This window comes from Rhodovulum sp. P5 (assembly GCF_002079305.1).
Lineage (GTDB): Bacteria > Pseudomonadota > Alphaproteobacteria > Rhodobacterales > Rhodobacteraceae > Rhodovulum.
Map to the genome: position 1 here is coordinate 1 of NZ_CP015039.1, position 220,496 is coordinate 220,496.

Below are 220,496 nucleotides of genomic sequence, written 5' to 3' on the forward strand. Positions count from 1 at the left end.
ATCTCGCCAAAGGCTGCCATCACGGCCACCTCGTTCGGCGTATGGTCGATCCGCCAGCTGAGGATCTTGCCCGAATAGAGGTCCTGATAGGCCACGATCTGCGGCCGCTCGGGCCGGTCCGACCCCGGCCACAGCACGAACACATCGAAGCGGTGGCAGTCGGCGTTCACCGCCTCCATCGCATGCAGCAACGCCTTGCTGCGGATCATCGGGGGATAGCAGCGCTCCAACCCTTCCACACCCGGGCATGGATTTGCACCACCCGGGGCACCTCCTGGTCGAACCGCCGCCGCGCCGTGCGCTCGGGCAGGCAGGCCCAGCCATTGGCCTTCGCCAGCCGCTCCGCATCGCGCCAGCTCTGGCTGAAGCTCGGCCCCCCAAGCCGCAGGTAAAGACCTTTCAGGCGCTCGAACCACTCGGGGTCCAGGGCGACCTTCGTGTCCTTCCGCGCCGCCGCCCGGTGGCGCGGGGCGAGATAGGGCAGCCGGTCGCTGGGCGCCACACCGTCGATCATCCCGAACCAGTCCCAGATCGTGCGCGCGCCCATATCGTGGCCCCGCGCGATCTCCTCAACGGCAAGCGTCTTGGCCGTGCCCAAGCCCGTCAGCGTGTCGACCTCGTCCAGCACCGCCAACCGCCGCCGCGCCTCGGCTTTCACCGCCTCGGGTACGGTTTCGAACCACGCCCAGGCCTCCGCCCGGCCCAGCACCGGCTTGGCCGCGGGCGCGGCCCCGGCCGAGGCCTGCAGCAGCCGCGTCTGCGCGGGCAGCGGGAACAGGCTCCAGTGATACTGCCACCCCGCCACCACGGCCTTGCCGCTGCCTGGAATGCTTGGGATCTGCACGCCAGTTGGCCCGACGGGCCAATGCCTCGACCCCCTGGCGCGAAGCCGGCCAGATCGGGCAACCCTGCCGCGGCGATCTCCGCAGCCGTCCACCACAGTTGGGCAGGCTCCCGGCTCATGCCGCACCGCCTTCCGATGCGTCCGGCAGATCGGCCATGAGCGCGGCCAGATCGTCCGCCCGCTCGCGCACGAACCGCCGCCGCGCGGCCTTGGGCGCCCGCGCCCAGTCCGTCAACAGCTTCTGAAAATGGGTTTCAACGGGGTCTTTCGGGGCACCTCGACGCCGCGATACGCCTTGCGCGCGGCGCTTGCGCTCTTCGCTTCGCCATTCGACAGCGCGATACAGACCTGCGCGCGTTCGTGATCCTCACCGATCTTCCCAATCTCGGTCAGGTCTTTCAGCCGCACCGGGTTGGGCGCGGCCTCCAGCCAGCGCACCTCGTCGCGGTTCAACGCCGCCCCGGCGGCCACGATCTTGCGCACCTGCCGCGGCGTGATCCCAGCTTCTCCGCTGTGACGTCAGCGAAGGAACCGAGTTCCGCGGCTAGCCCTTGCCGCCCGAGCCCACCGGCCACCTGGGCGCGGGTCTCCGGGTGCATCTTCTCGTAGATCCGCTTGCGCTCGGCCAGGAACACAGCGGTGTGCAGCGGCGTCAGTTCCGACCCGGCCAGATTGTCGTCAATCTCCATCACGCGGGCGAAATCGTCGTTGCAGACCCAGATCTTCGCCGGAACCTGCAGCCCTTCGGCGCGGGCGAAGGCCAGCCGGTGACCGCCCGCCATCAACACCAGCTTGCCGCCCCGCTTGCGGCGCACGTCGATCGGGTCCTTGATGTGACCAAGTTCGGCATAAGACGCGCGGATCGCCTCCACCCCTGCGTCAGAAACGGTGCGCAGGCGCGGTCCGTCCTCGATCCCGGCAGGGTCAAGCAGCGTATAGGGCTCCACCAGACGGGCGGTCATTTCGCACCCCCATCCTGCGCGGCCAGCGCCGTTTTCAGTTCTTCCAGCCAGTAGGAAAGCGCCTTCGCGCTGCTCGCGACCAAGGCAAGGTTGAAGGGCAGAACCCCGTCCTGGCCGGGGGCCGACGCGGAACCGGCCAGGACACAGGCCCGCACATGGGCCTCCTCGGCCTTTTCACGAACAATCTTCGCCAGTTCCGGCACACCGGGCGTGTCAGCCATCCTTCGGCTCCTTCAGCATCGTGTAGTAATACCGCCGCGCACCGTTCACCCGGCGCGCGCGGCAATGGATCACCGCGCCGTGCACGCGCAGCTCGGCCACGCAGGCATTCACCGCCATCACCCGCGCGCGCCGCACGATGTCGCGCGTCGTGTGCGGCCGCCCGTCCCTGAGCAGCGCCAGCACGCGCTGCAAACGGGGGGAGGAAAGCGGGGCGGCGTTCATGGCGCTACTCCGGGGCGTGCACGGTCAGCACATCTGGCCCCGCGCTTTTGCGCCGACATTCCGGGCACAGCCGGTTATGCGCGCCCTCGCTGTCGAAGACGTGCCCGCAGCACAGGCAGGGGCGTTTCCTGACCCGCGCGGCCCTCTCTCTCGCGCGCTGGATGTTCTCCATCCGCGCGGCGGCGAGGGCATGGGTGCTATACTGCCCGCCGACGCGCTTGCCGCCGTCGAACACGACATAGCACCCGCCAACCAGTTCGATGCGCAGCTTGCTCATGACTGGAACCCCCAGACGCAGAAGACCAGCCCCGCAACAAACACCGCCAGCGCCACCCCCCCGATCACATCGCCGACCCAGCCGTCCTGCATCCGGTCCGCCCAGGCGACGAAACCGGATACAACTTTCCGCCAGAAACCGGCACGCGCGCTATCATGGGGCGCGCGACTCACCTGACGGAAGGACGGCGTCATGATGCAGACGAAGCTCGAAAACCGGACCCCTGACAGCATGGAGCCGCCGCTCCGGCTGTTTTGGCGCAGCGAACTCTTCGACGAGCTGGCCGCGCTGGAAGACCGGGCCTTCCCCGGCATCCCGATGCCGCGCGCCGAGCCCGACATCGAAGAGGAGGAATGGGAGGACGTCATCGAGCTGTTCCTTGAGGACATCCCCGATGACGCCACCGGCATTCCCGGCGACCTGCCGCCTGTGCCGCCTGCACTCGGCGCGAGAGCGCTTCGCTGGCGGATAAGACAGGCACTATTTGCGCTTGGGCCTCTGCCAGAGCCGGGCACAGCGGCCCATCCCCCAGCAGGCATTCTGCCATCTCTCGCAGTTCTTCTTCCGATGCATGCGAAAGCCAGGCTGTCACTTGTTCTGGGCTGCGCAGATCTTCCCATGGTCTGGGTTCGGGCGACCGATCTGACGGCGATGCCGGCGCCGCAGAAACGCCCCGCGCGGCCGGAATAGCATCGGCCAGCGCAAGCGCCACAAGGCGGGCCCGCACTTCGGCCGTGAAGGGCGAGGGCACCCATTTGAGCGCGCCATCGACCACCCGGACCGGGCGCCAGCGGCCATCGAAAAGCACGAAGCCTTCCAAAACCTCCGCGGCGGCGGCGTCCTGCGCCGGCGCTTCGGGCGCAGGTGCTTCGGGCGCCTTGCTCGGCCTGCGAAAGAACACGGACGCGCTGGAGGTGCCCGTGTCGGCGTCTTTGTTGACCCTGATGCTGTCAACCATGCCTTCAACGAAGGCGGGCGGCGCGGAAATGGTCAGGAGCGCCCCACCGCCCAGTTCAAGACGCACATCCGCTGGCACCTCGGCCGCACGCTCTCGCGCGAAAGCCCGCGCCGCCTCGTTATCGTAAAATCCGGAATATCCAGTCATCACGCCACCTTCGATGTCTTGGGGGAACGGGGGCCGGCCGCGGGATCGAGGCCGGCCATTCAAGATCGTCAGGCCAAAGCGCCGACAGGCGCTCCAGCATGTGTTCGGCGGTGCGCGTCCGCAGGTCGCCCCCTTTTTCCAGGCGGTCGAGCAGGTCACCCTTGCCCGACAGCCGGCGGGAAACGCCCCAATGCGTGATGCCTTCATGTTCGGCCAGACGCGCGCTCAGCGTCAGAATGTTTTCGATTTGCCTGCTCATAGCCGGATAATGGCCTTGTCTGGCCATTATAGTCAAGCCTTAACTGGCTATGGTTTGCCCCACTTCCAGAGTTGGCCTTATTGGGCTACGGTGAGCCTGTGAAAGATATTCTGGATGCCATAGACGCCGCCCTTGCGCGGAAGAACTTGTCTGCTGCCGCGGCTTCAAAAATGGCGGCCGGAAATCCGTCACTCATCAAGAACCTACGAAACAGAAAACCCGACCGGGAACGCCGTCACATCCTTGAGAACCTTGTGGACTTGGCGGACGTCCTCGATCTCGAATTCTACTTCGGCCCTCCGCGCGATCTGATCCCAGCCGAGGCAGCACCCGCAGACCCGGCCGGCCTCCCGGACTATGCGCTCGTTCCATTGCACGACGCATGCGTTGCAGCCGGTGCAGGGTCGGAAAACGGGGGCGAACCCGTCTCTTGCCATATCGCCTTTCAGCGCACCTTCCTGCGCGATCTCGGCGTAACGCCGACGGCCGCGCGGCTTGCCCGTGTCGCGGGCGACAGCATGCAGCCCACGTTGCAGCCCGGCGACATGGTTCTGATTGACACCAGTCGCACGGAAATCCGAAACCGGGGCCGTGGCGAAATACGCCGCCAGCCGCATATCTACGCGTTCCTTGAGGAGGGCGAGGCTCGGGTAAAGCGGATCGACCGGATCGATCGAGATTTGTACGCTGTCCTGTCGGACAACGCAGCGCACGCGCCGGAATACAAGACCGGCGCCTGTTTGCAGGAGATGCACATCATTGGCCAGGTCGCCTGGTTCGGCCGCGCGCTCAGATAGGGAGGCCCCTCATGCCGTACAGACCCCTTGTTCTCGCACTCGCCACCGCAATGGCCACGCCTCCGGTTCTGGCCGCGCCACCCGAATTGCAGGCCGAGCTCGCCGCGGTTCAGGCGCGCGTCGCGGCTTCCGAAATGTTTCTCTGCCGCATCGAGGGTGACGATTATTTATTCCCTTACGTCTTCGCCCGGCATGAGGATGGCACCCTCGGCAACATTGCGCCCTGGGAAGGGGAAACCGGCTGGTTCGGCAAGGGCGTTGCACAACTGACGGGCGGCGACTCGATGTTGGTCATTTCCGAGCGTCAGTACGTGGAAATCCGTCGCGGGCGTCTGCACACCGGCACCTGCGAAAAGGTGACCGACCAGGTGCTGGACCTGCTCGAAGTCCTATACCACACAGAGCCATGGACGACACGCGAGCTGACCGGCCAGGAGTGATCGGCGCCTCGATCTGCCCGAAATCGTTTGCATGTTCGTGCTAGTCTCAGACGGGCTGCGCGCTACGCTTTGTCTATATGTTTCAATGCTTTGCATGGAACATGCAACCCGCCAAGCCACCATGCAAACGCATTTGCATGTTCCGCGGGTTTCACGGCCCCTTCAAGAGCCCCTGAAATGGGCTGAAAGCCCTTGTTTCATTGACGTTGCGGCCCGCCTGCGCACATCTGCGCCCGCGTCGCCCTTAGGCCCCGGACTGCCCCGTTTCGCCTGTCACTGCGGACAACGCACCCGCCCCCGTCCAGCCCGGCCGCAACCCGTTATGCCCCTGATATCTAAGGCCCATCCGGCTTAGTCCGTCATCCCCCGAGGTCTTCCGACATCCTGCAGATATCCGTGTCAAACAACAGCCGTGAAGCACGCATTCCCACCGGACCGCAGATGCGCCAGTCCCCGGTCGGGACGACGGCGCCATGGCTTTACATACTTGGGAATTGTGGCGGAGAGACAGGGATTCGAACCCTGGGATCCCGTGAAGGATCAACGGTTTTCGAGACCGCCCCGTTCGACCACTCCGGCACCTCTCCGCTATAGGGTGGTCTGTGTCGCGGTGGTGTAGTGGTAACGGCATCGGGGCGCAACTTCTTTTTCCATAGACTGAAGGGCAAACCTCCCGGTTTTTGGGCAGGCGTTGGGGCGCCGTGGCAGCTTTGGAACAGTGACCGGCAGGGGCCGGGGCTGGGGTATGGCCGACGGCTCTGTCCATTGCCGCATCTTTCAGCAGAGTGCCAAAATTCGAACAATAGGGAGCAGGGCCCCTCTTGCGCATTTTCCGGACCCTTCCCATGATCGCGCAGGGCAGGGAGGTTGAGGCAAGAGAATGGCTGATGCGCGCGCAAGGCCAAGGCGGAATCGAAGCGAGGCACTCAGCGGCTATGCGCTGGTCTCGCCGCCGTTCCTGTACGCGCTTCTGCTGCTGGCCGCGCCGCTTGGGGCGATTTTCGTCTTCAGTTTCTGGACGCAGGATTACCTGACGCTCGACCGGACCTTCACGCTTGCCAATTATCGTGAGGCGCTGACAGAGCCGCTTTACGGTCAGCTTCTGCTGCGGTCGCTGCTGATCTCTGGCGCGGTGACGCTGGCGACCGTTCTGACGGCGTTTCCCATCGCCTATTACGTGTCGTTCCATGTGGCGCCGGAACGAAAATCCATGTGGATCTTTCTGATCACCATCCCGTTCTGGACGTCCTACCTGATCCGGGTTTTCCTCTGGAAGGTCATCCTGGGCTTCAACGGGGTGATCAACACAACGCTGCAAGGGCTTGGATTGATTGAGGAACCTTTGCGCTTCATCCTGTATAACGCCAATGCGGTGGTGATCACGCTCGCCCATGCCTTCGCGCCCTTCGCGATCCTGCCGATCTTCGTGGCGCTGGAAAAGATCGACCGGTCGCTGCTGGAGGCCAGCCGCGATCTGGGGGAAAGCCATCTGACGACCTTCTGGCGGGTGACGCTGCCGCTGGCGATGCCGGGGGTGGTGGCCGCGGTGCTGATCGTGTTCATCCCGACCATCGGTGACTATGTGACGCCGCGACTGGTTGGCGGGCCCAACGGGCTGATGATCGCCAACATGATCCAGACGCAGTTCCTGAAGCTGAACAACGCCCCGATGGGGGCGGCGCTGGCGGTTCTGGCGATGGCGATGGTGACTGCCGTTGCGCTGATCTTCCTGTTCCTGAACCGGCGTTTCCTGAAAGGGCGGTCATGACCCCGCTGCGCCTTTACGCCATCCTGTATCTGGTGTTCCTCTATGCGCCGATTGTCCTGCTGCCGGTGTTTGCGTTCAACGATGGCACGGTGATCGCGTTTCCCCTGCGCGGCTTTACTTTGGAGTGGTTCCGGCAACTGGCAGAGATCCCGGCGCTGCATGCCGCGGTGCTGAACAGTCTGGCGATTGCCATCATCTCGGCCTTCATCGCGACGCTGCTGGGCATCTGCGCCGCACGGGCCGGGACGCGCTATGCCTTTCCCGGCAAGAAGGGGATCCTGGGCCTGATCATGCTGCCGCTGGTCCTGCCGGAGATCATCGTGGCGGTGTCGCTTCTGGTGGTGCTGCTGCAACTGGGTCTGCCTTTGGGCATGTGGACGGTGATCCTTGGCCATGTGCTGATCTGTACGCCGTTTTCCATCGCGATCCTGAATTCCGCCTTCCAAAGCCTGGATCGGTCGTTGGAAGAGGCGGCCGTCGATCTGGGCGAAACCCGGTGGTCGAGTTTCCGTCTGGTGATCCTGCCCCTGGTCATGCCGGGGATCATTTCGTCCCTTCTGATCGCCTTCACGATCTCGCTGGACGAGTTCATCATTGCCTTCTTCCTGACCGGGACGGATCCGACCCTGCCGGTCTATCTTTGGGGGCAGCTTCGGTTTCCGCAGAAGATCCCCGTCGTGATGGCGCTGGGAACGCTGCTTGTTCTGGTCTCGGTGATCCTGTTGACCGTGGCCGAGTATTTCCGCCGCCGGGGGGCTGCGCGCACCGGCCAGAAAGACGCGGGAGGCTTTCTTTGAGCGATACTGTGGGTCTCAGCCGGCCGATCATCGAACTCGATGCGGTCGAGAAATACTATGGCGACTATCACGCGCTGCGGGGGATCACGGCCAATATCCGGCGGGGGGAGTTCTTCTCTCTTCTCGGCCCCTCCGGCTGTGGCAAGACCACGCTTCTGCGCTGCATCGCGGGGTTCGAGGACCTGTCGCTGGGGCGGCTGTCCATCGACGGGCGCGACATGAAAGGGGTGCCGGCCAACAAGCGGCCGACCAATATGGTGTTCCAGTCCTATGCCATCTTTCCCCATCTGACCGTGGCCGAGAATGTGGGCTTTGGCCTGCGCCGTCTGACCCTGACCAATGCGGACCGCGCCGCGCTGGTGGAAGGGGCGCTGACCATGGTCGGGCTGGGCGGCTATGGCGCGCGCGCCGCCCATGCCCTGTCGGGCGGGCAGCGGCAGCGGGTGGCCCTGGCGCGGGCGCTGATCCTCAAGCCCAAGGTCCTGCTGCTGGATGAGCCGCTGTCGGCGCTGGACAAGAAACTGCGCGAGCAGATGCAACTGGAACTGCGCCGGTTGCAGCGCCAGGTCGGCATCACCTTCGTGCTGGTCACACATGATCAGGAAGAGGCGCTGATCATGTCCGACCGGATCGCCGTGATGTTCGAGGGGCAGATCGCGCAGATGGATACGCCGCAGATGCTTTACCGTCGCCCCGTCAGCCGCCAGGTGGGGGAGTTCATCGGGGTGATGAACTTCCTGCCCGCAACGGCCACGCAGGACGGCGACGAGATCACGGTGGAGGCCGCGGGGCTGGGCCGCGCCGTGATCGGCCCCGACCAGATGCCGGGCGGCATCCATGCGGGGCAGGCGGCCAGCGTTGGCATCCGCCCCGAAACCATGTCGATCCTGTTCCCGGGCGAGACGACGGACGGGCGCGTGGCCACGGGGATCGTCGAGGATTTGGCCTATTACGGCGACATGACCTATTACGAGGTCGGTCTGGACGGGGTGGAAAAGCCGCTGACGATTTCCATGAAGAACCTTGTCGGCCGGCCCGTTCTGGACCGCGGGGCAGAGGCGCGGGTGGCGTGGGACGCGCGCTCTCTGGTGCTGTTCGCGTAGCGGCGCTGTTCAGCGGCGCGAGCCTTCGGCGCAGGTTTGCAGGCGGCCTGGGGCGTTGGGCTGTGTTACACTTGAAAAAAGTCTAGCGCGCGACTGGAGCCCCCGATGTCTTATCCGATCCCGGATCTCAGCCATATTCCGGCCATGCCCCGCCTGCCGGTCGTCGGCAACAGCCTTGAGGTTGTGCGCGATCCCTATGGCTTTCACCAGAAGGCGCGCGACAGGCTGGGGCCGGTCTATCGGTTTCACTTTCTGGGGCGCGATGTCGTCTGCGCGCATGGCGCCGAGGTGCTGGAACAGGCGCTGCTGAACCGTGAGGGACGGTTTTCCAATGTCCTCGGCTGGCAGGTGATCGAAGACCTGTTCAGCGGCGGGTTGATGCTGCGCGACGGGGCGGATCACCGGGCGCATCGGCGCATGCTGCAGCCGGCCTTCCGGGCGGATGTGATGCGCAATGCGTTGACGTTGCTGGTGGACCGCTTGCAGGCGGCCATCGCGTCATGGCCGGTCGGGCAGCCGTTTTCGTTCTATACAGAGTTCCGGGGACTTGCCCGGGCCATCGCCGCCGAGGTGTTCATGGGCATCACCGACCCGGCAGAGGCCGACCGGATCGGGCGTGCCTTCCTTGACATGCTGGATGCGTCGGCCGCGCCGATCCGGCGCCCGTTGCCCTTTACCCGCATGCGCCGCGGAATCCGGGCACGGCGTGAACTGCGCGACATTTTCGAAGGTCTTATCGATGAACGCCGTACCGGTAAGGGGCGCGACCTGTTCTCTGAACTCTGCCGCCTGAAGACCGAGGATGGCGACTGGATCGAGAAGGACGTGCTGGTCGATCATTTCAACTTTTTCCTGTTCGCCGCGTTCGACACCGCGACCACCAGCATCTCCGCCATGGTCGACCAGCTTTCCCAGCATCCCGACTGGCAGGAGGCGATGGCAGCCGAGGTGGCGACCCTTGACGGCGATCTCAGCCTGGAGGCGCTGGACCGGCTGGACGTGACCGAACGCGTGTTGAAGGAGGCCATCCGCCTGATGCCGCCCGTGCCGTTCCTGCCGCGCGGGGTGGTCGATGGCTTCGAGCATGACGGCCACCGCTTGCCGAAAGGCACGCCCCTGACCGTCTGCCCCGGCCTCGTGATGATCGACCCCGAGATCTGGAGTGACCCGCTGGCCTTCGATCCCGACAGGTTCAGCAGCAACCGGGCCGAGGATCAGCGCCACGCCTATGCCTGGGCGCCCTTTGGGGGCGGTATTCACAAGTGTCTCGGGATGAATTTCGCGATCATGGAGGCCAAGGCGTTCTTTGCCTGCCTGCTGCCGCGCTATCGCATCGCGCCGCGCGCGCCCGCGAAATGGCGGCGCCTGCCGATCCCGAGCCCGACCGACGGGTTGCAGGTCACGCTTCGGCCCGCGTCTGCGTGAGGCCCGGCCCCTATTCTTCGGCGGGGATCAACCCAAGCCCGCGCAGGTAGATGCCGATGCCGCTTTCCAGAAGATCCTCGGGGGAAAACGGTGTGCGGGCGCCGGGGGCGCCGCGGGTGTAAAGCTCCACCACGCCGTGGCTGAGCGCCCAGATATGGGCAGAGACCATCGCGACGGGCGGGCGTTTGTCGGCCGGGATGTGGTCGGACAGATCGCGCGCCGCCCGTTCCAGCACATCGCTTGCCCGTTGGGCGACCGCGCACAAATCGGCATTGGCGTTCAGCGACAGGCCGGATTCGAACATCGCCATGTAGTGGCCGGGAAATTTCTGCGCAAAGGCCAGATAGGCCCGCCCCGTCGCCTCTAGACTGGCAAGGGCCGAGGGCTGCCCGGTCTCATAGGCATGTTCGATCAGGTCGGCGAAGATCACGAACCCCTGCCGGGCGCATTCCGCGATCAGGTCTTCGCGTCCCTGGAAATGGCGATAGACGGCGGCGGGGGTGACGCCCGCGGCCTTGGCGGCCTCGGTCAGGGTAAAGCCTTGGGGGCTTTTCTCGCGGATCAGGACAAGCGCGGCATCGACCAGCGCCTGTTTCAGGTTGCCGTGATGATAGCCGCGCTTAGACATTCCAGATTTCGGGGCCGCCGCAGATTCTGGGATCGGGGTCGGCGACAACCGCGTGGTCCTTGCCCTTGTATTCCACCCGGGACAGCACACGCCGGATCGCGGCAAGCCGGGCCCGGCGCTTGTCGTCAGAGCGGATAACGCTCCACGGTGCCGGGCCGGAATGGGTACGGGCAAAGGTTTCGCGGATTGCGGCGGAATAGCGGTCCCAACGGCGCAGGCCCTCGACATCGACCCAGCTGAGTTTCCACTGCTTCAACGGATCGCGTTCGCGCTTGAGGAAGCGGCGCAACTGTTCGGCCCGGCCGACGCTGAGCCAGAGCTTGACCAGCACGATCCCCTCATCGACCATCATCTTTTCGAAATCGGGGACCTGCGCAAAGAAGTGTTCCCGCTCCTCGGTCGTGCAGAAGTCGAACACATGTTCGACCACGGCGCGGTTGTACCATGACCGGTCGAACAGGACGATTTCGCCGCCCGAGGGCATGTGCGGCACGTAGCGCTGGAAATACCATTGCGACTTTTCCCGGTCAGACGGGGCGGGCAGGGCGACGACACGGGCGACCCGCGGGTTCAGGTTTTCCCTGAACCGCTTGATCGTGCCGCCCTTTCCCGCCGCATCGCGGCCCTCGAACAGGATGGCGATGCGTTTTCGGGTGGCCTTCACATCGGCCTGAAGCTTCACGAGTTCGATTTGCAGGGCGTCCAGCTGGTCGGAATAGTCGTCCCCGTTCATCCGCGCATCGTAAGGATAGCCATCGGCCAGAATGTCGTTCTTGCCCGCGTCCCGGATGGCGAGGCGCACCTCTTCCGGGGCTTCGGTTTCGAAATACTTGGTGATCTCTCCGTCGAACGGCAGGTCCTTCATGTGCCAAGCCCTTTCTTTTGCCCGCCAGTATGGTCATCGCCGGCCAGGGCGCAATCCGGCGCGATGCGCTGCGCGCCGAATGATCGCGACCACCCGGTCAAGGCGGACATGGTGGGGCATGTGCCCCACGCCCGGCAGCAGGGTCAGGCGGGCATCGGGCAGGGTGTCGGCAAACGGCGCGGCATGGCGTGCGGACGGAACGATCCTGTCGGCGGTGCCGTGGACGACCTCCACAGGTATGGCGACGCGCGGGTACTGCGCCGCTTGCGCGATGATGTGGGGTTTCAGGATCGCGATCTGGCGGGCATTCGCGCGGATGATCGAAGGCTGAAGCGCGAGATCGACGCCGACATGCGCGGCATAGCCCGGGGGCACGGCTTGCGGGGCAAAGAAGATGCGGACGGCCTTGGCAGCGGTTTGTCGCGGGACAAGGGCGGACAGCAGCGGTGCTAGGGTCGCGCCGCCCAGATCGCTGGACAGGATCGGATTGAGGGGGCCGAGCCCACCGGGCCAAGGCATGGTGACACCCGACAGCGTGACCGCGGCGGCCACGCGTTGCGGGTGGTAGACCGCCCATGCCATCGCCACGGCGGCCCCATAGGAATGACCCAGAACAATGGCCCGGCGCACGCCAAACTGGGCCGCGGCGGCATCCAGAAGCGCCGCCTGTTCCGCGGGGCTTTCGCCCTCGGGGTCGATACTGTCGGAATAGCCCAGTCCGGGCCGGTCAAAGGCGATGGTGCGAAAGCCACCCGACAGCCGACCCACAAGATCGAAGGTGAAATCCCGCAGATTGGCCGACGCGCCGTGGAGCAGGATCACGTCCGGCCCGCGCCCCGCGACATGCACATGAACCTTGTGTCCCTGCACAAGCATCATCCGCCCGGCCACGGGATAGGCAGACAACAGGTTTTGCCCCCGAAGCGCGGGGGAGCAGGCCCCAAGCATGAAGGCCGCGCCAAGGCCCAGCACGTGACGCCGGGACAGGCCGCTGGGCGGTTGGTCAAGCTTTGTCATCTCGGGACGAGACGCAGGCCCGGGCTCGGACGTCTCCACCACCCGGCCTCAGGCGGCGGTGCGCATGCCTGCGCGCTCTGCCGCACGATGGATCGCCGACACGGCGATATCGGGGCGCACGTGATGGGGCATGTGGCCCAGGCCTTCCAGTTCGGTCAGATGCGCGGTGGGCACCAGATCGACGAACGGCCTTGCATGCACGTCGATGGGCACGATCTCATCCGCGGTGCCGTGCACGATCTCGATGGGCATGTGCAGTTCGCCGTAGCGGGCCGCCATTTCGCGGATATGCGGTTTCAGCCCGTTCACCTGCCGCGTGTTGGAGCGGATCGTGTCGGGGCGCAGGCTCAACTCGATCCCGACATGGTCGGTATAGCCCTCGGGCACCGGGTCGGGGTCGAAGATACGCTCGATGGTCTGATGGGCCAGAAAGCGCGGCGCGAAGGCAGAGATCATCGGCACGATGAAGGCGCCGCCGAAATCCGACGCCGCAAGTTCGTACCAAGGGCCAAGACCGCCTTCCCAAGGCAGGGCCGCCCCGGCCAGCGACACGATGGCGGCGGCCCGGTCGGGGAAGTCGAGCCCCCAGGCCAGCGCAACGCAGCCGCCGAAGGAATGGCCGACCAGCACCGCGGGACCAAGGCCCAGTTCACGGGCCGCGGCCTCAAGCACATTGGCCTGCTCGGCCGGGCTTTCACCATTGGGATGCAGGGGATCGGTATGCCCAAGGCCGGGACGATCAAAGGCGGTGACGCGAAACGCGCTTGTCAGTCGCCCAAGCAGGTCGAATGTGAAATCCCGCGTGTTTCCCCCGGCCCCGTGCAGCAGGATCACATCCGGTCCGTTGCCTTCCTGATGGGCGTGTACCTGAATGCCGTCGATGTCCAGCAACGGGCCGGTGGGGGGATAGTCTTCAACCATGCGGTGTCGTTCCGATCTTCTCGATATCAAACGGGGTGGTCTGGTAAATCTGGTTGATCCAGTTGCCGTAGAGCAGATGGGCGTGGCTGCGCCAGCGGTTCTTGGGCGCGCGCGCCGGATCGTCGTCGGGGTAGTAGTTCACGGGCACATTGATCGCCGTCCCGTTGGCGACGTCACGGTCATATTCCTGTTTCAGCGTATCGCTGTCGTATTCAAAGTGATTGAAAATATAAAGCGCGCGGTGGTCGGGGTCTTCCACAAGGCAAGGGCCGACCTCGTCGCTGCCCAGAAGCGTCACAAGCCCGTCTGCGGCGTCGATCTCGTCCTGCCGCATTTCCGTCCACCGGCTGACCGGGATCACGAAGTCATCGGAAAAGCCGCGCAGATAGGGGGAGGCGGGCATCAGGTTCCGCTGGCGGAAACAGCCGAACGCCTTGTGGTCCAGCATGTGTTTCTGCACGCCGTGAAAGTGGTTGATCATCGCCATGCCGCCCCAGCACACCCCGAAGGTGGAATGGACGTTGGTCTGCGTCCAGTCCATCACGCGCACGAGTTCGTCCCAATAGGTGACCTCGGCGAAATCCAGATGCTCGATCGGGGCGCCGGTGATGATGAAGCCGTCGAACCTGTCGCCGCTCGCCTCGACCTCGGCAAAAGGGCGATAGAACGCCTCCATATGCTCGGCGTTGGTGTTCCGGGTCTTGTGTTCGGTCATGCGGATCAGGCTGAGCTCGATCTGCAGGGGGGTGGCCCCGATCAGACGGGCGAACTGGGTCTCCGTCTGAATCTTCTTCGGCATCAGGTTCAGCAGGCCGATATGGAGGGGCCGGATATCCTGCCGCAGCGCCTCCTCTTCGCCCACGACCATGACCCCTTCACGGGTCAGAACTTCGTAGGCGGGCAGGTCGGAGGGTATCTTGATGGGCATCAGGGGCTGGGTCTCGGCGCGAAGTGGACAGATAGGCGGGTTTTCACCGCGCCTCAAGGGCGCGGCCGATAAGCGCGACGAAATCGTCCGGGGAGGACACTTTGGCAACATCTTCCGCCCGGACCTTTACGCCCCAGTTGCGGGCCATGGCGGCATAGCGCGGCTGCCGGTGGGCCAGCGCACGGGCATAGGTCCAGCGGACGAACGCATCGGGGTCGACATCCTGTTCGGCGATGCCTTTTTCCGACAGGTATTCAGACCAGGCGGCATGCAGGAAATCGGGCTGGTAATACATCGGCTTCGGCGCGCGGTCGAAGCGGCGGACCAGTTCGGCGGTGTGTGCCTCTGCCCCTTCGATCCAGACCAGAAGCAGGTTTTCCGACAGCGTGCGCAGAACCCTGTCCTCGGGATCGTCGGGATCGACGACCTCGCAGATCGAGCCACCGGAATCGCAGACGAAATTACCGTAGCCGTAAAGCTCCACCGCGCGTTCCATGAAGTGGATGGTGTCCAGCAAGGCGCTGATCTCGGCCTCGCGGTGCTGTTCCTGCCGACGCATGTATTCGTCAAAGGGCAGGCCGCCCATTTCGGGGGCGCCGGGTTTGCCCAGATAGGTCGACAGGGGGGCAAGGTTGTCGAAGGTGATGTTGGACGCGATGTAGACGCTGTCGGTCAGCAGCAACTCCCGCAAAAGCGGCACCTTCATCGCTTCACGTTTGAAGTTGTCGGCGATGAACTCGCCCATGTAGCGGGTGCCGATCCGGTAATCGACCGAATAGTGGAACCAGTCGCCCTGCGTGCGCAGCGTGTTGGAGACATGGGTCTTGCCCAGTCCGGACATGCCGAACAGCAGAACCCTTTTGTCCTGCGCCTCAAGCCAGTCGCGCGCCGATCCATACAGCATGTCACGCCCCTTCGTGCCTTCCGGCCACTGGTAGCCAGCACCGCGCGGGCGGTCAAACGAAACCGCCCGGCCTGACGCGAATGGGGGGACGGGGCGGCTGGCTTCAGAAACTGATGCCGACGCGCACACCCGCGCCCCAACCGTGGTTGCCGTCGAAGTCGCCGCCGATTGTGGTGGTGGCGCCGCCGATGTCGATATAGCGCAGGCCGCCGGTCAGCTTCATGCGGCCCTTGGTATAGGTCACCGCAAGCCCGGCCGAGGTGTAGCCATCCGTCGGGCCCAGATTGCCGGTGATGCTGCCGGTGCTGTCCTCGTGACTGACCAGAACCGCCCCGGACCACGTATCATTGAATTTCCGGCCGAGCCCCAGATTATAGGTGATGCGGTCATCTTCATAATCGACAAGCGCCGTACCCGCGTAGATCACGCCATAGACATCCGGTTCGATCTTGAAATCGGTCCAGTTCACCCAACGGATAGAACCGAACAGGAGCGTGTCCGCAGCGACCCCGGTCTGAAATTCCAGATTGATCGATTCCGGGATCGTCGTCTCGAAATTGCCGGTGACGGACACGCCGGCGGGATGGCTTTCCGTGGCCTGGAAAGTCTGTGTGATCGAGGAATTGTAGGTCAGCGCGATGCGGGCCGCGATTTCAGGCTTTTCCCACGCGATGCCAAGAACATAGCCGACATCGGTTTCGGTCGAGGTAGACAGGGAATAGACGTAGCCGGGGTAGAAGGCTTGTACGAGGTCATCGTCAATCGACACGTCGCCGGATGTCCGCATGACGCGGATGCCGCCGATCAGGCTGACATTCGCGGGGAACTTGTAGCGCAGGAAGGCGGTCAGCGCGTTGTTCCTCAACTCCGCCGTCGTGCCCTCAAGCCGGTAGCCCGGGCCGTTGCTATAGTCGACATCCGCCCCGATCGGCTGGTCAAGGACGAGCGCAAGGTCGAGGTTGTCGCTGAGGGCCTGTTTGTAGCCGAGGCTGTAGGTCTCGTAACTCTTCAGCATGTTGCCGGAGCCCAAACCGCCCTGCGTGCCCGAAACGCTCGGGTTTATGGCGCTGAAGCTGAATTCGGCATAGGTGCCTTCCTCGAAGAGAATGCTCACCGATTGCGGCGACCGTTCGACACCGCCTGCATGCGCCATCCCGGCACAAAGGGCCGCAATCGCCCCCCCGGCCAAAAACTGTTTCATGCCTCCTCCCGAGACTTTGCGTCCTTCATTCCATTGTGACGATATTTTGAATGGACACGGGTGGTCAATTCGGAACGCAGCCCTTGACCAAACAGCCGCGGGCTTTATCGCAAATCGTGTCTCCGCGGTCGCACTTCCGCCCGCAGGTTGAGAAGGTTGGCGGCCAGAATGATCGCGGCCCCGGCAAAGACGGCCATTTCGAGAGGTTCGTCGAAGATCAGCATCCCGGCCACGGCGATGACGGGAAGCCGCAGGAAATCCAACGGCATGACGATTGTGGCGGGCGCAACGCGTAGCGCGTTGGTCAGGCAGAAATGCGCAATAAGCCCGGCCAGCCCGATGACGACCAGCGCAGGCCAAGCGGCGGCGGAGGGCCAGGCGATATGTCCGTCGATGCCTGCGCAGATCAATCCGAACAGGGCTTGCATCACGGTCAGCCAGAAAAGGATGGACAGGATGCTTTGGCTTGCGGTCAGGCGTTTGGTGAAGATCGCCGATCCGGCAAAGCCGATGGCCGCCCCCAGCGCGGCAAGCGTACCGGGGTCAAGCGCGGCCGGGTTGGGGCGGGCAACGATCAGGATGCCGACAAACCCCAGCGCTGCCGCCGCGATGCGCGCGCGGGTCAGCCGTTCACCCAACAGCAGCGGCGCAAGGGCCACAACCCAGAGGGGCGAGGTGAATTCCAGCGCAAAGACCTGCGCCAGCGGGATCAGGCTGATCGCCAGAAACCACAGATTCTGGCCCGTGAAGTGGCAGACATTCCGGATAAGGTGCAGGCCCAACTGCCGGGTGGACACCTCTCGCAGGCGTCCGGCAATGCCGCCGATGGTCACCACCAGTGTGACCCCGATGAGCGAGCGGTAGAGCATCAACTCGAACGTATCGAGTTCGACCGTCACGATGCGCCCCGCGACGGCCATGGAGGAGAACGACACGATCGCCCCGGTCATCCAGGCCGCGGCCCTGACGACGTGGATCACTCGTTCAGCCCGGTGACCGTATAGCGGCGGTCGATGCCCCGGCTGACCCAGCCCCAGTTCGAGGAATCGCAGCGGCGGCGATGGGCGCGCAGCGCGTCGGCATCCGTGAATTCCTCATAGACGTTGAAATGGCCCGGGACATCGGGGTCTTCGATGATATCGAAACACAGGCAGTCCGGTTCCGCCCGGCTGAGGCGGATATGCTCCGGCAGGGCAGCGCGCAGTTCCTCCAGCCGGTCCAGCGGCGCAAGGAAATATCCCGACAGGATCACTCCCACTCGATGGTTCCCGGCGGTTTGGAGGTGATGTCATAGGTCACGCGGTTGATCCCCTTTACCTCGTTGATGATCCGCGTGGCGGTTTCACCAAGGAAGTCATGGGTGAAAGGATAGTAGTCCGCGGTCATCCCGTCCACGCTGGTCACGGCGCGCAGCGCGCAGGCATAGTCATAGGTGCGCCCGTCGCCCATCACACCCACGGTGCGCACGGGCAGGATCGCCACGAATGCCTGCCAGATTTCATCATACAGCCCGTGCTTGCGGATCTGGTCAATATAGACCGCGTCCGCCTTGCGCAGGATTTCCAGCTTTTCCCGCGTGATCTCTCCGGGGCAGCGGATCGCAAGGCCGGGGCCGGGGAAGGGGTGGCGGCCGATGAAACTGGCGGGCAGGCCCAGTTCGTGACCCAGCGCGCGGACCTCGTCCTTGAACAGTTCGCGCAGGGGTTCGACCAGTTTCAGGCCCATCTTCTCGGGCAGGCCGCCGACATTATGGTGGCTCTTGATCGTGACCGAGGGGCCGCCAGAGAAGCTGACGGATTCGATCACGTCGGGATAAAGCGTGCCCTGTGCCAGAAACTCCGCCCCGCCGACCTCGGCCGCGTGCTTCTGGAAGACGTCGATGAACAGCTTGCCGATGGTCTTGCGCTTGACCTCGGGGTCGGAAACGCCGTCCAGCGCGGTCAGGAACAACTCCGATTCATCGGCGTGGATCAGCGGGATGTTGTAGTGGTCGCGGAACATGGACAGCACTTCTTCCGCCTCGTTCATCCGCAGAAGACCGTGGTCGACGAAGACGCAGGTCAACTGGTCCCCGATCGCCTCGTGAATCAGGACCGCGGCAACCGAGCTGTCGACGCCACCCGACAGGCCGCAGATGACCTTGGCATCGCCCACCTGGTCGCGGATCTTGCGGATCGCTTCCTCGCGATAGGCGCCCATGGTCCAGTCGCCGGTAAAGCCAGCCAGACGGATGAAGTTTTCATAGAGCGTCCGGCCATTGGGGGTGTGGTGCACCTCTGGGTGGAACTGCACGGCAAAGAAGTTGCGCGACAGATCCGCGGTGATGGCGAATGGCGCGTTGGGGGAGGTGCCGTAGACCTCGAACCCCGGGGCGATCTCGGCGACATGGTCGCCGTGGCTCATCCAGACCTGTTCGCGCCCATCAAGGAACCAGCCGTTCAGGAGCTCGGTCCGCTCGTTGCTGGGCGTGACATAGGCCCGGCCGAATTCGGCGGTGCCGTGCCCGCGCTCGACCCGCCCGCCCAGCATCTGCATCATCACCTGCTGGCCGTAACAAATGCCGAGGATCGGCACGCCAAGATCGAAGATGTTTTCAGGTGGCCGGGGCGAGCCGTCTTCCAGCACGCTGGCCGGGCCGCCGGACAGGATCACGGCCTTGGGCGCGAAGTCCGCCAGAAAGGCGTCGGTGACGTTCTGATAGGGGTGGATCTCGCAGTATACATTCAACTCTCGCAGGCGGCGCGCGATCAGCTGCGTCACCTGGGAGCCGAAGTCGACGATCAATAGGCGTTCATGGGTGCTCATGGCGCCTGTTTAGGCGACGCCATGAGCCAAGGCAATCCGGCCCGTCAGTTGATGGGCGAAAGCAGTTCCGGCGCGGTCACAAGCTGGCGCACGCCGTGGCTGTGATGTTCCTCGAACGGGTTGCCTGAATGGCCCCATTCGTAAAGCGAGTTGATGTCCAGCTTGGCGCAGTTGGGCCGAACCGACCAGGTCACATGATAGGGCGAACACTCTTGCGAGGTGTAGACGGGCCCGGTGGTGGAGCCGAGGAAGACGACCGGTTCACCCGTGCCCTCGGGCAGCGCCCGCGGTTGATTGCGCCCGTCGACGGTGTGGCCCTGATAGGCGAAGTCCATGAAATCGAGCGCGTGGGGGTTGTTCACCAGCAGGAACACCTGGGATTCCACGCGAAGCTGCGGGTTCTCGCACCCTTCGGGGATGCAGGTGCCCAGGCCGTGGCCGGCGGTCGCGTTCCCGCAGGTGGTGTAGACCCAGTGCACCTCCAGTGTGTCGCCGGGGGCGGCATCGCCGAAATGCTTTCGCGGGGCCTTTGGCATGAAAAGCTCATGCGGCGTCAGATGTTCACGCCCGCTGCACTCGTAACCGCCATGCAGCGTGGCACCGGCGAACTTGCTGAAGCCAGGCCCCTTGTGCTCGGCATTGGTGTGGGTGTGGATATCGCACAGGACCATTTCCGACGCAGGCGGGGCCACGTCGAAACTCACCGTGTTCGTGCCGTCGATGCTGGCGATATCGCGCGGGGCCTGCGGGCCGAAGCCCTGGCAGATGTCGGCGGCGGCTGCGGGCAGGGCCGACAGAGTCAGGCCAAGAACGGCGGCGAGCGGCCGGGTGAAGGCGTTGGGCATGGGGATCCTCCCGTCTGGGTTGTCGTGGTGTCCGGATTTCTTGTCGAGCCCGAGAGTTAACCAACCGTTAAGGCATATGCAGCGGTTGCATCCGTTTCGGGCGGGACTCCGGTTCTTGTGTATTGGGGGGCGTAGGTCAGCGACACGGTCGGCGCAATCGGTGCTTGTGTCGCGCCCGGCGCCGGGCGCGACGATCTTCGCTCAGTCCCCGGCGCACCCGGTCAGGGGGTGATCGGCGAGAGCAATTCCAGCGCGGTCACCAGTTGCCGCACACCGTGGCTGTGATGCTCTTCAAAGACGTTGTGGCTGGCACCCCATTTGTAGACAGACCCGATATCGAGCCGCGCGCAACCGGTCCGAACGCTCCACGTTACCTGCATGGGCGAGCATTTCTTCGCGGTGTATTTCGTGCCCGTGGTCGACCCTGCAAAGACGACTGGCCGGCCGGTGCCCGTCGGCAGGGACTTGGGCTGGTGCAGACCGTTTGCCATGTTCCCCTGATAGGCGAAGTCCATGAAGTTCAGCGCGTGGGGGTCGTTGACCAGCAGGAACACCTGGCTTTCCACGCGCAGTTGCGGGTTCGAACAGGTCGGCGACAGGCAGGAGCCGAGCCCGGCCCCCGGTTTGACGTCGCAGGTGGTATAGACCCAGTGCACCTCCAGCGTGTCGCCGGGGGCAACGGCCTCGAACGCACCTTCCTGATGGGGCGGATCCATCAGGTCCTCCGCACTCAGGCTGTCGGATTCGTTGCACTTGTATCCGCCATGTTCGCCCGATCCGGCATAGATCATGAAACCGGGGCCGGCATGTTCGGCATTGGTATGCGTGTGGATGTTGCACAGGTTCATCTTGCGGGCCGGGGGCGCCATCGTGAAATGCCGCGTATTGGTCCCCAGCGGCATGCCGATGTCGCGCGGCGCCTGCGGCCCGAAACCCGTGCAGATATCATCGTTCGACTGAGACGGCCGTTCCAGCGAGATATCGTGCGACGCCGGTTTCGCGTGCCCATTGCTGGCCGCTGCGTGGTCGTCGCCATGACCGCCGGTTGCATGGGCGGTCGCGCCGTGGCCGCCCGCTGTCAGCGGCGTGGCAAGCACGGACAGGGCAATGGCTGTTGCTAGGGTTGCTGGCCGCATGCCGGGTCTGGCTTTTGTCATGGTCGCCTCATTCAAGTGATCGCGCGTTCGCACTGTTTCCGATCGGATTGGGTCGCGTCATCAGTGCCCGAACAATCGGGCCGGGATTGGGCCAGCGGACGGCCTTTTGACGGCCTGACGGCACAAGATGTCGCTCGCAGCGAAGGATGGGGCGCAAACCGGCCACACCGGATCGGTCGAGGGGCGCTAGATAGGGAAAAGGCTTCAGTCCGGCATCGGGAGAATTGCGCATGGGAGAGCCATCGGCACGGCAGGGGCGCAAGGGGCGCAGCGGTGGAGGGGCAGCCCGGCGGGCGGCGCGACAGACGGTGGCCGTGGAGTGCGCCCGGTTCATCGAGCGTTCCGTTCCCACACTCGATCTGCTGAACGACGAAACGCTTGAGATCATCGAGCACAATGCCGAAACGGTGCTGGAGGAAATCGGCGTCAATTTCGTCGAGAACCCGGCGGCGCTGGAGCGCTGGCGTGCGGCCGGGGCGGATGTGCAGGGTGAACGCGTGCGCCTGCCGCGGGGACTGGCCCGGCAACTCTGCGCCACGGCACCCGCAAGGTTCACCCAACATGCCCGCAACGCCGAGCGCAATGTCGAGATCGGCGGCAAGAGCCTTGTCTTCGCCCCGGTCTACGGCCCGCCCTTCGTGCGCGACCTGAACGGTGGGCGCCGCTATGCGACGATGGAGGATTTCCGGCGCTTCGTTCGGCTCGGCTATATGTCGAAATGGCTGCACCATTCCGGGGGTACGGTGTGCGAACCGACCGATATTCCGGTGAACAAGCGGCATCTCGACATGCTGCTGGCCCATATGACGCTGTCGGACAAGCCGTTCATGGGGTCGGTGACCGAACCGTCGCGCGCCAAAGATTCGGTGGAGATGTGCGAGGTTCTCTTCGGCAAGGACTTCGTGGCCGAAAAAACCGTCCTGACATCGCTGGTCAACATCAACTCTCCGCTGACCTTCGACGCCACGATGATGGGCGCGCTTGAGGTCTATGCCGCCGCGGGGCAGGCCTGCATCGTGTCGCCCTTCATCGTCGGGGGGGCGATGGCGCCGGTGTCGGTGGTCGGCACTTTGACGCAGGTGTTGGCAGAGGTTCTGGCCGGTGTCGCCTATGCCCAACTGATCCGGCCGGGGGCGCCGGTGATCTTCGGCGCCTTCGTCACCTCGATCGACATGAATTCCGGCGCGCCGACCTTCGGCACGCCCGAGGCCAGCCAGATTCTCTATGGTGCGGGTCAGCTCGCGCGGCGCCTGAACCTGCCGTTCCGCTCTGGCGGGGCGTTGTGCGGGTCGAAACTGCCCGATGCACAGGCCGCATACGAGACGACGAACACCCTGAATGCCGCCCTTCTGGGGGGCGTGAACTTCATGTTGCACGCGGCAGGATGGCTGGAAGGCGGCCTTGTCGCCAGTTTCGAGAAGTTCGTGATGGATGCCGACCAGCTTGGCGCGTTGCACCGGATGGCCGCTGCCGTGCCGGCAGATGCGGCCGCGCAGGCGATGGAGGCGCTGCGCGAGGTCGGCCCCGGCGGACATTTCCTGGGATGCGCCCACACGCAGGCGCATTTCCGTGACGCATTCTGGCGGTCGGACCTGCTGGACTACAAGCCGTTCGAGACCTGGGACGAGGAAGGCGCGCGCGATACCGCCAGCCTTGCTGCCGACCGGGTGTCGAAACTGCTTGCTCAGTACCAGCCGCCGACGCTGGACCCGGGCATTTCAGAGGCGCTGGAAGCATATGTCGCGAAACGCAAGGAAGAGATGCCCGACGCCTATTTCTGACATGAAGAGAACGGCTTAGGCGGCTTTCTTCTCAAGCCCGTTGTCCACCCGTTCCTCGCGGCGCATGGCGGTGAGCATCTTGGCCTCTGCCATCACCGCGATCAGAAGTTCGATGTGCTTGCCGACGGCATAGCGCGCGCTGCCCGACCGGCGCAGCTGGTCGGTCTCTTCCTCAAGATCCATCAGGCGCCACAGCGCGTCCATCGAACTTGTCGGCCGGCTGCCCTGCAGAAGGCGCGCAAGGTCGCGTTCCCGGCGGTATTCAGGCAGTCCGTAGCGCGCGGCGCTGATCAGAAGACGGGGACGGCGCAGGGTGGCAAGGGCTGAGGGAAGATCGGTCATTTTGGCCTCCGTTGATCGGTATGGAGGGATCATGACACAACCCAAGCGGGTGTTGCGCATTTGTGGATAACGCCGTACGCACCTGTAAAAAAAGTTTATTTCTTCGAAACAATACTGATGAACGCGCCCTGTATTAACTGAACAGTAACCAAAATCAACTTTGGATTGTACGCGGTTTCCGGCGGAAATAGGACCGTCCGGTCGAACGAAGGATGAGAAGGACCACCGCCATGGCATTGTCACCTGCAGTGGAGAAGACTCCAGCATGGCTGCCAAAGGCGGCGCGCATGTATCTCGCCCACACGGAGGAGGGATGTTCGTTCCGCGCGCTTGCGCGGCGCGAAGGTTGCCACCCCTCTACCGTCATGCGCCAGGTGCGCAGGGTCGAGGCACGGCGGGACGATCCTCTCATCGACGAGGCTCTGGCCAGGCTGGGCGCACAGAGCCGTCTCAGTTCCCCAGACAAGGAGACCACCCCCATGCCAGCCATGAAGCGGCAGCCCAGTCCGCAATCGGACGAGGCGACCCTCTCGCGCGAGGCGCGGCGCATCTTGCGCCGGATGAACGAACCCGGGGCCTACATGGCCGTCGCCCGCGATCTGGAACAGGCCGCGGTGCTGCGTGACGGGCCCGACGGACAGACGACCCGGACGGCCGTGGCCGACCGGTCCACCGCGGAAGCCTTCGCCTTGAAGGACTGGATTTCGTGCCGGACCCGCGGGCGCGTCACGATCTACGAGATCACCGCAGCCGGGCGCGCCAAACTCAAGCGCATCCTCGCGGAAGATGAGACCGGCGGCCAGCCTGGCATGGCCGAGGCATACACGCCCTTTGGCGATCAGCACCGCGACATGGAATGGCAGGGGGACGACCGGTCGGAACGTATCCGCTACAACCGGGCCGAGTCTCCGCTGGCGATCCTTGCACGTCGCCGCGACAAGGACGGCAAACCCTTTCTGAGTGCCGATCTTGTCGCCGCCGGCGAACGTCTGCGCGAGGATTTCGAGATATCCCAGATGGGGCCGCGCGTGGCGCAGAACTGGGACAGGTTCCTGACCGGCGGCGACCGCGGAAGTTTCGGCAGCGGCGGGCCCGGTGACGGTGCGGGGGCCGCCCGTGACAGGGTTGCCAACGCGCTGCGCGACCTGGGCCCGGGGCTTGGCGATGTCGTGCTGCGCTGCTGCTGCTTCCTGGAAGGGATGGAAGAGGCGGAGAAAAAGATGGGCTGGTCCGCCCGGTCCGGCAAGATCGTGCTGCGGATCGCCTTGCAGCGCCTCAAACGCCACTACGAAGAACTCGGCGACAGCGCCGGGATGATCGGTTAACCGCCGACGGCCGCGCCAATCGCATAGGCCACCACCGCACAGACCCCGCCGACCAGTACCGTTTCGCCAACCGATCGGGCCAACCCGAGTCCGGTTGCATTCCAGCGCAAGAGCCCCAGTGCCGTCAGCGCAACGAAGGTTGCACAGACTGACAGGGCAAAGGTCGCTTGGTCGGCGGGGCGCAGTAAATAGGGCACCAATGGGATCACCCCGAAGGCGACGAAGGCCGTGAAGGTGAAGACCCCGTTCACGGCCGGGTCTTCGTCGTCGGGGTGTCCCAGCCCCGCATCATAGTGCAGCAGCAGTTCCGACATCAGTTCCGGCGTTCGGGACAGGATCGCACTGGCCGCCTCGGCATCGGTGGGGGACATGCCGCGCAGGCGAAGGTGTCGTGTCAGGCGGTCGCGCATGACCGCCGGCCTGCGGCGCAGGTTTTCCATCAGGCGGTCGCGCTGGCCCGCGTACAGATCCTTCTGCGCACGGCCTGACAGAAACTCTCCAAGTCCCATCGAGATCGCATCGGCAAAGAGATTCGCAAGACCGAAGACCAGCACCGCCACCGCGCCGATCTGCGCGACGCCCTCGGCCCGTGCGCCCGCAAAGCCCGCCACAACGGCAAAGGTCGTGACGATCCCGTCATTTCCGCCATAGACGATCTGTTTGAGAAATTCCTGCGTTCGGCCAAGTCTGTCGGAACGTGCGGGCTGCATGGGATGGGCCTTCCGAGAACCGCAATCAGAATACAGGCGGGGCGGGGTCCGGCAAGGGGCCAGCGGGTAGGGGCGTCGAAAGCCGCTTGCCGGTATTGGACATGATGCGCGCCAGAGGTTAAGTCTGCCCCGATGACAGGAGGCCCCATGAGCCCGCGCGATCTGAAACTTCCCCAGCAGCGCCACCCCGAGAAGGCGCACCGCCCCGACAATGCCCAGCCGAAAAAGCCCGCCTGGATCCGCGTGCGCGCGCCCGGTGGCAAAGGATACAGCGACACGCACAAGGTGATCCGCGACCACGGGCTTGCGACTGTCTGCGAAGAGGCAGGCTGCCCCAATGTCGGTGAATGCTGGGCGCATGGCCACGCGACCATGATGATCATGGGCGAAATCTGTACCCGCGGCTGTACCTTCTGCAATGTCGCCACCGGCAAGCCGCAGACCCTTGATATGTTCGAGCCGGGCAGGGTGGCAGATGCGGTCCAGAAACTGGGGCTGAAACATGTGGTCATCACCAGTGTCGACCGCGACGATCTTGAGGATGGCGGGGCAGAACATTTCGCGCAGACCATCCGTGCCGTCCGTCACCGCGCGCCGGAGACGACGATCGAGGTTCTGACGCCGGATTTCCTGAAATGCCCGGCCTCGGCGCTGGAAACCGTGGTTGCGGCGAAACCGGATGTCTTCAACCACAACCTTGAAACGGTGCCCGGTCTGTATCCGGAGGTCCGGCCCGGCGCGCGCTATTTCCATTCGCTGCGCCTGTTGCAACGGGTGAAAGAGATCGACCCGTCGATGTTCACCAAGTCGGGCATCATGGTCGGCCTCGGCGAGGCGCGGCAGGCGGTTCTTCAGGTGATGGACGACCTGCGCGCGGCCGATGTGGATTTCCTGACCATTGGGCAATATTTGCAGCCCACGCCAAAACACCACGCCGTCGCCAGCTTCATCACCCCGGAGGAGTTCGCGGCCTATGAGAAGGCGGCCTATGGCAAGGGTTTCGGGATGGTCTCTGCCACGCCGCTGACGCGGTCGAGCTATCATGCGGGCGACGATTTCGCGCGGCTGAAAGAGGCCCGTCAGCGGGCGCTTTCAAAGGCCTGATGGCAGGGCGGTGGCCGCGGGCGTCAATACTGACGGTCGCGCCCGCTGATGACCATCAACTCCCCGATATTCTCGCGCGTGATATAGCCCACCATGCGCCCGGTCGGCTCTGTCACGGCAACGGCCGGGGCGCCGGTGTCCTGCAATGCATCCAGCGCCGCATCAAGCGGTGCGGCCAGTTGCACGGTCGGGATGCCCGTTGTCATCGCCTCGGCAACCGAACGGGTGTTGCTGCCATGGGCCAGCGCCGTGAAAAGGGCATTCCGCGTCAGAAAACCCCGTAACCCGCCGCCGGGGTCGGTCACGGGGAACTCATGCTGGGTGGTTCGGATCACCGCGTTCGACGCGATCTGCAGCGTGTCGGAGGGGCGGAGGGATTCGAACTGCGTGATCATCGCGTCCCGCGCCCGCATGTGCCGGGCCATGTCGCGCAGGGCGACGTCGGCGCTTTCTGCCCCCGCTGCCACGAAGATGAAGATCGCGATCAGGACCAGAACCGGGCTGCCGGAGGTCAGGCCAAGAAACCCGAAGGCGAACGCCAGAACCTGACCCGACCGCGCGGCAAGCCGGGTCGCCTGCACGCGCCCCACGACAAGCGTCAACGCGGCCCGAAAGACCCGTCCGCCATCCATTGGAAAGGCGGGGATCATGTTGAACAGCACCAGAAACAGGTTGACCGCCGCCAACCGCCCCCAGAAGCCCGCCGCCGGATCCTCGATCGACATCAGGCGTTCGACATCAGTATCCGCGCCCAGCCCCACCAGCACGGCCCAGATCACGACATTGACCGCCGGCCCGGCAACGGCAACCGCGATTTCCTGAAGCGGCCGTTCGGGCATCCGGTCGAGCCGCGCAAGCCCGCCGATGGGCAATAGCGTGATGTCCGGCGTGGCGATGCCATAGCGGCGTGCCATCAGGGCATGGCCGAATTCATGGGCCACCACGCAGGCGAACAGCACCAGGACGAACAGGATGTTCACTCCGGCGGCCAGCGGGCCGTCCGCGATCCAGGCCGCCGTCCCGATCCATGCCGCCGTCCCGATCCATGCCAAAAGCAGGAAGAAGGTCGCATGGACCCGGAGTTCCGAGCCGAAAAGATGGCCGATGGAAAAGGACCACGTCATCGCTGTTGCCGGTTCAGCCGTTCACCGATCAGAACGGAATTTCGTCGTCGAGATCGCCCGCCGGGGCCGGTCCGCCATAGTCGCCGCCACCGCGCCCGCCCTGATCGTAGCCGCCGTCATAGCCGCCACCGCCATATCCGCCGCCGCCACCTCCACTGCCGCCGCCGCCTTCGCCGCGGCCATCCAGCAAGGTCAGTTCACCCCGGTAGGGGCGCAGCACAACCTCTGTCGAATACCGATCCTGTCCGCTCTGGTCCTGCCATTTGCGGGTTTCAAGCTGGCCCTCGATATAGACCTTGGACCCTTTGCGAAGATACTGCTCGGCGATGCGCGCCAGCGGTTCGGAGAAGATCGCCACCGAATGCCACTCGGTCCGTTCGCGCCGTTCGCCGGTGTTGCGGTCCTTCCAGTTCTCGGAGGTCGCGATCCGCAGGTTGCACACCTTTCCCCCGTTCTGGAAATTGCGAACCTCGGGGTCGCGGCCGAGATTCCCGACCAGTATCACCTTGTTGACCGAACCTGCCATCTGTCTGCCCCTGTCGTAGAATCTGTCGTGTCGCGCACCCACGTTTACACCACCGCGGTGCCTGCAAGGAAAGGCGAAAAGCCGCCGAACGAGGGTCAGCGCCCAACGGTTGCGGGCGGCTTGGTGCCGATGCCTTGGCTATCGTCTGGAAATTCGCAGCATTTCGGGATAAAAGCCAAGAAAATTGCGACGAACGAGAGGGACAGTCGTGAAAACCTTGCTGGGTGCCTTGGCCCTGATCGGGCTCGGCTCGTGTCCTGCCTTGGCGGAAACCACGGTGTCGTCCAAGTCGCGGGCGCACATCTTCCAGTCGCAGATCCGTGTCCTCGATACGCGCGCGGCATCGCAATATGCCAGTTCCGACCGGCTTCAGCCGCAATCTGCCTTTGCCTTGCCGGGCAAGGGGCTGTCCTATGCGGGCAAGTATCGCGGCGAATACCTGTCGCTTGCCCGGTCTGCGGCCCGTCGCCATGGCGTGCCCGAGGACTTGTTTCTGCGTCTGGTGCAGCAGGAATCGGGATGGAATCAGGGGGCCGTGTCGCACAAGGGTGCCATCGGGCTTGCCCAGTTGATGCCGACCACGGCGCGCAAGCTCGGCGTCGATCCCAAGGACGCGCGCCAGAACCTAGACGGTGGCGCACGTTACCTGCGCATGCAGTATGAGCGGTTCCGGTCGTGGCGTCTGGCGCTTGCGGCCTATAACGCGGGGCCGGAGGCTGTCGAGAAACACGGGGGCGTTCCGCCCTACAAGGAAACCCGCAACTACGTCAGGAAGATCTGGGGGAGTTGAGGACGTCTGGCGCAGGCACGAACCGCCGCGCTCATGCAAATCCATGCCCACAACACCGAAGGATCGACGCCCGCATCCACGGGCGCCGATCACCATGCGCGTCAGGCGCGGAGCCGCCGCAGCCCAAAGAGCCCGCCAAGCCCCGCCAGAAGCAGCGGCAGGGACGCGGGGACCGGAACGTCGGCCAACGGCGATCGGTCGGTGAAGACGCGGACGACATCGCCGGGTGAGCTTGCAGTCCAGTTATTCAGATACAGGCGCGAGCCGCTGATGGTCACCGTTTCCGACTCAAGCCCACGTGCGGCCGGCGACAGGTAGGTCACGCCGGGATTGGCAAGAGTGTCGCTCGGGCCGAAAGTGGCGGTTTCCGTCACCACGCCGTAAATTTCGGAATCGAAGTCGACCCAGCCGGACAGGGACAACGACTGCCGCGGATCGAAGATGATATAGTGGCTGGCGACGACCGCACCGACTGCGACCGACCCGGCAGAGCCGTCCGGGCCCACATCGAACGGGATCGGCGTGTCTTCGACGGCGATATTCTGCACCTCGTCGAAGGCATAGAGGTTCGGAGACTGGAAGTTGTCGTCGCCGACGGTGCTGTCGGGGTCGGACTCGATGAACGGCACGGTCAGCTTGATGAATGTCCCGCCCGCGCTCAGCGCGGTGCCGGCCGTGATCGCGCCATCGATGATCGTGGCGGATGCCGCGCCGGCAAAAAGGCCAAGACATGTTGTTGCAGCAAGAATTCTAGCGAATGGATACATTGGATTCCCCATTAATTAACCCGTTAACAAAGTGCCCGATTGACCCGATTCGCACAACATGTCGCAGGCGGTCTTCGGGACACGCGGTGAAGCGATCACTCCGCGGCGATCTGGATCACGGGTTCCATGCTGGCCAGTTCGTCTGCCGAAAGGTGGCACTTGATCCGGTGCCCCTCGGCCAGCGTCACCATCGGTGGCACCTCTGTTTCGCACTTGTCGCCGGTCACGCGCGGCTTCCAGCGGCAGCGGGTCTGGAACGGGCAGCCCGGCGGCGGGTTCATGGCCGAGGGGATGTCGCCCTCCAGCACGATCCGCTTTTTCGTCACATGGGTGTCGGCGATCGGTACGGCCGACAAGAGCGCCTCGGTATAAGGGTGATAGGGGGGCGCGAAGACCTGATCGGTGGCGCCGATTTCCACCACATGACCCAGATACATCACCATCACCCGGTCGGACAGGTAGCGCACGATGGACAGGTCGTGCGAGATGAACAGAAGCGTCGTCTTCTCCTCGCGCTGGATGTCCATCAACAGGTCGGTCACCGCGGCCTGCACGCTGACATCGAGGGCCGAGACCGGTTCGTCGGCCACCACGATCCGCGCGCCCCCGGCAAAGGCCCGGGCGATGCCCACGCGCTGCTTTTGCCCGCCTGACAGTTGCCGGGGCATCCGTCCGGCGAATTCGCGGGGCAGTTTTACAAGGTCGAGCAGTTCCAGCATCCGCGTTCGGCGCTCGGCCTCATTGTTGCCGACGCCGAAGATTTCAAGCGCCCGCATGATCTGGGTGCCCACGGTCATCGACGGGTTCAGCGTGTCGAACGGGTTCTGGAACACCATCTGCACATCGGCCACGGTTTTGGCCCCGCGCTTCTGAATGGGGATGTCCTGAATCTCCCGGTTGTCGAGCAGGATCTTCCCGTCCGTCGCGGTTTCCAGCCCCATCAGCACCTTGGCAAAGGTCGACTTTCCACAACCGGATTCACCGACGATGGCCAGCGTCTCAGACTCGCGCGCCTCGAAACTCAGCGTCTCGTTCGCCTTGACGACCCGTTTGCCGCCCGAGCCGAAGAGCGCATTGGCCGCGACCTCGTAATACTTCTTCAGGTCGTCCATCTTCAGAACAACCTTGCCGGCCTGTGCCTTGGCGGCCTTCTGCGGGGGGGCGGGCGGAGAGGCCCAGTCGATTTCCTGAAACCGCAGGCATCGGGTTTCGTGCCGGTCGTCGCCGGGCACCTCGGTCATGAAGATATGCTGCGCGTCGCAGCGCCCGGCCTGAAAATACTCGCATCGGGGTCCGAAATTGCATCCCGTGGGCCGTTCATGGGGCAAGGGGAAGTTGCCCGGGATCGCCACCAACGGCCGTTCGGTCTTGTCCGCGCCGGGCAGTGGGATCGACCGGAACAGCGCCTGTGTATAGGGGTGGCGCATCTTGTCGAAGACGTCATCGATGCTGCCGCGCTCTACCGCTTCGCCGGAATACATCACGCACAGCCGGTCGCAGACTTCCAGCACCAGCCCCAGATTGTGGCTGATGAACAGCATCGAGGTGCCGTATTTCCGGCCCAGATCCTTGACCAGATCGACGATCCCGGCCTCCACCGTCACGTCAAGCGCGGTGGTGGGCTCATCAAGGATCAACAGCGACGGTTTCGACATCAGCGCCATCGCGATCACGATGCGCTGCTGCTGCCCGCCCGAAAGCTGGTGGGGATAGGAATTCAGGATGCGCTTGGGGTCGGGCAGGCGGACGTCCTCGACCAGTTGCAGGGCAAGGTCCGTGGCTTCGGCCTCTGACTTGCCCTCGTGGATCATCGGCACCTCGATCAGCTGCTTGCCGATCTTCATGGCCGGGTTCAGGCTGGCCATCGGTTCCTGATAGATCATCGCGATCTCGGACCCGCGGATATCGCGCAACTCCTCCTGCGTCATCTGTCCAAGATCGCGGCCCTTGAACTTGATGCTGCCACCGACGACGCGCCCGTTGACCCCGAGATCCTGCATCACGCCCAGCGCCACGGTGGACTTGCCGCAGCCGGATTCGCCGACCAGCCCCACGGCCTCCCCCGGCTGAACGGTGACCGAGAAATCCATCACCGCGGGGATTTCCCGCATCCGCGTGAAAAAGCTGATCGACAGTCGGTCGATTTCGAGGATCGGGCCGTCAAAATCCCATTTGGTCATGGCGTCAATCCTTCAAACTCTCTTCCCTCAGCCCGTCGGCTAGCAGGTTCAGCCCAAGCACAAGGCTCATGATCGCGACGGCGGGGACCAGCGGCGGGAAGGGGAAGAATTGCAACAGGCCCCGGCCGGCATTGATCGAGGTGCCCCAGTCCGGGCTTTCGGGCGGCAAGCCGAGGCCGAAGAAGCCTAGCGTGCCCAGAAGGATCGTCGTGTAGCCGATCCGAAGGCAGAAATCGACAAGCAGCGGCCCGCGCGCATTGGGCAGGATCTCCCACAGCATGATGTACCACGGCCCCTCACCCCGGGTTTGCGCGGCGGCCACGTAGTCGCGGGTGCGGATATCCAGCGTCAGGCCCCGCACGATGCGAAAGACGGTCGGCGAATTGACGAAGACGACAGAGACGAACACGATCAGCACGCCCCCAGGGATCGAGACCAGCCCAAACGGATCGGCATCCCAGGCAAGACCCAGATAAAGCCATCCGCCGATCAGCACCGTCAGCCCGACGAACAGGTTCCGCTTCATCGGGCGCGTGTGAAAGGCAGAGTTCCACAGGATCACGAGGAAGACGATCGGGAACAGGAACAGCACGGCCGCCATATAGGTGGGCACGCCCATCTGGATGATCTCCGGCGTGACCAGCAGGAAGAACAGCAGGATCACCGGAAAGGCCAGAACGAGGTTCGCGATGAAGGACAGGATCGTGTCGAACTTGCCGCCCAGATAGCCCGCGGGCACGCCCAGCACGATGCCGACCATGAACGCAAACAGGGTCGCTGCCGGCGCGATGGTCAGGACCACCCGCGCGCCCGCGACCATGCGCGAGAACACGTCGCGCGCCAGCGCATCGCCCCCCAGCAGGTAATAGGCGTATTGGCCATCCTCCGGGCTGCGCAACGGTGTGCCGGGGGCCTTGTTCTTCATGCCCGATATGACGTCCCGCACCGGGTCGAAGGTGACGACCACGTCGGCAAAAAGGGCGGAGAACACCCAGAACATTACCAGCCCGAAGCCGATCATGCCAATGACGTTGTCAAAGAGATGCCCGTAAAGCCCGAGCCGCCGCTTGAACGCGATGGAGACGGCGAAGGTCACGGCCAGCGCGATCCAGACCGGCAGGAACTGCGTCGCAAGCCGCCCGATGATCCCTTTCGCGTCGGGGGGCAGCAGGACGCCACCGACGATATAGGACAGAAGGATGGCGATGACCGCGGCCAGCGACAGCCCCATGGCAAGGCGGGTGAAGCGCGTGGCGCTGCTTGATTTCAGCGCGACGCCATCCTCGCCGTAGTGCACGCGCTCCTCGCTGGTGAGGATCGCGACGAGGATATTGGCCAGAACCGACACCCCCAGGGCGACCGCGGCAACTACGATCGCAGGGTTCAGCCAGGGGCCCAGCGCGCCGGTCCATGTCAGGGGTTCCATCACAGACCTCCGTTACGAGACGCGGATGCGCGGATTGAGAAACGCATAGCCGATATCGGAGATCAGCTGCGTGACCAGCACCACAACCACGGCCACCACCGACACCGCCAGCAGCAGGTCGATATCATTGGCCTGCGCGCCCTGCACCAGGGCATCGCCGAAGCCGGGATAGACGAACAGCGCCTCGACGATCACGACCCCGGTCAGAAGCCACGGGAATTGCAGCATGATGACGGTGAAGGGTGCGATCAGCGCGTTGCGCAACGCATGGCGCAGGACGATGGTGCGGAACTTGACCCCCTTCAGCCGCGCTGTGCGGATGTACTGCGCGGTCATCACCTCGGCCATGCTGGCCCGCGTCATCCGCGCGATATAACCCATGCCGTAAAGGGCGATGGTCACAACGGGCAGGGTGAAATTCTCGAATGTCACGCCGTTCACCGCCGACTTGGCCGAGCCGGTGAACCATTTCAGCCCCACCATGGACGAGGCGAAGATCACCACGAAGATCACGCCCGACACATATTCGGGGGTCGAGGTCGAGGCGATGGAAAAGGTCGACAGCGCCCGGTCGGTGGCAGACCCTTCCCGCATGCCCGCCAGCACCCCGATCACCAGCGCAATCGGTACCATGGTGGCAAAGGCCCAGAACATCAGGATGCCGGTGCGCGCCAGCCGTTCGCCGATGACCTCTGACACCGGCACCCGGAACTTGGTCGAATAGCCCCATTGCCCCTGCAACACGCCGCAATAGCGGGGGACCTCCTCGACGCTGGTCGCCCCGGTCAGGCGCACGCAGCGCCCGCCAAGGCCGCGACCGGTTTCGATCACTTTGGCCGGAACGATGCCCAGCCATTCGGCATAGCGGGCCGGGATCGGCTGGCCGTATCCGTTTCGGTCGATCCAGCTTGCGACCTCGGCATCGGTGATGCGCATCCCCGCCTGCGTCTTGGCCAGTTTTTCAAGATTGGGCGGCAGGTTGGTCAGCGCAAAGACGATAAAGGTCATGCACAGCGCCGTCAGAAGCATGACGCCCAGACGCCGAAGTATGAAGATTGCCATCGAGGCCTCTCTCGCTGGCCGCGCGCCGTGGCGGTGCGCAGAATGTCTAGGGCTGGTTCACAACATCCGTGTGTCTGACCCGAGGGCGTTTTGGGACGCCCCCGGGCAGCAGGATGTGCAGGCCTTACGCCCAGCCAAGGTGGTGGACGTTGATCTCGTATTTCGGGTGCATCTCTGCCCCGACAACCCCGTCCTTGTAGTGGCGGTAAAGCGAGCGGAAATAGGGAATGATCGCCACGCCTTCGTCGACCATCATCTGTTCCAGCTTGGCCATGACGGCCTTGCGGGATTCATTGTCGGCAATCGCCGTCGCCTGGTCGAGCAGCGCGTCGAACTCGGCCGAGCGGAAGCCCGTTTCATTCCACGCCGCCGTGGACCGGTAGGCGAGGTTCAAAAGCTGGATTCCGGTTTCCCGGTGGTTCCAGTTGGTCGAGGAGAACGGGTATTTCGTCCAGTCCTGCCAGAAGGTCGATCCCGGCATGATGGTCCGCTTGACCTTGAAGCCCGCGTCGCGCAGTTGCGCGGCCACGGCATCGGTGGTGTTCTTGCGATAGTCGTCGTCGATGGACACAAGCTCATGCTCGTAATCCATCATCCCGGCCTCTTCCATCAGGCGGCGGGCTTCCTCTACATTCTTTTCGTGGGCCGGGATCTCGGCATAGTCGACATGGATGCCCGGCGCGACATGACAGTTGTTGCGCGACTGGATGCCAAGGCCAGAGATGCCGAGTTCGAGTGGCACCGCGTTGTCGACGGCCAGGGCCAACGCCCGGCGCACCCGGACATCGGCATAGGGTTTCATGCCGTCGACCTCGGTCTCCTGGTTCGGCCGGATGACCACGGTGGAGGAGGTGCCGACTTCGCTTTCGACCCAGCCGATTGCGGTGAAGATGCCCACGAACTCTGACACCGTTTCATAGGTCATGTCGAATTCATCGGCATCCGCGCCGGCCAGCCATGCGGAGGGATCGGTGCCGTAGTCGAGGAATTCCACCCGGTCGAGCCAAGCCTCGCCCCAGTATGTGTGGTTCGGGTTCTTCACCAGAACGCATTTCTCGCCGACCTTCAGCTCCTCGATCATGTAGGCGCCGGTGCCGATGCCGTGGTCGGTCAGGGCCTGCCCGATCTTGTCCTTGGGAACGACCGCTGCCGGATAGTCGGCCATGCCGAACATGATCGTCCCGTCCGGGCTGAGCGGTTTCAGCTTGACGGTGTGGCTGTCCACGATCTCCACCGCGCCATCGGCGGCCTGACCGTCCTTGATCAGGGTCGCCATGCGGGACGCCATGGAGTTGCCCTCGACCGATGTGTCGCACCAGCCGATGATATTGGCGGCGACATCCTCTGCGGTGAAGTCGGTGCCATCGTTCCACGTCACGCCCTTGCGGATGTTCATCGTGTATTCCGTGGCGTCGTCATTGGCGCTCCAGCTTTCCAGAAGCATGCCGTGCAGGGTGTTGTCGCGGCCGGTCTCGACCAGATACTCGATCGTGCCGCGGGTCTGGTGCGCCATCTCCGACCAGTCATAGGTGCGCGGGTCCTTCAGTTCACGGCAGCTCATCTGGATGCGCAGGGTGCCGCCCATCTGCGGCTTTGCCTGCGCCCGGGCCGGGGCCTGCAGGCCGATCAGGCCATAGGCGGCGGGAACCGCAACGCCCAGCGCCGTCGCGCGGGCCAGAAACTCCCGGCGGCTGATAAGGCCTTGGCGGTGTTCGTCGGCGTACATTTCTGCCGCCGGGTGGGTCCGCGCGCTGGGACGGGTGGGTCTGGTCATTCGGTCACTCCCTGTTTCGTCTGAAAGCCTGGGTGCCTCTGCCAGAACCGGCCCTGCGCCACATGCGCCCGTCGGATCTGCATCAGCCATCGCTTTCTTACGTCCACTATTCCGCGCGACCGGCGCGGATGAAACTCCGAAGCGTCTTCTGGATCGAAAACGACATTCGCCCTTACCAAAAACGACATTTTGCTGCGTTGCAACCGAAAGCTGGCCCTGATCCGGCACGTTGCCTGCGGCGGTGTGGCCCGCTGCGGGGACGCTCACCTGCCGACCGTCAGCCGCGGCCATTCGCCAAGGCGAGAGCGGAACCACGTGCGCTGCCGCTTCGCATATTGCCGGGTGGCGGTCTTGGCGGCGGCCTTCGCCTCTTTCAGGGTCATTTCGCCCCGCACATGGGCGACCAGTTCCGCCGCCCCTATGGCCCGCGCGGACTGGGCAGCAGGGTTCCAGCGGGGCAGGTTGGCACGAACCTCGGCCAAGGCGCCGGTTTCCACCATACGTTCGAACCGCATATCGATCCGGTCGTTCAGCCAGTCGCGGTCGGCCTCCAGCACAAGCGGCTGGGCATCGGCCAGCGGCAACAACGGTGGCGGCGTCTCGTCCTGCCAACTGGCCAGCCCGCGGCCGGTGGTGCGCTGCACTTCCCACGCGCGCTGGATCCGAACGGGGTTCTGCCGGTCGATCCGGTCCGCCGTTGCGGGGTCGAGATCGGCCAGCATCGGTGCGGGGCCATCGGCGGCCATGCGCTGGTCGGCTTCCGCGCGGACCTCGGGCGGCGTCGGCGGGATTTCGGCCAGACCCTCGGTCAGCGCGGTGAAATAGAGCCCCGTCCCGCCAACGAAGATCAGCCGCGCCCCGCTGTCGAGCAGGGGTTTTACGTCGCGCAACCACTGACCGACCGAATAGTCGCCGTCGAAGGGCACATGGCCGTAAAGACGGTGCGGCACGCAGGCTTCGTCCTCCGGCGTCGGGCGCGCGGTCAGAACCCGCCACCCCGCAAAGACCTGAAGCGCGTCGGCGTTGACGATCGTCCCGCCGGTATGCTCGGCAATCTCCATCGCGATGGCCGATTTCCCGCTGGCCGTCGGACCTGCAAGCAGGACATGGCGCGAGGGGTCGAGCGATGGGATCTTCATCTGCACAAGGTCCCTTTATGGGCGTTGAAACCGGGCTGGTTTTCCGACATTTTGCCGCCAGGGCAAGAGATGTAAATCGGGAATGATCCATATGAGCGAGGGCAGCGCCAATCAACCGCCGGTCGCCTACAAGCGCGTACTGCTGAAAATCTCGGGCGAAGCGCTGATGGGGGACCAGGGCTTCGGCCTGCATCCGCCCACCGTGCAGCGCATCGCCGAAGAGGTGAAAAGCGTCCGCGACCTGGGCGTGCAGATCTGCATGGTGATCGGGGGCGGCAACATCTTTCGCGGCCTTCAGGGCAGCGCACAGGGGATGGAGCGCACGACCGCCGACTATATGGGCATGCTTGCCACGGTGATGAACGCGCTTGCCATGCAGTCGGCGCTGGAGGGCATGGGTGTCTTCTGCCGGGTGATCACGGCGATCCGCATGGACGAGGTGGCCGAACCCTACATCCGGCGCCGCGCCGTGCGTCATCTGGAAAAGAACCGCGTCATCATCTTCGCGGCCGGGACCGGCAACCCCTACTTCACCACCGATACCGCGGCCACGCTGCGCGCCAACGAAATGGCGTGCGAGGCGATCTTCAAGGGCACGAAGGTGGACGGCGTCTATGACAAGGACCCCAAGAAGTTCTCTGATGCCGTCCGGTATCCCGACATCACCTATGACGATGTGCTTCAGAAAAACCTCAAGGTCATGGACGCATCCGCCATCGCTCTGGCCCGGGACAACGACCTTCCGATCATCGTTTTCAGCCTTGATGAGCCGGGCGGCTTCCGCGGCATTCTAGCGGGGCAAGGCACCTATACAATCGTGCACGGTTAGCGTTATAGCAACTAAAGACGCCAATAACGAGAAGAGACAAGACCATGGCGGAAGAAGACGATTTGGAAATCGATCTCGACGATCTCGCACGCAGGATGGACGGCGCGATGGCGGCGCTGAAGCACGAATTCGCGTCGCTTCGCACCGGTCGTGCCTCGGCCAGCATGCTCGACCCGGTGACGGTCGATGCCTATGGTTCCCCCACGCCGATCAACCAGGTCGGGACCGTGAACGTGCCCGAACCGCGGATGGTGACCATCAATGTCTGGGACAAATCGCTGGTTTCCAAGGTCGAAAAGGCGATCATGGAGTCCGGTCTGGGGATCAACCCGCAGACCAACGGCACGATCATCATGCTGCCGATCCCGGAGTTGAACGAGGAGCGACGCAAGGAACTGACCAAGGTCGCCGCGCAATATGCCGAACAGGCCCGCGTCGCCGTGCGCAATGTGCGCCGCGATGGCATGGAACACCTGAAAAAGGCCAAGGCCGCGGGCATGAGCGAAGATGACAACAAGATCTGGCATGACGAAATTCAGGAACTGACCGACACGCACATCGCCGACATCGACAAGGCGCTGGAGCACAAGCAAAAGGAAATCATGCAGGTCTGACGCTGTCGGATCTCATGGGTCGGAAAGGGGGCCGCGTGGCCGCGAAAGACACGAACTTCATGGGACCGACCCATGTTGCCGTCATCATGGACGGCAACGGGAGATGGGCGCAGATGCGCGGCCGGCCCCGCCTGTTCGGCCATCAGGCGGGCGTGCGCCGGGTGCGGGAAATCGTCGAAGCATGCCCCGACCTTGGCATCCGCTACCTGACCGTCTTTGCCTTCTCGACCGAGAACTGGCGCCGCACCCAGGCCGAGGTCAGCGGGTTGATGAACCTCTTCCGCCGCTACATCCAGAAAGAGGCACAGGCCCTGCTGGAAGCCGGCGTTCGCGTGCGTTTCATCGGGGATCGCGACCGGCTGGAGCCGAAGCTTGTCGACATGATGCATGCGCTTGAGGAACTGACCGCGGGCAACGAGCTGCTCAACCTGACCGTGGCGATCAACTATGGCGGCCGGGACGAGGTTGCCCGGGCGACGCAGCGGCTGGCCCGGGAAGTTGCGGCCGGTCGGCTCGACCCCGAGGATGTGGATGCCGAAACGCTGGCCAGCTTTCTCGACACCTGTCTGCTGCCTGACCCCGATCTGGTGATCCGCACCAGCGGCGAGGCGCGGATATCCAACTTCCTCCTCTGGCAGTCGGCCTATGCGGAATATGAATTCTCGCCCGTCCTATGGCCCGATTTTACCGCGGACCACTTTGCCGAGATCGTCTCGAATTTCGGGGCACGGGAAAGACGCTACGGGGCGGTGAAAGCCTGATGGCGTCGTCTGGTTCGTGGAGCGACCTGAAAGCCCGGTTGTGGACCGGGGCGGCCATGGCCGTGGTCGGAATCGTCGCGATTGCCCTTGGCGGGTTCTGGTTCGCAGCACTCGCAGCCGTGGTCAGCGGCGTGATGATCTGGGAACTGACCCGGATGGTCGAACCGGGCGCGGCTGGCGAGCTTGCCAAGGTGCTGGCATGGGCATCCGGTGTAAGCGTCTTCATCGCGTGGCTATTGCCGGTCTATCTGGCCTTGCCTCTGCTGGCTGTTCCGGCGCTTTACGGTGGCCGCCGTGTGGCGGCGGACCGGACGCTGTTCGTTGTTTTCGCGCTGGCGATCCTTGTGGCCGGTTACGGTCTTGCCAGTTTCCGCTCCGAACACGGGATGGTGTGGTTGATCTGGCTGGTGCTGGTGGTGATTGCCACCGATATCGCCGGCTATTTCGCGGGCCGGTTCATCGGTGGGCCGAAATTCTGGCCGCGCGTCAGCCCCAAGAAGACGTGGTCAGGCACGCTGGGTGGCTGGTTCGCCGCGATGCTGATCGGGCTGATCTTCCTGACCTTCACCAATGCGGGCACGGATCTGCCCTGGATTTCCATGCTGCTGTCGCTGGCCAGCCAGATGGGCGACGTTGCCGAAAGCGCGTTGAAACGCCGCGTTGGCGTGAAAGACAGTTCTTCGCTCTTGCCGGGCCATGGCGGATTGTTCGATAGGTTCGACGGTCTTCTGGGCGCCGCGCTGTTCATGCTGCTGGTCGCCCAACTGGTTTATGTGCCCGTAGTGAGGTTCTGACAGCTAATGCGACGGCGGATCACGGTTTTCGGCGCCACCGGCTCGATCGGTGAAAACACCATCGACCTTCTGACCCGGCAGGGTGGGCCCGAGAGCTACGACGTCGTCGCGCTGTCCGGTGGTCGCAATATCGCGCGGCTGGCCGAACAGGCCCGCGACTTGCAGGCCGATCTGGCCGTCACCGCTTATCCGGAATGCTATGACGACCTGAAGGCGGCGCTTGCCGGATCGGGTGTTGAGGCCGCCGCGGGGCCGGAGGCGCTGGTCGAGGCCGCTGATCGTCCGTCCGACTGGATCATGTCGTCCATCGTGGGGGCCGCGGGGCTCGTGCCCGGCATGCGCGCGCTCAAGCATGGCACGACGCTCGCGCTGGCCAACAAGGAAAGCCTCGTCACCGCCGGGCCGCTGTTGCTGGCAACGGCCGAACAGCACAAGACCCGTATCCTGCCCGTGGACAGCGAACATTCCGCCGTATTCCAGGCTCTGGTGGGGGAAGACATCGACGCGGTCGAACGGGTTGTCATCACCGCCTCGGGCGGCGCCTTCCGCGACTGGCCGATCGAGGATCTGGAAAAGGCGACCCCCGAACAGGCGTCATCGCATCCGAACTGGGCGATGGGTCAGCGGATCACGGTCGACAGCGCATCCATGTTCAACAAGGCGCTGGAGCTGATTGAGACCAAGGAATATTTCGGCATCGCGCCCGAAAAGATCGACGCCGTCGTTCACCCGGAATCGATGATCCACGCGCTGGTCGGGTTCCGCGACGGGGCGCTGATGGCGCATCTGGGCGCGCCGGATATGCGCCATGCCATCGGCTATGCGCTGAACTGGCCCGACCGGGCCGATCTTCCGGTTGCCCGCCTCGACCTGGTGGAACTCGGCCAACTGAACTTCCGCGCCGCTTGCGAAACGCGCTGGCCCGCGCTGCGCCTTGCGCGCGAGGTGATGGCGGCGGGCGGTCTTACGGGCGCGGCCTTCAATGCCTCCAAGGAGGCGGCGCTTGACGCATTTCTTGGCCGTCAGATCAAATTTACCCAGATGTCGCAGGTGGTTGAGGCGGTTCTTGAAGCCCTTTCCCGCGACGGTGGCCTCACAAATACCGAAATCAGCCTTGAGAATGTGCTCCATGTGGACCATTTGGCACGGGAAGAGGCCGCCCGTGTGGTCGCAACGCTAGAGCACTAGTCGCAAGAAGGCTGTTTTTTTGGATCTTGTCTCTTTGATTCCGTCTTTCGGGAGCGCGGCATTCACCGTCGCTGCCTTCGTCATCGCCCTGTCGATCATCGTCGCCGTTCATGAATACGGGCACTATATCGTCGGGCGCTGGACCGGCATCCATGCGGAAGTCTTCTCGCTGGGGTTCGGGCCGGTGCTGTTTTCGCGGCAAGACCGGCGCGGGACGCAATGGCAGATCGCCGCCCTTCCGCTGGGTGGTTACGTGCGGTTCCTGGGCGATTCCAACGCGGCCAGCGCCAAGGCCGGGGGCGCGATGGCGCAGATGGATGCCGAAACCCTCCGCCACACCATGCATGGTGCGCCATTGTGGGCGCGGACGCTGACGGTTGCGGCAGGACCGGTCTTCAACTTCATCCTTTCCGTGCTTGTCTTCGGGGTGCTGGCCTTTGCCAGCGGCGTCGCGGTAGAGCCGCCGACCGTGGGCAAGCTTGCCCAGCTTCCGCCGGCCAGCGTCCAGCAGGCCGAACTTCGCGACGGCGATACGATCCTTGCCCTGAACGGGCGGGAGACACCGGATTTCACGGAATTCTACGCTGCCGTCGACGCACTTTCCCCGGAAGAGGACGCCGTTTACCGCGTGCTGAGGGACGGCACCGAGACCGAGGCCGTTGGGCCCTATCCGTTCCCGGCCATCGCGACATCCATTCAGCCGCAATCGGCGGCCCATGATGCCGGGCTGAAGGAAGGCGACGTGGTGACCGCCATCAACGGGCAGCCGATCAACTCCTTCTCGGAGTTGCAGGAGATCATCGGAACGTCGAAAGGCGAACCGGTCGCCCTTTCGGTCTGGCGCGACGGCGAGACGCTGGCATTCGAGATGACGCCGCGCCGGATGGATTTGCCGACCGCCGATGGCGGGTTCGAGACACGCTGGCTGATCGGCATGACCGGTGGTCTGGCGTTCGAACCCGAAACGCGTTTGCCCGGCCCGCTTGAGGCACTGAATTACGGTGTGGACCAGTTGACGATGATCGTGCGCTCCAGCCTGTCGGCGCTGTATCACATGGTCACGGGCGCAATCAGTTCGTGCAACCTGTCCGGGCCGATCGGCATCGCCGAAAGCTCCGGTGCGGCGGCGAGCCAGGGGTTGTCGAGTTTCGTGTGGTTCATCGCCATGCTGTCGGCCGCTGTGGGGCTGCTGAACCTGTTCCCGGTGCCAGTGCTGGATGGCGGCCATCTGGTTTTCTACGCCTACGAAGCCGTCACCGGGCGCCAACCCGGCGAGCGGGTCATGCGTTTCCTGATGACGGCCGGTCTTGCGTTGATTTTGGCGCTGATGGTCTTTGCCCTGTCCAACGATCTGTTTTGCCCCTGATCCACCGTTTCGCCAAACTTCCGACAGGATCGCGGCCTAACCTGTTCGGGTAGCCGACCAGAGGGGAATGCGACCATGACACAGGCGGTTCGAACGATTCAGGACGGGTATCTTGGCCTGAAGCTTTTGCTGGAGGTGAATGGCGACCGAATTCTGGTGCCGTCCGCCATCGGCGCGGCGCTGGTGATCGGGGCACATTTCGCCACGGTTTGACGGGGCTGTCCCCCGCCCGTGGGGCGAAGGCAACGCCCCGGCCCCAAATAACCAAGCCCTTTTGACAATGGCTGCCGTTCCCGCTAGCACCTGCTCAAGGCAGGACGCTTTTTCGGGGTGGCAGAATGGCAATCGGGAACCTTCGTTTGCGGGATAAGGCTGGGGCAGGCCTGTGGCTTGTTGTGGCTCTGTTCGTAGTGTTTGCGGCGGGTTCAGGGGCTTTCCCCACCGCTGCACAGGCGCAAACCTACCGGTTCACCGGCATCCAGGTATCGGGCAACGAACGCGTCGATGCCTCGACAATCCTTAGCTATGCCGGAATCGCGCGCGGAGAGACGGTTTCCGCCGCGCGTCTGAACGACGCATATCAACGGATTTCCGACAGCGGCCTTTTCGAATTCGTGGAACTCAAGCCGCGCGGATCGACCCTTGTTGTGAATGTCCGGGAATATCCCACGATCAACGTCATCAACTTCGAAGGCAACCGACGGCTCAAGGACGAGAATCTGGCGCAGATCGTCCAGTCGAAATCGCGCCGGGTCTATTCGCCCAGCATGGCGGAGGCCGATGCCGCCGAGATCGTGAAGGCCTATGAACAACTGGGGCAACTGGCCGCCAGCGTGACGCCGAAGATCATCCGCCGCTCGGACAACCGTGTCGACCTTGTGTTCGAGATCCGGGAAGGCGCGATTGTCGAGATCGAGCGGATTTCCTTCGTCGGCAACCGTGCGTTTTCCGAACGTCGCCTGCGCCGTGCCCTGTCGACCAAGCAGGCCGGCCTTCTGCGCCGTTTCATCCGTTCGGACACCTTCGTTGCCGACCGGATCGAATTCGACAAGCAGGTGCTGTCGGACTTTTACATGTCCCGCGGCTATATCGATTTCCAGGTGCTGTCCGTCACGCCGGAACTGACCCGGAACCGCGATGCCTATCTGCTGACGTTCAACATCCGTGAAGGGCAGCAGTTCAAATACGGCAACATCTCGACTGTTTCCGATCTGCCCGACATCGACCCGGCAGAATTCCAGGACGTGATCCAGATCCGGGGCGGGGGAACCTATTCACCGCTCGGCATCGAATCGACCATCGCCCGGATGGAGCGTCTGGCGACGCGCAAGGGCCTGAACTTCGTGCGGATCGATCCGCGCGTGACCCGGAACGACCGGGACCTGACGCTGGATGTGGAATTCGCGCTTGTCCGCGGGCCGCGCCTGTTCGTGGAACGGATCGATATCGAGGGCAACGTCACGACGCTTGACCGTGTGGTCCGGCGGCAGTTCCGCTCGGTCGAGGGCGACCCGTTCAACCCGCGCGAGATCCGTGAGGCCGCCGACCGTATTCGCGCGCTTGGCTTCTTCGCCAATGCCGAGGTCACGGCCCGGGAAGGCACGTCGCCCGACCGGATGATTGTCGACGTGGATGTCGAGGAACAGCCCACCGGGTCGCTCTCCTTCGGTCTGAGCTATTCGGGCACCTATGGCGCGGGCGCGGCCATCGCCTTCAGCGAGACGAACTTCCTCGGTCGCGGGCAGTATCTCAACTTCCGGATCGATACCGGGACCGACAACTCCAAATCGCAGCTGATCTTTGCCGAACCGGCCTTCCTTGGGCGGGACGTGCGGTTCGGGTTTTCCGCGCGATATGCCGAGACGAACGGCCAGTTCGACGCAAATTACGACACGCGCTCGCTTTCGATCTCGCCCTCGCTCGAATTCCCGATTTCAGAGTTCTCGCGCCTGCGTCTTGCCTACACGATTGGCGAAAACACGCTGCACAACTATCAGGGAAACTCGACGATCGTCGCTGCAGAGGCCGCCGAAGAGGCACTGACCTTTTCCAAGATCGGCTATGTCTACAGCTACGACACCCGTCGCGGCGGACTTGATCCCAATCAGGGCTTTGTCTTCCGCTTTGGCCAGGACTATGCCGGGGTTGGTGGCGACCAGGAATTCATCGAAACATCGGCCCTGATCGGACTGCAAAAGCTGATCATGGCCGAAGAGGTGACGATCCGTGCAGAGCTTGAGGGCGGCGTGCTGTCGATGATGGGCAACCGCAACAGCCGTGTGACCGACCGCTATTTCCTCAATGGCAAGATGCGCGGCTTCGACGGTAACGGTCTCGGGCCGCGGGATCTTACGGCCGATGATGAGGATGCACTGGGCGGCAACTACTTCGCGGTGGCCCGGCTGGAGGCCGAATTCCCCATCGGCCTGCCCGAGGAATACGGGATCACCGGCGGTGTCTTCGCCGATTTCGGCAGCGTCTGGGGGCTTGATGCGCCGGGCAATGTCGATGACAGTTTCAAACTGCGCAGCGTGATCGGCTTCTCGATCTTCTGGGATACCGCCATCGGACCGTTGCGGTTCAACTTCTCCGAAGCGGTGCAGAAGGAAGACTATGACAAGGAACAGAATTTCGAGTTCACGATCTCGACCCAGTTCTGACCGTCATTCCCTGCTTGTACGGATCGCGCTGCTGATCTGTCTGACGCTGACTGCGCTGCCCGCCGCGGCGCAGGACGTCGCCGTTCCGCTTCGAAGCCCGATCCTGACCATCGAGCGGGAGCGGCTGTTCGCGGAAAGCCGGACCGGACAGGCGATCCTGAAGGCGCTGGAGGTCGATACGGCCAAGCTTGCCGCTGAAAACCGGCGGATCGAAGCGGAATTGACCGATGAGGAACGCTCGCTGACCGAGCAGCGCCCGACCCTGCCCGCCGACGAATTCCGCGCGCTGGCCGAAGCCTTCGATGCCAAGGTCGTTGCCATTCGCCGCGAACAGGATGCCAAGGCGCGGGCGCTGACCCAGCGGCGTGAGAGCGATCAGCAGGACTTTTTCCGCAAGGCGATGCCAATCGTCGCCGAACTTGTTCGGGCACGGCAGGCGGTTGTCGTGCTTGAACGGGGGGCCGTTCTTCTGTCGGCCGAACAGGTGGATATCACAGACGCGGCGATTGCCCTGATCGATGCGCGGCTTGCCGGGGTCGATCAAGGCGAAGGCGCAACCGAAGACGAGGGCGCGCCCATGCCACAGGGCGACGGTGCGCTGCCCGATTAGGGCGGCGCTTGTCTCGGGCCGGGGGAGTTGCTACTCCCGACGACGGAGGCGGACAGTCCGCCTGCGAGGAGTGGCAAGGAGATACGCGGTATGACCGAGGGACCCGTCGAGGAAGCAGACATCCAGTTGATCCAGCGGATCATCCCGCATCGGTACCCGTTCCTGCTGGTCGACCGTGTGAAAGAGATCGTGCCGAACCAGAGTGCCATCGGCATCAAGAACGTCACGATGAACGAGCCGCATTTCCAGGGCCATTTCCCCGGCAATCCGATCATGCCCGGCATCACCATCGTCGAGGCCATGGCCCAGACCGCGGCCGTCATGGTGGGGGTGTCGCAGGGTTTCGTCGACGAAGAATTCCTCGTCTATTTCATGGCCATCGACAAATGCAAGTTCCGCCGCATGGTCAAACCCGGCGACGTTCTTGAACTGCATGTCACCGTCAAGCGGGGCGGATCCAAGAAGGTGAAGATCTGGAAGTTCGAGGGCCGCGCCATGGTCGGGGACGAACTGGCGGCCGAGGCCGAATTTACCGCCATGATGGACCTGCCCGGGGAGTAAGGCGAATGGGCGTCGATCCCAACGCGCAGATCCACCCCTCGGCGATTGTCGAGGACGGAGCCGAAATCGGGGCCGGGGCGTGCGTTGGCCCGTTCTCGGTCATCGGGCCCAAGGTCACTCTTGCGCCGGGGGTCGAGGTCAAGAGCCATGTGGTGGTGACCGGCCTGACCGAGATCGGCGAAGAAACGGTGATCTTTCCCTTCGCCAATATCGGCGACGTGCCGCAGGACCTGAAATACCGGGGCGAGGAGACCCGGCTTGTCGTGGGCAAACGCAACCGCATTCGCGAAGGCGTCACCATGAACACCGGGACAGAGGGCGGCGGCGGCGTGACCCGCGTGGGCGACGATTGCCTGTTCATGACCGGTGCCCATGTCGCCCATGACGCGCAGGTGGGCGACCGTGTGATCATGGTGAACAACTCGGCGCTGGCCGGACATTGCGTCATCGGCGACGACGTCATCATCGGCGGGCTGTCCGGCATCCACCAATGGGTGCGCATCGGCCACGGGGCGATCATCGGCGCGGTGACGATGGTCACCAATGACGTGATCCCGTTTGGGCTGGTGCAGGGGCCGCGCGGCGTGCTTGACGGGCTGAACCTTGTGGGGCTGAAGCGGCGCGGCGTCGACCGGGCCGATATCTCGGCGCTTCGTGCGGCGTTCAAGGTGCTGGCAGACGGCGACGGCACATTTCAGGACAAGGCGCGCAAACTGGCGGAAGAGACCGACAGTCCTTATGTGCGCGAGATGGTTGAATTCGTGATGGCCGACTCCGACCGGTCGTTCCTGACCCCATGACGGGTGCCGTCGGAACGGCCCTGATCGCCGGGCGCGGGGCGTTGCCCGCCCATCTGGCCCGGGCGCTCGCAGCCTCGGGCGCGCCCTTCCTGATCGCGCAGATCGAGGGGTTCGAGATGGACAACCCCGAGGGATTGCCGGTCGAGACCTTCGCGCTGGAACGCCTGGCGATCCTCTTCGATCTCTTGCATGACCGCGGCATGACCCGCGTCGCGATGGCCGGCGCCGTCACCCGTCCGCGGCTGGAGCCCGAACGGATCGACCCGAAAACCGCGATGCTGTTGCCGAAGATCCTGCCGATGTTGGGGCAGGGCGACGATGCGACCCTGCGGGCCGTCATCGCGCTGTTCGAGGATGACGGCTTTACCGTCGTCGGTGCCGATGCCATTGCGCCGGACCTGCTGCCGGAGGCGGGCGTGCTGACGGCCACTGCACCGGGCGCTGCCGACGAACGGGACGCGGCGCGGGCGGCCGACATCGTTGCCAAGCTGGGGGCAGCCGATATCGGGCAGGGGGCGGTGGTTGCGCAAGGGCTGTGCCTTGCCGTGGAAACGCTGCCCGGCACCGATGCGATGCTGGACTGGGTGGCCGAGGTGGCGGGCGCCTGCCGACCCGACCCGGCAGGACCTCGCGGCGTGTTCTTCAAGGGCCCCAAGCCGGGACAGGACCGGCGGGTCGACCTGCCCACCATTGGTCCCGCCACGGTTGAGGCCGCGCACCGGGCCGGTCTGGCGGGCGTGGTGATCGAAGCCGACGGCGTTCTTGTGCTGGAACCGGAGAAGGCCCGCGCCTTGGCTGATGAGCTTGGCCTGTTCCTGTGGGTCCGGCGCCCGTGACGCGGCTGTTCCTGATCGCGGGGGAACCCTCCGGCGATGCATTGGGCGGCGCGCTGATGGCCGGGTTGAAGACGTTGTCACCAGGGGTTGAGTTCCACGGGGTCGGCGGGCCGCTGATGCAGGCCGAAGGTTTGGACAGCCTGTTCCCGATGGACGAATTGTCGGTGATGGGCATCGCGGAGGTGTTGCCGCGCTATCGCGCCCTGATGCGCCGGATCGCCCAATGCGCCGACGCGGTCGTCGCGATGCAGCCTGACGCGCTGATCACCATCGACAGCCCCGATTTCGGTCTGCGCGTGGCGCGCCGGGTGAAGGCGGCCAGTCCCATCCGAACGGTGCATTACGTCGCCCCCACCGTTTGGGCGTGGCGTCCGCAGCGCGCCGCGAAGATGGCGGAGGTCATCGATCAGGTGCTGGCGCTTTTCCCATTCGAGCCAACCTATATGGAGGCCGAGGGGATGCGCTGCGATTTCGTCGGTCACCCGGTGGTTGCCGAACCCCTTGCCTCGCCCGAACAGGCCGCCGCGTTCCGGGCCGCCCACGGAATCGCGTCCGATACCCGGCTGATCCTTGCCCTGCCGGGATCGCGTGCGGGCGAAGTCGCCCGTCTTGCCCCGATCTTCGGGCAGGCCTTGCAGGAGGTCTTGGCGCGGCACCCCTCCGCTCGGGTTGTGGTGCCCGCGGCCCCGGCCGTGGCGGCAGACGTTGCCCGGCTGATCGAGGGTTGGCCCGGCGCGCCGGTGTTGCTCGACCCGCGGGGACAATCGGCAGAGGTTGCAGCGGCCGAGAAACGCGCGGCCTTTGCCGCGGCGGATGCGGCGCTGGCGGCATCGGGCACGGTGTCGCTGGAACTGGCGGCCAATGGCGTGCCGATGGTCATCGCCTATGACATGAACTGGCTCAGCCGGAAGATCATCGGGCGGATGCTGCGGCTGGATACGGTGACGCTGGTCAATATCGTCAGTGAAACCCGCGCCGTGCCGGAGTTTCTGGGTGCGGCCTGCAAACCCGGCCCCATCGGTGCGGCGCTGGCGGGGTTGATGGAGGACGACACCGCCCGCACCGCCCAGCGCGACGCCGCCCGCCTGACCATGACACGGCTGGGGCAGGGCGGAGAGGCCCCGGGCCTGCGTGCGGCCCGCGCGGTGCTGGAGGGGTTGGCGGCGGAGTGATACCTACCGCCCCTTCCAGATCCACCCGCCGCCCAGCACCCGCGTGCCGCCGCTTTCGTAGAATACGCAGGCCTGTCCGGGGCTGACCCCTTCCTCGGGGTCCAGCAATTCGACTTCGGCCTCGGTGTCCGACAGTGGCCGCAGCACCGCGGCGCGCGGCGGCCGGGTGGAGCGGATCTTGACCGAGACATCCCAGGTCTCGCGAGAGGCAAGGGCCGCATCGCCCAGCCAGTTCACCTCGCGCACCGGAACGCGCCGGCTGGCCAGCATCTCTTTCGGGCCGACGACAACCTGCCGGGTCTCCACGTCCAGTCGCACGACGTAAAGCGGCTCTGCCAGCCCGCCGATGCCAAGGCCCCGGCGCTGTCCGATGGTGTAGTGGATCACGCCGTCATGGGTTCCCAGCACACGGCCATCGGCATGAACGATCTCTCCGGCCTCGACCGCGCCGGGGCGCAGCTTCTCGATGACCGAGGCGTAATTCCCCTCTGGCACGAAGCAGATATCCTGGCTGTCCGGCTTGTCGGCCACAGGAAGGCCGTATTTCGCCGCCAGTCTGCGAGTCGCAGTCTTGTCAGGCAAGTGACCCAAGGGGAAACGCAGGTAGTCCAATTGTTCGGGCGTGGTGGAAAACAGGAAATAGGACTGGTCGCGCGCCGAATCAGTTGCGCAGTGCAGTTCCGGGCCATTCGGGCCAAGTTTGCGCTGGATATAGTGCCCGGTGGCCATGCAATCGGCGTCCAGATCCTTTGCGGTTTCCAGAAGATCGCGAAACTTCACCCTTTCATTGCAGCGGATACAGGGCACCGGCGTCGCACCGGCCAGATAGCTGTCGGCGAATTCCTCGATCACCGCATCGCGAAACGCGGTCTCGTAATCAAGGACGTAATGCGGAAAACCGACCCGTTCGGCCACACGCCGGGCATCGTGGATATCCTGCCCTGCACAGCACGCCCCCTTCTTCGCCAGCGCCGCCCCGTGATCGTAAAGCTGCAGCGTGATGCCGATGACATCGTACCCTTCTTCCGCCAGTTGTGCGGCCACGACGGAACTATCGACCCCTCCGGACATCGCCACCAGAACACGGGTCTCGGCTGCCGGTTTGGCAAAGCCCAGGGAATTGAGCGTCGGGGCGGATTCGGCATTGGCCATCGTGTGAACTCCAGCGTGCAAGTCTTGGAGAATATAAGAAAATGCAAGATACTCTCAAGTCCTGCCTTCACCCCCTCTTAAGCACGAAAGGCCAACCTCTGGCCATCCTGAAGAGGGAAATACGAGCATGTTTCTGAAACGTATCGACGGACCGCGTACCGTCTCGCTGCCGGATGGCAGCACCATGTCACGGGCCGATCTGCCGCCGGTCGACACCCGCCGCTGGGTGGCCAGCCGAAAGGCCGCCGTGGTCAAGGCCGTGGCCGCCGGATTGATTACCCAGGAAGAAGCGCTGGAACGCTATTCGCTGTCGGGTGAGGAACTGGACAGTTGGAAACGCGCGGTCCGCGATCATGGGTTGAATGGCCTGAAAGTCACGTCCCTGAAGCAGTTCAGACAACCCTGAATTGAAAAATATGGACAACCTTCGATTGTAACTGTTAAGGTCTTTGTTAAGGTAAGGCGAAGTTAACTATTCTTCGTCAAGCTTCCCTAACGTTCGATGAGCAATCGGAGACCAGCACGATGCGCGTACTTTTAGTCGAAGACGACCCGACCACGGCCAAGAGCATCGAGTTGATGCTCACCCATGCCAACCTGAACGTCTACACGACCGATCTTGGCGAAGAAGGTGTCGACCTTGCCAAGCTCTATGACTACGACCTGATCCTACTGGATCTCAACCTGCCCGACATGAACGGGCACGAGGTTTTGCGCCAGCTTCGGCTTGCGCGCATTGAAACCCCGATCCTGATCCTGTCCGGTGCCGCCGATACCGAGAACAAGATCAAGGGCTTCGGCTTTGGCGCCGACGATTACATGACCAAGCCGTTCCATCGGGAAGAGCTGGTCGCCCGCATCCACGCCATCATCCGCCGGTCCAAGGGCCATGCCCAGTCGGTCATCCGGACCGGCAGCATCGAGGTCAATCTCGACGCCAAGACGGTCGAGGTGGAAGGCAAGCCGGTGCACCTGACCGGCAAGGAATACCAGATGCTGGAGCTTCTGAGCCTGCGCAAGGGCACGACCCTGACCAAGGAGATGTTCCTCAACCATCTTTACGGCGGGATGGACGAGCCGGAACTGAAGATCATCGACGTCTTCATCTGCAAGCTGCGCAAGAAGCTCGCCCAGGCCACCGGTGGCGAAACCTATATCGAGACCGTCTGGGGCCGGGGCTATGTGCTGCGGGACCCTGAGCCCGATCAGATGCCGGGCAATATCGCGCTCGGGGCGTAAGGCACGCCGACGCACGACGACGCTGGAAATCCGCCCAAGGCGCCCCTATCACATGACTGGGGCTGCCGCGGGGGGATGACATGACGTCCGACATTCCGGTCGAAAAACTCAACGTAGACGAGGCCCGCGCCGAGTTGGCCGATCTGGCCCGGCGGCTGGCAGAGGCGGACGACGCCTATCACCGCAAGGACGCGCCGGTCCTTTCCGACGCGGACTACGACGCGCTGAAGCGGCGCAATGCCGAGATCGAGGCGCGCTTTCCCGATCTCAAACGCGCCGACAGCCCGTCGGAAAAGGTCGGTGCAGAACCGGCCGAAGGGTTTTCCAAGGTCCGGCACGCGCGGCGCATGTTGTCGCTGGAAAACGCGTTCGACGGCGAAGAGATCGCCGATTTCGATGCCCGCATCCGCCGCTATCTTGGTCTGACCGAGGACGCCGGGCTGCTTTACACCGCCGAACCAAAGATCGACGGCCTGTCGCTCAGCCTGCGCTATGAAGGCGGCGACCTGGTGCAGGCCGCAACCCGCGGCGACGGGGAGGTCGGTGAAAACGTCACCGCCAATGCCCGCACCATCGCCGACATTCCCGAACGCCTGACCGGCGCACCCGATATTCTGGAGGTGCGGGGCGAGGTCTATATGGCCCATGCGGATTTCGAGGCGCTGAACGCGCGGCAATCGGATGCTGGCGCCAAGACCTTCGCCAATCCGCGCAACGCGGCGGCGGGGTCCTTGCGGCAGCTTGACCCGTCGATCACCGCCGCGCGTCCGTTGCGGTTCTTCGCCTATGGCTGGGGCGTGCTGTCCGCGCCGCTGGCCGATACACAGATGGGCGCAATCGAACGGCTGGCCGCGCTGGGGTTCCAGACCAACCCGCTGACGAAGCTCTGCAACGGTCCGGAGGAGATGCTGGCCCATTATGCCGGGATCGAACAGCGCCGCGCGACGCTGGGCTACGACATCGACGGGGTGGTCTACAAGGTGGACGATTTGTCCTTGCAGGACCGGCTTGGCTTCCGCTCCACCACCCCCCGCTGGGCGCTGGCCCATAAGTTCCCTGCCGAACTGGCCTGGACGCGGCTGGAGCGGATCGAGATTCAGGTGGGCCGCACCGGGGCTCTGTCGCCGGTGGCGCGGCTGACGCCCGTGACGGTTGGTGGTGTCGTGGTGTCGAACGCCACCCTGCATAACGAGGACTACATCGCCGGCCGTGATGCCAAGGGCAGCGAGATCCGCGGCGGCAAGGATATCCGCGAAGGCGACTGGGTGCAGGTCTATCGCGCGGGCGACGTGATCCCCAAGGTGGCCGATGTGGACCTGTCGAAACGGCCAGAGGGCGCGCAGCCCTATGCCTTCCCCGCCACATGCCCCGAATGCGGGTCGGAGGCGATAAGGGAAGAGGGCGACGCCGTTCGTCGTTGCACCGGTGGTCTGATCTGCCCCGCGCAGGCGGTGGAACGGCTGAAGCATTTCGTCAGCCGCGGGGCGTTTGATATCGAGGGGCTGGGCGCGAAACAGGTGGAGATGTTCTATCGCGATGAGGTCCTGCCGATCCGGGAACCGGCGGATATCTTCACCCTGGCCGAACGGGATGCGCAGAGCGTATCGAAACTGAAGAACCGCGACGGCTGGGGCGAAAAATCGGCCACCAACCTTTTCGCAGCGATCGAGGCACGGCGCACCATCCCGCTCGACCGGCTGATCTTCGCGCTGGGGATCCGCCATGTGGGCGAAAGTGCTGCGGACCTTCTGGCCCGTAACTACCTGACATGGGACGCGTTTGAGAGTGCGATGACCAATGCGCAGGTGGATGACGGCCCGGAATGGGAGAACCTGATCTCCATCGACGGGGTCGGCAAGGTGATGGCGGAGTCGCTGGTGACCGCGTTCCACCAGACTGCGGAACGTAACTCCATCGACCGTCTGGTCGCCCACCTGACCGTCGAACCGGCGCAACCCCGCGGGCAGGTCGACAGCCCCGTCGCGGGCAAGACCGTGGTCTTTACCGGGACGCTTGAAAAGATGACACGGGCAGAGGCCAAGGCGCGGGCAGAGGCGTTGGGGGCGAAGGTCGCCGGGTCCGTCTCGAAAAAGACCGACCTTGTAGTGGCCGGTCCCGGGGCCGGATCAAAGGCGAAGAAAGCCCAGGATCTGGGGGTGGAGACCATCGACGAGGACGCGTGGCTGGCCCTGATCGGCGCATGAGCGGCCGGCCCGACATCCTGTTCCCCCTGTTCGGCGCCTTGGAAAAGCTGGACGGGGTCGGCCCGAAGACCGCCAAGCTGCTGTCGCGGATCGAGATCGAAAAGCCCCGCGATCTGCTCTTCACCTTGCCCCATACCGGCATCGACCGGCGGCGCCGGGCCACGATCCGCGCTGTGCCGGCGGGAGAGGTCTCCACCGTTGAGGTCGTGGTGGGCCAGCATCAGGCGCCCCGCAGCGCCGGGCGCCCCTATCGCGTGCAGGTGCAGGATGCCGAAACCGCCTTCACGCTCGTGTTCTTCCATGCCCGCGCTGATTATCTGCGCCGCCTGCTGCCCGAAGGCGGGCGCCGGGTTGTCTCGGGCAAGGTCGAAATTTTCGACGGCATGGCGCAGATCGTCCATCCCGATCATGTCCTGCCGGTGGAAGAGGCTCACACGATCCCCGATTTCGAACCGGTCTATCCCCTCACCGCGGGGGTGACGCTGCGCACGATGACGCGGGCGGTTCAGTCGGCCTTGGAACGCCTGCCCGAATTGCCGGAATGGATCGATCCGCCGCTGCGCGCGCGCGAGGGCTGGCCCGACTGGAAGGCGGCCCTGACCGCGGCCCATACCCCGCTCAGCCCCCATGAAATCGCCCCGACCGCGCCCGCGCGTCAGCGTCTGGCCTATGACGAGTTGTTCGCACATCAGGTGACCCTTGCGCTTGCCCGCAAGACCCAGCGGCGCGGCAAGGGGCAGGTCAGTCAGGGCGATGGCCGCTTGCGCGAAAAGGTGCTGTCGGATTTGCCTTTTGCCCCGACCGGCGCGCAGAGACGCGCGATGGAGGAGATCGCCGCGGACATGGCCCAGCCCCGCCGGATGAACCGGCTGTTGCAGGGCGATGTTGGGGCCGGCAAGACGCTGGTCGCCTTCATGGCGCTTCTTGTCGCGGTGGAGGCCGGGGGGCAGGGCGTGCTGATGGCCCCGACCGAGATCCTCGCCCGGCAGCATTTGGCGAACCTGCAACCGCTGGCCGAAAGCGCGGGCGTGGTGTTGGAGATCCTGACCGGTCGCGACAAGGGGGCCGAGCGGCGCGCCAAGCTGGGGGCTTTGGCGGCGGGCGATATCCGGATCCTCGTGGGCACCCACGCGGTGTTCCAGAAGGATGTCGCCTTCCACGACCTGCGGCTGGCCATCGTGGACGAACAGCACCGTTTCGGCGTGGCACAGCGGATGGAGTTGTCGGCCAAGGGGCGCGGCGCGGATGTTCTGGTGATGACCGCCACGCCGATCCCGCGCAGCCTTGCGCTGGCCAGTTATGGCGACATGGATGTCTCGGTTCTGGACGAAAAACCGCCGGGGCGCACGCCGGTCAAGACGGCGCTGGTCTCGATGGGCCGGATCGACGAGGTGGTGGAACATCTGCGCGGCGCGATTGCCCAGGGACGGCAGGCGTACTGGGTCTGCCCCTTGGTCGAAGAATCCGAGGTGCTGGACCTGACCGCGGCGGAGGAACGGTTCAAACGCCTGCGCGCGGTGCTGGGCGAAGACCATGTCGGGCTGGTGCATGGCCAGATGCCCCCCGGTGAAAAGGACGCCGCGATGGCCCGGTTCCAGCGGGGAGAGACCGCCGTGCTGGTCGCCACCACGGTGGTGGAGGTAGGGGTGGATGTCCCCAACGCCTCCATCATGGTGATCGAACGGGCAGAGGGCTTCGGGCTGGCCCAGTTGCATCAGTTGCGGGGCCGGGTGGGGCGCGGTGCGGCGGCGTCGACCTGCCTGCTGATGTACCAGCCACCCCTGACCGAGGGCGGGCGGCGGCGGCTGGAGATCCTGCGCGAAACCGAAGACGGCTTTCGCATCGCCGAGGAGGACCTGGCCATGCGTGGGGCGGGCGATCTGATCGGGACCGCGCAATCGGGGCTGCCCAGGTTCCGCATCGCCGATCTGGAACGGCAAAGCGCGCTGATGGCGCTGGCCCAGTCGGATGCGCGCAAGCTGCTGAACGACGATCCGGCGCTTGAAACCGCAAGGGGGCAGGCGGTGCGGGTGCTCTTGTGGCTGATGGAACAGGACCGGGCGATCGGGTTGATCAAGGTCGGCTGACGCCGGTTTTCACCGGGCGTTCGCAAATGTTCTTAAAAAGTTCTTTACAGGTGGGTATGGATATGAGAACAATTTAGCAACAAGTTGATGGAACAGGAGCCCGCCCGATGCTCACCGACCTGAAATCCACGCTGTCCCGCTGCCATGCCACGCTTTGGCAGGATGCCATTGGCGCCGCTGCCTTGATGCTGCTCCTGTTCGCTGGGCTTCATCTGCCCGCTTTCGTCTGATTTTCGTTCTCTGCCCGCTGTCCGTGCGTATACCCCCGTGTCCCCGGGGCCCGTGTTCTGGAAACTGCCTCTTCCCGAGTTCTGCATGGACATGCATCCTGCCGCCGCCTCCCATCGGGAGTGCGGCGGTTTTTTTATCCGTTGCTCCGGGCTGAGGTCAGGCGCAGGCGGCTTTCCGTGCAGCATCGAAGGCTTCCAGCGTCGCCTCAAGGCTCAGCAGGATCGAGGCATGGCGATTCTTGTAATCGCGCGCCGGCATCAGCACCTCCAGCCCGTCAAAGGGCGCGTCGGGCGCCGGGCCGTCCTCTTTCAGCATTGCCTTCAACTGGTCGCGGGCCCGTTCGACCTCGTCCCGGCTGCGCCCGATGATCTGGGCCCCCACCACCGCGGCGGCGGCCTGACCCAGTGCGCAGGCCTTCACATCCTGCCCAAAGCGCGTGATCCGGCCCTCGGCAATGTTCAGATCCACGGTCACCGTCGACCCGCACAAAGGCGAACGTTTTCGCGCCGTGGCCATCGGGTCCTCCAGCCGCTCCAGATGCGGGATATCCGCGGCCAGCGCGAGAATGCGTTGCGAATAGAGCTTGATGAGGTCGGACTCGGTGCTCATGGCGTTTCCTTTTGGCGCGTATCCCACTAGATAGCCCGCGCGCGCCCGTTTTTCAAAGGAGTTCCCCGATGGCCTTCGATCCGGCATCCCTGCGTTACAACGAGGCGGGGCTGATCCCCGCCATCGCCCAGGCCACGGATGGCACCGTGCTGATGATGGCGTGGATGAATGCCGACGCGGTCGCGCGCACGCTTGAAACGGGCCGCGTAACCTATTGGTCGCGGTCCCGCCAGTCCTTTTGGGTGAAGGGCGAGACCAGCGGTCATGTCCAGCGCCTGATCGAGATGCGGGTGGATTGCGACCGCGATTGCCTGCTGATGCTGGTGGAACAGGAAGGACCCGCCTGTCACACCAACCGGCGCAGTTGTTTCTACACGGCGATCCGCGACGGCGCGGAGGTAGAGATCATGGCGCCGATGGCGGGTTAGATGGCGGGTGAGGCTGTCGTGCGAATACGAACACGCGATACGCTTGTGGCGCCGTTTTTGGGTATTTGGACCAAGAAGAAGGGGGCCGGTGTGCCCCGTCACAACCCGATCATCCTGCGGATGGCGGCGGGCGTGGCCCCTTCCGCCCGATAGGTTGCAAGCGCCCGGGCGTCATCGCGCTTGGCAAGGCGTTTCCCCGTATCATCCGTGATCAGACGGTGGTGGTGGTAGGCAGGCGTCGGCAGGCCAAGCAAAGCCTGCAACAGTACATGGATCTGCGTGGCCTCGAACAGGTCGGCGCCGCGTACGACCTCGGTGATGCCCTGAAAGGCGTCATCGACGACCACCGCCATGTGATACGACGTGCCGATATCGCGCCGGGCCAGCACGACATCGCCCACGCCCTTGATCAGCGCCGTTGCATCAAGGCGGTGCAGGCCCCCATGCAGCGGGCCCGTTTCCCGAAACGTGGGGAGCATGCGCCCAATCCGGTCAAGCGCGGCACCCATGTTCAGCCGGATCGCATCCTGCGCCCCGGCCGCGGCCATGGGGCGGTCGCGGCAGGTGCCGGGATAGACCAGCCCGTCGGGCCCATGCACGGGGGCGCCGGCCTGCGGGGCGGACAGCGCGGCCCTGATATCGGCCCGGCGGCACCGGCAGGGATAGATCACGCCCATTACGCCAAGCCGGTCGAGCGCGGCGTCATAGGCTGGCCGCCGCACCGATTGCCGCAGCACCGGACGGGGCCAGTCGAGCCCGAGCCATGCCAGATCGTCGAAGATCTGCGCCTCCCATTCCGGTTTGCTGCGCGCGGTATCGATATCCTCGATCCGCAACAGCATGCGGCCGCCCGCCGACTGGGCGCGGTCATGGGCCGTCAGCGCGGAATAGGCGTGCCCCAGATGCAAGGGCCCCGTTGGGGAGGGCGCGAAGCGGGTTGTTGGCGTGTCTGTCACGGGTGTCTGCGATGTCTTGCCGAAGCGGTGCAAGGTCGGGTTTTTTCGACTTCAAGCTGTGGTCGTGAAGGGGTTTAGTCCTGCTGCGGGCGCAATGCCCCGACTCATATTTCAGGAGTGCTTAGCATGAAATCCATCCTCCTTTCCCTCGGTATCATGGCGGCGGCCAGCGGCGTTCAGGCGTTCGAACTGTCGAGCCCCGATCTCGTTGAGGGAACACCCATCGGCGACATGTTCGTCTTTGACGGCTTTGGATGCACGGGCGGCAATGTCTCTCCCGCGCTGACATGGAGCGACGCACCGGAGGGCACGAAAAGCTTCGCGCTGATGGTCCACGACCCCGACGCGCCGACCGGCGGTGCGGGCTTCTGGCACTGGATCGCGCTGGACATTCCCGGTTCGGCCGAGGGACTGGCCCAGGGCGCCGGCGCCGCGGGCGGCGACGCGATGCCCGAGGGCGCGAAGATGATCGCCAACGACTATGGGATCGAGGGCTGGGGCGGTCCGTGCCCGCCGGAAGGTGACGACGCCCACCGCTATAACGTGACGCTCTACGCGCTGCCGGTGGAGAAACTGGAGATCCCGGCGGGGGCCTCCAAGGCGGTGACCGGTTTCATCGTCAACGCCACGGCCATCGGCAAGGCGACGCTCCAGGGGCTTTACGGCCGCTGAGGTCAAACCAAGGCTCGGTCCCCGCACAGGCGTGCGGGGGCCTTCCGGTGCGGCCGTCGAATTCAGGCGCGTTTCTCGATGACGTAGACGGTGGAGCCAAGATCGCGGGCGCGAATGTGGGGTCCGTATTCGCGAAAACGCAAGGAAAAGCCCCGCGAGAGAAGCTCCCCAAGCTTGGCAACATAGGACCCTTCGGCAAGCGCGTGGTCGTTGAAGGAAAAGGCCAGCCGCCCGCCGGGTGCAAGCGCGTCGGCAAGATCGTCCAGCAGATCGGCCGGTGCCGCGCCCACGGTGACAACGCCGACGGCGGCGATGGTGGGATAGCTGCCGGGGCTGACGGGCAGGGGCTTGTCCGGGTCGGTGACGGTCAGGGTCCGGTAGACGCCTTTCGCGCGGGCCTCCGCCACCATGGCCTCTGAGATGTCGCAGCCGTCGATCACGTCATAGCCTGCCTGCGTGAGTGCCAGGCCCGACAGGCCCGTGCCGCAGCCGACATCCAGCACCGGGCCGCGGCAACCGGTCTGCGCCATGGCCCGGGCGATGCGGGCCGGGGTGACGTAGGAATTTTCGGTCAGTTCGTCGTCGTAGGTGGACGCCCATTTGTCATAGAGGGTTTCAAGGCCATCGCGTTCTGCGATGTCGTACACGTCGTCGAGATATCTTGTCTGAGCCATGGCTAGAAGGCTAACGGGTGCCCGTGGCAGCGTCCAGCCATGCCCGCCATGCATCCTTTGCGCGGTCGGTATAGGCCTTGTAGCGATCACGCCGTCCGCGGCGCCCACCCTTCAGCCCCTCGACCGGGGGGAACAGCCCGAAATTGACGTTCATCGGCTGGAACGTCTTCGCCTCAGCCCCGCCGGTGATATGGGTGAACAGCGCGCCGGTCGCGGTGGTGCCTGGCACCGGCGGCACCGTGTGCCCGGCGATCTCCGCCGCGGCAAGGCGCCCGGCCAAAAGACCCATGGCCGCGCTTTCCACATAGCCTTCCACCCCGGTGATCTGCCCGGCAAAGCGGATATGGGGTTTCGACTTCAGGCGGAGTTGCGCATCCAGCAGCGTGGGTGAATTCAGGAACGTGTTCCGGTGGATGCCGCCAAGCCGTGCGAAGCGGGCATTCTCCAGCCCCGGGATCATCCGGAACACCTCTGCCTGCGCGCCGTATTTCATCTTGGTCTGGAAGCCGACGATATTGAACAACGTCCCCAGCGCGTTGTCGCGGCGCAGTTGCACGATGGCATGGGCCTTGATGTCGGGCTGATGCGGGTTGGTCAGGCCCACGGGTTTCATAGGCCCGTGGCGCAGCGTCTCGCGCCCGCGTTCGGCCATCACTTCGATGGGCAGGCAGCCGTCGAAGTAGCCAGCGGTTTCGCCCTCGTGAAACTCGGCCTTCTCGGCGGCCAGCAGCGCGTCGATGAACGCCTCATAGGTGTCGCGGTCCATCGGGCAGTTGAGATAGGCGGTGCGCTCTTCCTCGGTCTCGCCCTTGTCATAGCGGGACTGGAACCAAGCCTTTGACAGGTCGATGCTGTCGGCATGAACGATGGGGGCGATGGCGTCGAAAAAGGCCAGCGCATCCGTTCCCGTTTCGGTCTGGATCGCCCGGCCAAGCGCGTCCGAGGTCAGCGGACCGGTGGCAATGATCCAATGCCCCTCGGTGGGAAGTTCTGTTATTTCAGTATCATCCCGCGTGATCTTGGGGTGCTGCATCAGCCGTGCGGTCACGCCTTCGGCGAATGCCTCGCGGTCCACCGCCAGGGCGCCACCGGCGGGCAGGCGATGGGTGTCGGCCATCTGCATGATCAGACCGCCGGCCTGACGCATTTCCCAGTGCAACAGCCCCACGGCGTTCTGCTCGTCATCATCCGAGCGGAAGGAGTTGGAGCAGACCATCTCGGCCAGTTGGCCCGTCTTGTGGGCAAAGGTGCCGGTCTTGGGGCGCATCTCGTGGATGACCACGTCGATGCCGGCCTCGGCGGCCTGCCAGGCGGCCTCCGACCCGGCAAGGCCGCCGCCGACGATGTGAAGCGTGTCCGTCATGGCGCCCGATCTAGCGATGGCAGAAGGCGAAGGAAAGGGGCCTCATTCTTCCGCCGTATCGCCCTCGTCCTGCTCTGCAATCCAGGCGACCGAGACGACCTCTTCCCCGGCCCCGGTGTTGAACACCCGCACGCCGCCCGCGCTGCGGGAGCGGAACGAGATATCTTCGACCGGGCAGCGGATCGATTGACCGGCCGATGTCACCAGCATGATCTGGTCGTCGATCTCCACCGGGAAGCAGGCGACCAGCGGCCCGCCGCGCAAGCCCTTGTCGATGGCCTGCACGCCTTGCCCGCCGCGGCCCCGGACAGGATAGTCATGGCTGGAGGAGAGCTTGCCCGTCCCGCCCGACGTGATCGTCAGGATCAGATCTTCCGCCGCCGACATCTCTGCATAGCGGTCGGGCGACAACTGCCCACCCGACACGGCCTCTTCGTCCTCGTCGGGTTCCTCTTCCTCGGTCAGGCCGGCCATCAGGCGGCGTTGCTTGAGATACGCGGTCCGCTCTTCCGAACTGGCGTCGAAATGCCGGATCACCGACATTGATACCACGCGGTCATTGTCTTGCAGCCTGATCCCCCGCACACCGACCGAACTGCGGCTGTTGAAGACCCGCACATCGATGGTGGGAAAGCGGATCGCCCGGCCGCGGGCCGTCACCAGCATCACGTCGTCATCTTCTGAACAGATACGGGCGTTGATCAGCCGGGTGTCGGCGTGCTCGTCCTCGAACTTCATCGCGATCTTGCCGTTCGACTTCACATTGGTGAAATCCGACAACTGGTTGCGCCGCACCGTACCGGCCGAGGTCGCAAAGACGATCTGCAACTCCGCCCAGTCCTCTTCCGCGCGATCCACGGGCAGGATCGCGGCGATCGACACGCCCTGCGGGATTGGCAGGATGTTGACGATGGCCTTGCCCTTTGCGGTGCGCCCGCCCTGCGGCAGGCGCCAGCATTTCAGCTTGTAGACCATGCCCTCGGTCGTGAAGACCAGCAACGGCGTATGGGTGTTGGCCACGAAGAGCGTCGTGACCACGTCCTCTTCCTTGGTCTGCATCCCCGACAGACCCTTGCCACCGCGTTTCTGCGCGCGGAATTCGGCCAAGGGCGTGCGCTTGATATAGCCGGACTGGGTGACGGTGACGACCATGTCCTCGCGCTCGATCAGGTCCTCGTCTTCCATGTCGCCGGACCAGTCGGCGATCTCGGTCCGGCGGGGTACGGCGAACTGGTCGCGCACCTCGCGCAGCTCATCGGAAATGATCGCCATGATCCGCTCGCGCGACCGCAGGATGTCGAGGTAATCCTTGATCTTCGCAGCCAGCGCTTCCAACTCGTCGGTGACTTCCTTGACGCCAAGCTGGGTCAGGCGCTGAAGCCGCAGATCAAGGATCGCGCGGGCCTGCGTCTCGGACAGGTTATAGGTGCCGTCCTCGTTCATCGTGTGGGTCGGGTCGTCGATCAGGCGGATGTAGTCGGCGATGTCTTCGGCGGGCCAGCGCCGTTCCATCAGCTTGACGCGCGCCTCCGTTGCGTCGGCAGAGGCGCGGATGGTGGCGACCACCTCGTCCACGTTCGACACGGCGACGGCCAGACCGCACAGGATATGGCTGCGCTCACGCGCCTTGCGCAACTCGAACGCGGTGCGCCGGGCGACGACCTCTTCCCGGAAATCGATGAAGGAGGTCAGGAAGCGGCGCAGGGTCAGCGTTTCGGGCCGCCCGCCATTCAGGGCCAGCATGTTGCAGCCGAACGAGATCTGCATTGGCGTGAAGCGGAACAACTGGTTCAGAACCACATCCGGCGTGGCGTCGCGTTTGAGCTCCACCACCACGCGCACGCCGACCCGGTCGGATTCGTCCTGCACATGGGCGATCCCCTCGATCCGCTTGTCGCGGGCGGCCTCGGCGATCTTTTCGATCATCGAGGCCTTGTTCACCTGATAGGGAATCTCGTCGATGACGATGGCAAATCGGTCCTTTCGGATCTCCTCGATCCGTGTCTTGGCGCGCACGATGACCGACCCGCGCCCCTCCAGATAGGCCTTGCGCGCCCCTGACCGGCCGAGGATCAGCCCGCCGGTCGGGTAATCCGGGGCGGGGATGTACTCCATCAGTTGTTCCGAGGTCAGGTCCGGATTCTCGATCAGGGCCAGCGTGGCATCGACAACTTCGCCCAGATTGTGGGGCGGGATATTGGTTGCCATCCCCACCGCGATGCCGCCCGCGCCGTTGACCAGCATGTTGGGGAAACGCGCGGGCAGGACCGACGGCTCCCGATCCTTGCCGTCATAGTTGTCCTGAAAGTCGACGGTGTCCTTCTCGATGTCGGTCAGCAGCGCCGTGGCCGACTTCGCCATCCGCACCTCGGTATAGCGCATGGCCGCGGGGTTGTCCCCGTCCATGGATCCGAAGTTCCCCTGACCGTCCAGCAGCGGCAGCGACATCGAAAACGGCTGTGCCATCCGCACCAGCGCGTCATAGATCGCGGAATCGCCGTGCGGGTGGTATTTCCCCATCGTGTCGCCCACGGGACGGGCGGACTTGCGATAGGGCTTGTCATGGGTATTGCCGGTCTCGTGCATCGCGTAGAGGATTCTGCGGTGCACAGGTTTTAGGCCATCGCGCAAATCCGGGATCGCCCGGCTGACGATCACGCTCATCGCGTAGTCGAGGTAGGAGGTTTGCATTTCCTCCTCGATCGCGATGGTCGGTCCGTCGTATTGCGGCCGTTCCGGTTCGCCGTTTTCGTCTTCTGTTTCAGGGGGTTCTGGCGTGTCGTTCACGTGCCTGTCCGCTCTTCCGCGACTGCGCTATATGTTGTTGGGTAGAGTGTATCAGAACCTTCATGTAGGGTGCAACCAGCGTCGCTCCGACCGCTTGGCAGCCCCGGGGGTGGAGTGCCAACATACTGTTTTCATTGAAAATCAATTCGCCCTTGGCATCATCGAGTCGTTAACGCGACCAGGAGGTGTGAAAGGTGGACAAATCCGAGACCGAACTGATGCTGAAGGGCTATGGCCTGACGACGGCTGAACTCTACTACCGGATGCCCGATTACCGAAATGTCCTGAACTCCTTCATCTGGCAGGACTACGACCTTGCGCCGGATCATCCCAAGCTCTTCAAGTTCATCGAATTCTGGCAGGAAGAGATCGAGGGGCCGCTGCATTCGGTGCGGTTCACCCATCGCAAGATGATTTCACCCGGCGAATGGCGGAATGTCGTTGGGGAATTCACCCTGCATTGAACACGGCCGCGGGCGCGCCGTGTCGCGCCCGGTGCTATCGCCGGCTGAGAATGGCAGCCCGCGCCCAGAGCATGGCGAAGATGGCCGAGGCGAGCGCGTTGTAGCTGGCCATCGACAGGCCGAACATCTGCCAGGCCACGACATCGCACATGACGACGGGCTCCACGAGAGCGGGGTTCAGCATCTGTTCGGGCGTCAGCGCCGCCATGCCCCCGGCTTCCCCGGTGCAGGAGGCCGGTCCCGGCCACCAGCGCCGCTCCACCCCTGTGTGAAAGACACCAAGGCCGGTGGAGACCAGCATCGTCAGCGTGCCCGCCAGCGTCAGCAATCGCCCGCCAACCGCAATGGCCCCGATGGCAAGGCCCAGGGCGACCGCATGGGGCCAGCGTTGCCACAGGCACATCTCGCACGGGTCGAGGCCGCCCAAATACTGGAAGGCAAACGCCCCCAGCAGGATGCCGAGCGACCCGGCCGCGGCCAGCAGGATCATCAGGGTGCGCGACGGTGTCATAGGAACTTGATGACGTAGAAACCACCGATCAGCAAGACCACGAACAGCGTGAAGAGGAGCCCCAGATACCGCTCTATGAACGACCGGATCGGGGCGCCGAACTTCCACAAAAGCGCCGACAGCACGAAGAACCGGATGCCGCGGGCGATGATGCTGGCCACCATGAACACGCCGAGGTTCAGCCCGGTGGAGCCCGACAGGATCGTGATCACCTTGTAGGGGAAGGGCGTCACGCCCGCGATCAGGACGGCCCATGCGCCATAGTCGTTGTACCTTGCGCGGAACTCGTCGAAATAGGCGTCCTTGCCGTAAAACTCCAACACCGGCTGCCCGATGCTCTCGAAAAAGCCCCAGCCGATGGCATAGCCCGCCAACCCGCCAAGGACCGACCCCAGAAGCGCCGTGCCGGCAATGACCCAAGCCCTGTCAGGCCGGGCGAGCACGAGCGGGATGATCAGCACATCCGGCGGGATCGGAAAGACGGAGCTTTCGATGAAAGCGACGATGAAAAGCGCACGCAGGGCATGCGGGCTGTCGGCAAGCGACAGGGTCCAGTCGTAAAGGCGTCTGATCATGGCAAGGCATCTTGTGAAAAGTCAGCTTCACAAGCCATGACAGGGCGGCGGCGTCAAGCGCGGGGTCTTGTGCAGACCGATTGACCCGCCCGAAACGTCAGGTTAGAGGAGGCGAGCAGGCCCGAGTGGCGGAATGGTAGACGCAGGGGATTCAAAATCCCCCGCCGCAAGGCGTGCCGGTTCGAGTCCGGCCTCGGGTACCAATTTGATTTTGCGTCTTTATTTTCCATTCCGTAGATACCGTCTAAAGCCTGTATTTCAGGTTTGGCCCACATGGTGAGCCCACATTCATGTTCCGTTCTTGTTCTGGTCGCGCCGATTCTGTGCGTTCCGTGACAGGCGCTTTCTGTCGGCTCTCTTCCGATAGTACGCGACCATTTCAGCCGACTGGTTCGTAACCGCTTGGATCTCTGCATCGCTGCATCCGGCCTCGGCCAGTTGAATGATCGCCAGTTTGCGAAGCCCGTGAAGGGTGAAGGGCTTTGCCGCTTCTCCCAAGGTCTCGCGCCATGCCCGAAACTTCTTCTCAACCGCGTCGTATCCCTTGGGCTGGGTCAAGTTCTTCGCCAGTAGGTGTTTGCCGCGCTTCGGCAGATCGGCCACGCAGGCACGCAGCCTAGCCGGGCAATAGACTTCGCTGGGCTCATCGTTCTTTTCGTCCCAGACCGTCATCAAGTCGCCCCGGAAGTCGTCATGCTGCATGGAAATGGCCGCATTCGGGCGCTGACCGGTGCCGAGCATCAGTTCGGCCGCAACGCGCACGTCATGCGGCGCCGTGTTGAGCGCATTTACCATCCAGTCGGGCCACGGTTCGAATTCGCGGGTCTTGCCGTAGAGGTCGATCCCGGCCGCTGGGTTGTCGCCGAGCGGCCAGTCCAGTTTGTCCTTGCCGTAGTTCCACAAGAGCCGAATCACCTGCACCATGTGGTCGGCCTTGCGGGGCGTGGCGGCCAGCTTGTCGTGAATGTCCCGCACATGTTTCCGCGTGGTCTCGCGTACGTCCTTGTCCGCGTTTTTCTCGAGAATCGCTCCCATCGTGCGGCGATAGCTCTTTTTCGTGCTGTCGCTCAGTTTGCGTTGCACCCGGGGATCGCTACGCCATGCGACCACCAGCGCGTGCCAGCTTGTCGCCGGAGCCTTGGGCTTCTGCGCCGGATGCTCGCCCCGCTCGCATTGCCAGTAAAGCCGGTCGAGTTCAGCCGGGTCACCTTTCCAGTCGAGCGTGATGGTCCGTTCGCGGCGCTTTCCGTTTTCCGTCCATGTGACGCGATGCCGGGGCACTTCCTTCCCCCGAACGGTCTTCCATTCGAGGCGCGGTTTTTCGGTGCGGCGCGTCATAATTCTAGGCCGCCATCCGGCCTGGCCAGCTTACCATCGGCAATTGCCAAGAGTTCTTCGACGCGCCACCGCCGGAATCCGCCGATCTCGATAGGCCGGGGTAAATGGCCACGCTCAACCAGCGCGCGGAATTCGGCGGACTTCATATCCATCAGCCGGGCCGCGGTGGTTTCCTTGACAAAGATCGGGTAGGGGGCCGCCATTTTCCTATCCTTCCCCCTCTTCGAAGCCTTCGGCGATCCGGGCGATCACCTCTTGATTCACGAAGCTGATACGCTGCGCTCCAAGGCGGAACCGCTCGTCGCTGTCCGGTGTCCAGTCTTTGGCGCGGGCAAGGCGGAAGAAATCATAGTGCATCCGCCCCATGCTAATCCTGGCCGCCTGATCACGCGGGAAGATTTCAACTCTGCACTGTGGCAACTGAAACCGGCCATCATGGAGGCGCATCCCTGCCTCTTCGAATGCTTCAGTGTCACGACATTCGGCGAAAACCCGGAGCAGGGCGGCAAGGGCCTGTTCGAATGTGCCTGTGTCAGCGTCGGGGAGCAGGGCCGAAATCTTGAACGGTTCCTCGATCTCGTCATACGCGGGGTTTGCCCAAGGAAGGGCACCTATCTCTTCGACATGCACCGGGGCTCTTCGTCCCGGTGAATCTTCGATGATCTGAGCGATCAAGATACGTGCAGCGTCGAGATAGCACATGTCCGGGGCGTTTACCCCATGCGCGCCTGTGGTGAGTTTTCCGGCCTCGCGGATGTTCCGCATGGTAATCTTCACCGCCGAAGTGGAAACATTCATGGCCTCTGCCGTGATCTGCATGAGTTGCCCGGCCTTCATGGTCGCCCATTGCTCTTGGTGTCACCTTTACACTAAGGCGAATTGCGGGGGCTCTGTCAAGGCTTTCTGCGAAAGTTGCATCTAGCCTCATCCGCTCTAGCTCAGGGCCGACTGTTTTTTTTCTAGGCCGCCCCCGGCAAACCCGTCTGACCGCTTCCCGCCCGCCAGATCGCGGCCAGAAGCCTGTTCTCCGGCCACGCGCACTGGTCGGCATACTCCGGATGGGTGGGCACCACGGACGGCCCGTCAAGCACCCAAAGAACATGGGCGAGGGCCGCGACTCCTTCCATTGAACACGGGGTCAGGTCGCACAAGGCCCAGAAGGCGCGGTCTTCCCGGTCTTGTGCTTCGATGGTCTCGGGGCTGTCCCAGTCCTCGTTTCCGGGCAGATCGGCCAGCGCGTACCAGTCCTTCCGCGCCTGCACCCATTCTCGATAGAGGGGCAGGATCGGATCTTCGGATGCGCCTGCCATCACGCTCGAGGCCGGGGGCAGACTTGCCGCCAGGGCGGCGGCGCCGGTCAGGGCCGCGCGGCGGGTGACAGGCAAAGCGGTATCGGTCGCGCAGACGCGGTCTTTGGGCATTGTTCTGATCTCCGGTTGCATATATTGTGCAACTGTCTCACTACAGGAGTTGCAGATTTTCTGCAATATACTTTATGAACGCTTCGCAATGTCGGGCCGCTCGCGGCCTTCTTGGATGGTCGCAGGGGCAACTGGCGGGCGAGGCTGGGATCGCAGTTCGAACGCTGATCAGTTTTGAAGGAGAAGAGCGGGTGCCGCGGCGGGCGACAATCGATGCCATGCGCGAGGCCCTCGAGGCCGCCGGGGTGGAGTTTATCGAAGAGAACGGCGGCGGGGCCGGGGTACGCCTGCGCAAGGTCTGAGGCCCACCGCGCCCGGTGGAGGCCGGGCCGCGGGCTGTCGCGGTTGCTGACGGGACTCACGACTGATCCGGGCACGGATGCGGGATAAGCTGAAAGACCCGCCGGGCCGTGCCAGCCCGATCAATAAAGCCCGATAAGCCCGCCGGCCGTGGTGCCGGTGGCAAGAACGCGCGCCACGCGCACGGGCACGAAGAATGCGTCGGGCACGTTCTCAAGGGTCACTGTGTCGCCACCGATGGTGGTGATCGCCAGATTGCCCCCGCTGCCGACATACAGCGCCCGGGGCGTTGTGGTGAGGTCGGTGTTATCGTCCGGTGTGACGGCGAAAGCGTGCCGGCCGGGGCTGGTGAGGTCGGATCGCAGGTTTTCGAAGGGGTCGCTCATTGCTCTTTCCAGTCCACAAGGTTGAGTGCGGTGCCGGGGTCGATCCCGGCCTCTTTCGCCTGGGCAAGGGCGCTGATGATCGCCGACATGGCGCGCGCCCGGCCGCCGGTGTCGAACGCCTGCACCGGGCGCATCACGTCGATGGATACGGTGCTTCCGAGCTTGTCGGTCGCCTCCTCGGCCAGCAGGGCCGCGACGGGCTGCAACTGCCATTGGGCAAGGTGGCGCTGGCCTTCCCGGATCGCCGGGCCTGTGGCCGATCGGTTCAGCATCGACGGCAGCACGCCGAACGCCGCGCCGATTGCATCGCGGGCTGCCGTTAGGGTTTCGTCCGTCATGGCGTCTTTCAGGTTCGGGGAAAGGTCCTCGCGCCGCTGACCAAGTTGGGGGTTCATGCCAGCGGCCGTGGCCTGGGCGATGCCTTCGATCACCAGAACGGACCCACGCTTGCCGCGGAAGGCGTCGCGCAGGTTCGCCATGTCATCGGCGCCACTGTCGGGCAGGGGCACGATCTGGCTGCCAAGGGGCGCGGTCTCGAACGTCTCGGCCAGCGCCGTTTCCACCGCGTTCAGCAGGCCCGCCGTCAGGGATGCGCGCTTGAGCGGTGCGGTCCCGTAATAGGGCGCCGCCGGGTCGCAGCCGATCCGCAGGTGCAGCACTTCCCCCGCCAGCGCGGTCAGGGTGCGCCCGCCGCCCGACTCGGAGATTGACAGACGATAGGCCCGTGGGCGGCCGTTTCGGGTGGTCAGGTCCCAATCGGCGCAGGGCACAAGCCCGTCGCCGTCGATCAGGAAGACCGCCTCGCCCCGCAGCGCGACAGAGCGCCCGGCCAGAGCCAGTGTGCGCCGGTCCAGCAGCTCGGTTCCCTCCACATCGGCCAGCGCGAGGCCCGCTTCCCAAAGCCCGATGCAGGTTTGCGCGGTGGCGGTCAGTTCGGCGATACCGCGGGCGCCCGATACATACGTCTCACGGGCCGCGATGATCTCGGCCGTGAAACCCGACGCCGCGGCGCGGGTCTCGGTCTTCTTCCTGTTGAATGGCCACATCTTTACCTCCACCTTAGCGCCGCGTGACGCTCCGCGACGCGTTGCGCCACCTCGCCGACGGGCTGCCAGGCGCGCGCCTCGATCTGTGCCGAGGAATAGGCGGGACGCGTGACGGCCGAGAGTTCGAAGAGTTCGGCCTGTGTCACGGTGCGCACCAGTTCATTGCCCCGCCGTTCGATCTTTTCACCGCCGGGCGGCACCCGGAAGCCGGGCGACAAGCCGGTGATCAGGCCCGCCCGATGGGCGACCATGAAGTCGTGCGCCCATGATGTGCCGGTGTCGATCTCGGCCTCGATCATGAGAACCATGTCGGTGTCGCGCAGTTCCAAACTGCCGGCAGCCCGCGATGCCAGCGGCTTGGTGAAGTCATGCCCGAACAGCAGGTGGATATCTTCGCCGGCGTCGATCCGGCTGGCAAAGGCGCGCGGTGCGATGATCTCGCGCCGCCGGGTCGCGAGTTCGGTTTCCACACCGTAGGGGAACCGGGCCTGAAGGCGGGTTGCCCCGCCCTCAGAACGCACTTGCACCGCAAGAAGAGGCGGTCCCCAAAGCATCACGATTCCGCCTGCAAGCCGGTCAGAACCTCAAGCTGCGCCGGGCGCGATACGGTGAGGTCCATCGTCGTCAACGCCGTGAGGCGCAGGCCGCCCGACGATGCATCCGAATAGGGGTCGCGGATGAGGTCGATTGCCCCCCAGGTCCCGACGAAGATCGGGGGCACGCCGCCGGCCGTGGTGGTCAGCAGGGCCGAAGCCGCCGCCGGGGTGCCGGTCGGTGCGGCAAGGGCGTTGGGGGTCATGGTGACGCCGCCGGATGCCACGGCCGCGGCCAGCCGGTCCCATTCCCACATCGGGGCAGATGTCGCCGCGGCCTGAGCGTCGAGAATGTCCCACGTCTCCGGCCGGATCATGACACGCACCTCGGAAGGCGAAGACGCGGCAGAGGCCACCATGAAGCGGACGATAGCCGAGCGGAAGGCGGCATAGGTCGCCGTCGCATCCACCGCCGTTTCGGTGATGCCATAGGTCGCTGCGCCCGCCACGACGCCAAGGGGTTCACCCGTGGAACCGCTGCCGAGGAAGATCGCCCGGTCGAGTTCCTGTTGAATGGCGCCGTTCATGTCGCGGCGCACCGCCTGTTCCAGCGCCGTGCCGGATTGCTTCAACGCCTTGCGCGTGATCTTCATCTGGATCCCGAGCGTCTGGTCGGGGGCGAGGGGGCGGTCGGTCGTGGCATAGGCCGCGGGGCTGGCGACGCTGCCGGTCTCGCCATCGGCCCAGCCCGCAGTGACGCTCGAGGTCGTGACCGGATACTCGGCCTCACCAACGCCGATATTGATCATCCGGGCGCCCATGCGGGCGGCTGCCGACTGTGCAAACAGCCGGTCGATGATCGGCATGGTGCGGATGGGGTTCGGGGTGGCGCTGGCCACGGTCTCACCCGCGCGCAATTCCAGCGCTTCCCACGGCACCGGCATGCCGCGATAACCGCCCGCCTCGCGAAGCTCGGTCACGATCTCGGCCGTAGCGCCGGCCAGGGCCCGGCCTTCGTCCAGCGCAAGCGCCACCTGACGCAGTTCGAAACGCCCCATGATCTCGGACCATTCGGCCTCCGAACGGTTTTCGAGTTCGTCGCCAGCATCCCGCCGTTCCTGATCTTCGGCGATGAGGGCCGCGCGATAGCGGGTTTCGTTGGCGCGATACTCGGAATCGAGCGATTCCATCGCGCGGGTTTCGTCTTCGGTCGGGCTATCCTTGCCGACCAGGCCCGCCAGTTCCTGACGGATTTCGGATTGCCGCCGGGCAATCTTCACAGAATCCAACATGCTCTATCCTCGTGCTGTGTTGGGGTTGGGCTGCATTTTGACGCGCAGCAGGTCATCCCACGCCTTGCGGCGGGGGTCGGGTTCGGGATGCCCGCATTCGAGGCGGGTCTTTTTCGTGTGGCAGGAGGGGCAGAGGGCTTGCAGGTTCGAAGGCTCGTAGGCGAGCTTCGGGTGCGTCCTCACCGGCTTGATATGATCCACCTCGAGACGGCCGCGCGCACCGCATGTTCGGCATTGGAAGCCGTCGCGTTCAAGGACGGCCATGCGCAGCGTGTGCCAGCGTTGGCCGCGGGTGACATGGCGGGAGAACCGCTTGTGCTCTTTCCTCACGCCCATGTCGCCCTCACCGTCTTGCGCGGGCGGGCCGCAATGCGAGCGCCTTCGGCCACAGCCAGAACCGTGGCCGATGCCGCGTCGATCCGGCCTTTCGAACGGGCCTTGGCGATCTTGATATTGTTCGCGGGGTCGCGCAGGCAGACAGCATCCGCGAAGGCAGAGCGCAGCAGAAGCGAGGCTTGCGCCTTCACCTGCCCGTCGAAACAGGCCCGCCGGAACCGTTCAGCGTCTTCGTTGCCGTCCCGGAAGCCCATGCCGCGCCAGATCATCGGCGCCCGGATGCCAGCGCGGTTGAGCGCCTCCACCAGCTCGGCCTGCTTGAAGCGGTCGGCCACAACCGCCGCGACGGTCTGATCGGTGACATGGCGCAGCGTCTCTACCAGCCACGGGGCGACGGGCACGGTCTTTTCGCCCAAGGTATCCAGTTCGCCACGGTCCTGCATTTCCAGATACCGGCCGGCCACGCCGTCCACCTGGCCCCGGTCCAGCAGGGAAGGCATGGAAGGGAAGGTGCCGCGGGCCTCGAGCCGCCCGGTCGCAGGCCAGTAGAACGCCGCGGCCGACATGCTGGCCGATCCACCGAGGTCAATCCCGATCACGACTTCGCCTTCCCGAGGCGGCGGGTTTGACACTTCACAGGCGAGCCATTCGTCCACGGTCAACAGCAGGTCGCGGGTTTCGCCCGACACGCGTTCGTTGCGGTTGTAGAGCCGGAAGGTCGTCAGCGCCGAACCGCCGCGGGCAATCGCGCGCCCGGCCTGCCCTTGCAGCCACTCCAGCGAAGAACCGATGCCATGCTGGGCGCCGGGGTTGGCGATGATCAGGCTGTCGAGATCATCGGCCGGAAGGCCGGGCGCGGGCCGGTGTTCCTGCACATAGGAACCGGGCACCGGTTCGTCGATCCACTTCGAAAAGGGGTGCGTGTCATCGGGGGCCGATGTCGAGATGATCAGGCCGCGTCCGCCACGCTTGCCTAGACCGGACAGAAGTGCGGCCTCGAGTTCGTCGCCGCGGTCGAGCGCCCAATGCCCGCGTTCGTCCATGAGAACCAGCGTCGGGGCAGAGCCGAGGGCCGACTTGCCATCGGCCGCCAGCGCGCGCAGCACATGGCCGCCGCCGTCGCCCTCGTACTCGATTTCCAGCCGGGGCGCGCGCCGGAAGATCAGGCGGCGCTGGATCTCAAGAGGCAGGCTGTCGGAGAAGCCGGCCACGAAGTCCCAAGCGACTCGCGCCTGATCCCGCGTTCTGGCTGCAATGAGGATTTCGCGGCGGGGCTGGGGGTCCAGCACGCCGACCAGGGCGCCAAGGGCAAGCCCGGCCGAGAGGGCTGTCTTGGCATTGCCGCGCCCGATGCTGAGAATGGCGGTCGTGATGCCGTCAGCCAGCGCACCGTTCACGAAGTCGCGCTGGAACGGGGCAAGTTCCAGTTGCCTGCCAGCGTTCGGCCCTTCTGGAATGGCGAGGCCATGCAGAAAATGCATAGCTCTTTCGGCAGGGACCGCTTCAGACAGTTCCCCGCCGGGCGCGAAAATTGAGAACTTAGGCATACGGTTTCCCGTCTGCGCACAAGTTCCGGCATTGGGACCAGATGCAGAGAAGAGGTCGCCTTGCCAGATGATCTCGGGCGCGCTCGGCTTCGGCGCGGGCGGCGGCAAGGGCGAGCCGTCCGCCTTCCTCCATTGCCTCTTTGCCTTCGTCGTCATCGTCGCCTCGCCCTATCTCTTCGTTCAACCGTTGCTCTTTCTGTGTCTCTGCCAATCGGTTCAGACCCCGGTCGACGGTCAGCAGGCGACTTCCCAGCCGCCCCTGACCGCGCCATGTTGCTCTGCCAATTCGGACGAGCCCCAGCGTTAGGCCACACCTCCGCTAACCAGCGTCGAAGGCGCGCACCCCCATGTTCACCGCCCGCTGGGGCGGCGCTATCCTCGGGCATGGGGTGACAGGCTTGCGCCTGCATGGCTGCCCGTGGCGGTGTGATAGCTTCCCCGGTCCCGCCGCTGTCGCGCCGCCCCCCGGTCAAGTCGCAAGCCCGAGGCGGCACTCTTTTGCCTGCCCGTGCTCTGCCCTGATCAGGGGCAGCGCCGGGTCTGTCGTCCTAGTCCTCGATAAGCCGCACCTCCGGTTCGGGTGCCTTGCCGATCTCGGTCAACAGGCGACGCATAATCTGTTCTTGCTTGAAGGACGGCCGCCAGTTCGGCCGCTTCCCATGCTTTGCGACGGAACGGACGAAGCCTTTCAGCCAGTCGTCGCTGCCATCCGCCATCACGCGCCGCACGACACTCGGCCAGCGGAAGGTGAGGATTTCATCCAGTTCGGCTGCCGTCATGCCTGCACCCCCCGATACCGGGCGCCGATCCGCGCCATATGCGGCGAGGTGGTAAGCGCCTTTCGATCCATCGGTGAACGGCCGTCATAGTACAGCGCGGCCTGATCCATGATCGCCTGGGCGAGGTCGATGGGAATGGCCGATGCGTCTGCGCCGAAGCCCGCCTGATACTCGATTGCCAGCCGCTCGGGCGCGGCGTCGTAGTAGGAATCCAGCCAGCGCAGGTAAGGACGCCGCTTGCCGGGCACAAATTCGAAGCCGGTGAAGTCGGCGCCGTCCAAGGAGACGGTCACAGTGTCGCTGTCGATCACCGGGCCGATGGGTAAGGTAAAACCGCCCACCGACACTTCCGGAGCAAAGACCGTGACGCGGATGGTCTGGGTCAGCAGCGCGATCTGGGCGAAGTCCTCGAGTTCGGCTGCGGCCGTGCAACCGATGTTGGTAATGGCCGTGTCATCGTCCGAGTGATCGACGCGAAGGTGCCATTTCAGGTCCGATAGGACGAAAGGCATTCCGGCGGCCGGGGTGCGGTGGATAAGCGTCTTCATGACGCTGCCCGCCGGCCGGGGCCGAAGACCGCCTTGTCGGCCGTCTCATAAGCCTGACTTTCGTTCAGCGACATGAGCGCCATGTAGGCGAGGAAACCGCGCTCACGCACCGTCAGCCGGGCGAAGATAAGAACGCAGAATTGCCACCATGCTTCTTCGGTGCCGAGGGTCAGCGCATAGCCAAGCATCCGGGAAACGCGCTTGTGCGATGGGCTGATATGGCGGGAAAGGATGGACCTGCTGCGTTTTCTTGCTAGGCCCACATTCGCAATTCGTTCCCGGTCTGTCTGTGGGCTTCGCTGATGGTCAAGTGTCTGGCCTGAAACACTTTCGCCAGAGTTCAAAATCCCCCGCCGCAAGGCGTGCCGGTTCGAGTCCGGCCTCGGGTACCAGCCTGCGCATCCGTTCAGTCCTCCGGCAGGACCGCTGGGGCGGGGAAACGTGCAGGCCGCAGCCCCATCCGAAACCATGTGATGAAGTCGACCATGGAATAGACCGGCAGGCCGGTGGCGTGCTGGATGTCGGCCGCGTAGGGCACCATGTTGGTGCATTCCAGAACGATCGCGCCCAGATCCGCATGGGTGCGGGCCAGCGTCCGGGCGGCCTCGACATTGTCGCGGCGGGCAAGGTCCACGTCCATCTCCGTCTCGTTGCCCAGGATCACGCGGGTGAATTCCCGTCCGCCCTCGGTCGTGCCGATGGCGGTGCCGTCGGGGACACCGGCGGCGGCCAGATGCGCCGCGGTCAGGCTGGAGGCGGAAATCGTCAGGATCCCGGCGCGCTTGCCCCGGGGCAGCAGGGCGTTGACCATCGGCACCTGCATCAGCGAGGATGCCGCAACAGGCACCTCTACCGCATCGGCCAGATCCTTCTGGTAGAGCGACAGGAACCCGCAATTGGTGGTGATCCCGTCCACCCCGTCGGCGACCAGATCGCGGGCCGCGGCGATGAAGTCCTGCAACAGCCCCTCCGCCCCCTTGCAGACGACGCGGTCGGGGGTGGCCTGTCGCACCACGCGGTAGAGCACCGGGAAGGGCCAGGTCTCGGCATTGCCGACATCGCCGGGAATGCGGGGAAACCGCGCCTCCAGCATCAGGATGCCGACCGCTGCCCCGGAAATCGCCTTGCCGCCCGTGACCTTTGACATATCCGTCCTGCCCTTGCCGCGCTCCGGTTCTCGTTGACATGGCCGGGGGCGGCACGCAAGCTCCGCCAATAAGCGGTCGTATGAAGGGCAGGGAAACGCGGTGGATCAGAGCGGCGCCAATCACATGACCGGGGCAGAGGCGATGGTGCGGATGCTTCAGGCCCACGGCGTGCGCCACATGTTCGGGCTGTGCGGGGATACCACGCTGCCATTCTACGATGCGATGGCACGGCTCGACCACGGGATCGAGCATATCCTGACCCGGGACGAACGCCACGCAGGCTATATGGCCGATGGCTATGCCCGCGTCACCGGGCGACCGGGGGTGTGCGAAGGCCCCTCGGGCGGCGGTGCGACATATATCCTGCCCGGCGTGGTGGAGGCGAACGAAAGCTCCATCCCGATCCTTGCCATCACCACCGATGTTTCGACCGCCGCGCGGGGGCGCTATCCGCTGACGGAACTTGACCAGCCTGCGCTGTTCTTGCCACTGACGAAGTTCACGGCATCCATTGACGATGCCGCCGTGCTGCCGGCCAAGGTGCGGGCCGCATTCCGCGCGATGACGACGGGACGCCCGGGCGCGGCGCATCTTGCCTTTCCCTTCGACACGCAGAAAGGCGCCACCGACCCGGCAGAGGTCTGGGCCGACACGCGCCACCAGACCTTCCCGGCGGAGCGTAGCGCGCCGGAGCCCGAGGCCATCGCGGCCGCGGCGGAACTGCTGGCCCGGTCGCGAAGGGCGGTGGCCATCTGCGGCGGCGGCCCGGTGATCGCGGGGGCGTTTGACGAACTGGCCAAGCTCTCGCAACTTCTGGATCTGCCCATCGCGACGACCGTGTCCGGGCAGGGCGTGATCGCCGAAACGGACCCCCGCGCGGTGGGCGTGGTGGGCACCAACGGGGGCGTACCGGCCACCCGCGCGGTGGTGGAAGAGGCCGACCTGATCCTTTTCATCGGCTGCCGGGCCGGGTCGGTGACGACCGAACGCTGGCGGGTGCCGCGCCCCGGCGTGCCGGTGATCCATATCGACAGCGATCCGATGGTGATCGGCGCGAACTACCCGACCGAGGTGGCGATCTGCGCCGATGCGAAACTGGCGCTGGCCGCGCTGGCCGCGGCGGTGGCCGAGGCACCGGATCATTCCGGGGCGAAACGCGCGGCGCAGGCTTGGGCGCAGAAGGCAGCCGCCTTCGCCCCCCTTGCCGCCAGCGATGCCCGCCCGATCCGGCCCGAACGTGTCGTCGCGACCTTGCAGGAGGTTCTGGAACTCGACGCGATCCTTGTCGCCGATCCGGGAACGCCATGCCCCTATTTCTCGGCCCATTACCGGTGGCCGCAGGCGGGGCGGCAGTTCATCACGAACCGCGCCCACGGCGCGCTGGGCTATGCGCTGGCCGCCGCGATGGGCGCCCATGTGGGGCGGCCGGGGGTCAAGACGGTTGCGGCGATGGGCGACGGGTCCTTCGGGTTTTGCTGTGGAGAGTTGGAGACGCTTGTCCGCCACCGGATGCCCATCACCTCCATCGTGTTCTCGAACGCCACGTTCGGCTGGATCAAGGCGGGGCAGAAGTCCGGTTTCGGGGAGCGGTATTACAACGTCGATTTCGGCCGGACGGACCATGCGGCGGTGGCGCGGGCTTTCGGCGTGGCCGCCTGGACGGTGGAGGACCCCGCCGATCTTGCCCCGGTGCTGAAGCGCGCGTTGAACCACGACGGGCCGACGCTGGTGGACATCATCGCGCAGCCGCTGCACGAGGCCGCGGCGCCCGTATCGGAATGGGTGGCCTGAGATGGACGACGCCCTGCAACAGCGGATCACCGGCTTCGACGTCTGGCATTGCGCCCTGCCGGTAAGGGGGCAGCGCGTTCACGGCATCGGTGCGGTGGCCGGAACGGTCGAGGTCATCATTCTGCGTCTGACGGCCGAGGACGGGACCGAGGGGTATGGCGAGGCCTCGCCCTGGGTCGTCTTCACCGGCTCGCCCGAGGCCAGCCTGGCCGCGCTGAACCGCTATATCCGGCCCCATGTGCTGGGCCGCAAGGTGGCGGAGCGGGACGGGATCATGGCCGTGGCCCGACACGCGGTCGTGCATTGCACCGAGGCGAAAGCGGCGCTGGAAACCGCGCTCTGCGATCTTGCGGGGCGGCTGACCGGGCGGCCGGTCTGGGCGGTGCTGGGCGGGCAGGGGCCCGCGGCGATCCCGCTGTCTTGTTCCATCGCGTCCCCCGATTTCGGGGCGGACAAGGCGCTTCTTGCACGGCTATCAGAGGACGGCGTGCGCATCGTCAAGCTGAAGGCCGGCACACATGGCCCGGCCTTCGACCTGATGCGGATCGGCTTCATCCGGGAAACCTATCCCGGCATGGCGATCCGGGTGGACTACAATCAGGGCCTCGACCGTGACACCGCCCTGCGCGACGTGCCCGAGATCGCCCGCCTTGCCCCGGATTTCATCGAACAGCCCGTCGCGGCCGACGACTGGCAAACCATGGCAGAGTTGCGCGCGGCGCTGCCCGTTCCGCTGCTCGCCGACGAAAGCATCTTCGGCCCGGCGGACATGCGCCGCGCCATCGAGGCGGGGATTTGCGACGGCGTGTCCGTCAAGATCATGAAGGCCGGGGGCCTTGCCCGCGCGCAGGAGGTCGCAAGGCTGGCCGCCGATGCGGGCCTTCTGGCCTATGGCGGCGACATGTTCGAAACGGGGCTGGCCCATCTTGCCGGGGCGCACATGATCGCGGCGACGCCCGAGATCACCTTGGGCTGCGAATTCTACCAGGCGCGGTATTTCCTTGAAGACGACCTGCTCGCCGAGCCCTTCCCGATCGAGGACGGCAAGGTGATCGTGCCCGACGGCCCGGGTCTTGGCCTCGTGCCCGACATGGACAAGGTGATGCGCCACGCGGTGGCCGGGCCGGGGGTGCAAGCGGCATGAGCGACCCGGCCAAGACGGTTGCCGTGATCGGCGCAGGCATCGTGGGCGTGGCGACCGCGATATGGTTGCAGCGGGCCGGGCACCGGGTGGTGTTGATTGACCGAAAAGGCCCGGCGGGCGGCGCGTCCTTCGGCAATGCCGGACTCTTGGCGTCCTCGTCGGTCGTTCCGGTGCCGGTGCCCGGTCTGGCGGCCAAGGCGCCGGGGATGCTGTTCGACCCGATGAAGCCGCTGTTCCTGAAATGGGGCTACCTGCCGCGCTTGGCGCCGTGGCTTGCCCGGTATCTGTCCCACGCCAATGGGCCCGCCGTCCGGCGCCGGGCCGCGGCCCTGCACACGCTGATCGGCGACAGCCTTGCCGACCATCAGGCGCTGGCCGCCGGAACGCGGGCGGAGCGGTGGATCGTGCCGTCCGATTACGTGTTCCTTTATGGCAAGCGGCAGGATTATGAGTGCGACGCCTTCGGCTGGGGCATTCGACGGGAGCTTGGCATCGACTGGGAGGTGCTGGAGGGCGACGCGGTCCGGGCCTATGACCCGGCCATCGGCAAGGGCATCGGCTGTGCGGTGCGGTTGGGTGGCCACGGCCGGATCGCCGATCCCGGGCGTTATGTGGCGGACCTTGCCGCCCATGCCGAGGCGCAGGGCGCGCGGCTGATCATCGGTGAGGTGTCGGACATCGTGCGGAACGGGGGCCATGTCACCGGCATCCGCGTGGGTGGTGAGACGGTGCCCTGCGACGCCGCGGTGATCGCCACCGGCGCATGGTCTGGCCCGCTGGCCCGGCGCCTTGGGGTAAACGTGCCGCTGGAAACCGAGCGCGGCTATCACCTGGACCTGTGGGAACCCAGCGTGATGCCGCGGTCGGTTGTAATGATCGCGGCGGGCAAGTTTCTGGCCACCCCGATGGCGGGGCGCCTGCGGCTGGCCGGCGTGGTGGAGTTCGGCGGGCTGGAGGCGCCGCCGTCGCGCGCGCCCTTCCGCCTGCTGGAGCGGCTGGTGCAAGACGCGCTGCCGGGCCTGACATGGCAGCGGCGCGAGGAATGGATGGGCCACCGCCCCGCGATGGCCGATTCCCTTCCGGCAATCGGTCCGGTGCCGGGGCTGACCGGGGCGTTCCTTGGCTTTGGCCATGACCATGTGGGTCTGACCGCGGGGGCCAAGACCGGCCGCATCCTTGCGCAGCTCGTCTCGGGCACGCCGCCCAATATTGACCTTGCGCCCTTCGGCCCAACACGGTTTCAATGAATGGAAAACCGGATGACAAAGTCCAACACGGGAGAATTACGATGAAGGCACTGAAGACGCTTCTGGCCACCACGGCGATGATCACCGCCGCCACCACTGCCATGGCCGAGAAATGGGATATGCCGATGGCCTATGCGGCGACCAACTTCCATTCCGAGGTCGGCGCGCATTTTGCCCAATGCGTGACCGAGGGCACCGGCGGCAAGCTGGAAATCGTCACCCATCCGTCGGGCTCTCTGTTCTCGGGGAATGAGATCAAGCGCGCGGTGCAGACCGGTCAGGCCAATATCGGCGAGCGCCTGCTGTCGGCCCACCAGAACGAGAACCCGCTTTACGGCGTGGACTCGATCCCGTTCCTTGTGTCGTCCTTTGACCAGCATGAAAAGCTTTGGGCGATTGCCGAACCCGCGGTGAGCGAAGTGCTGGCCGAGGACAACCTGCATTACCTCTATTCCGTGCCGTGGCCGCCGCAGGGCTTCTACTTCAACAAGGAGGTCAACTCCGTCGAGGACATGAAAGGCGTGAAATTCCGCTCCTACTCCACCGCGACCGCCCGGATGGCGGAACTGACCGGGATGATCCCGGTGCAGGTGGAGGCCGCGGAACTGAGCCAGGCACTGGCCACCGGCGTTGCCGAAAGCTTCATCTCGTCGGGGGCCACCGGCTATGACCGCAAGGTGTGGGAACATCTGAGCCATTTCTACGAGGTCGACGCCTGGCTGCCCCGCAACGCCGTCTTCGTGAACATGGGCGCGTGGAACGGGCTGGACGATGAGACCAAGGCGGTGATGAACGACTGTGCCACGAAGGCCGCGGCCGAGGGGCTGGAACGGTCGAAGGACTACACCCAGTTCACCCTGAACGGCCTGAAGGAAGGCGGCATGACCGTGCAGCGCGCGGGCGATGCGCTGGTCGAGGACCTGAAGGCCATCGGCGCCACCATGACCGAGGAATGGCTGGATCAGGCCGGCGACACCGGCCGCGCCATCGTCGAGGAATACAAAGGCAGCATGTAACGCGCTGCAGGCGGGCCGGGAATTTCCCGGCCCGTTGTCCGTTCGGGCGGGGATACCGGGCCGGTGTCGGGGCTGTGCCCCGCAACCGGGACGACAACCAGAGGGCAGGATATGGCAGCGGCACGGGCGCTCAGGCGCATACTGGATTTTCTATATCTGCTGGGCGGGGTCATCGCCTCGTTCTTCCTGATCGCGATCCTTGTGATCATCGTGCTGCAAATGCTGGCCCGCTGGACCGGGCAGACCTTTCCCGGCGCGACCGACTATGCGGGCTATTGCATGGCGTCGGCGTCCTTCTTCGCCTTTGCCTATGCGCTGAACCACGGCGCCCATATCCGCGTCTCGCTGTTCCTGACGGCCTTGGGGGAGCGGCGCCGCTGGGGGGAGTTTTGGTGTTTCGGCATCGGGGCGGTCATCACGACCTATTTTGCCCGCTATGCGATCAAGGGCACCTACTGGTCCTACAAGCTTGATGACATCAGCCAGGGGCTCGACAAGACGCCGATCTGGATCCCGCAGATCGCGATGTCGGTCGGTACGGTTCTTCTTGCGATCTGTTTCTGGGATCACCTGATCCGCCTGATCTTTACCGGCGATCACGGCATCCGCCGCGATCTGGTCGACCAGAGCCATGCCGAATAGCCCGCGCAAAGCCCGCCTTTCCCTGTTCCTCGACCGGGTCTGGTCCGGGGGCGATGCGTCCGCCGTCGACGAATTCGTCGCCGAGAGCTACACGATTCACAACGATCCCGGCGATCCGTGGGAAGGGCAGACGCTGACCCGCGCCGGGTTCAGGGACCGGCTTGTGCAGTCCCGCGCCGCCGCGCCCGATCAGACCTTCACGCCGTTGCGGATGATCGAGGAAGGCGACAGCATTGCCGTTCTCTGGGACTGGGCCGGGACCCATCTGGGCGACCTGCCGGGCGTCCCTGCCACGGGCCGCCCGATCCGCATGACCGGCGCGACGGTCTATGATTTCGACGCCGAGGATCGCCTGACCGGTCATTGGCAGATCGCCGACCGGCTGGGCGTCTATCGCCAGATCACTGCTTGAGAAAGGGACCCGACACATGGAACAACTCGCCCCCATCGCGATCTTCCTGTTCGTTTTGTTCCTGCTGCTGGGGTCCGGCGTCTGGGTCGGGCTGGCCCTGATGGGCGTGGCCTATGTGGGGATGGAGCTTTTCACCACCCGCCCGGCGGGCGACGCGATGATCACCAAGATATGGTCCTCCTCCTCCTCATGGACATTGACGGCGCTGCCCCTGTTCATCTGGATGGGGGAAATCCTCTATCGCACCCGATTATCGGAGGACATGTTCAAGGGGCTCAGCCCCTGGATGGCGCGGCTGCCCGGCGGGTTGATCCACACCAATATCGTCGGCTGCACGGTATTCGCGGCGGTCTCGGGCTCGTCCGCGGCGACGCTGACCACGGTGGGCAAGATGTCGATCCCGGAACTGCGCCGAAGGGACTATCCCGAGAACATGGTCATCGGTACGCTGGCAGGGGCGGCGACGCTGGGGCTGATGATCCCGCCCTCGCTGACGCTGATCGTCTATGGCGTGACGATCAACGAGTCGATCACCAAGCTGTTCATGGCGGGGGTTCTGCCCGGTCTGGTGCTGGCGGGGATGTTCATGGCCTATGTCGCCATCACGTCTTTCGTGTCGCGGTCGTTCAACCCGCAGCCCGAACCGCCGATGACGATGCTGGAGCGGGTCAAGAACTCCCGCTTCCTGATCCCGGTGATCTGCCTGATCCTCGTGGTGATCGGGTCGATGTATATGGGATACGCCACCGCGACGGAGGCCGCGGCCTTCGGCGTGATCGGCGCGCTGGTGCTGGCCGCGACCCAAGGGTCGCTGACCTTCGGCACCTTTACCGAAAGCCTGATGGGCGCGGTGCGGACCTCTGCCATGATCGCGCTGATCCTGTCGGGCGCAGCGTTCCTGTCTCTGTCGATGGGGTTCACCGGGCTGCCGCGGGGGCTGGCCGACCTGATCGCAAGCTGGGATCTGTCGACATTCCAGCTTCTGATGGCGCTTCTGGTTTTCTACATCGTGCTGGGCATGTTCCTTGACGGGATTTCCTCGGTCGTGCTGACCATGGCGGTGGTGGAGCCGATGATCCGGCAGGCGGGCATCGACATCATCTGGTTCGGCATCTTCATCGTGGTGGTGGTCGAGATGGCGCAGATCACGCCGCCCATCGGGTTCAACCTGTTCGTGCTGCAGGGGATGACGGGGCACGAGATGACGTTCATCGCCAAGGCCGCGATCCCGATGTTCCTGATCATGGTGGTGATGGTGTTTGTCCTGATCGCCTTTCCGGAGCTTGCCACATGGCTGCCGGAAAATATCCGGCAAAGGGCCGGAGGCTGATCCGCACCGATGGCGCCCGATGTCGTCCCGGGGCTGCTGCCGTCGCTTTGGCTGGTGGCGCCGATCCTGCTGATCGTGTTTGCCGGGGCCATCGTGCAGTTCGGCCTTGGCCTCGGCTTCGGGCTGGTGGCCGCGCCGCTTCTGGCGCTGCTTGATCCGGGTTTCGTGCCGGTGCCGACCCTGCTGATCGGTCTGGCGACGTCGTCACTGGCCGCGTGGCGCGAACGCAGCGCCATCGTCTGGCCAGAGGTCTGGACCGGCACCGCCGGGCGCGCCGTGGGGGTGGCTTTGGCCGCGCTGCTGCTGGTCCGGCTGCCGGACCGGGAAACCTTCGGGCTGGTGTTCGGTGCGATGACCGGGCTTGCCGTTGCGTTGTCGCTGGCGGGGCTACGGCTTCGGTTCAGCCGTCCGCGTCTTGTGGGCACATCGTTGGTGTCGGGCATCATGGGCACGATCACCTCGGTCGGGGCGCCGCCGATGGCCATGATCTATCAGGACCGGCCGGGGGCCGAAGCGCGGCCCACCCTGTCGGCGTTTTTTGCCTTGGGCTGTGTCCTGTCGTTGACGGGGCTGTTCTGGGCGGGGTGGTTCCGCCTGCATGATCTGGCCCTTGCCGCATTGATGGTGCCCGGCATGCTGGCGGGCTTCGCGGTGTCCGCGCGTCTCAGGGGCCGGTTCGACCGCCGCTATCGCCCCGCGCTGCTGACGGTCAGCGGCCTGGCGGCGCTGATGCTGATCGTCCGGGGCCTGGCGTGATGGGGCCGGGCTCGGTTCTGATCGCGGCCGGGCGCTATGGCCGTATTCTGCTTGTGGCCGGATTGGGGGCGGGTTTTCTGCTGCCGGGCGTGGCTGGCGCCATGCGTCCGTGGCTGCCCGCCCTGATCGCGGCGCTGATGTTTCTGGCAGCCCTTCGCATCGGGCCGCGTCAGGCCATCGGCGCGCTGCGGGACCTGCCCTCGGTTCTGGGGGTGGTCGCGGTCTATCAACTGGCGGTTCCGCTTGCGCTGGCGGCCGGCTTCGGGCTTGCCGGGCTGGGGGGCAGCCCGGCGGCGCTGGCGGTGATCCTGATGGCCTCGGCCCCGCCGATTGCGGGCAGCCCGAACCTGACGGTGCTCAGCGGCGGCGATCCGGCCCCGGCGCTGCGCCTTCTGGTCGTGGCGACGGCCTGCCTGCCGGTCACGGTCTTGCCGGTGTTCTTCGTGGCCGAGGGGCTTGGCGGGGCCGGTCCCGTTCTTGCGGCGGCCGGGCGGCTATTGGGGGTGATCGCATTGGCGGGCGGGGCGGCCTTTCTGATCCGCGGAATCGTCTGGCGGGCGCCCGCGCCGCGATCGATCGCCATGCTGGATGGTCTGTCGGCGCTTGCCATGGTGGTCGTGGTGGTTGGCCTGATGGCCAAGGCCGGGCCGACCCTGCTTGAGAGCCCCTTGGCGTTCCTGGCGTGGCTGACGCTGGCGCTTGCGGCCAATCTCGGGGCGCAGGTCGTGGCCTTCCTTTGGTTGGGGCGAACGCGACTGCGACCGCAGCGGACGGGGCTGGCGATCTCTGCCGGGAACCGCAACATCGCGCTGTTCCTCGTGGCCCTGCCGGCAGAGGTGACGGGGCCCATCCTGCTGTTCATCGGCTGCTATCAGATCCCGATGTACCTGACGCCCATCCTGATGGGGCGATTGTACCGGGGGTGAAAGGTTCGTTGCGCAAGAAAGAACCCGCGCCAGCGCTTGTATGGGGCGGCGCGGTATGAGGAGGGGCGGGACCGACCCTGGGAGGGCGCGGCGACCCGCTTGTGTGATGCGCTTTATCCCAAAAGCCCGAATGACGTGCATGCGGCGCAAGACATCGCCATGCGCCCTCCCGCCCCAAGGGTCGGGCGCGACCCGGGCTGTGTTATACCAGAGGCGTCGGCGTCTGACTCATACCAGAGGCGTCGGCGTCTGACTCATTCGGGATTTCTGGGATTCCCGGCGCGCCGGCGATCTGATTCCATGGTTGGCAAAGGAGTTTCCGATGCCTGCCAGAGTTTCCCTTCGCACTGATTTCACCGCCGAAGATCTGCGCAAGCTCGCGGCGAAGAGTTCCGATGCCAACCAGAGCCGGCGGCTTCTGTCGCTTGCAGCGGTGCGCGATGGCATGCGCCGTGGCGATGCTGCGCGGATCGGCGGGATGGATCGGCAGACTTTGCGGGATTGGGTCCACCGTTTCAATGCGGAGGGCCCGGACGGGCTGGTCGACCGTAAGTCGCCCGGGCCAAGGCGGCGTCTGAGCGCCGAACAACTGGACGAGCTGGAAAGGATCGTGGAGGCCGGCCCCGATTTCGAGAAAGACGGCGTCGTGCGCTGGCGTCGGGTCGATCTGCAACGCGTCATCAAGGAGCGGTTCGACGTGGATTATCATGTGCGCCATGTCGGTCAGATCCTTCATGATCTGGGGTTTTCGCATGTCAGCACACGCCCTCAGCACCCCGAACAGGATGCGGATGTCATCGAAGCGTTCAAAAAAACTTCTCCGAGAAGGTCGAGGAGACGCTGAAAGACGTCGCCCCGGGAACGCCTGTCGAGATCTGGTTCCAAGATGAAATGCGGCTCGGGCAGAAGAACAGCCGTGTCCGGCAATGGGCGCGCAAGGGCACCCGCCCGCGTCAGCCCGCCGACCTGCGCTACCAGAACGCCTACCTCTTCGGCGCGATCTGCCCGGCCCGCGGCACCGGCGCCGCGATCATGATGCCGACGGCCGATACCGAGGCGATGCAGGCGCATCTGGACGAAATCGCCATGGCGGTGGCACCGGGTGCACACGCCGTCATCCTCATGGATCAGGCCGGCTGGCACATAACCGGCGCGCTGACCCTCCCCGAAAATCTGTCGCTTCTCTTTCTTCCGCCAAAGTCGCCCGAACTGAACCCGGTCGAGAATATCTGGCAGTATCTCCGCCAGACCTGGCTCGCCAACCGCGTCTTCGACACGTACGACGCGATCCTCGATGCAGGGTGCCAAGCCTGGAACAACCTGATCGCCCTCCCGGACGTCATCACGTCAATCGGAACAAGAGGTTGGGCAAAAGTGGGTCAATGAAAGGAGCCCTTGGTATTAGTGTTCATCTGCTTTGATACCCCGTTTCACCGGAAGTGACCGGGAGTTTCCGGAGTATTCCGGATGGCTTAACGCTTGTTTCGCTGCCACCAGGTGTGGATCGCGGTTCGGCCGACGCGGCGTTCGGGTGGGAAGTTGTCGGCTACCGCTTTGGCCAGCGCCTCGTATGACATGAAGTCGATGCGGGCGAGGACGAAGGCGCGGACTTCGGGGTCGCTTTCGATCTTGGGCGGCCGGCCGGGGCGATGGGCGGCGCGGTGGGCCGTGGCGTCGGGCAGGCGTTCAGAGGCATGTTGAACAGGGGCTTGAACGGGGTGTTCAAGGGCGGTTTCAAGGGCCGTTGTCGCGCGGGCAAGCGCAGCCGTCAGGGCCGCTTGCAGGCGGCTGCATTCGTCCAGGGCAAGGTGCGCCGCGGCGACAGGATCGGCGGCACAGGCGGCTTCGGTCGGTTCGGGGCGGTCGGTTTCCATGTCTTCCCCCGGTGACTGGTGGCCCGTGGCGCTGGATGTGGACGCCACGGGCCGAAAGGCCGCGGTCAACTTGCAAAACCCCGCGGCCCTGTCCTCATGCGCTCAGTCGTCAAGACCAAGCTGGGCACGCACCGCGCGGCGTTCCGCGCTCATGGTCGCCCCCGTCAGCGCGGCCGGCGGCACCTTCCCGGCAAGCAGCGCCGGACCAAGGATAACGGCAGGTTGCGCATTCGCTTCCCATGCCTCGAAGCTGGCGAGGTTGGCCGTTGCCAGTTCCTTCGCCCATCCCTCCATCGCGGGAACCAGCTTGCCGGAGGCGCGGGCGCGTTCCAGAGCGGCTTCGACGCGGCCTTCATGCACCTCGGACAGAAGCGAGATATAGCTTGACGCCAGTTCCTTCGCCGGGCCGGTGTCGGTTCGCAGGCCATCGGCGGTTGCGATGATCGCCCGGATCTGTGCAATCAGCGCGTCAACCGGCGCATCGGCCGGGGCGCCAAGGGCTTCGCGCAGCAGCTCCACCACATCTTCGGGGGTGAAGTCGGCCGGCGCGTCTTCGGCCGCGCACAGGGCCTGCATGCCGGGAATGGCCGGATCGTTGGTCAGGCCCGCGCGCTGGATGGCCATGACTTCGCCCTTGGCGACCTGCACAACCGGGCTGATGAAGCGGTATTCCCGCCCCTCGATCTTGGCCTTGCCGGTGGGCGTCCACGCAATGCGCGCCCATATCCCGTCTTCGCGCGCGGCAAGCTCTTCGATCCAGCCCGCGGCCGGCGCCTCGCTTTCGTGCTTGCGGTCAAGGGCGTGATCCATATCAACCGGCATGCCGCGGGTCACCTGACCCTGAGACCGGGCGATCACCGCCGCGGCATTGGTCACGCGCCACGGCCCGCGCCGGTCCACCAGGGGAAATTCGCCCGCGGGCAGAAGCTGTACCCAGCTTTCTGCCCCGGCCGCCGCGCAGGCGAGTTCGGTATCGGCCAGCGGCACGGCCGGCAGTCGGGTTTGGTCCGCGCTCATGGCGATCCGTCCTGAAGATAGGGCGAGACCAGAAGATCCGCCGATCTGTGCCAGATATTGGCGCCACCGCCTTCAAGTTCTTCGGCCAGAAGCAGCGCGCGGCCGGCGGCTTCCAGCGACGGGGGCACCACCAGCACAGTCGGGGTTACGCCGATGATCCGGCCGCCGTCATAGCGCAGCGCCTGCATCGCCGCGCGCGCTGCTGCATAGTTGGTCGCGTTCAGCACCTGTTTGGAGCCATAGGCGAACTGCCACAGGCCATAACCGGCATTCACCCGCGCCCGAACCCCGTAGAGGAATTCGTCGCGCATGAAGACGTTGTGATCCTCATCCCGCGTCAGCGTTTGAAGCTTGTAGGGAACGCGGGTCTGGAACACCAGCGGCTTGACCGGGCGGCTTGTATCCAGAAGGAACCAGGGCGTATCGCTGCCACCCTGAAAATTCGAGACCGATTGCGCGTCGCCGTCGGTATCTTCAACCGGGTGATCGGTGTCGAAGAAGAACTGGCCGTCATAGCAGGTTTCGGCAAAGCCGCGCTTGAGAACCTCGAAGACAAGTTCGTCGGGATGCGTGGCCGCGGCGTGCGCCATCATCGTCAGTTGCGGCGCGTAGACGCCCAGCCGGTCATCCTCGATATGGTCGCGCTGCACCCGCATCGTGCTTTCGAACTTGCGGTTCTCCAGCGTGTAGCGCGCCGCACCCACGGCCCGGATATGGCGTTCGCCCAGCCATTCGCGCATCTGCGGCACGCTGGCCAGCCAGCCATAGGTTTCGTCGGCGCCGGTGGATTTCACATCCATGGCGATCTTGTTCCAGTAGATCGACGTCGCGTTCAGGGCGTTGTTGAAGACGGTGTTGAAGCCGCTGAACATTTCGTCCAGGGCGGAAGCCGCGATATCCATGTCAGGTGGTCCTTGCGGGTTTGGGGGCGGGTTTGGGGGCGGGTTTGGAGGAAGCCTTCGCCTTGCGGGCTTTTCCGCGCAGCTTGTGCACATAGGCCGCTGTCACGCCGTGCCTGGCGGCAATGGCGTTGGCGCTCATATCCGAATTCAGCGCATCGTGGCGCAGCCGGGCGGCATTGCGTTTGCGCCGCCATCCGGCGCGCGACGGAATGTCGATTTCCATTCCGCCGAAACGCTCGACAAGCACCGTGAGGATGTCCGGGCCAAGCGCATTGTGCAGCCGTCCGCCAACCCGCTTCGGGATGCAAATCCGCTGGCCACCTGCAACCTCGATCAGCCGCGCGCAGGCGTCTTCGCCCAAGGCTTCTGTAACTACGCTGGCAACGGAAAAGAAGTCATCTCTCGACACGGGCATCCTCCGGTTTCGGATGCCTTGGGCATATCACCCGGTTTACCAGTATAGCCGGGGGATGTAGTTTCCGGTTGGCAGCGCCACGACATGGGAGGCCGGCAAGGTGAAAATCGTTCTGAGACCTACTCCGGACTTCCTGGACCTTGAAGGTTGGCGCGCGTACCTCGAAGAAGTGCGTGCGGATGCTGAGGATGTCGTTGGCCGCGATCTCGCCATCAAGGATGCCGAAGCGATGGTAAAACTCCTTGAGGAACACGAGGCCGCTCAGAGAGGCACAGAAGGCCGGTAGGCGTCTGCGCCCCCCTTCCCCCCCGAATTTGCGGCATGGCTATTTTTGAACGCGCTCCGGGGCGATTAAACGGCATTGCGCGTGGGGGCAGCGGGCAGAGCCGGAAACGACAAGGGCGGCGCCTTTCGGCACCGCCCCTGGCAACGGTTCGGGGGCCGTGTCAGGCCGCGCGGCGCTTCCATGCCTTCAGGCCGGTGATAGCCTTGCGCGCGCCCTCCATCGTCAGGAAGCGCATGCTGTCCACCTTGTGGAACTTGCGCAGCCAGCCCAGCAGGGCGGCATCGTCGCAGTCGCTTGCCCCGTGGATTTCCCGCCACAACTCCCGGATCAGTTCGATCTGCGCGAAGGTCGCCATGCCCGGCCGCGAACCGTAGTCCTTCCCACGCGGGGTGCCCGGTTCGAAGCCGAGATACTGGAACCAGCCGATCAGGGCGTCGAAGCCTTCCGCGTCCAGATCCTTGGACGTGGTGACGCCAGCGATCTCCACCAGGGCGGAGCGATAGACCGCGTCGGGCATGCCGAGCTTCGTTGTCGCCACCTTGATCAGGGCGGTCTGCTTGCTGGACAACGCCATCACACGCCCCCTGCATGGCCGGACCAGACCATGCCTTGGGTGTCGACAGGCAGTCCCGCGGCCTCTGCCTCCTGCTTGCGACGCGCGCGGTTCTTCCGGCGAACAACCTCTTCGAAGCTCTGCATCGCGGCCTCATGGTTCTGTTGCATCCGGTAGAGGCCCGTTCCGGCCAAGCTGGCAACGGATTGAAGATAGCCGGTATCTCCGTTTTCGAGCGCATCGGTCAGGTGATTGAGTGTTTGAACCGCTTGCGAAATGGTGATCGAAGCTTCCTTGAACGCTTCATGTATGCGTTCGATTTCCCGGTCGGTGAATTCGTGGGTCTTCTCGGTCATTGCAGCGTTTCCCCTTCCTTGCGTGCCACGATCCGGGGGGCGCGGGCGGAACGCCCGAGCGTCGTGCGAACAAGGTCCATCTGATGATCGCCCGCGGCGAAGAGCGCCCGCCAGGTGGCCCAGTCCTCAGCCGAAGGCGGCGACGGCAACTCGGCCGCGGCCCGCAACGTCTTGTGCGCGTGGTCGAGGCATTCGGCGAACGCCACCGCTTCAGTCTCCGACAGCGGCGTGACCATCATGTCGCGCTCCGCCATAAAGGCTTCCATCCCTTCGGGAATTGGCACCAGTATCGTCGCTTCGGCCATCACTTCCCGCCTTTCGGTGCGAGCTTCATGTCGATGATTGCTCCCTTCAGATGGGCAAGCGTGGGGTGCTCGCCTTTCCCGGTTGCGCTGGATAGCGCGGCTGATACCGCGATCTCGACGCTGCGCAGCCCGTGGGCCATGCGCGCAACGCTGTGCAGCGCGTCCACCGCCGGGCCGATCGCGTAGGGTGTGCCCTCCACAAGTGCGGCAACGTCCGCGCGGCTCACTTCCGTGACGATCACCGGGCGCAGCATCCGGCTTTTTAGTTGTGGGATGTCGTCCAGCACCGCCGGAAGTCGCATGTCACCGCAGAAGACAAGATCGAACTCACCCTTTTCGGCCAGCGCGCGCGCCCATTCGAACGCCTCGGTCTTCTTGCCGTTCTTGTTGTTCCGCTGGTGAAGGTGCTGCGCTTCATCAATGACCAGAAGCGACCCCTTGCCCACGGCGGAAGACAGAGTCATCCGCGCTTCTGTCAGTGTGTTGAACCTGCCAAGGCTCGGCGCGTAATCGATCCATTCATGCGCAAGTCGCTTGGCAAAGTTCCACGCGGTGCCCTCGCCGGAAGCGATATCGATATAGATGCCGTCGCGTCCGAGATCCTTGCAGTACTGCTTGGTAGTGGTTGTCTTCCCACAGCCGGGAATACCTGCGATGCAGGTCATTTTTGGGCCGTCGCTGAAGCGCACAAGGTCGAGTGTGCGCAGGATGTCCAGCGCAACCGCCGTCTCGGCGAAGTCGCCGATATCGCGCCGGAGCGTTCCGGCATTGGCAATCACATGAAGTTCTGCCATGTTTTCTCCTGTTGATCGGAGGGCTTGCGCCCTCGGTGACAGGCATGGGGAACGGTGCCAGCGTTCCTCATGCCCCTTTCCCAAGCCGGGCCTTCTTCTTGGCCGCGATCAGTGCGTCCAGCCCGGCATGGAATTCCTTCAATTCGTCGGTTTCCTCGTCCGCCTCGGCCGGGGCCGCAGTTTCCCGCAGCGGCGCACCGAACCGCCCGGCGACAACCGCCTCGGGTGGTTCCGGCGGGGCATCCTCGGCCGCGCAGGCCGCTTCGAATGCAGCCCATGCCGCCTGTCTTTCTTGATCTGTAAGATAGTTGTTCGCCGCCTCGGCCGCGGCTTGCGCGGCTTTTGCAGCTTTGTCGTTGCGCTTGGCATCGCGAACGCCGTCCACACTGTCGTAAGCACCGCGCTTCACGGGTTCGATGCCCTCGCAAATGATGTCACAGTTCGCCTCGAAGGCTATGGCCGGGGCGCTGAAGTCGTCCGGATCGCGGCCCAAGAGGATGCGTTCCCTCTTGCGGTGAAAGGGCAAGAGCACCTGTTGCGTACCGGCACCGCCATAGGTCCAATGCCCAACAGTACTGCGGCCATGGCGATCTACGGCAACATCCGTATAGATCAGGCCAGACAGGTAGAGTTGCCGGGCCGTTGCCTTGCGCATGATGCGCGCGTCAAGTCCGTCGTTGAACACCTGTTCATAGGAGCGCCCGTTCGCTCCCTGACTGCGCCGCCCGTTCTCCCGGTTGTGGCGGGCAACCTCGCGCCGGAGTACGGCTTCCGCCTTGGCCACCGGCACCGGTACGACCTTCGGGGAAGGCGAACTTCCGGGCTTATGCCCTTCATGCGCGCCCGCGAACTCGGGGCCGTCATCAACGGCGCGGGAAAGGGCCGCAAAAGTGCGTTCCGCTATCTTGGCCTTAGCGTTTCGCGGCAAAGCGAAATGGAGCTTGATCCCCAGATGATAACAAATGCCCAGTGGCTGGACGCCTTCCCGCTTTCGCCCACCATTGCGAAACCGGTGTACGTTGCCACCGGCCACCAGATGCCCGGCAAAGGCCGAACCATTGTCGGTATAGAGCCGGTCGAATATCCCGTATCGCTCGCACACCCGCTTGATCAGGCGCACGGTACTCGCCGCGTTTTCATGCTGGGCGAGTTCAAAATCCAAGATGTAGTTCGACGCCACGTCCACAAGGACAAGCATAACGGGCCGCACGGCCCGCCCGTCGCCCCAATCAACCCAGAAATCGAGCGTTCGCCCATCGAGAGAAACCCACTCAAGCGGTCCGATTGTCGTCTTGTCGCGAAGCGCCGGTTGGGTCAGATGCTTGATGGTTGCTTCCTTTCCGAGACGCGCGTCGAGCTTTTGCGCCTCGTCAAGCGCATTCCACCTTCGCCAGACTGTCGGCCAGGACGGCCAGTCCCAGCCCATCTCCGGGGCAGTGTCGCGAACCTTGCTCCAAGCCGATTTCAAGGGCCATTCAGGCGCAGCCTCGCGGATCTCCGTCATGAAGAACCGCCATGCATCTTCCGACATCTCGGCCGTCACCATCCCGCCCTTGTGTCCATCCAGAAGCGTGGGGGCATAGTTGATCGGGTCCACCCCTTCGACCGCGGCCAGAAGCCGCTTCAAAGAGGGCTTTGAAACCGCTTCATCGGGGAACCGTTCGGCCATCAATCGCTGCCGATCCGGCCAGTTCACACCCTGATCCGCAAGCGAAACCAGAACCCGCGCCATCGCCGCTTTCCGCTCGGCCCGGTCCCGTCGCGACGGTGCGGCCTCCATCAACGCCGCGTGCGCTGCGTCGTCATAGGTGCCCGGATCAAGGTGCAGCTCGTTGCAGGTCCTTCGGAGCAAGGCCAAGCGTGTGGTTTCGGGCAATCCTGATACTTCGAAAACAAACTTCTTGCCATCCAGCCGTGGTTCTACGCCCTGTGTTTTCAGCCACTTGCGAACCCCCTGTGGTGTGGTCGGATGATCAGGAAGACCGGCAATATCCGCAACTGTGAAGATCATCTCTGAGCCATCGAAGCCTTCTTAACGCGAGCAATCATCCGTTTGGCCTTGGGGCCGTTCCATCTCCCGAAGAAGGCGTCCCGAACGTTCTGTATTCGGGTTCCATTGGCATCACACCAAGCGGACAGGGTCGTACCTTGGGCAACGAACCCGGCGCGAACCGCATGATATTCGGCTTTCTGTACGTTCCCGAGTGTGTTAGAACCTGACATTAGTATGACCAGCAGCTCCAGCGTATTACGATAGTATGCTAGGCGCACTATGGGAACTTGTCAATGAATGACAGCGGCAGACCGGATATTCTCGTGGAGCGCCTACATATCGTTCAGAACCGGGAGGGCCTCACCATCAAGGAAATGGCCGAACGCTGCGGCCTGCCGAAAAGCTCTTTGGAAAGCTACATGCGGGTGAAAGGGCCGAAACGACCGGGTATCGACGCACTGCTTGCGATCTCCGAAGGCATGGGGGTCTCAATCGACTGGTTGGTCGGCCGCTCAATCGAGAGCTTCGCGCCAAACCTTCGACAACGCGATTACGCGTTGGGTTGCTTCAATATCGTGATGGCTCTTCTTCACTGGCTTCGGAAGGAACAAGAGAAAGCAGCATCCTCAATCCTTGCACAAGACAGGATCGCCGGGAACGACGACGCCACGATTGCAGCCCGGAGCATGATGGAGTTCGTGGAGACGATGCAAGCCTACGCAGCGAACGGCCATCGGTTCGGTAACATACGCGCGGACCTCCAGGCGGGGCTAGAAGAAGCTCTCAGCAAGACGGAAACGGGAAACTGATTGGTTTCCGGCCCCTGCTTGCCCCCATTGATTTCATTAGGCTTTTTTCTGCGACTTTCGGTGTAACGGCCCGTTTCCGGCCTCAAGCACGCCCATCGGTATCAAACCTGTTGAAATCGGCCATCTGCAACCAACTGAAAACACGTGAAAATTTTTTCGGTCGGGATCAAACCTATTGAACGCCGTCAGGCTGGTCGCCCCGGGTCGAATTCGAGGTTTGCCCCCGCAGGTCAATCTGCAAGGCGATGGGGTGAACGATGGCAAAGGTCGGCCCCAAACACGCAAGGTGGTTCTGGACGGCGCCGGGAAATCGGATATCACTTTCCGAACGCCCCGGTCCAACCGGGCCGCTGAACCAGGGGAATACCGGAACGGGATGGAGTCGGATTACGCGATCATAGGCGGCGGCGTCGTCGGGCTTTCCGTGGCCTGGGGCCTCTTGAAGCGGGGCAAGCGGGTGACGGTGCTGGATGGCGAGGACGGGTCCTTCCGCGCAAGCCGTGGCAATTTCGGCCTGATCTGGGTGCAGTCCAAGGGCCTGACCCAGCCCCGCTATGCCCGCTGGTCCCAGCAATCGGCGAAGCTCTGGGCCGATTTCGCCGCGGAGCTGGGCGACAGCACCGGACGGCCATTCGCGGTGGACCAGAACGGCGGCTTCGATCTGCATTTCTCGGAAGAGACGCTGGAAGCCACCGTCGCGAAATACACCGCTTTGAAGGACAAACTCGGCGGCGATTACCCGTTCGAGGTGCTGGGCCACAACGCCCTGCGCAAGGAAGAGCCCGAGATCGGCCCAAAGGTCGTGGGCGCGATCCTGCACCATCAGGACGGGCACACCAACCCGTTGCGGCTGCTCTTGGCGCTTGCCGATGACGTGCGGCGTATGGGCGGGCAGGTTCGGACGGGCATGCGGGTGACGCAGGTTGCGAAACCGGGCGCGTTCCGCCTGACATTGGCCGATGGAACGCAGGTGGAGGCGGGCAAGGTCATCCTTGCCGCGGGGCTGGGGGCCATCGACCTTGGGCCCAAGATGGGCTTTCGGGCGCCGATCCGTCCCCAGCGGGGGCAGGTTCTGATAACCGAGAAGCTGCCGAAGATGATCAACCGCCCGTCGCTGATCGCCCGGCAGGTGGACGAGGGCGGCATCCAGATCGGGGCCACGAATGAGGAGACGGGCTTTGACGACAGCGTGACGCGGCCCGGTCTGGCAAAGCTGGCCGCCGATGCGGTCGCGGCCTATCCCGCGCTTGCCCGCGCGCAACTGGTGCGCAGTTGGGGCGCGTTGCGGGTTCTGTCGGCGGATGGGCTGCCGATCTATCAGGAAAGCCCCACGATGCCCGGGGCCTATCTGGTCACCTGCCATAGCGGCATCACCCTTGCCGCGGTGCATGGGCGCCTGCTGCCCGACTGGCTGGAGGGGACCGCCGCCGCGCCGGACCTGGAGGTGTTCAGTGAAGACCGCTTTGCCGTTTCTTGAAACCGACACGCCGGCCCGACGGGTGCGGGTGTGGTTCGACGGCGCGCCGCTGGACCTGCCCGAGGGGATGAACCTTGCCGCGGCGTTGCTGGCCGCGGGGGTGCGGGTCTTTCGCCATACCCCGGTCTCTGGCGCGCCGCGCGGGCCGTTCTGCATGATGGGCGCCTGTTTCGACTGTCTGGTCGAGATCGAAGGCGTGACGCGGCAGGCCTGCATGCTGGAGGTGACGGAGGAACTGCGTATCGGCCTGCCGCAGGCGGGAGAGGGTGGCCATGACGAAGGCTGACCTGATTGTTCTGGGCGCGGGGCCCGCGGGCCTTGCCGCCGCTGCCACGGCCGCCGGGTGCGGGCTGGATGTGATCCTGATCGATGAACAGCAGCGCCCGGGCGGGCAGATCTATCGCGATGTGGACCGGGTGCTGCCACTTCGCGGGGAGGTTCTGGGCCCGGACTACGCAACGGGGGCGCGGTTGACCGGAGGCATTCGCCAAGACACGATCCGCTACGTTCCCGGCGCCTGCGTCTGGCAGATCGAGCCGGGATTTTCGGTGACCTATAGCGGGAACGGGGGCGGCGTCGTGACCGGGGACCGTCTGCTGCTGGCGACCGGGGCGCTGGAACGGGCGATGCCGTTGCCGGGGTGGACGCTGCCCGGTGTGATGACCGCCGGGGCAGGGCAGATCCTGCTGAAGCAATCGGGGCTGGTCGCGCAGCGGGCGGTTCTGGTTGGCACCGGGCCGTTGCTGTTTCTGGTCGCCGCGCAGATGGTGCGGGCGGGCACGCCCCCATTGGCGCTGGTCGAGACGCAGACGCGGGCCGATCTGGCCCGCGCCGCCCGGCATGTCGGGGGGGCGATGCGCGGTTGGCGCTATCTGGCCAAGGGGCTGGACATGCACAGGACGCTGGCACGGGCCGGCGTGCCGCGCCATGTGGGGGCCACGCAGGTCGAGATTGCCGGGCCGGGGGCGGCCGAGGCGGTCACGTTTCACTGCAATGGCCGGCGCCACCGGATCGACTGCGACACCGTCTTTCTGCATCACGGGGTCATCCCCAACACGCAGGCCGCCCGGTCACTGGATATCGGCCATCGCTGGGACGTCCGGCAGCACGCCTTTGCGCCGGTGCTGGATGGCTGGGGCGAAAGCGATATGCCGGGGGTCTTTATTGCGGGCGACGGGGCCGGGATCGGCGGCGCCACCTTGGCCGAGCTTGCCGGCCGGCTTGCCGCGTTGCGCATCGCCGAAAGTCTGGGAAAGGTCAGCCCAGCGGAGCGGGACCGGCAGGCGGCGCCCCTGCGGCGGGCCCTGGAACGCGAAGCGGCGGTCCGGCCGTTTCTCGATACCGCCTATCCGCCCTTTGCCGAAGCCCTTCAGCCCGCCGACGACACCGTTGTTTGCCGCTGCGAAGAGGTCACCGCGGGCGATATCCGCGGCTTTGCCCGGCTGGGCTGCACGGGGCCAAACCAGGCCAAGGCGTTCGGCCGGGTGGGCATGGGCCCCTGTCAGGGGCGGATCTGCGGGCCTGTCGTGACGGAGCTTTTGGCAAAGGCCAACGGGCAAAGCCCCGACGCAACCGGGTATGTCCGAATCCGCCCGCCGCTGAAACCCGTTACCCTGGGTGAGCTGGCGCAGTTGGCCGAACCGGACCCGGAGGCTAAAAAATAGCCGAAAGCGAAACCGTTCGTATGTGAAAGCGCGAATAATGAGCGAATTCCATGACGGAAATATGACGAAACTATGATACAATAGTCGTAGAGGGAACAACTTTGGCTTGTCCCGAGGAACATTGTTCTTAAATAGGTGGAACGACACAAGAATGTAAGCTCAGCGACAATCGTGCCGAGCAGGTCATATCGGACGTTACGCATCTTCCCGCACCGGTTGCGCCACAAGATGCAAGTACGGGGGAACAGAAATGGCACGTGACGACAGCGCAGACGCCCTGAACGAGGTTCTTGAGACGGTGGTCGGACTGGAAATCTACCTTTCGAAATTCTGCGAAAGGAACAGGATCGGAAACCCGGATATCTCGAACGTTCTGTTCCAGCTTGCGGCGACAAAGCAGGCGGTCCGGCAGGCGACGCCGCCGCGCCTCGCCGATCTGGACTATCTTCTTGAAGAGGACCAGGCGCACTGATCCGTGCTCCATGGTTCAGTGCCCCACACGCGAATGACCAACACTGCAGGAGCGGGTCGTGCTTGCGGCTTGTTTGAACATGGGTTGTGTGCAACACATGGTTGAACAACCATTCCGGTTTCTGGTGGTGTTCGGGGCAGAATGATGGCGCAAAAAACGGCACAGCGCGCGGGAGGAAATTCCCGAAACTCTGCCCAGACCGCTCAAGTTGGATCGGTATCGCCACGGGTTGATGACGACGGTCTGTGGGTGATCGGGATCGGCGCCTCCGCTGGCGGGCTATCGGCGCTTGAGACGTTTTTCGAGACCTGCCCCTGCGATTCCGGCGCGGCCTTTGTCGTGATCCAGCACCTGTCGCCGAAACATGAAAGCCTGATGGCCGATCTCTTGTCCCGGCGGACGAGGATGCCGGTCAAGATGCTGGACACCGACAGCAAGATCGAACCCGACCATGTCTACCTGATCCCGCCCGGTGCGGTGATGCGGGTGGAAGGGGACGTGCTGAAACTCTCCCCGCGCAGCGAGGTGCTGTCGCTGCCCATCGACATCTTCTTTGCCTCGATGGCCGAGAATTTCGGGGAGAACGCGATCGGGATCGTCCTGTCGGGCACCGGGTCGGACGGCACGCGCGGATCGATTGCGATCAATGCGGCCGGTGGGCTTGTGCTGATACAGGATCCGGAGGAAGCCAAGTTCGACGGCATGCCGTTGAGCGTGCGGCGGGCGGGGGTCGCGGACGAGGTTCTTCCGGCTGCGAAACTGGCAGAACGGGCGATCCTGCACCACGAACATCCCACCGATCTGTCGTTGCGCCCGGCGCCGGATGCGGGCGGGTCGCCCGAAGCCCCGCCCGTTACACCGGTTCAGGCGGAATCCGATGCGCTGGAAGCGATCTTCGACACGCTCAGCGATGAAAGCGGGATCGATTTCAGATCGTACAAGAGCACGACGATCATGCGCCGGCTGGGGCGGCGGATGCAGGTTCGGCGTGTGGGAAGCCTGCGCAACTACCTTGACGTGCTGGTAAACTCGGCCGAGGAACTGACTGCGCTGCGCCGTGAATTGCTGATTTCGGTGACCCGGTTCTTCCGGGACGAGGAGTCGTTCAAGGTTCTCGAAGAGCGCGTCATCCCCCGGATCGTCGAGGGGCTGAGCCGCCATGACACCGCGCGGGTGTGGGTGGCTGGGTGTTCGACCGGGGAAGAAGCCTATTCCATCGCGATGCTGCTGCACGAAGCGTTCGGCGCACACACGCGCACGCCCCAGATCAAGATCTTCGCCACCGATGTGAACGAGGACAACCTGCAATTCGCGGCCGCGGGCACCTATCCAAGTTCGATCGCGGCCGAGGTCAGCCCCGAACGGTTGGAGCGTTTCTTCACCCAGGATCGCGAGACGCTGACGGTGTCGGCGGAACTGCGGCAGTCGCTGGTCTTTGCCCGGCACGACCTGCTGGCCGACGCGCCCTTCACGCGCATGGATCTGGTCAGTTGCCGCAACACGCTGATCTATTTCCGCCGCGATGCACAGGAACGTGCGCTGAAACGTCTGCAATACGCGGTGCGGCACAACGGGTTCCTGTTTCTCGGCAACAGCGAATCCATCAGTGCGACCCAGAACGGGTTTCAGTCGATCGATACGACGAACAAGATATTCACCCGGGTGTCCCATGACAAAAGGTCGGGCCTCGATGTGTCGTCCGGAACGGCGCCGGCGGCGGGCTTTCGCAGCGGGGCAGCGCAAGGCACCGGGCGGCAGCCCATGCGGCACGACACCACCGAGGCCGCGAAACGGGTCGAGAAGGGGCTTGTCGTCGACACGGCGATGCAGGCCCTGCTGGACCGGTGGGCGCCGCCGTCGATCATCGTGAACAGCCGCTATGAGGCGGTGCATTTCCAGGGGGATTTGCGGCCCTACATGCGGACGCGTTCGGGCAAGGCCAGCCTTGATCTGACCCGTATCCTGCCCGACACGCTGGCCGCGGTTGCAAGCGTTCTGGCCCGCAAGGCCTATGAAACGGGGGCGGAGGTCGTGTCCGAACCCCTTGAGTTCAAGACCGACGACACGACCCGTGTGGTCAAGGTGTATGCCTCGCCGGTGTCCGATGCCGGCGCGACAACCAGCGTTCTGCTCAGCTTTGAGCCGATCCATATGGCGGGAGAGACCTGTTCGATCCCGCAGCAGATCGATCTGGCGGCCGTGGCCCAGGCGCGGATCGACATCCTTGAAAGCCAGCTCGACGCGACGCGGGCCGACCTGCAATCCACGATCGAAGAGCTTGAGACCTCGAACGAGGAATTGCAGGCCACCAACGAGGAACTGATGGCCTCCAACGAGGAGCTGCAAAGCTCCAACGAGGAACTGCAATCGGTCAACGAAGAGATCAATACCGTCAATGCCGAGTATCAGGAGAAGGTCTCGCTTCTGAACCGGTTGAACGGCGATCTGTCCAGCATGATCCGGGCGGTCGGCGTGGCCACGGTGTTCCTTGACGAAACGCTGTCGATCACGCGGTTCTCGCCGGATGCCTGTTCGGTCTTCAAGCTGCGCGAAAGCGATGTGGGGCGACCCCTGGAGGACATTGCCCACCGTCTGAAATACACCACGCTGATCGAAGACATTCACGAAACCATCCGGACCGAGAACCGCTGTGAGCGGGAGGTGGTGGGCGACGATGGCGAACTCTACCGGGTCAGGATCGTGCCCTATTCGATCCAGACCTCGGGCCAGCGCGGCGCGGTGCTGACGATCATGAACGTCACCGTCTATCGCGATGTCGCGCGGCTTCAGGGCATCATCGACGCGCTGCCGGAACATGTCGCGGTGCTGGATTTCGACGGAACGATCATGCTGACCAATGCGGCATGGACGCGGTTCGCACGCGCCAATGGCGACCCGAACCTGAACAGAAGCGGCCCGGGGGCGAACTACCTCGAAATCTGCCGCGAGGCGAATACCTGCGCGCCCGACATGGAGAAATGCGAGGACGCGTTGAGCGCCGCGCGCGCCTATGAGGGTGTGAAGGAGATCCTTGAAGGGTCGCGGGCGACCTTCTCTCTCGAATATCCCTGCCACTCACCCGAACAGGAACGCTGGTTCTACATGACCGCAGCGCCGGTGGTCGGGCGGGAATTCGCCGCTGTGGTCAGCCATATCGAGATCACGTCCTGGTTCAAGACGCTGGGCACGCAAGAATAGGGCGCGCCCGGCGTCTTGTGGCGTCACATCCTCAGCCTGCGGCGGCCAAGCGATCGATCTGCGCCCGCAACCCGGGCATCGCAAACCCGGCCTTGGTCAGGGCATCGACGATCTCGTCGGTGGGGCGCGTCCCGGCAGAGGCCAGCGCCCAGATCACCGACGACCGGAACCCGGCCCGGCAATAGGCGAAATGCGGTCCCGGCAGGTCGGTCATCGCGTGTTTCTGCGCGGCGATCATGTCCGGCGTGATCGGGGCGTGCACAACCTCGATCACCGCGAATTCAAGCCCGGCCGCGCGGGCAGCCGCCTCCATGTCCGCCGCACGCTCACCGGGTGCGACTTCGGCATCGGGACGGTTGCAGATGACAGATTTGAACCCTGCATCGGCCAGCGCCTGCATGGCCTCAGCGCCCGGTTGCGGTCCGGCCGCGAAATTCGGTGTCAGCTTCACCATGGCCGGCAGGTCGCCAGCCTGTGCGTTGGTATCGTCGTTTCCCAAGACGATCTCCCCCCTAATATTACACTTTCAAGACATACGCGGCTTCCCCCCCCGGTTTCAATGTAAACCGTAAGTGCATTTGACGTGGGTCAAGGCTCTGCGGCGCGCGCTCATGCACCTTTGCCAGACCAACTTGTGAGAGGTTCGATGAAATCGCTTCAGGACAGACGTCGGCAATTGCTGAAACGGCTGGCGGAACTCGATCACCGACTGCACGATATCGAGGACGAACTGGACGCCCACCAATCCAAGGACTGGGGGGAGCTTGCGCTGGAGCGCGAGGAAGACGAGGTTCTGGAAGGCATGGGAACCTCGGGCCTGGCCGAGGTGAAGCAGATCAAGGCCGCCCTCGCGCGAATCGAGGATGGCAGCTACGGTGTATGTGTCCGGTGTGGGGAGGACATTGCCGAGGAAAGGTTGGATGTCGTTCCCGCGACGCCATTTTGCCGCATCTGCGCGCGCTGATGCCGGGTGTATGGAAGCTGACCACATGAGCATGTTGCCCGCGACGAACCGTATGCCTGCTTTTTCCAACTCTGCAAAACAGTCTGCCACACAAGACGAGACCCGCGCCATGATCCGCGCGCGGATCGAAAGCCTGCTGACCAGCGGCACGGTTGCCGCACAGGTCAATCGCCGCCTTTGCACGAAGGGCCGGCGCAGCCCGTGGGCGGACGCCCATGCAAGCACCGACAGGTGCGATGCGGGCCATGGCCCGGCTGGCATCACCAACAGAGGGAGAGAGCGATGGCATTCGAACAGCTCAAGGCCGGAATCTACCTGATCCTGGAAGAGATCGAGCAACGCCCCGACGACCGCCACATCCTGCAAGAGCAGTTGCGCGAGAAGATTGCCGAACTGCGCGGCTTGGGGATGCCGGTGCCCGAGGACATCCTGCGGCTGGAGCAGGAGCTTGAGGACGACGACTCGGACGACATTTATGACAACATGCCCGTCTGATTTGGCCTGACCCTATAGAAATATTGCGTTTTTTTACGCCTTGCAGCCTAATGACGTGCAAGGCGGTGCTGATCTGCAACCCTGACGCGTAAGGCGCCGCCCGGCATGAAAGGGCGCCGATGGCAAGCGAGGTTTCAGTTCATTACCCGGCGGAGGGGATCGGCCGGATCCTCTTGCGGGGCGGTCGGGGCAACCTGTTGTCGGCCGATCTGCTGGCCGCGCTGCACGGCGCCCTGTCGCAAATGCTGGCCTCTGCCGCGCTTCGCGCCGTTCTGATCGGGGCGGAGGGGCGGAGCTTTTCCTACGGCATCGACCCCGGCCATCCCGACAGTGTGGAAGGCGCCCGGACCTTGCGCGCGATCTGCGACCTGATCGAGACCGCAACGGTGCCCGTTGTCGCGGCGCTGCAGGGGGCGGCGATGGGGGCGGGGTTCGAACTGGCGCTGGCGGCCCATTTCCGGGTGGCACGGATCGACGCGCGGCTGGCCCTGCCGGACATCGTGCTTGGCGTGCCGCCGATGGCGGGCGCGACCCAACGGCTGCCCCGCCTGACGGACCCGGAGGCCGCGCTTGACGTGCTTCTCACCGGCCGCTCCGTGACGGCGCTGAAGGCAGAGCGGATGGGGCTTGTCGATGCCGTGGTGGATCAGGACCTCGACACTGCCGCCCTGCGCTTTGCCGAACGGCTGGTTGCGGAACGCGTTGGTCCACGCCCGACCCTTCAGCAACCCTTGCCCGATTTCGACAGCCTGCACCACGCGGTGGCGACCCGGCGGGCGATGCTTGCGGCGGCCGGGCCGGTGGAGGCGCCGGGGCGGATTCTCGATTGCGTCGATGCCGCGGCGATGCTGCCGCCCGATACGGCGATGGAGTTCGAGGCCGTCGCTTACGAGGATTGCGCGAACAGCGCCACAGCCCGGGCCCTGCACCATGTCGCCCGTGCCGAACGCCAGATGCGGGAAGCCGCCCGAGCGCGGAGCACCGCCGCGCGTCCCCCGCGAAGGATCGGCATTTGGGGGTGGGGGCCCGAGGCCGCATCGCTTGCCGCGCTGTTTCTGAGCAGCGGCGCCCGGGTCACGATGGCTGCCCCGGATGAGACCTGCCTGGCCGCCGGTGTTGCGGCTGTCGACACGGTGCTGACCGGGCGGGCTGCAAAACTTGGCGCGGAGGCGGTCGGGCGGAACAACCCGTGGGATCGTCTGTCGGGCGTGATCGGGATGGCGGGTCTGGGCCGGTCGGTGCTGGTTGTCGAGGCCGGGGACGGGGCATGGCGAGAGCGGGAAGACGCCTATCCGGCATTGGCCGGCGCCTTGCCCGCGGGCGGCATCCTTGCGGCAACCGGGCCGTTGGCAGAACCGGACAGGCTGGCGCAGGTGATCGACGGGCGCCGCGATTTGGTATGGCTCAACAGGCCCGATCTCGGCCTGCATCCGGGGCTGTGCGAGATCGTTGGGCACAAGGGCGCCGCGCCTGACATCGTCGCCCGCATGGCTGTTCTTATGCAGGAAGTCAGCCCCACGATGCTTGTGTCCACCGGGCAAAGTACCCTTCTGTCGATCTTTGTCGCGCTTCTGGAAGCTGGCGACGCCTTGGTGGAGGAGGGCGCATCGCCCTATGACATCGACGCGGTCATGCGGGACTGGGGCTTTGCCGTTGGACCGTACGAACTGGCCGACAGGCTCGGGCTGCCCGCGCTTTTGGCGTTGCGGGCCCGGCGGCCCGAAAGCCGCGATCCGCTGAGCGCGCCGATCCTTCTGCTGGGTCAACTGGTGGCGGATGGCTGGACGGGGCGGGCTGCTGGGCGCGGCTTTTACCGCTATCACGGGCCGGACGAAACGGCCCAGCCAGATCAGGCCGTGCTGGATCTGGCGGCGTCCTCCCGTGACCTGATCGGAAAAATCCCGCAGCCGGTGTCAGCACAGACGATCCGGGCAGAGCTGCTGGCGGCGATGGTGCAGGCCGGGGCAGCGCTCTGGCGGCGCAAGGCGGTGCAGACGGTGGGCGAGATCGATCTTGCCGTGATCCACGGGTTGGGCCTGGCGAAATGGCGGGGCGGGCCGATGCAGGCCGCCGACGAAGCGGGGTTGTTGTCGATCCGCCGGAAGCTTTTGCAAATGGCCGCCCGGCGGCCAGAGGCCGAGATATGGACGCCCGACCCGCTGATTGCGGAGTTGATCAAGAACGGGCGCGGTTTTGAGGAACTGACGCGGGACGACCCGGCGCCCTTCGCGCCGTCAGCTCAGGGTGATGCCGATCACGACCATCATCAGGCCGAGTGCTGACATCCCAAGCGCGGCCATGTTCTGCGCGACGGCGCGTTGAAGCCGTTTGCGCATCTCATCCTCGGGCAGGTCCTGCCCTCGCGCCTTGAGAATTTGCAGGATACACCAGACGAGACCGACCAACCCCGCCAGCGAAACCGCCGCGCCGACCCAGATCAGAGCTTCCATCCCGTTCTCCCTTTCCTGCCGGTCATGCGCCTAGTGCAGCCGGCGCCAGCATGCAAGAGGACTTGCGAGGCCCCCGGTGCGGCGTTAGGTCAGACGCCCAAGCGATCGGTGCAGAACCACAAGGACAGCCCATGGACGACGACACGCCCGCCCCCGACAGCTATCGCGTAACCGCGGACGAATTGCGCCAGTTCATCGAACGTTTCGAACGGCTGGAGGCCGAGAAGAAAGACATCGCCGACCAGCAGAAAGAGGTCATGGCCGAGGCCAAGGCCCGCGGCTACGACACCAAGGTGATGCGCAAGGTCATCGCCCTGCGCAAACGCGACCGGGACGATATCGCCGAAGAAGAGGCGATCCTTGAGATGTACAAGGAAGCCTTGGGCATGTGACCGGGCCCCTGTCCGGACGCGCAGGGCCGGGTCTGGACAGAATGCCGCGGATGCCGTAACCCGGCTGTATGGCCGATCAAATCAGTCAGGAACAGCGTCCCCGTCTCGCGCTCCGCCGGCCGAGGCTCGACCCTTGGTCTGTCGGGGCCGTCATCATCGCGGCGCTGGTGCTGTTGCCGATCCTTTCGGTGATCTGGATCGCCTTCACGCCCGAGGAAAACGTCTGGCCGCATCTCGTGGCGACAACGCTGCCGCGCTATCTGGCCAATACCGGCGGGCTGATGGCGGGGGTCGCGCTGCTGTCTGCGGCGGTCGGGGGCGGGGCGGCGTGGCTTGTGTCCATGTACCGGTTTCCGTTCAGCCGCTGGCTGGACTGGTTGTTGCTGCTGCCGCTTGCGATCCCGGCCTATGTCGGGGCCTATGCGCTGGTCGACTTCCTGGAATATGCCGGCCCGGTGCAGACGGGCCTGCGTGCGCTTTTCGGCTGGGACAATGCGCAGGACTACTGGTTCCCTGAAATCCGCTCTCGCGGCGCGGCGATCCTGGTGCTGTCGGCAGCCCTTTACCCCTATGTCTATCTGCTGGCGCGCACGGCGTTTCGCGAACAGTCCGGCGGCGCGTATGAGGTCGCCCGGGCCCTTGGCGCCGGTCCGCTGGCGCTGTTCTGGCGCGTTGGCCTGCCGCTGGCCCGCCCCGCCGTCGCGGCCGGTTCGGCCATCGTGATGATGGAAACGGTGAACGATTTCGGCGTGGTTGAATATTTCGCGGTCCAGACCCTGACAACGGGCATCTTCTCGGTCTGGCTGGAGGGCGGAAACGCGGGCGGCGCGGCGCAGATCGCAACCGTGATCCTTGTGATGATCCTGATGCTGGTGGCGCTTGAAAAGGTCAGCCGCCGGAACCTGAGATTCCACAATCCCGGCCGCAGCCACAGGCCCGTCGTCCCCGCTACCCTGACCGGTATCGGCGGTTGGGTCGCGATGCTGGCCTGCCTGCTGCCCGTTCTGATTGGCTGCGGCCTGCCCGTGGGCGTGATCCTTGGCCATGCGGTGGACAATAGCGAGGCATGGACCGATGAGGGGCTGATGCGCGCCCTTGGCAACACGCTGACCGTTGGCGGCCTGGCCGCGATTGCGACGGTGGCGGGTGGGCTGTTCCTTGTCTACGCGGTTCGGCTGACGGGCCGGACCCTGCCGAAACTGCTGCTGCCGGTCACGACGATAGGGTATGCCGCGCCGGGCGCCGTGCTCGGGGTTGGTCTGCTGTTGCCGATGGCGGCGGCCGACAATGCGCTGGCCGACGGGGTGGAGCATGCCTTCGGCATTGATATCGGGCTTTTGATGACCGGGTCGGCTTTCGCGATCGTCTATGCGTTCTCGGTGCGGTTCTTCGCCATCTCTCTGGGGGCGGCCGATGCCGCGATGGGCCGGATCACCCCCAGCCTGCCGATGGCGGCACGGTCCTTGGGCCGGACTGCGCGCGGGACGCTGACATCGGTCTACATGCCGCTGATCCGCCCCTCTGTCGGGACGGCGCTTTTGCTGGTCTTCGTGGACTGCGTGAAGGAACTGCCCGCCACGCTGCTGTTGCGGCCGTTCAACTTCAACACGCTCGCAACGCGGGTCTATGAGCAGGCGAGCCTTGAAAACCTGGGCGATGCCGCCCCCGCCGCCCTGCTGGTCAGCGCCGTGGGGCTTGTCGCCGTCGGCTTCCTTGCCCGCGCCAATCGCTGAGCGAATATCTTGCGCTGTCAGCACAGGCCCGCTACATCAAGGCCCGTGCCCCTATAGCTCAGCTGGTAGAGCATCTGATTTGTAATCAGAGGGTCGGGAGTTCGAGTCTCTCTGGGGGCACCATAGGCAGACGCTATCCATCTGGTGTTGCTGCCAAAAGCAATCAGAGCATTTGCCCTGTGTTTCCGAATAGCCGGCTTTTTATATAGGTGGTTCTCGATCTGGACCTGCTGTGCGAGTTCTTAACGGACGCACGGGGCCCAGTTTGCGGCGGGGCATGGCCGCCACACCCTTGCAAGGCGCGACGGCTTGCACGGGGAAGCCCTGCGTCTGGCGCAGCTTTTCTATGGCATCCGTTTGTCGGTGCAGTTGTCTCTTGTGATCGCGGAAAGTTTCTGCATCCTGCCAGCGGCAAACAAGAACACCTTGGGAGGAAACACATGAAACATACCGTCCTTGGCGCGGTCTCTGCCGCGGCGCTGACCCTGGCCGCATTCACCGCCGACGCCGCCGAAACCACCCTGCGCATCACGTTGCAGCTTCCGCTGAAAAGCCATCTGGGCCAGAACCTCGCCCTCTTCAAGGAAGAGGTGGAAGCCGCGTCCAACGGTGATATCGCGGTGGAAATCTACGACTCCGCCCAACTCTACAAGGACAAGGAAGTGCCGCAGGCGGTTGGTTCGGGCGCCATCGAGATGGGCGTTGCCTCGCTGACCCGGTATGTGGGCTACATCCCCGCTGTCGACGTGTTCTACCAACCCTTCCTGTTCGATACCGAGGAGAAGGTGCGCAAGGCCGTGGCACCCGACAGCCCGATCCGCGGGCCGATCGATGCGGCGATTGCCGACACCGGATCGACCGTGCTGTGGTGGCAGGCCTATGGCGGTGCGGTGATGCTGTCCAATGGCGGGCCGATCAAGTCGCCCGACGACATGAAGGGCAAGAAGGTCCGGGTGTTCTCCAAGACGCTCGGCGATTTCGTGGAGGCAACGGGCGGCGCGCCGACCATCATCTCCGGCTCTGAACAATACCTCGCCTATCAGCGTGGGACGGTTGATATCGGCATGACCGGGGTCTCCGGTGTGCAGGCGCGCTCCCTGTGGGAGGTGATGGACACCATCACCGTGACCAATCACGCGGATATCGAGTTCATCGTGGTCGTGAACACCGATTTCTGGAACAGCCTGCCAGAGGCGCATCGCGAGATCATCGCCGCTGCCGCCAAGTTCGCCGAGGACACCGTTCGCGACGAGATGTCGAATATCGAGGCCCGGGCCTATGCCGCGTCCGAAGAGAACGGCATGACGATCTACACCCCCACGCCCGAGGAAATCGCCGCGTGGAAAGAGGCATCGCAGCCGGTCTACGACACATTCCTTGAACGCACCGGCGACACCGGTCAGGCGATGCTTGACGCCGCCCGCGCCTTCTGAGCCACAAGGCAACCCGTCGGTTCGTCCGGCGGGTCGCCCTCCCTTCGAAAGACCACTGATGCGTGTTCTGGATGCCGTGGAACTCCTCGCCGCAAGGGTTTCCGCATTGTTGCTTGTCGCGGCGGGTGTGATGCTGAGTTACGAGGTCGTGGCGCGGTATTTCTTCACGGCGCCCACGATCTGGGCCGCGGAACTCAGCCAGCTTTGCCTGATCTGGGCCTGTCCGCTGGCCGCGCCCTGGGTGTTGTCGGCGCGGCGGCATATTCGCGTGACGGCGGTGACGCATCTGTTGCCAATGGGCCTGCGCCGGGGGCTGGAGGTTCTGGCCCTGCTGGTCATCGCGGTGTTCAGCGCGGTGGTGGTCTGGTACGGGTTCGACATCTTCCATGACAGCTTTTCCCGCGGCCGGATGACCGGCACGATGCTGGAACTGCCCGCCGCGCTGCCCGAGGGCGCCATTCCGGCCGGCTTTGCGCTGATCCTGCTGTCGGCGCTGAAAGGGGCGTGGCGGGCGCTTACCGGCCCCTTGCCCGAGGATGGGGAGCAAATGGAATGACCATCGCGATCATCCTTGTTCTGCTGTTCGGGCTGCTTCTGGCCGGTATCCCCGTAGCCTTCGCGCTGGGGGCGCTGGGGCTTGGCATGCTGTGGCTGGGTGGTTTTTCACCGCTGATGGCGCCGCAGGCGATCCTGTCGACGCTGGACGGGTTCATCCTGCTGGCGGTGCCGCTGTTTCTGTTGATGTCGAACATCCTGCTGAAGGGCGGGGTGGGGCGCGATCTTTTTGCGGCCGTGCAGGCCTGGGTCGGGCATTGGCCCGGCGGCATGGCGATTGCCACGATCCTGTCCTGCGGGATCTTCGCCGCGATCTCGGGGTCGTCGGTCGCCACGGCGGCCACCATCGGCACCGTCGCCGCGCCCGAGATGATCTCTCGAGGGTATGAGAAACGCTTCGTCTATGGCCTGCTGGCGGCTGGGGGAACGCTCGGTATCCTGATCCCGCCGTCGATCCCGCTGATCATCTATGGCTTCGTGACCGAGGAATCCGTGATTGCGCTGTTCATGGCCGGGATCGGGCCGGGGCTGGCGCTGATCGCGCTATTTATCGGCTATTCGGTGGTGCACGCGAAATTCTTTGGGGGGTATCAGCCGGTCGCAAAGGCCAGCCGGGCGGAGCGTTTTTCGGCGACCTGGCGCGCCCTGCCGTCAATCGTTCTGGCGGTCGTGGTTCTGGCCGGCATCTATTCCGGGGCCTTCACGCCGACCGAGGCCGCGGCCATCGGCTTTGCCGTGGCGCTGCTGATCACCGGGGTGATCCTGCGCAGCCTGACGCTGAAGGCGCTCTGGGACGCGATCTGGGAGTCGATGGTGACGACCGTCGCCATCCTGTTGATCATCGCGGGCGCCAAGATCTTCGGCAAGGCGATCACGCTCTATCGTATCCCGCAGGAAATTTCCTCGATCATTGCCGATACGGTCGCCACGCCCCTCGGTCTGGTGGTGCTGGTCTGTCTTGTGCTGCTGCTCATGGGCCTGGTGTTCGAGGCGCTGTCGATGATCCTGATCATGACACCGGTGCTGCTGCCCGCGGCGCTTGGCATGGGGTTTGACCCGATCTGGTTCGGCATCTTCATGGTGGTCATGGTGGAATGCGCCCTGATCACGCCGCCGGTGGGGCTGAACCTCTACGTCATCCAGTCGGTCACACGGTCCAGCCTGCTGGATGTGTCCCGCGGGACGCTGCCATTTCTGGGGCTGATGCTGGTCCTGGTGGCGCTTCTGTACCTCTGGCCCGACCTCGCCCTCTTCATTCCGTTCAAGTTGTGAGTGCCATGACCTCTGCCCCCGACGCCCTGCGCGCGCTTCTGGCCAAACCGGGCCTGATCACCATGCCCTGCTGTTTCGATCCGCTGTCCGCGAAGCTGATCGAACAGGCGGGGTTCCCGCTGACCTTCATGTCCGGCTTTGCCACGGCGGCTGCGCGTCTGGGGATGCCGGACACCGGCCTGATGTCCTATGCCGAGGTGGTCGATCAAGGCCGCAACATCTGCAACGCCGTGTCGATCCCGGTGATCGGCGACGGCGACACCGGCTATGGCAACGCGATCAACGTCAAGCGCACGGTGCAGGGTTTCGCGCAGGCGGGCTTTGCCGCCGTGATGATCGAGGATCAGGTGTCGCCCAAGCGCTGCGGCCATGTTGCGGGCAAGGCGGTGGTCGACCGGGAGGAGGCGTTTGCCCGGCTCCGCGCGGCGGTGGATGCCCGCGCGGAGGGCGCCGATATCCTGATCCTCGCCCGGACCGACGCCCGGCACGAACACGGGCTGGATGAGGCGATCGCCCGCGCCGCCCGCTTTGCCGAGCTTGGCGCCGATATCCTGTTTGTGGAGGCGCCGCGGGACGACGCCGAACTGGCCCGCGTTCCGGCGGAATTGCCGAAACCCTGCATGGCCAATATCGTCGAAGGTGGCCTGACCCCCGCATTGCCCCCCGCGGAGCTGGAGGCGATGGGCTATCGCATCGCCGCCTATCCGCTGACCCTGCTGGCGGCCTCGATGAAGGCGATGGTCGACGCGCTGGCGGCGTTCCAAAACGGCACGCCCGACAGTGCCGCGCTGATGGACTTTGCCGACCTCAAGCGCCGGATCGGTTTCGATGCCTATTTCGAAGAGGAACGCCGCTATGGCCCGTAGGCGAAGTTGGGGCGGATTTTCCGCCTGAACGTGAAATCACCCTGAAAACGGCGGTATTTTATCCACTTTTCCGGCGACCCTATTTCAGCCCGTACCGCAAGGACAAAATGCCCTGCGGCGGGCAGAAACGGCGATGCCGGGGGATGCCTTCCCGGACGCGCCTTTACCCTTCCTTTCGGTTTGGCCCCCAGACAATGCCGAACCTTCCGCCGATCAGGGTGAGCTATGCAGTCGCGGATTCTCGGCAAGATCATAATCGCGGTCATACTGTCTGCGATCCTCGGCGGAGGCGCCGCGCTGCTTCGCTATCAGCATGCGTGGGACGCGTCTCTTTCGGCGCTTCGAACCGATACCCATCGGGTGACCGACCATGTGGAACTGTTGGCGCGCAGCCAGTATCTGGCGGCGGAAACCGTGGCCGACAGTCTGGAACCCGACGAACTGGCGACCAGCGGCCAATCGTCGATGGAGGAGGTCTGGGGCCAGCATAGCGGTCTGAAGGGGATCCTCGTCATCGATGCGACAGGCAAGGTCGTGTCAGGCATCAGCGATACCGGCAACGTGCGCGGTATCGACATGTCGGACCGGGCCTATTTTCGCGTCCATCTGGATGGTAATGCCGATGCGTTTTACATGGGTGCGCCGGTCTTCAGCCGCACAGACGGGTCGTGGCTGCTGCCGGTCAGCGTGCCGATCCGCGAGGTTGAAGGGCCTTTTGCCGGGATCGTCGTGGTCGGCACCAAGCAGGAGTATTTTGCGCATCTCACCCACGATGTGTCCAATGAAGAAAGCCTGATCTTCCTGCGCATTCGCGAAAATGGGGCGGTCCTTTACCTGAACGATCCAACCCACGCGCCGGAGGTGACGGCGGGCGTTTCCGCGGCCCTCGATCAGGGCGCCGTGCAGCAGGCCGACCTGAAGGCAGACGCGCGGCCGCTTGAGGTCGCGGGGGCGATGGCCTTTGTCCGGGAAAGCCCCTACGGCCTGTTCGATGTCGTGGTTCTGCGTCCCCAGGCGTCCCTTGAACGGGCGGCGCTCTTTGCCGGGCTTGCACATGGGGGCACGGTGTTTGCGCTGTTCGCCTCGGTCCTGACGGCAGCAATCGCGTTCTGGTGGGCGTCGTCCCGGGCACGGCTTGCAACCGAACGGTCGGACACGCTGGAAGAGCGACTGCAACTGGCAACCCGGGCCGCCGAAATCGGGGTCTGGGACCTGGACCTTGCGACCGGATATCTCAACTGGAACGACACCATGCACCTGCTCTTCGGGTTGGAGCCCGGGTCGTTCGACGGCAGTTTTGCGACCTTCCGAACGCTGCTGCACCCCGACGAGGTCGACCGGATCGAGACGCATTTCGCGACCGCGATCCAGTCTCTGGACGATTTCGACGAGGAATTCCGGATCGTGACACCCGAGGGCGAAGCGCGGGTCCTCAAGGCGCGGGCCAGCGTGTTTGCCGACCGTGACGGCAACGCGGTTCGTGTCATCGGCGTCACCTATGACGTGACAGACCAAAAGGCCGCCGAGCAGCGCGCCGCCGATGCCGCCGAAGAGCTGCGCCGCGGCAATGAGCGTTTCCTGAACATGGCGGAAAACGCCCCCGGCGCCATTTTTGAGAACCACATGACGCCCGAGGGCGAAATCTCCGTCAAGTTCCTCTCCTCGACTCTGATGGATCTGATGGGGGTCGAGCGGGCGGATGTCGAGGCCAAGGGCAGCAACCTTTTCGCACGGATCCCGGCCAGTGAGATCGAACCGTTGATCGCCGAGATCATGCGTTGCGCGGCAAACCTCGAACGCTTCGAGGTCCGTCATCGCGTGGATCACCCGGTCAAGGGCATGCGCTGGGTCATGGTCGCGGCCGAGCCGAAACCCCAGCCGGACGGCATGATCATCTGGTACGGCAGCGTGGTCGACATCACCGAGCGTCTGGAAATCGAAACCCGCGCCGCAGAGGCGGCAGAGGAAACCCGCATCGCGCTGGAGCGGTTGTCCTCGGTGTCCGAGATCGCCCCGGTGGGCCTTTACGAATACCTCTGGTACGGGCCGGGCGACATCGACTTTACCTATACCAGCGCAAGGTTCGAGGATCTTTGGGGCTATACCCGGAGCGAACTGCGCATTTTGCGGTCGGACTTCCTGCAGCGGATGCATCCCGACGACCTTGTCGGCTATCGCGACGGGATCACCGAAAGTTCCCGCAGCCTGACGCCGCGCAATTTGCGGTTCCGGATCCAGCATCCGACGCACGGCCTGCGCTGGCTGGCCACGCAAGCGACCCCCCGCAAGGACAAGACCGGCACCGTCATCTGGACCGGCGCGCTTCTGGACGTGACCGACGATGTCCGGCGCGAGGAAGAATTGCGCGAAGCCCACCGGACGGCAGAGGAAATGCGGGCCCGCAACGAACGTCAGGCCCTGCACGATGGTCTGACCGGCCTGCCGAACCGGCGTTATTACGACCGGATGATCGCCGAACGCCGCGCCCTTGCGGCCGGGGATGGTCCGGCCGATTGTGCGCTGGTTCGGATCGACCTTGACCACTTCAAATATGTCAACGACACGCTGGGGCACGAGGCTGGCGATCTGGTGCTGGTCCGCGTGGCCGATGTGCTGCGCGACTGCCTGCGCGCCAGCGATTTTGCCGCGCGTATCGGGGGCGACGAATTCTCCATCCTGCTGGCTCCGGGCAGCTCAGAGGCCGACACGACGGCGCTGGTCGACCGCATTCGCGAACAGATTGCGGAGCCGGTGATCCATGACGGGCGCCCCTGTCGGTTCGGCGCCAGCTTTGGCATCGCCCATACCGACGACCTGGTTGCGATGGGCGACGATATCCAGATGTTCGCCGATGCCGCGCTCTATCGCGCCAAGGAAAGCGGCCGCAGCCGGTTGGAGTTGTTCACGCCGGAACTGCACAGCGAGATCCTGACCGACCGGCGCCTTGCCGTGGAAATCCACGAGGGGTTGGACAACGACCAGTTCGTGCCGTTCTTCCAGCCGCAGGTCTCGGCCGAGGGCGGGCAGCTTGTCGGGGTCGAAACGCTTTTGCGCTGGAACCATCCGGTCGAGGGGCTGATGGCGCCCGACAGCTTCATGCATGTTGCCGATCACTTGCGGCTGGTGCCCGATATCGACCGCCTGATGATGGAGAAATCCCGCGATGCGCTGGCACGCTGGCGGGCGCAGGGGCTCAAGATCCCGAAGATCAGCTTCAACGTTTCGTCGGGGCGCATGCACGACCCCGATGTCGTGGCGCTGGCCAGCGAAATGGCGGCCGGGGAAACCCGGGTCACGTTCGAACTGCTGGAATCCATTCTGGTCGAGGAAGAGAACGACACCTTCCGGATGCATCTGGACATGATCCGCGACGCCGGCATCGATATCGAGATCGACGATTTCGGGTCGGGCCATGCCTCGATCATCGGGGTGATGGAAATCGGACCGTCTGCGCTGAAGATCGACAAACGGATCGTGCTGCCGGTGGAAGACGACCTGCGCGCCCGCAACCTTGTGCGCGCCATCGTCGAGATCGCCGAAACGCTGGGCATCGGTACCGTCGCCGAGGGGGTGGAGACCGAAGGGCAGGCCGCCATCCTGCGCGGCATCGGCTGCAGTGTGCTGCAAGGCTATCTCTTCTCCCGTCCGCTGGATGAAGACGCGTTTCTTGACTTCGCACGGGGCGCGGCGCGGCAAAGCGCCTGATATCCGGCACCGACTGGCGCCTGACATTGCAGCGCCCGCCGAGGGGATCTCGGCGGGCGCGCTTCTTTCTCTGATGGATCGACCCGACGGGACAGTCCGGTCGGTCTCGGCCGTATCTCAGGCGCGGTTCATCCGGTTGTCGATCAGGTCATCCACGACCGAGGGGTCGGCCAGCGTCGAGGTGTCCCCAAGGCTTCCATAGTCGTTCTCGGCGATCTTGCGCAGGATGCGGCGCATGATCTTGCCCGAACGGGTTTTCGGCAGGCCCGGGGCCCACTGGATGAGATCGGGCTTGGCGATCGGGCCGATCTCGGTCCGGACCCATTTCTCAAGCTCTTTCTTCAACGCGTCCGTGGGCTCCACTTCGTTCATCAGGGTGACATAGGCATAGATGCCCTGGCCCTTGATCTCGTGCGGGTAGCCGACCACAGCGGCCTCCGCCACCGCAGCATGGGCGACCAGCGCGCTTTCGACTTCCGCGGTGCCCATGCGGTGGCCGGAGACGTTGATCACGTCATCCACCCGGCCGGTGACCCAGTAATAGCCATCATTGTCACGCCGGCAGCCATCGCCCGAGAAGTAATACCCCTTGTAATGGCTGAAATAGGTGTCCTGAAAGCGTTCGTGATCGCCCCATACCGTGCGCATCTGGCCGGGCCACGAATCCTTCAGGCACAGCACGCCCTCGGCAACGGTGTCGGTGATTTCCTTGCCGGATTCCGGTTCCAGAACCACCGGTTGCACCCCGAAGAAGGGCTTGGTCGCCGATCCCGGCTTCGTCGCCGTGGCGCCGGGCAGGGGGGTCAGCAGATGGCCGCCGGTTTCGGTCTGCCACCATGTATCGACGATGGGGCATTTGCCCTTGCCGACATGGTCGTTGTACCACTCCCACGCCTCGGGGTTGATCGGTTCCCCGACCGAGCCCAGTACCTTGAGGCTGGACAGATCGTACTTGTCGACCCATTCCGGCCCTTGTCCCATCAGCGCGCGGATCACGGTGGGCGCGGTGTAGAACTGGTTGACCTTCAGGTCCTGACAGATCTGCCAGAAGCGGCCCGCATCCGGGTAGGTGGGCACGCCCTCGAACATCACGGTGGTGGAGCCGTTGGCCAACGGTCCGTAGACGATATAGCTGTGGCCGGTGACCCAGCCCACATCGGCCGTACACCAGAAGACGTCGCCGTCGTGATAGTCGAAGACATATTCCATCGTCATCGCGGCATAGACGAGATAGCCGCCGGAGGAATGCACCACCCCCTTGGGCTTGCCGGTGCTGCCGCTGGTATAGAGGATGAAAAGGGGATGTTCGGCGGCCAGTTCGCGCGCCGGGCAGTCGGGGCTGGCATGTTCCATCAGCGCCAGAACGTCCACGTCGCGCCCGTCGATCCAGGTGGTCTGATCGCCGGTGTGCTTGACGACCATGCAGCGGACCTTGTCGGAACAGTGCAGCAGCGCGGCATCCGCATTGGCCTTCAGCGCCGTCTTGCGCCCGCCGCGTGGCGCGCTGTCGGCAGTGATCACCACCTTGGCGCCGCAGTCGTTGATCCGGTTGGCCAGCCCGTCGGCCGAGAAGCCGGCGAACACGATGGAGTGGATCGCGCCGATCCGTGCGCAGGCCAGCATGGCATAGGCCGCCTCGGGGATCATCGGCAGGTAGATCACGACCCGGTCGCCCCGCATCACGCCCTGGCTCAGCAGGACGTTGGCCATGCGGTTCACCTTCTCGTGCAACTCGCGATAGGTGATGTGTTTCGCAGGGGCATCGGGATCATCCGGCACCCAGATGATCGCGGTCTGGTCGCCCCGCTTGGCCAGATGACGGTCGATGCAGTTGGCCGCGACATTCAGCGTGCCGTCGCGGAACCAGTGGATCTCGACCTCGCCCATGTTGAAGTTGGTGTTCTTCACCTCGGTGTAGGGCTTGATCCAGTCGATGCGCTTGCCGTGTTCGCCCCAGAAACCGTCCGGGTCCTCGATGGACGCGTTGTACATCGCGTCGTATTTCGCGGCGTCGATATGCGCGCCTTTCACGAACTCTTCGCTTGGCGGGTAGATATGCTCTTCAGTCATCTCCGTTATCCCTCTGACTGACTAGGTTTTATTATGCGAAAGGCCCGCCGGTCGGGCGGGCCTGCCCGGCTCAGATGGCCAGGTATTCTGCGCGCAGCGCTTCGTTTTTCAGAACCTCGGCGGCGGACCCGTCGAAGACGATCTGCCCGGTATCAAGGATCACCGCCCGGTCCGACAATTCCAGCGCGCGGATCGCGTTCTGTTCGACGATGACCGTGGTGATGCCCTGTTCCTTGATGTGGACAAGGGTCTTTTCGATCTCGTCGACGATCACCGGCGCCAGACCTTCATAGGGTTCGTCCAGCAACAGCACCTTGATATCGCGGGCCAGCGCCCGGGCAATGGCCAGCATCTGCTGTTCGCCGCCCGAAAGGGTCACGCCCTCCTGCTTGCGCCGCTCGCCCAAGCGCGGGAACAGATCGTACAGGCGGTCGATGGTCCAGCCGATAGGCGGCACGATCTGCGCCAGTTGCAGGTTCTCCTCCACCGTCAGGCCGGGGATGATCCGCCGGTCTTCGGGGACCAGCCCCAGACCCGCACAGCTTGCGTCATAGGACGACATCGTGTGCAACGGCTGGTGGTCCAGCCAGATCTCGCCATAGGTGACCTGCGGGTTGGCCAGCCGCGCAATCGCGCGCAGCGTGGATGTCTTGCCCGCACCGTTCCGGCCCAGAAGGGCAAGGATCTCGCCCTCATGCACGTTGAAGTTCACGCCCTGCACGATGTAGCTTTCGCCGTAATAGGCGTGCAGGTCGTAGACCGACAGGAAGGCGGGGGCGGTGGCCGCCTGGTTGGCGTGCTTGTTGAAGTCGGGTTTGACGTTCATGTCCGTCTCCTCCCCTTAATGGGCCTGCCCAAGATAGGCTTCCTGAACCTTCGGGTGACCCTTGATGTTCGCCGGTATATCTTCAACCAGAGGCGTGCCTTGGGCAAGCACCGTGATCCGGTCGGCGAGACTGAACACGACATGCATGTCATGTTCGATGATCGCCATGGTGATGTCGCGCTTTTCCTTGATCTCCTTCAGCAGGTCGATCGTGTTGTTGGTGTCGGCGCGCGCCATGCCGGCGGTCGGTTCGTCCAGCAGCAGAAGCTTGGGTTCTTGCACAAGGCACATGGCCATTTCCAGCCGCCGCTTGTCACCGCGCGACATGCTGGAGGCGTTCATGTCCTTCTTGTCGGCCATGTTCACGTCTTCCAGCATCTGCTCGGCCCGTTGCACGATCTCCCATTCCTGGGCGACGGTTTCGAACGCGTGCATCCGGAATGCCCCGTCGCGCTTGGCGAAACAGGGGATCAGGACGTTTTCCAGAACGGTCAGATCGCCGAAGATCTCTGGCGTTTGAAACACGCGCGAGATGCCCATCTGGTTGATCTCGTGCGGCTTGCGCCCCAGCACCGATTGCCCGTCGAACATCACCGACCCGGTATCGGGGATCAGCTTGCCCACAAGGCAGTTCAAAAGCGTGGACTTGCCCGCGCCGTTCGGCCCGATGATGGCGTGCACCGTGTTTTCGGCAACGCTCAGGTTCACGTCACCCAGCGCCTGCAACCCGCCGAAGCGTTTGTTGACACCCTTGACTTCAAGGATTCCCATTTCTCATGTCCTCCTTACTCGGCCACGTGCTGGGCGGGGTTGGGGCGGTGTTCGGGGTCCTTGCGGCGCGGCCCGTCGGGCACCCGCTTGCGCTTGAAGAGCCGTGCAATGCGCTGCATCCCCTCGACCAGACCGCCGGGCAGGAAGATGACGACCAGCATGAACAGGATGCCCAGCGTCAGATGCCAGCCCTTGCCCACGAAGGGGTGGAACACGGCGACGATGAAATCTTCCATCCCGTCGGGCATGAAGGCGAACCAGCCATGCAGGACGCTGTCGTTGATCTTCGAGAAGATGTTCTCGAAATACTTGATGAAGCCTGCGCCAAGGACCGGCCCCATCAGGGTGCCCGCACCGCCGAGGATGGTCATCAGAACGACCTCACCGCTTGCCGTCCACTGCATCCGTTCGGCCCCGGCCAGCGGGTCCATCGCGGCCAGAAGACCACCGGCCAGACCGGCATAGATGCCCGAGATGACAAAGGCGGCCAGGGTGTAGGGGCGAGAGTTCAGGCCGGTATAGTTCATCCGGGTCTGGTTGGTCTTGATCGCACGCAGCATCATCCCGAAGGGCGAGCGGAAGATCCGCAAGCTGACATAGAAGGCGATGATCGCGATCACGGCGCAGAAGTAGTAGCCGTAGTTGAAGGTGAAGAGCCAGTTGCCCAGTTCAAGCTGGTAGGAGTCCCGCATCACCAGCCCGAAGAAATGGGGGCTGGTGGGGTCGCCCGGCCCGGCCAGGATCTGCTTGTCGGTGCCATAGACCTGCAGGCCAGTTTCACCGTTGGTGATGGGGGTGAGCACCGAATAGGCCAGCTTGTAGGACATCTCGGCAAAGGCCAGCGTCAGGATCGAGAAGTAGATCCCCGACCGGCGCAGCGAGACGAACCCGATCAGCAGGGCGAACAGCGCCGAGACGACCATGGCCAGCAGCAGCCCGGGCAGGACGTTGTAGCCCAAGAGCTTGTACATCCACACCACGGTGTAGGAGCCCACGCCAAGGAAGGCCGCGTGCCCGAAGGAGAGATACCCGGTCAGCCCGAACAGGATGTTGAAGCCGATGGCGAAGATCCCGAAGATTGCAAAGCGTTGCATCAGGTCGGGGTAGCCTGCGTTGAACTGCGCAAGGCTGGAGGTTTCCGGGAAGGGTTGCAGCAGGATCGGCGTCGCCAGCGTCAGGCAGATGACGATCAGAAGGAAGCGGGTGTCTTTGGAACTCAGTCCGAACATGGGATTAGTCCTCCATCACGCCCTTGCGGCCCATCAGGCCCCGCGGCCGGGTGAGCAGGATGACGATTGCGACGACGTAGATGATGACCTGGTCGATGCCGGGGATGATGCTTTTCACCTCGTTCATCGAGGCAAAGCTTTGCAGGATGCCCAGCAGGAACCCGGCCAGCACGGCGCCCGGAAGGCTGCCCATGCCGCCAACGACGACCACCACGAAGCTGAGGACAAGGAATTCCATCCCCATGTGGTAGTTGGGCGCAAGGATCGGGGTATACATAACCCCGGCAAGCCCTGCCACGGCCGCGGCCAGCCCGAACATGATGGTGAAACGGCGGTCGATGTTGATGCCCAGCAGCCCCACGGTTTCCCGGTCGGCCATGCCTGCGCGCACGACCATCCCGAAGGTGGTGAACTGCAGGAAGGCAAAGACGCTCGCGATGATCAGCAGCGAGAACAGGAAATAGACCATCCGCCAGTACGGATAGATGATCACGTTCGGATCGAAGCCGAGGATCACGCCGAAGTCGAACGACCCGGCAAAGGCGCCCGGGGCCGCGGTCTGGATCGGGTTGGCGCCGAAGAAATACTTGATGATCTCCTGCAACACGATGGCAAGGCCGAAGGTCACGAGGATCTGGTCCGCATGCGGGCGCTTGTAGAAGTGCTTGATGAGGCCGCGTTCCATCGCAAAGCCCAGCCCGATCATCACCGGGATGGCCAGAAGGATTGCCAGCGGCACCGACCACGAGATCACGGCCGCGCCCAGATCGGGGCCAAGCCAGTTCTCGACATAGGGCACCTGCACCTTGAGCGGATTGCCGAGAAAGTCGGTCCGCGTGGGATCGATTTCCTCGTAAGACAGGCCCAGCAGCCGGTTCATGACCACGGCGCAAAAGGCGCCGATCATGAACAGCGCGCCATGGGCGAAGTTCACCACGCCGAGCGTGCCGAAGATGAGTGTAAGCCCGAGCGCGATCAGCGCATAGGCAGAGCCCTTGTCGAGCCCGTTCAGGATTTGAAGAATGATGGCTTCCATCGTCCCGCCTGTGAGGTTGAGGGATCCGCCGGCGTTCGCGCGCGGGAAGGGACCGGCCGTGCGAACGCACAGCCGGTCTGGCGTGTCAGGTCAGGCTTATGCGCCGTCGTTGCACTCGCCGAGGCTGGCAGCGCCGCCGCCGAACATCGGGTGATCGGACGCGTATTCGACCTGGGCACGCGGCGTGACTTCGACCACTTCGAGGATGTCGAACTTGGTCGAGGGGTTGTCCTTGCCCTTCATGACCAGCACGTCCTTGAAGCACTGGTGGTCGTCGGCACGGTAGAGAACCGGACCGTTGCCCATGCCGTCGAATTCGAAGCCTTCCAGAGCCTCGGCAACCGCGCAGGGGTTGAACGACCCCGCCCGCGCCACGGCATCGGCGTAAAGCAGCGTCTGCACATAGCAGGTATGGGCGGAGTTGGACGGCGGACGGCCGTATTTTTCGCCGAAGGACTTGACGAAGGCCTTGGTGCCCGGATCCTGCAACTGCCAGTTCCAGTTCATCGAGCCATAGACGCCCTTGATGTTCTCGCCCGCGCCTTCGGCCATCAGTTCGGAGTAAAGCGGCACGACGATTTCGAACTGCTTGCCGTTGACGATCTTGTCGCGCAGGCCGAACTGAACGGCCTGGGTGATCGAGTTGATCATGTCGCCGCCGTAGTGGTTCAGGATCAGCACGTCGGCGCCCGACTGCAGAACCGGCGTGATGTAGGACGAGAAGTCGCCGGCGCCGACCGGGGTCAGCACGTTGTTGACGGTTTCCCAGCCCAGCGCCTCGGTCGAGGCCTGGATCGACTCCTGCTGGGTGTAACCCCAGGTGTAGTCGGCGGTCAGGTGATAGGCGCGACGCTCGGTCCCGTAGGCTTTTTCAAGCACCGGGCCAAGGGCGGCACCGGACATGTAGGCGTTGAAGAAGTGGCGGAAACCGTTCTTCTTGCGGTCCTTGCCGGTGGTGTCGTTCGAATGGGTCAGACCGGCCATGAAGATGATCCCGGCCTCCTGGCAGAGACCCTGAACGGCGATGGCCACGCCCGAGGACGAACCGCCGTTGATCATCACGACGCCGTCTTTCTCGATCATCGACTTTGCGGACGCGCGGGCCGCGTCAGACTTGGTCTGGGTGTCGCCGGTGACGAATTCCACCTTCTTGCCAAGGATGCCGGAGCCGTCCAGCACCTTGGAGCTGAAGGTGTTCAGCATGCCGCCGTCACCCATGCCGTTGATATGTTCGACGGCCAGTTCCTGCGCGCGCAGTTCGTCAAGGCCTTCATCGGCATAGGGCCCGGTCTGGGGCACGTTGAAGCCGAATTTGACCGTGCTGCCGGTCGGCTCGTTGGTGAAGGCCGAGGCGGACGAGGTGAAGATGGTCGGCAGGGCGAGCCCCGCGCCGGTGACCGCACCGGTCTTGAGCACGCCGCGGCGCGTCAGGTTCGAGATTGTCATGGACATCCTCCCGTGATGCTACAATGGCGCCCGTGCCTCCTCGCGCGGACGCCTGCTTTACAAAGCACGGTCATTATCGGGGGTGCGGCGAAAACTCTGCAACAACGGCTTTTCAAACAAAGATTTTTTTGTAAAGGATTACACATGGTGTCGCAGCCGGCTGTAAATAAATTGTCTCGCAGGTGCAGAAAGCCCTTGTCATGAAAAAGCTTTTCTCATGCCACGAAGTTCGCTGATCGGCAGCCGTATCCGGGAACGGCGAACGGTCATGGGCATTCGCCAGGCCGATCTGGCACGCAGGGCGGGTATCTCGCCGTCCTACCTCAACCTCATTGAACATAATCGTCGCAGAATCGGCGGGAAACTGTTGGTGGAGATCGCCCGCCATCTGGATGTGGAGGCCAGCGCGCTGACCGAAGGCGCCGGGGCGACGCTGATCGGCACGCTGCGCGAAGCCGCGGCCGGACAGGATCTGGCAGAGCCGGAATACAACCGTGTCGAGGAGTTTGCCGGCCGCTTTCCCGGCTGGGCGGGCCTTCTGGCCGACCGCCATCGCCGGGTGCGGGAACTGGAGCGGATGGTCGAGATGCTGACCGACCGGATGGCCCATGACCCGTTTCTGTCGGCCTCCCTGCACGAGGTGATCTCGGCGGTGACGTCGATCCGCTCCACCGCGTCGATCCTTGCCGATACCGAGGACATCGACCCAAGCTGGCAGCGGCGGTTTCACCGAAACCTGTCGGACGACAGTCAGCGCCTTGCCGACTCCGCACAGGCGCTGGTGGCTTATCTGGACGAAAGCGGGGAGGAGGCCGGGTCCCAATCCACACCACAGGACGAGGTAGAGGCGTTCCTGCGCCGCCACGACTTTCACCTGCCCGATCTGGAACGCAGCCTGCCGCGCGCGCCTGAACGCATCGTCAGCGAAGGGGGCGACCTGCGCTCCACCGCGGCGCGCGAACTGGCAATCCGGTTTCTGCGGCGCTATCGCCGGGATGCCGAACTGATGCCCCTTGCGCGCTTTGCCGAGGCCGCGCGGACGCTGAACCTCGACCCCGGTCGGCTGGCGCAGCAGTTCGGGGTCGATCCCGCCGCGGTCTTCCGGCGTCTGGCCAGCCTGCCGGAGCGGGAAACCGGTGGGCCCGTGGGCCTTGTCATCTGCGACGGGTCGGGCACGCTGACCTTTCGCAAGCCGGTCGATGGGTTTTCACTGCCGCGCTTCGGTTCTGCCTGTCCGCTATGGCCGCTTTACCAGGCGCTGTCGCGGCCGATGACCCCGCTTAGAACCGTGGTGGAACTCGGGGGGCCGGTTCCGGCGCGCTTCTTGACCTATGCGCTTTGCCAGCCGGCCCTGTCAGCAGGGTTCGACGGCCCTCAGGTTCTTGAGGCGGCGATGCTGATCCTGCCGGAGACCACGGTCGACATGCCAAGGGAAACACCGCAGGCCGTGGGCTCCTCCTGCCGGATTTGTCCGCGGCACGATTGTGTCGCGCGGCGTGAACCGTCGATCCTGTCCAACGGGTTTTGACAGCGATGGTAATTGAGGGGATATTCGTGCGACAAGCAGGGCGAATGCCCGCGTGGGAGGGGTACTGAGTATGGGCAAGCAGGTCCTTTTGATCGAGGATGAGCCCAATATCATCGAGGCGATCCGCTTCATCCTTCAAAGGGAAGGATGGGCCGTGGACACGCATTCCGACGGCAAGACCGCGTTCAGCCGCGTGAACGAGACGCGGCCTGATATCGTGATCCTCGACGTGATGCTGCCGGGCCGGTCCGGCTTTGACATCCTGCGGGATATCCGCGCCGATCACAGCCTTGCCGGACTGCCGGTGCTGATGCTGACCGCCAAGGGCCAGGTGAAGGACCGCGAGATGGCCGAACGGATCGGGGCCAGCCGCTTCATGGCCAAGCCCTTCTCCAATACCGAGGTTCTGGCATCGGTCCGTGAACTGACGGAGTCCTGAACCGATGGGCCGGCCGCCGATGTTCCTTGCCCGTCAGGGATACCGGCGGCGGCGTCTGGCGGATGTGTCGCGGCTGTTGCCGATCCTTGGGTTGGCGCTCTTCCTGTTCCCAGTGCTCGATGCCGAGGATGGGCTGACGGCGGCGATGCTGCTTTATCTTTTCGCGGCATGGTTCGGGCTGATCGTGATCTCGCTTTTCGTGGCACGCAGGCTATGCGCCGATGGCGAACGCTGTGATGACCCGGACGGGACGGAGGGGCAGGGATGATCCCCTTCGACCTGCTGGTCGCGATCTGCCTGATGTATGTCGTGTTCCTGTTCGGGGTGGCCTTCGTGGCCGAACGCCGGGCGGGCCGTGGGCGCGGGGGCTGGCTGCGCTCGCCCCTGGTCTATACCCTGTCGCTGTCGGTCTATTGCACGGCGTGGACGTTTTACGGCGCGGTGGGGTATGCGGCGCGGTCGGGGCTGGAATTCGTCGCGATCTATCTGGGGCCGACGCTGATCCTGATCGGCTGGTGGTGGACGCTGCGAAAGCTGGTGCGGATCGGCAAGACCCAGCGGATCACCTCGGTCGCCGATCTGATCTCGTCGCGCTATGGCAAGTCCAACGCGTTGGGGGTGATCGTCACGTTGATCGCGGTGATCGGCACGACGCCCTATATCGCGCTTCAGCTGCAGTCGGTCACGCTGTCCTTCGCCGTCTTCGCACCCAAGGGCACGACACCGTGGGAGATTTCCGACCTCAATTCCACGGCGCTGTCGGTTGCGGCGGGGCTGGCCGTCTTTACGGTCCTGTTCGGCACCCGCAATCTGGATGCGAACGAACGCCACCACGGCGTCGTCACCGCCATCGCGGTGGAGGCGGTGGTAAAGCTGGTGGCACTTCTGGCCGTGGGCGTCTTCGTCGTCTGGGGCATTGCGGGCGGGCCGGGGCCGATGCTTGACCGGATCGATGCCTCCCCCCTGTCGGGCATGCCGATTGCGCCGGGGCGCTGGATGGGCATGACCTTCCTTGCCGCGGCCGCGATCTTCACCCTGCCGCGCATGTTTCAGGTGATGGTGGTGGAGAACGCCGATGAAAGCCACCTTGCCACGGCCTCCTGGGCCTTTCCCGCCTACCTGTTCCTGATGAGCCTGTTCGTCGTGCCCATCGCCGTGGTGGGTTTGGCCGAGATGCCCGCCGGCGCCAATCCCGACCTCTTCGTTCTGACCCTGCCATTGGCGCAGGGGCGCGACGGGCTGGCGACGCTGGCTTTCCTTGGGGGGTTTTCGTCCGCGACATCGATGGTGATCGTGGCCGCCATCGCCCTGTCGACCATGGTGTCGAACCACATGGTGATGCCGCTCTTCCTGAAGATGACGCAGACCGGGGCCACGATGTCGGGGGATGTGCGCACGCTGGTTCTGCGGGCGCGGCGGATCTCCATCGGTGCGGTGCTGTTTCTGGGCTATCTCTATTTCCGGCTGACCGGCGGGTCAGAGGCGCTGGCCGCGATCGGACTGATCTCTTTCGCCGGTGTGGCGCAGGTGCTGCCGGCGCTTCTGGGGGGCATCCTCTGGCGCGGGGCGACCCGCAGCGGGGCCTTTGCCGGTCTGGTCGTGGGCTTTGTCGTCTGGGCCTATACTCTGTTCCTGCCAAGCTTTGGCGACGGCGCGGTGATGAGCGCCCGCCTGTTGTCCGAGGGCCCGTGGGGCATCGGCTGGCTGCGGCCGCAGGTGCTGTTCGGAATGGATGGTCTGGATCCGCTGGTCCATGCGGTCGTCTTTTCCATGGCGGCCAATGTGGTGGCCTTTCTGGGCGTGTCGCTGACCACGTTCCCCAGCCCGATGGAACGGCTTCAGGCGGCGCAATTCGTCAACGTGTTCGATCATTCCTCGGCCGGGCAGGGGTGGAGCACGGGCCGGGCCGAGGCCGAAGACCTGCTGTTGATGACCCAGCGGATCCTTGGGCCGGAGGATGCGCAAGGGCTGTTCCAGCGCGCCGCGGCCGAGCAGGGCAAGCAGGGCTACCTGCCCGACATCACCCCGGAATTCCTGCAGGGGCTGGAGCGGGAACTGGCCGGGTCCGTCGGTGCGGCGACGGCCCATGCCATGGTCGGGCAGATCGTCGGGCGGTCCTCGGTCTCGGTCGAGGATCTGATGGCGGTTGCCGACGAGACCGCGCAGATGATGGAATATTCCAGCCAGCTTGAGGCCAAGTCCGAGGAACTGGCCCGCACCGCGCGGCAATTGCGCGAGGCCAACGAGAAACTGACAGAACTCAGCGTCCAGAAAGACGCGTTCCTCAGCCAGATCAGCCACGAATTGCGCACGCCCATGACCTCGATCCGGGCGTTTTCCGAGATCCTGATGGAAGGCGACGCCCTGTCGACAGAGGATCTGCGCAAGTATTCCCGCATCATCCACGAGGAAAGCCTGCGCCTGACCCGTCTTCTGGACGATCTGCTGGACCTGTCGGTTCTGGAAAATGGCGAAGTCTCGCTGCACATGCAGGCGGTCAGCCTTGAGGATCTGCTGGAACGCGCCGTCGCCACGACCGGGCGTCGCACCGGGCAGGGTGGTCTTGTGATCCATCGCGACCCGATGGCGGAAAAGGTCACGGTCTGGACCGATGGCGACCGGCTGAGCCAGGTGTTCATCAACCTGATTGCCAACGCGTCCAAATACTGCGATGCCGAGGCGCCGGAGCTGACCATCCGGGTGCATCAGCGGGACGGATGGGTGACGGTCGATTTCATCGACAACGGCACCGGCATCCCCGAACGCAGCCAGACCATCATTTTCGAAAAGTTCGCGCGGCTGTCCGATCCGCGGTCGGCAGGCGGGGCGGGGCTGGGTCTTGCGATCTGTCGGGAGATCATGGCCCGTCTGGACGGCTCGATCATCTATCTGCCGGGGCAAGGCGGGGCGGCCTTCCGGGTCACGCTGCCGATCGGCACGGCCAAGGCGGCCTGAGCCGCGGAAGGCAAGATACCGGAAACCAATTCTAAAGGGCTTCGTGCAAGACATGACCCAAAGGACGTGACCCGGGGTCGACATGGGCAACGAAGCACACAGCGCGATTCTCAGAAGAATACTTGAGGCCGCGGCGGCGGAAGACTCCGCAGGCAAGGGCCGCAAGTCGCGCGGTGGCCATGGCAAGCCGGAGGTCTCCATCCTCCGGCTGGAAGCCGCGCGCATGGCGCGCGAGGCTTTCGGCATCACCGCGATCATCGACTCCCTTGAGGTGTTGAACCCGACGCTTGAGGAGCTGGAGGCAGAGGTCAGCGAAGAGGGCGGTCTGCCGGTTCTGCTGAACGGCCCGGACGGGCGTATGGGCCTTGCCGTCTATACGCCGGAACTGGCCTTGGCGCTGCTGGAATGGCGCCTTCTGGCCTTTCTTGGCAGCGAAGAGCCATCGCACCGCCCCCTGACGGCGACGGATGGCGCCGTGCTTGCCGATTTTCTTGATCCGCTGCTTGCGCGGTTCGGCACCGCGCTGGAGGAGGAGACCGGGGCGGAGTGGCCCTGCGGCTATTCCCAGGGCACCCGGATCGACGATCCCCGCCACGTGCAGCTGACCCTTGCCGATGTGCCCTATCGCGGCTTCCGCGTGGGCCTGAAGCTTGGGCCGGGCACGCGCGGCGGCAAGTTCTTCCTCGCCCTGCCCGAGATCGTCAAGAAAGATGCGCTTGCCGGTGACGGGCATGCCCATGCGGTCAAGTGGTCGGATTCGCTCAAGACCGGCGTACTGGGGGCGGAACTGACGATTCAGGGCGTCCTGATGCGCACCCGCGTGAATGCGGCCACCGTTTCGCGCTGGAAGGTGGGCGACACCGTCGCGCTGCCCGCCGATGCGTTGAGCAGTATCAAGCTGGAAGGACCGGGCGGTGTATTCGTCGCCGAGGGCCGGCTTGGCCAGATGAAGGGCGACCGCGCGGTGAAGATCGACGGCGCCGGCGGTGACGATGGCGACGATGCGGGGATGATGCAACTGCCCGCGGCCGCCGCGGCGGAACCGATGGACATGGCCCTGCCAGAGCCCGATTTCGGATCGGATTTCCCGGCGCTGGACGATGGCGAGGGGTTGGAGTTGGACACCGGGATGGACCTGCCGATGGACGGGTTCCCGGCGATGGACGGCGATGGCGAAGACTTCGACTTTGCCGCGATGGCCCCGCTGGACGATCAGGCCAGCTGACACAGCGAAATCTCGAAACAGGGACAGCCGTCAAGGGATCGGGTGCGACCGCGCTTGCCCATGTCGGACCAAAAGAAAAGGGCGCCACGGCGCCCTTTCCCATTCAAGAAACATGGCCCCGGTCCTGTCAGGCTGCGGCGGTGCCCCGATAGGCGCCAGCGCCTGTCGGGCCGGAGGTGTGGAAGTGCCGCACAAGCTCTTGCAGGGTCTGGCCCTCGCTGGCCAGCGTGTCGCTGGCGGTGGTGGTTTCCGCGAACATTGCGGCGTTTTGCTGCGTGACCTGATCCAGTTGGCCGACGGCGGTGTTGATCTCATCGAGCCCCACCGACTGTTCCCCGGCAAGAACCGCGATCCGGCTGACCTGAGACGTGGCTTCCTCGACCGCGGTCAGGATACCGTCAAGCGCATCGCCGGTTCGCCCGACAAGGCCCACGCCCTGCTTGACCTTGTCGCCCGAGGCCGAAATCAGGCTTCCGATTTCCCGCGCGGCCTCTGCCGTGCGTTGGGCCAGTGCCCGCACTTCCGAGGCGACAACGCCGAAACCGCTGCCTGCACCACCGGCGCGCGCGGCCTCCACCCCTGCGTTAAGCGCCAAAAGGTTGGTCTGGAACGCGATGTCGTCGATCACATGAATGATGCGGGAAATCTGTTCGGCGGAGTCGTCGATATCGTTCATCGCCCGCACGGTTTCCCGGACGATGTCGGTGCCGGATTTCGCGCGGGCGATCGCGTCCTTGCCGATCCGGTCGGCCTCCCGCGCGCCCTCGGCCGTTGTCGAGACGGAAGAGGTGAGATCCTGCAGCGCCGCGGCGGTTTCCTCCAGCGTGGCCGCCGCGTTCTCGGTGCGCCGAGACAGGTCATGGGCCGCGCCGTTGATGCCGCCGACATTGACGGCGATGGTGGCGGCCGCCTCGGTGATGTCGGTGATCAGTTGCGACAGGCTGCGGACCGTTTCGTTATAGTCGTCGCGCAGACCGTTATAGCCCTCGCCCAGATCCTCGTCGATATGTCCTGCCAGATCGCCCGCGGACAGCCGGCGCAGGCCGGAGGCCAGTATCTCGACCACATGCTCCTGCCGCTCGTGCTGGGCCTCGGCCTGTTCCCTCATGCGCTTGGCCTCGGCCAGGCTGTCGCGGAACATGACCATGCCGTTCTGCAAATCGCCCAACTCGCCCTTTCCGCGCAGCTTGCGCGAGAACCGCACATCAAGGTTGCCGTCGGTCAGCAGTTTCATCTTGTCGACAAGGTCCATCAGCGCGCTGGTGATCTGCGACCCGAAGAAGAAGGCAAGGCCCAACCCCACCACAAGCGCAACCAGACCCGCGCCCAGCGCCATCATGCGCATCTGCCCGGCAATGGCCAGGTAGGCCGTCTTGGGCACCATGACGTGCAAAAGCCCCGTGATCTGCCCCGAGAAATCGGTGATCGGGAACGCCGCGGCGGCCATGCTGACATCGCCGATCTTGCGTTCGTAAGGGGACAACCCGGCATCGGCTGCCGCCATCGCTTCGCGGCTGGTCAGCAGCGGTTCGGCCTCGATATTGGCGACCGCGCGTTGAACCTCGGCGTCATCTTCGCTGAAGCCGGTGATCGCCCGGTCGGGCAGGACGTAGAACTCGATCCGCGTGTCGGTATCGCCGACAAGCGTCTTGAAAAACGCCTCGTCGACCTTCAGGCCGATTTCAACGGTACCGACATGGGTGCCGTCATAGGCAATCGGGCTGAGGCCCCGGATGCCCAGCCCCGCCCGCCCGCGTTCCAGCCCGGCCAGCGGCTTCTTTTCGCGGTTGGCCTGAACGACGGTGTGGCGAAAGCCGGACAGGTCATCCCCGAACTTGGACGGCTTGTGCACCCGGAACAGCGAATGCGCGTTGGGTTCGTGAAACTGGAACTGCGCGATCCCGTAGGTCGCTTTCATGTTGGCAAAGCCCGGCACGAACAGCTCTGCCAGCCGGTCGCGGTTGCCGGTGGCCGTCGCCTCCTGCACATCCGGTTCAGAGGCGATCAGCGCGGCCATGGTGACCGCGCTGTGAATGCGATCCTTGAGCGCGGTCTCGAAGCGCAGGTTGAAATCCTGAAGTTCCTTTTGCGTGCCCCGGTCGATCAGGTTCTGCATCCCGATCAGCATCGGCGTCAGGACAAGAAGCGCGGACACCAGCACGCCGCCAGCGATTGCAAGAACGATTTTCGTGCGGATAGACATGGGCTGTCTCCGGTCAAAGGCTTTTCGGCGGATGATCGGTCCATGTCGTTACGGGATTCTTATGGAAAAACGGGAAATCGTTCCGCTTTTCTGTAAATGGCGGGGGTCAGCGCAGGGCGGGCAGACTGGCGCGCAGGGCGTCCATGCCGCCGGGCTGCCAGCCGAGGGCGCGCATCCGGTCGGTGCGCATCGCGCTGACAGGGGCATTGCTTCGGGGCGGTGGCGGTGTCGGCAGCCCCTCGGCCCGGGCCAGCAGCGTCAGCAGGTCGTGGCGGTCGAGCAGGATATCGGACAGGTTGAACACCTGCCCGGTCACACAGTCGGGCCGGGCGCTGCGGATCAACCGCGCGGCATCGGCCAGATCGGCCCCGTGCACCTCGGTCGCGCGACGTGGCTCAACGGGCCGGCCGGCCCGGAAATCGTCGAAGAGGTCGGCCCATTTGTGCCTTTGGCCCGGTCCCGGCGGACCATAGACGCCCGTGGCGCGCAGGCTGGCGGTCACGAAATCCGTGGTGGCGAGGGCGGCCAGCGCCTGCTCTGCTTGCCATTTGACCTGCCCGTACAGCGTGTCGGGCCGCGGTTCCATCTCTTCGGACATCGGCGTGCCGGGGGGATAGGTGCCATAGACGGCGCGGCTGGACAGAAACAGCAGATGCGTAACGCCCGCTGCCTTGGCGGCCTCGAACAGCGCGAGCGAGCCGTCCAGATTGGCGCGCGTGAACCCCGCGGGGTCATCGCCCTCTCCGCCGCGATAGCGCCCCGGCAAATGGGCAAAGGCACAGTGGATCACCGCGTCATGGCCGGAAAGATCGGGCCGGTCGCCAAGCGCATAGGGGCGGTGGGCGACGGGGGCGGAGAAGAAGCCGGGCGCGGGCGGTGTCCGGCCAAGAACCGTGACATCCTCCCCCCGCGACAGCGCCTCTTCCACGAAGAACCGGCCGACAAGGCCGGTTGCACCGGTGATGGCAAGGCTCATGCGGCGGCGGGCTGGGGCAGGGCGGCAAGGTCGGGGATGCCCTCGCCACTTTCATAGGCACGCCACAGGTCGATCAGCGGCCGCAGCCGGTCGGCCTTGGCGTGATCCTGCCACGGTTTCTCATACTGGAAATGCAGGACCCGGATGTCGGACCACGACCACAGATCCGGCATGTTGAACCAGGCATATTGCAGCATGTTGTAGAACACCGGCAGCCCGTGCCAGTCGGGGAAAAAGTCCTGCAAGAAGGTCTGGTCCGTCCGCCGCCAGAACGCGCCCGGGGCGTCAAGCCGTTCCAGCATCGCGTCGAACGTGCCGCGGTTGGGGCGCGCGGTGAAGACACCGGAATTCATCCGGTGGAAATCGGCGAGCCCTTCATAGACATTCGGCGCGGCGCAGAATTCGGGATAGGCGAACAGCCGGTCGATGTTCTGCAGAACCAGCGTATCGGCGTCGAGGAACACGACCCGGTCATAGTCCAACTGCCAAAGGCGCAGCTTGCAGAAGTTGTCGAGCGGGGTGTGAAAGGCCGGTTTCTCGCCCTTGGTGAACGGGGCAAGGCCGTGCAGCCGGTCGCGCGCATGCGCCTGATTGAACGCGTCTGACGTTGGCAGAAGATCGGTTTCGACCAGACGCGCCCCCAGATCGGCCAGCGGGGCAAGCGCCTCGCCCGGGACGCCGCCGGTATGCAGGACGCACAGATCAGCCGCCGTTTCGGTCAAACGCAGCGACCGCAACAGCGCCTTGGCCCCCAACGCGAAATCCGCGTTGGTGACCAGGGTAACGTAGGCCTCCGGTACACCCGGAGGCCCTGATGGGGTCAGTCCTGTGCTCACGACACCGACTTGAGCCGTTTGCCCTCGGGGTCATGTTCGACCAGCGGCGCGATTTCCTTGGTCCAGGCGGAATGCGCCGGAACGCGGGAGCGGTCGATGCGGTGGGCGTATTTCTTGGCGATCTCGACGACCTCTTCAAGCAGGCCTTCCTGCAGGGTGATCGGGTTCAGACCCAGATCAAGGAAGTGGTCGTTCTTGACGATCAACTCGTTTTCCGCGGCTTCTTTCCGCGGGTTCGGCAGATAGGCGATCTCGGCCCCGGTCATCTTGGCCACCAGTTCGGCGAGGTCGCGCACGCGGTGCGTCTCGGTCATCTGGTTGAAGATCTTCACCCGGTCGCCGGCGGCGGGCGGGTCCTGCACCGCAAGTGCCACGCAGCGCACGGTGTCCTGAATGTGGATGAAGGCGCGGGTCTGCCCGCCGGTGCCGTGCACGGTCAGCGGATAGCCGATGGCCGCCTGCGCAAGGAACCGGTTCAGAACGGTGCCATAGTCGCCGTCATAGTCGAAGCGGTTGATCAGTTGTTCATGGCGCTTGGTCTGGTCGGTATTGGTGCCCCAGACGATGCCCTGATGCAGGTCGGTGATCCGCAGCCCGTCGTTCTGGGCGTAGAACTGGAACATGATCTGATCCAGCGACTTGGTCATGTGATAGACCGAGCCGGGCTTGGTCGGATACAGGATCTCCATCCCCTTGGGGCCGTTGGGCGTGTCGATCTGCACGTCCAGATAACCTTCGGGGATCGGGGCGCCGACCGTCGAGTAGCCGTAGACGCCCGTCGTGCCCAGATGCAGCAGATGCGCGTCAATGCCGGTTTCCACCAGCGCGACCAGCAGGTTGTGCGTGGCGTTGATGTTGTTGTCGACGGTGTAGATCTTGTGCCGTTCGGTGATCATCGAATAGGGCGCGGCGCGCTGTTCGGCGAAATGCACGATGGCGTCGGGCTTTTCCTCGGCCAGCCAGTCGCGCAGGCGATAGTATTCCTTGGCCAGGTCGATCAGGTGGAAGTGGATCTTCTCGCCCGAGACCTGTTTCCAGATCCGGCAGCGTTCCTGGATCGAGTCCATCGGCGTCAGCGACTGCACGCCCAGCTCTGTGTCGATCCAGCGGCGGCTGAGATTGTCGATGATGTGGACCTCGTGGCCCTCGTTGGACAAATGAAGCGAGGTGGGCCAGCCACAGAAGCCGTCGCCCCCGAGAACTGCAATTTTCATCGACATCTCCTTTCGGATTCATGGGTCTGGCGCATCCGGTCGCGCCGATGGCGTGTCGGTTAGCGGAAGCCGGATGTAAATGTCATTTGAAACTTTTGTGTCAGGTTCCGCGCCCGGCAAGGATACGCCGAAAAGGCGAGCGTTTCTCTAGTCTATGGTCCTCCTGCGACCGAGTGCCCCGCCTTGGAACGGTTCCAAAAAAAGTTGTTTTACAGAGTAATTATATATCGTATGTATACATTTGAATACGAGAGTCGCGCATCGGCGCGCGACGGGAGGGACAGACATGCGCATATGGGGTCTTGGCACGGCATTGCTACTGGCCGTGGCCGGGTTGACGGGCGCGGAACCGATGGCGGCGCAAGAGGCGCCGCAGATATCGGAAAGCACCGCGGATCATTCCAAGTTCAAGGAGTTGCAGAAAGAGTTCGCCAGCGGTCCGGAAGTGACCGAGGCGTGCCTGTCCTGCCACACCGAGGCCGCGACGCAGGTCAAGCACTCGGTCCACTGGAAATGGGAATTCGAGAATCCCACCACCGGGCAGATCCTTGGCAAAAGCCATGTGCTGAACTCGTTCTGCGGTAACGTGGCCTCGAACGAGGCGCGCTGTACCTCGTGCCATGTCGGCTATGGCTGGGATGACATGAGCAGCCCGCCGCCGCAGGAAGATGCCGCGGTCGACTGCCTTGTCTGCCATGATACCTCTGGCCAGTACGGCAAGCTTGCCACCGGGGCCGGCCATCCGATGATGTCCACCAAGGGCAAGTCGGTGACCGGGGCCGATGCGTGGGTCGTTGACCTGAAGAAGGCCGCGCAAAGCGTGGGTGAACCCACCCGCCAGAACTGCGGCACCTGCCATTTCTATGGTGGCGGCGGCGACAACGTGAAGCACGGCGACCTGTCCTCGGCGCTGTATCACCCCACCAAGGATGTCGACGTTCACATGGCCGAGGACGGCCTGAACTTCACCTGCGAAACCTGCCATCACAGCGACAAGCACGTCTTTGCCGGGTCGCGCTATGATGTGCATGCGACCGACCCCGAGGGCACCGGAAAGCCCGGCATGATGCGCAACGACGTGGCCACCTGCGAAAGCTGCCACGGCAACGCGCCGCATGACGCTCTGACGGTGACCGGCATCAAGCTGAACGACCACACGGACCGTGTGGCCTGCCAGACCTGCCACATCCCCGAATTCGCCCGCGGCGGCGTGGCGACGAAAACCCGCTGGGACTGGTCCACCGCCGGCAAGATGGACGAACACGGCCATCCGTTGCACCTGAACGAATACACCCAGGGCAACGGCAAGGAACTGCACACCTATCTCGCCACCAAGGGCGATTTCGAATACGGCGAGGATGTCGTTCCCTACTATTCGTGGTTCAACGGGCAGGTAACCTACACCGCGGACGACGAAACCATCGACCCCAGCAAGGTGGTCGAGATGAACAAGATCGCCGGATCGTCCGAGGACGGTCGCTCGCGCATCTGGCCGTTCAAGCGGATGGAAGGGCGGCAGGCCTATGATGCGGGTCTGAACCACCTTGTCTATTCCAACGTCTGGGGGCCGACGACCGACACCGCCTTCTGGACCAACTTCAAGTGGGACAAGGCGATCGAGGCGGGGATGAAGGCCGCGGGCAAGGAGTATTCCGGCGAATACGGCTTTGTTGACACCTATATGTACTGGCCGATCACCCACATGGTGGCACCCGCCGACAAGGCGCTGGAGTGTCAGGAATGCCATGCGGACGGCGGCCGTCTGGCCAATCTGGCGGGCTTCTACATGCCCGGGTCGCAACCCAAGAGCGTCGGCGCGATCCTCGGCATGCTCGTCTTCTTCGCGATGTTCGCGGGCGTCGCCCTGCACACGCTGATCCGCCTGTTCACCCGCACCAACGGAGGTTCCCATGATTGACGCAAGTCCTGCACCCGATCCGAACCGGGGCCTCACGCCGTGCCCGGACTGCAATGAACGCGAGGTGATGATCTACCCCAAGTTCGAGCGGCTCTGGCACTGGTCGCAAGCGGGCTCGATCATGGCGCTGATGTTCACGGGCCTCGCCATGAACGGGTTCCACAACCTGATCAGCTTTGAGATGGCGGTGAAGATCCACACGCTGGTGGCACTGGCACTGCTGCTTCTGTGGGTGTTCGCGACCTTCTGGCTGTTCACCACGGGCAACTACAAGGTGTTCCTTCCGCGTATCTTTGGCCTGTTTCAGGTGGCACGCTATTACGCCTACGGGGTCTTTAAGGGCGAACACCATCCCTATCAGAAAAGCCTTGCCCAGCGGCTCAACCCGCTTCAGGCGCTGGCCTATTCGGTGCTGAAGACCGTGGTCTTCCCGCTGGTCTGGGGGACGGGCATCATCTACCTGACCTATAATTTCTGGGAGACGCTGCCCAACGCGCCGTTCTGGCTGGAGGTCGTGGCCAACCTGCATCTTGCGGTGGCGTGGTTCGTGGCGGGCTTTGTCATCCTGCACATCTATCTTCTGACCATCGGGCACTCCTTCTTCCAGGGGGTGCGCCCGATGATCCGCGGGACGGAAAAGGTGGCCCTGACGCCCGAGCAAGAGGCCTATCTGGAACGGCACGAAACATGGCGGCTGGTCGACTGACCAGCCAGCCCCGCGGCCGGTCCACCACGCTCTGCTAATGGAAAAGGCGCCCGAAACCGGGCGCCTTTCTCTTTCCGTGAGTGAAATCTGTCAGGTCAGCGGCCCCAGCTGCGAACCGCCCCGCAATCCATATGCACGAAGTTGGAGCGGGAGTAGCGCCCGACGCCGCCTGCGTTGCAGGCCCCGGCCGCGCCGGCGATCTGGCTGACCGTGCGGCTTTTCAGACGGACATCGGCCGCTTGGCCTTTCATATGCAGCGAATTCTTGGCCACGCCGCGAGAGCGGGAGCGCAGCATCGCGTTCGTCTGCGGCGAGCGATAGCCAGACAGAAGCATATAGGGTTCGTTTACGTCCATCAGGCTGTGTGCTGCGGCCAGGATGTCGATGTTGCGGACATCCATCGAGACCACCGAATCGGTACGCCAATCGCGCATGAAAGCGTTGATCTCCTTCACCGCTTCCTTGATGTACTCGCCCTCGATCCAGTAGATCGTGTCGATGCTTTCGCCGGTCCGCCCCGAATACATGCGTATCCGTCGGACGTCACCGGCGCCCCGCAAGACGCCAAAGGCATTCGCGAAGGTGGGTGCTGCCGCGACGGTGCTGGCGGCAAAGGCTGCCAATACGCCACGACGAGAAATACCGGTACCGGTGATTTTCATGAGCTCTCTGCCTGCCCCATGCATAGCAATGCCGCGATTTCGCAGCGTTTTTTCCGCCCGGCGGCGCGCCGAACGTGATTTTTCATGCCATATTCACCGTGATGCGCCAAGAAGCGATTCGAAGCAGGTGCGCCCGAAACCCCGAAACTGGCGGGATTTTGCCTATCTGGCGGGAACTTCATGGCTTTTCACCGGGCGAGGACGTTTTGCAACACTCTGCCGCGCGTCGGAAATTCTCCGGGGTTTGTGAGTGGACAGGCCAGCGCCATTACCGGATGCTTAACTTTGTTGCGCGACTAAGTACCCATGAGGAAACAGTTTATGCGTCTTTGCCGACTTCGCAGGTCTGGCTTGGCCATGGCCTTGCTGGTGAGCATTTCGTCTTTCGCCGCCCCGTCCGTGGCGGAAGAAATCGCCAATGCCGGGTTTCGGCAGGCCATCGCCGAAGCGGCGGCATCCGATACGGGGATCGCGGCCTTCTACCGGGCGCGCGACTTTGCACCTTTCTGGACAGCGGCGGAGAGCGCATCGCGGCGAACCGCACTTCTGCGCGCGCTGGCGCAGGCGCCGAAACATGGGCTGCCTGCATCGCGCTATGACCCCGACGATCTGATCGCACTGTTCCGCGACGCGCGGACCCAACGCGATGCCGGCCGGGCAGAGGTCGCGGCGGCGCGCATGTTCGTGTCCTACGCGCGCGATCTGCAAAGTGGCATCCTGGTCCCCGGAGAGGTGGTGCCCGGTATCAAGCGCCAGGTTACGCGGCCGTCTGCGACGCAACTTTTGACGGCGTTCGAAACGGCACCCTCGGCGGCCGGGTTCTTCCGGACCCTTGCGCCCGAAACCCCCGAATATGCCCGCCTGCTGAGAGAGAAGCTGCGGCTTGAAACCGTGATCGCATCCGGCGGCTGGGGGCCAGAGGTCCGCTCTGGCAAACTCTCGCCGGGTCGTCCGGGGCCGGGGTTCTTGCCCTGCGCAACCGGCTGATCGGAATGGGATATCTGGGCCGAACCGCATCGGCCGGCTATGACGATGCGCTTCAGGCTGCGGTTCAAAGCTTTCAGTACGAACATGGCCTGACGCCCGACGGCGTGGCCGGGCCCGGCACGCTGGACGAAATCAACGTGTCTGCCGAAGACCGGCTGAAGCAGGTTCTCGTCGCGATGGAACGTGAACGCTGGCTGGGCGACGACCGCGGCGGACGGCATGTTCTGGTGAACATCACCGATTTCCATGCCCGCATCATCGAAGATGGGCAGGTCGTTTTCGAAACCCGCTCTGTCGTGGGGAAAAAGCGGCCCGATCACCGGACGCCGGAATTCTCCGACGTGATGGAGCACATGATCATCAACCCAAGCTGGCATGTGCCGCGCTCTATCGTGGTCAAGGAATACCTGCCGCAGATGCAGGCCAACCCGGAGGCCGCCCGCCATATCCAGTTGATCGACGCGCGGGCCGTGTGGTCAGTCGCGGTGCGGTTGATTTCAGCGAATACAACGCGCGCAACTTCCCGTTCGACATGAAGCAGCCGCCCTCGACCCGCAACGCGCTGGGGCTGGTGAAGTTCATGTTCCCCAACCCCTACAACATCTATCTGCATGACACGCCGTCGAAATCGCTGTTCAACCGAGAGGTGCGGGCGTTCAGTCATGGCTGTATTCGCCTGGGCGATCCATTCGATTTCGCCTATGCGCTTCTGTCCGAACAGACCGACGACCCCCGCGGGTTTTTCCGGCAACGGCTGAACAGCGGACGGGAAACCAAGGTGCTTCTTGAAAAGCCGCTTCCGGTGCACATCATCTATCGCACGGCGGTCAGCGGGCCGGATGGGCGGATGCAGTATCGGCGCGACGTCTACGGCCGCGATGCCGCTATTTTCGACGCGCTGTCGGCGGCCGGGGTGGAACTGCCCGATATTCGCAGCTAGACCCGACCCGACCGGGGCAGTGCGCGCGGCAAAGGCCGGGCCGGTGACCGGATCGGACAGGGGGCAGGAATGTCGTTTACAGTAGGCCAGATTGCCAACGCGCTTGGGGCAGAGGTTGCAGGCGACCCCGATCTCACGATCCTGCGGGCGGCCGAACCGGCCGAGGCAGGGCCAGACGACCTCGCCCTGGCAATGGACCCCAAATACGGTGACGGGCTGGCCGCGGGCAATGCCCACGCGGCGATTCTGTGGGCCGGGGCCGACTGGCGGGCGCTGGGGCTGAGCGCCGCGATTTTCGTGCCGCGACCCCGCTATGCCATGTCCGGTCTGACAACGCTGATGGATCCGGGGCCCGAGATCGCCGCGGGCGTGCATCCCTCGGCCGTGATCGACCCCACGGCACAGATCGGGGATGGCGCCCGGATCGGCCCCTTCGTGATGATCGGTCCGCGGGCGGTGGTCGGTGCCAATGCCCGGATCGCTGCACATGTGGTCGTGGCCGAGGACGCGCGCATCGGCAAAGACGCGCTGCTGCTGCACGGGGTCAAGATCGGGGCGCGGGTCACCATCGGCGACCGCTTCATCGCCCAGCCCGGCGCGGTGATCGGTTCGGACGGCTTTTCCTTTGTCACGCCAGAGAAATCCGCGGTGGAAAATGTGCGCGATACGCTGGGCGATGCGGGCGATGCGGCCAAGCAAAGCTGGACGCGCATCCATTCGCTGGGCGCCGTGACCATCGGCGACGATGTCGAGATCGGTGCCAATACCTGTATCGACCGGGGCACCATCCGCGACACGGCCATCGGATCGGGCACGAAGCTCGATAACCTTGTACATGTGGGCCACAACGTGTCCATCGGGCGCGACTGTCTGCTGTGCGGACAGGTCGGCATCGCCGGATCGGCCCGGATCGGTGACCGGGTGGTGATGGCCGGGCAATGCGGGGTGAACGACAACATCTTCGTGGGCGACGACGTGATCGCCGGCGGGGCCAGCAAGATCTTTACCAACGCACCCAAGGGCCGGGTTCTGCTGGGCTATCCCGCGATGAAGATGGAGGCCCATGTGGAAGCCTACAAAGGACTGCGCCGGCTTCCGCGGCTTTTCGCCCAAGTTGCCGCGCTGCAAAAAGCGGTTTCAAAGGATCCCGATAGCGACTAAACCCCCGCCAGAAAGAACAAGGCAAAGAGGCCCTCCCCATGTCTGACAGCGTCAAGGACAAGGTCATCGAAATCATCGCCGAACAGGCCGTGCTGGAGCCGTCGGACGTCAAGATGGACAACACCCTCGACGATCTGGGCATCGACAGCCTTGGCCTCGTGGAATCGATCTTCGCCATCGAGGAAGCCTTTGACATCCAGGTGCCCTTCAACGCGAACGACCCCTCCGAAAGCGATTTCGACATCTCCTCGGTCGCGGCCATCGTGAAGGCGGTCGAGGGTCTGGTGTCCGAACAGACCGCATGAAGCGTGTCGTCATCACCGGGCAGGGCACGATCAATGCCCTTGGCCATTCCGTGTCCGAAACGCTGGATGCGTTCCGGGAAGGGCGTTGTGGCATCGGGCCGCTGGACATCCGCGATATCGACCGCCTGTCGATCAAGATCGGCGGGCAGGTCCGCGGCTATGAGCCCGAGGCCCATTTCAACCGCCAGCAGATCGCGCTTTACGACCGCTTCACCCAGTTCACGCTGATGGCCGCCCGAGAGGCGATTGCCCAGGCCGGTCTGGAATTCTGCGGCGAGATCAGCCAGGAGGCAGGCGTTGTCCTTGGTACCTCGGGCGGCGGCATGAACACGCTGGATGAGAATTACCGCACCGTCTACGAGGACGGGAAGAACCGCGTTCATCCCTTCGTCGTGCCGAAGCTGATGAACAACGCCGCGGCCAGCCATGTGTCGATGACCTACAACCTCAAGGGGCCGAGCTTCACGGTGGCCACTGCCTGTGCGTCGTCGAACCACGCGATGGGGCAGGCGTTCCAGTTGATCCGCTCGGGGGCCACGCGGGTCATGGTCACCGGCGGATCGGAATCGATGCTGTGCTTCGGCGGGATCAAGGCATGGGAAGGGTTGCGCGTGATGTCGCGCGACGCCTGCCGCCCGTTCTCGGCCAATCGCAACGGCATGGTGCAGGGCGAAGGGGCCGCGATCTTCGTGTTCGAGGAATATGAACACGCCCGCGCGCGGGGCGCGGAGATTCTGGCAGAGGTCGTGGGCTTTGCGATGACGGCGGATGCGTCCGACATCGTCATGCCGTCCCGGCAGGGGGCGGCGCGGGCAATTTCCGGCGCCTTGCGCGATGCGGGGCTTGGTCCGGCCGATGTGGACTACATCAACGCCCACGGAACCGGGACCGCCGCCAATGACAAGACCGAATGCGCGGCAGTGGCCGATGTCTTCGGCCCGCACGCGGACGACCTGATGATCTCCTCGACCAAGTCGATGCACGGGCATCTGATCGGCGGCACCGGGGCGGTGGAGCTTCTGGCCTGCGTGATGGCGTTGCGGGATGGTGTCATCGCGCCGACCATCGGGTACGAGGAACCGGACCCGGAATGCACGCTTGACGTCGTCCCGAACGAGGCGCGGCAGGCCGATGTGTCCGTGGTGCTTTCCAACGCCTTCGCTTTCGGCGGCCTCAACGCGGTCCTTGCGCTCCGCAAGGTCTGATCCGCGATCCATCCGACATCATTGCCGAAAACGAAAAACGCCGCCCGTCGGGGCGGCGTTCGAAACGGTTGTGAAACGGGGCGTCAGCGCGCCTGCAATTCACTGACCAGGTCATAGGCCGCGGTGAAGCCCGACAGCGAAAGCGGGATGGTCACCTGGGATACCTTGTTTTCGCCGGTCAGTATCACGATGGAAATCTTGGCTTCCCGGCCTGCTTTCATGGCCCGGATTTCGCTCGCTTCCAGCGGGAAGCGCGCAAAGCAGCCGCGCGTCGTGCAAAAGTTGAAGCGGTAGCGTTTGGGGTCTGCGGTGTCGATGGCCAGCCGCAGGTCCTCGCTCAACAGCGTGTTCAGCGGCGTGCCGATTTCCACCAGTGCCGCACTGGGCGCATCGGCGGGAAGCGGGATCAGTTCAGCGGAACTGACCGGGCCGCCATTGTCGTCGACGATGACCTGCCGCATGTTGCAGTCTTCGCGCCCCTCGGGGAATTTCACGCAGAAGACCTGCCACTTCTGAAAGGTGTCCTTGATGTAGGCTTCAGCTTTGGGCTGCTGGTCCTCGGCCGGGGCCGCATCGGTTTCCTGTGCCAGCGCCGGGCCACCCAGCGCAAGCAGCGCCGCCAAGCCGAGCGGGATGAGAAGATCACGCATCGATTGCCTGCCTTTCCTCGGTTTCTTTTCCCGTGCCTTAGCATGGGTGTCCGCCTGTGTCAGACAAAAAACCGGGCGCTGCGTCCTGTTCACGCGCGTATGATTGCGCCCATGAAAAAAGGGCTGCAGCGCAGCCCTTTTCCGTGTCTTTCTCCCTGTCGGACCGGCCGACTTATTCGTAGTGGGGACGCTAGGCCGTTTCCAGGAAGTCGTCAACAGTCAATGGGATAAGACGGCGCACGGGCCGGGCCGTCGGCAAGAAAAAGGGCCGCATCACGAGGATGCGGCCAAGTCCATCAGGGAGGAAGACCCGCCCGTGCAAGAAACACGGTCAACGGGATGACTTGAAATTGACATGTAATCGTTAAAATTGTGTTGTCAAAAATGAAATTGTCTCAGGGAATGTGAAATGCCGAAAGGTCTGTTTGTCGGTGGGGCGGGTCCGGAGTATTCGGTTCCGCAAGAGCTTCGGCTCGATTATGCCAATCGTCACGGTCTGATCGCGGGCGCCACGGGGACGGGCAAGACGGTCACGCTCCAGATCCTGGCAGAGGGGTTTTCGGCCGCGGGTGTTCCGGTGTTTCTGTCGGACGTGAAGGGCGATCTTTCGGGTCTGGCGGCGGCTGGCCGCGCCGATTTCAAATTGCATGACGCGTTTCAGGCGCGCGCGGCCCGGATCGGGTTGACCGACTATCGCTATGCGGCGTTCCCCGTCACCTTCTGGGACTTGTTCGGGGTCAAGGGTCACCCCGTGCGCACAACCGTTGCAGAGATGGGGCCGCTTTTGCTGTCGCGGCTTCTGGACCTGAACGACGTGCAGGAGGGCGTGCTGAACATCGCCTTCCGTCTGGCCGATGAAGAGGGGTTGCCGCTGCTCGATCTTGCGGATCTGCGCGCGATGCTGGCCTGGGTCGGGCAGAACCGGGCGTCGCTCTCGCTGCGATACGGCAATGTCTCTCCGGCATCGATCGGGGCAATCCAGCGCCGGTTGCTGGTTCTGGAAAACCAGGGCGGCAGCGGGCTTTTCGGCGAACCCGCGCTGGAGTTGTCGGACCTCATGCGGCTGGCCCCGGACGGGCTCGGGCAGATCAACATCTTGGCCGCCGACGCGCTGATGGGATCGCCGCGGCTTTACGCGACCTTCCTGTTGTGGCTGCTGTCAGAGTTGTTCGAAGAATTGCCAGAAGTCGGCGATCCGGACAAACCGAAGCTGGTCTTCTTTTTCGACGAAGCGCATCTTTTGTTTGACGACGCGCCCAAGGCCCTGATCGACAAGGTCGAGCAGGTGGCCCGGCTGATCCGGTCGAAAGGGGTCGGCGTGTATTTCATCACCCAGAATCCCGACGATGTGCCCGACGACATTCTCGGCCAGCTTGGCAACCGCGTTCAGCATGCCTTGCGCGCCTTCACCGCGCGGGACCGCCGGGCGCTTTTGCGGGCGGCGGAGACCTATCGCGAGAACCCCGATTTCGACACAGCCGACGCCATCCGCGATGTCGGTGTGGGCGAGGCGGTGACCTCTCTGCTGGAGGACAAGGGCGTTCCGGGTATCGCGGCGCGCACCCTGATCCGGCCGCCGTCCTCGCAACTGGGGCCGTTGGAGGATACAGCACGGGCACAAATCCTTGCCGCGTCCGATCTTTCCGCCAAATACGGGCAGGCCATCGATCGGGACTCCGCCCATGAAATGCTGGCCCGGCGGGCCGAGACCGCAGCCCTGTTGGCCGCGGAGTCCGAGGCGCGCGAAGACCAGGCGGATGTGTCAGAGCGGGCATATCGCGCCGGGCGGCGCTACTCTGGCAGTCGGGTGGGGCGATCCACCGCCCGCAGCCACCGGGCCAAACCCGACAGCATCGGTGCCGCCCTTGGCGAGGCGCTGATCAAGGAGCTTTCGGGCACGACCGGCAAAAGGCTGGTGCGCGGCGTTCTGGGCAGCCTGTTCAAGGGGCGATAGCCGCCCTCATTTCTGGGGCAGGAGCTTCGTCACCCCCACCGCCGCCGCGCGGGCCAGATCTAGGTCAAGCGTCATGGGGATATACTCTCCCCGCCGCCAAAGTTCCCCCAGATCGTCATAGTACCGGCTCAGCGGATGGCCCGATTGCCCGGTCGAGATGATGAAGACGGAACTGTCGGGATCGGCGAAGTCATAGACGCCGCGATATCCGGCACCGAAGACATTGGCGAAGGGCGCCGGATCCGTTCCCTTGGTCAGGCCGCGGTTCAAGGTATTGTCGCCGCCTGATGTCGACTGACGGATGTTGACGAACCATTTCAGAACTGGAACCTCGCCCAGCACCGGATGGTCGTGCCGCGCCTCATGCGCCTCGCCCCAGCGCAGCGAACTGAGCGACGGGCCATAGGTTTCCGACAGCCACAACAGCGCCTTGTCCAGCGACCGGCGGGAGATCTCGGTGCAGGTCTCGATCACGGCGGATTGCCGGATATCGCACCACGCCGCCGCGCCGTCGACATTTCTGAAAACCCGTTCGATGAACAAGGGCTCGACATGGGTGAACGCGTCGGCCAGCGGCCCAAGATCGTCGCGGATCAGTTCGTTCTGCAACTCCCGTATCCAGGCGGCATAGATCAGCGGTTCGGGCAGATGTTCGTTCATCTCGCCGTTCCACTCCGCCAGCAGTTCCAGCGCCTGCTGCCGCCGCCGTTCCGGCGTGCCCCGTTCGGCCGGCTCGCCCGTGAACCAAAGATCGCGCCCGATCAGCGGCAACAGCGCCCGCGCGGTGAACGACACCGTGTCAAGCTGCGCCTCGATGAAGCTTTCGCGGGTATGCACCTCGCGCGACTCCATCAGCCGGCGCCAACGCTGAATGCGCTGCGTGTCGCCCCAGTGATAGCTGACATGGAGCGGAAAGGGGCGCTCCACCAGCTTGTTGTTGGTGTTGCCAAGAATACCGCTTTCGGGCGCGATGACGCTGGGGTTGGCGGCCGCGTTCAGCGCACCGTGCCAGCGGTTTTCGGTCTTCCAGCCGGGCACGGGCAGGCGGCCCTGACTCTGGTTCCCGGCCAGACGCCGGGGCATGGTGCCGGCCATCTGCAGGGCGATCGTGTCCTTGTCGGCCAGCATGACATTGACCGACGGTGCCACATGGTCGCGCGTGGCCTCGATCGCTTCGGACACGCTGCCGGCACGCATCAGTTTCAGGATCGACTGGATCGAGGTATCGGCCCCGTCCAGCAGGGTCCAGCCCAGCGCGGCGACATGGCCGGGCGGTGTGACGCTGGCCAGGTCAAAGTGACTGCCCGGAAGGACGGGCCCGTTTTCCGTCCAGCGCATGGTGATCGTGACCGGGTCCTCGCCTGCCACCTTCAGGATGCTGCGCCGCGTCTCGAAAGGTTTATAGCCGTCGGGCGTCAGGTATTCCTGCGGGTTGTCCGGGTTCAGCCGCTCTAGAAACACGTCCTGATCATCCATGTAGGACGCGGTCAGCCCCCAACCGAGTTTCGCGCTGCGGCCCGCAAAGATCGCGGGGATACCCGGAATGGTGCCGCCGATGACCCCGCCCGACGACAATTCCAGCCGCGCCAGATACCAGATCGACGGGGCCGACAGCCCCAGATGCGGATCGTTTGCCAAAAGCGTTCCACCCGCGGCCGAACGCCGGGGCGCCGCCGCCCAAGAGTTCGATGCCCCCGACAGTGACAACTGGGCGAGCGGTGTGAACGTGGTTCCCGCAAGCCGGTGCACGGGCGCGGTATCGGGCAGAACGCCCGGTGCAAGTTCGGCATAGTCGGGCAGGTCCATCAGCCCCGTGCCCGGTGCATCGGGCAGCAGGTCGCGCACGCGGGCCTCGTCCAGCAACAGCGACACCCGGGCGCGCAGCACCTCGATGTCCAGCTGGTCCGACATCTGCAGCGACATCAGTTTCATGATCGCGATGGAGTCCGCAGGTTGCCAATAGGCGACCTCTGGCGGGAACAGGAAGAATTCGGGGGCGCCGCGGCCCCGCGCATCGCGGTTGACCGTGGCGATCCATGCGTTGACGCCGCGGGCATAGGCCTCCAGCGCCGCAAGCGTCTCGGGCTCCAGCGCATTCACCGAACTGCGCGACAGGCCGTAGATATCAAGCCGGCGCAGGAATTCATCGACCCGCAGCGTCCGGGTCCCGAACAGTTCCGACAGCCGGCCCTGTGCGGTGCGCCGCAGCACGGTCATCTGCCACAGGCGGTCCTGGGCATGGACAAAGCCAAGGGCGAAGAACACGTCCTCGTCGGTCTCTCCCAACAGGTGGGGGACATTGGCGTTGTCTCGGACGATCTCGACCGGCGCCGAAAGGCCGGCCACGCGGTGTGTTGCATCGAAGTCCGGCAGAGAGCGGGAGGCGAGGAAATACACCCCGGCCAGCGCGATCAGAACCACCAGCGCCGTGCCGATGAAAAGCCGGAGCAACCATCGAAAGAGTATGGACATCCGCGACCCGTTGTTGACGCACCGGACAGGATCGTTAGGTAACGGGTAATTCAGGATCATGCAATGCGGGGGAGGGACCATGGCAAAGGTTGCGTTTCTGGGGCTGGGGGTCATGGGGTATCCGATGGCGGGCTATCTGGCGGCCAAGGGCCATGACGTGACGGTCTATAACCGCACCGCGTCGAAGGCCGAGGCATGGGTCGCGCAGCATGGCGGTGCGATGGCGTCGACCCCTGCTGCCGCGGCGGAGGGCGCGGAATTCGTGATGGCCTGTGTGGGCAACGATGACGACCTGCGCGCCGTCTGCACGGGCGATGAGGGCGCCTTTGCCGGCATGGCCCCGGGTTCCGTGTTCGTCGACCATACGACCGTCTCGGCCATGGTGACGCGCGAGATGGCCGCCGAGGGCGCTGACCGCGGCGTGGCCTTTGTCGATGCGCCGGTCTCTGGCGGTCAGGCCGGGGCCGAGAACGGGCAGCTTGTGGTGATGTGCGGCGGCGATCAGGCCGCCTATGACCGGGCAGAGCCGGTGATCGACGCCTATGCCAAGATGTGCAAGCGGATGGGCGATACCGGTGCCGGGCAACTGACCAAGATGGTCAACCAGATCTGCATCGCCGGGCTGGTGCAGGGCCTGTCGGAAGGTCTGCATTTTGCCGAGAAGGCGGGGCTTGACGGCCGGGCCGTGGTTGAGGTCATCGGCGGGGGCGCCGCCGGAAGCTGGCAGATGATGAACCGCTACAAGACCATGCTTGACGATGAGTTCGAGCATGGCTTTGCCGTAAACTGGATGCGCAAGGACCTGGCCATCTGCCTTGCCACGGCGGACGAAAACGGCGCAAGCCTGCCCGTCACCGCCCTTGTCGACCAGTTCTACAAGGATGTGCAGAAACTGGGCGGTGGTCGTTGGGACACATCGAGTCTGATCAAGCGTCTGCGCGCGATGGGATAAGGGCGATCAACGCCCTGTTCGGTCTAAGATCCCACAACGGGTCCGGGGGCAGCGCCCCCGGTTTCCTTGCCTCAGGGAATGATGCGGGAGTATTTCGTCCCTTCCAGCGACGCACCCAGTATCAGGCCCTGTTGCCCGAAGATCAGCGCGACAACCGGATCCAGCGCGGTCACCGTGTCGGCCGAAATCGAGCCGCCATCCTTGGGAACCGCGTATTTCAGGTCTGCGCCGGCCGACCATCCCATCCCGGCGCGGAAGGCACGCAGCGCATCGGGTGTCATGAAGAACAGCGCATGGGCGTATTGCTGTGCCCCGATCTGGAAGCCGAAGCTCGCCTGCGTCGCGGAGTAATAATCGACCGTGACACGGTCGATCCGCAGTGCCCCGCGCCCGTATGCCCCGCCGACGCCGAACCCGGCCTCCGTGATCAGCGGCATCCACAGGATGCCCTGCGCCTTGGCGGCCAGTTCCCGGCTGCCGGGGTATTTGCTGAACAGGAAATCGCGGGTCTGGTCCACCCGCATGTCGATGGTGGCCGCGCCGACGCTGCCGATCCCGTTGCCGCAGCCAGCCAGCGCGGCTGTCGATCCCGCGGCCAAAAGGAAATTACGCCGGGACACTGCGCCCGGTCTTTGGTTATCCTGCATCGCTCCATGCCTCATGGGTTGTGGCTCTTTCAGCCGTTTCCCCCAAGTATAGACATCGACGCGCCCGCTGTCATCCAGAGAGGTGCGGGCCGGCAATTCATTGCGCGGCCCGTCTGGCCCCTTAGCCCGCGCGCAGGACCTTTGCCGCCTCGGGGGCGAAATAGGTCAGGATCCCGTCGCAGCCCGCGCGCTTGAAGCTCATCAGGCTTTCCAGCATCACCTTTTCCCGGTCGAGCCAGCCGTTCTGCGCCGCGGCCATCAGCATCGCGTATTCGCCCGACACCTGGTAGGCATAGGTCGGCACGCCGAATTCGTCCTTCACACGGCGGCAGATATCCAGATAGGGCATGCCCGGTTTGACCATGATCATGTCCGCGCCTTCCATCAGGTCGCGTTCGACCAGACGCATCGCCTCATCCGAATTGGCCGGATCCATCTGATAGGTCTTCTTGTCGCCCTTCAGCGCACCCGATGCCCCCACCGCATCGCGGAACGGCCCGTAAAAGGCAGACGCGTATTTCGCGGTGTAGGACATGATCGTCACGTCCTGATAGCCGTTCTCTTCCAGCGCGGTGCGCATCGCGCCGATGCGGCCGTCCATCATGTCGGACGGGCCCAGAATATCCGCCCCGGCCTCGGCCTGGGCCAGCGCCATCTTGACCAGCGCCTCGACGGTTTCGTCGTTCACGATGATCCCGTCGCGCACGATGCCGTCATGCCCGTTGGCGTTATAGGGGTCGAGCGCGATGTCGGTCATCACCGCGATGTCCGGCACCGCGGCCTTGATCGCGCGGATCGTCTTGTTCGACAGGTTCTCGGGGTTCCAGGCCTCTTCGCACAGCTCCGTCTTCAGAGACGGGTCGGTGTAGGGAAACAGGCAGATCGCCGGAATGCCAAGGTTTGCCGCCTCTTCCGCCGCCTTCACCGCCAGATCGACCGACCGGCGCACCACGCCGGGCATCGAGGGCACCGGTTCCTCGATATTCTCGCCGGCGCGGATGAAGATCGGCCAGATCAGGTCGTCCACGGTCAGCGTGTTTTCCCGCACGAGACCGCGCAGCGGCGCGGTGCGGCGGGTGCGGCGCAGGCGGGTAGTGGGGAAGGGGGCAACGGTGGGACGCATGACAAGGTCTCCTTCAAACTTTTCTGCGACTGGGTTACACGGATCGAACCGCATCTCAAGAGCGGGAATCGTCCCAGCGGGATCCGCAAGCCGGGGAGTCAGCAGCCTTGGGCCTGAACCAGCAGATATTCGAGTTGATCGATATGCGGTCCTTTTCCAACCTGTGGTACTGGATCGCCCTGGCGGTGCTGTGGTCGACCGCCAGCCACTGGATCCTCGGCGTGCCCTATGACCTTGTGCAGCGGGCGCGGCGCCATGGCGGCCAGGCGGCGCAGGATGTCGCCGATCTGGTGCAGATCAATGCGCGTCGCTACCTGATGATCCTGCGTGTCTCGGGCCTGTGGATGGCGGGCATGACGGGGTTCGGCCTGTCGGTTCTGGCTGTCCTCGGCTTCGGCTACGGGTTGGAGCTTTGTCAGGCGGTCTTCCTGCTAGTGGCCCCCTTGGCCCTGGTCGCCCTGCGGACGATCCGGACCGCGCGCCGCTTAGAACGCGACGGGCCGGAGGGCGAGGCCCTTTACCGCCTGTTGCGCTGGCATCGGCTGGGCGTTCAGGTGACCGGCGTGGTGGCGATTTTCGTCACGGCGATCTGGGGCACGTGGCAGAACATGTCCGTCGCCGTTCTTGGCGGTTGACAAGCGCGCGCCCTCGCTTACCAAGCGCGGCCATGTCCCAGCCCCTTCACATCACCGCCGGCGCTGCGCCGGAAGGCTTCGACGCCCGTCTTCTGGCCCGCGAACTGGCCCGTACCGGGCAGCCGGTCGTCCATGTCGCCCGCGATGACAAGCGTTTGGCCGCGATGCACGCCGCCCTGGCGTTTTTCGCGCCCGACGCCGTCGTTCTGGATTTTCCCGGCTGGGACTGTCTGCCCTTTGACCGTGTGTCGCCCAACCCGGATATCGAGGCGACGCGGATGGCCACGCTGGCCGCGCTGGCCGCGGGTATGCCGGGGCCGTTCATCCTTCTGACCACGCTTAACGCCGCGACCCAGCGGGTGCCTGCGCGCGATGTTCTGCGCGGCGCGTCCTTTGCCGCAAAGGTCGGCGGGCAGATCGACGAAGACGCGTTGAAGACCTTCCTTGTCCGCATGGGTTTTACCCAGGCGCCGACGGTGATGGAACCGGGCGACTATGCGGTGCGCGGCGGTATCATCGATATCTACCCGCCGGGAGAGGCCGGACCAGTGCGGCTGGATCTGTTCGGCGACGTGCTGGACGGGGCGCGCCGGTTCGACCCGGCCACCCAGCGCACGATCGAGAAGCTGAAGACCGTCGAGCTTGCCCCGGTGTCCGAGGTCATTCTGGACGAGGCCGCGATCACCCGCTTTCGTCAGAACTATCGCATCGAGTTCGGCGCGGCGGGCACCGACGACCCGTTGTATGAGGCCGTCAGCGCCGGGCGCAAACATGCGGGCGTGGAACATTGGCTGCCGTTCTTCCATGAGCGGCTGGAGACGCTTTTCGACTACCTTCCCGACGCGTCGATCTACCTTGACGATCAGGTGACGCCCGCGCGGCTGAGCCGCTGGGACCAGATCGAGGATCAGTACCAGACCCGGGCCGAGGCGATGGCGCAGAAGGGCCGCATCGACAGCGTCTACAAACCCTGCCCGCCGGGGCTGATGTACCTTGATGACGCCGCATGGGAACAGGCCATCGGCGGCCATCGCGTCGTGCAACTGGCGCCTCTGCCACAGGGCACCGGGCCGGGCGTGATCGACGCGGGCGGGCGGATCGGGCGCAACTTCGCACCGGAGCGTAAACTGGAACAGGTCAGTCTTTTCAGTTCGCTGAAGGATCATGTTCAGAAAAAACGCGAAGATGGTGCCGTCGTCATTGCCTCCTACTCCGAAGGGGCGCGGGAACGCCTGAAGGGATTGATGGAGGACGAGGGCGTCACCGATGCCCGTCTGGCCGCAGATATCCGCGATATTCCCGAACGTTCTGGGCTGTTCCTCACCGTCTGGGCGCTGGAACACGGGTTCGAGGGGCCGGGCCTGACCGTGATATCCGAGCAGGACGTCCTGGGCGACCGGCTGATCCGCGCGCCCAAGAAACGCCCCAAGGCCGAAAACTTCCTGACCGAAACCCAGACCCTGTCACCGGGCGATCTGGTGGTGCATGTCGAACATGGGGTCGGGCGCTATACCGGGCTTGAGACGATCACCGCTGCGGGTGCCCCCCATGAATGCCTGGCGCTGGAATATGCGGGCGGGGATCGGCTCTACCTGCCGGTGGAGAATATCGAACTCCTCAGCCGATATGGGCATGAGGAAGGGCTGCTCGACAAGCTCGGCGGGGGCGCATGGCAGGCCAAGAAGGCCAAGCTGAAACAGCGCATCCGCGAGATCGCCGACAAGCTGATCCGCGTGGCTGCCGAACGGGCCCTGCGCAAGGCGCCGATGCTGGAGCCGAACCATCACATGTGGGAGGCGTTCAGCGCCCGTTTCCCGTACCAGGAGACCGACGATCAACTCTCCGCGATCGAGGACGTGCTGACCGACATGGCCAGCGGCACACCGATGGACCGCCTGATCTGTGGCGATGTGGGGTTCGGAAAGACCGAGGTCGCGATGCGCGCGGCCTTTGTCGCGGCGATGTCAGGTGTGCAGGTGGCGGTGATTGCGCCGACGACCCTGCTGGCACGCCAGCATGCCAAGAGTTTCCGGGAGCGGTTCCGCGGGTTTCCGTTGGAAGTCAGGCAATTGTCGCGCTTCGTCAATGCAAAGGATGCGGCGAAGACCCGGGCGGGGATTGCCGAGGGGACGGTCGATATCTGCATCGGTACCCATGCGCTTTTGGCCAAGAATATCAAGTTTCAAAACCTCGGTCTTCTCATCATAGATGAAGAGCAGCATTTCGGCGTGTCCCACAAGGAACGGCTGAAGCAGATGCGCTCTGACATCCATGTCCTGACGCTGACGGCGACGCCGATCCCGCGGACCTTGCAGATGAGCCTGACGGGTGTGCGCGATCTGTCGATCATCGGCACGCCGCCCGTCGACCGGCTGTCGATCCGGACCTATGTCAGCGAGTTCGACGCGGTGACGGTGCGCGAGGCGCTCTTGCGCGAACACTACCGGGGCGGGCAAAGCTTCTTTGTCGTGCCGCGCATCAAGGACCTGCCCGAGATGGAGGAGTTCCTGCGCGACCATGTGCCGGAGGTGTCCTTTGTCGTGGCCCACGGCCAGATGGCGGCGGGTGAACTCGACGACCGGATGAACGCCTTTTACGACGGGAAATACGATGTGCTGCTGGCCACGACCATCGTGGAATCCGGTCTCGATATCCCGACCGCTAACACGATGATCGTGCACCGGGCCGACATGTTCGGCCTTGCGCAGCTTTATCAGATCCGCGGACGGGTGGGGCGGTCGAAGACCCGGGCCTATGCCTATCTGACCACGAAACCCCGCGCGCCGCTGACCCCACAGGCCCAGAAACGGCTGCGCGTGCTTGGCAGCCTCGACACGCTCGGCGCGGGGTTCACACTGGCCAGCCAGGATCTGGACATCCGCGGCGCCGGCAACCTGGTGGGCGAGGAACAGTCCGGCCATGTGCGCGAGGTCGGGTTCGAGCTTTACCAATCCATGCTGGAAGAGGCGATTGCCAAGATCCGGGCGGGAGAGATGGAGGGGCTGACCGAGGCCGACGACGAATGGTCGCCGCAGATCAACCTTGGCGTGCCTGTGCTGATCCCCGACACGTTTGTGCCCGACCTCGACGTGCGGCTTGGGCTTTACCGGCGCCTCTCCGGCCTGACGACCAAAGTGGAACTGGAAGGGTTCGCTGCGGAATTGATCGACCGGTTCGGCAAGTTGCCGAAAGAGGTCAACACCCTGCTTCTGGTCGTGCGCATCAAGGCGATGTGCAAGCGGGCCAAGATCGCGCGGCTCGATGGCGGGCCCAAGGGCGCGACCGTGCAGTTCCACAACGACAAGTTCCCCAATCCGCAGGGGCTGGTGGAGTTCATTCAGGCCCAGCAGGGGATGGCCAAGGTCAAGGACAACAAGATCATCCTGCGTCGCGACTGGACGAACGACAAGGACAAGATCAAGGGCGCCTTCGCCATCGCCCGCGATCTGGCCGAGAAGGTAAAGGCGGGCGCGCGCTGAGCGTTCAGCGATCCGGCACCCGCCGCATCAGGATCAGCGCCGCAGTCACCGCAAGAAACGCCCCGGTGGCCAGCGGCCGCGGTGTCCCGTCGAAGGCCTGACCGACCGGCGCGGCCAGCACGACGGACCCCACCGTCGCCAGCGCCCCGATGACCGAGGCCGCCATGCCCGCGATATGGCCCAAGGGCTCCATCGCCAGCGCGTTCAGGTTGCCCACCGTCAGGCCAAGCATCCCGAACAGCGTGATCGACCAGACAACGTAGGCCGGAAATTCCAGCCACTCCGGCCAAAGCCCGGCCCACAGCATCCCGCACATCACCGCGGACAGCACGACCTGAACGCTGAGCGTGGTGCGAATGAGAAATCGCATCCCCAGATGGCCGACCAGCATCGCATTGGTGAAACTGGCACTGCCCGCAATGACGGCGATGAACGCGAACCAGAGCGGAAAGCTATCGCCGCGCCCGAAATGGATGTCGAAGATCTGCTGAACCGACGAGAGGGTCATGAACAGCACCGAGAAGATCAGCGTCTGCACCAGAGTGGCCGTCCGGGCGATTGGGTTGGACACGACCTCTCTCAGGGCACGCCAAAGCGGCCCAACCCGCAGCGGGCGGCGGCGGTCCGGCGGCAGGGTTTCGGGTTGGCGGATGGCGTACCAGGCGATGGAAACCAGCGAAAACAGCAGGAAGGCGCCAAAGATGCCTCGCCAGCCCACGAAATGGATGATGATCGCCCCGATCGACGGCGCGATGGCGGGCAAAAGCGTGAAGATCATCATCACGAAAGAAACGATCTTGGCCATGTCCCGGCCGGCGTAAAGGTCGCGCACGACGGCAAGCGCGACCACACGCGGGGCCGCGGCGCCAAGCCCCTGGATCACCCGGCCAAGCAGGACGAGTTCGAGAGAGGACGCCGTTCCCGCAAGCGAGGCGCCGACGAGGTACAGCGCGGCCCCGCCAAGGATCACGCGCTTGCGCCCGAAACTGTCAGACAGCGGCCCGGCAATGAATGTGCCGACGCCGATGCCCAGCACGAAGCTGGTGATGATGAATTGGGCGTGGTTGAGGTTGTCGGGCGTCAGTTCCGCCCCGATCCGGGGCAGGGCGGGCAGCATCGCATCGATGGAAAAGGCCACGGTCGCGAACAGAAGGGCGCACATGGCGATGAATTCGGTGCGCGATAGCCGTCGGTCTTCCATGTGATCTGCCCTTTCTCCGCCATCGCTCGTGGTCCCCTATTGCGCCAGAACGCAGGCCGGTGCCAGTGGGGAAAGCCTGTCCGCCGATTTCGGTTCTGTGCGATTGCGCAGGGGCGTGGTGCACGCGGCCCTATTGGACCGGCGCGTCGGGGGCCGTGCCGGACAGCTCTGCGATGACGTCGCGCCAAAGCGTGGTGGGTTGCGCACCGACAACCACGTGCCGGTCGGCCACGATGAAGGTCGGGACCCCGGTGATCCCGCGCTGCCGGGCATGGGCGTCGCGATTGCGGATCAGGTCGGCATCCGCATCGCTTGCCAGCAGCCGGGCGATCATCTCGCCGTCCATCTCGGCCCGCTCGGCGACGGATGTCAGAACCGCCGGGTCGCCGATATCCTGACCCTTGTGGAAATACGCCTCGAACAGGAAAGAGACGACAGGTTGTTGCCGCCCCTCGATCCCGGCCCAATGGATCAGCCGATGGGCGTCCAGCGTGTTCGGCGTGCGGCTGATCGCGGCGAAATCGATCTCCAGCCCGGCCTCGCGCGCCTTTTCGTCGATCTCGGCATAGACCTTGGCGGCGTTTTCCTTTCCGCCGAACTTGGTCTCCAGATATGTCCGCCGGTCCATCCCGCCTTTCGGCATGTCGGGGTTCAACTGGAAAGGATGCCATTCGATGGTGAAAGGATGGTCGGGCCGGTCCATCAGGGCGATGTCCAGCAGGCGCTTGCCGATATGGCACCACGGGCAGATCGGGTCGGCGAAGATATCAAGCCGGACCATGCGCGGCCTCATAGGTTTCGCGGATCAGGCGGCGGTTGAGCTTGCCGTTGGGGTTTTTCGGCAATGCGTCGAGATGCACGTAAAGCCGCGGCTGTTTGTACCGGGCCAGACGTTCGGCCGCAAAGGCCCGCAGCGCCTCGTTGTCGGTTGCCTCCCCGGTGTAGAAGGCGGCGATGACGGTCGTGTCGGCCTTGACCGCGATCTCGGTCGCTGCGACCTCGTGAACTGCGGGATGGTCGTGCAGGGCGCGCTCGATCTCCAGCGGGGAGACGCGGACGCCGCCGGCGTTCAGCATGTCGTCGCCGCGGCCCAGATAGGTGATGGCGTCGTCTTCGGCCATCTCTACCATGTCGCCGGTCAGGAACCATTCGCCGTGGAACCTGTCGGCGCTCTCGTCCTCCGCCTTCAGATAGCCCAGCATCATGCCCGGATCGCGGCGGGATACCGCAAGCTGCCCGGGCTGGCCACGGTCAACCGGTGTCAGGTCCTCGCCCAGAACGGCGATGCGCCGGCCCGTTTGGGGATAGCCAGAGGCGGGCAGGGGCGCGGGCCGGGTGGGGCTGCCCGAGATGAACGTGGAACATTCCGACATGCCCAGCGCCTCGTAAACCTTGGTGCCGGTGGCCTCTGCCCATGCGCTTCGGGTGGCCTCTGGCATCTTCTCGCCGGCGGACAGGCCGTGGCGCAGTTTGGGCAGCACCAGATGGGGGTGGTCGCGCAGCATCTGGCGATAGACGCCCGGCGCCGCAGCGAAAAGTGTCGCGTCGAAGCGTTTCAGCATCAGCGGCAATTGCGCGGGCAGCACGCCCGGCGCCGGGATCAGCGCGGTGGCCCCGATGGACCACGGGTCTAACAGTCCGGTGCCCAGCGTATAGGTCCAGTTGAAGGCCCCGGCATGCAGCAGGCGGTCGTCCGCGGTCAGGCCGTACCAGCCCTCCCACATCATGCGGCGGGCCCAGACGGCACGATGGGCATGGATCACCCCGCGCGGCCGGCCGGAGGTGCCGGAGGTATAGACAACATAGGCCGGCCGGTCTGGGTCGCCGAGGTCAAAGCCTGTTGGCGCATGGTCGTACATCGCACGCTGGGCGTGGACATCCAGAACCGGGGCCGCGCATCCCTCCGGCAAGGCCACGTTGGGCCCGGCAAGGATCGCCGCAGGTTCGACCTCTGCGGCAAGGGCGGTCACCTCGGGCACCGTCAGCATCGCCGAGGTCGGCACCGGGACGAGACCCGCCGCGATGGCGCCCAGAAACCCGATTGGAAACTCCACCCCGTTGCCCAGCCGCAGCAGGATGCGAGAGCCGGGCGGCAGCCCCATGGCGCCCAGACCCGCGGCCAGGCCCAGAACCGCCGACTTCAGCCGCGCATAACTCCACCGTTCGGCGCCGTGGGGGCCGACGATGGCCAGCGCAACCTTTTCTGGGGTCGCGTCGGCCGCGGCCAGTACATAGGCCGCAAGGTTGAAGGGGGCGGGACAGGGGGCCGGGGGGCCTTGATCAAAGAGGGCTTGCATGGGCGCGTGCTAGCCCCGCGGCCTTGCGGTTGCAAGGGGCAGGCACTATGACGGAAAGTCATGGCAGAGGACAGCGAACACAGCCTGATCCGCATCGCGCGGGCAGAGGGTGAGCCGGAACCGGCCGAGCCTTTGGACCTTGGCCAGCGCGTGCGCGAGTTGCGGACCGAAAAGGGCTTGACGCTGGAACAGGCCGCGAAAGAGGCCGGGCTGGCGCGATCGACGTTGTCCAAGATCGAAAACGACCTGATGTCGCCCACCTATGACGCGCTGAAGAAACTGGCGACCGGTCTGGGCGTGTCGGTGCCGCAGCTTTTCACCCCCACGCGCAATGCCCGGGCCGGGGGCCGGATGGCCGTCACCCGAACGGGCGAGGGCGCGGCCCATGCCACGGCGACCTATGAGCACGAATTGATGGCCGGGGCGCTGGCCCGCAAGCGGATGATGCCCTATCGCACCCGCGTGCGCGCCCGGGACGTGGCGGAATTCGACGGATGGGTCCGCCATGAGGGCGAGGAGTTCATGTACGTCCTGACCGGCGTCGTGCGGCTTTACACCGAGTTCTACGCCGCCGTGGAAATGCGCCGCGGCGACAGCGCCTATTACGACGCCACGATGGGCCACAACGTCGTTTCGGTCAGTGACGACGATGCGACGGTTCTGTGGGTGACTGCGCTGGAGTAAGATCGACGCCGGGCTTGCCGGTGTTCCGGGTGCAGCTAATTCAACAGCCACGAACGCGGGCACAGAACCCGCGCGCCTGACCGGCCAAAGGTCGGCCAACGGAACCTGTGTCCATGAAAGGGAGAACCCATGAAGTATCTTGCGCTGTCATGCGCGGTCGCTTTGGCCGCTGGTCCGGCCCGCGCCGAGGACGTCCCCTATGACGTCGGGGGTGTATCCTTCACCGGCTACTTCGCGGCTGCCGCGGACCCCAAGGGGCTTGTCCTGATCGTCCATGACTGGGACGGCATGACCGACTATGAACGCAAGCGCGCAGACATGCTGGCAGAGCTTGGCTATGACGCCTTTGCGCTGGACATGTTCGGGGACGGCACGCCCACGGCCACTGTCGACGACCGGCGCGCGGCTACAGGGGCGCTTTACAGGGATCGCGCACGGATGCGGGCCCTGATCAAGGCGGGCAGCGATCAGGCACGGGCCCTGTCCTCGGCCCAGGGGATGATCACGGCAGGCTATTGCTTCGGCGGCGCCGTAACGCTGGAGATGGCCCGCAGCGACATGGCCGACGATGCGGTGGGCTTTGCCAGTTTTCACGGCGGTCTGTCCACACCAGAGGGCCAAGGCTGGGACGGGGGCGAACCGCCGCTGCTGATCCTGCATGGCGGTGCGGATTCGTCGGTGAAGATGACCGATGTGGCAGGGCTGGTCGGGGAACTGGAAGCGGCCGGAACGCCCTATGAGATCGAGATCTATTCCGGCGCGCCCCATGCCTTTACGGTCTTCGGATCGGACCGCTATCGCGAGGTCGCGGACCGGCAAAGCTGGGACGCCTTCACCGGCTTTCTGAAGGAGCGCCTGGGTGGGTGAGATACGGTTTGGTGGGGCCGCTCACTCCGGCTCCGCCCACCAGATATCGGGCAGGAACCCGGTCCAGTCGCCATAGATCGGCAGGGTTTCGGGATAGTGCAGCCGCTTGCGATAGGCGAGGCGCGACACCGGCGAATACCAGATCGGGATCACGTAGCGCCCGGTGGTCAGCACCCGGTCGAGCGCGCGGGTGGCCGCGATGAAATCGTCATGTGTCTCTGCCGTCAGGATCGCGTCGATCATCGCATCGGCGGCGGGGCTGGCCATGCCCATCCAGTTGCGGGTGCCGGGCTCGGTGACACCCTCCGCGCCCCAGTAAAGCCGCTGCTCATTGCCGGGGGACAGGGACAGGGCGCGGATATAGAACGTCATGTCGAAGTCATAGGCATCGGTGCGCTGGGTATATTGCGCGCTGTCGACCAGCGTGATCCGGGGTGCTATGCCCAGCCGCTTCAGCCCCTCGACAAAGATGTCCACGATCTTTTGCCGTTCGGTTTCGCCCTGCCTCAGCAGGATGTCAAAGGTGAAGGGCGCGCCTTGGGCATTGCGCAGCACACCGTCGCTGGCCACCGTCCAGCCCGCTGCCTCAAGCTGTGCAAACGCCTTGCGCAGGTTCTTGCGGTTGGAGGGGCGACCGTCGGACACGGGCAGGGCATAGCCCTCCATCGCGCCGGGCAGCAGGCTGTCGGCATAGGGGGCCAGCAGGGCGCGCACCCGCCCCTCCGCCGGGCCGTCGCGCATGCCAAGCGCCGAGTTCGAAAAATACGACCTGATGCGTGGCTGGGTGCCGCCGGTCAGGGTGGCGTTGATGAACTCGAAGTTGAAGGCATGGATCAGCGCGTCCCGCACCCGCCAGTCGGCGAAGACGGGGCGGCGGGTGTTCATCACCAGCCCGTGGATGCCCGAGGGACGCTGATGCGGGATTTCCGCCTTGACGATGTCGCCCGACGCGACCGCCGGAAAATCATAGGCGCTGTCCCACTTTGCGGCGTTGGCTTCGCGGTAGACATCGGTGACCCCACCCCGAAACGCCTCGAACAGGACATCGCCGTCGCCGAAATACTCATACCGGATTTCGTCAAGATTGTTCTGCCCACGATTGAAGGGCAGATCCCGACCCCAGTAGTCGGGATCGCGCCTGAGCGTAAGATAACGGCCGGGTTCATAGTCCGCGATGACATAGGGGCCGGTGCCGATCGGGGCCTCCAGCCCGCTTTGCGCGAAATCCCGCCCCTCCCACTGCGCCTTTTTCAGGATCGGGCGCAGGCCGAGGATCAGCGGCAGTTCGCGGTCGGCGGTGTTGAAGGTGAAGCGCACGCTGCGCGGGCCGGTGGCCGTGGCCGTCGCCACCTTTGCCCATGCACCGCGATAGCGTGGATGGCCCTGTTCGCCGAGCGTCCGGAACGACCAAAGGACGTCCTCGACCGTCACCGGCGTGCCGTCCGAAAACGCGGCCTCCGCCCGCAGGGTGAATTCAACCCAGTCTCGATTCGGCCCGTCGACACGGATTCGGCCAGCAGACCGTAGAGCGTGAAAGGCTCATCCCACGAACGGCCCATCAGGCTTTCGTACCCGTAAAGGCGAAGGCCCCACGGTGCGTTACCCTTAAGGATGAAGGGGTTGAGGCTATCGAAGCCGCCAGTCTCCCCCAGCGTGATCCGTCCGCCCTTGGGCGCGTCAGGGTTGACGTAGGGAAGGGACACAAAATCCGGTGGCAGGGCAGGGCTGCCATACATAGCGATGCCATGGGTGGGTTCGGCCTGTGCGAATCCCGTGAACAAGAGGCCCGTCAGCGCGGCCCGCAAAGCGCGGGCCGGGGCGGAGAATATCAGTCTCATATCGGCAACAGTCCTGCGGCCTCGTTGTTTTCTTGGCCGCGAGCCTAGGGCCGAGGCGCTGGTTTTTCAAACTTTTAGCTTGGACCTCGGCCCCCGAACGCGTATAACTAAGACACTGCTCGATAGGTTTCTTGCCTGTATGAAACCTGCCTCAATAACTTAACGCCCGCCTTGTGCGGGCGTTTTTTTCTGCCCCGTCCGGGGGCCCGTCTTTCCCATCTCGGCATTTGAAATTTCCGTGTCAGACGCGCGGAAGGCATGGCCAACGCCGCGCTGCGGCGTATTGTATTCTCAACAAGCCGAAATGCAGGAGGTGCGAGATGTCGCTTGCCGGGAAAACCGCCGTTATCACCGGGTCGAATTCAGGGATCGGGTTGGGTGTGGCCCATGAACTGGCGAAGGCGGGGGCCAATGTCGTCCTCAACTCCTTCACGGACCGGGACGAAGACCACAAGCTGGCCGAAGACATGGCCAAGGAACACGGTGTCTCGGCCCGCTACATCAAGGCTGACATGTCCAAGGGGGACGAGTGCCGCGCGCTGATCGAGAAGGCCGGGGTTTGCGATATCCTGGTGAACAATGCCGGGATCCAGCATGTCGCCGCCATCGACGAGTTTCCCGTTGAGAAATGGGACGCAATCATCGCGATCAACCTGTCCTCGGCCTTTCATACAACCGCGGCCGCGCTGCCGGTGATGCGCAAGGCGGGGTGGGGCCGGGTGGTCAACATCGCGTCTGCCCACGGGCTGACGGCCTCTCCCTACAAGTCGGCCTATGTTTCGGCCAAGCACGGCATCGTTGGCATGACCAAGACCGTTGCCCTTGAGACCGCGCGGGAGCCGATCACCGCGAACGCGATCTGCCCGGGCTATGTGCTGACCCCGCTGGTAGAGGCGCAAATCCCCGATACGATGGAAAAATACGGGATGGAGCGTGACGAGGTGATCGAGAAGGTTTTGCTGGAACGGCAGCCCTCGAAACAATTCGCCACGGTCGAGGAACTGGGCGGCACGGTGGTGTTCCTGTGCTCTCCTGCGGCGGACCAGATCACCGGCACCACGATCAGCGTCGATGGCGGCTGGACCGCGTTGTGAGCGAGGAAGACCGTGAAGCCGGGCGCGACCGGTTGGAGATCGACAACATGTATCTCTGCGGGTCGCGCTTTACGCGGGTCAATCTTGGGCGTGGGCAGGTGCGGGATTCGGTGCTTGAGGGGTTTCGCCTTGACGACGTGAATGCCGCCGGTTTGCAGATTGAAAATGCAAACCTGAAAGGCGCGCGCTTTCACGATGTCTGCCTTGCCGATGCAACGATCGACCACGCCGATCTCACGGGGCTCGCGATCAGCAACGCCAATATCACCGACATGACGATCGACGGGATCAGGGTAAGCGATCTGATCGCGCTTTGGGACAGATCGAAGGGCAGCGAATGACCGGCCGCAAGACCTCTGTCAAACGGATCAGCCTGGCGCTTCAGGGTGGGGGTGCGCATGGCGCCTTCACCTGGGGCGTGCTGGACCGGATCCTTCAGGACGAGGAGATCGAGATCGCGGCGGTCTCCGGCACCTCGGCCGGGGCCTTGAACGGTGCGGCGCTGAAGGCGGGGCTGTTGGCCGGGGGGCGAGAGGCCGCGCGCGAAAACCTGGACTGGTTGTGGGAACAGGTCGGCGCCATTGGCGATATGCGCATCGCGAACTGGCTGGCCACGGTGACGCCCGGGTCTGGGACGATCAGCCGGTTGATGGAATACTCGCTGCCGTTTTCGTTCACCGAGGCGGCCTCGCGCATGATCAGCCCCTATGCCTATGGCCCGTTCTACCGCAACCCGCTGGAGCGGATCGTTGCGCAGTTCCACTATGATCAGGTGTGCCACCGCAGCGGGCCGGCCTTTTATGTCGGGGCCACCAATGTGACGACCGGCAAGATCCAGATTTTCCATGGCGACAAGATCACGACCGATGCGATCCTGGCCTCGGCCTGTCTGCCGACGCTGTTTCAGGCGGTGGAGACGACGAACCCCGAGACCGGGGAAATCTCTGCCTATTGGGACGGCGGCTATGCGGCCAACCCGGCGCTCTTTCCGCTGTTCGACCCGGATCTGCCCAAGGATATCGTGATCGTCCATATCAACCCGCTGGACCGGCCCGGCGTGCCGGTGACGGCGCAGGACATCCAGAACCGGATCAACGAGATCAGCTTCAATTCCTCGCTGCTGCGGGAATTGCAGGGGCTGAAGATGGTAAAGGACCTGATCGCGTCAGGGCAGTTGGAACGCGGGTCGATGAAGGAAATCCTCGTCCACATGATCGCCGATGACGACATGATGCGCGACCTGAGCGTGGCGACCAAGATCGTCGCAAGCCCCGTGATCCTGTACCGGTTGAAAGAGGCCGGGCGCGCCGCCGGCGACAGGTTCCTGCAAGAGATCAAGCCGCGTCTTACGCGAGAAAGCACGCTGGATCTGGACACGCTCTGCTATCGAACCGCGCAGGCGGGGTGAAAAAGGGTCTATCCGGCCTGTCACCGAGATGGGGAGAGGCGGCGCGGCAAGGCCGATCAGGGGCGGGGCCCTGACCCCGCCTCAGGCACTCTTCTTGCGATCCGCTTTCAGGCGCGCGGCCTCTTGCAACGCACCGGGGGCGGGCACGACCTTTTCGTCCGGTGCGACAAGACCGGCCGAGATCACCAGCTTGGCCGCATCTTCCACGCTCATGTCCAGTTCGATCACGTCGGCCTTCGGCACGAACAACAAAAAGCCCGAGGTCGGGTTTGGCGTGGTCGGCAGAAAGACGGCCATCATCTGGTCGTCGCGGGGGATGCGTCGGTTGATCTCGCCCCGGGCCCGGGTAGAGATAAAGGCCACGGCCCAGATGCCCTTGCGCGGATACTCCACAAGGCACGCCTTGTCGAAGCTCGTTTCGGTCTGGTGAAAGACCGTCTCGGCGATCTGCTTCAGCCCGTTATAGACCGACCGGATCACCGGCATGCGGTCAACCACGCGCTCGCCCCAGCCGATGAAGGACCGGCCGACCATGCCCTTGGCGATCCAGCCCACGATCAGCGTGAACAGCAGGAAGAAGATGACGCCGAGGCCGCGGATATCGATGCCGATATACTGTTCCGGCTGGAACCTGTCGGGCACGATGGGCAGCACGACGCCGTCGATCCAGCCCGTCACGGTCCAGATCAGCCAGACGGTCAGGCCGACCGGCGCGATGACCACCATGCCCGCGAGGAAATTGTTGCGCAGGCGCGCGAAAATACCGCGCGCAGCGCTGCGTTGATGCGCTTCATTCGCTGCAATGTCATGATCGAAATGATCGTCGTCTTGATGCATTTTGCCCGGTTCCCTTCTGCCGACCATAGCTAGGCGGAGGACCCTGCTGCTACAATAGCGCACAGGGGCGGTAGGGGTGATTTTCGCAGCGCGCGGCCCAGTGCACAGGCGTTCCGGCGGAAAGCTGCCCGCGGCTTGGGCGTTTCGGCGCCGGGCCATTTGCCGGGTGGGTCAGAGCGCGGCGGCAATCGCGGCCGCAAGCCGGGCATTGTTTCGCACAAGGGCAATATTTGCGGTCAGGGACCGACCCTCGGTCAGGTCATAGATTCGTGCCAGTAGGGCGGGGGTGACATCCTTTGCGCTGACGCCAGCGGTGTCGCGGATCGCCTGTTCGATCAGGGGTGCAATCTCGCTTTCGGAAATCTCGTCGGTTTCCGGAATCGGGTTGGCCACAAGCTGACCGCCGCCGAGGCCAAGCGCGGCCCGCATGCGATGCGCCGCTGCGATCTGCCCGGGTGTGTCCATGCGCAAGGGAACTGCCAAACCGGAACGGCGTGACCAGAAGGCCGGGAAGTCATCGGTCCGGTAGCCGATGACCGGCACGCCGAGGGTTTCCAGCACTTCAAGCGTCTTCGGCAGATCGAGGATCGCCTTGGCCCCGGCGGCAACGACTGTGACGGGCGTTCGGGCCAGTTCGTGCAGATCGGCAGAGATGTCGAAGCTGTCCTCCGCCCCGCGATGCACGCCGCCGATGCCGCCCGTGGCAAAGACATCGATCCCTGCCAGATGCGCGCAGATCATCGTCGCGGCGACAGTGGTGGCCCCGGTCCATCCACCGGCGACGGCAGCGGCAAGATCCGCGCGGCTGAGCTTGGCCACAGTATCGGCCCGGGCGAGGCGTTCAAGATCGTCCGGGGGTAACCCGATACGGACTGCTCCGCCCATGACGGCGATGGTCGCAGGCACAGCCCCGGCGGCGCGCACCTCGTCCTCCACCATGCGGGCGGTTTCAAGGTTGTCCGGCCACGGCATCCCGTGGGTGATGATGGTGCTTTCCAGCGCGACGACCGGCCGCCCGTCGCGCTGTGCCGCGCTGACCTCGTCTGACAGCATCATCGGGGCGGACATCAGGCCGGCACCGTCGAGATATGCTTTGCCGCGGCCCGAAGCGCCGCGGTCAGCGCCTCGTCACGCGAGGCCCCGGCCCGTTCGGCCACGATATGGGCCGCCATCAGCGTATCGCCCGCACCGGTGACATGGGCCACGGCCACCGGCGGCGGGGTTTGCGAGATGCAACCATCCGCGGTGGCAAATACGGTCGGCCGCCCGCCATCGGTCACGATGGCCCGTGCAACGCCGGACGCAATCAGCGTGCGGGCCGCCTCTGACGCATCGCCGAACGCCCGGCCGGCAATCAGCCCTGCCTCGGCCCGGTTGACATAGACGGTCGCGCGCGGATGCCCCATCAGATGGGCGATCCGTTCTGCCTTGCCGGGGCTTGCGGGCGAGATGCGCAGATCGGCGGCGGCAAAGGCGGGGTGCTGCGCGATGTCGGACAGAAGCGCCGGCGGCAGATTGCCGTCGATGGCGACGATCCCGTCAAAGGGGGCGTCCGTCCGCCCCAGGGGGCCGTCGATCAGGGGGGCCAGGATGGCGGGCCCCGCCGCCTCCAACCCGGCGGCATCGGCGATTGCAGCCACCAGGCCCTGCTCTGCCTCGACGGCCATGTAGATATCGGTGGGATGGTCCGGCGACCGGAACACATGGCGGGTATCGACCCCCATCGCGGAACAGGCGGCCAGCAATGCATCGCCTTCCACATCGCGCCCGACTGCGCCGAGCACCGCGGGGTTCAGCCCACTGCGCGCCAGAACGACGGCCACGTTCAACGCAACCCCGCCGGGTCGGCGCGTGATCCGGCCGGGCACGTCATCGCCGAGACCCATCACGCGGTTGGCGCGGCCAATCACGTCCCAGAGAATAGCACCGACGCATAAAATGTCAGGAGCAGCGTTCATGGCGGCAGTGTTTAACCCGGTCAGGGAAGGGCGCAAGCGAAAGCGGCGCGGCGGATCGTTCCAAGTTTCGGGGCAGGGGGCTTGTATCCTGTTGCGAAAGGCTGTAATGGCACCGCCACTTCGACAGGTGGGGTTGGGCCATGCGGGGAGACATCCCGTATCGGTCCGCCGGTTGGGCAACTGCCCTTGATACCCCGCCAGAGGCGCAAACCGGAAAGGAAACGACATGGCGCTCCCCGAGTTTTCCATGCGTCAGCTGCTTGAAGCTGGCGTGCACTTCGGCCACCAGACCCAACGGTGGAACCCCCGCATGGGTCCCTATATCTACGGTGACCGCAACGGCATTCACATTCTCGACCTGACGCAGACCGTCCCGATGCTGGATCAGGCGCTGAACGTGATCCGCGAAACCGTGGCCAAGGGCGGGCGCATCCTGTTCGTTGGCACCAAGCGCCAGGCGCAAAAGCCGATCGCAGACGCCGCTGAACGCTGTGCGCAGTACTACATGAACCACCGCTGGCTGGGTGGCACGCTGACGAACTGGAAGACCGTCTCCCAGTCGATCAAGCGTCTGAACGAAATCGACGAGCAGATGGCCGGCGGTGCCGAAGGCCTGACCAAGAAAGAACGCCTTGGCATGGAGCGGGAGCAGGCCAAACTGCAAGCGTCCCTCGGCGGTATCCGCGAAATGGGCGGCCTGCCGGACCTGCTGTTCATCATCGACGTGAACAAGGAAGACCTCGCCATCGCCGAAGCCCGCAAACTGGGTATCCCGGTCGTGGCCGTTGTCGACACCAACTGCTCGCCCGAGGGTGTGGACTATGTCATCCCCGGCAACGACGACGCCGCGCGCGCCATTGGCCTGTACTGCGATCTGGCCAGCCGTGCCGCACTTGACGGCATGACCGCTCAGATGGATGCCGCGGGCGTTGACCTTGGCGCGCTGGAGGAAACCCCGGCCGAGGAACTGCTGGCAGAGGCCGGGGCAACCACCGAAGAGGCCTGAGCGCCTCCAGCCTTGTCACCGAATTGACATGGGGTGCGGATAAAGCGCGCCCCATCCCATTTGAAATCGAGGAGAGCCGACAATGGCAATCACCGCTGCTTTGGTGAAGGAACTGCGCGACAAGACCGGCGCGGGCATGATGGACGCCAAGAAGGCGCTGACCGAAACCGATGGCGACATGGAAGCGGCCGTCGATTGGCTGCGCACCAAGGGTCTGGCCAAGGCCGCCAAGAAATCGGGCCGCACCGCGGCCGAGGGCCTTGTTGCCGTCGTTGTCGATGGTGGCAAGGGCGTCGCGGTCGAGGTGAACTCGGAAACCGACTTCGTCGCCAAGAATGGCGAGTTCCAGGAGATGGTGTCCGGCATCGCCAAGGCGGCGCTCGGCGTCGACGATATCGAGGCGCTGAAGGCTGCCGATCTGGGTGGCAAGACCGTCGCCGACACGCTGACCGACAAGATCGCGACCATCGGCGAGAACATGACCCTGCGCCGCATGGCCGCGCTTGAGGGCGATCAGGTCGTGTACTACGTCCACAACGCAGCCGCGCCCGGAATGGGCAAGATCGGCGTGCTGGTGGCGATGACCGGCGGCGACGAGGCCTTCGGCAAGCAGGTCGCCATGCACGTGGCCGCCGCCGACCCGCGTCCGCAGGCTCTGAACGCTGACGCACTCGACCCCGCCGTCGTCGAGAAGGAACGTCAGGTCCAGATGGACATCGCCCGTGAAAGCGGCAAACCCGAGCAGGTCATCGAGAAGATGATCGAGGGCCGGATGAAGAAATTCCTCTCGGAAATCACCCTGCTGAACCAAGCCTTCGTGGTAAACCCGGATGTGACCGTCGAACAGGCCGCCAAGGACGCCGGCGCGACGATCACCGGCTTTGTCCGGCTTGAGGTGGGCGAGGGGATCGAAAAGGAAGAAGAAGACTTCGCCGCCGAGGTTGCCAAGGCTGCCCAAGGCTGAGCCCTTCGGCCATTCCCAAATCATTTCGGCGCCGCCTTCGGGCGGCGCCGTCATTTTGTCTTTCGGCCATGGCGATGTCAGTAGGGGTCTTCCTCATGCCGCATCGTCATTTCCGGTTTCGGCGCAGTCAGCAGCGGTTTGTCGAGCGTAATGTCCCGGTCGTTGATCGGCAGGGATGATGCGCGCACCACCCGGTTCTGACCCAGTGCCTTGGCTGCGAAGAGCGCCTCTTCCGCGCGTTCGGCGGCGCCGTCGATATTGGTTTCCTTGGCCTGCACCATGCTGACACCGAAGGACGCCGTGATCCGGGGTTCGTTCGACCCGATGGTCTCTGGGTTCAGGGATTCCACCAGGGCCCGCAGACGCTCCGCCGCGACCATCAGGCCATCCTCGTTCGGCACCGGCAGCACCGCAAGGAACTGTGTGCCGCCCCAACGCGCAAGAATGTCGCCGTGGCGCAGGCTGCTTGACGTCCCGCGGGCAATGTCGCGCATGACCTGGTTGCCGAGTTCGTAGCCGTGGATCTCGCTGAACGTTTCGAAATTGTCGAGGTCGAACAGGATGACCCCTTGGTGATCGGTGACTTGCTTGAACGATTCAGACAGACCCTGGCGCGTTCTCAGCCGGATCAGCGGGTCATTCCGGATTGCCCGTTTCAGGGCGGAACTCCATCCCTCCATCGCATGGCCGATGATCAGGACCAGCGCCAGCATGATCCATCCGATCAGGGCAAAGGCCAGTTGCAGACCGAACAGATCCTCGGGGTTGATCTGGGCGTTGCGCACGTAAAACGCACCCGAAATCCACGGAACGAGGATGGCCCCGACCACAAGCGTACGCGTGAAGAAACCGTAAGGGGCATGCGAGAAAAGCGGACGCATCAGCGCGGCGTTGCGCAGCGCATAGGTCATCGCGGCCGAACCGAACATCATCGCCGCAAGCGAGAACTGCGAGAGATCGCCGGTCCAAAGGATAAGCTGGAAGGAAAGGGACAGGAGGTTGAACAGGGTTCCCGCCGTGGCAATGCCGAGGAACAGAAGCGCCACGGACCGCACCTGCCGGGCCAGATTGAAACTCATATGCAGGGAGACAAGCGCGATCGCCGTGCCGATCGAGAACGTGCTGTTGAAGCCCGCAGCACTTTTCCAGTTCAGAAAGATCGGCGCGTTGAGAACCTGGAACCAACCGGGGATGAACACTTCGGACAGCTTTTGCAGCGACACAAGGACGATGGTGCCGCTGACAAGGGGCCATATCCATGTTCCGCGCCTGATCCATTCGTGGAAGATCAGACCGAGGCCAAGCGCGGCGTAGCCGAATGCCGAAATGGGGTGGAGCGAGGCCGACGCGCCTTCGCCCGAGATCAGGAAGTTGTGAACGGTTCCGGCTGCAACGACGACAAGGATGGCAAGGCCGAAGATCTGCAGCGCATGTGGCGACGGAATCGGAGGGGAAGACTGGGACATAGCGGGTCATGCCTGTGCATTTTCGTTTGCGGCATGTTTGCACTGGCCGGTAACGAAGCCCCTATGGCACCGTGCGGTGCCCGTTGCGTGTAAACGGGCTCGCAACACATCATGCTATGGGACGCGCAGGCCGGAGTGTGGCGGGTAAAAGAAGGGACCTCGCCGCCGACTATGCGCAGCAAGGTCCCAGCCCGGAAACCCGGATCGGCCAGACCGCCTACGAAATGGCGAGGTTCGATCTGGCCGCTGCTCCATGGCCTTAGGCCACCACTCACGGAACACGTCTAATGTGCCTTTTTGGGTGCCGTTGCGTAAGTCAGGAAATCCCAACTCCGTAGTAAGGAAATCCTAACCATGCTCGCGCGCGGTCACGGCACCTAAGGCTTCGTCCAGTAGATTTGATTTTGAAACCAAGCCTTTAGGACGGCTTGTGTGGTCGTGTCGACATCCAGGGCTTCCCGCGCAAGGCGAAGATGTTTCTCCACCGTCGCCTGTGTCACGCCCAGAATGGTTCCGATGTCCTGCGTGGTCTTCCCTTCGCCGACCCATTCCAGAACCTCCCGCTGGCGCGGGGTCAAGGTGGGGCGCTTGCTGCCATAGGGAAGGTTCTGAACCTTCAGATGCATGACCTCGTTCATGACGAGCAATTCCTGCCCGTAGCTGTCCCAGATCGAGTCGACGGCATCCTGATCAAGGTCGGGGCGACCGACCAGCCCGATGGCTCCCTTGGACCGTGCCGAGACGTCGCGGAAACTGATTGTTATGCCGGCCACGATGCCCATGGACTTGTTGAACTCGATCACGCTTTCCTCGTCCGGTGAAAGCACGCCGTTGGCACGCAGATCCTGCAAGACCCGCCAACTGCAGACGCCTTCGTTTTCAGCAGCCCATCTGACCATCGGCGCCGTTTTGTAGAGTTCCCGGTCGATGAAGGCCTGAACATAGTCGGAGCAGTGATTGGACAACACGACGAGGTCTTCGTTCGCACCAAAGGAGTTGGCCGTTCTGAACCGGGTGAAGCCATACAAAAGCCGATGAAAGCCGTACTCGCTCATCTTCCTTATATGGAGCGACCAAAGCTCTTCAATCGTTCGGGCGCCAAGCAGGGCGTTCAGATAAGCAAGGCTCATGTCGACTCCGTGATAAAGCACGAAACGCCGGTCTTGAGACGTGGCATCATGTTTTGATTCCGCGTCCGCGCGAAGTGGTTCGATCGGGACGGCAGAAAAGGCGAGTGGTCGTTGATTAATAGAAGCGAAACATCGCGAGAACAAGCGCTTGCTTCGGCGGTGTTCCGATATCGGAGGCTGCGCAGCGGATGCATGAGCATCCGGGCGGAAGTGTCTGTGAGGGAATGATTTCAGCGAGGCCTCAGGTGGAGCACGCACACTGGCCATGCGCCGAAAGAAGCGCAAGCACCGTCACGAAGGATGGTCCTCGCAACGATCTTTATTTCCCATAATACCGATTACCAGCACTAGCCCAGGGCGTAACCTGCACCGCGGACGGTTCTGACCGGATCGGTTCCGCCATGTTGGCAAAGTGCCTTGCGCAACCGTCCGATATGCACGTCGACCGTCCGTGTATCGACGTAGATGTCCCGGCCCCAAACGCGGTCAAGCAGTTGTTCCCGGCTCCACACGCGGCCCGGTTTTTCCATGAACGTGGACAAAAGACGGAACTCGGTCGGCCCAAGCTTCAGCGGTTTGTCGTCGCGGAAGACCTTGTGCGTTTCGGCGTCCAATACGATGTCTTCGAATTCCAGACGCTCGCCCACGGCGGCCGGCCGCGTGCGCCGCAGATGTGCCCGCACCCGCGCCATGAGTTCGATGACGGAATACGGCTTTACCACATAGTCGTCGGCGCCGGTCTCAAGCCCCCGCACGCGGTCGACCTCTTCGGACCGGGCTGACAGCATGATGACCGGAACGGCCCGCGTTTCGCTGCGGGTCTTGAGCCTCCGGCACACTTCGATGCCGGAGACGGAAGGCAACATCCAGTCGAGCACGATCAGGTCCGGCACCTGCTCCTCGGCGAGAAGCAACGCCTCCTCGCCGTTTTCGGCCTTGGCCACACGGAAGCCCTCGGCCTGCAGGTTGTAGGCCAGAACCTCCCTCTGCGCCGGTTCGTCCTCGACGATCAGAACAGTGGGTTGCTCGACATGCATCAGCTATGGCCCCCCGTGGAGTCGACGGAGGTGCGATCCGCCTTGGGCCGCTCCTCCTCGGGCATCTTGCCGGTCGCAAGATAGATCACCTGCTCGGCGATGGAGGTCACGTGGTCGCCCATCCGCTCGATGTTCTTGGCGATGAAATGCAGATGCATGCAGGCCGTGATGTGGCGCGGGTCTTCCATCATGTAGGTCAGGAACGCGCGGAACAGCGCGTTGTACATCTGGTCGACTTCGTGATCGCGCTGACGCACATCCTCGGCCAGTTCGACGTCGCGCTGGATATAGGCGTCCAGCGCATCCTTCAGCATCATTTCGACGGCCTTCGCCATGCGCCGGATCGCGCCCGACGATCCTTCGATCGGCGTCATCTGCAGCAGGACGCCGGTCCGCTTGGCCATGTTCTTGGAGTAATCGCCGATCCGTTCGAGGTTGGCCGAGATCTTCATCACCGAAAGAACGGTCCGCAGATCGCTGGCAATGGGTTGCCGCTGCGCCAGAAGCCGTGCGGCCTCTTCGTTGACCTGTTCCTCAAGCGCGTCGATGGCCTTGTCGCCCAGCCGCACACGCTCTGCCAGCTCCTCGTCGCGGTTTTCCAGCGAGTTCGCGGCTTCCAGGATCGCCGCCTCCACCAGACCGCCCATCTTCATGATAAGCGCCTGAATGGCCTCCAGATCGCTGTCGTAAGAGCGGACGATATGGGGGTCTTTCATGGATTCCGTCATGGAAACTCCTCCCTCAGCCGATCCGGCCGGTAATATAGCTTTCGGTCCGCGGATCCTGAGGATTGGTGAAGATCTGGCCGGTGTCGCCATATTCCACGAGATTCCCGAGGTGGAAGAAGGCGGTCTTCTGGCTGACCCGCGCGGCCTGTTGCATCGAATGGGTGACGATAACCACCGAATACTGTTCACGCAACTCGTCGATCAATTCTTCAACCTGCGCCGTCGCGATGGGGTCAAGGGCCGAGCACGGCTCATCCATCAACAGCACTTCCGGCTCGGTCGCCACGGCCCGGGCGATGCACAGACGCTGCTGCTGGCCGCCGGAAAGCCCGGTGCCCGGCGCCTGAAGCCGGTCTTTCACCTCGTCCCAGATCGCGCCGCGGCGAAGCGACTTTTCCACGATCTCGTCAAGTTCGGCCTTGTCCCTGGCCAGCCCGTGAATGCGGGGGCCATAGGCGATGTTGTCGTAGATCGATTTCGGGAACGGGTTGGGCTTCTGGAACACCATGCCGACCTTGGCGCGCAACTGCACCGGGTCCACCTTGGCGTCGTAGATGTCTTCGCCGTCCAGCTTGATGTCGCCCTCGACGCGGCAGACATCGATGGTGTCGTTCATCCGGTTCAGGCAGCGCAGGAAGGTGGACTTCCCGCAGCCCGACGGGCCGATGAAGGCGGTGACCGTCTTGTCCTCGATCTCGATATTCACGTCCTTGATGGCATGCGTGTCGCCATAAAAGACCTGGCAGTCCCGGGCGGAGATCTTGATATCCTTTGTCATTGTTTTTCTCTCCGTCATCTTGGGGGAATCGTACATGTTCTTCTTCCCTTCACTCGTCTACCAACGGCGCTCGAAGCGGCGGCGCAGGATGATCGCGATGATGTTCATGGTCATCAGGAAAAGCAGCAGGATGATGATGCCGCCCCAGGCACGTTCATAGAAGGCCGGGTCGGCCCGCTTGGCCCATTCATAGATTTGCGCCGGCATGGCCGAGTTCGGGTCAAGAAAGCCCGACGCAACGCCGCCGGGATAGTTCGAGGCGATAAAGCCAACCATCCCGATCAGAAGCAGCGGTGCGGTTTCGCCAAGCGCCTGTGCCAGCCCGATGATCGTGCCGGTCAGGATGCCCGGCATCGCCAGCGGCAGGACATGGTGGAACACCGCCTGGGTCTTCGAGGCCCCTACCCCGAGCGCCGCATCGCGGATCGACGGCGGCACCGCCTTCAGCGACGCGCGGGTCGAGATGATGATCGTGGGAAGCGTCATCAGCGTGAGCACCAGACCGCCGACCAGCGGGGCCGACTGCGGCAGATGCGCGAACTGGATGAACACCGCCAGACCGAGGATACCGAACACGATGGAGGGCACCGCGGCGAGGTTGGAGATATTGACCTCGATGAAATCGGTGAACCGGTTCTGTGCGGCGAATTCTTCCAGGTAGATCGAGGCCGCCACGCCGATTGGCAGCGACAGGAAAAGCACCACCAGCATCATGAACAGCGACCCCAGCATCGACACGCCGATGCCTGCCTGTTCCGGCCGTGCGTCCGATGCGTCGGCGCCGGTGATGAAGGCCATGTTGAACGCCTTCTTGACGACACCGACGTCGGTCAACTTGTCGACCAGGTCGAGATGTTCCGCATCCAGGTTCTTGTCGCGGGCCAGCGACTCGCGCGTCACCCGGCCTTTGAGGTACCCGTCTACGCGCGAGGCGGCGAGGATCTTCACCTCCACCGTCTTGCCGATCAGATCGGGGTTGGCGATCACCATGTCACGCAGCGTCGACCGGGCGCCGGAGGAGAAAAGCTTGTCCAACGGCGAGGAGAAGCCCCCCGTCCCCTTGTCATCAAGTGCGGTGTCGATGCCATTGGCGTCGATCTGCGTAATCAGCGCCTCCCGCAGAAGGGGGCTGTAGGCAAAGGTCTTGGCCTTCTTGATGTCGTCGAGGTTGCGGTTCCCGTTGGGGTCGAGCACGTCTTGCTTGAACTCGACCGGCAGGTAGAAGGCCGTCTGCTGGAAAGCGCCGACCCCGTTGCTGATGATCGCGGTCAAGAGCCAGACCAGGAAGAACAGACCCGTGGCCACCGCGGCCATGCCGTACAACTTGAATCGGAATTCGGCCGCGTTGCGCTTTTTCGTCCGTTCGTCCAGTTCCAGCAACGACCCGCCCTTGTGCGGCTGCGCCGGGGAGTTTGCGGTTGCGTCGGTCATTCGTACTGCTCCCGGTATTTGCGCACGATGTAAAGCGCGAAGACGTTGAGCCCGAGGGTGATGACAAAGAGGGTCATGCCAAGCGCGAAGGCCACGAGAGCCTCGGGGCTGGCAAAGTCGGCATCCCCGGTCAGCTGGCTGACGATCTTGGCGGTCACCGTGGTCATGGCGTCAAAGGGGTTCAGGCTCAGCCGCGCCGCGGCCCCTGCCCCCAGCACCACGATCATGGTCTCACCGATGGCACGCGACGCGGCCAGAAGGATGGCCCCCACGATACCCGGCAGGGCGGCGGGCAGGACAACCTGCTTGACCGTTTCAGACTTGGTCGCGCCCAACCCGAGAGAGCCGTCGCGCATCGCCTGTGGCACCGCGTTGATGATGTCGTCGGACAAGGAACTGACAAAGGGGATCAGCATGATGCCCATGACAAGGCCTGCGGTCATCACCGCCGTCCCCGCCTGCATGATGCCAACGCCGTCGGCGCCGAATGCCTTCAGCAGCAATGGGCCGACCGTCAGAAGGGCGAAGAGACCGTAGACGATGGTCGGGATACCCGCCAGAACCTCGATCATGGGCTTCGCGAAGGCCCGTACCGCCGGCGAGGCGTATTCCGACAGGTAGATGGCGGCGAACAGACCGATGGGAACGGCCACCGCCAGCGCGATGATCGAGATATAGAGCGTCCCCCACAAGAGCGGCAGCATGCCGAGTTCCGACCCGCCGCCGAAGCTTGGGCTCCACGTCAGGCCAAGGAAGAAGTCCGTCGCCGGGTAAAGCCGGAAGAATTCGATCGTGTTGAAGATCAGCGAAAGGACAATGCCGATCGTGGTCAGGATCGCGATGGTCGCCGCGAAGATCAGGATATAGCGGATCACCGTCTCGACCACGTTGCGCGCGCGAAACTGTGCGTTTGTTCGCAGGAACGCCAGTGCGAAACCGGCCGATGCGACGCCCAGAACGGCCACGGTCATCAGCAGACGTCCGGTGGCGGCGAGACTGCGGTATTCCTGCGCGGCACGCAGCACCGGTGCCCCGACATCGGAACCGAGCGCGACGCCAACCTTACCGAGCCGGTCGCGCACATCGGTAAATTCCGTGCGGATGCTATTGGCATAGTCCGGGGTCATCTCCCCCTGCGCCACGGCAAGGTCAAGACCCTCTGCCACGCGGCGCACGTCGGCCATCATGAGCCCCAGAGTGGAGCTTTGGGAAATCGCTTCTTCGGGGAAATGTTCGGAAACCCTGGAATCGACGTAGAGCGGCTGGACCAGAAGCCAGATGCCCATAACCAGAAACGCCGGGATCACCACCATCAAAGAGATGTGGGAACCGTAATAAGAAGGTAGGGAGTGAAGGCCGCGGCTGTCGCCACCGCCAGACTTGAGCGCCCTGTTCCGTCCAACGAAATATCCGGCCACCGCGAGGGCAATCACGATAAGCACGATCCAGAGAACAGGCATGTTCCCCCCTGTCGAAAGAAAAATCCACCCAAAGGAAGGGTAAGGGGCGGCAGATGCGCCGCCCCCCGAACCACTTGGTTTAGTGCGCCATGGTCTCTTCGTTGGCGACCATCGCCTGCGTCGCGGCCAGTTCCGGGTCGGAAACCAGGCCGTACTGCGACAGCGGGCCATTCGGGCCGGCAATCTCGTCAGAGACGAAGAACTCGGCATATTCCTTCAGGCCGGGGATCACGCCGATATGCGCCTTCTTGATGTAGAAGTAGAGCGGACGCGACACCGGGTATTCGCCAGAGGCGATGGACTCGGTCGAGGGCATGACACCCGACATGGTGGCCACTTTCAGCTTGTCGGTGTTGTTCTCGTAGAACGCCAGGCCGAACACGCCGATGCCGTTGGGGTTGGTGTCGATACGGGCGAGCGTTTCGGTGTAGTCACCGTCGATGTCAACCGACTTGCCGTCGGTGCGGACGGCCATGCAGGATTTTGCAGCGGCTTTCTTGTCACCACCATTGGCGGCCATGAACACGTCGAAATCGCCGGTTTCCTCGCAGCCGGTCACCAGAACCTTCTCTTCGAAGACTTCACGGGTGCCGTGCTTGGTGCCGGGGATGAAGGCAGCGATTTCAACGGCCGGCAGATCGGCATTGGCATCGGCCCAGGTCATGTTCGGGTTATCGACGATTGCGCCATCGACGACGATCTGCGCAGCGAGCGCCTTGTAGATGTCGGCCGGCTCGAACGCAGTGAACGAAGGGCCATTCAACTGGCTGGCGAACACGATGCCGTCATAGCCGATGCGAACCTGGATGATGTCGGTCACGCCGGCTTCGGCACAGGCCTTGACTTCCTTGTCCTTGATGGCGCGGGAAGCGTTGGCGATGTCGATGGTGTTCTCACCGACGCCTTCGCAGAAGCGCTTCAGGCCGGCAGAGGAACCACCGGATTCCACGACCGGGGTCGGGAAGTCGAAGTTTTCACCGAAAGCTTCGGCGACGATGGAGGCATAGGGCAGAACGGTCGACGAACCGGCAATCTGCACGTTGTCACGGGCCATGGCGGCCGACGCCGACACGGCTGCGATCGCCAGAGCCGAGGCGGTCAGTTTCGCAAAGGACATGGATAGCTCCTGATTGTGTTTTGCGGTCGCTTCAACAGCGCGACCTCAAGCGCGTGCTAGTGAAACGCCGCCACGCTTTTGTGACATCCACGTAACACGTTTATGACAACCCGCCGGGCAATGGAAAATTGGCTAACATGGCAAGGCGAAAGTCGCCCCATGGGTGTCAGATCACGGGTAACATCACCGAAAACGTGCTGCCTTTTCCCGGTTCGCTGTCGATCCTGAACCGGCCGCGATGGCGGTTGACGATATGCTTGACGATCGCGAGGCCAAGCCCGGTTCCGCCCATCTCGCGCGATCGGTGACTGTCGACGCGGTAAAACCGTTCCGTCAGGCGCGGAATGTGCACCGGATCGAAGCCGTCGCCGTAGTCCCGCACATCGATCCGCACGCCGGGGCCCCGAAACGCAAGTTCACGCTCGCTGAGCGTCACGGTGATATCGACCGCGCCGCCGCTGCCCCCGTATTTCACGCCATTTTCGATAAGGTTGTGAAAGACTTGGGTCAACTGGTCGGACTCACCGAGGACATGCACGGGGCTGTCGGCGCCGTGCAGGTTGATCGCGATCCCGGAATCCGATGCCATCTTACGGAGCGCCTGCACGGAGATTCGCAGGATTTCCGAAACGTCGATGCGGCGATCCGGGCGCACGCGCTCCTCCGACTCCACACGGCTGAGCGACAGAAGGTCGCTGACCAGCCGGTTCATGCGCACGGCCTCACGCTCCATGATGTCCAGAAACCGCACTTGCGCATCGGTATCGTCGCGCGCCGGCCCCTTCAGCGTTTCGATAAAGCCCAGCATGGCGGTCAGCGGCGTTTTCAGTTCGTGGCTGACATTTGCAACGAAATCCCGCCGAATCTGTTCCATCTGTTCCCGTTCGGTGACGTCGGTCACCGCCACCATGACACCGTCGGCACCGTTATCGCCAATGGGTGACGCCACCGCTTCGTAGGTCGCCTCCCGCACCCGGTCGGTCGTCAGATAGCGTACCCGGCGCGATTGACGAAGCCGGAGCGCTTCTTCGACGCAATCCAGAAGTGCGGGCTGTCGAATGAACGTGACATAATTTCGCCCCACACCGCCCTTGCCGAAAAGATCTTCTGCAAGCGTGTTGATTGCAATTAGGCGCCCGTTTCTGCCGATCAGCAGAATCGGCATCGGAACACCGAAAATAAGAGAAATGGAAAGGCTGTCGACCATCGTTCCGCCCCGTTGTCGCGGCTGCAACAGCCCATACAGGCGCGAAAATTGCAAGTGGCACCAACGTCAACGTTGCTTTGCACGCAACCTGGGGTAAATGTAAAATTGGTTGCATTTCCCTCTAAACCTGTCCTAAAAGTCAGGTTGACAGCATCAGGGGCGTGCGGATTCGAACAGGCTCGGTCAAGGGGACGAAACACCGTGGAACAATTCAGTCCGTTCCTTGTGGCAAAGATGGAGGTTGTCGCTCCCGAACACGGTCTGGCGCTGTTGATCGGCTTTCAAACCGATCAGAACGCAGACATCGGCACCCGGTTTTCGGCAGAGCGCTGCGAAAACGTGCCCTTTGCGCTGCTTCACGCGGCGCTGTCCTGCGTTCCAAACGCCGAATATGTCGTATCACCGCTGTTTGGCGAAGACTTCGATGCGATGGACTTGGCAATTGAACTGGCGAATGTTGGGTACAAGGGGCGTTACCTTGTCATGACGCCGTTCTTGCCCGATCCGGCAATCATCCTTTGCGAGATTCGCGCGAACTGTCCGGGTGTCGCGGTCGAACTGATCCCCGCGTCCCGCCACTAGGCCTGCGTCGCCGCGCGCACCGCACCGGAAATCCCCTCGATCAGTGCGTCAACAGGTTCGACCCCGACCGACAGGCGGAAGAAGCCGTCCGTTATGCCAAGTGCATTGCGTGCCTCCGGGTCCATTCGGCGATGGGATGACGAGACCGGATGGGACAGGGTCGACGCGATGTCGCCCAGCGTTGGCGCGAAAGCGATGTCGCAGGCCTGCGTGAACCGGTTCGCCTCGCGCCGCCCGCCCTCCAGCTCAAAGCTGAGCATGTTGCCGAAACGACCGTTCAGAAGAGCCCCTGCCCGGTTATGGTCGGGATGATCCGGGCGCCCCGGATAGATCACGCGGCGCACCCCCGGAAGCGATGCAAGATGATCGGCAAGACGCGCCGCGTTATCCTCGGCCCGATCATAGCGGAGATCGAAGGACAGCAACCCCCGTTCAGCCAGCCAGCAATCGAAAGGACTGGGCGTCAGTCCCCAGGTCGTGGCCGCCGCGCGCATCGACGCGTTCAGTTCAGGGTCGGCCGCGACAACATACCCAAGCGTGGCATCGGCGTGCCCGGCCAACAGCTTCGTGACCGAATGAACGACGAAATCGGCGCCGTTTTCGAAAGGTCGAAACCCGCGCGGCGTGGTGAAGGTATTGTCGACCGCCAGCAAGATGCCTCGCGACCGGGCAAGCGCCGCGATCCCCTCGACATCGGCGACACGCAGCGTGGGGTTCGACACGACCTCGATCAGGATCAGCCGTGTCTCAGGCCGCAGCGCCCGTTCGATGCAGGCGACATCGGTCGGGTCCGCAAGGGTGCACGCGATCCCGAAGCGCTGAAGTTCGCTGGACAGCATCCGCACGCTTTGTCCGTAAAGCTGATCGCCGCCGATCACATGGTCGCCTGCCTTCAGCACCCCAAGCATGATCGCCGCGATGGCCGCCATGCCAGAGCCCGTGACGATCCCTCCGGCGGCGCCTTCCATCCGGTCGATCATCTGGGCAAGCACGTCGGCATTGGGATGGCCTTCGCGGGCATAGACATGGCCCGGTGCATCGCCGGCATACTGCGCGTCCAGCGCATCGGGATCGCGCGTGGCGTAGACCACCGAGGGCTGCAAGGGCGTTGCAACCGGGCGGGTCAGGCCCGGATCGGGCCAGGGCATCCGGCGAGCGGGAGTATAGGGGGCGTCAGTCATGGCCGGATGTCACAGCCGCACCAGACCGCTGCGATACCGGCGCATGTTGTCCTGATAATGCAACGCGGACTTTCGCAACCCTTCAATGGCCTCTTCGCCAAGGCTTCGCACGACCTTGCCCGGCGCGCCCATCACCAGACTGCCATCGGGTATCTCCTTGCCCTCGGTGACCAGAGCCCCCGCACCGATCAGGCAGTTCTTTCCGATCTTCGCGCCGTTCAGCACCGTGGCGCCCATGCCGATCAGGGAGTTCTCGCCGATGATGCAGCCATGCAGCATCGCCTTGTGCCCGATCGTGCAGCCCGGACCGATCACAAGCGGAAAGCCCATGTCGGTGTGGCAGACCACGTTTTCCTGAACATTGGTCCCCTGCCCGACCGTGATCGGTTCGTTGTCCCCGCGCAGCGTACAGCCGAACCAGACCGAGGTTGCGCTTTCAAGGATCACCCGGCCGATCAGGTTGGCATCGGGCGCGACCCAATAGTCCCCGTCGCTGGGGAAGGTCGGTTCGAGTCCGTCCAGAGCATAGATGGGCATGTCACAACGCCTCGAATTCGGCCTGCAGGGCGCGCACATGCTCGGTCAGTCCGGGCTGTTGGCTGCGCCGCAGGCGGGTTGCGGTCAGGATGGTCTTGAGCCTTTCCTCGGTGGCGTCGAGGTCGTCATTGACCAGCACGAAGTCGTAGCCGTCCCAATGGCTGATCTCGTCCCAGCTCTTCTGCATCCGTTTCGATATCGTCTCGGGTTTGTCCTGGCCGCGGGTTTCAAGCCGCCGGCGCAGTTCGGCAATGGACGGCGGAAGCAGGAAGATCGACATCGTATGCTGGCCGAGCGAGGAGTTGCGCACCTGTTGCGCCCCCTGCCAGTCGATGTCGAACAGCACGTCGCGCCCGGCCTCGATCGCCTGCCGCACGGGCCCTTCGGGGGAGCCGTAGAAATTGCCGAAGACAAAGGCATGTTCCAGCATCGCGCCCTTCGCCACCTCTGACTTGAACGCGCCTTCCGACAGGAAGTGATAGTCCTCGCCATCGACTTCGCCTTCACGAGGGGTGCGGGTCGTGGCCGAGACCGAGAACACGATATCAGGGTCCCAGTCGCGCAGCCGTCGCGCCAGCGTGGATTTCCCGGCGCCGGAGGGCGAGGAGAGGATGATCAGAAGTCCGCGGCGTTTCGACATGTCCTACTCCACATTCTGGACCTGTTCGCGCATCTGATCGATGGCCGCCTTCAGGTCAAGACCGATGCGGGTCAGCCCCGAGGACTGCGCCTTCGAACAGAGCGTGTTCGCCTCACGGTTGAATTCCTGCATGAGAAAGTCAAGCTTGCGGCCAAGCGGTTCGTCCGAAGCCAGCAGCGTTCGAGCGGCCTCGACATGGGCGCCCAGCCGGTCGAGTTCTTCGCGCACATCCGACTTGACCGCGATCAGGGCCAGCTCCTGTGCCACGCGGTCCGGGTCTGCACCGCTGCTGTTGTCCAGAACGCGCGCCAGATTGGCCCGCAGGGTTTCGGCCACATGGTCCTGTCGCGCCTCGGCTTCGGCCTCTGCCGCCTTGGTCAGGGCCTGCACATTGTCCAGTTGTCCTCCAAGGATCTTGATCAGCGCCGCGCCCTCTGACCGGCGCATGGCGACAAACGCGTCCAGCAAACGCTCCAGATCGGCAAGCAGGGCCTTGCGCAGCGCGACCTCGGTCTCGGCGGGGGTTTGCGCCTCGGTCACCCCGCGGATCGAGAGGATTTCCGTCGCGCTGGTCGGCCGAAGTGCGATGCCCTTGGCGCGGGCCGCTTCCTCCACCGCATGGATCTGGGTCAATGCAGCATCCAGTGCCGCCGGATCGAGCCCCGCCCCGGACACCGCCCCGGGATCGCGTGCGATCTTCAGGCCCAGTGTGACGCTCCCCCGCGCAAGGCGAGCCTGCAGCGCGCTGCGTGCCGCTTGCTCCAGCCCGCCGATCCAGTCGGGCAGGCGCATCCGCATATCAAGGCCTTTGCCGTTGACCCCGCGCAGTTCCCAAATCCAGGTGTAGCCTGCCCCCTGCCCGCCCGTTGTGGCGAACGCGGTCATCGAATGTGCCATGGCCTGAATTAACCTTTCGTAAAGAAACTGCCCCGTCTCGGGCGAAACTGTGGCATTCTTTTGTCATCGGAGACGGTTTCGACTATCATCTTGACGCAAGCGCGGCAATGTTCGGACACCACTCCACGAGTTTGGCGAATGTAAGCTGGGTGGGACCAGGGGAAGGCGGAGAAGGGCATGGCAGATATTGAGAAGAGCCCCCGTGCAGCGGTCATTTCCATCGCTGGATATCGGAAAAGCGGCGAGCTTGCGGCACTTGACGAGGTCGAGGCCTATTGGTCGAGCCTGCGTGAAACGAACGGGTCGCTGCCGACACGCGCACAACTGGAACCCCGCGGCTTTGCCCGCGCACTTTCGAATTGCTTCGTGGCAGAGGCCATCGCCCCGCATCACCTGCGGCTGCGTCTGGCCGGTCAGCATCTGCACGAGCTGATGGGGATGGAAATGCGCGGGATGCCGCTGTCGGCGTTGGTCCTGCCCGAGTCCCGGCCGCAACTGCAAAAGACGATTGGCGAATTGCTGAGCGATATGGATGCGCCGGTGCGCTTGCGCCTGATTTCGCCGCGCAGCTATGGCCGTCAGGCGCTGTTCGCCGGCATGTTGCTGCTGCCGCTGGCGCCCGAGGCCGGGTCGCCGCAGCGGGTGCTGGGCGCGATTGCCACGGTCGGAACGGTTGGCTGGACGCCGCGCCGTTTCCAGATCCTCGGCGTGGGAGAGGAACAGGTGCGCCCCGAACGTCAGGAACGCCCTGCCCTGCGGGTGATCGAAGGCGGCGTCGTCGAAAACGCCTGAAACGGCTGATAGATACGAAAAAGAAGGCGCCATTTGGCGCCTTCTTCTGTTTGAAACGGTCGCTTAATGCGCCTATTGAGCGGCCGCCGCCGCGGCCTGCTCGTGCCGGTTGGCCAATTCCTCGGCGACGAGGAAGGCCAGTTCCAGCGACTGGGACGCATTCAGACGCGGGTCGCACGCCGTGTGATAGCGAGAGGACAGGTCCTCGTCCGTCACGGCCCGCACGCCGCCGGTGCATTCGGTCACGTCCTTGCCCGTCATCTCGAAATGCACGCCGCCGGGGATCGTCCCTTCCGCGTTGTGGACGGCAAAGAACTCCTGCACCTCGCGCAGAACAGAATCGAACGGCCGTGTCTTGTAGCCGCTGGCCGACTTGATGGTGTTACCGTGCATCGGATCGCAGGTCCAAAGCACTTCGGCCCCCATGTCGCGCACCACCTTGATCAGGCGCGGCAGATGTTCGCCCACGGTGCCCGCCCCGAACCGGGTGATCAGCGTCAGACGGCCCGGCACGTTTTGCGGGTTCAGCGCCTCGATCAGCGTCTTGAGGTCGTCGTCCGAAATCGTCGGCCCGCATTTCAACCCAATCGGATTCATCACCCCGCGGCAGAAGGCGACATGCGCCCCGTCGACCTGGCGGGTCCGGTCGCCGATCCAGATCATGTGGCCCGACCCGGCCACCCAGTTGCCAGACGTCGAATCGACCCGCGTCAGCGCCTCTTCGTATTCCAGAAGCAGTGCTTCGTGAGAGGTGAAGAAATCCACCTGCGACATGCCCTGCATGGTGTCCGCGTTCACACCTGCGGCCGTCATGAAGCCGAGCGTGTCGCTGATCCGGTTGGCCATGTCGCGATAGCGCTCTGCCTCATCGCTGTCGGTGAAACCCAGCGTCCAGCTATGCACCCGATGGATGTCGGCGAAGCCGCCCTTGGAAAACGCGCGCAGCAGGTTCAGCGAGGCGGCGGCCTGGGTATAGGCCTGCAGCATCCGGTTCGGATCGGGGATCCGCGCCTCTGGCGTGAACTCGAACCCGTTGACGATATCACCGCGATAGCTGGGCAGTTCTTCGCCGCCGACCGTTTCCATCGGAGCTGAGCGCGGCTTGGCGAACTGGCCTGCCATCCGTCCGACCTTCACCACCGGCAGCTTTGCGCCGTAGGTCAGAACCACGGCCATCTGCAGCAGAACCTTGAACGTGTCCCTGATGGTGTCGGCGCTGAATTCCGAGAAGCTCTCGGCGCAATCGCCGCCTTGCAGCAGGAACGCCTCGCCCCGCGCGGCCTTGCCAAGCTTGGTGGTCAGGTTCCGGGTCTCGCCGGCAAAGACGAGCGGCGGGTATTTCGCAAGCTGGGCCTCGACGGCTTCAAGCGCCGCCTGATCCGTATAATCGGGCATTTGCACCCGGGGTCGGGATCGCCAGTCGGTCTTTTGCCACGTCGTCATCGTCCTCGCTCCGCGTATTGGGCCGGTGGGCGCCTTATAGGCACAAGCGCGAGGCGCTGCTACCGGAAAAGGGCGCCGCCCGCGCACGCCCCTTGATCCGTCCCGCCAAAGCTGTATTCGATTTCCTGACCATAAGCGTGGAGGGACACGTGGTCGCGCAGCCGGAACCGACGGACCTTGTCGACGTGGTCGCCGATGGCAGGCGTCCGCAAGAGCTTGTCTTCGTTCTTCTGGAAAAGTTCACGATGCTGAGCTTTGCGAGCGCCATCGAACCGTTCCGCATTGCCAACCGGATGTCGGGAAAGACGCTTTATCGCTGGCGGCTGGCCGGTGAAGCTGGCACTTGGGCCAGTTGTTCCAACGGGGCCACCGTGCGGCTGGACATGGGGCTGGACGAACTTGGCCGCGACGAGATGATCGTGCTGTGCGGCGGGATGGACATACAGGCGGCGACGACCAAGCGCCTTGTCGGCTGGCTGCGGCGCGAGGCCCGCAAGGGCCTGACCGTGGCAGGGCTGTGCACTGCCGCCTATGCGCTGGCGCGCGCCGGGTTGCTCGACGGTCGGCGCGCGACCATTCACTGGGAAAATCAGGACAGTTTCGCAGAGGACTTCCCAGAGATCGAACTGACGAAATCGGTGTTCGTCATCGACGGCAACCGGATTACAACCGCGGGCGGCACCGCGTCGATCGACCTTGCCCTGACCCTGATCGCCGAGACCCACGGCGAGGAACTTGCCAACGCCGTGGCCGATCAACTGATCTATTCCGCCATCCGGACCGATCAGGATACGCTCCGGCTGTCGATCCCCACGCGCATCGGCGTGCGCCATCCAAAGCTCTCCCATGTCATTCAGGTAATGGAGAAGAACCTGGAAGATCCGATTTCGCCGGCGGTCCTGGCGCGCGATGTGGGCATGTCCACCCGGCAGCTTGAACGGTTGTTCCGCAGATACCTGAACCAGTCGCCCAAACGCTATTACATGGAGCTTCGCCTTGTGAAGGCGCGTAACCTGCTGATGCAGACGGATATGAGCGTGATCAATGTGGCGCTGGCCTGCGGGTTCGCCTCGCCCAGCCATTTTTCTAAATGCTACCGGGCGCACTATGACACGACGCCGTATCGTGAACGCGGCAGTCGCAGCGGACGCGTGGTCGAATAGCCGTCCGAAACGATCACGGTGGGCCTCAGCCGGGCGACAGGCGGTAGACCGTTCCGTTCGTGACCGACAAGAACCAGATCGTGCCGTCCGGGGCCTCTCTGACATCCCGAACGCGCCCGGTTTCTGGACCTTCTATCCGCTCTTCCGAAAAGCCCGTGTCGGGGTCGAGCCGTGACAGGAAACCGAACTTCAGGCTGCCCGAAAAGATGTCATCACGCCATTCCGGCCACAACTTGCCGGAGTAGATCATCATCCCCGAGGGCGCGATCGACGGATCCCAATAATGGACGGGCTGTTCCATACCCGGTTTCGCCGTGCCTTCACCGATCTTGGCGCCCGAGTAGTGCCGCCCATACGAAATCACCGGCCAACCATAGTTGGCGCCCTTTCGAATTAGGTTCACCTCGTCCCCGCCGCGGGCGCCGTGCTCATTCACCCAAAGCCGCCCTTGCAGATCCAGCGCCGCCCCTTGCGGGTTGCGGTGTCCGAAGCTCCAGATTTCAGGCCGGGCCCCGGCTTGCCCGACGAAAGGGTTGTCGGCCGGGACCGATCCGTCGCGATTGAGGCGAATGATCGTTCCGTTGTGCGTTCCAAGGTCTTGCGCTGCGGGCCTGTCGCCCCGTTCGCCGATCGTGAGGAAGATATGCCCATCGGGGCCTTCGACGACCCGGCTTCCGAAATGGCGGCCACCGCGGGAACCCGGTGCCATCTCGAAAATCCGCCGGAATCCTTCAAGGCGGGTGCCGTCTTGGGACAACCGCCCGACACCCAGCGCCGTACCCTGACCTGTGCTCTGCTGAACCGCGTGGCTGAGAAAGACCTCTCGGCTTTGCGCGAAATCACGGGGCACCATGACATCCAAGAGACCACCCTGCCCGACCGCCGCCACCTTCGGCACGCCATTGATGGTATGCACCTGTCCGTCTGAAATCCGCAGGAGCCGGCCGCCCCGCTCCGTCACAAGAATGCTGCCGCCGGGCAGAAAGGCGATCGACCACGGTTCGGAAAGGCCGCTGGCGATGGCAACGACTTTCAAGGCGCCGGTGGAGCTTTCAAGCGCGGCCGAGGGTGAAGCCAGAGACAGAAGGCCGGCAAGGAGAAAGGCCCCAAGGCGAAGCGGGCGGAGTTTGCTGAGATGCGACATGACCATGCGATTGGACGTAGTGCATTTGCCCGATCTTCCAACGGTTGGGACCTGACCCGCCGACGGGCGCAAGCGCCCTTTCTTTTTGAAGGCGTGCCGCATAATCTCGCCTCCGGAATGGCTTTCCAAAACGGGAGTTCAAGCATGAAGAACCTTCTTACGGCGACCGCGGCCATCGGCCTGCTGGCCGGATCCGCCTGTGCCGAAGACATCAAGATCGGTGTGCTGCTCGGTTTCACCGGCCCTATCGAGTCCATGGCCCCCGCAATGGGCGCGGGCGCCGAACTTGCGATTGCCGAGGTCAGCGGCAAGCTGCTCGGCGGGTCGACCGTGACCGCGGTGCGCGGCGACTCCACCTGTATCGACAGTTCTGCTGCAACCGCCGCTGCGGAACGGCTGATCACCTCTGACGGGGTGAAGGGTATCGTCGGCGCGGCCTGTTCGGGGGTGACCGGTGCGGTTCTGCAAAACGTGGCCCGCCCCAACGGGATGGTCATGATTTCGCCGTCCGCGACGTCCCCCGCATTGTCGGAAGCCGAGGATGACGGCCTGTTCTTCCGCACGGCGCCCTCTGACGCCCGCCAGGGTGTGGTGATGGCAGATCTGCTGCTGGGAAGCGGCGTGAAAGAGGTCGCGCTGACCTATACCAACAACGACTACGGCAAGGGGCTGGCGACGAGCTTCGAAAACGCCTTTACCGATATGGGCGGCACGGTCACGATTTCGGCTGCACATGAAGACGACAAGGCCGATTATTCGGCCGAGGTCGGCGCGCTGGCCGCAGCGGGCGGCGAGTTGCTGGTTGTCGCGGGCTATGCCGACCGGGGCGGCGCGGGCATCGTGCGCTCCGCGCTCGACCTTGGTGCTTACGACCGGTTCCACTTCCCCGATGGGATGGTGTCCTCGGCCACGACCGACAATTTCGGCACCGAGATCGACGGCTCTACCGGACAGTTGCCCGGCACCGACAGCCCCGGGGCGGAGAAATACGCAGAATTCGTCGGCGACAAGTTCGACGCCACGGCGATCTTCTCGGCCGAAAGCTATGACGCGGCGGCGCTGATCCTCTTGGCGATGCAGGCGGCCGGGTCCTCTGACCCGCAGGTCTACAAAGACAAGATCATGGATGTCGTCAACGCGCCGGGAGAGCCGATCTATCCCGGCGAACTGGCCAAGGCGCTGGATATCCTCGCCGCGGGCGGTGACATCGACTATGTCGGCGCGACGGCGGCCGAGTTCATCGGTGGCGGCGAAAGCGCGGGCAACTATCGCGTTGTCGAAGTCAAGGACGGCGAATTCGCGACCATCGGCTATCGCTGATCCGCATCAACCTGACCAAAAAGACAGGCGGCCCGGGCCTTTCCCGGACCGCCGGTTTCGATTAGTCACGCGCGCCAGTCGTGCGAGGAATGAGACGTGATCCAGGTAGAGAACCTGCACAAGCATTTCGGAGGCTTCCACGCGGTGGACGGAACCTCCATCGAGATCGCGACGGGCTCCATCACCGGGCTCATCGGCCCGAATGGTGCGGGAAAGTCGACCCTGTTCAATGTCATAGCGGGTGTCCTGCCGCCGACATCCGGCCGTGTGACGATGGACGGGGAAGACATAACCGGCCTGCCCCCGCATGAATTGTTCCACAAGGGACTGCTACGCACCTTCCAGATTGCGCACGAATTCAGTTCGATGACGGTGCGCGAAAACCTGATGATGGTGCCCGCGGGTCAGTCCGGCGAAACGCTCTGGCATGCGTGGTTCCGCCGTGGGCAGGTGGCGCGGGAGGAGCGCGCCCTTGCCCGAAAAGCCGATGAAGTGCTGGAGTTCCTGACCATCGATCACCTGGCCGACGAAAGGGCCGGCAACCTTTCGGGCGGGCAGAAGAAACTGCTGGAACTCGGCCGGACCATGATGGTCGATGCCAAGATCGTGTTTCTGGACGAGGTCGGGGCGGGCGTGAACCGAACGCTTCTGAACACCATCGGCGATGCCATCGTGCGGCTGAACAAGGAACGCGGCTATACGTTTTGCGTGATCGAACATGACATGGATTTCATCGGGCGCCTTTGCGACCCGGTGATCGTCATGGCCGAGGGCAAGGTGCTGTCGATCGGCAAGGCGGACGAGATCATGCAGGACGAGGCGGTGATCGAGGCGTATCTGGGCACCGGGCTGAAGAACAAGATCAAGGCTGGCGCCGGGGGATGATCGGCCGGGTTGCCCGTGTTGGCATCGGATTCTGATCAAATTGAGCAGGGAAAAAGGACGGGACGCGCGCGGATGGCAGAGCCGTTTCTGATCGGAGACCATATGACCGGTGGCTATGGCGGGGCGGATATCCTGCATGGCTGCACCGTTGCGGTCGACAAGGGTGAGATCGCCGTCATCGTGGGCCCCAACGGGGCGGGAAAGTCGACGGCGATGAAGGCCGTCTTCGGGATGCTGGACATCCATCGCGGCGCGGTTCGGCTGGACGGGGTCGACATCAGCCATCTGAGCCCTCAGGCGCGGGTTTCCCGTGGCATGGCCTTCGTGCCCCAGACCAACAACATCTTCACCTCGATGACGGTCGAGGAAAACCTTGAAATGGGGGCGTTTTTGCGCCGCGACGACATTTCGCCCACGATTGAAGAGGTCTATCGCCTGTTCCCGATCCTGCGGGACAAGCGGCGCCAACCCGCCGGGGAGTTGTCGGGCGGCCAGCGTCAGCAGGTGGCCGTGGGCCGGGCCCTGATGACCCAACCCACCGTGCTGATGCTGGATGAGCCGACCGCCGGTGTGTCCCCGATCGTGATGGATGAGCTGTTCGACCGCATCATCGAAATCGCGCGAACCGGCATTTCTATCCTGATGGTGGAACAGAACGCCCGGCAGGCGCTGGAGATCGCGGACAAGGGCTATGTTCTGGTCCAGGGCCGCAACGCCTATACCGATACGGGCAAGGCCCTGTTGGCGGATGCGGAAGTTCGCCGAACGTTTCTTGGAGGCTGACATGCGCAGACTGATGATCATGCTCCTGACGCTATGCCCGGCGCCTTTGCTCGCGCTGGAACTGGATTGCGTCGCGGAACTGGCCTGCGTGACCGGCGCAGAGGCCGGATGCCAGAAGACCGAGGTTCCCTACGCGCTGAAGGTCGGGCGCAAGACAGGGGCCAAGGTGGTCATGCAGACCGAAGACGAAGAGCGGTTCTATGAATTCACCCGCCTCAAGAACGCCGATGGCCTGTTGTTGCAGGCAAGCGGCGGCGCTTTGGGTGATGATCAGGGGGCCGGCGCGCTGAGCGTGTTCGACGATTTCCGTTTCGTCCTGACCCGGCACAACCGGATCGTTCTGGGCGAGGATCAGACCGAGGTGATCGCGGTCTCCATCCACGGGACATGCAAGGAGCCGACACCGTGAGCCGTCACGCCGTGCCCATCGCGAAGGATCGTGCGCCCGCCGAGCTTAAGTTCACTACTGGTGGAAGGATGCGTCAATGGACTTCGTGAACGCCCTTGTCGTCCTTGCCAATTTCGTCCTGATCCCGGCCACGGCCTATGGGGCGCAACTCGCCCTTGGTGCGCTGGGCGTCACTCTGATTTACGGCATCCTTCGGTTTTCCAATTTCGCCCATGGCGACATGATGGCGTTTGGCACCATGGTCACGATCCTCGTCACTTGGGGGTTGCAGGCGATGGGTGCGTCGCTCGGTCCACTTCCCACGGCACTTCTGGCCCTGCCGGTCGGGATCGTCGCCACGGCCCTTTTGATGCTGGGAACCGACCGGGTCGTGTTCCGCTTCTATCGCGAACAACGGGTCAAACCCGTCATCCTCGTGATCGTATCAATGGGGGTGATGTTCATCCTGAACGGCGTGGTGCGCATCATCATCGGCCCCGACGAACGCCGTTTTGCCGATGGCGAGCGGTTCATCGTCACCGCGCGTGAGTTCAAGGAAATGACCGGGCTGGCCGAGGGGCTGGCGATCCGAACGACGCAGGGCCTGACCGTTCTGACGGCCGTGATCGTGGTGGCGGCGCTCTTCTGGTTCCTGACCTACACCCGAACCGGAAAATCCATGCGCGCCTTTTCCGACAACGAGGATCTCGCCCTTCTGTCCGGAATTAATCCCGAACGCGTGGTGGCGATCACATGGATCATCGTGGCAGCCTTGGCAACCATCGCAGGTGTGCTCTACGGGCTCGACCAGAGCTTCAAGCCCTTCACCTATTTCCAGCTTTTGCTGCCACTCTTCGCGGCGGCCATCGTGGGCGGCCTCGGCAGCCCGCTGGGCGCGATCGCGGGTGGGTTTCTGATCGCCTTTTCCGAGGTGACGATTACCTACGCCTGGAAGAAGGTGCTGACCTATGTCTTGCCCGAGGGGCTCGAACCGTCCGGCCTCGTCCAGTTGCTGAGCACCGACTACAAATTCGCGGTCAGCTTCGTGATCCTCGTCATCGTGTTGCTGATCCGGCCGACGGGCCTGTTCCAGGGGAAATCGGTATGACTATGCGCGATCTCTTGCTGTTCGTCGTCGTCGGGGTGCTGATCGCAGCAACCGGCATGCTTCAAAGCTGGAACGCAGCGCTTTTCATCCTGAACTACGGCCTGATCTCGGCGATCATGGCGCTGGGTGTAAACATGCAATGGGGCTATGCTGGCCTTTTCAATGTCGGTGTCATGGGGTTCACCGCGCTTGGCGGACTTGCCGCGGTCATCGTGTCCATGCCGCCGGTGGGTGAGGCATGGTCGGCCGGCGGTCTGGGCATGCTGGCGGCCCTGACAGTCGGACTTTGCGTAATTGCCGGTGCCATCGCGATCTGGAAACGCTTGCCCAAGGGACGAATGCGTGGGTTGGCCGTGTTCGGCTGGCTGCTTATGGGCTATTTTCTGTACCGCAAATTCTTCGACCCGGCGGTCGATGCGATCGAGGCGGTCAACCCGGCTGCCACGGGCTATCTCGGCGGGCTGGGTCTTCCGGTCCTGCTTAGTTGGCCTGTCGGCGGACTTCTGGCCGCGGGTGCGGCATGGATCATTGGCAAAACGGCACTCGGGCTACGCTCCGACTACCTGGCCATTGCGACCCTCGGCATTGCCGAGATCGTCATTGCCATTCTGAAGAACGAGGACTGGCTGAGCCGCGGCGTCAAGAACGTGATCGGAATTCCCCGCCCGGTGCCTTACGAGGTTGATCTGCAACAGGACCCCGCTTTTGTGGAGCGGGCCGCAAGTTTCGGGCTGGACCCCGTCACCGCCTCCACGCTGTTCGTGAAACTCTGCTATGCTGGGCTTTTCGCCGCCGTACTGATCATCTTGATCTGGTTGACGGAAAAGGCGCTGAACTCACCTTGGGGCCGGATGATGCGGGCGATCCGTGACAACGAAGTCGCGGCAGAAGCGATGGGCAAGGATGTGAAGGCACGCCACCTGGAGGTCTTCATTCTCGGCTCGGCCATCTGCGGGCTGGCGGGGGCGATGATGGTCACCTATGACAGCCAGCTTACCCCGGGCAGTTATCAGCCGCTGCGCTTTACCTTCCTGATCTGGGTGATGGTGATCGTCGGCGGATCGGGCAACAACTGGGGCGCGGTGCTGGGCGGGTTCCTAATCTGGTTCCTGTGGGTGCAGGTCGAACCGGCCGGGGCGTGGATCATGGGGGTTGTAACCTCCGGCATGGCAGACGACTCGGCACTTCGCGCCCATCTGCTCGACAGTGTCGCACATATGAGACTGTTCACCATGGGGGTGGTCCTACTGCTCGTCCTTCGTTTCAGCCCTAGGGGGCTGATCCCGGAACGCTAGGGCAAGCATTGAGAGGGCTGTCCGACGTCCTGATCCTCGTGCCGGCGGCCGGTCAGTCCCGGCGCATGGGCGGACGTGACAAGCTTCTTGAAACCATCGAAGGTGAATCCCTGCTCCGGCGCCAAGTCCGACGGGCCGTATCTACGGGCGGCAGGGTTCTTGTCACCCTGCCCCGTGGCTCAGGCTCGGAACGGGCGGCGCAGCTTGTTGGGTTGAACCTGATGCCGCCACTTCAAATCGATGCCTCCGAAGGGATGGGGGCATCATTGCGTGCCGGCGCGGCGGCGGCGGAGGCCGTCGGAGCCGTGGGCTTGATGGTTCTTCTGCCCGATATGCCAGACATAGATACGTTTGATATCAATCGGTTGCTACAGGAGTTCCTTGAGGACCCTGAAAACTGTGTGCGGGCGACGACGGAAGACGGCAAGGTCGGCCACCCCGTTGTGTTTCCGGCCAGAACCTTCGGTTTGCTAAGAACCGTCCGTGGTGACAAAGGCGGCCGCTCCGTTCTCAGCAGCGAAGCTGTCAGGGATATCCCGCTCAGCGGACGGAAAGCCGTGATCGATCTTGATACTCCGGAAGCATGGGCGGAATGGCGACAAACGCGCAAGGCCTGATGTCGTGCGCCGTCCGCGCTCCTTCGAAACCGCGTTAGGACAACGCCCCCGAGACGCGCATTGTTCGCGCGAAGAAATAAAACAGGACCGCCATCGCACTGGCCGTGCTGATCATGAAGACACCAAAAGGACCAGCGACAGCACCAAGTGGTGGTGTCGCGAAAACGATCAGCCAAGTTGCGGTCGCCAGCATTGAAAGTGCAGACAGTCCAAGGATCAAAGGTGCCACACCAAGCCGGAGAAACAATAGAACGGCTCCCGCCAAACCGAACCAGACGCCCACAGCCCAAGCCGCATCCACCAAGGCCGGAACTGACGTGAAATACTCAGCCTGTGACTGCGTGAAGAGCTTAAGATAAGGTGCCACGCTGTACTGGGTCATCACATAGTCCGCGCACCCGGCTAGGTTCCAGAGAACTGCGAGGATCGCCACAGGCATCAGATGCCATGGTTCTGCCGCTTCTGACATTGGCACATTTTCCACTCTAGGGAAGATGCGATCATGGTGCCCGCAAGCAACCGCCCTGTCCAGATGGTGCGACGTTTTGTGTGTCCGTCCGGTGTCCCGGTTTGCTGAGCCTACAGACACGCACCAAGGGCGCGTCTCGGCCAAGGGTGCCAAATAAACGCATGTTCACCGACTGTCGGTGCGTACGGGCCAATCCGCGAGAGCCCCGAAGAGCAAACACAAGCAGCGGCAATACTCCCGGTCGCTTAGCGGCGGTTCGGCCGGCAGTTCAGCTTGCTCTGCAACGGCCATCAAGGCGCCGTTTCCCCAACGCGGATGGGCTTTCCGAAAGCGCTTGGAATAGGTATCGGCCGCTTCGGCGCGAGCCAGCATAAGCATAAGGGCGCCCTGCCGCCTTGACGCTGGCAGAGCATATATGGCGCGCGCCGCCGCGACCGCATCGCCATGGGTGATGGGCTTCATCCGCTTGCCTCTATCAATCTAAACTGCCGACGGCAGGGTAAGCTCGGCATAGTGAACAGCGAAACGGATGATCCCACCGGAAAATTCGCCTCCTTCCGGTGACAAATCAATCGGCATGTCCGTGTATTCTGTCAGCGGCGTTCCGAGGACCCCTCTGGCATGTGAATTCAGCGAAAGTCCCAGGTCACTTCCAAATCGATCATCGCAACCCGCCGCACCGAGGCTCCATGAGGTAAGCGTTCCGGTGATCTCGGAAATCACCCGGACCGTAACCCCGAACACCATGGAATGAGCGGGAACGACCTGGCTGGTCGACTGACGTCCCCCGGCCGCGATGGGCTGATCAAATTCGAGCACCCGGAACCTGAGCGCCGCGCCGGAGACTGGACCGGACGCGGCCGCAACTTCGTTCCATCGAACCCCATCGAAACGCACCTCGCCATTGATATCCAGAACCCAGGCACACCAACCCACACGCGGTTCGACAAAAACCCATCCACCGTTGTCCCAAAGGGCAAGCTTTCCGTCTTTGCCCTCCCACGCTGCGGTTGCATTTTCGGCGATCGCCCATGCATGACCCTCCGACGCCTCAAGCGGAGGAATACTCAAAGACAGCGATTGCAGCCGCAACTGAACCAACGCATCAAGGCGGATGAGTGCTTCGTTGACGGTAACGTGTTTCTGCGCTTGCGCTGCCTCCAGAAGAGGAATCTCAAGGTTCGCTGTTTCAGTCATCTATCTCGATCCTCCGATAGGGTCCGGGTCCGACCTGATCCGAAATCTGGGCAACTTCGATTGAAAATGGCGAAGCGATGCCGTCTTCGACTTGCATCGCAAGGGAATAGAACCATGCGGGCGTTTCCACCGTGTCCGTTCGCGTGACCGTTTCGTCGGCACCAAGCACCCGAACGTGGTAGCTTTCTCGTTGTTCGCCCAAGGGCACTTCCATTGAGGCCCAAGAGTCTCCGTTGCTCCGAGTCCGCCTGATCCAGCGGAGGTTCAGATTTCCGGCCTGATCCCGGTCGGCTCGCAAATGACATGGAGCATAGGGGCGCAATCCGGTACCATCGAAAGCCACGACATGGTGACGAAACGAAAGGTCGTCGTACCCTTGATCATGAGGGCCGACCCGGTAGTGGCGCGGAAGCGAGAGTGCCGCCTGTGGTACCGAGATCTGAACCGGGGCGTCGTCCAGAAGAACGAAAAGGCTGCCGGCAGGCCACGGGGTGGCTGCCTCTGCGTCCGTCCCGGCCTGGCCTCTTAGCCGCAAGCTCAGGTCATAGGTTTGTGGGCCGACGAGTTCCGCAGTCGCGAATTGAAAGACCTCCCATCCCTGCGGCGACCCGTCGCCGATAGCGGCCGTGTTGGCCCCGACCAGAAGATCCAACTCCGACACGGAACCGAGTTCGCCTGACGAAAGACGTACACGAACGCTTGCTCCTCGATCCCAGCGCGAGGGTGCCACCGGGAGGAGAGGGTTTTCCGTGACGCCAATGACAGCGGCATGGTCAACTGAAGTGTTGAAGCGATAGCCATAATCGGCAGCCGCACTATAGACAGCGACGCCGCCGGACCATGGCGTTGAGGTCGCAGCCAGGTAAGGTGCGTGAGGTACCTCGTCTCCCGACAAAAGGGGAAGATCCAGAAATAGAGAATAGACAGGTAGAACCGGACGGAACGGTTCCTGTGCAACATGGTCGCCGTGGTCGCCATGCTGCCATAGCGAAGTCTGTTCGACTCGAACTGCCTCAACCCGACGCAGTTCGGTATGTTCGATGCGATCGATCCGATATTCGCCTTCCGGCAATCGGATCACGTTGCCCGCAGCAATCGAGAGACTCGATGGCGGCAAAGCAAATCTTGCGCAGTCTCGTGCGACCTGCGCTTGCGCAAGCCACCTGTTCACGATGCCATGACCTTCGCCCCCGCTCAGAACCAGCGGGAACTCGCATGTTGCCACGGTGTGCCCATCGCAGTCGGGCAGGCATGCCTCAACCGATCGTGTTTCATACACACCGTAGGATTCGATGTAACTCAGCCGTACGCGACCTCCTGCCTCGTCGACCGGGTTTCGCGTGTATTCAACCTGGCCAGAAAGTTCTTCCGTTACCGCAAGGTTTGACTGATCGACGTCGACGGGCTTTTGAAGCGACCTGTTGAAAAGAACGATCTGTCCTTCCCGCTCAACGACCTCGGCCCCATAGGCCAGCATCAAAGGTTGGAGGGTGGCCCGAGGTGTTTCTGCGTCGGGTGCCGAATACCCGCGGACCAAACCGTACAGTTCCGAGACATCGACCTCTTGGACACCGGATGAGCAGCAGATCTCTTTCGCGACAGAGGCAAGGGATTGAGCGGAAGCACGTCCATTCAACCAATGCCCCACTTGGTAGTTGGGTGCGTCAGACCACAGTGCATTGTTGTTGGGAAATTGTGGGAAGGGCCGCGCATCCCACGCCCAAACATGCGCCCGGGACAGGTCTATCATCGGCTCACCGTAGATATCGGAAACCGGATTGACCTCGGGATCGGACCAGTATGTCAGCACGGCACGCAAATACTGATGCTGTATCAGGTCATCACGCCCCCCTGTCGAAAACGGCGCTAGCGCGCTTTCCGACGATTTGAGGTCGTGAAAGAGGTTCGGCGCATTGCTTCCCTTGTCGACCGCGGGACAGCCGAGTTCAGTAAACCAGATCGGTTTTGAGCGTGGAGTCCACTCTGTCGTGTTCGGGTTCCGAACGCCGGCTATCCGGTTATGATGAGAGCGGCCCCACCAGTTCCGTATGTCCTTGAAACGCCAGACCCACGGTTCGCCGTGCTCACCGTCGGAAATCTGCACCCGGTTCTGGGAAACGCGATCGGCCTCTGATGGGTAATACCAGTCGTATCCTTCTCCACCCTCGATGTTGCTTCGAAGGTAGGTGAGGCTATAGATCGTACCGTACTCGGCGTCAGCGTGATTGCCTCCATCTCGCCAATCGGAAAGTGGCACATAGTTGTCGATGCCGATGAAATCGATATTGCTGTCGGCCCATAGCGGATCAAGGTGGAAATACAGGTCGCCGGGCGCGTCGGCAGGCTGATAGCCGTAATACTCACTCCAATCCGCGGCGTAGCCGATCTTGCATCCGACGCCCAGGATAGACCGGACATCTGCCGCCAGTTTCCGCAATGCCTCAACCGCTGGGAAGCTTTGCGCCTGGCCGCGGATCGTTGTGAGCCCGCGTAGTTCCGATCCGATACAAAACCCTTCAACGCCGCCCGCCGCCGCGCAAAGATGCGCGTAGTGCAGGATGAAGCGGCGATAGCCCCAGTCCTCTGAACCGGAATAGGAAACTGTGTCACCTGAAACCGCGAAGTCAGTGACTTGCGTCGTTCCGAAGAACGCGGCCACTTCGTCTTCCGCAAGTGACGTTCCATCCGGTGACAAAGGCTGGTCCGGCGCTTTGCTTAGGGTTATGCGACCGCGCCATGGGAAATGCGCTTGACCTGCTCCGTCCGAATAGGGATCGGGCAACGTATTCCCGGGCAGTTGGTCCATAAGAATGAACGGATAGAATACAGCATCCTGACCGCCGCGATGAAGTTCGCGGATCGCTTCGACAACGCTTGCATCGGTTGGCGTGCCGCCGTAGACGACACCGTCGTTCAAGCGTGGGACCGCCTGTGCCTGCGTTCTTGCAAGTCCTGAAACCTGCCAAGGCATTGGCACACCATCATGGTCTTTCTGCTCAACCTTCGGTCGGATCGCGGCAAACGGCGCGCGCAGATCACCAGAAAACCAGCTCACGACAAGAGAGACCGAACGTGTATGGGGCAGGACCCCGCGAAGATCCTCCAATGAGGTCAGAAAATCGGTCTGCCCGCTCGGGGAATTCACGTTGGCCGATTTCGCGTGGCCAAGCCCGAAATCGAAATGAACGGGCGTTGTTGCCAGCGCATATTCGCCTGTGCCGGGTATCAGCGACACCCCCTGAACGAGCGACTGGAGATCGTCTGCTCCGCCTTTAGCAGGCCGGGTGACTTCGAACGAAAACTGCGGCACCCGGTTTCCGAAACGCCCGAGTTCAAGTTCCTCGAAAACAACATAAGCGATCCCCCGGTAGGCGGGCGCATGCCCTGCCCCTTCAACCGCTTCGATCAACGGGTCCGGCTGTTGATCTTCACCCCCCTCGTAGACCCGCATCGAAACTGTATCCCGGGCAATCTCGGTGCCATCGGCCCAGATACGGCCCACCGATGAAATCGCTCCCTCACACAGGGCGATGGCGAGGTTTACGGAATAGCTGTAGGCCCGTGTCTCGTCCCGCCCCGGGGCGATGCCCTTCCCGGAACCGCTTTGTGAGACCGTGACATTCTCCCTGAAGCGAGACGCCCAGATCACCTGACCGGATACTCGTGTCCTCCCCCACACTCTTTCAACGGGCGCTCCTTCGCTCGCTCCTGTCAGGCGAAATCGATCCACCCGTCCGGACTCCACAGCTTGGGAACCTGCGCCCAGCAAGTGCTGGTCAAGGCTGCGCCCGACCGTCGCGCCCAAGGCCCGGCCAAGAACTGCTGTCGAGAGCCCCATAGCCGAACCACCAAGAACGGAACCGGCCGCAGCCCCCGCTGCGGACAACATGATTGTCGCCATACTCTACGTCCTTTCGGGGAATGCGAAGCGCGCCACGATACGGCGGGCCCAAGGGGCGGTCAGCGGACTCTCGACAACGCCATGCCCGGAATAGGCATGAACAAAGCTGTGCCCGGACCCAAGGCGCCCCTGCACACCCAAGTGCTTTGCAATACCGCCATCACGCATTCGGAAGAGGATCACATCGCCCTCTGCGGCAGCACTTGTTTTCTTTGGCACCAGATGAAGCTGCGCCGCGCGCAGCAGGACCTCGTCTCTTTGCGGTTCCGACCAGTCAGGGGTGTAGACTGGAATGGATTGCGGTTCGGCCCCGTAAAGTGCCCGCCAGACACCACGCAAAAGGCCGAGACAATCAGCCCCGGCCCCGCGTTTCGATCCCTGATGATGATAGGGTGTTCCGATCCAGCGTCGCGCCTCATCAAGCGCGCGCTTGCCGATATCAGTCATGACTTGAGCTTGCCCCCGTCATTCACGCCGGAGCGTGTCGGGACGCTCATGAGCCAGTCCTCGCCGGGAATATGTGGGAACCCCCGAAAGTTCTGAAAATTCATGAACTTGGTCCGGCAGGTTTCACTCCGTTTGTCACATCCCGCAATCAGGCGAACCTGATCGCCGACCTCCATAGGCGCACGGATTTCCGACCAGAGTTCAACGGTACGGATCCCATCCAAGACCCGGTCCGCCTTAATGGCTCCCGTCAACCCCTCGGCGGGGCCGGACAAGATGTCAACGCGGCCATGCTCGAACCAGCCATCCTCGAACCCGGACAGGTTCTCGAAATGCAGGCTGCGGCTGGCTTCCACCGAATGAACTACCGCCTCTGTTGAAAAGCCGCTCTGCCCGATGTCGAATCCGCACGACATGTCGCCCAAGCCGGCAGAACAGCGCCTTTGATAAACGCGACCGTTTGCTTGGTTCAATCGTTCTGAAAGCCCACGCAACTCGGCTTCGAACACGTCCCCATGTCGGGAAATCTCACCGATGAATCCTTTGAAAACAAGGGCTCGCATCGAAACGTCTGCCCAGTTTACCAGCCAGGTATCAAGACTGGCGCCATCATAGCGCCCGGCAGCGATATCCTCGGCCTTGATGGCGTCAGAGCTTAGCACGCCCGCGGCCGCGGTATTGTCGACCGACAACCCGGTCGTTTGCGACAAGGCACGTGCACTCAGTCCCGTGTCGGCCCGAAACGTGATACCGTCGAATTCAAGGGCCCGGTCATGATCGGTGAACCCGAGTACAACGCCATCCCGGCGCGTAATGGCCCAAGCCCGTGCAAGGGTTGTCGTCCCGCTTGCCAAATGCGCTTGCAACTGCGGCGATACACCCATCAGACCCTCAGCTCCACCACTGGAACGGAGGGCATCTCTCCGGCTTGGAAGCTGGCCGCGGACACATGGATCCGGTCGGTGTTGAAACGAACCGGAACGTCGAATTCGAAACCCGCCGTGACCGGTTCCCCCTCGGCTGGTGCTATAGCCAATGTGATGAGCCCGGTGGCATAGTCCACGTCGTACCCAACGCTTTCCATCAGGGCCAAGCCACCTACGCCAACCTTCACCGTTGACGGGACCGGCTTCACGATCGGGCGAACGTAGGAATGACTGCCTGAAACATAGGTCTTGCAAAGCTGAAATGCGCGAGACGCACCGTCGCCTGACCCAAGGACCTGATCATCGAATGCGATTTCTTCTTTGGGAAGACAGGACTTGTAGTCGACCCAGTCCTTCCAGCGAAACCCGTACAACTCTCCTCGGCGTGCTTCGAAGAAGGCCAGTACCTCCTCGACATCTTCGAGGGAGCGAATGGAGAGGCCCGCGTCGTAGCGCCTGCGCGCATGTTCCCAGGGTGTGTTGCGTTCCTCGAACCCGTTCGCAAGCGTCACGATCTCCGTCCTGCGCTCGGGTCCGCCTGCTGAACCGAAACTCAGGGGCGCGGGAAACCGCACTTCATGAAATGCCATCGGCTCTACTCCATCAACGATTACGTTGCCCACGCGCGATCAGGCGGCCCATATCCGCAGCGATCTGGCTCTGGCTCCGGGCAAAGCCCGAAACATCAGGGGTCGTGATGTTCATCACCACCTGAACGGGCCGCCCCCCGTTCCCGTCGCTTCGAACGCCAAGCCGGCCGTCGGCGCCGCGCGTAAGAGGCAGGATCGCTTCCGGTCCCGCCTCCCCCATAAGCCCGGTTGCGCCGGCCATGGCGAAATGGGTTGGGCGGTTGACGATGCCGCCATTGGCAAACGGGATCACTCGCCCTCGGGTGAATGCCCCACCGCTGGCATGTGGGATCGCAGCACTCATCAGGGTTTCAAGCCCGCTGGCAACCAGACCGCCCAAATGGCTCTGGACCGGTGTGACCGTTGCCGAGTAGGCCGCGTTCAGTATCGAGCCTGCGACGTCGCCCAGTACGTCCGAAAGCCTTCGGCCATCGAACACAAGATCTTCGAACGCGTTTCTGAGCCCCCGTCCAACCGAACGCGACAAGGTTCCCACCTCCCGGTTCGTCAGTGTCAGACTCTCTCGCATGTTTTCCAGTTCGCGGCCGAAAACCGCGGCTGTTTCATGTGCGCCTGAAAGCGTGTCCTCCAGCGCTTCAATCTGCGCTTCGAACGTGTCGAAATCCTCTGCGCTGACCATCGCTTACCCCTCTGTTCCGGGCTCGTCGGGAAAGGCGCGCGCCAACTCCTCAAGTTTCGCGCGCCCCATCGTTGCAGTCCTGCCCGAAACCCCGAGCATCAGCATCAACTCGGCGGGTGTCAGTTCCCAGAACTCCCTTGGCCTAAGTCCAAGTTCCCTGAACCCGGCACGCATCAATGCCGGCCAGTCAAACCTGCTCATCTGGAAACTCCGGGATCGTGAATGCCCGTGCCAGCAGTTGCGCGGCCGCCTGCGCCGCCACGACGGCACCGCCGGGAATGTCTGCACGGGCCAAGTCATTGGAGGAGCCCTGCCAACCGCCCCCCCGCAAGCCCGCCAGCAGCAGGGCCAGCACGTCTCGCGTCGAAAAACGCCCACCCTCGTACCTTTCGATTAGTTCGACAAGTGTTTCGGCACCCAGGGCGGCCTCAAGTTCGGCCAAGGCCCCAAGGGTCAGCTTCAGAACGCGCCGCTCGCCATTGATCACAAGCGCAACCTCGCCTGCATAGGGGTTCGTCATGGCAACGCCGTGAAGCTGAGCACACCGGCAGACGCCAGCGTCAGTTCATAGCTCGCCTCGCCGTTGTGATTGCCGGAATACTCCAGCGATCCGATCTGGAACGGCCCCTCGACAGTTCCGAAATCGGGAATGATGACCTGATAGCGCGGCATTTGCGCGTTGAAAAACACCTGTCGAACACGGGCATCTGTCGAAGCATCCTTGAAGATGCCGGAACCGGATATCGTTGCCGATTTGACCCCGGCGCCTGCCAGAAGTTCGCGCCACCCGCCCTCGCTTTCAATGCTGGTGATATCCACCTGTTCCGCGTTGAAGCTGATCCGTGTTGCCCGCATCCCTGCGATGGTCTCGAAATCGCCCTGTCCGGTTGTATCGAGCTTGATCAGCAGGTCTCGTCCATTCTGAGCCGCCATTGCGTTCTCCCTATCTTCAGATCAGTTGTCTTCGATCCGCGCCGAGAAACGCAGATCCACGCGCCGGCGGTCGTCGAAACCGACCCGCCGGGCCTTTGCACGGTCGAACCAGAGACCGATCAGGCGTCCGCGGGACAGCGTGAGCATGTCACCGGTCAAGGCGTCCGAAATCGCGGCGGCGGCGGCCTTGACGGTTGCAAAACCCTCCGCATCGGAGACGACGGAAATCGTCACGCGGTGCAGCGCCCCGGAACCGGTCTTGTCGGATGCGTCGCGAACCTCTTCCGGCCCGAGGCTGACATAGGTCGTGGGCAGCTCACCTTGGGGGGGCATGTCGAATATCGCGTCACCGACAAGCGCGTTCAGAGTCTGATCCGTCGTCAGCCGCTGATAGATCGCAGCCTGCAAGGCAGCTGCAGCGCCATAGCTCATATCGAGATCTCCTCGTCAGCAAGGCAGGACAGGTAGCGGCCCCTGGCGTTGAGTTCGGCAACAGACCGGATAACGAAGGCGCGGTTTCCTTCCCTGAAACGTTGCCCCGGCTCGGGTCGTGACGGTGCGCCGACCGGCGCACTGCGAACGACGATCCGGAAAGACTGGCGCGCAACGGTGATCTCGGGGCCCGCACGTTTGGTACTGTGCAACGCTGTCACCTCTGCCCAGAGCGACCCCAAGGCTTCCCACGTCACCACAAAGCCACCCGACCCGTCAGGGACCCGCTGGGCGCTTTCAAGGTGCAAGCGTCGGTTGAGAAAGGGCGTCCGCTTCATCTTTGGCCCCCGCCTATGCGAATGTGGCGCCAGCGATCCGCAAGGGCCGAGACGCCAAACGGAATGCCCGTCTCGGCCGCAGACGATTCAGCGCGATGTTCGTAGTAATGCGCGGCCAACAAGAACACCGCATGGCCCAGGTCTTCGGGTACTGACGCCCACGCGCTGCCGAACCCGGCGTCGAAATCGATCTCAGCGGAGCCCCCAACCGGAAGCGAGGGCAGAAATCCGCCGCGCCAAAAAAGACAAGGAGCATGGGCGTCCCGTTCCAGGCGGTATCGTTCGGGCGCGATTTCGTTGTTTCCGGACACAGGGTCGACCAGTCGCAAGGCCGAAATCGACGAAACCGGTGCCACGGGAAGTTCCTGGCGCTCAAGACCGCGCCACGCGCTGACAACCCAGGTGAAAGAGCGCGAAAGAAGAACCTTCGACGTTCTCCCCTCGATGGCTGAAATCGCTGTCCGCAGCAGCGCTTCGACCAGCGCGTCTTCACTGCCGTCGTCGGCGAAGCCCGTTCCAAGGCGCAAATGCTCCTTGAACCGTAGCAAGGGTAGCGCCTCCGTGGCCACGGTGGTCCGCTCAATAAGCATCATGTCGAGTTGTCTCCGCTTGCCCCCCGCGCTGGGGATGACGCGCGCCGGACCGGACGTCCCTGACGGAGGGAACAGCTGGACCGTCCAACAGATATCCGGCGCGCGTCACGCCGCGTCCGCTCCATGCGGCGCGGCATTCGACCCGGGTCCCTGGGTTAGGACACCGAGAACTTCAGCAGCTTGATGGCATCGAAGTCGCTTACATCGCCGCCGACGCGCTTGGTCGCGTAGAACAGGACATGCGGCTTGGCCGAGAACGGATCGCGCAACACCCGCAGGTCAGGGCGTTCGGCCACGGTGTATCCCGACTGGAAATCACCGAAGGCAATTGCGGCCGCATCAGGGGCGATGTCCGGCATGTCCTCGGCAATCAGCACCGGGTAGCCAAGCAGCCGCGGCGGCTCTCCGGCGGCAAGACCGTCGGTCCACAGGAAGCGACCGTCGGCGTCCTTCATCTTCCGGATCGTGCCCGCGGTCTTCGAGTTCATCACGAAGCTCGCATTCGCGCGATACTGGGCACCAAGCGAGTAGACGAGGTCGAGAATGGCATCGGCCGGGGCAATCGCGTCGAAGTCGCCATCGGTGCCCGTGGCCACGTAGCCAAGGCTCCCCCATGCCCAGGAGGTCTCCGGAATCTGCGGATGCGTCAGGATACCCTTGGGCTTGTCGACACCGTCACCGTTGATGAAGGCCGCAGCCTCGGCGCGGGAAAAGCGATCTGCAATGCGCGCGGCCAGCCAACCCTCGATATCGAAGGCGCTGTCATCCAGCAGGCGTTGGCTCGCCTTCGGCATGGCGCTGAGTTCGTGCAGCGGGATAGTCACGCGTTCGATTTGGGGGGTGTCGGTTTCCACCTGGTTGGCCATTTCCGACGACCAGCCGGACCCGATGTCGGAGTGATCGACAAGCACGTCAAAACTCGTCGCCTCGACCGTCACGACCTGAGCGACCGAGCGGATCGAAGCCGTGGACTTGAGAACCGACTTGATCGCCTCGGCGGTCTCGGGATCGACAAGGTAGCCGCCATCCGCAGCCACGGCCGAGGACATCGCCTTGCCTTCCAGCTCAAGCCCGCGAAGCGCATCGTCGTCCCCGTTCCGAAGATAGGCCGCGAACGCCTTCTTGTGCGGCAGTTCGATATCGGCGGCATGGGACAGCGCCGGGCGCGCCGCGTTCAGTTGAGATTTCCGGTCCAGCATGGTCAGTCGCTCTTCCTGTTGTTGCAACCTGGATTTGATGTCGGCCTGAAAGCCGTTGAACTCACTCAGAAAACCACTCAGTGCCTGCTTCACTTCCGCCGCGGGTGCGTGACCCCCGTCAGCTTTGGTCTCGGTCTCGTTCATGTCTCTTTCCCTTGAGAAATCGGTCCTGACGCGCCTTCGGGCTCATCCCTCGGCCAGCACGCGGCGGGCCCCGTCGAAAGCATCCGCCATCTCACGCAGGAGCGCCTCGGCCATGTCCTCAGCCTTGGCGCCCACGCGCGCATCGGGAAGCATCGGGAACGTGACAAGCGACACTTCCCAAAGCTCCAGTTCCGCAAGCAGCCTCCGCCCGCTTGCATCCTTTGATGAACGCTTGGTGCGGTACCCGATGGACAGCCCGTCGATGGCGCCCGCCGTCACAAGCGCGGCTGCCTCTCGTCCGCGGGCCACATCCGTCAGGATCCGGCCCTTCACGAACAGGCCCCGCTCGTCTTCTCGCACCTCGTCCCAAATTCCGATCGGTTCTGCCGGGTCGTGCTGCCAAAGCATTTTCACACGCCGCCCATCGGCCGACATCTGCCTCAGGCAAGCTGCATAGGCGCCCGACTGGACGACATCCCCGCCCCCGTCGACCGCGCCGAACAACGACGCATAACCTTGGATCTGTGCCCCTTCACGCAGCGCAAGCGGACCGTCGGGCTGACAGAACTTTCGTTCCAGCCCGGGCCCGTGGTCGAATTTTGCCATGGAAGACTCCTTGTTGTGCTAGCCTTCGGAAATCGCCGTCAGGATCGACGCCACGCCTTCGGCCAGAATGACGGCGACAATCCCGTAGACTGTCAGCCACATGCGCCGCTCGATCTGGTCGAGCATCTCTTCGATCCGCTTCAGCCGGTATTCGAGAGCAGTCCAGCGCTCATCCATGACCCTTTCGCTGGCCTCGATGCGCGCATGGGCCACCTCGAATGGCGCATACAGAAATCTTGATCCGGATCTTTCAGGTGCCACTTGTCCAACCTTCATCTTTCCTCCGGTCGCTTGGGCAGACCCAGGAGCCTCCGCTTCTCGTCTTCAGTCAGAAAGTCCGCCTCTGCGATCCGCCGCCAGTGGGTGTCTCGCTCGGCCGCCAGGGCCGGAACCTGGTCGAGGTCCGGCCGCAGGCTCACCCCGTCGCCACTGAAGCGGCCGAGGAAATCGGAAATCGCCGTTGCGACCTTCGACACGAGGGGCACGATCGTCAGGCGATAGAAGGCGCGGTTGGCCTCCTGATAGTTCGCGTAAGTGGCGTCCCCTGGTATGCCCAACAGCATCGGTGGCACACCGAACGCCGTGGCTATCTCTCGCGCCGCCGCTTCCTTCGTCTTCTGGAATTCCATGTCGCTGGGCGAGAACCCCATCGGCTTCCAGTCCAGACCGCCTTCAAGAAGCATCGGCCGGCCGGCATTCGCAGCACCCTGGTGATAGCTGAGCATCTCATCCTGAAGCCGGGTGTATTGCTCGTCGCTCAAGGTCGAATGACCATCGGTTCCGTGATAGACGATGGCACCCGACGGCCGCGCCGCATTGTCCAAAAGCGCCTTCGACCAGCGGGACGCCGAGTTGTGCACATCAAGCGCCGTGGCCGCCGCCTGCATCGGCGACAGACCGTAGTGGTCGTTCTGGGGATGGAAGGTCTTGATGTGACAGATCGGTGGCAAGAGGCTCGTCATGTCGAACCGATGCTTCCGGCCGCCCACGGCATATTCATAGGCGATGGGCCAGCCATCGGCGCCGGGGACGATGTTCATCCGGTCCGAACGCAGAACATGGAGTTCGAAGGGCAAACCGCTGTCGCCGCCCACGGCTTCGAGATACCCGTTCCCCGACAGCAGAAGCTGGCCATACAGGGCCTCGAAAAGATCGGCCTTGCCCTGTGCCGGATTGGGGCGCCGGATGAGATCGACAATCGGATGGGTGTCGTATCGGGCGTCCTGATCTTCGCAGACAAGCGGCAGGGCCGACGCGGCCTCGGCAATCAGCTTGACGGCGCGAAACCCAACCGGATTGCTGGTAAAGCCGGTGCGTGTCAGGGACACGGTGTCCCGTGGGCTCCACGCGACACGCCCGGCGCCGGACCACGCAATAACCGGGCCGGTTGCCGACGCCTTGGCCTCGGGCGCGGCGTTGTCCGGTCGGTTGAAGAAGCTGAATTTCATACGCAAGGATCCTCCGTTTTTGGCTTTCGCAAGCCGCCCTCACGGCACGCGAAAAGAACCCGCTCCCTGCGGGTGCGTCAGGGCGTTCGGTCGGCGCCCAGACGGGTGATCGGTCTCAGTTCAAAGGCCGCGAACGCGGGGCCGGCGCCATTTGGCGGCCGGTGCGATCAGCAGGTCGTGAATTGCCCATACAAGGGCATCGACCCGGTCCGGGCTTCCCTTGCCCTCGTATCCATGGGCCGTCATCCGGCACATCTGATCTTCAAGCCGCTCAAGGCCCCGCAGATGCCGAACCCTCCCCTGTTCGTACAAGGCAGCCACCGGTTCGGCGCGGGCGACCTTGCCCCGGGTGGCACGAACGGCGCGAAACGGAACCATCGGGTCGATCTGCCGGATTAGCGTCTCGACAAGATCGCCACCCTGGTTCACCTCGGCCACCAGACGGTCCGCGCCATGGGTTTCCATCGCCGTGATCGCCGCTTCCGCCCATGCCGTGGGGGCCGCACCTTGCAGGCTCGCATCGGCAAGTACGACGGCCCGCCATTCCTGCGGCGATCCGCGGATCTGGGCGCCCGCCACGATAATCCCGCATTCGTCCGAGCCGGAATGGCCGGAGACCGGCGGATCGATGGCGACCACGATCCGGTCAAGCGGCGGTGGCTTGTCGATCCGAACCGTCTCGATCGCGCCAAGCGTCCAAAGGGCACCTTCGGACTCCTCAAGAAACTCGCCCTGCAACTCCTGCCGTCCCAGCCGCGTCCCGGCATAGCGCGCACGGACCGCTTCCATGAAGGACGGCGCCAGGTTGGCTCGGTTCGCTTCGGTCGGGGCATGCGTGACCACCGTCCCGTCATTCTCCAGAATCGACCGCAGCAACGGGATGTTTCGCGGCGTCGTCGTAATGCACTGACGCGGAGAGTCGCCCAGACGAAGGCTGAACTGAAGGTTGTCCCATGTCTCCTCCGCCTTCTTCCACTTTGCCAACTCGTCCACCCAGGCCGCTTCGAACTGCGGCCCCCGAAGCGAGTCCGGGTCATGGGCCGAAAACACCTTGGCATGCGCCTCGTTCGGCCAGACAAGGCGCCGTCTCGATTCCTCCCAACGCGGGCGCCGGTCGGGCGGAGAACAGGCCATGATGCCGCTTTCCCCGAAGATCATCACTTCGCGAACCTGATCGATGGTCTCGCCCACCAGTGCGACACGGCTGGCCCGCCCGGGATCCGTCGGACGGGGCCCTTCCACCTGCGACCGGATCCATTCTGAACCGGCCCGCGTCTTGCCGGCACCCCGCCCGCCAAGGATCACCCAGCTTCGCCAATCCCCTTCGGGCGGCAATTGGTGCGGCAGCGCCCAGAATTCGAAAACATAAGGTAACGCCAGAATTTGAGCGTCATCCAGATCGCTCAGGAAGGAGGTCTGATAGTCGAGTGGAACGGAGGCGATCCAGTCTGCTCCCGATCTCAGCCCGCGCAGCGGCGAGGTCGAGCGTGTAGCTTGCGGCGCCGCCAGATTCTGCGTTGAGTTTCTTTTCAACTCTCAACCTTTCCTCGAAAGCCGTCTGCGACGCCTTGCTTAGATCGGACAGCGCCCCGCGAAGCATCCGGGCCCGATCCGACTTGCCTTCCTCGATCTCCTCGATGATTTCATGAAGGGCGCGTATGGCCCGCCTGTAATGTTCCTCGGCTTCCTGTAGGACCGCCCATGCCGCAGCCTCACCGCCAGCCTTGGCGCTTGTGTCTGTCATTGCCTGAATGTCCTGCCCACCACGCGCAGACAAAAATAAAGCGGCCCCGGAATCGCTTCCGTGCCGCTTTACCCATGTCTTCCAGCTTGGCACAATGTATACGTCAGACCGTGCGGAGAGTCAAGAAGTTTATTCTTAACAATGGGTTAAGGCGAAAGTTGCCCTAGTCGCTCCGGCCTTGTGCTTCGATCCTGCGCCACTCGGCGACGTTGTCATTGTGCTCTCGCAACGTGGTCGCAAAGGCATGTCCACCGCTGCCATCTGCCACAAAATAAAGGAAATTCGTGTCTTCCGGATTAAGCGCCGCCTCGATCGAGGCGCGCCCGGGGTTGGCGATGGGCGTGGGCGGAAGACCATCGATGACATAGGTGTTCCAAGGCGTGTTGGAGCGCAGCTCGCTCTGACGCAACCCGCGGCCAAGGATCCCCTGCCCCTTTGTCAGCCCATAAATGACCGTCGGATCGGTTTGCAGACGCATCCCATTCTTCAGGCGATTCACAAAGACGCTTGCAACCCGTCGCCGCTCCTCCGGAACACCGGTTTCCTTCTCGACAATAGAGGCAAGGATCAGGGCTTCGGCCTTGGTCGTGATCGGCAACCCATCCGCCCGCCGCTCCCACAGGACATCCAGAACCGCAGTCTGGCGGGCCTGCATCTCGGAAATCAGGTCGTTCCGGTCGGTGCCCGCGGTCACCTCATAGCTGTCAGGCAGCAAGGTCCCCTCGGCGGGCAACCCGTCAATGTCGCCCGACAGGAAATCGGCCGCTGTCAGGGAGTCGACAACCTGCCAACTCGTGACACCCTCAGCCAGCGTAACCCGATAGCGCAGGTCCGGTTCGGTCTTGACGGATTCATAGTCGGACGGTGCGGCCTCGTCCCGTGGGTCGAAAGAGGACATCTCGACATAACGGCCCGTGGCCGGGTCCAGTTCGCGAACCTCGATCTCTGCACTTACGATCCCGATGCGCAGGTTGACCTCTGTCCCGCAGGTGGACCGCCCGCCGCGCGTGATGGTATCGACGATCTCTTCCATCGACGCGTGGGGCCCGATAAGAAAGCTCCCCGCTTTCAGCAGGTCCGCTTTCTCACTGTAGTTCGCGCCAAGGCGAAAGATCGTCGGACTGCCAATTGCACCCTGGGTGTCAAGCTGCCGGGAAACGCGTGTCATCGTCGATCCCGGTTCCACCCGCAGGCAGATCGGTGCGTCCAACGGCCCGGGATCGGCATATTGCCGCTGCGCCCAGATCACCAGCCCCGCGGCCAACAGCAACACGACGATGAACAACGTGATCGCGTTGGACGCCACCGACCGCCACATCAGACTTCACAGCGCCCCATGACGAGCGTCGCATTCGTCCCGCCGAACCCGAAGGAGTTTGACAGAACGACATCGATGCTCCGCTTGACGGCCGCCTTGGGCGCAAGATCGATCTTCGTGCCTTCCGGCGGGTTGTCGAGGTTGAGCGTCGGCGGCGCAACCTGATCGCGCATCGCCAGGATGCAGAAGATCGCTTCGACTGCCCCGGCCGCGCCCAGAAGGTGACCGATGGACGACTTGGTCGAGGACATGGTCGTCGCCGCCGCCGTGTCGCCCAACAGACGCTCCACCGCGCCCAGTTCTATCGTATCGGCCATGGTCGACGTGCCATGGGCATTGATATAGTCGATATCCGCCACCGTCCGTCCGGCATTCTTCAGGGCCGCTTGCATCGATCGATAGCCACCTTCGCCATCCTCCGACGGGGCCGTGATGTGATACGCGTCGCCCGACAGCCCATAGCCCAGAATCTCGCCATAGATCTTGGCGCCGCGGGCTTTCGCGTGTTCATACTCTTCCAGAACCACAACGCCCGCGCCTTCACCCATGACAAAGCCGTCGCGGTCCGCATCCCATGGGCGAGAGGCCGATTGCGGGTCGTTCCCCCGCTTGGTCGACAGCGCCTTGCAGGCATTGAACCCGGCGATCCCGATTTCCGAGATCGGGCTTTCTGCACCGCCGGCGACCATGACATCCGCATCTCCGAAACGGATCAGGCGGGAGGCATCGCCAATGGCATGCGCGCCGGTCGAACAGGCCGTCACCACGGCATGGTTGGGCCCCTTGAAGCCGAAGCGGATGGACACCTGCCCCGAGACGAGGTTGATCAGGGCGCCCGGAATGAAGAACGGGGAAACGCGCCGGGGCCCCTTTTCCTTGATCAGCAACGCGGTATCGGCAATCACGTTCAGCCCGCCGATGCCCGATCCGATGATGACGCCCGTCCGTTCGCGCTCTTCGTCGGTCTTGGGTTCCCAGCCGGAGTCGCGCACCGCTTCGGTGGCGGCCGCCATACCGTACAGGATGAAATCGTCGACCTTGCGCCGCTCTTTCGGTTCCATCCAGTCATCGGGATTGAAGGTGCCGTCGGTGCCGTCACCGAACGGGATCTCTGCGGCATAGGTGGTGGCCACGCGCGAGGCGTCGAACCGCGTGATCGACCCGATTCCGGACTGACCGTCGATCAGTCTTTTCCAGGTTTCCTCGGCTCCGCATGCAAGCGGCGAAACCATTCCCAAACCCGTGACAACCACTCGACGCATATCAAGCCCCTCCTTGCGCGCAACCTTGCCCGTTCAGGCGTTTCTATTACTGCGGTTTGCCCGGCAGGGGCAAGTGAGGCACGACCGCGCCGGCAGCTTTCCCTTGGGCAAACCGGCCGGGAAAGAGAGCGGCGTGCAAGAGTTCCTTAAGCCAACGCAACGATTGTATCGTCCAATTCGGGATCTTCTTGAAGCGTCACATGTCCTTCGCACCGGCCTTCAGGGCCCTCATCATGTCCGGTCTCGTCCTGCTTTTCGCAGGTGCCCCCGCGCGGGCAAGTGATGAATGCCCGCTGCACGACTGGCTGCTGTGGATCTATACGCAGGGGGAATCCCTCGTCGATGCGCCAGATGCCCCGGAAACACAAAGACAAGCCATGATCTTGTCACGCGTGGTCGCCGGTGCGGATGAACAGCGTCTGGCCCGCCTGATGGGAATGGTGGGCCTCGAAGAGGACATGCCCATCGTCTCCGGCTACATCGGCATGCTGCGCGGACGACTGATCAGCATCAACGATCCCGAAACATATGGCAAAACCGCGAAGCCTGACGCGGAAATAGCGTCGGCGCAGTCCGCCCTCATGCGCAACTTCATTCAGAATCTGAAATGCGAAAAGGATCCCGACTGGAAGGCAGAGGTCGAAGAACCGGTGACGGTTGCCGCCCATGTCCGGGTGAGCGGCGAACGCAATGTCATGGATGTCGAGAACATTGTCGTCGTCGCCGTCGTGCTGGCGTCAGCCATTGCGCTGATCTTCCCGATCGTGTGGCTGGTCCGCCGGGTTTCCAAGCATTTCGACCGGCGCAATTCCGTTCGTCATCCCTGCCGGATGCGCGCGGTCTTGCACATCGATGACGTAATACACGAGACGATGGCCGTCGACATCAGCAGACATGGCGCCAAGCTCGACCTCAGAGATACCTTGGGCGCGCAAAAGCGCTACACGCTCGAAATCGGAGAGCTTTCGCTACCGGGCAAGATTACGTGGTCCAATCCGCACTATGTCGGTTTTGTCTTCGCCCATGCCATCGACCAGGACGCGTTCGACGAATTGCTGGAAAAACACCAGTGGGAACCGGTTGAGAGTGGCGCGCCGGACGGTGCCCCGGCTGCGCAAGAACCGCCTTCCGGACAGTCCTAGAACCGCGCGCATACGATCTTGGATGCCCAGAAAGCAGAACGGCGCCCCGTGGGCGCCGCTCGATAACCGATAGGCAGATCGCCTCAGGCGGCGTCCTTGATGAACTTCACCGCGTCGCCGAAGGTCTGGATCGTCTCGGCCGCATCGTCCGGAATCTCGATGCCGAATTCTTCTTCGAAAGCCATGACCAGTTCGACGGTATCAAGGCTGTCGGCGCCCAGATCATCGATGAACGATGCAGTATCCGTCACCTTGTCTTCCTCGACCCCAAGGTGCTCGACAACGATCTTCTTAACGCGATCAGCGATGTCGCTCATTTTCGTTCCTCATAGTTTGCTCAGGCAGCGTGCCCGTCTTCTTGCTGTTGGCCACGAATGGCCGTCTTGGTGACCCGCGGGCGTGCGGGCAAATCAAGCGCGGGGAGCCCCCGGCAAATGGTGCGCCGCCTATATCACATCGTTTACGTTAGGCAAACGATTTACGGTCGCACGTCCGGTGGCATCGTCAGACCATCGCCATACCGCCATTAACATGCAGTGAGGCCCCCGTGACATAGGCCGCCTCCTCGCTGGCAAGATAGGCAACGGCGGCGGCAACATCGGCCGCGGTTCCCATCCGCCCCATGGGCACCGCGCCCAGGATTGCGGACTTCTGATCCTCGGTCAGCTTGTCGGTCATCGCCGTTTCGATGAAGCCCGGCGCGACGCAGTTCACCGTGATTCCACGGTTGGCCACTTCATGGGCCAGCGACTTTGAAAATCCGACCAGCCCGGCCTTGGCGGCGCAATAGTTCGCCTGCCCCGGATTGCCGGTGGTTCCGACGACCGAGGTGATATTGACGATCCGCCCCCAGCGCGCTTTCATCATGCCGCGCATTGCCCCGCGGCACAGGCGCATCGCCGCGGTCAGGTTGACGTCCAGCACCGCCTGCCAGTCTTCATCCTTCAGCCGCATCAGCAGCATGTCGCGGGTGATGCCGGCGTTGTTGACGAGGATGCTCAAACCGCCCATCGCGTCTGCGGCCGCCTTCGGAAGCGCCTCGACCGCCTCGGGGTCGGACAGGTTGCAGGGCAGGACATGCGCCCGGTCGCCAAGCTCATCCGCCAGGGCCTGAAGCGGCGCCTCACGCGTGCCCGACAGGCCCACCGTCGCGCCCTGCCCGTGCAGCGCCCGCGCGATCTCTCCGCCGATTCCGCCCGACGCGCCGGTCACAAGGGCCGTCTTGCCACTCAAATCGAACATCTCAGTCTCCTTCGTTCAAGCTGTCCGCAGCGGCCGTCACCTCGTCGGGTGTGCCGACCTGACGCGCCGACAAAGACTTGTCGATCCGGCGCACGATCCCCGAAAGCGTCTTGCCTGCCCCGATTTCCCAGACTTCGGTTACGCCCTGCTTGGCCATCCATAGCACCGATTCCCGCCACCGGACGGAGCCCGTCACCTGATCGACCAGAAGCGACCGGATTTCCGCCGGGTCGGTTTCGCCGCGGGCGCGCACATTGGCCACGACCGGCACCAGCGGCTCTTCGATCTCGACAGCCACCAGCGCCTCGGCCATGACCCGCGCTGCCGGTTCCATCAGTTTGCAATGGAAGGGGGCGGACACCGGCAGCATGACGGCCCGCTTTGCGCCCTTCGCCTTGGCAAGCTCCACCGCGCGCTCCACGGCGGCCGTGTGCCCGGAAATCACCACCTGCCCCGGGTCATTGTCGTTCGCGGCCTGCACCACCTCGCCCTTCGCGGCTTCGGACACCAGGCTGCTGACCGTGGCAAGGTCAAGCCCGAGGATCGCGGCCATCGCACCTGCGCCCACCGGCACGGCCGACTGCATCGCCTCGCCCCGCTTGCGCAACAGCCGCGCGGTATCGGCCAGACTGATCGCACCGGCCGCGCACAGGGCCGAATACTCACCCAGCGAATGCCCAGCCACGAAACCGGCGGCCTTCACGGTCACGCCCTCGGCCCCCAGTGCCGCCATCGCGGCAAGAGATGTCGCCATCAGCGCCGGTTGTGCATTGCGCGTCAGCGTCAGTTCCGCCTGATCGCCATCCCAGATCAGCGCCGACAGTTTTTCGTCAAGCGCATCGTCCACTTCCTCATAGACGGCACGGGCCTGCGGATAGGCGTCGGCCAGGGCCTTGCCCATGCCGATGGTCTGCGCCCCCTGCCCGGGAAATACAAATGCCCGCATCTTCGTTACCCCCTCATACCGGATTGGACTGTGGTCTATCCCGTCGACCGGGCGTTCACAAGCGGGCCGCGGCGACCGGACGTCTCACCCCCCGGCGCGTTCGAGGAATTGCAACGCAGACCGGTCCTCGACCTCCGCGGCCTCGATATTGGCGACGTTGCGCCGCACCCGCGCCGCGTGCCGCCTGGCCGCAACCGTCTGGTTGGACCCGCGTGCGATCTTGGCGGCCAGCTCCTCCTCTGACCGGGTGTAATAGTGGTTCAACTGGAGATGGTCGGCGGAATAGAACGACCGCTCGAACCGTCCCTTCAGACTGGCCCGCTCCCGCCGGTCGTTCCACGTCACGCCCTGCCCTTCGATCTCATAGCTATGGACCTTCAGCGCGGTGACCCGCGTGGCATCGACGATGGTCTTGAAATTCGTCACGCCCCGCACCCCGCTCATCGGGTCTGCGGCGCGGCGGGTATAGTTCGCCAGAACGCCGCCCTCTGGCGGGATGCCGTGACCGTTCCGCCCGAAATTATGCCAGGGCAGAGAAATGCTCGGCACGTCGCCAAGATGCGCCAGCGCGTCGGTTAGGCTGTCGGCGCCCTTCGGCACAAGGAACTCATCGGCATCGATACAGGCCATCCAGCGGAACCGCCCGCCGAAGTTCCGCAGCGCATGGGCATAGGCCAGCACCTGATTGTGGATCTCGCGCCCCGAACCTGCGTCCTTCAGCTTCTGGTTCCAGGGCAGCACCGTCAGCCGGTCGCCCAGTTCCGCTTTCATCCGCGGGATCGTCGCGTCCGTGCATCCATTGTCATAGACGACCACATGTCCTGCACCGGCGATCCGGTGAAAACGGGCCCATTCACCGATATGCCGTTCCTCGTTCCGGACGATCAGCACCAATGCCAGATCCGCCCGGCCCGGATCGGGCGCAGGCGGTTCAAAGGCCAGTTTGGTGATCGGCCTGCGTTTGAAGAACATGACACGCCCCCGGACAAGATCGGGCCGACCCTATCCGGGAGACTGCTGTCAGGCCAGATGCATCAGCTCTCGCTGTCGTCGACCTGCATGGCTTCGATCGAGATTTCGACATTGACGTCATCGCTGACAGCCGGCGCATAGGCCCCCATCCCGAAGCCCGACCGTTTCAGCGTCGTCGTGGCGTGGAAGCCAAGCCAGGGCTTGTCCTCCATCGGATGCGTCCCCGCCTGCGTCAGTTCGGCCTCCAGCACGACCGGCTTCGTGATCCCGTTGACCGTCAAATCGCCGGTGATCAGGGCGGTGCTGTCGCCGGTCACCTCGATGCCGGTCGAGGCAAAGCTGATCATTTCATTCTCTTCCGCCCCGAAGAAGTCGTCGGTCATGAAATGGGTATAGCGCGCCTCCCACCCGGTGAACATCTCGCGGGTCGGGATCGAAACCTCGACGGTGGAGGCTTCCGGTTCGTCCGGATCGAACGAAATTTCGCCTTCCCAGCCAGAGAAGATGCCCCACGTCGTCGAGAACCCCAGGTGCTGGTAAGAGAACAGAACCTGGCTGTGCCCGGAATCCAGAACATAGGTCTCCGGCTCCGCGGCGGCGGGCAGCGTCCCGGCCCCAAGCGCGGTGGCACAGGCGGCGGCGATGGCAAAGCGTTTCATGGTCGTGTGTCCTTTCATCTGGCTCAAACCTCGTGGGAAAGACATCGTCGCAACGGTCTTCCGGACAATTGCAAGCCACCCAACAGGACCTGTTCGGATGCGAACAGCCGGGCATGGAACCATCGCCGGACTTGCATTCCGGGCCCGGCTCTGTATAACGCGCGAACCCTTCCGAAAGACGTGAAACGGTGCAGCCTCTCGTGGGCGGGATGGAAGGTGTCGAATGGCCCCGCACTTTGAAGCGCACCCGAAAACAGAACTGGAGTGAACATGCCGCTTTACGAGCATGTCTTCATTGCGCGCCAGGACCTCTCCAACGCGCAGGCCGAGGGCCTTGTCGAACATTTCTCCACGGTGCTTGCGGATAACGGCGGCAAGGTCGTCGATTCCGAGTACTGGGGCGTCAAGACGATGGCCTACAAGATCAACAAGAACCGCAAGGGCCACTATGCCTTCCTGCGCACCGACTCCCCCGCACCCGCCGTGCAGGAGATGGAGCGCCTGATGCGGCTGCATGACGACGTGATGCGCGTGCTGACCATCAAGGTCGATGACCACGCCGAAGGCCCGTCGATCCAGATGCAGAAGCGCGACGACCGCGACCGCGGCGACCGTCGCGAGCGTCGTTGATCAACAGCCTGAGACAAGGAGCCTAAAACATGGCCGCAAAACCGTTTTTCCGCCGCCGCAAGGTCTGTCCCTTCTCGGGTGAGAACGCACCCAAGATCGACTACAAGGACACCAAGCTGCTGCAGCGCTACATCTCTGAGCGTGGCAAGATCGTGCCTTCGCGCATCACTGCCGTCTCGGCCAAGAAGCAGCGTGAACTGTCCCGCGCGATCAAGCGCGCCCGCTTCCTCGCCCTGCTGCCCTACGCCGTGAAGTAAGGAGAGGTCTGATGCAAGTTATCCTTCTGGAACGCGTGGCCAAGCTTGGCCAGATGGGCGAAGTGGTCTCCGTCAAGGACGGCTACGCCCGCAACTTCCTTTTGCCGCAGGGCAAGGCGATGCGTGCGAACGATGCCAACATCGCCCGGTTCGAGGCCGAGAAGGCGCAGCTTGAGGCGCGCAACCTCGAAACCAAGAAAGAGGCCGAGGCGCTGGGCGCCAAGCTCGACGGGCAGCAATTCGTCGTGATTCGCTCTGCCTCCGACGCCGGTGCGCTTTATGGCTCTGTCACCACCCGTGACGTTGCCGATGCCGCTACCGCCGACGGGTTCACGGTCGACCGCAAGCAGGTCGCCCTGACCGGCCCGATCAAGGACCTGGGTCTGCACGACGTGACCGTCACCCTGCACCCCGAGGTCGATGTGACCATTCAGGTCAACGTCGCCCGCTCGACCGAAGAGGCCGAGCTGCAAGCGTCCGGCAAATCGATCCAGGACCTCGCCGCCGAACAGGAAGCTGCCGCCGAATTCGAAATCGCGGAGCTTTTCGACGACATCGGCAGCGCGGCCGACGACGACGACAACCTCGTCGATACGATCGAGGATCGTGCCGACCGCGAAGAGGCCCCCCGCGAAGGCTGAGGCCCCTACCGCGTTTCGTGATTGTCCGAAAGGGCCGTTCCTTGCCGGGGCGGCCCTTTTCCTTTGTCGGTTGGCCGCTGGCCCGCGTTCGATATTGCGTTGCCGTCTACACGGGCGTAGCATTGTCGTGCCGATACGGCACCATTCCCAAAACCTGAGAAATCGAACCGGCGATGAACGCATGCGCGTCATGCGCATCTGTTCCGCGTTCCTGCCGGCCGAATCCGGAAAGGAGTCTTCCATGACCGATCTGATCGCCCGTGCGCGCGCCTTTGCAGAGGCGCAGCACGCGGGACAAACCCGCAAAGGGGCCGAGGCCGCGCCCTACATTACCCATGTTGCCGAGGTGGCCGAGATGGTCCAACGCTTCGGCGGACCGCCCGAGGCCGTCGCCGCCGCATTGCTGCATGACGTTGTGGAAGATTGCCCGCCGACCGACATCAAAGACATCGCCGACCGGTTCGGCGCAACCGTTGCTGCCATCGTCGCCGAAGTCACCGACGACAAGACCCTTCCCAAGGCAGAGCGCAAGCGGCTTCAGGTCGTCAATGCCGCCCGAAAGTCGCCCCAAGCGGCCCTGATCAAGATCGCGGACAAGACCAGCAATGTTCGTGCAATCGAACAGGCCCCGCCGACCGACTGGTCCACCGCGCGAAAGCTCGCCTATCTCGACTGGGCCGAACAGGTCGTCACCGCCCTGCCCCACCGACCGGTTGCGGCCATGACGGCATTCACCCGCGCGCTGGATGACACCCGCGCCGCCCTGACATGAAAAGGGCCGCCCTGAACGGACGGCCCAAACGCTTGCATATCTGGATGCGTGCTTATTCGTCTTCCAGCGCCTCGATGGCTTTTTCAAGGTCGTCCTTGCTGACTTCCTTCTCCGTCACCTCGGCCAGTTCGAAGATATAGTCGACGACCTTGTCTTCGAAGATCGGCGCGCGCAGTTGCTGCTGCATCTGCGGGTTCTGCTTGACGAATTCGAAGAACTGCCGCTCCTGCCCCGGATACTGGCGCGCCTGTGCCATCACCGCCTGGGTCAGTTCCTGATCGGTGACATTGACCTCGGCCTTGCGCCCGATCTCGGCCAGCAGAAGGCCCAGCTTCACGCGGCGCTCGGCAAGCTTCTGGTGTTCGTCGGTCGGCGTGATCTCACCATGGTCGTGCCCGGTGTCTTCGGGATGCTCGTCATGGTAAAGCTGATGCGCGATCTGCTTGGCCTCGGCCTCGACCAGGCTCGGCGGCAGGTCGAACGACACGGTGTCATCCAGAACATCCAGAAGCGCGCGTTTGACGATGGCGCGCGATGCGCCGGCATATTCGGCCTCCAGCCGCTCGGCCACCTGGGCCTTCAGTGCGGCAAGGTCGTCGGCCCCGAACTGCTTGGCCAGTTCATCGTCGATCTCGGCCGGTTTCGGCGCCTTGACGGCCTTGACCGTCACATCGAAGGTCGCGGCCTTGCCCTTCAGGTGGTCTGCGCCGTAATCGTCGGGGAAGGACACCTCGACGGTCTTTTCCTCTTCGGCTTTCACGCCGATCAACTGATCCTCGAAGCCAGGGATGAAGCTGGCAGAGCCGAGAACGAGCGGGTAGTCCTCCGCCGATCCGCCCTCGAACGGCTCTCCGTCGATCTTGCCGACGAAGTCGATGATCACCTGATCCTCTTCCTTCGCCTTCGATCCCTTGCGCCGGTCTTCATAGGTCGTGGCCGTCCCGGCCAGCTTGCCAAGCGCTTCCTCGATTTCGGCATCGCCGGCCTTGACGACCATCTTCTCCAGCGTGATCGCCTTCAGGTCGGGCTCGGTGATCTCGGGCAGCGCCTCATAGGTCATTTCGACCACGACGTCGTCGCCTTCCTTCCAGTCCTCGCCCTGCATCGTGACCTGCGGCTGCATCGCGGGGCGGTCGCCGGTTTCATCGAAATGGCTGCTCATCGCGCCGTCGATGGTTTCCTGCATGACCTCGCCAAGCACGCGCTGGCCGAACTGCTTTCTCAGCAGGGGCATGGGCACCTTGCCCTTGCGAAAGCCCTTCATCTCGACCTCGGGCTGTGCCTCGGCCAGCTTTTCGTTGACCTTCTCGTCAAGTTCTGCAGCGGTCACGGTGATCGTGTAGCCCCGCTTCAGGCCGTCATTCAGGGTCTCGGTGACCTGCATTGCGTATCGTCCTTCTCATTCGTTCTTGGTGCGGGTGGAGGGACTTGAACCCCCACGCCTTGCGGCGCCAGAACCTAAATCTGGTGCGTCTACCAGTTCCGCCACACCCGCAAAATCACCGGGGCAGCCCATGACGCCAAGGGCCGCCCCGTGAATTTCGGCATCTTCTATCAAACGCCAACTGCGGAT

Annotated in this window: 223 protein-coding genes, 4 tRNA genes and 3 pseudogenes; 100 read left to right on the forward strand and 130 right to left on the reverse strand. The window is 63.9% G+C overall.

Translation table 11 applies throughout. The annotated features are described in order from the left end of the window. Positions 1-41: 41 nt before the first annotated feature. The 8 genes and pseudogenes from RGUI_RS22445 to RGUI_RS00030 all read right to left on the reverse strand — a co-directional run. Positions 42-209 (reverse strand): annotated as a pseudogene (locus RGUI_RS22445) (transposase domain-containing protein); the annotation flags it as partial. After that, positions 206-844, reverse strand: coding sequence for a DNA-binding domain-containing protein (locus RGUI_RS00005; protein WP_081531174.1), 639 nt, complete (start codon positions 842-844; stop codon positions 206-208). The pseudogene RGUI_RS22445 and the gene RGUI_RS00005, both read right to left, overlap by 4 nt. A gap of 231 nt (positions 845-1,075) precedes the next feature. Further along, positions 1,076-1,327, reverse strand: coding sequence for a hypothetical protein (locus RGUI_RS21965; RefSeq protein ID WP_253798657.1), 252 nt, complete (start codon positions 1,325-1,327; stop codon positions 1,076-1,078). Then, entirely contained in the window at positions 1,294-1,806 is a 513-nt protein-coding gene (locus tag RGUI_RS21970; protein ID WP_253798660.1) for a hypothetical protein, read from the reverse strand. The genes RGUI_RS21965 and RGUI_RS21970 overlap by 34 nt, the downstream gene beginning before the upstream one ends. Then, on the reverse strand, positions 1,803-2,027 hold the full coding sequence (locus RGUI_RS00015) for a hypothetical protein (RefSeq protein ID WP_081531175.1): 225 nt from the start codon (positions 2,025-2,027) through the stop codon (positions 1,803-1,805). Before RGUI_RS00015 ends, RGUI_RS21970 begins: the two co-directional genes overlap by 4 nt. Then, positions 2,020-2,250, reverse strand: a complete 231-nt coding sequence (locus RGUI_RS00020; protein ID WP_081531176.1) for a hypothetical protein — start codon at positions 2,248-2,250, stop codon at positions 2,020-2,022. Before RGUI_RS00020 ends, RGUI_RS00015 begins: the two co-directional genes overlap by 8 nt. Before the next feature lie 4 nt (positions 2,251-2,254). Continuing rightward, positions 2,255-2,527, reverse strand: coding sequence for a hypothetical protein (locus RGUI_RS00025; RefSeq protein WP_081531177.1), 273 nt, complete (start codon positions 2,525-2,527; stop codon positions 2,255-2,257). Continuing rightward, on the reverse strand, positions 2,524-2,721 hold the full coding sequence (locus RGUI_RS00030; protein WP_081531178.1) for a hypothetical protein: 198 nt from the start codon (positions 2,719-2,721) through the stop codon (positions 2,524-2,526). The genes RGUI_RS00025 and RGUI_RS00030 overlap by 4 nt, the downstream gene beginning before the upstream one ends. Between RGUI_RS00030 and RGUI_RS00035 the strand changes: the two genes are divergently transcribed. Next, positions 2,720-3,217 (forward strand): hypothetical protein, encoded by a 498-nt coding sequence (locus RGUI_RS00035; protein ID WP_081531179.1) that lies wholly within the window; start codon positions 2,720-2,722, stop codon positions 3,215-3,217. The genes RGUI_RS00030 and RGUI_RS00035 overlap by 2 nt on opposite strands. A gap of 386 nt (positions 3,218-3,603) precedes the next feature. Here the strand turns inward: RGUI_RS00035 and RGUI_RS00040 are convergent, their stop codons facing one another. Beyond that, the gene (locus RGUI_RS00040; RefSeq protein ID WP_156882819.1) at positions 3,604-3,918 is read right to left on the reverse strand and encodes a hypothetical protein; all 315 of its coding nucleotides are present in this window, start codon (positions 3,916-3,918) and stop codon (positions 3,604-3,606) included. Positions 3,919-3,989: 71 nt separating this feature from the next. Between RGUI_RS00040 and RGUI_RS00045 the strand changes: the two genes are divergently transcribed. After that, positions 3,990-4,688 carry a S24 family peptidase gene (locus tag RGUI_RS00045; RefSeq protein WP_156882820.1) on the forward strand — a complete coding sequence of 233 codons (699 nt, stop codon included), beginning with the start codon at positions 3,990-3,992 and terminating at the stop codon, positions 4,686-4,688. 50 nt (positions 4,689-4,738) lie between these two features. Beyond that, positions 4,739-5,128, forward strand: a complete 390-nt coding sequence (locus tag RGUI_RS00050; RefSeq protein ID WP_081531182.1) for a hypothetical protein — start codon at positions 4,739-4,741, stop codon at positions 5,126-5,128. Between the two features lie 497 nt (positions 5,129-5,625). Here the strand turns inward: RGUI_RS00050 and RGUI_RS00055 are convergent. Next, positions 5,626-5,715, reverse strand: a tRNA-Ser gene (locus tag RGUI_RS00055). Positions 5,716-6,008: 293 nt separating this feature from the next. Here RGUI_RS00055 and RGUI_RS00060 point away from each other — a divergent pair. The 4 genes from RGUI_RS00060 (at position 6,009) to RGUI_RS00075 (ending at position 10,221) form a co-directional block, all read left to right on the forward strand. Further along, a complete protein-coding gene (locus RGUI_RS00060) occupies positions 6,009-6,896 on the forward strand; it encodes an ABC transporter permease (RefSeq protein WP_081531183.1) in 888 nt (295 codons plus the stop codon). Next, entirely contained in the window at positions 6,893-7,693 is an 801-nt protein-coding gene (locus RGUI_RS00065; RefSeq protein ID WP_081531184.1) for an ABC transporter permease, read from the forward strand. Before RGUI_RS00060 ends, RGUI_RS00065 begins: the two co-directional genes overlap by 4 nt. Further along, complete coding sequence (locus tag RGUI_RS00070) at positions 7,690-8,796, forward strand: ABC transporter ATP-binding protein (RefSeq protein WP_253798664.1); 1,107 nt, start codon at positions 7,690-7,692, stop codon at positions 8,794-8,796. Before RGUI_RS00065 ends, RGUI_RS00070 begins: the two co-directional genes overlap by 4 nt. Before the next feature lie 105 nt (positions 8,797-8,901). Next, positions 8,902-10,221, forward strand: coding sequence for a cytochrome P450 (locus tag RGUI_RS00075; RefSeq protein ID WP_081531185.1), 1,320 nt, complete (start codon positions 8,902-8,904; stop codon positions 10,219-10,221). A 10-nt stretch (positions 10,222-10,231) separates the two neighbouring features. On the opposite strand, the gene RGUI_RS00080 is transcribed toward RGUI_RS00075, so the two are convergent. The 12 genes from RGUI_RS00080 to RGUI_RS00135 all read right to left on the reverse strand — a co-directional run bounded on the left by RGUI_RS00080 (position 10,232) and on the right by RGUI_RS00135 (position 21,492). Beyond that, positions 10,232-10,849, reverse strand: a complete 618-nt coding sequence (locus RGUI_RS00080) for a TetR/AcrR family transcriptional regulator (protein ID WP_081531186.1) — start codon at positions 10,847-10,849, stop codon at positions 10,232-10,234. Continuing rightward, positions 10,842-11,714, reverse strand: coding sequence for a polyphosphate kinase 2 (ppk2, locus tag RGUI_RS00085; RefSeq protein ID WP_081531187.1), 873 nt, complete (start codon positions 11,712-11,714; stop codon positions 10,842-10,844). Before ppk2 ends, RGUI_RS00080 begins: the two co-directional genes overlap by 8 nt. Positions 11,715-11,747: 33 nt before the next feature. Further along, positions 11,748-12,731, reverse strand: a complete 984-nt coding sequence (locus tag RGUI_RS00090) for an alpha/beta fold hydrolase (RefSeq protein ID WP_253798679.1) — start codon at positions 12,729-12,731, stop codon at positions 11,748-11,750. 48 nt (positions 12,732-12,779) lie between these two features. Next, complete coding sequence (locus RGUI_RS00095) at positions 12,780-13,652, reverse strand: alpha/beta fold hydrolase (protein ID WP_081531188.1); 873 nt, start codon at positions 13,650-13,652, stop codon at positions 12,780-12,782. Continuing rightward, a complete protein-coding gene (gene metA / locus RGUI_RS00100; protein ID WP_081531189.1) occupies positions 13,645-14,580 on the reverse strand; it encodes a homoserine O-succinyltransferase in 936 nt (311 codons plus the stop codon). Before metA ends, RGUI_RS00095 begins: the two co-directional genes overlap by 8 nt. Positions 14,581-14,623: 43 nt before the next feature. After that, positions 14,624-15,484 (reverse strand): ATPase, encoded by an 861-nt coding sequence (locus RGUI_RS00105; protein ID WP_081531190.1) that lies wholly within the window; start codon positions 15,482-15,484, stop codon positions 14,624-14,626. Positions 15,485-15,587: 103 nt separating this feature from the next. Next, entirely contained in the window at positions 15,588-16,685 is a 1,098-nt protein-coding gene (locus RGUI_RS00110; protein WP_081531191.1) for an outer membrane protein transport protein, read from the reverse strand. Between the two features lie 104 nt (positions 16,686-16,789). Further along, entirely contained in the window at positions 16,790-17,635 is an 846-nt protein-coding gene (locus tag RGUI_RS00115) for a DMT family transporter (RefSeq protein ID WP_081535894.1), read from the reverse strand. A gap of 26 nt (positions 17,636-17,661) precedes the next feature. Beyond that, positions 17,662-17,943, reverse strand: coding sequence for a putative quinol monooxygenase (locus RGUI_RS00120; protein WP_081531192.1), 282 nt, complete (start codon positions 17,941-17,943; stop codon positions 17,662-17,664). After that, the gene (gene guaA, locus RGUI_RS00125; protein ID WP_081531193.1) at positions 17,934-19,490 is read right to left on the reverse strand and encodes a glutamine-hydrolyzing GMP synthase; all 1,557 of its coding nucleotides are present in this window, start codon (positions 19,488-19,490) and stop codon (positions 17,934-17,936) included. The genes RGUI_RS00120 and guaA overlap by 10 nt, the downstream gene beginning before the upstream one ends. A 44-nt stretch (positions 19,491-19,534) precedes the next feature. Beyond that, entirely contained in the window at positions 19,535-20,335 is an 801-nt protein-coding gene (locus RGUI_RS00130) for a delta-class carbonic anhydrase (RefSeq protein ID WP_081531194.1), read from the reverse strand. 221 nt (positions 20,336-20,556) lie between these two features. Further along, positions 20,557-21,492, reverse strand: coding sequence for a delta-class carbonic anhydrase (locus RGUI_RS00135; protein ID WP_253798684.1), 936 nt, complete (start codon positions 21,490-21,492; stop codon positions 20,557-20,559). 230 nt (positions 21,493-21,722) lie between these two features. Between RGUI_RS00135 and RGUI_RS00140 the strand changes: the two genes are divergently transcribed. Next, a complete protein-coding gene (locus RGUI_RS00140; protein WP_081531195.1) occupies positions 21,723-23,273 on the forward strand; it encodes a trimethylamine methyltransferase family protein in 1,551 nt (516 codons plus the stop codon). Between the two features lie 15 nt (positions 23,274-23,288). Here RGUI_RS00140 and RGUI_RS00145 read toward each other — a convergent pair whose 3' ends face one another. Further along, on the reverse strand, positions 23,289-23,615 hold the full coding sequence (locus RGUI_RS00145; protein WP_081531196.1) for a DUF6477 family protein: 327 nt from the start codon (positions 23,613-23,615) through the stop codon (positions 23,289-23,291). 230 nt (positions 23,616-23,845) lie between these two features. On the opposite strand from RGUI_RS00145, the gene RGUI_RS00150 reads away from it, so the two are divergent. Then, positions 23,846-24,940, forward strand: a complete 1,095-nt coding sequence (locus RGUI_RS00150; RefSeq protein WP_156882821.1) for a DUF6456 domain-containing protein — start codon at positions 23,846-23,848, stop codon at positions 24,938-24,940. Here the strand turns inward: RGUI_RS00150 and RGUI_RS00155 are convergent. Beyond that, the gene (locus RGUI_RS00155; protein ID WP_081531198.1) at positions 24,937-25,650 is read right to left on the reverse strand and encodes a VIT1/CCC1 transporter family protein; all 714 of its coding nucleotides are present in this window, start codon (positions 25,648-25,650) and stop codon (positions 24,937-24,939) included. The two genes, RGUI_RS00150 and RGUI_RS00155, sit on opposite strands and share 4 nt — an antisense overlap. 147 nt (positions 25,651-25,797) lie before the next feature. On the opposite strand from RGUI_RS00155, the gene lipA reads away from it, so the two are divergent. After that, positions 25,798-26,754 carry a lipoyl synthase gene (gene lipA, locus RGUI_RS00160; protein ID WP_081531199.1) on the forward strand — a complete coding sequence of 319 codons (957 nt, stop codon included), beginning with the start codon at positions 25,798-25,800 and terminating at the stop codon, positions 26,752-26,754. Positions 26,755-26,777: 23 nt separating this feature from the next. Here the strand turns inward: lipA and RGUI_RS00165 are convergent, their stop codons facing one another. Together RGUI_RS00165 and ssb are read right to left on the reverse strand one after the other, a co-directional pair. Further along, positions 26,778-27,878, reverse strand: a complete 1,101-nt coding sequence (locus tag RGUI_RS00165; RefSeq protein ID WP_081531200.1) for a site-2 protease family protein — start codon at positions 27,876-27,878, stop codon at positions 26,778-26,780. A gap of 28 nt (positions 27,879-27,906) precedes the next feature. Continuing rightward, positions 27,907-28,404 (reverse strand): single-stranded DNA-binding protein, encoded by a 498-nt coding sequence (gene ssb / locus RGUI_RS00170; RefSeq protein ID WP_081531201.1) that lies wholly within the window; start codon positions 28,402-28,404, stop codon positions 27,907-27,909. A gap of 208 nt (positions 28,405-28,612) precedes the next feature. Here ssb and RGUI_RS00175 point away from each other — a divergent pair, with 208 nt between their 5' ends. Continuing rightward, entirely contained in the window at positions 28,613-29,194 is a 582-nt protein-coding gene (locus tag RGUI_RS00175; protein WP_081531202.1) for a lytic transglycosylase domain-containing protein, read from the forward strand. Between the two features lie 101 nt (positions 29,195-29,295). Here RGUI_RS00175 and RGUI_RS00180 read toward each other — a convergent pair whose 3' ends face one another. The 6 genes from RGUI_RS00180 to miaA form a co-directional block, all read right to left on the reverse strand. Next, positions 29,296-29,961, reverse strand: a complete 666-nt coding sequence (locus RGUI_RS00180; RefSeq protein ID WP_081531203.1) for a PEP-CTERM sorting domain-containing protein — start codon at positions 29,959-29,961, stop codon at positions 29,296-29,298. Between the two features lie 95 nt (positions 29,962-30,056). After that, on the reverse strand, positions 30,057-32,141 hold the full coding sequence (locus tag RGUI_RS00185; protein WP_081531204.1) for an ABC transporter ATP-binding protein: 2,085 nt from the start codon (positions 32,139-32,141) through the stop codon (positions 30,057-30,059). A 4-nt stretch (positions 32,142-32,145) separates the two neighbouring features. Further along, positions 32,146-33,567, reverse strand: coding sequence for an ABC transporter permease (locus tag RGUI_RS00190; RefSeq protein ID WP_081531205.1), 1,422 nt, complete (start codon positions 33,565-33,567; stop codon positions 32,146-32,148). 12 nt (positions 33,568-33,579) lie between these two features. Next, the gene (locus tag RGUI_RS00195; protein WP_081531206.1) at positions 33,580-34,629 is read right to left on the reverse strand and encodes an ABC transporter permease; all 1,050 of its coding nucleotides are present in this window, start codon (positions 34,627-34,629) and stop codon (positions 33,580-33,582) included. Between the two features lie 124 nt (positions 34,630-34,753). Beyond that, positions 34,754-36,403, reverse strand: a complete 1,650-nt coding sequence (locus tag RGUI_RS00200; RefSeq protein WP_081531207.1) for an ABC transporter substrate-binding protein — start codon at positions 36,401-36,403, stop codon at positions 34,754-34,756. A gap of 263 nt (positions 36,404-36,666) precedes the next feature. Further along, positions 36,667-37,542, reverse strand: a complete 876-nt coding sequence (gene miaA / locus RGUI_RS00205) for a tRNA (adenosine(37)-N6)-dimethylallyltransferase MiaA (protein ID WP_081531208.1) — start codon at positions 37,540-37,542, stop codon at positions 36,667-36,669. Between the two features lie 91 nt (positions 37,543-37,633). On the opposite strand from miaA, the gene pyrH reads away from it, so the two are divergent. The 13 genes from pyrH (at position 37,634) to lpxB (ending at position 49,733) form a co-directional block, all read left to right on the forward strand. Continuing rightward, complete coding sequence (pyrH, locus tag RGUI_RS00210; protein WP_081535896.1) at positions 37,634-38,371, forward strand: UMP kinase; 738 nt, start codon at positions 37,634-37,636, stop codon at positions 38,369-38,371. Positions 38,372-38,415: 44 nt separating this feature from the next. Continuing rightward, positions 38,416-38,985, forward strand: a complete 570-nt coding sequence (frr, locus tag RGUI_RS00215; RefSeq protein ID WP_081531209.1) for a ribosome recycling factor — start codon at positions 38,416-38,418, stop codon at positions 38,983-38,985. A 14-nt stretch (positions 38,986-38,999) separates the two neighbouring features. Then, complete coding sequence (gene uppS / locus RGUI_RS00220; protein WP_081531210.1) at positions 39,000-39,746, forward strand: polyprenyl diphosphate synthase; 747 nt, start codon at positions 39,000-39,002, stop codon at positions 39,744-39,746. Beyond that, the gene (locus RGUI_RS00225; protein WP_081531211.1) at positions 39,746-40,540 is read left to right on the forward strand and encodes a phosphatidate cytidylyltransferase; all 795 of its coding nucleotides are present in this window, start codon (positions 39,746-39,748) and stop codon (positions 40,538-40,540) included. The genes uppS and RGUI_RS00225 overlap by 1 nt, the downstream gene beginning before the upstream one ends. 6 nt (positions 40,541-40,546) lie before the next feature. Further along, on the forward strand, positions 40,547-41,728 hold the full coding sequence (dxr, locus tag RGUI_RS00230) for a 1-deoxy-D-xylulose-5-phosphate reductoisomerase (RefSeq protein WP_081531212.1): 1,182 nt from the start codon (positions 40,547-40,549) through the stop codon (positions 41,726-41,728). A gap of 19 nt (positions 41,729-41,747) precedes the next feature. Beyond that, a complete protein-coding gene (gene rseP, locus RGUI_RS00235) occupies positions 41,748-43,094 on the forward strand; it encodes an RIP metalloprotease RseP (RefSeq protein ID WP_081531213.1) in 1,347 nt (448 codons plus the stop codon). A gap of 75 nt (positions 43,095-43,169) precedes the next feature. Beyond that, the gene (locus RGUI_RS21645) at positions 43,170-43,307 is read left to right on the forward strand and encodes a hypothetical protein (protein ID WP_172841043.1); all 138 of its coding nucleotides are present in this window, start codon (positions 43,170-43,172) and stop codon (positions 43,305-43,307) included. Between the two features lie 125 nt (positions 43,308-43,432). Further along, positions 43,433-45,754, forward strand: coding sequence for an outer membrane protein assembly factor BamA (gene bamA, locus RGUI_RS00240; protein WP_081531214.1), 2,322 nt, complete (start codon positions 43,433-43,435; stop codon positions 45,752-45,754). Then, entirely contained in the window at positions 45,708-46,364 is a 657-nt protein-coding gene (locus RGUI_RS00245) for an OmpH family outer membrane protein (protein ID WP_081531215.1), read from the forward strand. The genes bamA and RGUI_RS00245 overlap by 47 nt, the downstream gene beginning before the upstream one ends. Before the next feature lie 90 nt (positions 46,365-46,454). After that, positions 46,455-46,925 (forward strand): 3-hydroxyacyl-ACP dehydratase FabZ, encoded by a 471-nt coding sequence (gene fabZ / locus RGUI_RS00250; RefSeq protein WP_081531216.1) that lies wholly within the window; start codon positions 46,455-46,457, stop codon positions 46,923-46,925. A gap of 5 nt (positions 46,926-46,930) precedes the next feature. Continuing rightward, positions 46,931-47,725 carry an acyl-ACP--UDP-N-acetylglucosamine O-acyltransferase gene (gene lpxA / locus RGUI_RS00255; RefSeq protein ID WP_081531217.1) on the forward strand — a complete coding sequence of 265 codons (795 nt, stop codon included), beginning with the start codon at positions 46,931-46,933 and terminating at the stop codon, positions 47,723-47,725. Next, positions 47,722-48,561: an LpxI family protein gene (locus tag RGUI_RS00260; protein WP_081531218.1), complete on the forward strand. Its 840-nt coding sequence runs from the start codon at positions 47,722-47,724 to the stop codon at positions 48,559-48,561. Before lpxA ends, RGUI_RS00260 begins: the two co-directional genes overlap by 4 nt. Next, positions 48,558-49,733, forward strand: coding sequence for a lipid-A-disaccharide synthase (gene lpxB, locus RGUI_RS00265; protein ID WP_081535897.1), 1,176 nt, complete (start codon positions 48,558-48,560; stop codon positions 49,731-49,733). Before RGUI_RS00260 ends, lpxB begins: the two co-directional genes overlap by 4 nt. Before the next feature lie 3 nt (positions 49,734-49,736). Here lpxB and mnmA read toward each other — a convergent pair whose 3' ends face one another. After that, positions 49,737-50,885: a tRNA 2-thiouridine(34) synthase MnmA gene (gene mnmA / locus RGUI_RS00270; RefSeq protein WP_081531219.1), complete on the reverse strand. Its 1,149-nt coding sequence runs from the start codon at positions 50,883-50,885 to the stop codon at positions 49,737-49,739. Positions 50,886-51,012: 127 nt separating this feature from the next. On the opposite strand from mnmA, the gene RGUI_RS00275 reads away from it, so the two are divergent. The 5 genes from RGUI_RS00275 to RGUI_RS22315 all read left to right on the forward strand — a co-directional run bounded on the left by RGUI_RS00275 (position 51,013) and on the right by RGUI_RS22315 (position 56,645). Next, positions 51,013-51,291, forward strand: coding sequence for a DUF1153 domain-containing protein (locus tag RGUI_RS00275; protein WP_081531220.1), 279 nt, complete (start codon positions 51,013-51,015; stop codon positions 51,289-51,291). A gap of 119 nt (positions 51,292-51,410) precedes the next feature. After that, a complete protein-coding gene (gene ctrA, locus RGUI_RS00280; protein ID WP_081531221.1) occupies positions 51,411-52,124 on the forward strand; it encodes a response regulator transcription factor CtrA in 714 nt (237 codons plus the stop codon). A gap of 80 nt (positions 52,125-52,204) precedes the next feature. Further along, positions 52,205-54,328, forward strand: coding sequence for an NAD-dependent DNA ligase LigA (gene ligA, locus RGUI_RS00285; protein WP_081531222.1), 2,124 nt, complete (start codon positions 52,205-52,207; stop codon positions 54,326-54,328). Then, positions 54,325-56,415 carry an ATP-dependent DNA helicase RecG gene (gene recG / locus RGUI_RS00290; protein WP_081531223.1) on the forward strand — a complete coding sequence of 697 codons (2,091 nt, stop codon included), beginning with the start codon at positions 54,325-54,327 and terminating at the stop codon, positions 56,413-56,415. Before ligA ends, recG begins: the two co-directional genes overlap by 4 nt. A gap of 107 nt (positions 56,416-56,522) precedes the next feature. Then, positions 56,523-56,645: a hypothetical protein gene (locus RGUI_RS22315; protein WP_256387862.1), complete on the forward strand. Its 123-nt coding sequence runs from the start codon at positions 56,523-56,525 to the stop codon at positions 56,643-56,645. Positions 56,646-56,802: 157 nt separating this feature from the next. On the opposite strand, the gene RGUI_RS00295 is transcribed toward RGUI_RS22315, so the two are convergent. Then, positions 56,803-57,255, reverse strand: a complete 453-nt coding sequence (locus RGUI_RS00295; RefSeq protein ID WP_081531224.1) for an iron-sulfur cluster assembly scaffold protein — start codon at positions 57,253-57,255, stop codon at positions 56,803-56,805. A gap of 68 nt (positions 57,256-57,323) precedes the next feature. On the opposite strand from RGUI_RS00295, the gene hisI reads away from it, so the two are divergent. After that, on the forward strand, positions 57,324-57,683 hold the full coding sequence (gene hisI, locus RGUI_RS00300) for a phosphoribosyl-AMP cyclohydrolase (protein ID WP_081531225.1): 360 nt from the start codon (positions 57,324-57,326) through the stop codon (positions 57,681-57,683). Positions 57,684-57,781: 98 nt separating this feature from the next. Here hisI and gluQRS read toward each other — a convergent pair whose 3' ends face one another. Further along, on the reverse strand, positions 57,782-58,639 hold the full coding sequence (gluQRS, locus tag RGUI_RS00305; protein WP_081535898.1) for a tRNA glutamyl-Q(34) synthetase GluQRS: 858 nt from the start codon (positions 58,637-58,639) through the stop codon (positions 57,782-57,784). A 126-nt stretch (positions 58,640-58,765) separates the two neighbouring features. On the opposite strand from gluQRS, the gene RGUI_RS00310 reads away from it, so the two are divergent. Beyond that, the gene (locus tag RGUI_RS00310; protein ID WP_081531226.1) at positions 58,766-59,311 is read left to right on the forward strand and encodes a YbhB/YbcL family Raf kinase inhibitor-like protein; all 546 of its coding nucleotides are present in this window, start codon (positions 58,766-58,768) and stop codon (positions 59,309-59,311) included. Positions 59,312-59,373: 62 nt separating this feature from the next. Here RGUI_RS00310 and RGUI_RS00315 read toward each other — a convergent pair whose 3' ends face one another. Genes RGUI_RS00315 through gyrA form a run of 3 tightly spaced genes read right to left on the reverse strand, consistent with a single transcriptional unit; the run spans position 59,374 to position 64,135 of the window. Continuing rightward, complete coding sequence (locus tag RGUI_RS00315; protein WP_172841044.1) at positions 59,374-59,985, reverse strand: class I SAM-dependent methyltransferase; 612 nt, start codon at positions 59,983-59,985, stop codon at positions 59,374-59,376. Positions 59,986-59,995: 10 nt separating this feature from the next. Next, entirely contained in the window at positions 59,996-61,348 is a 1,353-nt protein-coding gene (gene trmFO / locus RGUI_RS00320; protein ID WP_081531228.1) for a methylenetetrahydrofolate--tRNA-(uracil(54)-C(5))-methyltransferase (FADH(2)-oxidizing) TrmFO, read from the reverse strand. A 42-nt stretch (positions 61,349-61,390) separates the two neighbouring features. Beyond that, positions 61,391-64,135: a DNA gyrase subunit A gene (gene gyrA, locus RGUI_RS00325; protein ID WP_081531229.1), complete on the reverse strand. Its 2,745-nt coding sequence runs from the start codon at positions 64,133-64,135 to the stop codon at positions 61,391-61,393. A 194-nt stretch (positions 64,136-64,329) separates the two neighbouring features. On the opposite strand from gyrA, the gene RGUI_RS00330 reads away from it, so the two are divergent. Then, positions 64,330-64,599, forward strand: a complete 270-nt coding sequence (locus RGUI_RS00330) for an usg protein (protein WP_156882823.1) — start codon at positions 64,330-64,332, stop codon at positions 64,597-64,599. 34 nt (positions 64,600-64,633) lie between these two features. Here the strand turns inward: RGUI_RS00330 and RGUI_RS00335 are convergent, their stop codons facing one another. Next, positions 64,634-65,110: a disulfide bond formation protein B gene (locus tag RGUI_RS00335; protein WP_081531230.1), complete on the reverse strand. Its 477-nt coding sequence runs from the start codon at positions 65,108-65,110 to the stop codon at positions 64,634-64,636. Then, on the reverse strand, positions 65,107-65,685 hold the full coding sequence (locus RGUI_RS00340) for a YqaA family protein (RefSeq protein WP_081531231.1): 579 nt from the start codon (positions 65,683-65,685) through the stop codon (positions 65,107-65,109). The genes RGUI_RS00335 and RGUI_RS00340 overlap by 4 nt, the downstream gene beginning before the upstream one ends. A gap of 119 nt (positions 65,686-65,804) precedes the next feature. Between RGUI_RS00340 and RGUI_RS00345 the strand changes: the two genes are divergently transcribed. Beyond that, positions 65,805-65,888, forward strand: a tRNA-Leu gene (locus RGUI_RS00345). An 85-nt stretch (positions 65,889-65,973) separates the two neighbouring features. Here the strand turns inward: RGUI_RS00345 and RGUI_RS00350 are convergent. The 4 genes from RGUI_RS00350 to RGUI_RS00365 all read right to left on the reverse strand — a co-directional run bounded on the left by RGUI_RS00350 (position 65,974) and on the right by RGUI_RS00365 (position 68,444). After that, positions 65,974-67,023 (reverse strand): tyrosine-type recombinase/integrase, encoded by a 1,050-nt coding sequence (locus RGUI_RS00350; RefSeq protein ID WP_081531232.1) that lies wholly within the window; start codon positions 67,021-67,023, stop codon positions 65,974-65,976. Beyond that, positions 67,020-67,226, reverse strand: coding sequence for a hypothetical protein (locus tag RGUI_RS00355; protein ID WP_081531233.1), 207 nt, complete (start codon positions 67,224-67,226; stop codon positions 67,020-67,022). Before RGUI_RS00355 ends, RGUI_RS00350 begins: the two co-directional genes overlap by 4 nt. 4 nt (positions 67,227-67,230) lie before the next feature. Next, positions 67,231-67,842: a hypothetical protein gene (locus RGUI_RS00360; protein WP_156882824.1), complete on the reverse strand. Its 612-nt coding sequence runs from the start codon at positions 67,840-67,842 to the stop codon at positions 67,231-67,233. 140 nt (positions 67,843-67,982) lie between these two features. Then, positions 67,983-68,444 (reverse strand): hypothetical protein, encoded by a 462-nt coding sequence (locus tag RGUI_RS00365; RefSeq protein ID WP_081531235.1) that lies wholly within the window; start codon positions 68,442-68,444, stop codon positions 67,983-67,985. A gap of 74 nt (positions 68,445-68,518) precedes the next feature. Here RGUI_RS00365 and RGUI_RS00370 point away from each other — a divergent pair, with 74 nt between their 5' ends. Further along, on the forward strand, positions 68,519-68,746 hold the full coding sequence (locus tag RGUI_RS00370) for a helix-turn-helix transcriptional regulator (RefSeq protein ID WP_081531236.1): 228 nt from the start codon (positions 68,519-68,521) through the stop codon (positions 68,744-68,746). A 120-nt stretch (positions 68,747-68,866) separates the two neighbouring features. Here RGUI_RS00370 and RGUI_RS00375 read toward each other — a convergent pair whose 3' ends face one another. Genes RGUI_RS00375 through RGUI_RS00400 form a run of 6 tightly spaced genes read right to left on the reverse strand, consistent with a single transcriptional unit; the run spans position 68,867 to position 73,818 of the window. Continuing rightward, entirely contained in the window at positions 68,867-69,130 is a 264-nt protein-coding gene (locus RGUI_RS00375; protein ID WP_081531237.1) for a hypothetical protein, read from the reverse strand. Next, positions 69,127-70,176 carry a phage portal protein gene (locus RGUI_RS00380; RefSeq protein WP_081531238.1) on the reverse strand — a complete coding sequence of 350 codons (1,050 nt, stop codon included), beginning with the start codon at positions 70,174-70,176 and terminating at the stop codon, positions 69,127-69,129. The genes RGUI_RS00375 and RGUI_RS00380 overlap by 4 nt, the downstream gene beginning before the upstream one ends. A 2-nt stretch (positions 70,177-70,178) precedes the next feature. Next, positions 70,179-70,697: an HK97 family phage prohead protease gene (locus RGUI_RS00385; RefSeq protein WP_371587053.1), complete on the reverse strand. Its 519-nt coding sequence runs from the start codon at positions 70,695-70,697 to the stop codon at positions 70,179-70,181. Positions 70,698-70,729: 32 nt separating this feature from the next. Continuing rightward, positions 70,730-72,001, reverse strand: a complete 1,272-nt coding sequence (locus RGUI_RS00390; RefSeq protein ID WP_081531240.1) for a phage major capsid protein — start codon at positions 71,999-72,001, stop codon at positions 70,730-70,732. 3 nt (positions 72,002-72,004) lie between these two features. Then, complete coding sequence (locus RGUI_RS00395) at positions 72,005-72,337, reverse strand: HNH endonuclease (protein ID WP_081531241.1); 333 nt, start codon at positions 72,335-72,337, stop codon at positions 72,005-72,007. Then, positions 72,328-73,818, reverse strand: a complete 1,491-nt coding sequence (locus RGUI_RS00400; protein WP_253798689.1) for a terminase large subunit domain-containing protein — start codon at positions 73,816-73,818, stop codon at positions 72,328-72,330. The genes RGUI_RS00395 and RGUI_RS00400 overlap by 10 nt, the downstream gene beginning before the upstream one ends. Positions 73,819-73,951: 133 nt before the next feature. On the opposite strand from RGUI_RS00400, the gene RGUI_RS00405 reads away from it, so the two are divergent. Beyond that, positions 73,952-74,191 carry a hypothetical protein gene (locus RGUI_RS00405; RefSeq protein WP_081531242.1) on the forward strand — a complete coding sequence of 80 codons (240 nt, stop codon included), beginning with the start codon at positions 73,952-73,954 and terminating at the stop codon, positions 74,189-74,191. A gap of 241 nt (positions 74,192-74,432) precedes the next feature. On the opposite strand, the gene RGUI_RS00410 is transcribed toward RGUI_RS00405, so the two are convergent. The 4 genes from RGUI_RS00410 to RGUI_RS00425 all read right to left on the reverse strand — a co-directional run bounded on the left by RGUI_RS00410 (position 74,433) and on the right by RGUI_RS00425 (position 76,358). Next, a complete protein-coding gene (locus RGUI_RS00410) occupies positions 74,433-74,663 on the reverse strand; it encodes a hypothetical protein (protein ID WP_081531243.1) in 231 nt (76 codons plus the stop codon). Beyond that, positions 74,660-75,211 carry a phage head-tail connector protein gene (locus RGUI_RS00415; protein ID WP_081531244.1) on the reverse strand — a complete coding sequence of 184 codons (552 nt, stop codon included), beginning with the start codon at positions 75,209-75,211 and terminating at the stop codon, positions 74,660-74,662. The genes RGUI_RS00410 and RGUI_RS00415 overlap by 4 nt, the downstream gene beginning before the upstream one ends. After that, complete coding sequence (locus tag RGUI_RS00420) at positions 75,208-75,399, reverse strand: hypothetical protein (protein ID WP_081531245.1); 192 nt, start codon at positions 75,397-75,399, stop codon at positions 75,208-75,210. Before RGUI_RS00420 ends, RGUI_RS00415 begins: the two co-directional genes overlap by 4 nt. A 218-nt stretch (positions 75,400-75,617) precedes the next feature. Beyond that, entirely contained in the window at positions 75,618-76,358 is a 741-nt protein-coding gene (locus RGUI_RS00425) for an aspartate/glutamate racemase family protein (RefSeq protein ID WP_081531246.1), read from the reverse strand. A gap of 124 nt (positions 76,359-76,482) precedes the next feature. Between RGUI_RS00425 and RGUI_RS00430 the strand changes: the two genes are divergently transcribed. The 10 genes from RGUI_RS00430 (at position 76,483) to RGUI_RS00475 (ending at position 87,009) form a co-directional block, all read left to right on the forward strand. Beyond that, positions 76,483-78,150 (forward strand): thiamine pyrophosphate-binding protein, encoded by a 1,668-nt coding sequence (locus RGUI_RS00430; RefSeq protein WP_081535901.1) that lies wholly within the window; start codon positions 76,483-76,485, stop codon positions 78,148-78,150. A 1-nt stretch (position 78,151) separates the two neighbouring features. Further along, positions 78,152-79,294 (forward strand): enolase C-terminal domain-like protein, encoded by a 1,143-nt coding sequence (locus tag RGUI_RS00435; RefSeq protein WP_081531247.1) that lies wholly within the window; start codon positions 78,152-78,154, stop codon positions 79,292-79,294. Then, a complete protein-coding gene (locus RGUI_RS00440) occupies positions 79,291-80,541 on the forward strand; it encodes an FAD-binding oxidoreductase (protein WP_081531248.1) in 1,251 nt (416 codons plus the stop codon). The genes RGUI_RS00435 and RGUI_RS00440 overlap by 4 nt, the downstream gene beginning before the upstream one ends. A gap of 41 nt (positions 80,542-80,582) precedes the next feature. Further along, positions 80,583-81,557 carry a TRAP transporter substrate-binding protein gene (locus RGUI_RS00445; RefSeq protein ID WP_081531249.1) on the forward strand — a complete coding sequence of 325 codons (975 nt, stop codon included), beginning with the start codon at positions 80,583-80,585 and terminating at the stop codon, positions 81,555-81,557. 111 nt (positions 81,558-81,668) lie between these two features. After that, entirely contained in the window at positions 81,669-82,199 is a 531-nt protein-coding gene (locus RGUI_RS00450) for a TRAP transporter small permease (protein WP_081531250.1), read from the forward strand. Then, positions 82,189-82,611, forward strand: a complete 423-nt coding sequence (locus RGUI_RS00455; protein ID WP_081531251.1) for an ester cyclase — start codon at positions 82,189-82,191, stop codon at positions 82,609-82,611. The genes RGUI_RS00450 and RGUI_RS00455 overlap by 11 nt, the downstream gene beginning before the upstream one ends. Positions 82,612-82,627: 16 nt before the next feature. After that, the gene (locus tag RGUI_RS00460; protein WP_081531252.1) at positions 82,628-83,941 is read left to right on the forward strand and encodes a TRAP transporter large permease; all 1,314 of its coding nucleotides are present in this window, start codon (positions 82,628-82,630) and stop codon (positions 83,939-83,941) included. Between the two features lie 9 nt (positions 83,942-83,950). Next, on the forward strand, positions 83,951-84,697 hold the full coding sequence (locus tag RGUI_RS00465; protein ID WP_081531253.1) for a sulfite exporter TauE/SafE family protein: 747 nt from the start codon (positions 83,951-83,953) through the stop codon (positions 84,695-84,697). After that, positions 84,697-85,623: a hypothetical protein gene (locus tag RGUI_RS00470; protein WP_081531254.1), complete on the forward strand. Its 927-nt coding sequence runs from the start codon at positions 84,697-84,699 to the stop codon at positions 85,621-85,623. Before RGUI_RS00465 ends, RGUI_RS00470 begins: the two co-directional genes overlap by 1 nt. A gap of 322 nt (positions 85,624-85,945) precedes the next feature. Next, a protein-coding gene (locus RGUI_RS00475) for an IS630 family transposase (protein ID WP_156882825.1) occupies positions 85,946-87,009 on the forward strand; the annotation gives its coding sequence in 2 pieces (ribosomal slippage) (positions 85,946-86,450 and positions 86,450-87,009; 1,065 coding nt in all). An 86-nt stretch (positions 87,010-87,095) separates the two neighbouring features. On the opposite strand, the gene RGUI_RS00480 is transcribed toward RGUI_RS00475, so the two are convergent. From RGUI_RS00480 to RGUI_RS00495, 4 genes are all read right to left on the reverse strand, one after another. Beyond that, a complete protein-coding gene (locus RGUI_RS00480; RefSeq protein WP_081531255.1) occupies positions 87,096-87,497 on the reverse strand; it encodes a hypothetical protein in 402 nt (133 codons plus the stop codon). A 102-nt stretch (positions 87,498-87,599) separates the two neighbouring features. Next, complete coding sequence (locus RGUI_RS00485) at positions 87,600-88,514, reverse strand: phage protease (protein WP_081531256.1); 915 nt, start codon at positions 88,512-88,514, stop codon at positions 87,600-87,602. After that, complete coding sequence (locus RGUI_RS00490; RefSeq protein ID WP_081531257.1) at positions 88,511-89,416, reverse strand: Mu-like prophage major head subunit gpT family protein; 906 nt, start codon at positions 89,414-89,416, stop codon at positions 88,511-88,513. Before RGUI_RS00490 ends, RGUI_RS00485 begins: the two co-directional genes overlap by 4 nt. Position 89,417: 1 nt before the next feature. Beyond that, positions 89,418-89,825 (reverse strand): hypothetical protein, encoded by a 408-nt coding sequence (locus RGUI_RS00495; RefSeq protein WP_156882826.1) that lies wholly within the window; start codon positions 89,823-89,825, stop codon positions 89,418-89,420. 106 nt (positions 89,826-89,931) lie between these two features. Here RGUI_RS00495 and RGUI_RS00500 point away from each other — a divergent pair, with 106 nt between their 5' ends. Next, the gene (locus RGUI_RS00500) at positions 89,932-90,117 is read left to right on the forward strand and encodes a hypothetical protein (protein ID WP_081531259.1); all 186 of its coding nucleotides are present in this window, start codon (positions 89,932-89,934) and stop codon (positions 90,115-90,117) included. A 160-nt stretch (positions 90,118-90,277) separates the two neighbouring features. On the opposite strand, the gene RGUI_RS00505 is transcribed toward RGUI_RS00500, so the two are convergent. From RGUI_RS00505 to RGUI_RS00525, 5 genes are all read right to left on the reverse strand, one after another. Next, positions 90,278-90,691, reverse strand: coding sequence for a regulatory protein GemA (locus RGUI_RS00505; RefSeq protein WP_081531260.1), 414 nt, complete (start codon positions 90,689-90,691; stop codon positions 90,278-90,280). Further along, the gene (locus tag RGUI_RS00510; RefSeq protein ID WP_081531261.1) at positions 90,691-91,026 is read right to left on the reverse strand and encodes a hypothetical protein; all 336 of its coding nucleotides are present in this window, start codon (positions 91,024-91,026) and stop codon (positions 90,691-90,693) included. Before RGUI_RS00510 ends, RGUI_RS00505 begins: the two co-directional genes overlap by 1 nt. Further along, complete coding sequence (locus RGUI_RS00515; protein ID WP_081531262.1) at positions 91,023-91,331, reverse strand: hypothetical protein; 309 nt, start codon at positions 91,329-91,331, stop codon at positions 91,023-91,025. The genes RGUI_RS00510 and RGUI_RS00515 overlap by 4 nt, the downstream gene beginning before the upstream one ends. After that, positions 91,331-92,110 carry an AAA family ATPase gene (locus RGUI_RS00520; RefSeq protein WP_172841046.1) on the reverse strand — a complete coding sequence of 260 codons (780 nt, stop codon included), beginning with the start codon at positions 92,108-92,110 and terminating at the stop codon, positions 91,331-91,333. Before RGUI_RS00520 ends, RGUI_RS00515 begins: the two co-directional genes overlap by 1 nt. Positions 92,111-92,192: 82 nt before the next feature. Beyond that, positions 92,193-93,977 (reverse strand): transposase domain-containing protein, encoded by a 1,785-nt coding sequence (locus RGUI_RS00525; protein ID WP_172841047.1) that lies wholly within the window; start codon positions 93,975-93,977, stop codon positions 92,193-92,195. A gap of 434 nt (positions 93,978-94,411) precedes the next feature. On the opposite strand from RGUI_RS00525, the gene RGUI_RS00535 reads away from it, so the two are divergent. The 6 genes from RGUI_RS00535 to RGUI_RS00560 all read left to right on the forward strand — a co-directional run bounded on the left by RGUI_RS00535 (position 94,412) and on the right by RGUI_RS00560 (position 101,738). Further along, positions 94,412-94,927 (forward strand): helix-turn-helix domain-containing protein, encoded by a 516-nt coding sequence (locus RGUI_RS00535; RefSeq protein ID WP_081531265.1) that lies wholly within the window; start codon positions 94,412-94,414, stop codon positions 94,925-94,927. Between the two features lie 376 nt (positions 94,928-95,303). Further along, on the forward strand, positions 95,304-96,404 hold the full coding sequence (locus RGUI_RS00540) for an FAD-binding oxidoreductase (RefSeq protein ID WP_081535903.1): 1,101 nt from the start codon (positions 95,304-95,306) through the stop codon (positions 96,402-96,404). Next, on the forward strand, positions 96,379-96,690 hold the full coding sequence (locus RGUI_RS00545) for a (2Fe-2S)-binding protein (protein ID WP_253798693.1): 312 nt from the start codon (positions 96,379-96,381) through the stop codon (positions 96,688-96,690). Before RGUI_RS00540 ends, RGUI_RS00545 begins: the two co-directional genes overlap by 26 nt. Further along, complete coding sequence (locus RGUI_RS00550) at positions 96,677-98,068, forward strand: NAD(P)/FAD-dependent oxidoreductase (RefSeq protein ID WP_081531267.1); 1,392 nt, start codon at positions 96,677-96,679, stop codon at positions 98,066-98,068. Before RGUI_RS00545 ends, RGUI_RS00550 begins: the two co-directional genes overlap by 14 nt. Positions 98,069-98,318: 250 nt before the next feature. Further along, positions 98,319-98,540, forward strand: coding sequence for a hypothetical protein (locus RGUI_RS00555; protein ID WP_081531268.1), 222 nt, complete (start codon positions 98,319-98,321; stop codon positions 98,538-98,540). Positions 98,541-98,789: 249 nt separating this feature from the next. After that, positions 98,790-101,738, forward strand: a complete 2,949-nt coding sequence (locus RGUI_RS00560) for a CheR family methyltransferase (protein ID WP_216640089.1) — start codon at positions 98,790-98,792, stop codon at positions 101,736-101,738. Positions 101,739-101,769: 31 nt separating this feature from the next. Here RGUI_RS00560 and RGUI_RS00565 read toward each other — a convergent pair whose 3' ends face one another. Continuing rightward, positions 101,770-102,237, reverse strand: a complete 468-nt coding sequence (locus tag RGUI_RS00565) for a TIGR01244 family sulfur transferase (RefSeq protein ID WP_081531269.1) — start codon at positions 102,235-102,237, stop codon at positions 101,770-101,772. A 147-nt stretch (positions 102,238-102,384) separates the two neighbouring features. On the opposite strand from RGUI_RS00565, the gene RGUI_RS00570 reads away from it, so the two are divergent. The 3 genes from RGUI_RS00570 (at position 102,385) to RGUI_RS00580 (ending at position 105,479) form a co-directional block, all read left to right on the forward strand. Beyond that, complete coding sequence (locus RGUI_RS00570) at positions 102,385-102,702, forward strand: TraR/DksA C4-type zinc finger protein (protein ID WP_081531270.1); 318 nt, start codon at positions 102,385-102,387, stop codon at positions 102,700-102,702. A 282-nt stretch (positions 102,703-102,984) separates the two neighbouring features. Further along, entirely contained in the window at positions 102,985-103,197 is a 213-nt protein-coding gene (locus RGUI_RS00575) for a hypothetical protein (RefSeq protein WP_081531271.1), read from the forward strand. Between the two features lie 119 nt (positions 103,198-103,316). Then, entirely contained in the window at positions 103,317-105,479 is a 2,163-nt protein-coding gene (locus tag RGUI_RS00580; RefSeq protein WP_081531272.1) for an enoyl-CoA hydratase-related protein, read from the forward strand. Here the strand turns inward: RGUI_RS00580 and RGUI_RS00585 are convergent. Next, on the reverse strand, positions 105,432-105,647 hold the full coding sequence (locus RGUI_RS00585; protein ID WP_081531273.1) for a hypothetical protein: 216 nt from the start codon (positions 105,645-105,647) through the stop codon (positions 105,432-105,434). The two genes, RGUI_RS00580 and RGUI_RS00585, sit on opposite strands and share 48 nt — an antisense overlap. A gap of 131 nt (positions 105,648-105,778) precedes the next feature. On the opposite strand from RGUI_RS00585, the gene RGUI_RS00590 reads away from it, so the two are divergent. The 8 genes from RGUI_RS00590 (at position 105,779) to RGUI_RS00625 (ending at position 115,603) form a co-directional block, all read left to right on the forward strand. Then, a complete protein-coding gene (locus RGUI_RS00590; protein ID WP_081531274.1) occupies positions 105,779-106,039 on the forward strand; it encodes a DUF2312 domain-containing protein in 261 nt (86 codons plus the stop codon). Between the two features lie 68 nt (positions 106,040-106,107). Further along, positions 106,108-107,772 (forward strand): iron ABC transporter permease, encoded by a 1,665-nt coding sequence (locus RGUI_RS00595; RefSeq protein WP_081531275.1) that lies wholly within the window; start codon positions 106,108-106,110, stop codon positions 107,770-107,772. A gap of 47 nt (positions 107,773-107,819) precedes the next feature. Then, positions 107,820-107,895 (forward strand) — tRNA-Thr (locus tag RGUI_RS00600). Positions 107,896-108,212: 317 nt separating this feature from the next. Next, a complete protein-coding gene (gene dctP / locus RGUI_RS00605; protein WP_081531276.1) occupies positions 108,213-109,205 on the forward strand; it encodes a TRAP transporter substrate-binding protein DctP in 993 nt (330 codons plus the stop codon). A gap of 58 nt (positions 109,206-109,263) precedes the next feature. Continuing rightward, positions 109,264-109,761, forward strand: coding sequence for a TRAP transporter small permease (locus RGUI_RS00610; RefSeq protein ID WP_081531277.1), 498 nt, complete (start codon positions 109,264-109,266; stop codon positions 109,759-109,761). Then, positions 109,758-111,032, forward strand: a complete 1,275-nt coding sequence (locus RGUI_RS00615; protein ID WP_081531278.1) for a TRAP transporter large permease — start codon at positions 109,758-109,760, stop codon at positions 111,030-111,032. The genes RGUI_RS00610 and RGUI_RS00615 overlap by 4 nt, the downstream gene beginning before the upstream one ends. A 5-nt stretch (positions 111,033-111,037) precedes the next feature. Next, entirely contained in the window at positions 111,038-111,898 is an 861-nt protein-coding gene (locus RGUI_RS00620) for an oxaloacetate decarboxylase (RefSeq protein WP_081531279.1), read from the forward strand. Positions 111,899-112,123: 225 nt separating this feature from the next. After that, positions 112,124-115,603, forward strand: coding sequence for an EAL domain-containing protein (locus RGUI_RS00625; protein ID WP_081531280.1), 3,480 nt, complete (start codon positions 112,124-112,126; stop codon positions 115,601-115,603). Between the two features lie 117 nt (positions 115,604-115,720). Here the strand turns inward: RGUI_RS00625 and acs are convergent, their stop codons facing one another. The 6 genes from acs to RGUI_RS00655 form a co-directional block, all read right to left on the reverse strand. Continuing rightward, positions 115,721-117,673 (reverse strand): acetate--CoA ligase, encoded by a 1,953-nt coding sequence (acs, locus tag RGUI_RS00630; RefSeq protein WP_081531281.1) that lies wholly within the window; start codon positions 117,671-117,673, stop codon positions 115,721-115,723. Positions 117,674-117,743: 70 nt separating this feature from the next. Next, complete coding sequence (locus tag RGUI_RS00635; RefSeq protein ID WP_081531282.1) at positions 117,744-118,499, reverse strand: ABC transporter ATP-binding protein; 756 nt, start codon at positions 118,497-118,499, stop codon at positions 117,744-117,746. A 15-nt stretch (positions 118,500-118,514) separates the two neighbouring features. Then, positions 118,515-119,270 (reverse strand): ABC transporter ATP-binding protein, encoded by a 756-nt coding sequence (locus RGUI_RS00640; protein WP_081531283.1) that lies wholly within the window; start codon positions 119,268-119,270, stop codon positions 118,515-118,517. Positions 119,271-119,284: 14 nt separating this feature from the next. Further along, a complete protein-coding gene (locus tag RGUI_RS00645) occupies positions 119,285-120,499 on the reverse strand; it encodes a branched-chain amino acid ABC transporter permease (RefSeq protein WP_081531284.1) in 1,215 nt (404 codons plus the stop codon). A 4-nt stretch (positions 120,500-120,503) separates the two neighbouring features. Continuing rightward, entirely contained in the window at positions 120,504-121,535 is a 1,032-nt protein-coding gene (locus RGUI_RS00650; RefSeq protein ID WP_081531285.1) for a branched-chain amino acid ABC transporter permease, read from the reverse strand. Positions 121,536-121,631: 96 nt separating this feature from the next. Next, complete coding sequence (locus RGUI_RS00655) at positions 121,632-122,981, reverse strand: substrate-binding protein (protein WP_081531286.1); 1,350 nt, start codon at positions 122,979-122,981, stop codon at positions 121,632-121,634. 217 nt (positions 122,982-123,198) lie between these two features. Between RGUI_RS00655 and RGUI_RS00660 the strand changes: the two genes are divergently transcribed. The 5 genes from RGUI_RS00660 (at position 123,199) to RGUI_RS00680 (ending at position 129,128) form a co-directional block, all read left to right on the forward strand. Then, positions 123,199-124,509, forward strand: a complete 1,311-nt coding sequence (locus RGUI_RS00660) for an XRE family transcriptional regulator (RefSeq protein ID WP_081531287.1) — start codon at positions 123,199-123,201, stop codon at positions 124,507-124,509. A gap of 70 nt (positions 124,510-124,579) precedes the next feature. Beyond that, positions 124,580-124,948: a response regulator transcription factor gene (locus RGUI_RS00665; RefSeq protein ID WP_081531288.1), complete on the forward strand. Its 369-nt coding sequence runs from the start codon at positions 124,580-124,582 to the stop codon at positions 124,946-124,948. A 4-nt stretch (positions 124,949-124,952) separates the two neighbouring features. Continuing rightward, positions 124,953-125,216: a hypothetical protein gene (locus RGUI_RS00670; protein ID WP_081531289.1), complete on the forward strand. Its 264-nt coding sequence runs from the start codon at positions 124,953-124,955 to the stop codon at positions 125,214-125,216. Then, positions 125,213-127,903: a sensor histidine kinase gene (locus tag RGUI_RS00675; protein ID WP_156882828.1), complete on the forward strand. Its 2,691-nt coding sequence runs from the start codon at positions 125,213-125,215 to the stop codon at positions 127,901-127,903. The genes RGUI_RS00670 and RGUI_RS00675 overlap by 4 nt, the downstream gene beginning before the upstream one ends. An 82-nt stretch (positions 127,904-127,985) precedes the next feature. After that, a complete protein-coding gene (locus tag RGUI_RS00680) occupies positions 127,986-129,128 on the forward strand; it encodes a flagellar motor switch protein FliM (RefSeq protein WP_081531290.1) in 1,143 nt (380 codons plus the stop codon). A 127-nt stretch (positions 129,129-129,255) separates the two neighbouring features. Here the strand turns inward: RGUI_RS00680 and RGUI_RS00685 are convergent, their stop codons facing one another. The 4 genes from RGUI_RS00685 to RGUI_RS00700 form a co-directional block, all read right to left on the reverse strand. Further along, positions 129,256-131,331 carry a methyl-accepting chemotaxis protein gene (locus RGUI_RS00685; RefSeq protein WP_081531291.1) on the reverse strand — a complete coding sequence of 692 codons (2,076 nt, stop codon included), beginning with the start codon at positions 131,329-131,331 and terminating at the stop codon, positions 129,256-129,258. A 106-nt stretch (positions 131,332-131,437) separates the two neighbouring features. Further along, positions 131,438-132,307, reverse strand: a complete 870-nt coding sequence (locus tag RGUI_RS00690) for an NAD(P)-dependent oxidoreductase (RefSeq protein WP_081531292.1) — start codon at positions 132,305-132,307, stop codon at positions 131,438-131,440. Continuing rightward, on the reverse strand, positions 132,304-133,143 hold the full coding sequence (locus RGUI_RS00695) for a glycosyltransferase (RefSeq protein ID WP_081531293.1): 840 nt from the start codon (positions 133,141-133,143) through the stop codon (positions 132,304-132,306). The genes RGUI_RS00690 and RGUI_RS00695 overlap by 4 nt, the downstream gene beginning before the upstream one ends. Further along, on the reverse strand, positions 133,140-134,357 hold the full coding sequence (locus tag RGUI_RS00700) for an NAD-dependent epimerase/dehydratase family protein (protein ID WP_081531294.1): 1,218 nt from the start codon (positions 134,355-134,357) through the stop codon (positions 133,140-133,142). The genes RGUI_RS00695 and RGUI_RS00700 overlap by 4 nt, the downstream gene beginning before the upstream one ends. A 286-nt stretch (positions 134,358-134,643) precedes the next feature. Between RGUI_RS00700 and RGUI_RS00705 the strand changes: the two genes are divergently transcribed. Further along, a complete protein-coding gene (locus RGUI_RS00705) occupies positions 134,644-136,275 on the forward strand; it encodes a tetrathionate reductase family octaheme c-type cytochrome (protein WP_081531295.1) in 1,632 nt (543 codons plus the stop codon). Continuing rightward, positions 136,268-136,981, forward strand: coding sequence for a cytochrome b/b6 domain-containing protein (locus RGUI_RS00710; protein ID WP_081531296.1), 714 nt, complete (start codon positions 136,268-136,270; stop codon positions 136,979-136,981). Before RGUI_RS00705 ends, RGUI_RS00710 begins: the two co-directional genes overlap by 8 nt. 95 nt (positions 136,982-137,076) lie before the next feature. Here RGUI_RS00710 and RGUI_RS00715 read toward each other — a convergent pair whose 3' ends face one another. Next, positions 137,077-137,643 carry a DUF882 domain-containing protein gene (locus RGUI_RS00715; RefSeq protein ID WP_081531297.1) on the reverse strand — a complete coding sequence of 189 codons (567 nt, stop codon included), beginning with the start codon at positions 137,641-137,643 and terminating at the stop codon, positions 137,077-137,079. Between the two features lie 321 nt (positions 137,644-137,964). Here RGUI_RS00715 and RGUI_RS22450 point away from each other — a divergent pair. The 4 genes and pseudogenes from RGUI_RS22450 to RGUI_RS00735 all read left to right on the forward strand — a co-directional run bounded on the left by RGUI_RS22450 (position 137,965) and on the right by RGUI_RS00735 (position 142,241). Next, positions 137,965-139,570 (forward strand): annotated as a pseudogene (locus RGUI_RS22450) (murein L,D-transpeptidase). A gap of 69 nt (positions 139,571-139,639) precedes the next feature. Then, positions 139,640-140,731 (forward strand): UDP-3-O-(3-hydroxymyristoyl)glucosamine N-acyltransferase, encoded by a 1,092-nt coding sequence (lpxD, locus tag RGUI_RS00725; protein ID WP_081531298.1) that lies wholly within the window; start codon positions 139,640-139,642, stop codon positions 140,729-140,731. 38 nt (positions 140,732-140,769) lie between these two features. Further along, a complete protein-coding gene (locus tag RGUI_RS00730; protein ID WP_081531299.1) occupies positions 140,770-141,036 on the forward strand; it encodes an acyl carrier protein in 267 nt (88 codons plus the stop codon). After that, complete coding sequence (locus RGUI_RS00735) at positions 141,033-142,241, forward strand: beta-ketoacyl synthase (protein ID WP_081531300.1); 1,209 nt, start codon at positions 141,033-141,035, stop codon at positions 142,239-142,241. The genes RGUI_RS00730 and RGUI_RS00735 overlap by 4 nt, the downstream gene beginning before the upstream one ends. A gap of 83 nt (positions 142,242-142,324) precedes the next feature. On the opposite strand, the gene RGUI_RS00740 is transcribed toward RGUI_RS00735, so the two are convergent. Beyond that, a complete protein-coding gene (locus RGUI_RS00740) occupies positions 142,325-142,891 on the reverse strand; it encodes an invasion associated locus B family protein (protein ID WP_081531301.1) in 567 nt (188 codons plus the stop codon). 409 nt (positions 142,892-143,300) lie between these two features. Here RGUI_RS00740 and RGUI_RS00745 point away from each other — a divergent pair, with 409 nt between their 5' ends. Continuing rightward, positions 143,301-144,845 carry a helicase HerA-like domain-containing protein gene (locus RGUI_RS00745; RefSeq protein WP_081531302.1) on the forward strand — a complete coding sequence of 515 codons (1,545 nt, stop codon included), beginning with the start codon at positions 143,301-143,303 and terminating at the stop codon, positions 144,843-144,845. Between the two features lie 6 nt (positions 144,846-144,851). Here RGUI_RS00745 and RGUI_RS00750 read toward each other — a convergent pair whose 3' ends face one another. Beyond that, complete coding sequence (locus RGUI_RS00750; protein ID WP_081531303.1) at positions 144,852-147,317, reverse strand: penicillin acylase family protein; 2,466 nt, start codon at positions 147,315-147,317, stop codon at positions 144,852-144,854. Between the two features lie 79 nt (positions 147,318-147,396). Between RGUI_RS00750 and RGUI_RS00755 the strand changes: the two genes are divergently transcribed. Beyond that, positions 147,397-148,269 (forward strand): NAD(P)-dependent oxidoreductase, encoded by an 873-nt coding sequence (locus tag RGUI_RS00755; RefSeq protein WP_081531304.1) that lies wholly within the window; start codon positions 147,397-147,399, stop codon positions 148,267-148,269. Between the two features lie 71 nt (positions 148,270-148,340). Here RGUI_RS00755 and RGUI_RS00760 read toward each other — a convergent pair whose 3' ends face one another. After that, on the reverse strand, positions 148,341-148,916 hold the full coding sequence (locus RGUI_RS00760; RefSeq protein WP_081531305.1) for a YSC84-related protein: 576 nt from the start codon (positions 148,914-148,916) through the stop codon (positions 148,341-148,343). 121 nt (positions 148,917-149,037) lie between these two features. Continuing rightward, positions 149,038-150,039 carry a porphobilinogen synthase gene (hemB, locus tag RGUI_RS00765; RefSeq protein ID WP_081531306.1) on the reverse strand — a complete coding sequence of 334 codons (1,002 nt, stop codon included), beginning with the start codon at positions 150,037-150,039 and terminating at the stop codon, positions 149,038-149,040. 107 nt (positions 150,040-150,146) lie between these two features. Here hemB and RGUI_RS00770 point away from each other — a divergent pair, with 107 nt between their 5' ends. After that, positions 150,147-150,674 (forward strand): component of SufBCD complex, encoded by a 528-nt coding sequence (locus RGUI_RS00770; RefSeq protein ID WP_371587066.1) that lies wholly within the window; start codon positions 150,147-150,149, stop codon positions 150,672-150,674. 32 nt (positions 150,675-150,706) lie between these two features. Next, positions 150,707-154,153, forward strand: coding sequence for a transcription-repair coupling factor (mfd, locus tag RGUI_RS00775; protein ID WP_081531307.1), 3,447 nt, complete (start codon positions 150,707-150,709; stop codon positions 154,151-154,153). Between the two features lie 4 nt (positions 154,154-154,157). On the opposite strand, the gene RGUI_RS00780 is transcribed toward mfd, so the two are convergent. The 3 genes from RGUI_RS00780 to RGUI_RS00790 form a co-directional block, all read right to left on the reverse strand. Beyond that, positions 154,158-155,354 carry a multidrug effflux MFS transporter gene (locus RGUI_RS00780; RefSeq protein WP_081531308.1) on the reverse strand — a complete coding sequence of 399 codons (1,197 nt, stop codon included), beginning with the start codon at positions 155,352-155,354 and terminating at the stop codon, positions 154,158-154,160. Positions 155,355-155,484: 130 nt separating this feature from the next. Then, a complete protein-coding gene (locus RGUI_RS00785; RefSeq protein ID WP_081531309.1) occupies positions 155,485-156,135 on the reverse strand; it encodes a DsbA family protein in 651 nt (216 codons plus the stop codon). Further along, positions 156,122-157,651 (reverse strand): class I adenylate-forming enzyme family protein, encoded by a 1,530-nt coding sequence (locus RGUI_RS00790; RefSeq protein ID WP_081531310.1) that lies wholly within the window; start codon positions 157,649-157,651, stop codon positions 156,122-156,124. The genes RGUI_RS00785 and RGUI_RS00790 overlap by 14 nt, the downstream gene beginning before the upstream one ends. A gap of 60 nt (positions 157,652-157,711) precedes the next feature. Between RGUI_RS00790 and RGUI_RS00795 the strand changes: the two genes are divergently transcribed. Further along, positions 157,712-158,335 (forward strand): helix-turn-helix domain-containing protein, encoded by a 624-nt coding sequence (locus tag RGUI_RS00795; protein WP_081531311.1) that lies wholly within the window; start codon positions 157,712-157,714, stop codon positions 158,333-158,335. Between the two features lie 129 nt (positions 158,336-158,464). Next, the gene (locus RGUI_RS00800; protein WP_081531312.1) at positions 158,465-159,202 is read left to right on the forward strand and encodes a dienelactone hydrolase family protein; all 738 of its coding nucleotides are present in this window, start codon (positions 158,465-158,467) and stop codon (positions 159,200-159,202) included. A 21-nt stretch (positions 159,203-159,223) separates the two neighbouring features. Here the strand turns inward: RGUI_RS00800 and RGUI_RS00805 are convergent. Then, positions 159,224-161,040 (reverse strand): annotated as a pseudogene (locus tag RGUI_RS00805) (extracellular solute-binding protein). A gap of 320 nt (positions 161,041-161,360) precedes the next feature. Between RGUI_RS00805 and RGUI_RS00810 the strand changes: the two are divergent. From RGUI_RS00810 to RGUI_RS00820, 3 genes are read left to right on the forward strand one after another with little or no spacing between them, the layout of a single operon-like run. Then, positions 161,361-162,134: a 3-hydroxybutyrate dehydrogenase gene (locus RGUI_RS00810; RefSeq protein WP_081531313.1), complete on the forward strand. Its 774-nt coding sequence runs from the start codon at positions 161,361-161,363 to the stop codon at positions 162,132-162,134. Beyond that, positions 162,131-162,475 carry a pentapeptide repeat-containing protein gene (locus RGUI_RS00815; protein WP_081531314.1) on the forward strand — a complete coding sequence of 115 codons (345 nt, stop codon included), beginning with the start codon at positions 162,131-162,133 and terminating at the stop codon, positions 162,473-162,475. The genes RGUI_RS00810 and RGUI_RS00815 overlap by 4 nt, the downstream gene beginning before the upstream one ends. Further along, entirely contained in the window at positions 162,472-163,542 is a 1,071-nt protein-coding gene (locus RGUI_RS00820; protein WP_081531315.1) for a patatin-like phospholipase family protein, read from the forward strand. Before RGUI_RS00815 ends, RGUI_RS00820 begins: the two co-directional genes overlap by 4 nt. A gap of 81 nt (positions 163,543-163,623) precedes the next feature. Here the strand turns inward: RGUI_RS00820 and RGUI_RS00825 are convergent, their stop codons facing one another. The 3 genes from RGUI_RS00825 to RGUI_RS00835 all read right to left on the reverse strand — a co-directional run bounded on the left by RGUI_RS00825 (position 163,624) and on the right by RGUI_RS00835 (position 166,337). Then, the gene (locus RGUI_RS00825; RefSeq protein WP_081531316.1) at positions 163,624-164,379 is read right to left on the reverse strand and encodes a DUF502 domain-containing protein; all 756 of its coding nucleotides are present in this window, start codon (positions 164,377-164,379) and stop codon (positions 163,624-163,626) included. Between the two features lie 171 nt (positions 164,380-164,550). Next, complete coding sequence (locus RGUI_RS00830; RefSeq protein WP_172841048.1) at positions 164,551-165,447, reverse strand: pseudouridine-5'-phosphate glycosidase; 897 nt, start codon at positions 165,445-165,447, stop codon at positions 164,551-164,553. Next, positions 165,447-166,337 carry a PfkB family carbohydrate kinase gene (locus RGUI_RS00835; RefSeq protein ID WP_081531318.1) on the reverse strand — a complete coding sequence of 297 codons (891 nt, stop codon included), beginning with the start codon at positions 166,335-166,337 and terminating at the stop codon, positions 165,447-165,449. The genes RGUI_RS00830 and RGUI_RS00835 overlap by 1 nt, the downstream gene beginning before the upstream one ends. 226 nt (positions 166,338-166,563) lie before the next feature. On the opposite strand from RGUI_RS00835, the gene rpsB reads away from it, so the two are divergent. Both rpsB and tsf read left to right on the forward strand, forming a co-directional pair. Next, positions 166,564-167,343, forward strand: coding sequence for a 30S ribosomal protein S2 (rpsB, locus tag RGUI_RS00840; protein ID WP_081531319.1), 780 nt, complete (start codon positions 166,564-166,566; stop codon positions 167,341-167,343). Positions 167,344-167,425: 82 nt separating this feature from the next. After that, on the forward strand, positions 167,426-168,307 hold the full coding sequence (gene tsf, locus RGUI_RS00845; protein ID WP_081531320.1) for a translation elongation factor Ts: 882 nt from the start codon (positions 167,426-167,428) through the stop codon (positions 168,305-168,307). Between the two features lie 77 nt (positions 168,308-168,384). On the opposite strand, the gene RGUI_RS00850 is transcribed toward tsf, so the two are convergent. The 9 genes from RGUI_RS00850 to RGUI_RS00890 form a co-directional block, all read right to left on the reverse strand. Beyond that, complete coding sequence (locus tag RGUI_RS00850) at positions 168,385-169,773, reverse strand: diguanylate cyclase (protein WP_081531321.1); 1,389 nt, start codon at positions 169,771-169,773, stop codon at positions 168,385-168,387. A 377-nt stretch (positions 169,774-170,150) separates the two neighbouring features. Then, complete coding sequence (locus RGUI_RS00855; protein WP_081531322.1) at positions 170,151-170,903, reverse strand: LuxR family transcriptional regulator; 753 nt, start codon at positions 170,901-170,903, stop codon at positions 170,151-170,153. A gap of 347 nt (positions 170,904-171,250) precedes the next feature. Next, entirely contained in the window at positions 171,251-171,940 is a 690-nt protein-coding gene (gene phoB / locus RGUI_RS00860; RefSeq protein ID WP_081531323.1) for a phosphate regulon transcriptional regulator PhoB, read from the reverse strand. Next, the gene (gene phoU / locus RGUI_RS00865) at positions 171,940-172,656 is read right to left on the reverse strand and encodes a phosphate signaling complex protein PhoU (RefSeq protein WP_081535907.1); all 717 of its coding nucleotides are present in this window, start codon (positions 172,654-172,656) and stop codon (positions 171,940-171,942) included. The genes phoB and phoU overlap by 1 nt, the downstream gene beginning before the upstream one ends. 25 nt (positions 172,657-172,681) lie before the next feature. After that, the gene (gene pstB, locus RGUI_RS00870; protein ID WP_253799240.1) at positions 172,682-173,464 is read right to left on the reverse strand and encodes a phosphate ABC transporter ATP-binding protein PstB; all 783 of its coding nucleotides are present in this window, start codon (positions 173,462-173,464) and stop codon (positions 172,682-172,684) included. Positions 173,465-173,503: 39 nt separating this feature from the next. Continuing rightward, entirely contained in the window at positions 173,504-174,877 is a 1,374-nt protein-coding gene (gene pstA, locus RGUI_RS00875; RefSeq protein WP_081531325.1) for a phosphate ABC transporter permease PstA, read from the reverse strand. Continuing rightward, a complete protein-coding gene (pstC, locus tag RGUI_RS00880) occupies positions 174,874-176,337 on the reverse strand; it encodes a phosphate ABC transporter permease subunit PstC (protein ID WP_081531326.1) in 1,464 nt (487 codons plus the stop codon). The genes pstA and pstC overlap by 4 nt, the downstream gene beginning before the upstream one ends. A gap of 79 nt (positions 176,338-176,416) precedes the next feature. Then, positions 176,417-177,454 carry a PstS family phosphate ABC transporter substrate-binding protein gene (locus tag RGUI_RS00885; RefSeq protein ID WP_081531327.1) on the reverse strand — a complete coding sequence of 346 codons (1,038 nt, stop codon included), beginning with the start codon at positions 177,452-177,454 and terminating at the stop codon, positions 176,417-176,419. 166 nt (positions 177,455-177,620) lie between these two features. After that, complete coding sequence (locus RGUI_RS00890; protein ID WP_081531328.1) at positions 177,621-178,661, reverse strand: ATP-binding protein; 1,041 nt, start codon at positions 178,659-178,661, stop codon at positions 177,621-177,623. 201 nt (positions 178,662-178,862) lie between these two features. Here RGUI_RS00890 and RGUI_RS00895 point away from each other — a divergent pair, with 201 nt between their 5' ends. After that, positions 178,863-179,243 carry a hypothetical protein gene (locus RGUI_RS00895; protein WP_081531329.1) on the forward strand — a complete coding sequence of 127 codons (381 nt, stop codon included), beginning with the start codon at positions 178,863-178,865 and terminating at the stop codon, positions 179,241-179,243. Here the strand turns inward: RGUI_RS00895 and RGUI_RS00900 are convergent. The 4 genes from RGUI_RS00900 to RGUI_RS00915 are packed head-to-tail and all read right to left on the reverse strand — an operon-like array spanning position 179,240 to position 182,498. After that, positions 179,240-180,424: a PLP-dependent aspartate aminotransferase family protein gene (locus RGUI_RS00900; protein ID WP_081531330.1), complete on the reverse strand. Its 1,185-nt coding sequence runs from the start codon at positions 180,422-180,424 to the stop codon at positions 179,240-179,242. The genes RGUI_RS00895 and RGUI_RS00900 overlap by 4 nt on opposite strands. Positions 180,425-180,433: 9 nt before the next feature. Beyond that, positions 180,434-180,961 (reverse strand): gamma carbonic anhydrase family protein, encoded by a 528-nt coding sequence (locus tag RGUI_RS00905; protein WP_081531331.1) that lies wholly within the window; start codon positions 180,959-180,961, stop codon positions 180,434-180,436. Between the two features lies 1 nt (position 180,962). Then, entirely contained in the window at positions 180,963-181,601 is a 639-nt protein-coding gene (gene gmk, locus RGUI_RS00910; RefSeq protein ID WP_081531332.1) for a guanylate kinase, read from the reverse strand. Positions 181,602-181,604: 3 nt separating this feature from the next. Then, positions 181,605-182,498 (reverse strand): YicC/YloC family endoribonuclease, encoded by an 894-nt coding sequence (locus RGUI_RS00915; protein WP_081531333.1) that lies wholly within the window; start codon positions 182,496-182,498, stop codon positions 181,605-181,607. Between the two features lie 177 nt (positions 182,499-182,675). Here RGUI_RS00915 and RGUI_RS00920 point away from each other — a divergent pair, with 177 nt between their 5' ends. Then, a complete protein-coding gene (locus tag RGUI_RS00920) occupies positions 182,676-183,290 on the forward strand; it encodes a PAS domain-containing protein (RefSeq protein ID WP_081531334.1) in 615 nt (204 codons plus the stop codon). 72 nt (positions 183,291-183,362) lie between these two features. On the opposite strand, the gene RGUI_RS00925 is transcribed toward RGUI_RS00920, so the two are convergent. Beyond that, positions 183,363-184,733 (reverse strand): class II 3-deoxy-7-phosphoheptulonate synthase, encoded by a 1,371-nt coding sequence (locus RGUI_RS00925; RefSeq protein ID WP_081531335.1) that lies wholly within the window; start codon positions 184,731-184,733, stop codon positions 183,363-183,365. Between the two features lie 245 nt (positions 184,734-184,978). Between RGUI_RS00925 and RGUI_RS00930 the strand changes: the two genes are divergently transcribed. Continuing rightward, complete coding sequence (locus RGUI_RS00930; protein WP_081535908.1) at positions 184,979-185,896, forward strand: GlxA family transcriptional regulator; 918 nt, start codon at positions 184,979-184,981, stop codon at positions 185,894-185,896. Between the two features lie 25 nt (positions 185,897-185,921). On the opposite strand, the gene RGUI_RS00935 is transcribed toward RGUI_RS00930, so the two are convergent. Further along, positions 185,922-187,046, reverse strand: coding sequence for a PQQ-dependent sugar dehydrogenase (locus tag RGUI_RS00935; RefSeq protein ID WP_253798709.1), 1,125 nt, complete (start codon positions 187,044-187,046; stop codon positions 185,922-185,924). 138 nt (positions 187,047-187,184) lie between these two features. Between RGUI_RS00935 and RGUI_RS00940 the strand changes: the two genes are divergently transcribed. The 7 genes from RGUI_RS00940 (at position 187,185) to RGUI_RS00970 (ending at position 193,436) form a co-directional block, all read left to right on the forward strand. After that, on the forward strand, positions 187,185-188,360 hold the full coding sequence (locus RGUI_RS00940) for an ABC transporter substrate-binding protein (RefSeq protein WP_081531336.1): 1,176 nt from the start codon (positions 187,185-187,187) through the stop codon (positions 188,358-188,360). 96 nt (positions 188,361-188,456) lie between these two features. Further along, on the forward strand, positions 188,457-189,245 hold the full coding sequence (locus tag RGUI_RS00945) for an ABC transporter ATP-binding protein (protein ID WP_081531337.1): 789 nt from the start codon (positions 188,457-188,459) through the stop codon (positions 189,243-189,245). 72 nt (positions 189,246-189,317) lie between these two features. Then, on the forward strand, positions 189,318-190,028 hold the full coding sequence (locus tag RGUI_RS00950; RefSeq protein ID WP_081531338.1) for an ABC transporter ATP-binding protein: 711 nt from the start codon (positions 189,318-189,320) through the stop codon (positions 190,026-190,028). A gap of 1 nt (position 190,029) precedes the next feature. Continuing rightward, positions 190,030-190,437, forward strand: a complete 408-nt coding sequence (locus RGUI_RS00955) for a hypothetical protein (protein WP_156882829.1) — start codon at positions 190,030-190,032, stop codon at positions 190,435-190,437. Between the two features lie 76 nt (positions 190,438-190,513). Then, a complete protein-coding gene (locus RGUI_RS00960) occupies positions 190,514-191,524 on the forward strand; it encodes a branched-chain amino acid ABC transporter permease (protein WP_081531340.1) in 1,011 nt (336 codons plus the stop codon). 2 nt (positions 191,525-191,526) lie between these two features. Then, complete coding sequence (locus tag RGUI_RS00965) at positions 191,527-192,819, forward strand: branched-chain amino acid ABC transporter permease (protein ID WP_081531341.1); 1,293 nt, start codon at positions 191,527-191,529, stop codon at positions 192,817-192,819. A gap of 8 nt (positions 192,820-192,827) precedes the next feature. Further along, entirely contained in the window at positions 192,828-193,436 is a 609-nt protein-coding gene (locus RGUI_RS00970; protein ID WP_371587076.1) for an NTP transferase domain-containing protein, read from the forward strand. 34 nt (positions 193,437-193,470) lie between these two features. Here the strand turns inward: RGUI_RS00970 and RGUI_RS00975 are convergent, their stop codons facing one another. The 21 genes from RGUI_RS00975 to fabF all read right to left on the reverse strand — a co-directional run bounded on the left by RGUI_RS00975 (position 193,471) and on the right by fabF (position 211,662). Next, positions 193,471-193,905: a hypothetical protein gene (locus tag RGUI_RS00975; protein WP_156882830.1), complete on the reverse strand. Its 435-nt coding sequence runs from the start codon at positions 193,903-193,905 to the stop codon at positions 193,471-193,473. 480 nt (positions 193,906-194,385) lie between these two features. Beyond that, a complete protein-coding gene (locus tag RGUI_RS00985) occupies positions 194,386-195,102 on the reverse strand; it encodes a DUF2793 domain-containing protein (protein WP_081531344.1) in 717 nt (238 codons plus the stop codon). After that, positions 195,095-199,003, reverse strand: coding sequence for a glycoside hydrolase/phage tail family protein (locus tag RGUI_RS00990; RefSeq protein ID WP_081531345.1), 3,909 nt, complete (start codon positions 199,001-199,003; stop codon positions 195,095-195,097). Before RGUI_RS00990 ends, RGUI_RS00985 begins: the two co-directional genes overlap by 8 nt. 3 nt (positions 199,004-199,006) lie before the next feature. Beyond that, a complete protein-coding gene (locus tag RGUI_RS00995) occupies positions 199,007-199,450 on the reverse strand; it encodes an NlpC/P60 family protein (RefSeq protein ID WP_081531346.1) in 444 nt (147 codons plus the stop codon). Next, positions 199,447-200,334 carry a DUF2163 domain-containing protein gene (locus RGUI_RS01000; RefSeq protein ID WP_081531347.1) on the reverse strand — a complete coding sequence of 296 codons (888 nt, stop codon included), beginning with the start codon at positions 200,332-200,334 and terminating at the stop codon, positions 199,447-199,449. The genes RGUI_RS00995 and RGUI_RS01000 overlap by 4 nt, the downstream gene beginning before the upstream one ends. Then, entirely contained in the window at positions 200,334-200,966 is a 633-nt protein-coding gene (locus RGUI_RS01005) for a DUF2460 domain-containing protein (protein WP_081531348.1), read from the reverse strand. Before RGUI_RS01005 ends, RGUI_RS01000 begins: the two co-directional genes overlap by 1 nt. Positions 200,967-200,979: 13 nt before the next feature. After that, positions 200,980-201,645 carry a phage tail tape measure protein gene (locus tag RGUI_RS01010; RefSeq protein ID WP_081531349.1) on the reverse strand — a complete coding sequence of 222 codons (666 nt, stop codon included), beginning with the start codon at positions 201,643-201,645 and terminating at the stop codon, positions 200,980-200,982. Between the two features lie 3 nt (positions 201,646-201,648). Further along, a complete protein-coding gene (locus RGUI_RS01015; protein WP_081531350.1) occupies positions 201,649-201,846 on the reverse strand; it encodes a rcc01693 family protein in 198 nt (65 codons plus the stop codon). Then, on the reverse strand, positions 201,833-202,165 hold the full coding sequence (locus tag RGUI_RS01020; protein ID WP_081531351.1) for a gene transfer agent family protein: 333 nt from the start codon (positions 202,163-202,165) through the stop codon (positions 201,833-201,835). The genes RGUI_RS01015 and RGUI_RS01020 overlap by 14 nt, the downstream gene beginning before the upstream one ends. Further along, positions 202,162-202,578, reverse strand: a complete 417-nt coding sequence (locus RGUI_RS01025; RefSeq protein ID WP_081531352.1) for a phage major tail protein, TP901-1 family — start codon at positions 202,576-202,578, stop codon at positions 202,162-202,164. Before RGUI_RS01025 ends, RGUI_RS01020 begins: the two co-directional genes overlap by 4 nt. A gap of 21 nt (positions 202,579-202,599) precedes the next feature. Then, complete coding sequence (locus RGUI_RS01030; RefSeq protein ID WP_081531353.1) at positions 202,600-203,010, reverse strand: DUF3168 domain-containing protein; 411 nt, start codon at positions 203,008-203,010, stop codon at positions 202,600-202,602. After that, a complete protein-coding gene (locus tag RGUI_RS01035; protein ID WP_081531354.1) occupies positions 203,007-203,348 on the reverse strand; it encodes a head-tail adaptor protein in 342 nt (113 codons plus the stop codon). The genes RGUI_RS01030 and RGUI_RS01035 overlap by 4 nt, the downstream gene beginning before the upstream one ends. After that, entirely contained in the window at positions 203,345-203,941 is a 597-nt protein-coding gene (locus RGUI_RS01040) for a hypothetical protein (protein WP_081531355.1), read from the reverse strand. Before RGUI_RS01040 ends, RGUI_RS01035 begins: the two co-directional genes overlap by 4 nt. A 155-nt stretch (positions 203,942-204,096) precedes the next feature. Next, the gene (locus RGUI_RS01045) at positions 204,097-205,284 is read right to left on the reverse strand and encodes a phage major capsid protein (protein ID WP_081531356.1); all 1,188 of its coding nucleotides are present in this window, start codon (positions 205,282-205,284) and stop codon (positions 204,097-204,099) included. A gap of 42 nt (positions 205,285-205,326) precedes the next feature. After that, a complete protein-coding gene (locus RGUI_RS01050) occupies positions 205,327-205,890 on the reverse strand; it encodes an HK97 family phage prohead protease (protein WP_081531357.1) in 564 nt (187 codons plus the stop codon). Between the two features lie 18 nt (positions 205,891-205,908). Further along, positions 205,909-206,151, reverse strand: a complete 243-nt coding sequence (locus tag RGUI_RS01055) for a hypothetical protein (RefSeq protein WP_253798712.1) — start codon at positions 206,149-206,151, stop codon at positions 205,909-205,911. Positions 206,152-206,162: 11 nt separating this feature from the next. Beyond that, the gene (locus RGUI_RS01060; protein WP_081531359.1) at positions 206,163-207,338 is read right to left on the reverse strand and encodes a phage portal protein; all 1,176 of its coding nucleotides are present in this window, start codon (positions 207,336-207,338) and stop codon (positions 206,163-206,165) included. 120 nt (positions 207,339-207,458) lie between these two features. Next, positions 207,459-208,802 carry a terminase large subunit domain-containing protein gene (locus RGUI_RS01065; protein WP_081535911.1) on the reverse strand — a complete coding sequence of 448 codons (1,344 nt, stop codon included), beginning with the start codon at positions 208,800-208,802 and terminating at the stop codon, positions 207,459-207,461. Beyond that, positions 208,729-209,082, reverse strand: a complete 354-nt coding sequence (locus tag RGUI_RS21650; RefSeq protein WP_172841039.1) for a hypothetical protein — start codon at positions 209,080-209,082, stop codon at positions 208,729-208,731. Before RGUI_RS21650 ends, RGUI_RS01065 begins: the two co-directional genes overlap by 74 nt. Before the next feature lie 163 nt (positions 209,083-209,245). Continuing rightward, positions 209,246-210,400 carry an endolytic transglycosylase MltG gene (gene mltG / locus RGUI_RS01070; protein WP_081531360.1) on the reverse strand — a complete coding sequence of 385 codons (1,155 nt, stop codon included), beginning with the start codon at positions 210,398-210,400 and terminating at the stop codon, positions 209,246-209,248. Then, complete coding sequence (gene fabF, locus RGUI_RS01075; protein ID WP_081531361.1) at positions 210,400-211,662, reverse strand: beta-ketoacyl-ACP synthase II; 1,263 nt, start codon at positions 211,660-211,662, stop codon at positions 210,400-210,402. The genes mltG and fabF overlap by 1 nt, the downstream gene beginning before the upstream one ends. A 200-nt stretch (positions 211,663-211,862) precedes the next feature. On the opposite strand from fabF, the gene RGUI_RS01080 reads away from it, so the two are divergent. Continuing rightward, positions 211,863-212,804 (forward strand): PilZ domain-containing protein, encoded by a 942-nt coding sequence (locus tag RGUI_RS01080; protein WP_081531362.1) that lies wholly within the window; start codon positions 211,863-211,865, stop codon positions 212,802-212,804. 83 nt (positions 212,805-212,887) lie between these two features. On the opposite strand, the gene RGUI_RS01085 is transcribed toward RGUI_RS01080, so the two are convergent. The 5 genes from RGUI_RS01085 to RGUI_RS01105 all read right to left on the reverse strand — a co-directional run bounded on the left by RGUI_RS01085 (position 212,888) and on the right by RGUI_RS01105 (position 216,623). Further along, positions 212,888-213,121, reverse strand: a complete 234-nt coding sequence (locus tag RGUI_RS01085) for an acyl carrier protein (protein ID WP_081531363.1) — start codon at positions 213,119-213,121, stop codon at positions 212,888-212,890. 187 nt (positions 213,122-213,308) lie between these two features. After that, positions 213,309-214,046 (reverse strand): 3-oxoacyl-[acyl-carrier-protein] reductase, encoded by a 738-nt coding sequence (fabG, locus tag RGUI_RS01090; protein WP_081531364.1) that lies wholly within the window; start codon positions 214,044-214,046, stop codon positions 213,309-213,311. Position 214,047: 1 nt separating this feature from the next. Further along, complete coding sequence (gene fabD / locus RGUI_RS01095) at positions 214,048-214,992, reverse strand: ACP S-malonyltransferase (RefSeq protein WP_081531365.1); 945 nt, start codon at positions 214,990-214,992, stop codon at positions 214,048-214,050. An 84-nt stretch (positions 214,993-215,076) separates the two neighbouring features. After that, complete coding sequence (locus RGUI_RS01100) at positions 215,077-215,964, reverse strand: glycosyltransferase family 92 protein (protein ID WP_081531366.1); 888 nt, start codon at positions 215,962-215,964, stop codon at positions 215,077-215,079. Between the two features lie 62 nt (positions 215,965-216,026). After that, the gene (locus RGUI_RS01105) at positions 216,027-216,623 is read right to left on the reverse strand and encodes a YceI family protein (RefSeq protein ID WP_081531367.1); all 597 of its coding nucleotides are present in this window, start codon (positions 216,621-216,623) and stop codon (positions 216,027-216,029) included. A gap of 270 nt (positions 216,624-216,893) precedes the next feature. Between RGUI_RS01105 and rpsF the strand changes: the two genes are divergently transcribed. The 4 genes from rpsF (at position 216,894) to RGUI_RS01125 (ending at position 218,923) form a co-directional block, all read left to right on the forward strand. Next, a complete protein-coding gene (gene rpsF / locus RGUI_RS01110; protein WP_081531368.1) occupies positions 216,894-217,253 on the forward strand; it encodes a 30S ribosomal protein S6 in 360 nt (119 codons plus the stop codon). Between the two features lie 29 nt (positions 217,254-217,282). Further along, on the forward strand, positions 217,283-217,510 hold the full coding sequence (gene rpsR, locus RGUI_RS01115) for a 30S ribosomal protein S18 (RefSeq protein ID WP_081531369.1): 228 nt from the start codon (positions 217,283-217,285) through the stop codon (positions 217,508-217,510). 11 nt (positions 217,511-217,521) lie between these two features. Continuing rightward, positions 217,522-218,151, forward strand: a complete 630-nt coding sequence (gene rplI / locus RGUI_RS01120; RefSeq protein ID WP_081531370.1) for a 50S ribosomal protein L9 — start codon at positions 217,522-217,524, stop codon at positions 218,149-218,151. Between the two features lie 241 nt (positions 218,152-218,392). Then, positions 218,393-218,923, forward strand: a complete 531-nt coding sequence (locus RGUI_RS01125; RefSeq protein WP_172841050.1) for an HD domain-containing protein — start codon at positions 218,393-218,395, stop codon at positions 218,921-218,923. Between the two features lie 52 nt (positions 218,924-218,975). Here the strand turns inward: RGUI_RS01125 and tig are convergent, their stop codons facing one another. Together tig and RGUI_RS01135 are read right to left on the reverse strand one after the other, a co-directional pair. Continuing rightward, complete coding sequence (gene tig / locus RGUI_RS01130; protein WP_081531372.1) at positions 218,976-220,307, reverse strand: trigger factor; 1,332 nt, start codon at positions 220,305-220,307, stop codon at positions 218,976-218,978. A 26-nt stretch (positions 220,308-220,333) separates the two neighbouring features. Further along, a tRNA-Leu gene (locus RGUI_RS01135) sits at positions 220,334-220,418 on the reverse strand. Positions 220,419-220,496: the final 78 nt, after the last annotated feature.

What these genes read in the sequence shown, in the direction of transcription:
- RGUI_RS21970 (WP_253798660.1), bottom strand. Translation starts at nt 1,806, where the DNA reads ATGACCGCCCGTCTGGTGGAGCCCTATACGCTGCTTGACCCTGCCGGG.
- RGUI_RS00015 (WP_081531175.1), bottom strand. Translation starts at nt 2,027, where the DNA reads ATGGCTGACACGCCCGGTGTGCCGGAACTGGCGAAGATTGTTCGTGAA.
- RGUI_RS00020 (WP_081531176.1), bottom strand. Translation starts at nt 2,250, where the DNA reads ATGAACGCCGCCCCGCTTTCCTCCCCCCGTTTGCAGCGCGTGCTGGCG.
- RGUI_RS00025 (WP_081531177.1), bottom strand. Translation starts at nt 2,527, where the DNA reads ATGAGCAAGCTGCGCATCGAACTGGTTGGCGGGTGCTATGTCGTGTTC.
- RGUI_RS00035 (WP_081531179.1), top strand. Translation starts at nt 2,720, where the DNA reads ATGATGCAGACGAAGCTCGAAAACCGGACCCCTGACAGCATGGAGCCG.
- RGUI_RS00030 (WP_081531178.1), bottom strand. Translation starts at nt 2,721, where the DNA reads ATGACGCCGTCCTTCCGTCAGGTGAGTCGCGCGCCCCATGATAGCGCG.
- RGUI_RS00040 (WP_156882819.1), bottom strand. Translation starts at nt 3,918, where the DNA reads ATGGCCAGACAAGGCCATTATCCGGCTATGAGCAGGCAAATCGAAAAC.
- RGUI_RS00050 (WP_081531182.1), top strand. Translation starts at nt 4,739, where the DNA reads ATGGCCACGCCTCCGGTTCTGGCCGCGCCACCCGAATTGCAGGCCGAG.
- RGUI_RS00060 (WP_081531183.1), top strand. Translation starts at nt 6,009, where the DNA reads ATGGCTGATGCGCGCGCAAGGCCAAGGCGGAATCGAAGCGAGGCACTC.
- RGUI_RS00065 (WP_081531184.1), top strand. Translation starts at nt 6,893, where the DNA reads ATGACCCCGCTGCGCCTTTACGCCATCCTGTATCTGGTGTTCCTCTAT.
- RGUI_RS00075 (WP_081531185.1), top strand. Translation starts at nt 8,902, where the DNA reads ATGTCTTATCCGATCCCGGATCTCAGCCATATTCCGGCCATGCCCCGC.
- RGUI_RS00080 (WP_081531186.1), bottom strand. Translation starts at nt 10,849, where the DNA reads ATGTCTAAGCGCGGCTATCATCACGGCAACCTGAAACAGGCGCTGGTC.
- ppk2 (WP_081531187.1), bottom strand. Translation starts at nt 11,714, where the DNA reads ATGAAGGACCTGCCGTTCGACGGAGAGATCACCAAGTATTTCGAAACC.
- RGUI_RS00090 (WP_253798679.1), bottom strand. Translation starts at nt 12,731, where the DNA reads ATGACAAAGCTTGACCAACCGCCCAGCGGCCTGTCCCGGCGTCACGTG.
- RGUI_RS00095 (WP_081531188.1), bottom strand. Translation starts at nt 13,652, where the DNA reads ATGGTTGAAGACTATCCCCCCACCGGCCCGTTGCTGGACATCGACGGC.
- metA (WP_081531189.1), bottom strand. Translation starts at nt 14,580, where the DNA reads ATGCCCATCAAGATACCCTCCGACCTGCCCGCCTACGAAGTTCTGACC.
- RGUI_RS00105 (WP_081531190.1), bottom strand. Translation starts at nt 15,484, where the DNA reads ATGCTGTATGGATCGGCGCGCGACTGGCTTGAGGCGCAGGACAAAAGG.
- RGUI_RS00110 (WP_081531191.1), bottom strand. Translation starts at nt 16,685, where the DNA reads ATGAAACAGTTTTTGGCCGGGGGGGCGATTGCGGCCCTTTGTGCCGGG.
- RGUI_RS00115 (WP_081535894.1), bottom strand. Translation starts at nt 17,635, where the DNA reads ATGACCGGGGCGATCGTGTCGTTCTCCTCCATGGCCGTCGCGGGGCGC.
- guaA (WP_081531193.1), bottom strand. Translation starts at nt 19,490, where the DNA reads ATGAGCACCCATGAACGCCTATTGATCGTCGACTTCGGCTCCCAGGTG.
- RGUI_RS00130 (WP_081531194.1), bottom strand. Translation starts at nt 20,335, where the DNA reads ATGCCCAACGCCTTCACCCGGCCGCTCGCCGCCGTTCTTGGCCTGACT.
- RGUI_RS00135 (WP_253798684.1), bottom strand. Translation starts at nt 21,492, where the DNA reads ATGACAAAAGCCAGACCCGGCATGCGGCCAGCAACCCTAGCAACAGCC.
- RGUI_RS00140 (WP_081531195.1), top strand. Translation starts at nt 21,723, where the DNA reads ATGGGAGAGCCATCGGCACGGCAGGGGCGCAAGGGGCGCAGCGGTGGA.
- RGUI_RS00145 (WP_081531196.1), bottom strand. Translation starts at nt 23,615, where the DNA reads ATGACCGATCTTCCCTCAGCCCTTGCCACCCTGCGCCGTCCCCGTCTT.
- RGUI_RS00150 (WP_156882821.1), top strand. Translation starts at nt 23,846, where the DNA reads ATGGCATTGTCACCTGCAGTGGAGAAGACTCCAGCATGGCTGCCAAAG.
- RGUI_RS00155 (WP_081531198.1), bottom strand. Translation starts at nt 25,650, where the DNA reads ATGCAGCCCGCACGTTCCGACAGACTTGGCCGAACGCAGGAATTTCTC.
- lipA (WP_081531199.1), top strand. Translation starts at nt 25,798, where the DNA reads ATGAGCCCGCGCGATCTGAAACTTCCCCAGCAGCGCCACCCCGAGAAG.
- RGUI_RS00165 (WP_081531200.1), bottom strand. Translation starts at nt 27,878, where the DNA reads ATGACGTGGTCCTTTTCCATCGGCCATCTTTTCGGCTCGGAACTCCGG.
- ssb (WP_081531201.1), bottom strand. Translation starts at nt 28,404, where the DNA reads ATGGCAGGTTCGGTCAACAAGGTGATACTGGTCGGGAATCTCGGCCGC.
- RGUI_RS00180 (WP_081531203.1), bottom strand. Translation starts at nt 29,961, where the DNA reads ATGTATCCATTCGCTAGAATTCTTGCTGCAACAACATGTCTTGGCCTT.
- RGUI_RS00185 (WP_081531204.1), bottom strand. Translation starts at nt 32,141, where the DNA reads ATGACCAAATGGGATTTTGACGGCCCGATCCTCGAAATCGACCGACTG.
- RGUI_RS00190 (WP_081531205.1), bottom strand. Translation starts at nt 33,567, where the DNA reads ATGGAACCCCTGACATGGACCGGCGCGCTGGGCCCCTGGCTGAACCCT.
- RGUI_RS00195 (WP_081531206.1), bottom strand. Translation starts at nt 34,629, where the DNA reads ATGGCAATCTTCATACTTCGGCGTCTGGGCGTCATGCTTCTGACGGCG.
- RGUI_RS00200 (WP_081531207.1), bottom strand. Translation starts at nt 36,403, where the DNA reads ATGACCAGACCCACCCGTCCCAGCGCGCGGACCCACCCGGCGGCAGAA.
- miaA (WP_081531208.1), bottom strand. Translation starts at nt 37,542, where the DNA reads ATGAAGATCCCATCGCTCGACCCCTCGCGCCATGTCCTGCTTGCAGGT.
- pyrH (WP_081535896.1), top strand. Translation starts at nt 37,634, where the DNA reads ATGAGCGAGGGCAGCGCCAATCAACCGCCGGTCGCCTACAAGCGCGTA.
- frr (WP_081531209.1), top strand. Translation starts at nt 38,416, where the DNA reads ATGGCGGAAGAAGACGATTTGGAAATCGATCTCGACGATCTCGCACGC.
- uppS (WP_081531210.1), top strand. Translation starts at nt 39,000, where the DNA reads ATGGGTCGGAAAGGGGGCCGCGTGGCCGCGAAAGACACGAACTTCATG.
- RGUI_RS00225 (WP_081531211.1), top strand. Translation starts at nt 39,746, where the DNA reads ATGGCGTCGTCTGGTTCGTGGAGCGACCTGAAAGCCCGGTTGTGGACC.
- dxr (WP_081531212.1), top strand. Translation starts at nt 40,547, where the DNA reads ATGCGACGGCGGATCACGGTTTTCGGCGCCACCGGCTCGATCGGTGAA.
- RGUI_RS21645 (WP_172841043.1), top strand. Translation starts at nt 43,170, where the DNA reads ATGACACAGGCGGTTCGAACGATTCAGGACGGGTATCTTGGCCTGAAG.
- bamA (WP_081531214.1), top strand. Translation starts at nt 43,433, where the DNA reads ATGGCAATCGGGAACCTTCGTTTGCGGGATAAGGCTGGGGCAGGCCTG.
- RGUI_RS00245 (WP_081531215.1), top strand. Translation starts at nt 45,708, where the DNA reads ATGACAAGGAACAGAATTTCGAGTTCACGATCTCGACCCAGTTCTGAC.
- fabZ (WP_081531216.1), top strand. Translation starts at nt 46,455, where the DNA reads ATGACCGAGGGACCCGTCGAGGAAGCAGACATCCAGTTGATCCAGCGG.
- lpxA (WP_081531217.1), top strand. Translation starts at nt 46,931, where the DNA reads ATGGGCGTCGATCCCAACGCGCAGATCCACCCCTCGGCGATTGTCGAG.
- RGUI_RS00260 (WP_081531218.1), top strand. Translation starts at nt 47,722, where the DNA reads ATGACGGGTGCCGTCGGAACGGCCCTGATCGCCGGGCGCGGGGCGTTG.
- mnmA (WP_081531219.1), bottom strand. Translation starts at nt 50,885, where the DNA reads ATGGCCAATGCCGAATCCGCCCCGACGCTCAATTCCCTGGGCTTTGCC.
- RGUI_RS00275 (WP_081531220.1), top strand. Translation starts at nt 51,013, where the DNA reads ATGTTTCTGAAACGTATCGACGGACCGCGTACCGTCTCGCTGCCGGAT.
- ctrA (WP_081531221.1), top strand. Translation starts at nt 51,411, where the DNA reads ATGCGCGTACTTTTAGTCGAAGACGACCCGACCACGGCCAAGAGCATC.
- ligA (WP_081531222.1), top strand. Translation starts at nt 52,205, where the DNA reads ATGACGTCCGACATTCCGGTCGAAAAACTCAACGTAGACGAGGCCCGC.
- recG (WP_081531223.1), top strand. Translation starts at nt 54,325, where the DNA reads ATGAGCGGCCGGCCCGACATCCTGTTCCCCCTGTTCGGCGCCTTGGAA.
- RGUI_RS22315 (WP_256387862.1), top strand. Translation starts at nt 56,523, where the DNA reads ATGCTCACCGACCTGAAATCCACGCTGTCCCGCTGCCATGCCACGCTT.
- RGUI_RS00295 (WP_081531224.1), bottom strand. Translation starts at nt 57,255, where the DNA reads ATGAGCACCGAGTCCGACCTCATCAAGCTCTATTCGCAACGCATTCTC.
- hisI (WP_081531225.1), top strand. Translation starts at nt 57,324, where the DNA reads ATGGCCTTCGATCCGGCATCCCTGCGTTACAACGAGGCGGGGCTGATC.
- RGUI_RS00310 (WP_081531226.1), top strand. Translation starts at nt 58,766, where the DNA reads ATGAAATCCATCCTCCTTTCCCTCGGTATCATGGCGGCGGCCAGCGGC.
- RGUI_RS00315 (WP_172841044.1), bottom strand. Translation starts at nt 59,985, where the DNA reads ATGGCTCAGACAAGATATCTCGACGACGTGTACGACATCGCAGAACGC.
- trmFO (WP_081531228.1), bottom strand. Translation starts at nt 61,348, where the DNA reads ATGACGGACACGCTTCACATCGTCGGCGGCGGCCTTGCCGGGTCGGAG.
- RGUI_RS00335 (WP_081531230.1), bottom strand. Translation starts at nt 65,110, where the DNA reads ATGACACCGTCGCGCACCCTGATGATCCTGCTGGCCGCGGCCGGGTCG.
- RGUI_RS00340 (WP_081531231.1), bottom strand. Translation starts at nt 65,685, where the DNA reads ATGATCAGACGCCTTTACGACTGGACCCTGTCGCTTGCCGACAGCCCG.
- RGUI_RS00350 (WP_081531232.1), bottom strand. Translation starts at nt 67,023, where the DNA reads ATGACGCGCCGCACCGAAAAACCGCGCCTCGAATGGAAGACCGTTCGG.
- RGUI_RS00355 (WP_081531233.1), bottom strand. Translation starts at nt 67,226, where the DNA reads ATGGCGGCCCCCTACCCGATCTTTGTCAAGGAAACCACCGCGGCCCGG.
- RGUI_RS00360 (WP_156882824.1), bottom strand. Translation starts at nt 67,842, where the DNA reads ATGCAGATCACGGCAGAGGCCATGAATGTTTCCACTTCGGCGGTGAAG.
- RGUI_RS00365 (WP_081531235.1), bottom strand. Translation starts at nt 68,444, where the DNA reads ATGCCCAAAGACCGCGTCTGCGCGACCGATACCGCTTTGCCTGTCACC.
- RGUI_RS00370 (WP_081531236.1), top strand. Translation starts at nt 68,519, where the DNA reads ATGAACGCTTCGCAATGTCGGGCCGCTCGCGGCCTTCTTGGATGGTCG.
- RGUI_RS00375 (WP_081531237.1), bottom strand. Translation starts at nt 69,130, where the DNA reads ATGAGCGACCCCTTCGAAAACCTGCGATCCGACCTCACCAGCCCCGGC.
- RGUI_RS00380 (WP_081531238.1), bottom strand. Translation starts at nt 70,176, where the DNA reads ATGTGGCCATTCAACAGGAAGAAGACCGAGACCCGCGCCGCGGCGTCG.
- RGUI_RS00390 (WP_081531240.1), bottom strand. Translation starts at nt 72,001, where the DNA reads ATGTTGGATTCTGTGAAGATTGCCCGGCGGCAATCCGAAATCCGTCAG.
- RGUI_RS00395 (WP_081531241.1), bottom strand. Translation starts at nt 72,337, where the DNA reads ATGGGCGTGAGGAAAGAGCACAAGCGGTTCTCCCGCCATGTCACCCGC.
- RGUI_RS00400 (WP_253798689.1), bottom strand. Translation starts at nt 73,818, where the DNA reads ATGCATTTTCTGCATGGCCTCGCCATTCCAGAAGGGCCGAACGCTGGC.
- RGUI_RS00405 (WP_081531242.1), top strand. Translation starts at nt 73,952, where the DNA reads ATGATCTCGGGCGCGCTCGGCTTCGGCGCGGGCGGCGGCAAGGGCGAG.
- RGUI_RS00410 (WP_081531243.1), bottom strand. Translation starts at nt 74,663, where the DNA reads ATGACGGCAGCCGAACTGGATGAAATCCTCACCTTCCGCTGGCCGAGT.
- RGUI_RS00415 (WP_081531244.1), bottom strand. Translation starts at nt 75,211, where the DNA reads ATGAAGACGCTTATCCACCGCACCCCGGCCGCCGGAATGCCTTTCGTC.
- RGUI_RS00420 (WP_081531245.1), bottom strand. Translation starts at nt 75,399, where the DNA reads ATGCTTGGCTATGCGCTGACCCTCGGCACCGAAGAAGCATGGTGGCAA.
- RGUI_RS00425 (WP_081531246.1), bottom strand. Translation starts at nt 76,358, where the DNA reads ATGTCAAAGGTCACGGGCGGCAAGGCGATTTCCGGGGCAGCGGTCGGC.
- RGUI_RS00430 (WP_081535901.1), top strand. Translation starts at nt 76,483, where the DNA reads ATGACCGGGGCAGAGGCGATGGTGCGGATGCTTCAGGCCCACGGCGTG.
- RGUI_RS00435 (WP_081531247.1), top strand. Translation starts at nt 78,152, where the DNA reads ATGGACGACGCCCTGCAACAGCGGATCACCGGCTTCGACGTCTGGCAT.
- RGUI_RS00440 (WP_081531248.1), top strand. Translation starts at nt 79,291, where the DNA reads ATGAGCGACCCGGCCAAGACGGTTGCCGTGATCGGCGCAGGCATCGTG.
- RGUI_RS00445 (WP_081531249.1), top strand. Translation starts at nt 80,583, where the DNA reads ATGAAGGCACTGAAGACGCTTCTGGCCACCACGGCGATGATCACCGCC.
- RGUI_RS00450 (WP_081531250.1), top strand. Translation starts at nt 81,669, where the DNA reads ATGGCAGCGGCACGGGCGCTCAGGCGCATACTGGATTTTCTATATCTG.
- RGUI_RS00455 (WP_081531251.1), top strand. Translation starts at nt 82,189, where the DNA reads ATGCCGAATAGCCCGCGCAAAGCCCGCCTTTCCCTGTTCCTCGACCGG.
- RGUI_RS00460 (WP_081531252.1), top strand. Translation starts at nt 82,628, where the DNA reads ATGGAACAACTCGCCCCCATCGCGATCTTCCTGTTCGTTTTGTTCCTG.
- RGUI_RS00465 (WP_081531253.1), top strand. Translation starts at nt 83,951, where the DNA reads ATGGCGCCCGATGTCGTCCCGGGGCTGCTGCCGTCGCTTTGGCTGGTG.
- RGUI_RS00470 (WP_081531254.1), top strand. Translation starts at nt 84,697, where the DNA reads ATGGGGCCGGGCTCGGTTCTGATCGCGGCCGGGCGCTATGGCCGTATT.
- RGUI_RS00480 (WP_081531255.1), bottom strand. Translation starts at nt 87,497, where the DNA reads ATGGAAACCGACCGCCCCGAACCGACCGAAGCCGCCTGTGCCGCCGAT.
- RGUI_RS00485 (WP_081531256.1), bottom strand. Translation starts at nt 88,514, where the DNA reads ATGAGCGCGGACCAAACCCGACTGCCGGCCGTGCCGCTGGCCGATACC.
- RGUI_RS00490 (WP_081531257.1), bottom strand. Translation starts at nt 89,416, where the DNA reads ATGGATATCGCGGCTTCCGCCCTGGACGAAATGTTCAGCGGCTTCAAC.
- RGUI_RS00505 (WP_081531260.1), bottom strand. Translation starts at nt 90,691, where the DNA reads ATGGCGTTGTCCAGCAAGCAGACCGCCCTGATCAAGGTGGCGACAACG.
- RGUI_RS00510 (WP_081531261.1), bottom strand. Translation starts at nt 91,026, where the DNA reads ATGACCGAGAAGACCCACGAATTCACCGACCGGGAAATCGAACGCATA.
- RGUI_RS00515 (WP_081531262.1), bottom strand. Translation starts at nt 91,331, where the DNA reads ATGGCCGAAGCGACGATACTGGTGCCAATTCCCGAAGGGATGGAAGCC.
- RGUI_RS00535 (WP_081531265.1), top strand. Translation starts at nt 94,412, where the DNA reads ATGAATGACAGCGGCAGACCGGATATTCTCGTGGAGCGCCTACATATC.
- RGUI_RS00540 (WP_081535903.1), top strand. Translation starts at nt 95,304, where the DNA reads ATGGAGTCGGATTACGCGATCATAGGCGGCGGCGTCGTCGGGCTTTCC.
- RGUI_RS00550 (WP_081531267.1), top strand. Translation starts at nt 96,677, where the DNA reads ATGACGAAGGCTGACCTGATTGTTCTGGGCGCGGGGCCCGCGGGCCTT.
- RGUI_RS00555 (WP_081531268.1), top strand. Translation starts at nt 98,319, where the DNA reads ATGGCACGTGACGACAGCGCAGACGCCCTGAACGAGGTTCTTGAGACG.
- RGUI_RS00570 (WP_081531270.1), top strand. Translation starts at nt 102,385, where the DNA reads ATGAAATCGCTTCAGGACAGACGTCGGCAATTGCTGAAACGGCTGGCG.
- RGUI_RS00575 (WP_081531271.1), top strand. Translation starts at nt 102,985, where the DNA reads ATGGCATTCGAACAGCTCAAGGCCGGAATCTACCTGATCCTGGAAGAG.
- RGUI_RS00580 (WP_081531272.1), top strand. Translation starts at nt 103,317, where the DNA reads ATGGCAAGCGAGGTTTCAGTTCATTACCCGGCGGAGGGGATCGGCCGG.
- RGUI_RS00585 (WP_081531273.1), bottom strand. Translation starts at nt 105,647, where the DNA reads ATGGAAGCTCTGATCTGGGTCGGCGCGGCGGTTTCGCTGGCGGGGTTG.
- RGUI_RS00590 (WP_081531274.1), top strand. Translation starts at nt 105,779, where the DNA reads ATGGACGACGACACGCCCGCCCCCGACAGCTATCGCGTAACCGCGGAC.
- RGUI_RS00595 (WP_081531275.1), top strand. Translation starts at nt 106,108, where the DNA reads ATGGCCGATCAAATCAGTCAGGAACAGCGTCCCCGTCTCGCGCTCCGC.
- dctP (WP_081531276.1), top strand. Translation starts at nt 108,213, where the DNA reads ATGAAACATACCGTCCTTGGCGCGGTCTCTGCCGCGGCGCTGACCCTG.
- RGUI_RS00610 (WP_081531277.1), top strand. Translation starts at nt 109,264, where the DNA reads ATGCGTGTTCTGGATGCCGTGGAACTCCTCGCCGCAAGGGTTTCCGCA.
- RGUI_RS00615 (WP_081531278.1), top strand. Translation starts at nt 109,758, where the DNA reads ATGACCATCGCGATCATCCTTGTTCTGCTGTTCGGGCTGCTTCTGGCC.
- RGUI_RS00620 (WP_081531279.1), top strand. Translation starts at nt 111,038, where the DNA reads ATGACCTCTGCCCCCGACGCCCTGCGCGCGCTTCTGGCCAAACCGGGC.
- RGUI_RS00625 (WP_081531280.1), top strand. Translation starts at nt 112,124, where the DNA reads ATGCAGTCGCGGATTCTCGGCAAGATCATAATCGCGGTCATACTGTCT.
- acs (WP_081531281.1), bottom strand. Translation starts at nt 117,673, where the DNA reads ATGACTGAAGAGCATATCTACCCGCCAAGCGAAGAGTTCGTGAAAGGC.
- RGUI_RS00635 (WP_081531282.1), bottom strand. Translation starts at nt 118,499, where the DNA reads ATGAACGTCAAACCCGACTTCAACAAGCACGCCAACCAGGCGGCCACC.
- RGUI_RS00640 (WP_081531283.1), bottom strand. Translation starts at nt 119,270, where the DNA reads ATGGGAATCCTTGAAGTCAAGGGTGTCAACAAACGCTTCGGCGGGTTG.
- RGUI_RS00645 (WP_081531284.1), bottom strand. Translation starts at nt 120,499, where the DNA reads ATGTTCGGACTGAGTTCCAAAGACACCCGCTTCCTTCTGATCGTCATC.
- RGUI_RS00650 (WP_081531285.1), bottom strand. Translation starts at nt 121,535, where the DNA reads ATGGAAGCCATCATTCTTCAAATCCTGAACGGGCTCGACAAGGGCTCT.
- RGUI_RS00655 (WP_081531286.1), bottom strand. Translation starts at nt 122,981, where the DNA reads ATGACAATCTCGAACCTGACGCGCCGCGGCGTGCTCAAGACCGGTGCG.
- RGUI_RS00660 (WP_081531287.1), top strand. Translation starts at nt 123,199, where the DNA reads ATGCCACGAAGTTCGCTGATCGGCAGCCGTATCCGGGAACGGCGAACG.
- RGUI_RS00665 (WP_081531288.1), top strand. Translation starts at nt 124,580, where the DNA reads ATGGGCAAGCAGGTCCTTTTGATCGAGGATGAGCCCAATATCATCGAG.
- RGUI_RS00670 (WP_081531289.1), top strand. Translation starts at nt 124,953, where the DNA reads ATGGGCCGGCCGCCGATGTTCCTTGCCCGTCAGGGATACCGGCGGCGG.
- RGUI_RS00675 (WP_156882828.1), top strand. Translation starts at nt 125,213, where the DNA reads ATGATCCCCTTCGACCTGCTGGTCGCGATCTGCCTGATGTATGTCGTG.
- RGUI_RS00680 (WP_081531290.1), top strand. Translation starts at nt 127,986, where the DNA reads ATGGGCAACGAAGCACACAGCGCGATTCTCAGAAGAATACTTGAGGCC.
- RGUI_RS00685 (WP_081531291.1), bottom strand. Translation starts at nt 131,331, where the DNA reads ATGTCTATCCGCACGAAAATCGTTCTTGCAATCGCTGGCGGCGTGCTG.
- RGUI_RS00690 (WP_081531292.1), bottom strand. Translation starts at nt 132,307, where the DNA reads ATGAGCCTTGCCATCACCGGTGCAACCGGCCTTGTCGGCCGGTTCTTC.
- RGUI_RS00700 (WP_081531294.1), bottom strand. Translation starts at nt 134,357, where the DNA reads ATGAAAATTGCAGTTCTCGGGGGCGACGGCTTCTGTGGCTGGCCCACC.
- RGUI_RS00705 (WP_081531295.1), top strand. Translation starts at nt 134,644, where the DNA reads ATGCGCATATGGGGTCTTGGCACGGCATTGCTACTGGCCGTGGCCGGG.
- RGUI_RS00710 (WP_081531296.1), top strand. Translation starts at nt 136,268, where the DNA reads ATGATTGACGCAAGTCCTGCACCCGATCCGAACCGGGGCCTCACGCCG.
- RGUI_RS00715 (WP_081531297.1), bottom strand. Translation starts at nt 137,643, where the DNA reads ATGAAAATCACCGGTACCGGTATTTCTCGTCGTGGCGTATTGGCAGCC.
- lpxD (WP_081531298.1), top strand. Translation starts at nt 139,640, where the DNA reads ATGTCGTTTACAGTAGGCCAGATTGCCAACGCGCTTGGGGCAGAGGTT.
- RGUI_RS00730 (WP_081531299.1), top strand. Translation starts at nt 140,770, where the DNA reads ATGTCTGACAGCGTCAAGGACAAGGTCATCGAAATCATCGCCGAACAG.
- RGUI_RS00735 (WP_081531300.1), top strand. Translation starts at nt 141,033, where the DNA reads ATGAAGCGTGTCGTCATCACCGGGCAGGGCACGATCAATGCCCTTGGC.
- RGUI_RS00740 (WP_081531301.1), bottom strand. Translation starts at nt 142,891, where the DNA reads ATGCGTGATCTTCTCATCCCGCTCGGCTTGGCGGCGCTGCTTGCGCTG.
- RGUI_RS00745 (WP_081531302.1), top strand. Translation starts at nt 143,301, where the DNA reads ATGCCGAAAGGTCTGTTTGTCGGTGGGGCGGGTCCGGAGTATTCGGTT.
- RGUI_RS00750 (WP_081531303.1), bottom strand. Translation starts at nt 147,317, where the DNA reads ATGTCCATACTCTTTCGATGGTTGCTCCGGCTTTTCATCGGCACGGCG.
- RGUI_RS00755 (WP_081531304.1), top strand. Translation starts at nt 147,397, where the DNA reads ATGGCAAAGGTTGCGTTTCTGGGGCTGGGGGTCATGGGGTATCCGATG.
- RGUI_RS00760 (WP_081531305.1), bottom strand. Translation starts at nt 148,916, where the DNA reads ATGCAGGATAACCAAAGACCGGGCGCAGTGTCCCGGCGTAATTTCCTT.
- hemB (WP_081531306.1), bottom strand. Translation starts at nt 150,039, where the DNA reads ATGCGTCCCACCGTTGCCCCCTTCCCCACTACCCGCCTGCGCCGCACC.
- mfd (WP_081531307.1), top strand. Translation starts at nt 150,707, where the DNA reads ATGTCCCAGCCCCTTCACATCACCGCCGGCGCTGCGCCGGAAGGCTTC.
- RGUI_RS00780 (WP_081531308.1), bottom strand. Translation starts at nt 155,354, where the DNA reads ATGGAAGACCGACGGCTATCGCGCACCGAATTCATCGCCATGTGCGCC.
- RGUI_RS00785 (WP_081531309.1), bottom strand. Translation starts at nt 156,135, where the DNA reads ATGGTCCGGCTTGATATCTTCGCCGACCCGATCTGCCCGTGGTGCCAT.
- RGUI_RS00790 (WP_081531310.1), bottom strand. Translation starts at nt 157,651, where the DNA reads ATGCAAGCCCTCTTTGATCAAGGCCCCCCGGCCCCCTGTCCCGCCCCC.
- RGUI_RS00795 (WP_081531311.1), top strand. Translation starts at nt 157,712, where the DNA reads ATGGCAGAGGACAGCGAACACAGCCTGATCCGCATCGCGCGGGCAGAG.
- RGUI_RS00800 (WP_081531312.1), top strand. Translation starts at nt 158,465, where the DNA reads ATGAAGTATCTTGCGCTGTCATGCGCGGTCGCTTTGGCCGCTGGTCCG.
- RGUI_RS00810 (WP_081531313.1), top strand. Translation starts at nt 161,361, where the DNA reads ATGTCGCTTGCCGGGAAAACCGCCGTTATCACCGGGTCGAATTCAGGG.
- RGUI_RS00820 (WP_081531315.1), top strand. Translation starts at nt 162,472, where the DNA reads ATGACCGGCCGCAAGACCTCTGTCAAACGGATCAGCCTGGCGCTTCAG.
- RGUI_RS00825 (WP_081531316.1), bottom strand. Translation starts at nt 164,379, where the DNA reads ATGCATCAAGACGACGATCATTTCGATCATGACATTGCAGCGAATGAA.
- RGUI_RS00830 (WP_172841048.1), bottom strand. Translation starts at nt 165,447, where the DNA reads ATGTCCGCCCCGATGATGCTGTCAGACGAGGTCAGCGCGGCACAGCGC.
- RGUI_RS00835 (WP_081531318.1), bottom strand. Translation starts at nt 166,337, where the DNA reads ATGAACGCTGCTCCTGACATTTTATGCGTCGGTGCTATTCTCTGGGAC.
- rpsB (WP_081531319.1), top strand. Translation starts at nt 166,564, where the DNA reads ATGGCGCTCCCCGAGTTTTCCATGCGTCAGCTGCTTGAAGCTGGCGTG.
- tsf (WP_081531320.1), top strand. Translation starts at nt 167,426, where the DNA reads ATGGCAATCACCGCTGCTTTGGTGAAGGAACTGCGCGACAAGACCGGC.
- RGUI_RS00850 (WP_081531321.1), bottom strand. Translation starts at nt 169,773, where the DNA reads ATGTCCCAGTCTTCCCCTCCGATTCCGTCGCCACATGCGCTGCAGATC.
- RGUI_RS00855 (WP_081531322.1), bottom strand. Translation starts at nt 170,903, where the DNA reads ATGAGCCTTGCTTATCTGAACGCCCTGCTTGGCGCCCGAACGATTGAA.
- phoB (WP_081531323.1), bottom strand. Translation starts at nt 171,940, where the DNA reads ATGCATGTCGAGCAACCCACTGTTCTGATCGTCGAGGACGAACCGGCG.
- phoU (WP_081535907.1), bottom strand. Translation starts at nt 172,656, where the DNA reads ATGAAAGACCCCCATATCGTCCGCTCTTACGACAGCGATCTGGAGGCC.
- pstB (WP_253799240.1), bottom strand. Translation starts at nt 173,464, where the DNA reads ATGACGGAGAGAAAAACAATGACAAAGGATATCAAGATCTCCGCCCGG.
- pstA (WP_081531325.1), bottom strand. Translation starts at nt 174,877, where the DNA reads ATGACCGACGCAACCGCAAACTCCCCGGCGCAGCCGCACAAGGGCGGG.
- pstC (WP_081531326.1), bottom strand. Translation starts at nt 176,337, where the DNA reads ATGCCTGTTCTCTGGATCGTGCTTATCGTGATTGCCCTCGCGGTGGCC.
- RGUI_RS00885 (WP_081531327.1), bottom strand. Translation starts at nt 177,454, where the DNA reads ATGTCCTTTGCGAAACTGACCGCCTCGGCTCTGGCGATCGCAGCCGTG.
- RGUI_RS00890 (WP_081531328.1), bottom strand. Translation starts at nt 178,661, where the DNA reads ATGGTCGACAGCCTTTCCATTTCTCTTATTTTCGGTGTTCCGATGCCG.
- RGUI_RS00900 (WP_081531330.1), bottom strand. Translation starts at nt 180,424, where the DNA reads ATGACTGACGCCCCCTATACTCCCGCTCGCCGGATGCCCTGGCCCGAT.
- RGUI_RS00905 (WP_081531331.1), bottom strand. Translation starts at nt 180,961, where the DNA reads ATGCCCATCTATGCTCTGGACGGACTCGAACCGACCTTCCCCAGCGAC.
- gmk (WP_081531332.1), bottom strand. Translation starts at nt 181,601, where the DNA reads ATGTCGAAACGCCGCGGACTTCTGATCATCCTCTCCTCGCCCTCCGGC.
- RGUI_RS00915 (WP_081531333.1), bottom strand. Translation starts at nt 182,498, where the DNA reads ATGGCACATTCGATGACCGCGTTCGCCACAACGGGCGGGCAGGGGGCA.
- RGUI_RS00920 (WP_081531334.1), top strand. Translation starts at nt 182,676, where the DNA reads ATGGCAGATATTGAGAAGAGCCCCCGTGCAGCGGTCATTTCCATCGCT.
- RGUI_RS00925 (WP_081531335.1), bottom strand. Translation starts at nt 184,733, where the DNA reads ATGACGACGTGGCAAAAGACCGACTGGCGATCCCGACCCCGGGTGCAA.
- RGUI_RS00930 (WP_081535908.1), top strand. Translation starts at nt 184,979, where the DNA reads ATGCTGAGCTTTGCGAGCGCCATCGAACCGTTCCGCATTGCCAACCGG.
- RGUI_RS00935 (WP_253798709.1), bottom strand. Translation starts at nt 187,046, where the DNA reads ATGGTCATGTCGCATCTCAGCAAACTCCGCCCGCTTCGCCTTGGGGCC.
- RGUI_RS00940 (WP_081531336.1), top strand. Translation starts at nt 187,185, where the DNA reads ATGAAGAACCTTCTTACGGCGACCGCGGCCATCGGCCTGCTGGCCGGA.
- RGUI_RS00950 (WP_081531338.1), top strand. Translation starts at nt 189,318, where the DNA reads ATGGCAGAGCCGTTTCTGATCGGAGACCATATGACCGGTGGCTATGGC.
- RGUI_RS00955 (WP_156882829.1), top strand. Translation starts at nt 190,030, where the DNA reads ATGCGCAGACTGATGATCATGCTCCTGACGCTATGCCCGGCGCCTTTG.
- RGUI_RS00960 (WP_081531340.1), top strand. Translation starts at nt 190,514, where the DNA reads ATGGACTTCGTGAACGCCCTTGTCGTCCTTGCCAATTTCGTCCTGATC.
- RGUI_RS00965 (WP_081531341.1), top strand. Translation starts at nt 191,527, where the DNA reads ATGCGCGATCTCTTGCTGTTCGTCGTCGTCGGGGTGCTGATCGCAGCA.
- RGUI_RS00975 (WP_156882830.1), bottom strand. Translation starts at nt 193,905, where the DNA reads ATGTCAGAAGCGGCAGAACCATGGCATCTGATGCCTGTGGCGATCCTC.
- RGUI_RS00985 (WP_081531344.1), bottom strand. Translation starts at nt 195,102, where the DNA reads ATGACTGAAACAGCGAACCTTGAGATTCCTCTTCTGGAGGCAGCGCAA.
- RGUI_RS00990 (WP_081531345.1), bottom strand. Translation starts at nt 199,003, where the DNA reads ATGGCGACAATCATGTTGTCCGCAGCGGGGGCTGCGGCCGGTTCCGTT.
- RGUI_RS00995 (WP_081531346.1), bottom strand. Translation starts at nt 199,450, where the DNA reads ATGACTGATATCGGCAAGCGCGCGCTTGATGAGGCGCGACGCTGGATC.
- RGUI_RS01000 (WP_081531347.1), bottom strand. Translation starts at nt 200,334, where the DNA reads ATGGGTGTATCGCCGCAGTTGCAAGCGCATTTGGCAAGCGGGACGACA.
- RGUI_RS01005 (WP_081531348.1), bottom strand. Translation starts at nt 200,966, where the DNA reads ATGGCATTTCATGAAGTGCGGTTTCCCGCGCCCCTGAGTTTCGGTTCA.
- RGUI_RS01010 (WP_081531349.1), bottom strand. Translation starts at nt 201,645, where the DNA reads ATGGTCAGCGCAGAGGATTTCGACACGTTCGAAGCGCAGATTGAAGCG.
- RGUI_RS01015 (WP_081531350.1), bottom strand. Translation starts at nt 201,846, where the DNA reads ATGAGCAGGTTTGACTGGCCGGCATTGATGCGTGCCGGGTTCAGGGAA.
- RGUI_RS01020 (WP_081531351.1), bottom strand. Translation starts at nt 202,165, where the DNA reads ATGACGAACCCCTATGCAGGCGAGGTTGCGCTTGTGATCAATGGCGAG.
- RGUI_RS01025 (WP_081531352.1), bottom strand. Translation starts at nt 202,578, where the DNA reads ATGGCGGCTCAGAATGGACGAGACCTGCTGATCAAGCTCGATACAACC.
- RGUI_RS01030 (WP_081531353.1), bottom strand. Translation starts at nt 203,010, where the DNA reads ATGAGCTATGGCGCTGCAGCTGCCTTGCAGGCTGCGATCTATCAGCGG.
- RGUI_RS01035 (WP_081531354.1), bottom strand. Translation starts at nt 203,348, where the DNA reads ATGAAGCGGACGCCCTTTCTCAACCGACGCTTGCACCTTGAAAGCGCC.
- RGUI_RS01040 (WP_081531355.1), bottom strand. Translation starts at nt 203,941, where the DNA reads ATGATGCTTATTGAGCGGACCACCGTGGCCACGGAGGCGCTACCCTTG.
- RGUI_RS01045 (WP_081531356.1), bottom strand. Translation starts at nt 205,284, where the DNA reads ATGAACGAGACCGAGACCAAAGCTGACGGGGGTCACGCACCCGCGGCG.
- RGUI_RS01050 (WP_081531357.1), bottom strand. Translation starts at nt 205,890, where the DNA reads ATGGCAAAATTCGACCACGGGCCCGGGCTGGAACGAAAGTTCTGTCAG.
- RGUI_RS01060 (WP_081531359.1), bottom strand. Translation starts at nt 207,338, where the DNA reads ATGAAATTCAGCTTCTTCAACCGACCGGACAACGCCGCGCCCGAGGCC.
- RGUI_RS21650 (WP_172841039.1), bottom strand. Translation starts at nt 209,082, where the DNA reads ATGACAGACACAAGCGCCAAGGCTGGCGGTGAGGCTGCGGCATGGGCG.
- mltG (WP_081531360.1), bottom strand. Translation starts at nt 210,400, where the DNA reads ATGTGGCGGTCGGTGGCGTCCAACGCGATCACGTTGTTCATCGTCGTG.
- fabF (WP_081531361.1), bottom strand. Translation starts at nt 211,662, where the DNA reads ATGCGTCGAGTGGTTGTCACGGGTTTGGGAATGGTTTCGCCGCTTGCA.
- RGUI_RS01080 (WP_081531362.1), top strand. Translation starts at nt 211,863, where the DNA reads ATGTCCTTCGCACCGGCCTTCAGGGCCCTCATCATGTCCGGTCTCGTC.
- RGUI_RS01085 (WP_081531363.1), bottom strand. Translation starts at nt 213,121, where the DNA reads ATGAGCGACATCGCTGATCGCGTTAAGAAGATCGTTGTCGAGCACCTT.
- fabG (WP_081531364.1), bottom strand. Translation starts at nt 214,046, where the DNA reads ATGTTCGATTTGAGTGGCAAGACGGCCCTTGTGACCGGCGCGTCGGGC.
- fabD (WP_081531365.1), bottom strand. Translation starts at nt 214,992, where the DNA reads ATGCGGGCATTTGTATTTCCCGGGCAGGGGGCGCAGACCATCGGCATG.
- RGUI_RS01100 (WP_081531366.1), bottom strand. Translation starts at nt 215,964, where the DNA reads ATGTTCTTCAAACGCAGGCCGATCACCAAACTGGCCTTTGAACCGCCT.
- RGUI_RS01105 (WP_081531367.1), bottom strand. Translation starts at nt 216,623, where the DNA reads ATGAAACGCTTTGCCATCGCCGCCGCCTGTGCCACCGCGCTTGGGGCC.
- rpsF (WP_081531368.1), top strand. Translation starts at nt 216,894, where the DNA reads ATGCCGCTTTACGAGCATGTCTTCATTGCGCGCCAGGACCTCTCCAAC.
- rpsR (WP_081531369.1), top strand. Translation starts at nt 217,283, where the DNA reads ATGGCCGCAAAACCGTTTTTCCGCCGCCGCAAGGTCTGTCCCTTCTCG.
- rplI (WP_081531370.1), top strand. Translation starts at nt 217,522, where the DNA reads ATGCAAGTTATCCTTCTGGAACGCGTGGCCAAGCTTGGCCAGATGGGC.
- RGUI_RS01125 (WP_172841050.1), top strand. Translation starts at nt 218,393, where the DNA reads ATGACCGATCTGATCGCCCGTGCGCGCGCCTTTGCAGAGGCGCAGCAC.
- tig (WP_081531372.1), bottom strand. Translation starts at nt 220,307, where the DNA reads ATGCAGGTCACCGAGACCCTGAATGACGGCCTGAAGCGGGGCTACACG.